The organism is Curtobacterium sp. PhB142 (genome assembly GCF_004341255.1).
GTDB lineage: Bacteria > Actinomycetota > Actinomycetes > Actinomycetales > Microbacteriaceae > Curtobacterium.
Genome location: NZ_SLUT01000006.1, coordinates 115,343 through 346,028, shown reverse-complemented (window position 1 = coordinate 346,028; position 230,686 = coordinate 115,343). Strand labels below are relative to the sequence as shown.

The 230,686-nt window shown below is 71.5% G+C and carries 200 protein-coding genes and 2 tRNA genes (2 of these 202 cut by a window edge); 61 read left to right on the top strand and 141 right to left on the bottom strand.

Annotated features, from left to right (window positions below; genetic code table 11):
* The 4 genes in view from uvrC to uvrB are tightly spaced (at most 49 nt apart) and all read right to left on the bottom strand, a layout consistent with a single transcriptional unit that may run on beyond the window.
* Positions 1–1,762, bottom strand: the 5' portion of a protein-coding gene (gene uvrC, locus EDF31_RS14050; protein WP_131846539.1) for an excinuclease ABC subunit UvrC. The gene continues 323 nt to the left of window position 1, outside the view; the window shows 1,762 of its 2,085 coding nt (coding positions 1–1,762); its start codon is at positions 1,760–1,762; its stop codon lies off the left edge, out of view.
* Positions 1,763–4,789, bottom strand: a complete 3,027-nt coding sequence (gene uvrA / locus EDF31_RS14045) for an excinuclease ABC subunit UvrA (protein ID WP_243650053.1) — start codon at positions 4,787–4,789, stop codon at positions 1,763–1,765.
* 49 nt (positions 4,790–4,838) lie between these two features.
* The gene (locus EDF31_RS14040) at positions 4,839–5,756 is read right to left on the bottom strand and encodes an SDR family NAD(P)-dependent oxidoreductase (protein WP_131846538.1); all 918 of its coding nucleotides are present in this window, start codon (positions 5,754–5,756) and stop codon (positions 4,839–4,841) included.
* Positions 5,746–7,818 carry an excinuclease ABC subunit UvrB gene (gene uvrB, locus EDF31_RS14035; RefSeq protein WP_111084166.1) on the bottom strand — a complete coding sequence of 691 codons (2,073 nt, stop codon included), beginning with the start codon at positions 7,816–7,818 and terminating at the stop codon, positions 5,746–5,748. Before uvrB ends, EDF31_RS14040 begins: the two co-directional genes overlap by 11 nt.
* A gap of 193 nt (positions 7,819–8,011) precedes the next feature.
* Between uvrB and EDF31_RS14030 the strand changes: the two genes are divergently transcribed.
* A complete protein-coding gene (locus tag EDF31_RS14030; RefSeq protein ID WP_131846537.1) occupies positions 8,012–9,340 on the top strand; it encodes an MFS transporter in 1,329 nt (442 codons plus the stop codon).
* 309 nt (positions 9,341–9,649) lie between these two features.
* Here EDF31_RS14030 and EDF31_RS14025 read toward each other — a convergent pair whose 3' ends face one another.
* The 7 genes from EDF31_RS14025 to polA form a co-directional block, all read right to left on the bottom strand.
* Positions 9,650–10,849 (bottom strand): acyltransferase, encoded by a 1,200-nt coding sequence (locus EDF31_RS14025; RefSeq protein ID WP_131846536.1) that lies wholly within the window; start codon positions 10,847–10,849, stop codon positions 9,650–9,652.
* Complete coding sequence (locus EDF31_RS14020) at positions 10,846–12,339, bottom strand: AMP-binding protein (protein WP_131846535.1); 1,494 nt, start codon at positions 12,337–12,339, stop codon at positions 10,846–10,848. Before EDF31_RS14020 ends, EDF31_RS14025 begins: the two co-directional genes overlap by 4 nt.
* A gap of 22 nt (positions 12,340–12,361) precedes the next feature.
* Positions 12,362–13,405 (bottom strand): hypothetical protein, encoded by a 1,044-nt coding sequence (locus tag EDF31_RS14015; protein WP_131846534.1) that lies wholly within the window; start codon positions 13,403–13,405, stop codon positions 12,362–12,364.
* Positions 13,402–14,004, bottom strand: a complete 603-nt coding sequence (coaE, locus tag EDF31_RS14010; RefSeq protein ID WP_131846533.1) for a dephospho-CoA kinase — start codon at positions 14,002–14,004, stop codon at positions 13,402–13,404. The genes EDF31_RS14015 and coaE overlap by 4 nt, the downstream gene beginning before the upstream one ends.
* 91 nt (positions 14,005–14,095) lie before the next feature.
* On the bottom strand, positions 14,096–15,574 hold the full coding sequence (gene rpsA / locus EDF31_RS14005) for a 30S ribosomal protein S1 (protein ID WP_111083948.1): 1,479 nt from the start codon (positions 15,572–15,574) through the stop codon (positions 14,096–14,098).
* Positions 15,575–15,734: 160 nt separating this feature from the next.
* Positions 15,735–17,414, bottom strand: coding sequence for a DUF885 domain-containing protein (locus EDF31_RS14000; RefSeq protein ID WP_131846532.1), 1,680 nt, complete (start codon positions 17,412–17,414; stop codon positions 15,735–15,737).
* A 37-nt stretch (positions 17,415–17,451) separates the two neighbouring features.
* Positions 17,452–20,121 carry a DNA polymerase I gene (gene polA, locus EDF31_RS13995; RefSeq protein WP_131846531.1) on the bottom strand — a complete coding sequence of 890 codons (2,670 nt, stop codon included), beginning with the start codon at positions 20,119–20,121 and terminating at the stop codon, positions 17,452–17,454.
* A 100-nt stretch (positions 20,122–20,221) separates the two neighbouring features.
* On the opposite strand from polA, the gene EDF31_RS13990 reads away from it, so the two are divergent.
* Positions 20,222–20,590: a hotdog fold thioesterase gene (locus EDF31_RS13990; protein ID WP_131846571.1), complete on the top strand. Its 369-nt coding sequence runs from the start codon at positions 20,222–20,224 to the stop codon at positions 20,588–20,590.
* Between the two features lie 7 nt (positions 20,591–20,597).
* On the opposite strand, the gene EDF31_RS13985 is transcribed toward EDF31_RS13990, so the two are convergent.
* From EDF31_RS13985 to EDF31_RS13965, 5 genes are all read right to left on the bottom strand, one after another.
* Positions 20,598–21,068, bottom strand: coding sequence for a GNAT family N-acetyltransferase (locus EDF31_RS13985; protein ID WP_165901427.1), 471 nt, complete (start codon positions 21,066–21,068; stop codon positions 20,598–20,600).
* A 205-nt stretch (positions 21,069–21,273) separates the two neighbouring features.
* A complete protein-coding gene (locus EDF31_RS13980) occupies positions 21,274–21,879 on the bottom strand; it encodes a response regulator (protein WP_022905562.1) in 606 nt (201 codons plus the stop codon).
* A 90-nt stretch (positions 21,880–21,969) separates the two neighbouring features.
* A tRNA-Leu gene (locus tag EDF31_RS13975) sits at positions 21,970–22,051 on the bottom strand.
* A 12-nt stretch (positions 22,052–22,063) separates the two neighbouring features.
* Complete coding sequence (locus tag EDF31_RS13970; RefSeq protein ID WP_131846529.1) at positions 22,064–23,572, bottom strand: HAMP domain-containing sensor histidine kinase; 1,509 nt, start codon at positions 23,570–23,572, stop codon at positions 22,064–22,066.
* A complete protein-coding gene (locus EDF31_RS13965; RefSeq protein ID WP_243650050.1) occupies positions 23,569–24,252 on the bottom strand; it encodes a response regulator transcription factor in 684 nt (227 codons plus the stop codon). Before EDF31_RS13965 ends, EDF31_RS13970 begins: the two co-directional genes overlap by 4 nt.
* Before the next feature lie 147 nt (positions 24,253–24,399).
* On the opposite strand from EDF31_RS13965, the gene EDF31_RS13960 reads away from it, so the two are divergent.
* Complete coding sequence (locus EDF31_RS13960; protein WP_131846528.1) at positions 24,400–24,846, top strand: hypothetical protein; 447 nt, start codon at positions 24,400–24,402, stop codon at positions 24,844–24,846.
* A gap of 79 nt (positions 24,847–24,925) precedes the next feature.
* On the opposite strand, the gene EDF31_RS13955 is transcribed toward EDF31_RS13960, so the two are convergent.
* Genes EDF31_RS13955 through EDF31_RS13945 form a run of 3 tightly spaced genes read right to left on the bottom strand, consistent with a single transcriptional unit; the run spans position 24,926 to position 28,096 of the window.
* Positions 24,926–26,104, bottom strand: coding sequence for a helix-turn-helix domain-containing protein (locus EDF31_RS13955; RefSeq protein WP_131846527.1), 1,179 nt, complete (start codon positions 26,102–26,104; stop codon positions 24,926–24,928).
* A 52-nt stretch (positions 26,105–26,156) separates the two neighbouring features.
* A complete protein-coding gene (locus tag EDF31_RS13950; protein WP_131846526.1) occupies positions 26,157–26,555 on the bottom strand; it encodes a DUF779 domain-containing protein in 399 nt (132 codons plus the stop codon).
* Positions 26,555–28,096, bottom strand: a complete 1,542-nt coding sequence (locus EDF31_RS13945; protein WP_131846525.1) for an aldehyde dehydrogenase family protein — start codon at positions 28,094–28,096, stop codon at positions 26,555–26,557. The genes EDF31_RS13950 and EDF31_RS13945 overlap by 1 nt, the downstream gene beginning before the upstream one ends.
* Positions 28,097–28,266: 170 nt before the next feature.
* Here EDF31_RS13945 and EDF31_RS13940 point away from each other — a divergent pair, with 170 nt between their 5' ends.
* Entirely contained in the window at positions 28,267–28,806 is a 540-nt protein-coding gene (locus EDF31_RS13940) for a DUF308 domain-containing protein (RefSeq protein ID WP_165901426.1), read from the top strand.
* An 18-nt stretch (positions 28,807–28,824) separates the two neighbouring features.
* Here the strand turns inward: EDF31_RS13940 and EDF31_RS13935 are convergent, their stop codons facing one another.
* The 17 genes from EDF31_RS13935 to EDF31_RS13855 form a co-directional block, all read right to left on the bottom strand.
* Positions 28,825–29,919, bottom strand: a complete 1,095-nt coding sequence (locus EDF31_RS13935) for a VIT1/CCC1 transporter family protein (RefSeq protein WP_131846523.1) — start codon at positions 29,917–29,919, stop codon at positions 28,825–28,827.
* A gap of 475 nt (positions 29,920–30,394) precedes the next feature.
* A complete protein-coding gene (gene pyk / locus EDF31_RS13930; protein ID WP_123294333.1) occupies positions 30,395–31,840 on the bottom strand; it encodes a pyruvate kinase in 1,446 nt (481 codons plus the stop codon).
* Between the two features lie 157 nt (positions 31,841–31,997).
* Positions 31,998–33,455 (bottom strand): glutamate synthase subunit beta, encoded by a 1,458-nt coding sequence (locus EDF31_RS13925; protein ID WP_131846522.1) that lies wholly within the window; start codon positions 33,453–33,455, stop codon positions 31,998–32,000.
* Positions 33,456–33,508: 53 nt separating this feature from the next.
* Entirely contained in the window at positions 33,509–38,026 is a 4,518-nt protein-coding gene (gene gltB, locus EDF31_RS13920) for a glutamate synthase large subunit (protein ID WP_131846570.1), read from the bottom strand.
* Positions 38,027–38,228: 202 nt separating this feature from the next.
* On the bottom strand, positions 38,229–39,227 hold the full coding sequence (gene lgt / locus EDF31_RS13915) for a prolipoprotein diacylglyceryl transferase (RefSeq protein WP_131846521.1): 999 nt from the start codon (positions 39,225–39,227) through the stop codon (positions 38,229–38,231).
* Between the two features lie 98 nt (positions 39,228–39,325).
* Positions 39,326–40,120 (bottom strand): tryptophan synthase subunit alpha, encoded by a 795-nt coding sequence (gene trpA / locus EDF31_RS13910; RefSeq protein ID WP_131846520.1) that lies wholly within the window; start codon positions 40,118–40,120, stop codon positions 39,326–39,328.
* Positions 40,117–41,331 (bottom strand): tryptophan synthase subunit beta, encoded by a 1,215-nt coding sequence (trpB, locus tag EDF31_RS13905; RefSeq protein WP_131846519.1) that lies wholly within the window; start codon positions 41,329–41,331, stop codon positions 40,117–40,119. The genes trpA and trpB overlap by 4 nt, the downstream gene beginning before the upstream one ends.
* Before the next feature lie 64 nt (positions 41,332–41,395).
* The gene (gene trpC, locus EDF31_RS13900) at positions 41,396–42,181 is read right to left on the bottom strand and encodes an indole-3-glycerol phosphate synthase TrpC (protein WP_123339898.1); all 786 of its coding nucleotides are present in this window, start codon (positions 42,179–42,181) and stop codon (positions 41,396–41,398) included.
* Positions 42,182–42,197: 16 nt separating this feature from the next.
* Positions 42,198–42,437: an HGxxPAAW family protein gene (locus EDF31_RS20035; protein WP_159571188.1), complete on the bottom strand. Its 240-nt coding sequence runs from the start codon at positions 42,435–42,437 to the stop codon at positions 42,198–42,200.
* Positions 42,434–43,099, bottom strand: a complete 666-nt coding sequence (locus tag EDF31_RS13890) for a Trp biosynthesis-associated membrane protein (protein ID WP_131846518.1) — start codon at positions 43,097–43,099, stop codon at positions 42,434–42,436. Before EDF31_RS13890 ends, EDF31_RS20035 begins: the two co-directional genes overlap by 4 nt.
* Entirely contained in the window at positions 43,096–44,640 is a 1,545-nt protein-coding gene (locus tag EDF31_RS13885) for an anthranilate synthase component I (protein ID WP_131846517.1), read from the bottom strand. The genes EDF31_RS13890 and EDF31_RS13885 overlap by 4 nt, the downstream gene beginning before the upstream one ends.
* Positions 44,637–45,035 (bottom strand): phosphoribosyl-AMP cyclohydrolase, encoded by a 399-nt coding sequence (gene hisI / locus EDF31_RS13880; RefSeq protein ID WP_131846516.1) that lies wholly within the window; start codon positions 45,033–45,035, stop codon positions 44,637–44,639. Before hisI ends, EDF31_RS13885 begins: the two co-directional genes overlap by 4 nt.
* Positions 45,036–45,075: 40 nt before the next feature.
* Positions 45,076–45,861 carry an imidazole glycerol phosphate synthase subunit HisF gene (gene hisF / locus EDF31_RS13875; protein WP_243650048.1) on the bottom strand — a complete coding sequence of 262 codons (786 nt, stop codon included), beginning with the start codon at positions 45,859–45,861 and terminating at the stop codon, positions 45,076–45,078.
* A complete protein-coding gene (gene hisG, locus EDF31_RS13870) occupies positions 45,858–46,697 on the bottom strand; it encodes an ATP phosphoribosyltransferase (protein WP_131846515.1) in 840 nt (279 codons plus the stop codon). The genes hisF and hisG overlap by 4 nt, the downstream gene beginning before the upstream one ends.
* A 69-nt stretch (positions 46,698–46,766) precedes the next feature.
* Positions 46,767–47,030, bottom strand: a complete 264-nt coding sequence (locus tag EDF31_RS13865) for a phosphoribosyl-ATP diphosphatase (RefSeq protein ID WP_131846514.1) — start codon at positions 47,028–47,030, stop codon at positions 46,767–46,769.
* 59 nt (positions 47,031–47,089) lie between these two features.
* Positions 47,090–47,749, bottom strand: coding sequence for a ribulose-phosphate 3-epimerase (rpe, locus tag EDF31_RS13860; RefSeq protein ID WP_123294325.1), 660 nt, complete (start codon positions 47,747–47,749; stop codon positions 47,090–47,092).
* A gap of 47 nt (positions 47,750–47,796) precedes the next feature.
* Positions 47,797–48,399, bottom strand: coding sequence for a TetR/AcrR family transcriptional regulator (locus EDF31_RS13855; protein ID WP_131846513.1), 603 nt, complete (start codon positions 48,397–48,399; stop codon positions 47,797–47,799).
* A gap of 62 nt (positions 48,400–48,461) precedes the next feature.
* Between EDF31_RS13855 and EDF31_RS13850 the strand changes: the two genes are divergently transcribed.
* Positions 48,462–49,115, top strand: a complete 654-nt coding sequence (locus EDF31_RS13850) for an NAD(P)H-binding protein (RefSeq protein WP_131846512.1) — start codon at positions 48,462–48,464, stop codon at positions 49,113–49,115.
* Between the two features lie 16 nt (positions 49,116–49,131).
* Here EDF31_RS13850 and EDF31_RS13845 read toward each other — a convergent pair whose 3' ends face one another.
* Together EDF31_RS13845 and EDF31_RS13840 are read right to left on the bottom strand one after the other, a co-directional pair.
* Entirely contained in the window at positions 49,132–50,718 is a 1,587-nt protein-coding gene (locus EDF31_RS13845; protein WP_243650046.1) for a transcription antitermination factor NusB, read from the bottom strand.
* On the bottom strand, positions 50,715–51,650 hold the full coding sequence (locus tag EDF31_RS13840) for a methionyl-tRNA formyltransferase (RefSeq protein ID WP_131846511.1): 936 nt from the start codon (positions 51,648–51,650) through the stop codon (positions 50,715–50,717). Before EDF31_RS13840 ends, EDF31_RS13845 begins: the two co-directional genes overlap by 4 nt.
* A gap of 96 nt (positions 51,651–51,746) precedes the next feature.
* Between EDF31_RS13840 and EDF31_RS13835 the strand changes: the two genes are divergently transcribed.
* Positions 51,747–52,202 (top strand): DUF4383 domain-containing protein, encoded by a 456-nt coding sequence (locus tag EDF31_RS13835; protein ID WP_131846510.1) that lies wholly within the window; start codon positions 51,747–51,749, stop codon positions 52,200–52,202.
* Between the two features lie 210 nt (positions 52,203–52,412).
* Here the strand turns inward: EDF31_RS13835 and EDF31_RS13830 are convergent, their stop codons facing one another.
* From EDF31_RS13830 to EDF31_RS13765, 14 genes are all read right to left on the bottom strand, one after another.
* Positions 52,413–54,419 (bottom strand): primosomal protein N', encoded by a 2,007-nt coding sequence (locus EDF31_RS13830; RefSeq protein ID WP_123937799.1) that lies wholly within the window; start codon positions 54,417–54,419, stop codon positions 52,413–52,415.
* An 8-nt stretch (positions 54,420–54,427) separates the two neighbouring features.
* Positions 54,428–55,639 carry a methionine adenosyltransferase gene (gene metK / locus EDF31_RS13825; protein WP_111083919.1) on the bottom strand — a complete coding sequence of 404 codons (1,212 nt, stop codon included), beginning with the start codon at positions 55,637–55,639 and terminating at the stop codon, positions 54,428–54,430.
* A 5-nt stretch (positions 55,640–55,644) separates the two neighbouring features.
* On the bottom strand, positions 55,645–55,908 hold the full coding sequence (gene rpoZ / locus EDF31_RS13820; RefSeq protein ID WP_114849971.1) for a DNA-directed RNA polymerase subunit omega: 264 nt from the start codon (positions 55,906–55,908) through the stop codon (positions 55,645–55,647).
* A gap of 27 nt (positions 55,909–55,935) precedes the next feature.
* Positions 55,936–56,874 (bottom strand): guanylate kinase, encoded by a 939-nt coding sequence (gene gmk, locus EDF31_RS13815; protein ID WP_131846509.1) that lies wholly within the window; start codon positions 56,872–56,874, stop codon positions 55,936–55,938.
* Positions 56,871–57,755, bottom strand: a complete 885-nt coding sequence (pyrF, locus tag EDF31_RS13810) for an orotidine-5'-phosphate decarboxylase (RefSeq protein ID WP_279387368.1) — start codon at positions 57,753–57,755, stop codon at positions 56,871–56,873. Before pyrF ends, gmk begins: the two co-directional genes overlap by 4 nt.
* Positions 57,752–61,045 carry a carbamoyl-phosphate synthase large subunit gene (carB, locus tag EDF31_RS13805; protein WP_131846508.1) on the bottom strand — a complete coding sequence of 1,098 codons (3,294 nt, stop codon included), beginning with the start codon at positions 61,043–61,045 and terminating at the stop codon, positions 57,752–57,754. Before carB ends, pyrF begins: the two co-directional genes overlap by 4 nt.
* Positions 61,045–62,244, bottom strand: a complete 1,200-nt coding sequence (carA, locus tag EDF31_RS13800) for a glutamine-hydrolyzing carbamoyl-phosphate synthase small subunit (protein WP_123937797.1) — start codon at positions 62,242–62,244, stop codon at positions 61,045–61,047. The genes carB and carA overlap by 1 nt, the downstream gene beginning before the upstream one ends.
* Positions 62,241–62,804 carry a hypothetical protein gene (locus EDF31_RS13795; protein WP_131846507.1) on the bottom strand — a complete coding sequence of 188 codons (564 nt, stop codon included), beginning with the start codon at positions 62,802–62,804 and terminating at the stop codon, positions 62,241–62,243. Before EDF31_RS13795 ends, carA begins: the two co-directional genes overlap by 4 nt.
* Positions 62,801–64,159, bottom strand: coding sequence for a dihydroorotase (locus EDF31_RS13790; protein WP_131846506.1), 1,359 nt, complete (start codon positions 64,157–64,159; stop codon positions 62,801–62,803). Before EDF31_RS13790 ends, EDF31_RS13795 begins: the two co-directional genes overlap by 4 nt.
* Positions 64,156–65,115 carry an aspartate carbamoyltransferase catalytic subunit gene (locus EDF31_RS13785; protein WP_111083912.1) on the bottom strand — a complete coding sequence of 320 codons (960 nt, stop codon included), beginning with the start codon at positions 65,113–65,115 and terminating at the stop codon, positions 64,156–64,158. Before EDF31_RS13785 ends, EDF31_RS13790 begins: the two co-directional genes overlap by 4 nt.
* Positions 65,115–65,714 carry a bifunctional pyr operon transcriptional regulator/uracil phosphoribosyltransferase PyrR gene (gene pyrR, locus EDF31_RS13780; protein ID WP_111083911.1) on the bottom strand — a complete coding sequence of 200 codons (600 nt, stop codon included), beginning with the start codon at positions 65,712–65,714 and terminating at the stop codon, positions 65,115–65,117. Before pyrR ends, EDF31_RS13785 begins: the two co-directional genes overlap by 1 nt.
* Positions 65,715–65,738: 24 nt before the next feature.
* Complete coding sequence (gene nusB / locus EDF31_RS13775; RefSeq protein WP_123294314.1) at positions 65,739–66,191, bottom strand: transcription antitermination factor NusB; 453 nt, start codon at positions 66,189–66,191, stop codon at positions 65,739–65,741.
* A gap of 11 nt (positions 66,192–66,202) precedes the next feature.
* Complete coding sequence (gene efp / locus EDF31_RS13770) at positions 66,203–66,766, bottom strand: elongation factor P (RefSeq protein ID WP_111083909.1); 564 nt, start codon at positions 66,764–66,766, stop codon at positions 66,203–66,205.
* A 90-nt stretch (positions 66,767–66,856) separates the two neighbouring features.
* On the bottom strand, positions 66,857–68,548 hold the full coding sequence (locus EDF31_RS13765; RefSeq protein ID WP_131846505.1) for an AarF/UbiB family protein: 1,692 nt from the start codon (positions 68,546–68,548) through the stop codon (positions 66,857–66,859).
* A 135-nt stretch (positions 68,549–68,683) separates the two neighbouring features.
* Between EDF31_RS13765 and EDF31_RS20195 the strand changes: the two genes are divergently transcribed.
* Positions 68,684–68,986, top strand: coding sequence for a hypothetical protein (locus EDF31_RS20195; protein WP_131846504.1), 303 nt, complete (start codon positions 68,684–68,686; stop codon positions 68,984–68,986).
* Entirely contained in the window at positions 68,986–69,165 is a 180-nt protein-coding gene (locus EDF31_RS13755; protein WP_123937793.1) for a hypothetical protein, read from the top strand. The genes EDF31_RS20195 and EDF31_RS13755 overlap by 1 nt, the downstream gene beginning before the upstream one ends.
* Before the next feature lie 7 nt (positions 69,166–69,172).
* Here EDF31_RS13755 and EDF31_RS13750 read toward each other — a convergent pair whose 3' ends face one another.
* The gene (locus EDF31_RS13750; RefSeq protein ID WP_131846503.1) at positions 69,173–69,787 is read right to left on the bottom strand and encodes a nucleoside deaminase; all 615 of its coding nucleotides are present in this window, start codon (positions 69,785–69,787) and stop codon (positions 69,173–69,175) included.
* A 396-nt stretch (positions 69,788–70,183) separates the two neighbouring features.
* Between EDF31_RS13750 and EDF31_RS13745 the strand changes: the two genes are divergently transcribed.
* Positions 70,184–71,497: an LLM class flavin-dependent oxidoreductase gene (locus tag EDF31_RS13745; RefSeq protein WP_207896228.1), complete on the top strand. Its 1,314-nt coding sequence runs from the start codon at positions 70,184–70,186 to the stop codon at positions 71,495–71,497.
* Here EDF31_RS13745 and aroB read toward each other — a convergent pair.
* The 9 genes from aroB to EDF31_RS13700 form a co-directional block, all read right to left on the bottom strand.
* Complete coding sequence (aroB, locus tag EDF31_RS13740) at positions 71,494–72,591, bottom strand: 3-dehydroquinate synthase (protein WP_207896227.1); 1,098 nt, start codon at positions 72,589–72,591, stop codon at positions 71,494–71,496. The two genes, EDF31_RS13745 and aroB, sit on opposite strands and share 4 nt — an antisense overlap.
* Positions 72,588–73,124, bottom strand: coding sequence for a shikimate kinase (locus tag EDF31_RS13735; protein ID WP_131846565.1), 537 nt, complete (start codon positions 73,122–73,124; stop codon positions 72,588–72,590). Before EDF31_RS13735 ends, aroB begins: the two co-directional genes overlap by 4 nt.
* An 89-nt stretch (positions 73,125–73,213) precedes the next feature.
* Positions 73,214–74,434: a chorismate synthase gene (gene aroC, locus EDF31_RS13730; protein WP_123294309.1), complete on the bottom strand. Its 1,221-nt coding sequence runs from the start codon at positions 74,432–74,434 to the stop codon at positions 73,214–73,216.
* 43 nt (positions 74,435–74,477) lie between these two features.
* The gene (gene mltG / locus EDF31_RS20395) at positions 74,478–76,061 is read right to left on the bottom strand and encodes an endolytic transglycosylase MltG (protein ID WP_243650044.1); all 1,584 of its coding nucleotides are present in this window, start codon (positions 76,059–76,061) and stop codon (positions 74,478–74,480) included.
* A gap of 89 nt (positions 76,062–76,150) precedes the next feature.
* A complete protein-coding gene (gene ruvX, locus EDF31_RS13720) occupies positions 76,151–76,594 on the bottom strand; it encodes a Holliday junction resolvase RuvX (RefSeq protein ID WP_173168791.1) in 444 nt (147 codons plus the stop codon).
* A gap of 8 nt (positions 76,595–76,602) precedes the next feature.
* Positions 76,603–79,260, bottom strand: a complete 2,658-nt coding sequence (gene alaS / locus EDF31_RS13715; RefSeq protein WP_131846502.1) for an alanine--tRNA ligase — start codon at positions 79,258–79,260, stop codon at positions 76,603–76,605.
* An 80-nt stretch (positions 79,261–79,340) separates the two neighbouring features.
* Positions 79,341–79,523 carry a hypothetical protein gene (locus tag EDF31_RS13710; RefSeq protein ID WP_111083901.1) on the bottom strand — a complete coding sequence of 61 codons (183 nt, stop codon included), beginning with the start codon at positions 79,521–79,523 and terminating at the stop codon, positions 79,341–79,343.
* Positions 79,524–79,655: 132 nt separating this feature from the next.
* Positions 79,656–80,285: a 30S ribosomal protein S4 gene (gene rpsD, locus EDF31_RS13705; RefSeq protein ID WP_111083900.1), complete on the bottom strand. Its 630-nt coding sequence runs from the start codon at positions 80,283–80,285 to the stop codon at positions 79,656–79,658.
* A gap of 223 nt (positions 80,286–80,508) precedes the next feature.
* On the bottom strand, positions 80,509–81,861 hold the full coding sequence (locus EDF31_RS13700; protein ID WP_131846563.1) for a replication-associated recombination protein A: 1,353 nt from the start codon (positions 81,859–81,861) through the stop codon (positions 80,509–80,511).
* A gap of 129 nt (positions 81,862–81,990) precedes the next feature.
* On the opposite strand from EDF31_RS13700, the gene EDF31_RS13695 reads away from it, so the two are divergent.
* Positions 81,991–82,803 carry a peptidylprolyl isomerase gene (locus EDF31_RS13695; RefSeq protein ID WP_123339722.1) on the top strand — a complete coding sequence of 271 codons (813 nt, stop codon included), beginning with the start codon at positions 81,991–81,993 and terminating at the stop codon, positions 82,801–82,803.
* Between the two features lie 113 nt (positions 82,804–82,916).
* Positions 82,917–84,149, top strand: a complete 1,233-nt coding sequence (locus tag EDF31_RS13690) for a DUF349 domain-containing protein (RefSeq protein WP_207896226.1) — start codon at positions 82,917–82,919, stop codon at positions 84,147–84,149.
* Positions 84,150–84,251: 102 nt separating this feature from the next.
* Here the strand turns inward: EDF31_RS13690 and EDF31_RS13685 are convergent, their stop codons facing one another.
* From EDF31_RS13685 to EDF31_RS20030, 5 genes are read right to left on the bottom strand one after another with little or no spacing between them, the layout of a single operon-like run.
* Positions 84,252–85,214 carry a bifunctional riboflavin kinase/FAD synthetase gene (locus EDF31_RS13685; protein ID WP_131846501.1) on the bottom strand — a complete coding sequence of 321 codons (963 nt, stop codon included), beginning with the start codon at positions 85,212–85,214 and terminating at the stop codon, positions 84,252–84,254.
* Positions 85,215–85,222: 8 nt separating this feature from the next.
* Entirely contained in the window at positions 85,223–85,669 is a 447-nt protein-coding gene (locus EDF31_RS13680) for a hypothetical protein (protein WP_123339724.1), read from the bottom strand.
* A 45-nt stretch (positions 85,670–85,714) separates the two neighbouring features.
* Complete coding sequence (locus tag EDF31_RS13675) at positions 85,715–86,080, bottom strand: hypothetical protein (RefSeq protein WP_123937787.1); 366 nt, start codon at positions 86,078–86,080, stop codon at positions 85,715–85,717.
* Positions 86,077–87,036: a tRNA pseudouridine(55) synthase TruB gene (gene truB / locus EDF31_RS13670; protein ID WP_131846500.1), complete on the bottom strand. Its 960-nt coding sequence runs from the start codon at positions 87,034–87,036 to the stop codon at positions 86,077–86,079. Before truB ends, EDF31_RS13675 begins: the two co-directional genes overlap by 4 nt.
* A gap of 22 nt (positions 87,037–87,058) precedes the next feature.
* The gene (locus tag EDF31_RS20030; protein WP_165901425.1) at positions 87,059–87,505 is read right to left on the bottom strand and encodes a hypothetical protein; all 447 of its coding nucleotides are present in this window, start codon (positions 87,503–87,505) and stop codon (positions 87,059–87,061) included.
* An 88-nt stretch (positions 87,506–87,593) separates the two neighbouring features.
* Here EDF31_RS20030 and EDF31_RS13660 point away from each other — a divergent pair, with 88 nt between their 5' ends.
* The gene (locus EDF31_RS13660) at positions 87,594–88,448 is read left to right on the top strand and encodes an A/G-specific adenine glycosylase (protein ID WP_207895431.1); all 855 of its coding nucleotides are present in this window, start codon (positions 87,594–87,596) and stop codon (positions 88,446–88,448) included.
* A 72-nt stretch (positions 88,449–88,520) separates the two neighbouring features.
* Here the strand turns inward: EDF31_RS13660 and rbfA are convergent, their stop codons facing one another.
* The 12 genes from rbfA to EDF31_RS13600 all read right to left on the bottom strand — a co-directional run bounded on the left by rbfA (position 88,521) and on the right by EDF31_RS13600 (position 103,058).
* Positions 88,521–88,985, bottom strand: a complete 465-nt coding sequence (gene rbfA / locus EDF31_RS13655) for a 30S ribosome-binding factor RbfA (RefSeq protein ID WP_123294301.1) — start codon at positions 88,983–88,985, stop codon at positions 88,521–88,523.
* A 111-nt stretch (positions 88,986–89,096) separates the two neighbouring features.
* Positions 89,097–91,949 (bottom strand): translation initiation factor IF-2, encoded by a 2,853-nt coding sequence (gene infB, locus EDF31_RS13650; protein WP_123294300.1) that lies wholly within the window; start codon positions 91,947–91,949, stop codon positions 89,097–89,099.
* A 73-nt stretch (positions 91,950–92,022) separates the two neighbouring features.
* A complete protein-coding gene (locus EDF31_RS13645; protein WP_111083891.1) occupies positions 92,023–92,334 on the bottom strand; it encodes a YlxR family protein in 312 nt (103 codons plus the stop codon).
* Between the two features lie 66 nt (positions 92,335–92,400).
* Positions 92,401–93,396 carry a transcription termination factor NusA gene (gene nusA, locus EDF31_RS13640; protein WP_111083890.1) on the bottom strand — a complete coding sequence of 332 codons (996 nt, stop codon included), beginning with the start codon at positions 93,394–93,396 and terminating at the stop codon, positions 92,401–92,403.
* A gap of 174 nt (positions 93,397–93,570) precedes the next feature.
* Positions 93,571–95,322: a proline--tRNA ligase gene (locus tag EDF31_RS13635; protein ID WP_131846499.1), complete on the bottom strand. Its 1,752-nt coding sequence runs from the start codon at positions 95,320–95,322 to the stop codon at positions 93,571–93,573.
* 392 nt (positions 95,323–95,714) lie between these two features.
* A complete protein-coding gene (ispG, locus tag EDF31_RS13630; protein WP_111083888.1) occupies positions 95,715–96,848 on the bottom strand; it encodes a flavodoxin-dependent (E)-4-hydroxy-3-methylbut-2-enyl-diphosphate synthase in 1,134 nt (377 codons plus the stop codon).
* A 74-nt stretch (positions 96,849–96,922) separates the two neighbouring features.
* Positions 96,923–97,483: a cysteine hydrolase gene (locus tag EDF31_RS13625; RefSeq protein ID WP_131846498.1), complete on the bottom strand. Its 561-nt coding sequence runs from the start codon at positions 97,481–97,483 to the stop codon at positions 96,923–96,925.
* The gene (locus EDF31_RS13620; RefSeq protein ID WP_131846497.1) at positions 97,480–98,952 is read right to left on the bottom strand and encodes a cytosine permease; all 1,473 of its coding nucleotides are present in this window, start codon (positions 98,950–98,952) and stop codon (positions 97,480–97,482) included. The genes EDF31_RS13625 and EDF31_RS13620 overlap by 4 nt, the downstream gene beginning before the upstream one ends.
* Before the next feature lie 24 nt (positions 98,953–98,976).
* Positions 98,977–100,311, bottom strand: a complete 1,335-nt coding sequence (locus tag EDF31_RS13615) for a site-2 protease family protein (RefSeq protein WP_185021068.1) — start codon at positions 100,309–100,311, stop codon at positions 98,977–98,979.
* Between the two features lie 174 nt (positions 100,312–100,485).
* Entirely contained in the window at positions 100,486–101,568 is a 1,083-nt protein-coding gene (dxr, locus tag EDF31_RS13610) for a 1-deoxy-D-xylulose-5-phosphate reductoisomerase (RefSeq protein ID WP_131846496.1), read from the bottom strand.
* A gap of 2 nt (positions 101,569–101,570) precedes the next feature.
* The gene (locus EDF31_RS13605) at positions 101,571–102,542 is read right to left on the bottom strand and encodes an FKBP-type peptidyl-prolyl cis-trans isomerase (protein ID WP_131846495.1); all 972 of its coding nucleotides are present in this window, start codon (positions 102,540–102,542) and stop codon (positions 101,571–101,573) included.
* Positions 102,543–102,548: 6 nt separating this feature from the next.
* Complete coding sequence (locus EDF31_RS13600; RefSeq protein ID WP_123294293.1) at positions 102,549–103,058, bottom strand: OsmC family protein; 510 nt, start codon at positions 103,056–103,058, stop codon at positions 102,549–102,551.
* Positions 103,059–103,116: 58 nt separating this feature from the next.
* Between EDF31_RS13600 and EDF31_RS13595 the strand changes: the two genes are divergently transcribed.
* Complete coding sequence (locus tag EDF31_RS13595; RefSeq protein ID WP_131846494.1) at positions 103,117–104,109, top strand: asparaginase; 993 nt, start codon at positions 103,117–103,119, stop codon at positions 104,107–104,109.
* Between the two features lie 5 nt (positions 104,110–104,114).
* Here the strand turns inward: EDF31_RS13595 and EDF31_RS13590 are convergent, their stop codons facing one another.
* The 22 genes from EDF31_RS13590 to EDF31_RS13490 form a co-directional block, all read right to left on the bottom strand.
* Positions 104,115–104,828 carry a hypothetical protein gene (locus EDF31_RS13590; protein WP_131846493.1) on the bottom strand — a complete coding sequence of 238 codons (714 nt, stop codon included), beginning with the start codon at positions 104,826–104,828 and terminating at the stop codon, positions 104,115–104,117.
* A 68-nt stretch (positions 104,829–104,896) separates the two neighbouring features.
* Positions 104,897–106,798, bottom strand: coding sequence for an FHA domain-containing protein (locus EDF31_RS13585; protein WP_131973745.1), 1,902 nt, complete (start codon positions 106,796–106,798; stop codon positions 104,897–104,899).
* 23 nt (positions 106,799–106,821) lie between these two features.
* Complete coding sequence (locus EDF31_RS13580) at positions 106,822–109,281, bottom strand: transglutaminaseTgpA domain-containing protein (protein WP_131973744.1); 2,460 nt, start codon at positions 109,279–109,281, stop codon at positions 106,822–106,824.
* Positions 109,278–110,690: a DUF58 domain-containing protein gene (locus EDF31_RS13575; protein ID WP_131846490.1), complete on the bottom strand. Its 1,413-nt coding sequence runs from the start codon at positions 110,688–110,690 to the stop codon at positions 109,278–109,280. The genes EDF31_RS13580 and EDF31_RS13575 overlap by 4 nt, the downstream gene beginning before the upstream one ends.
* Entirely contained in the window at positions 110,687–111,658 is a 972-nt protein-coding gene (locus EDF31_RS13570; protein WP_131846489.1) for a MoxR family ATPase, read from the bottom strand. The genes EDF31_RS13575 and EDF31_RS13570 overlap by 4 nt, the downstream gene beginning before the upstream one ends.
* A 69-nt stretch (positions 111,659–111,727) precedes the next feature.
* A complete protein-coding gene (locus tag EDF31_RS13565; protein WP_131846488.1) occupies positions 111,728–117,616 on the bottom strand; it encodes an Ig-like domain-containing protein in 5,889 nt (1,962 codons plus the stop codon).
* Positions 117,613–119,025 carry a serine/threonine-protein kinase gene (locus EDF31_RS13560; protein ID WP_131846487.1) on the bottom strand — a complete coding sequence of 471 codons (1,413 nt, stop codon included), beginning with the start codon at positions 119,023–119,025 and terminating at the stop codon, positions 117,613–117,615. The genes EDF31_RS13565 and EDF31_RS13560 overlap by 4 nt, the downstream gene beginning before the upstream one ends.
* 140 nt (positions 119,026–119,165) lie before the next feature.
* Positions 119,166–119,987 (bottom strand): protein phosphatase 2C domain-containing protein, encoded by an 822-nt coding sequence (locus EDF31_RS13555; RefSeq protein WP_111083874.1) that lies wholly within the window; start codon positions 119,985–119,987, stop codon positions 119,166–119,168.
* Between the two features lie 3 nt (positions 119,988–119,990).
* On the bottom strand, positions 119,991–120,740 hold the full coding sequence (locus EDF31_RS20390) for an FHA domain-containing protein (protein ID WP_243650042.1): 750 nt from the start codon (positions 120,738–120,740) through the stop codon (positions 119,991–119,993).
* Between the two features lie 52 nt (positions 120,741–120,792).
* Positions 120,793–121,371: a hypothetical protein gene (locus EDF31_RS20385; protein WP_165900971.1), complete on the bottom strand. Its 579-nt coding sequence runs from the start codon at positions 121,369–121,371 to the stop codon at positions 120,793–120,795.
* 104 nt (positions 121,372–121,475) lie between these two features.
* Positions 121,476–122,237, bottom strand: coding sequence for a peroxide stress protein YaaA (gene yaaA, locus EDF31_RS13545; protein WP_131846485.1), 762 nt, complete (start codon positions 122,235–122,237; stop codon positions 121,476–121,478).
* Positions 122,238–122,242: 5 nt separating this feature from the next.
* Positions 122,243–122,506, bottom strand: a complete 264-nt coding sequence (locus EDF31_RS13540; protein WP_027465776.1) for a F0F1 ATP synthase subunit epsilon — start codon at positions 122,504–122,506, stop codon at positions 122,243–122,245.
* Position 122,507: 1 nt separating this feature from the next.
* Entirely contained in the window at positions 122,508–123,962 is a 1,455-nt protein-coding gene (gene atpD, locus EDF31_RS13535) for a F0F1 ATP synthase subunit beta (RefSeq protein WP_065959250.1), read from the bottom strand.
* Between the two features lie 47 nt (positions 123,963–124,009).
* Positions 124,010–124,912 (bottom strand): F0F1 ATP synthase subunit gamma, encoded by a 903-nt coding sequence (locus EDF31_RS13530; protein ID WP_131846484.1) that lies wholly within the window; start codon positions 124,910–124,912, stop codon positions 124,010–124,012.
* A complete protein-coding gene (gene atpA / locus EDF31_RS13525) occupies positions 124,913–126,541 on the bottom strand; it encodes a F0F1 ATP synthase subunit alpha (RefSeq protein ID WP_131846483.1) in 1,629 nt (542 codons plus the stop codon).
* Between the two features lie 107 nt (positions 126,542–126,648).
* A complete protein-coding gene (locus EDF31_RS13520) occupies positions 126,649–127,443 on the bottom strand; it encodes a F0F1 ATP synthase subunit delta (RefSeq protein ID WP_131846482.1) in 795 nt (264 codons plus the stop codon).
* A gap of 2 nt (positions 127,444–127,445) precedes the next feature.
* The gene (locus tag EDF31_RS13515; RefSeq protein WP_123312395.1) at positions 127,446–128,000 is read right to left on the bottom strand and encodes a F0F1 ATP synthase subunit B; all 555 of its coding nucleotides are present in this window, start codon (positions 127,998–128,000) and stop codon (positions 127,446–127,448) included.
* A gap of 9 nt (positions 128,001–128,009) precedes the next feature.
* Positions 128,010–128,246, bottom strand: a complete 237-nt coding sequence (atpE, locus tag EDF31_RS13510) for an ATP synthase F0 subunit C (RefSeq protein ID WP_027465781.1) — start codon at positions 128,244–128,246, stop codon at positions 128,010–128,012.
* 61 nt (positions 128,247–128,307) lie between these two features.
* Positions 128,308–129,120 (bottom strand): F0F1 ATP synthase subunit A, encoded by an 813-nt coding sequence (gene atpB / locus EDF31_RS13505; RefSeq protein ID WP_111084153.1) that lies wholly within the window; start codon positions 129,118–129,120, stop codon positions 128,308–128,310.
* Positions 129,121–129,275: 155 nt separating this feature from the next.
* Positions 129,276–129,767, bottom strand: coding sequence for a hypothetical protein (locus EDF31_RS13500; RefSeq protein WP_123294279.1), 492 nt, complete (start codon positions 129,765–129,767; stop codon positions 129,276–129,278).
* Complete coding sequence (locus EDF31_RS13495; protein ID WP_111083866.1) at positions 129,764–130,990, bottom strand: MraY family glycosyltransferase; 1,227 nt, start codon at positions 130,988–130,990, stop codon at positions 129,764–129,766. The genes EDF31_RS13500 and EDF31_RS13495 overlap by 4 nt, the downstream gene beginning before the upstream one ends.
* Complete coding sequence (locus tag EDF31_RS13490; RefSeq protein WP_123294277.1) at positions 130,987–131,661, bottom strand: L-threonylcarbamoyladenylate synthase; 675 nt, start codon at positions 131,659–131,661, stop codon at positions 130,987–130,989. The genes EDF31_RS13495 and EDF31_RS13490 overlap by 4 nt, the downstream gene beginning before the upstream one ends.
* Positions 131,662–131,698: 37 nt before the next feature.
* Here EDF31_RS13490 and EDF31_RS13485 point away from each other — a divergent pair, with 37 nt between their 5' ends.
* On the top strand, positions 131,699–132,349 hold the full coding sequence (locus EDF31_RS13485) for an HAD family phosphatase (protein ID WP_165901424.1): 651 nt from the start codon (positions 131,699–131,701) through the stop codon (positions 132,347–132,349).
* 36 nt (positions 132,350–132,385) lie between these two features.
* On the opposite strand, the gene prmC is transcribed toward EDF31_RS13485, so the two are convergent.
* The 9 genes from prmC to argS all read right to left on the bottom strand — a co-directional run bounded on the left by prmC (position 132,386) and on the right by argS (position 144,481).
* The gene (gene prmC / locus EDF31_RS13480) at positions 132,386–133,258 is read right to left on the bottom strand and encodes a peptide chain release factor N(5)-glutamine methyltransferase (RefSeq protein ID WP_131846480.1); all 873 of its coding nucleotides are present in this window, start codon (positions 133,256–133,258) and stop codon (positions 132,386–132,388) included.
* Between the two features lie 28 nt (positions 133,259–133,286).
* Positions 133,287–134,369 carry a peptide chain release factor 1 gene (gene prfA, locus EDF31_RS13475; protein WP_123294274.1) on the bottom strand — a complete coding sequence of 361 codons (1,083 nt, stop codon included), beginning with the start codon at positions 134,367–134,369 and terminating at the stop codon, positions 133,287–133,289.
* A 3-nt stretch (positions 134,370–134,372) separates the two neighbouring features.
* Positions 134,373–136,661, bottom strand: coding sequence for a transcription termination factor Rho (rho, locus tag EDF31_RS13470; RefSeq protein ID WP_131846479.1), 2,289 nt, complete (start codon positions 136,659–136,661; stop codon positions 134,373–134,375).
* Between the two features lie 182 nt (positions 136,662–136,843).
* Positions 136,844–137,785, bottom strand: a complete 942-nt coding sequence (thrB, locus tag EDF31_RS13465; protein ID WP_131846560.1) for a homoserine kinase — start codon at positions 137,783–137,785, stop codon at positions 136,844–136,846.
* 101 nt (positions 137,786–137,886) lie between these two features.
* The gene (gene thrC, locus EDF31_RS13460) at positions 137,887–138,966 is read right to left on the bottom strand and encodes a threonine synthase (protein ID WP_131846478.1); all 1,080 of its coding nucleotides are present in this window, start codon (positions 138,964–138,966) and stop codon (positions 137,887–137,889) included.
* A 70-nt stretch (positions 138,967–139,036) separates the two neighbouring features.
* Entirely contained in the window at positions 139,037–140,344 is a 1,308-nt protein-coding gene (locus tag EDF31_RS13455; protein WP_123339754.1) for a homoserine dehydrogenase, read from the bottom strand.
* A gap of 25 nt (positions 140,345–140,369) precedes the next feature.
* Entirely contained in the window at positions 140,370–141,797 is a 1,428-nt protein-coding gene (gene lysA / locus EDF31_RS13450) for a diaminopimelate decarboxylase (RefSeq protein ID WP_131846477.1), read from the bottom strand.
* A gap of 58 nt (positions 141,798–141,855) precedes the next feature.
* Positions 141,856–142,611 carry an LmeA family phospholipid-binding protein gene (locus tag EDF31_RS13445; RefSeq protein WP_131846476.1) on the bottom strand — a complete coding sequence of 252 codons (756 nt, stop codon included), beginning with the start codon at positions 142,609–142,611 and terminating at the stop codon, positions 141,856–141,858.
* 199 nt (positions 142,612–142,810) lie between these two features.
* On the bottom strand, positions 142,811–144,481 hold the full coding sequence (argS, locus tag EDF31_RS13440) for an arginine--tRNA ligase (RefSeq protein WP_131846475.1): 1,671 nt from the start codon (positions 144,479–144,481) through the stop codon (positions 142,811–142,813).
* Positions 144,482–144,540: 59 nt separating this feature from the next.
* On the opposite strand from argS, the gene EDF31_RS13435 reads away from it, so the two are divergent.
* The 4 genes from EDF31_RS13435 to EDF31_RS13420 all read left to right on the top strand — a co-directional run bounded on the left by EDF31_RS13435 (position 144,541) and on the right by EDF31_RS13420 (position 151,272).
* Positions 144,541–145,116 carry a hypothetical protein gene (locus EDF31_RS13435; protein ID WP_131846474.1) on the top strand — a complete coding sequence of 192 codons (576 nt, stop codon included), beginning with the start codon at positions 144,541–144,543 and terminating at the stop codon, positions 145,114–145,116.
* 525 nt (positions 145,117–145,641) lie between these two features.
* Positions 145,642–145,713, top strand: a tRNA-Arg gene (locus tag EDF31_RS13430).
* Positions 145,714–146,032: 319 nt separating this feature from the next.
* On the top strand, positions 146,033–149,917 hold the full coding sequence (locus EDF31_RS13425; protein ID WP_131846473.1) for a Pls/PosA family non-ribosomal peptide synthetase: 3,885 nt from the start codon (positions 146,033–146,035) through the stop codon (positions 149,915–149,917).
* 26 nt (positions 149,918–149,943) lie between these two features.
* On the top strand, positions 149,944–151,272 hold the full coding sequence (locus EDF31_RS13420) for a M1 family metallopeptidase (RefSeq protein ID WP_243650041.1): 1,329 nt from the start codon (positions 149,944–149,946) through the stop codon (positions 151,270–151,272).
* Here the strand turns inward: EDF31_RS13420 and EDF31_RS13415 are convergent.
* Positions 151,269–151,538, bottom strand: coding sequence for a helix-turn-helix domain-containing protein (locus EDF31_RS13415; RefSeq protein ID WP_027465796.1), 270 nt, complete (start codon positions 151,536–151,538; stop codon positions 151,269–151,271). The genes EDF31_RS13420 and EDF31_RS13415 overlap by 4 nt on opposite strands.
* Positions 151,539–151,570: 32 nt before the next feature.
* On the opposite strand from EDF31_RS13415, the gene map reads away from it, so the two are divergent.
* Positions 151,571–152,338, top strand: coding sequence for a type I methionyl aminopeptidase (gene map, locus EDF31_RS13410; protein ID WP_131846472.1), 768 nt, complete (start codon positions 151,571–151,573; stop codon positions 152,336–152,338).
* Here map and EDF31_RS13405 read toward each other — a convergent pair.
* The gene (locus EDF31_RS13405; RefSeq protein WP_131846471.1) at positions 152,322–152,906 is read right to left on the bottom strand and encodes a 4'-phosphopantetheinyl transferase superfamily protein; all 585 of its coding nucleotides are present in this window, start codon (positions 152,904–152,906) and stop codon (positions 152,322–152,324) included. The genes map and EDF31_RS13405 overlap by 17 nt on opposite strands.
* A 46-nt stretch (positions 152,907–152,952) precedes the next feature.
* Positions 152,953–153,156 carry a hypothetical protein gene (locus tag EDF31_RS13400; protein WP_071255966.1) on the bottom strand — a complete coding sequence of 68 codons (204 nt, stop codon included), beginning with the start codon at positions 153,154–153,156 and terminating at the stop codon, positions 152,953–152,955.
* 302 nt (positions 153,157–153,458) lie between these two features.
* Here EDF31_RS13400 and EDF31_RS20515 point away from each other — a divergent pair, with 302 nt between their 5' ends.
* From EDF31_RS20515 to EDF31_RS13375, 5 genes are all read left to right on the top strand, one after another.
* On the top strand, positions 153,459–155,375 hold the full coding sequence (locus tag EDF31_RS20515; protein ID WP_279387369.1) for a TPM domain-containing protein: 1,917 nt from the start codon (positions 153,459–153,461) through the stop codon (positions 155,373–155,375).
* Between the two features lie 80 nt (positions 155,376–155,455).
* A complete protein-coding gene (locus tag EDF31_RS13390) occupies positions 155,456–156,181 on the top strand; it encodes a PspA/IM30 family protein (protein WP_123294264.1) in 726 nt (241 codons plus the stop codon).
* 55 nt (positions 156,182–156,236) lie between these two features.
* Complete coding sequence (locus EDF31_RS13385) at positions 156,237–157,058, top strand: arginase family protein (RefSeq protein WP_131846469.1); 822 nt, start codon at positions 156,237–156,239, stop codon at positions 157,056–157,058.
* A gap of 55 nt (positions 157,059–157,113) precedes the next feature.
* Positions 157,114–158,517 (top strand): NAD(P)/FAD-dependent oxidoreductase, encoded by a 1,404-nt coding sequence (locus EDF31_RS13380; protein ID WP_131846468.1) that lies wholly within the window; start codon positions 157,114–157,116, stop codon positions 158,515–158,517.
* Between the two features lie 2 nt (positions 158,518–158,519).
* Entirely contained in the window at positions 158,520–158,888 is a 369-nt protein-coding gene (locus tag EDF31_RS13375; RefSeq protein ID WP_131846467.1) for a Fe-S oxidoreductase, read from the top strand.
* A gap of 770 nt (positions 158,889–159,658) precedes the next feature.
* Here the strand turns inward: EDF31_RS13375 and EDF31_RS13370 are convergent.
* Both EDF31_RS13370 and EDF31_RS13365 read right to left on the bottom strand, forming a co-directional pair.
* Positions 159,659–160,456: an ABC transporter ATP-binding protein gene (locus tag EDF31_RS13370; RefSeq protein WP_243650039.1), complete on the bottom strand. Its 798-nt coding sequence runs from the start codon at positions 160,454–160,456 to the stop codon at positions 159,659–159,661.
* Between the two features lie 26 nt (positions 160,457–160,482).
* Entirely contained in the window at positions 160,483–161,400 is a 918-nt protein-coding gene (locus EDF31_RS13365; protein ID WP_243650036.1) for a siderophore-interacting protein, read from the bottom strand.
* A gap of 66 nt (positions 161,401–161,466) precedes the next feature.
* Between EDF31_RS13365 and EDF31_RS13360 the strand changes: the two genes are divergently transcribed.
* From EDF31_RS13360 to EDF31_RS13330, 7 genes are all read left to right on the top strand, one after another.
* Positions 161,467–162,408 (top strand): alpha/beta fold hydrolase, encoded by a 942-nt coding sequence (locus EDF31_RS13360; protein WP_165901423.1) that lies wholly within the window; start codon positions 161,467–161,469, stop codon positions 162,406–162,408.
* A gap of 57 nt (positions 162,409–162,465) precedes the next feature.
* Positions 162,466–164,019, top strand: coding sequence for an ABC transporter substrate-binding protein (locus EDF31_RS13355; RefSeq protein WP_131846464.1), 1,554 nt, complete (start codon positions 162,466–162,468; stop codon positions 164,017–164,019).
* Between the two features lie 28 nt (positions 164,020–164,047).
* The gene (locus tag EDF31_RS13350; protein WP_131846463.1) at positions 164,048–165,001 is read left to right on the top strand and encodes an ABC transporter permease; all 954 of its coding nucleotides are present in this window, start codon (positions 164,048–164,050) and stop codon (positions 164,999–165,001) included.
* Positions 164,998–165,885 (top strand): ABC transporter permease, encoded by an 888-nt coding sequence (locus EDF31_RS13345; protein ID WP_123937752.1) that lies wholly within the window; start codon positions 164,998–165,000, stop codon positions 165,883–165,885. The genes EDF31_RS13350 and EDF31_RS13345 overlap by 4 nt, the downstream gene beginning before the upstream one ends.
* The gene (locus EDF31_RS13340) at positions 165,882–166,718 is read left to right on the top strand and encodes an ABC transporter ATP-binding protein (protein WP_131846462.1); all 837 of its coding nucleotides are present in this window, start codon (positions 165,882–165,884) and stop codon (positions 166,716–166,718) included. Before EDF31_RS13345 ends, EDF31_RS13340 begins: the two co-directional genes overlap by 4 nt.
* Positions 166,715–167,497 carry a dipeptide/oligopeptide/nickel ABC transporter ATP-binding protein gene (locus EDF31_RS13335; protein ID WP_131846461.1) on the top strand — a complete coding sequence of 261 codons (783 nt, stop codon included), beginning with the start codon at positions 166,715–166,717 and terminating at the stop codon, positions 167,495–167,497. The genes EDF31_RS13340 and EDF31_RS13335 overlap by 4 nt, the downstream gene beginning before the upstream one ends.
* 270 nt (positions 167,498–167,767) lie before the next feature.
* Positions 167,768–169,381 (top strand): DUF4832 domain-containing protein, encoded by a 1,614-nt coding sequence (locus EDF31_RS13330; RefSeq protein ID WP_131846460.1) that lies wholly within the window; start codon positions 167,768–167,770, stop codon positions 169,379–169,381.
* A gap of 108 nt (positions 169,382–169,489) precedes the next feature.
* On the opposite strand, the gene EDF31_RS13325 is transcribed toward EDF31_RS13330, so the two are convergent.
* From EDF31_RS13325 to EDF31_RS13310, 4 genes are all read right to left on the bottom strand, one after another.
* Positions 169,490–170,149 carry a ThuA domain-containing protein gene (locus EDF31_RS13325; RefSeq protein WP_165901422.1) on the bottom strand — a complete coding sequence of 220 codons (660 nt, stop codon included), beginning with the start codon at positions 170,147–170,149 and terminating at the stop codon, positions 169,490–169,492.
* Positions 170,146–172,044, bottom strand: coding sequence for a heparinase II/III family protein (locus tag EDF31_RS13320; RefSeq protein WP_131846458.1), 1,899 nt, complete (start codon positions 172,042–172,044; stop codon positions 170,146–170,148). The genes EDF31_RS13325 and EDF31_RS13320 overlap by 4 nt, the downstream gene beginning before the upstream one ends.
* An 85-nt stretch (positions 172,045–172,129) precedes the next feature.
* Positions 172,130–173,170 carry a hydroxyacid dehydrogenase gene (locus tag EDF31_RS13315; RefSeq protein WP_131846457.1) on the bottom strand — a complete coding sequence of 347 codons (1,041 nt, stop codon included), beginning with the start codon at positions 173,168–173,170 and terminating at the stop codon, positions 172,130–172,132.
* Positions 173,171–173,415: 245 nt separating this feature from the next.
* On the bottom strand, positions 173,416–174,519 hold the full coding sequence (locus tag EDF31_RS13310) for a substrate-binding domain-containing protein (protein WP_131846456.1): 1,104 nt from the start codon (positions 174,517–174,519) through the stop codon (positions 173,416–173,418).
* 109 nt (positions 174,520–174,628) lie between these two features.
* Between EDF31_RS13310 and EDF31_RS13305 the strand changes: the two genes are divergently transcribed.
* The 3 genes from EDF31_RS13305 to EDF31_RS20020 are packed head-to-tail and all read left to right on the top strand — an operon-like array spanning position 174,629 to position 178,205.
* Complete coding sequence (locus tag EDF31_RS13305) at positions 174,629–175,612, top strand: ABC transporter permease subunit (protein ID WP_123294248.1); 984 nt, start codon at positions 174,629–174,631, stop codon at positions 175,610–175,612.
* Positions 175,609–176,502: a carbohydrate ABC transporter permease gene (locus EDF31_RS13300; RefSeq protein ID WP_123294247.1), complete on the top strand. Its 894-nt coding sequence runs from the start codon at positions 175,609–175,611 to the stop codon at positions 176,500–176,502. Before EDF31_RS13305 ends, EDF31_RS13300 begins: the two co-directional genes overlap by 4 nt.
* Positions 176,503–176,549: 47 nt before the next feature.
* Positions 176,550–178,205: an extracellular solute-binding protein gene (locus EDF31_RS20020; RefSeq protein WP_165901421.1), complete on the top strand. Its 1,656-nt coding sequence runs from the start codon at positions 176,550–176,552 to the stop codon at positions 178,203–178,205.
* Positions 178,206–178,381: 176 nt separating this feature from the next.
* On the opposite strand, the gene EDF31_RS13290 is transcribed toward EDF31_RS20020, so the two are convergent.
* Both EDF31_RS13290 and EDF31_RS13285 read right to left on the bottom strand, forming a co-directional pair.
* On the bottom strand, positions 178,382–179,827 hold the full coding sequence (locus EDF31_RS13290) for an amidase (RefSeq protein WP_131846455.1): 1,446 nt from the start codon (positions 179,825–179,827) through the stop codon (positions 178,382–178,384).
* A 38-nt stretch (positions 179,828–179,865) separates the two neighbouring features.
* The gene (locus EDF31_RS13285; RefSeq protein WP_131846454.1) at positions 179,866–180,732 is read right to left on the bottom strand and encodes a 3-hydroxyacyl-CoA dehydrogenase NAD-binding domain-containing protein; all 867 of its coding nucleotides are present in this window, start codon (positions 180,730–180,732) and stop codon (positions 179,866–179,868) included.
* A gap of 80 nt (positions 180,733–180,812) precedes the next feature.
* On the opposite strand from EDF31_RS13285, the gene EDF31_RS13280 reads away from it, so the two are divergent.
* From EDF31_RS13280 to EDF31_RS13270, 3 genes are read left to right on the top strand one after another with little or no spacing between them, the layout of a single operon-like run.
* Positions 180,813–181,577 (top strand): acetoacetate decarboxylase, encoded by a 765-nt coding sequence (locus tag EDF31_RS13280; protein ID WP_131846453.1) that lies wholly within the window; start codon positions 180,813–180,815, stop codon positions 181,575–181,577.
* A 9-nt stretch (positions 181,578–181,586) separates the two neighbouring features.
* Entirely contained in the window at positions 181,587–182,279 is a 693-nt protein-coding gene (locus EDF31_RS13275; RefSeq protein WP_131846452.1) for a TetR/AcrR family transcriptional regulator, read from the top strand.
* Positions 182,276–183,163 (top strand): alpha/beta hydrolase, encoded by an 888-nt coding sequence (locus EDF31_RS13270; protein ID WP_131846451.1) that lies wholly within the window; start codon positions 182,276–182,278, stop codon positions 183,161–183,163. The genes EDF31_RS13275 and EDF31_RS13270 overlap by 4 nt, the downstream gene beginning before the upstream one ends.
* Positions 183,164–183,262: 99 nt before the next feature.
* Here the strand turns inward: EDF31_RS13270 and EDF31_RS13265 are convergent, their stop codons facing one another.
* Positions 183,263–184,162, bottom strand: a complete 900-nt coding sequence (locus EDF31_RS13265; protein WP_131846450.1) for an NmrA family NAD(P)-binding protein — start codon at positions 184,160–184,162, stop codon at positions 183,263–183,265.
* A 65-nt stretch (positions 184,163–184,227) separates the two neighbouring features.
* On the opposite strand from EDF31_RS13265, the gene EDF31_RS13260 reads away from it, so the two are divergent.
* Entirely contained in the window at positions 184,228–184,575 is a 348-nt protein-coding gene (locus EDF31_RS13260) for a hypothetical protein (RefSeq protein ID WP_131846449.1), read from the top strand.
* Between the two features lie 89 nt (positions 184,576–184,664).
* Here the strand turns inward: EDF31_RS13260 and EDF31_RS13255 are convergent, their stop codons facing one another.
* Together EDF31_RS13255 and EDF31_RS13250 are read right to left on the bottom strand one after the other, a co-directional pair.
* On the bottom strand, positions 184,665–184,970 hold the full coding sequence (locus tag EDF31_RS13255) for an EthD family reductase (protein WP_123294430.1): 306 nt from the start codon (positions 184,968–184,970) through the stop codon (positions 184,665–184,667).
* An 84-nt stretch (positions 184,971–185,054) separates the two neighbouring features.
* Positions 185,055–185,471: an HIT domain-containing protein gene (locus EDF31_RS13250; RefSeq protein ID WP_123937737.1), complete on the bottom strand. Its 417-nt coding sequence runs from the start codon at positions 185,469–185,471 to the stop codon at positions 185,055–185,057.
* Between the two features lie 81 nt (positions 185,472–185,552).
* Between EDF31_RS13250 and EDF31_RS13245 the strand changes: the two genes are divergently transcribed.
* Positions 185,553–187,217: an ABC-F family ATP-binding cassette domain-containing protein gene (locus EDF31_RS13245; RefSeq protein WP_131846448.1), complete on the top strand. Its 1,665-nt coding sequence runs from the start codon at positions 185,553–185,555 to the stop codon at positions 187,215–187,217.
* A gap of 64 nt (positions 187,218–187,281) precedes the next feature.
* Positions 187,282–188,196 (top strand): L,D-transpeptidase, encoded by a 915-nt coding sequence (locus EDF31_RS13240; protein WP_131846447.1) that lies wholly within the window; start codon positions 187,282–187,284, stop codon positions 188,194–188,196.
* Here EDF31_RS13240 and EDF31_RS13235 read toward each other — a convergent pair.
* Both EDF31_RS13235 and EDF31_RS13230 read right to left on the bottom strand, forming a co-directional pair.
* Positions 188,193–188,720, bottom strand: a complete 528-nt coding sequence (locus tag EDF31_RS13235; protein ID WP_131846446.1) for a gluconokinase — start codon at positions 188,718–188,720, stop codon at positions 188,193–188,195. The two genes, EDF31_RS13240 and EDF31_RS13235, sit on opposite strands and share 4 nt — an antisense overlap.
* The gene (locus tag EDF31_RS13230) at positions 188,717–190,267 is read right to left on the bottom strand and encodes an SLC13 family permease (RefSeq protein ID WP_207896223.1); all 1,551 of its coding nucleotides are present in this window, start codon (positions 190,265–190,267) and stop codon (positions 188,717–188,719) included. The genes EDF31_RS13235 and EDF31_RS13230 overlap by 4 nt, the downstream gene beginning before the upstream one ends.
* A gap of 206 nt (positions 190,268–190,473) precedes the next feature.
* Between EDF31_RS13230 and EDF31_RS13225 the strand changes: the two genes are divergently transcribed.
* Positions 190,474–191,172 (top strand): FCD domain-containing protein, encoded by a 699-nt coding sequence (locus tag EDF31_RS13225; RefSeq protein ID WP_131846445.1) that lies wholly within the window; start codon positions 190,474–190,476, stop codon positions 191,170–191,172.
* A 350-nt stretch (positions 191,173–191,522) separates the two neighbouring features.
* On the opposite strand, the gene EDF31_RS13220 is transcribed toward EDF31_RS13225, so the two are convergent.
* From EDF31_RS13220 to EDF31_RS13200, 5 genes are all read right to left on the bottom strand, one after another.
* Positions 191,523–192,125, bottom strand: a complete 603-nt coding sequence (locus EDF31_RS13220; RefSeq protein WP_123294233.1) for a GNAT family N-acetyltransferase — start codon at positions 192,123–192,125, stop codon at positions 191,523–191,525.
* Between the two features lie 9 nt (positions 192,126–192,134).
* A complete protein-coding gene (locus tag EDF31_RS13215; RefSeq protein ID WP_131846444.1) occupies positions 192,135–192,818 on the bottom strand; it encodes a uracil-DNA glycosylase in 684 nt (227 codons plus the stop codon).
* Positions 192,819–192,823: 5 nt separating this feature from the next.
* Positions 192,824–193,543 (bottom strand): Type 1 glutamine amidotransferase-like domain-containing protein, encoded by a 720-nt coding sequence (locus EDF31_RS13210; RefSeq protein ID WP_111086446.1) that lies wholly within the window; start codon positions 193,541–193,543, stop codon positions 192,824–192,826.
* Entirely contained in the window at positions 193,540–194,073 is a 534-nt protein-coding gene (locus EDF31_RS13205; RefSeq protein WP_173168683.1) for a phosphoribosyltransferase, read from the bottom strand. Before EDF31_RS13205 ends, EDF31_RS13210 begins: the two co-directional genes overlap by 4 nt.
* 69 nt (positions 194,074–194,142) lie before the next feature.
* The gene (locus EDF31_RS13200) at positions 194,143–194,916 is read right to left on the bottom strand and encodes an SDR family oxidoreductase (protein WP_131846443.1); all 774 of its coding nucleotides are present in this window, start codon (positions 194,914–194,916) and stop codon (positions 194,143–194,145) included.
* 143 nt (positions 194,917–195,059) lie between these two features.
* Here EDF31_RS13200 and EDF31_RS13195 point away from each other — a divergent pair, with 143 nt between their 5' ends.
* The 7 genes from EDF31_RS13195 to EDF31_RS13165 all read left to right on the top strand — a co-directional run bounded on the left by EDF31_RS13195 (position 195,060) and on the right by EDF31_RS13165 (position 202,652).
* On the top strand, positions 195,060–196,148 hold the full coding sequence (locus EDF31_RS13195; protein WP_123294229.1) for an acyltransferase family protein: 1,089 nt from the start codon (positions 195,060–195,062) through the stop codon (positions 196,146–196,148).
* Positions 196,149–196,427: 279 nt separating this feature from the next.
* On the top strand, positions 196,428–197,759 hold the full coding sequence (locus tag EDF31_RS13190; RefSeq protein WP_131846442.1) for a bifunctional o-acetylhomoserine/o-acetylserine sulfhydrylase: 1,332 nt from the start codon (positions 196,428–196,430) through the stop codon (positions 197,757–197,759).
* 271 nt (positions 197,760–198,030) lie between these two features.
* A complete protein-coding gene (locus EDF31_RS13185) occupies positions 198,031–199,233 on the top strand; it encodes a homoserine O-acetyltransferase (RefSeq protein ID WP_123937728.1) in 1,203 nt (400 codons plus the stop codon).
* Positions 199,234–199,413: 180 nt separating this feature from the next.
* A complete protein-coding gene (locus EDF31_RS13180; protein ID WP_131846441.1) occupies positions 199,414–200,571 on the top strand; it encodes an ATP-binding protein in 1,158 nt (385 codons plus the stop codon).
* On the top strand, positions 200,568–201,506 hold the full coding sequence (locus EDF31_RS13175) for a hypothetical protein (protein ID WP_131846440.1): 939 nt from the start codon (positions 200,568–200,570) through the stop codon (positions 201,504–201,506). Before EDF31_RS13180 ends, EDF31_RS13175 begins: the two co-directional genes overlap by 4 nt.
* A gap of 42 nt (positions 201,507–201,548) precedes the next feature.
* A complete protein-coding gene (locus EDF31_RS13170; protein WP_131846439.1) occupies positions 201,549–201,893 on the top strand; it encodes a hypothetical protein in 345 nt (114 codons plus the stop codon).
* 87 nt (positions 201,894–201,980) lie between these two features.
* Positions 201,981–202,652 carry a response regulator transcription factor gene (locus tag EDF31_RS13165; protein ID WP_111086410.1) on the top strand — a complete coding sequence of 224 codons (672 nt, stop codon included), beginning with the start codon at positions 201,981–201,983 and terminating at the stop codon, positions 202,650–202,652.
* Positions 202,653–202,982: 330 nt separating this feature from the next.
* On the opposite strand, the gene EDF31_RS13160 is transcribed toward EDF31_RS13165, so the two are convergent.
* Positions 202,983–204,248, bottom strand: coding sequence for an MFS transporter (locus EDF31_RS13160; RefSeq protein WP_123312344.1), 1,266 nt, complete (start codon positions 204,246–204,248; stop codon positions 202,983–202,985).
* Between the two features lie 289 nt (positions 204,249–204,537).
* Positions 204,538–204,723, bottom strand: coding sequence for a hypothetical protein (locus EDF31_RS13155; RefSeq protein ID WP_131846438.1), 186 nt, complete (start codon positions 204,721–204,723; stop codon positions 204,538–204,540).
* 124 nt (positions 204,724–204,847) lie between these two features.
* On the opposite strand from EDF31_RS13155, the gene EDF31_RS13150 reads away from it, so the two are divergent.
* A complete protein-coding gene (locus tag EDF31_RS13150) occupies positions 204,848–205,042 on the top strand; it encodes a hypothetical protein (protein WP_131846437.1) in 195 nt (64 codons plus the stop codon).
* 62 nt (positions 205,043–205,104) lie between these two features.
* Here the strand turns inward: EDF31_RS13150 and EDF31_RS13145 are convergent, their stop codons facing one another.
* Positions 205,105–205,413 carry a thiamine-binding protein gene (locus EDF31_RS13145; protein ID WP_123294222.1) on the bottom strand — a complete coding sequence of 103 codons (309 nt, stop codon included), beginning with the start codon at positions 205,411–205,413 and terminating at the stop codon, positions 205,105–205,107.
* Entirely contained in the window at positions 205,410–206,681 is a 1,272-nt protein-coding gene (locus EDF31_RS13140; protein WP_131846436.1) for a glycosyltransferase 87 family protein, read from the bottom strand. Before EDF31_RS13140 ends, EDF31_RS13145 begins: the two co-directional genes overlap by 4 nt.
* Before the next feature lie 105 nt (positions 206,682–206,786).
* On the opposite strand from EDF31_RS13140, the gene EDF31_RS13135 reads away from it, so the two are divergent.
* Positions 206,787–207,497, top strand: a complete 711-nt coding sequence (locus EDF31_RS13135) for a YceI family protein (protein ID WP_207896221.1) — start codon at positions 206,787–206,789, stop codon at positions 207,495–207,497.
* A gap of 370 nt (positions 207,498–207,867) precedes the next feature.
* Here EDF31_RS13135 and EDF31_RS13130 read toward each other — a convergent pair whose 3' ends face one another.
* Positions 207,868–208,728, bottom strand: coding sequence for an ADP/ATP-dependent (S)-NAD(P)H-hydrate dehydratase (locus EDF31_RS13130; RefSeq protein ID WP_131846435.1), 861 nt, complete (start codon positions 208,726–208,728; stop codon positions 207,868–207,870).
* A gap of 24 nt (positions 208,729–208,752) precedes the next feature.
* Here EDF31_RS13130 and EDF31_RS13125 point away from each other — a divergent pair, with 24 nt between their 5' ends.
* The 4 genes from EDF31_RS13125 to EDF31_RS13110 all read left to right on the top strand — a co-directional run bounded on the left by EDF31_RS13125 (position 208,753) and on the right by EDF31_RS13110 (position 213,064).
* Positions 208,753–209,385: an HAD family phosphatase gene (locus tag EDF31_RS13125; protein ID WP_131846434.1), complete on the top strand. Its 633-nt coding sequence runs from the start codon at positions 208,753–208,755 to the stop codon at positions 209,383–209,385.
* Between the two features lie 10 nt (positions 209,386–209,395).
* Positions 209,396–210,478 carry an NADH:flavin oxidoreductase/NADH oxidase gene (locus EDF31_RS13120; protein ID WP_131846433.1) on the top strand — a complete coding sequence of 361 codons (1,083 nt, stop codon included), beginning with the start codon at positions 209,396–209,398 and terminating at the stop codon, positions 210,476–210,478.
* Positions 210,479–210,635: 157 nt separating this feature from the next.
* Positions 210,636–212,030, top strand: a complete 1,395-nt coding sequence (locus tag EDF31_RS13115; RefSeq protein WP_131846432.1) for a hemolysin family protein — start codon at positions 210,636–210,638, stop codon at positions 212,028–212,030.
* Complete coding sequence (locus EDF31_RS13110; protein ID WP_123294216.1) at positions 212,027–213,064, top strand: hemolysin family protein; 1,038 nt, start codon at positions 212,027–212,029, stop codon at positions 213,062–213,064. The genes EDF31_RS13115 and EDF31_RS13110 overlap by 4 nt, the downstream gene beginning before the upstream one ends.
* A gap of 152 nt (positions 213,065–213,216) precedes the next feature.
* On the opposite strand, the gene EDF31_RS13105 is transcribed toward EDF31_RS13110, so the two are convergent.
* Positions 213,217–214,656: a GuaB1 family IMP dehydrogenase-related protein gene (locus tag EDF31_RS13105; protein WP_131846431.1), complete on the bottom strand. Its 1,440-nt coding sequence runs from the start codon at positions 214,654–214,656 to the stop codon at positions 213,217–213,219.
* Between the two features lie 166 nt (positions 214,657–214,822).
* Between EDF31_RS13105 and EDF31_RS13100 the strand changes: the two genes are divergently transcribed.
* Positions 214,823–218,560 carry a multifunctional oxoglutarate decarboxylase/oxoglutarate dehydrogenase thiamine pyrophosphate-binding subunit/dihydrolipoyllysine-residue succinyltransferase subunit gene (locus EDF31_RS13100; protein ID WP_207896219.1) on the top strand — a complete coding sequence of 1,246 codons (3,738 nt, stop codon included), beginning with the start codon at positions 214,823–214,825 and terminating at the stop codon, positions 218,558–218,560.
* A gap of 33 nt (positions 218,561–218,593) precedes the next feature.
* Here the strand turns inward: EDF31_RS13100 and EDF31_RS13095 are convergent, their stop codons facing one another.
* The 3 genes from EDF31_RS13095 to EDF31_RS13085 are packed head-to-tail and all read right to left on the bottom strand — an operon-like array spanning position 218,594 to position 220,092.
* Positions 218,594–219,034 (bottom strand): GNAT family N-acetyltransferase, encoded by a 441-nt coding sequence (locus tag EDF31_RS13095; RefSeq protein ID WP_111086422.1) that lies wholly within the window; start codon positions 219,032–219,034, stop codon positions 218,594–218,596.
* 51 nt (positions 219,035–219,085) lie between these two features.
* Positions 219,086–219,328, bottom strand: coding sequence for a zf-HC2 domain-containing protein (locus tag EDF31_RS13090; protein ID WP_111086426.1), 243 nt, complete (start codon positions 219,326–219,328; stop codon positions 219,086–219,088).
* A complete protein-coding gene (locus EDF31_RS13085) occupies positions 219,325–220,092 on the bottom strand; it encodes a sigma-70 family RNA polymerase sigma factor (protein WP_131846430.1) in 768 nt (255 codons plus the stop codon). Before EDF31_RS13085 ends, EDF31_RS13090 begins: the two co-directional genes overlap by 4 nt.
* Positions 220,093–220,203: 111 nt before the next feature.
* Here EDF31_RS13085 and aroA point away from each other — a divergent pair, with 111 nt between their 5' ends.
* From aroA to hisN, 4 genes are all read left to right on the top strand, one after another.
* Positions 220,204–221,583 carry a 3-phosphoshikimate 1-carboxyvinyltransferase gene (aroA, locus tag EDF31_RS13080; RefSeq protein ID WP_131846429.1) on the top strand — a complete coding sequence of 460 codons (1,380 nt, stop codon included), beginning with the start codon at positions 220,204–220,206 and terminating at the stop codon, positions 221,581–221,583.
* Between the two features lie 3 nt (positions 221,584–221,586).
* Positions 221,587–222,633, top strand: a complete 1,047-nt coding sequence (rsgA, locus tag EDF31_RS13075) for a ribosome small subunit-dependent GTPase A (RefSeq protein ID WP_131846428.1) — start codon at positions 221,587–221,589, stop codon at positions 222,631–222,633.
* Positions 222,634–222,973: 340 nt separating this feature from the next.
* Positions 222,974–224,146, top strand: a complete 1,173-nt coding sequence (locus EDF31_RS13070) for a hypothetical protein (protein ID WP_131846427.1) — start codon at positions 222,974–222,976, stop codon at positions 224,144–224,146.
* 18 nt (positions 224,147–224,164) lie between these two features.
* Positions 224,165–224,947: a histidinol-phosphatase gene (gene hisN / locus EDF31_RS13065; RefSeq protein ID WP_131846426.1), complete on the top strand. Its 783-nt coding sequence runs from the start codon at positions 224,165–224,167 to the stop codon at positions 224,945–224,947.
* 59 nt (positions 224,948–225,006) lie between these two features.
* On the opposite strand, the gene EDF31_RS13060 is transcribed toward hisN, so the two are convergent.
* Positions 225,007–226,497, bottom strand: coding sequence for an MFS transporter (locus EDF31_RS13060; protein ID WP_131846425.1), 1,491 nt, complete (start codon positions 226,495–226,497; stop codon positions 225,007–225,009).
* Between the two features lie 488 nt (positions 226,498–226,985).
* Here EDF31_RS13060 and EDF31_RS13055 point away from each other — a divergent pair, with 488 nt between their 5' ends.
* Complete coding sequence (locus EDF31_RS13055) at positions 226,986–229,682, top strand: LuxR family transcriptional regulator (RefSeq protein WP_131846424.1); 2,697 nt, start codon at positions 226,986–226,988, stop codon at positions 229,680–229,682.
* Positions 229,683–230,106: 424 nt separating this feature from the next.
* Positions 230,107–230,686, top strand: partial view of a glutamine--fructose-6-phosphate transaminase (isomerizing) gene (glmS, locus tag EDF31_RS13050; RefSeq protein ID WP_131846423.1) — the beginning only. It continues 1,235 nt past the right edge of the window; the window shows 580 of its 1,815 coding nt (coding positions 1–580); it begins with the start codon at positions 230,107–230,109; its stop codon lies off the right edge, out of view.

The following is a 230,686-nucleotide window of genomic DNA, read 5'->3' as shown; positions in this document are numbered from 1 at the left end:
TCTCGGACAGCCGGGACCGCACGTCGCGCTTGCGGCGGGTGCGCTGGTGCGTGATCGCGAATCGGTGCGCCTCGTCGCGGATGCGCTGGATGAGGAAGAGCGCCTCGGAGTTGCGCGGCATGATCACCGGGAAGTCGTCGTCGGGCAGCCAGAGCTCCTCGAGACGCTTCGCGATGCCGACCAGCGCGATGTCACGCACCCCGGCTTCGTCCAGCGCACGCTTGGCGGCCTGCACCTGGGGTTGTCCACCGTCGACGATGAGCAGTTGCGGGCGGTAGGCGAACCGCTTCGAGGGCTTGGAGCCCTCGACCACCTCGGCGCTCGTCACGTCGGGGACGTCCGGCAGGTCCGCGTCCTCGTCGAGGCGCGCCAGCCGCCGGGTGAGCACCTGGTACATGCTGTCGGTGTCGTCGGTGGTCTCGGCGATCGTGTAGCGGCGGTACTGGTCCTTGCGGGGCAGGCCGTCCTCGAACACCACCATCGACGCCACGACGTTCGTGCCCTGCAGGTGCGAGATGTCGTAGCACTCCATGCGGAGCGGGGCCTCGGTCATGCCGAGCGCGTCCTGGATGTCGGCGAGGGCCGCGGAGCGCGTCGTGTAGTCGGCCGACCGCTTCGTCTTGTAGAGCATCAGCGCCTGGGCGGCGTTCTGCGCGGCCGTGCGGGCCAGGCCGGCACGGTCACCGCGCTGCGCGGTGCTGAGCTTCGTGCCGCGGCCACCCCGCCGTTCGCTGAGCCACTGCTGCAGCGCGTCGGCGTCCTCGGGCAGGGTCGGCACCACGACCTCGCGCGGGGGTTCCTCGGCGACGGCCGCCGGCGTGAGCTCGTTGTCGGCGTAGACGCCCTGCACGATCTGCTCGACCAGGTCACCGGTCGAGATGTCGAGCTCCTTGTCGACGACCCACCCGCGGACACCGCGGATACGCCCGCCACGAACCGAGAACAGCTGGACGGCGGCGGCGAGTTCGTCCTCGGCGATGCCGAACAGGTCGAGGTCCACCGAGTCGCGGAGCACCACGGCGGACTTCTCGAGCACCGCCTCGAGCGCCTCGACCTGGTCGCGGAACTTCGCGGCCTGTTCGTACTGCATCGCATCGGCCGATGCGCCCATGCGCTGGCGCAGCTCGGTGATCACCCGGCGGTCGTAGCTGTTCATGAACCGCACGAACTCCTCGACGAGCGCACGGTGCTCCTCGATGGTGACGCGCTGCGAGCAGGGACCGCCGCACTTGCCGATCTGCCCGGGGAAGCAGGGCTTGCCCGTCTGCATCGCGCGCTTGTACGACGAGTCCGAGCAGGTGCGGATCGGGAACACCTTGATCATCAGGTCGATGGTGTCGTGCACCGCCCAGATCTTCGGGTACGGCCCGAAGTACTTCGCACCCTTGATCTTCCGGTTCCGCGTGACCATCACCCGTGGGGCCTCGTCCGCCATGGTGATCGCCATGTACGGGTACGACTTGTCGTCGCGGAACTTGACGTTGAAGGGCGGGTCGAACTCCTTGATCCAGGTGTACTCGAGCTGCAGTGCCTCGATCTCGGAGCCGACCGTCGTCCACTCGACGCTGCGGGCCGTCAGCACCATCCGCCGGGTGCGTTCGTGCAGCGTCGGCAGCGGCGCGAAGTAGTTGCTCAGCCGGGCGCGGAGGTTCTTCGCCTTGCCGACGTAGAGCACCCGGCCGGCCTCGTCACGCCAGCGGTAGACGCCCGGGTCGGTCGGGATCTCCCCCGCCTTCGGGCGCCACGGGACGGTGTCCGCCACCTACCGTGCACCCGCCTTCTGCTTGGTCGACTTCTTCGGTCGGCTCGCCGTGCGGGCCTCGACCGCCTGCTGCTTGCCGACCCGGGCGTCCTGCGCGTCGAAGATCTCCCGCAGGAAGACGCCCGTGAAGCTCTCCGGCACGTCGGCGACGTGCTCCGGGGTGCCGGTCGCGAGCACCGTACCGCCGCCGGCACCGCCCTCTGGGCCCATGTCGATGACCCAGTCGGCCGACTTGATCACGTCGAGGTTGTGCTCGATCGTGATGACGGTGTTGCCCTTGTCGACCAGGCTCTGCAGCACCAGGAGGAGCTTGCGGACGTCCTCGAAGTGCAGACCCGTCGTCGGCTCGTCGAGCACGTAGACGGTCCGGCCGTTCGAGCGGCGCTGCAGCTCGGTGGCGAGCTTCACGCGCTGTGCCTCGCCGCCGGAGAGCGTGGTCGCGCTCTGGCCGAGACGGACGTACCCGAGGCCCACGTCGACGAGCGTCGCCATGTACCGGTGGATCGCGGAGATCGGTTCGAAGAACTCGGCCGCCTCGCTGATCGGCATGTCCAGGACCTCGGAGATGCTCTTGCCCTTGTAGTGGACCTGGAGCGTCTCGCGGTTGTAGCGCGCGCCGCCGCAGACCTCGCACGCGACGTAGACGTCGGGCAGGAAGTTCATCTCGATCTTGATCGTGCCGTCGCCGGAGCAGTTCTCGCACCGGCCGCCCTTGACGTTGAAGCTGAACCGACCGGGCTGGTAGCCGCGGGTCTTCGCCTCGGGGGTCTCGGCGAACAGCTGCCGGATCCGGTCGAACACACCCGTATAGGTGGCCGGGTTCGACCGCGGCGTGCGGCCGATCGGGGCCTGGTCGACGTGCACGACCTTGTCCAGCTGGTCGAGGCCCTTGACGCGGGTGTGCTTGCCGGCGATGTGCCGGGCGCCGTTGAGCTGGTTCGCGAGCACCTTGTACAGGATGTCGTTGACCAGGGTGGACTTGCCCGACCCGCTCACGCCGGTGACCGCGGTGAACACCCCGAGCGGGAAGTCGGCGTCGATCGTCTTGAGGTTGTTCGCCCGTGCGCCCTGCACGCTGATGGTGCGCTTCAGGTTGACCTTGCGACGCTCGGCGGGGACCTCGATCGCACGACGGCCGGCGAGGTAGTCCCCCGTCACCGACTCGCGGTTCGCGATGATGCCCTCGTACGAGCCCGAGTGCACGACGTTGCCGCCGTTGACGCCGGCCCCGGGGCCGATGTCGACGACCCAGTCGGCCGTGCGGATGGTGTCCTCGTCGTGCTCGACGACGATCAGGGTGTTGCCGAGGTCCTTGAGCTTGACCAGGGTGTCGATGAGGCGGCGGTTGTCGCGCTGGTGCAGCCCGATGCTCGGCTCGTCGAGCACGTACAGCACCCCGGTCAGGCCGGAGCCGATCTGCGTCGCGAGACGGATGCGCTGTGCTTCGCCACCGGAGAGCCCGCCGGCGCCGCGCGCCAGGGTCAGGTAGTTCAGGCCGACCTCGAGCAGGAACTCGAGGCGCGCCCGGATCTCGCGCAGGACCGCCGCAGCGATGTGCGCTTCGCGGTCGGTGAGCGTCAGGGTGTCCATGAACGCGTACGCGTTGTCGAGGGACATGTCGGTGACGTCGGCGATGCTGCGGCCGTCGACCGTGACCGCCAGGACCTCGGGCTTGAGGCGCGTGCCCTCGCACACCGGGCACGGGACCTCGCGCAGGTAGCCCTGGAAGCGCTGGCGCTGCGAGTCCGACTCGGCCTCGGCGAACTTGCGCTCGATGTAGGGCATGACGCCCTCGAACCCGCTGGTGTAGCGCATCTCGCGGCCGAAGCGGTTGCGCCACGACACCGACACCTGGAAGTCCTTGCCCGTCAGGATCGCGGCCTGCACCGAGGCGTCGAGCTGGCTCCACGGGGTGTCGAGCGTGAACCCGAGGTCCTTGCCGAGGCCGGCGAGGAGCTTCTCGAAGTACGAGTACAGCCCGCTCGCTCCGGTCCAGGGCAGCAGGACGCCGTCGCGCAGCGAGGCATCGGGGTCGCCGAGCACCAGGTCCGGGTCCACCGACATGCGCGTGCCGAGCCCGGAGCACTCCGGGCAGGCGCCGAACGGCGCGTTGAACGAGAACGTGCGGGGCTCGATCTCGGTCAGCGCGAGCGGGTGGTTGTTCGGGCACGACAGGTTCTCGGAGTAGGTGCGCACCGCACCGGGGCCGTCGTGGTCGACCAGGTCGATGCCGACGGTGCCACCGGTCAGGCGCAGTGCTGTCTCGAGCGAGTCGGTGAGCCGACCGAGGATGTCCTCGTTCGACACCAGACGGTCGACGATCACCGAGATGTCGTGCTTGACCTGCTTCTTGAGCTTCGGCGGGTCGCTGAGCTGGATGCGCTCACCGTCGACGATCGCGCGGGCGTAGCCGGACGCCGCGAGTTCCTGGAAGAGGTCGACGAACTCGCCCTTCTTCTTGGAGATGACCGGGGCGAGCACCTGGAAGCGCGTGCCGGACTCGAACTCCATGAGCTGGTCGGCGATCTGCTGCACGGTCTGCTTGCTGATGACCTCGCCGCACGTCGGGCAGTGCGGCACCCCGATGCGCGCCCAAAGCAGACGCATGTAGTCGTAGACCTCGGTGATCGTGCCCACCGTCGACCGCGGGTTGCGGTTCGTCGACTTCTGGTCGATCGACACCGCGGGCGACAGCCCTTCGATGAAGTCGACGTCGGGCCGGTCGACCTGGCCGAGGAACTGCCTGGCGTACGCGGACAGGGACTCGACGTAGCGTCGCTGGCCCTCGGCGAAGATCGTGTCGAAGGCCAGCGACGACTTGCCGGATCCGGACAGGCCGGTGAACACCACGAGGGAGTCACGGGGGATCTCGAGGTCGACGTTCCGGAGGTTGTGCACCCGGGCCCCGCGGACGCTGAGCGTCGAGGAGCCGGTCGGGACGGTCACGCCGGGGAGGTGGGGGTCGGTCGGCTCGCCGAAGGCGTTCCGGCCCGAGGTCGCGGTGCCGCGGTCAAAGGTGATTGTCATCGCCGTCGATTCTACGAAAGGGGTCCGACATCCGCCCGCGAGTCGGTGGTCAGACGAGTGCGTCGAGAGCGAACGCGACCCCGGAACGACGCTCGCTGGCCGTCCAGAGCCGAGCGGCGGCGGTCCGGTCGTGGGCGCGCGGCTCGGCACGGACCACGGCTGCGGGTCCGCGCAGCTGCATCCACCCGGCCGGTCCCCAGTACTCCCCCGAGCGCACGTCCGCGGCGACCGCAGCGTGCACGAGGGGTTCGGCACCGGCGTCCTTGCCCTGGGCGTACACCCGCTGCGCCGGCCGGGTCCACGCGGGTTCCGGGCGCGACGGTGCGACGTCCGGGCGCTCCGGCGAGAGCGCGTCGAGCGACAGTCCGGGGTGCGCGACCACGCTGGCGACGGACGAGCCCGCATCCGCCAACCGCTGGGCGAGTTCGAGGCCGAACAGCATCACCGCGAGCTTGCTGCGGCCGTACTGCCGGTAGCTGGAGTAGTGGCCGACGCGGAACGGGTCGCCCGTGTCGAGGCTGGCCCACCGGTGTGCGATCGACCCGAGGTGCACGACGCGACCGCCACGCTGTTCGAGCAGCGGCATCGTCAGCGCCGTCCAGGCGAAGTGCCCCAGGTGGTTCGTGCCGATCTGCAGCTCGGTGCCCTGTGCGGTGGTGCTCGGGGTCGAGGCCCCGACGACGCCGGCGTTGTTCACGATCGCGTCGACGCCGTCCGGTTCGAGGGCCGCGAGCTCGTCAGCGGCGGCACGGACGGAGTCGAGGTCGGCGAGGTCGAGGTGCACGTGCGCCAACGACGCTCCGTCCACGTGCCGCCGGATGCTCTGTTCCGCTGCTGCTGCGCGACCGCGGTCGCGGGTGGCGAGCACGACCCGGTGCCCCGACGCGGCGAGCTGCTCGGCCGCGTGGTACCCGAGGCCCGCGCTCGCCCCGGTGACGACGACCGTGCGGCGATCTTCAGCTGACATGCCCGGCCGACTCCATCTGCCGCAGCGCCTTCTTCAGGTCCTGCACCTCGTCGCGGAGTCGCGCGGCGAGTTCGAACTTCAGCTCCGCTGCCGCCTGCAGCATCTGGTCGTTGAGGTCGCCGATCGTCGCCTCGAGCTGGGTCGCGCCCTCGCCCGCGATGCCGCCGCGCTTCAGGTTGGGCGTGGGCGAGCGGCGACCGTCGGCGCCGGGACGACCCTGCAGCAGCGCCTTGGTGTCGTCGTTCTCGCGCTGCAGCACCTCGGTGATGTCGGCGATCTTCTTGCGGAGCGGCTGCGGGTCGATGCCGCGCTCCAGGTTGTACGCGACCTGCTTCTCGCGACGACGATCGGTCTCCTCGATCGCGGTCTTCATCGAGTCGGTCATCTTGTCGGCGTACATGAGCACCTGGCCCGACACGTTGCGGGCCGCGCGACCGATCGTCTGGATGAGCGACGTGGACGACCGCAGGAAGCCTTCCTTGTCGGCGTCGAGGATGGCCACCAGGGACACCTCGGGCAGGTCGAGGCCTTCTCGCAACAGGTTGATGCCGACGAGCACGTCGTAGACGCCCTGTCGCAGTTCGGTCAGGAGCTCGACGCGCTTGAGCGTGTCGACGTCGGAGTGCAGGTACCGCACCCGCACGCCCGCGTTGCCGAGGAAGTCGGTCAGCTCTTCGGCCATGCGCTTCGTCAGCGTCGTGACGAGCACGCGCTCGTCCTTGTCGACACGCTGCTTGATCTCCTCGAGCAGGTCGTCGATCTGGCCGTCGCTCGGCTTCACGACGATCTCGGGGTCGACGAGGCCGGTCGGGCGGATGATCTGCTCGACGACGCTGTCCGTGATGCCGAGCTCGTACCGACCGGGCGTCGCCGACAGGAAGACCTTCTGCCCGACGCGGTCGAGGAACTCCTCGAACCGCAGCGGACGGTTGTCGAGCGCACTCGGCAGCCGGAACCCGTGGTCGACGAGGGTGCGCTTGCGCGAGGCGTCGCCTTCGTACATCGCGCCGATCTGCGGCACGGTGACGTGCGACTCGTCGATGACGATGAGGAAGTCGTCGGGGAAGTAGTCGATGAGGCAGTGCGGCGCCTCGCCAGCGACGCGGCCGTCCATGTGCCGCGAGTAGTTCTCGATGCCCGAGCAGAAGCCGATCTGCTCCATCATCTCGATGTCGAACGTGGTGCGCATGCGGAGCCGCTGGGCCTCGAGCAGCTTGCCCTGCCCCTCGAGCTCGGCCAGGCGCTCGGCGAGCTCCGCCTTGATGTCGACGATGGCGCGGTGCATGACGTCGGTGTCGGCGACGTAGTGCGACGCCGGGAAGATCGACACGGCGGGCAGGTCGTTGATCACGTTGCCGGTGAGCGGGTGCAGGGACGAGAGCGCTTCGACCTCGTCGCCGAACATCTCGATCCGGATGGCGTGCTCTTCGTACATCGGGATGATCTCGATGGTGTCGCCGCGCACGCGGAAGGTACCGCGGGCGAAGTCGACGTCGTTGCGCTGGTACTGCATCGAGACGAACTTGCGCACGAGCTGGTCGCGCGAGATCGTCTGCCCGACGTGCAGGGCCACCGAGGCGTTCATGTACTGCTCGGGTGTGCCGAGGCCGTAGATGCAGGACACCGTCGACACCACGACGACGTCGCGCCGACTGAGCAGCGAGTTGGTCGTCGAGTGCCGGAGCCGCTCGACCTCGGCGTTGACCGAGGAGTCCTTCTCGATGAAGGTGTCCGTCTGCGGGACGTACGCCTCGGGCTGGTAGTAGTCGTAGTACGACACGAAGTACTCGACCGCGTTGTTCGGCATCAGACTGCGGAACTCGTTCGCCAACTGCGCGGCGAGGGTCTTGTTGTGCGCGAGCACGAGCGTCGGCCGCTGCACCTGCTCGATGAGCCACGCGGTCGTCGCCGACTTGCCCGTACCGGTCGCACCGAGCAGCACGACGTCGGTCTCACCGGCGTTGATGCGCCCGGCGAGCTCGGCGATGGCCGCTGGCTGGTCGCCACTCGGCGTGTACTCGCTGATGACCTCGAACGGACGTACCGCTCGGGTCGGTTCGATCGCAACACCCATGGCATCAACGGTAGTCGGCACCCCTGACACCAGCGCCCCTGCTCGCCCTCGGCGTATTGTCCTCGCCAAGCAGCCTCCAAGTCCGCTGATAACCAGCGGGCATATCGTCCGGTCCGTTCAGCAACCCGATCGCTCCGCACGTCCCCGACGAGCCAGCACGAGCCACACCCGAAGAGGCCCCATGACGACGGCGACCCCCGCCGCACCGACGAAGGGCACCCCGTTCCGCGGTCGCATCCGCGGACGAGTGCTCCTCCTGCTCTGCTTCATGTACGCGATCTCGTACATCGACCGGACGAACATCTCGACGGCGCTGCCGCACATCACCGAGGAGTTCGGCTTCAACGAGGCCACCGCGGGCCTGATCGTGTCCGCGTTCTCACTGCCCTACGCGCTGCTGCAGGTCTTCGGCGGCACGATCAGCGAGAAGTTCGGACCGCGCAAGGCCCTCTTCGTCATCACCGTGGTGTGGGGCGTCGCGACACTGTGGACCGGCTTCGCGGTCGGCTTCTGGACCCTGTTCGCGGCCCGGGCGCTCCTCGGGCTCAGCGAGGCCGCGGCGTTCCCGACCGCGACCCAGGCCATGACCCGCTGGATCCCCCGCGACCGCAACGGCTTCGCGCAGGGCGTCGTGCACTCCGCGGCCCGGCTCGGCAACGCGCTGGCCCCGCTGCTCGTCGCCTGGGTGATCGGTTCGACGGGCAGCTGGCGGTGGGCGTTCTTCGCCACGGCGGTCCTGTCCTTCGCCTGGGGCATCGTCTGGTTCGTCTGGTTCCGCGACAAGCCCGAGTCCACGAAGGGCATCACGCAGGTCGAGATCGACGAGCTCCCGCCCGTCGAGACCCGTGCGACCCGTCCGCCGGTGCCGTGGCGGCAGATGGCGCGGCAGATCCTGCCGGTGACCTTCGTCGACTTCGGCTACGGCTGGACCCTCTGGGTGTTCCTCACGTGGCTACCGACGTTCCTCAGCTCGACCTACGGGCTCGAGATCGGCGACTTCGCGCTGTTCACCACGCTCATCCTGCTCGCCGGCGTCATCGGCGACACGGTCGGCGGCATGCTCAGCGACCGGATCATCCACCGCGGCGGCAACACCCGGAACGCCCGCCGGACCGTCCTGGTGATCGGACTCGGCGGGTCGCTCGTCTGCCTCATCCCGCTCGTCATCGGGCAGGGCCTGCTCGTCGCGACGATCTCGCTCGCGCTGTCGTTCTTCTTCCTGGAGCTCTGCAACGCGAACCTCTGGGCGATCCCGATGGACGTCGCCCCGCAGTGGTCCGGCACCGCGTCCGGCTTCATGAACACCGGCTTCGGCATCGCCGGCGTGGTCTCCCCCATCGTGTTCGGGCTGCTCATCGACGCGTCCGGCTGGCAGCTGCCGTTCGCCCTGTCGTGCGTGCTGCTCGGCGCCGCGGCGGTCGTCGCGTGGTTCATGAAGCCGCAGCGGCTCACGTCGACGAACGGCTTCCTCGAGGTCGGCACCCCCGCCGCCGAGCAGCGGGCCCCCTGACCCGCGACGCGCGCTGACAGCGGCACGCCGTGCCGAATCGGGCGTACCTGGTCGAGAGGAACGACCAGGTACGCCCGATTCCGCTGTCCGCAACGGGACGCACCGGACGCTTGCGGGGCCCTGGTGGTCCCCGACCGCCGGACGGGAGGCCCGGGTCCGGGCCGACCCGCGCCTCCCGTCCGCCGCGCAGCGCGTCCACCGCGGCGCAGCGCGTCCACCGCGGCGCAGCGCGTCCGCCGTCGCGGACAGCAAGCGGGAACGGGCGTCCCTGGTCAGGAGGACCGACCAGGGACGCCCGGAGTGCGCGGGTCAGCGCTGCGGGCTGCGCGCCCGACGCTGGGCGCGGGACGCGAGCGCCGGCCGGCCGGTGAGCGGCACGCTCAGCGGGGTCCACCGGAACGCCTCGGTGACCGCCACGGACAGCACCACCACGAGCAAGTACGTGACGAGCGTCAGCCACGGCCGCGGCACCACGGCCTCGAGCCAGCTGTCGCCGTACAGCAGGATCCAGATGAGGAACGGGTGGCTCAGGAAGATCCCGAACGACCGGTCCGAGGCGTAGTCGACGAAGCGCGCGACCGGGCTGCCGGGACGCCGACGATCCGCCCAGCGCGCACCGATCGCCAGGAAGCCGACGAAGACCGCGGTGCTCCACACGGCCTCGATCGGTTGCAGTGGCGTGCCGGCGGCGTAGAGCGACTGGCCGAGGGCAACCTGGAGCGCCCAGACGCCGAGCGTCAGCGCGCCGACGCCGCCGAAGGCCCAGAGCACGGCCCGGCGGTGCACCCGGATGAACCGGAGGAACGCATCGGCGTGGTCGGCGGCGATCGCCCCGGAGACGATGAAGAACACGTACGAGAAGAAGAACTGCTTCTGGTACCCGTGCAGCCAGGCGTCGCTCGCCGGGAAGTACTTGTACCCGGCGAACACGACGAGCTGCACCACCAGCGCCACGACGAGCGTCGTGACGTGGTGCCCACGGGTCTTCCGGACCAGCCACACGATGACCGGTAACAGCAGGTACACCTGCATGGTCACGAGCAGGAAGTACAGGTGGTACCAGGACGAGCCGGTGACGATGCCCTCGGCGAGGGTGCGCACCAGGTCGGGCACGTCGCCCCGACGGGTGCTGCTGAGGAGCCAGCTCGAGCCGACGTACACGAACGACCACGCCAGGTACGGCACCCCGACGAGCAGGAACCGCTTCGGCCAGAACTGCGCCATCGGCCGCGGTCGCAGCCTGTAGCTGTAGACGAGCACGAACGCGGTCAGCGAGAAGAAGACGAGCCGGGTGAAGTGCAGCAGGGCGAGCAGCGCGTTCAGGCCGACGTCGTCGGACGCGGCAGTGTGGCTCGTGGTGTGCACGCCGATGACGCAGGCGAAGGTCAGGATCCGGAGGACGTCGACCTCGTACAGGTGGCGTGGCTTGCCCGCCGCGGTGCGGGTCGGGGTCTGGACCTGCGGCTGCGGCTGCGGCTGGGCCTGCGGCTGCGGCTGGGTGCCGGTCACGACGGCTGCGCCATCGTCCGCACCTTCGCCCGCTGCACCTTGCCGGTGGGCGCGCGCGGCAGGTCGGGGACCACGATGATCTCGACGGGGCGGCGGAAGCGGGTCAGGTGGGCCTCGGCGCGCGCGGTCAGGTCGGCGACGAGCGCAGCGGCGTCGGCTGCGTCTTGCTGCAGGATCACGTACGCCACCGGGACGGCCCCGAGCACGTCGTCCGGCCGCCCGACCACGACGGCCTCGAGCACCCGGGGGTCGCCGAGCAGGACGTCCTCGACCTCGGAGGGGTAGACCTTCTCGCCGCCGCGGTTGATGACGTCGTCGGAGCGTCCGGCGAGCGAGACCCAGCCGTCCGCAGCGACGGACCCCACATCTCCCGTGCTCAGCCAGCCGTCGGCGTCGAAGCGGTCGGGCGCGCGCCCGAACAGGTAGCGCCCGACGATCCCCGGGCCGCGCACCCACAGCGCACCGACCTCGTCGGCGGGCAGGGCTGCGCCGTCCTCGTCGCGTGCCTGCACCTCGGACCCGACGGGCACGCCGACGGTCCCGGGGCGAGCAGGCGCGTCGAGCGGCGTCGCGGTGATCTGCGACGCACCTTCGGTCATCCCCCAGCTCACGACGAGCGGGACGTCCCCGAGTGCCGTGCGCACCGGGTCCGGCAGCGGTGCCGAAGCGCTCCGGACGAACCGGAGGCCCTCCGGGAAGTCCAGTGGCCCGGTCTTCGCGAGCACGGCGAGGATCGCCGGCACCGCGTTCAGCCAGGTGATTCGCCGCTCGGCGAGCAGTTCCCAGAACCCGGTCCGCCGGAAGCGCACGTCGAGCACGAGCGTCGCCCCGGCGACGAGCGTCGCCAGCAAGCCGACGACCTCGGCGTTGACGTGGAACAGCGGCAGCGAGTTGAACCCGCGGTCGCGGCCGGTCAACCCGTTGTGCCGCGCGACCGCCCGCGCGACGAACAGCAGCTGCGACTCCGGCAGCTCGACGCCCTTCGGAGCGCCGGTCGACCCGGAGGTGAAGAGCACCACGGACCCCTCGCCCGGTGCGTCCGGACTCTGCGTGGGCACGTCACCGTCACGGACGGCGGCCGGGAGGAACGTGGCCGCGTCGATCCCGCTGGCGGGCACTCCGGGGACGGTCCCGTCCACGGCGCGGTCCGACACCACGATCGAGGCCCCGCCGATCAGGTCGGCGAGGCGGGCCGGCTCGGTCGCCGGCTGTCCGGTGTCCACCGGGACGGCACGGCGCCCGGTCGCCACGGCGGTCAGGTGCACCACGGCGAACGCGAGCGGGTCGCCGACGTCGACGAGGACGGCTCCGGAGGCGGGCACGCCGATCGCGTCGAACGTCGCGGACCAGGCGGTCACGGCGTCCTCGAGCGCTCGGTAGGTCAGGACGCGCGCAGAACGGGCGTCCTCCAGGTAGGGGCGCTCGGGGCTCTCCGCCGCGCGGTCGCGGATGAGCGAGCGCAGGTCGGGTTCTCCGTCGACGGGCTGCACCAGCAGAGGCTATTGCGCGAGCCTATGAGCCGTCAGAGGGGAACCGGTGCAGCATCCACTGCCAGAGCGCGGTCATCCGCGGGTCCCCGTCCGGTCCGAGCGGCGTGGAGTCCTTGATGATGAACGAGTGCGCCTTCCCCCGGCCCCGGACGTCGGTCAGGATCGCGTGCGGGTCCGCGCCGGCGAGCGGAGGATCGGTGTCCGTCCGGAAGGGGCCGTCGACGCCGTCGAGCCCGAGCACCCGCCACGACCCGGTGATCCGCGGGCCGAAGGTGTCGCGGACGTCGTCGACGGCGTACATCCGGGCGACGGGGGTCTTGCCGGGACGGTCCATCCAGGCCGCGTGCGACGGACCCCGCGACTCGACGGGCGACGAGAACATCAGCGCCCCGCGGACCGACCGGATGTGCGCGATGTACGCCGCCTCGCCGCCGCCCTGGGAGTGTCCGGCCACGACGATGTCCTGCCAGGCGATGTCGTCGTCGCCGTGCACGAAGCGGCCCCACCCGCCGTCGGGGTCGTGGTCGTCGAGGTAGGCCACCGCGTCACGGAAGCGCGACACGATCGACCCGGCGGGCGTCACCGAACTGAACTCGGACTGACGGGTGCCGTCGAACCGGTTGCGCTGCACCATGCCGTAGCAGCGGGCGTCGGCCTCGCACGTGCCAGACAGGGTGCGACCGAGGTTCCAGTAGTCCAGCCCGAGCACGTGGTACCCGTCCGCCAGGGCCTGCCCGAGGAACCGCTGGTATTCCGCCGGGCGCGACCTCGTGGCGGGCAGGAACAGCAGCAGGGGGCCGTCCGCCGAGGTGCGGGCGGCGAAGTCGTCGCGGTTCGGGGTGAGCCGCTCGCCGCCCACGGTGCCGAGCCGGAAGCGGTGGAACTCCCCCTCGGGTCCGCGCTCGTCGCCCGACGGTGGCTCGTCGGCGTGCGAGCGGTCGATCGTGGGGACGCGGCCCTCGTCCTCGATGCGCTGCGCACCGAGCAGGTTCGCTGCCACCAGCGCACCGCCGCCGATCGCGACGAGCACGATCGCGGCGAGGACGAGCAGCAGACGGTGCTTCACGAGGTGATCCGCGACCACACCTCGTCGGCCGATCGGATCGTCTGGTCGAGGGTGCCCGTCGCGTCGACGACGTGGTCGGCGAGTGCGAGTCGGTCGGCGTCGCTCGCCTGTGCGGCCACCCGGCGCTCGGCCTCGTCGCGTTCCATGGCACGGTGCTCCACCAGCCGCTCGATGCGCTGCGCAGCGGGGGCGTCGACGACCACGACCGCATCGAACCGGAGCGGGCGGGATCCGCGGGCCTCGGCGAGCAGGGGTACGTCGTACACGACGACGGCGTCCGGGTCGGCGGCCTCGGCCGCGTCGAAGGCACGCTGGGCGAGCCGCCAGACCTCGGGGTGGGTGATCGCCTCGAGGTCCTTGCGTGCCGCCGGGTCGGAGAACACGATCGCTCCGAGCGCGGGACGGTCGAGCGAGCCGTCGGCCGCGATCACCGAGGGACCGAACCGCTCGGCGACCTGCGCGAGCCCGGGGCTGCCGGGTGCGACGGCGTCCCGTGCCAGCCGGTCGGCATCGACGACGATGCCGCCGTGCTCCGCCCACCGCTTGGAGACCGTCGACTTGCCCGCGGCGATGCCGCCCGTGAGACCGATGATGCGCACTGCGACAGGCTAACGACCCGCAGCGTGGAAACGCCGGAAGCCCGGCACCCCCTGGGGGATGCCGGGCTTCCGGTCAGTGCGACTCGCTCGATCAGTTGGTCGAGCTGAGCTTCTCGCGGAGCGCCGCCAGCGAAGCGTCGTCGGCGAGGGGGCTTGCACCACCGGTCTCGCTCGAGAACGACGACGAAGAGGAAGCGGACGACGTCGATGCGCCGGCCGGGAGGTCGAAGCCACCCTTTTCCTCGTCGGCGATGGTCTTCGCGACCTGCGCCTTGTGGGCTTCCCAACGACCCTGGGCGGCCGCGTACTGGCCCTCCCACTCGGTGCGCTGGGTGTCGTAGCCCTCGAGCCACTCGTTCGTCTCCGGGTCGAAGCCGTCCGGGTACTTGTAGTCACCCTTGTCGTCGTACTCGGTCGGCATGCCGTAGAGCGCCGGGTCGAACTCGGTGCCCTCGGGGTCCACGCCCTCGTTTGCCTGCTTGAGGCTGAGCGAGATGCGGCGACGGTCGAGGTCGATGTCGATGATCTTGACGAAGACCTCGTCGTTGACCGAGACGACCTGCTCGGCGAGCTCGACGTGCTTGTTCGAGAGCTCGGAGATGTGCACCAGGCCCTCGATGCCGTCGGCAACGCGGACGAAGGCACCGAACGGGACGAGCTTCGTGACCTTGCCCGGTGCGATCTGACCGATCGCGTGGGTGCGGGCGAAGACCTGCCACGGGTCCTCCTGCGTCGCCTTGAGCGAGAGCGACACGCGCTCACGGTCCAGGTCGACCTCGAGGATCTCGACGGTGACTTCCTGACCGACCTCGACGACCTCGCTGGCGTGTTCGATGTGCTTCCAGCTGAGCTCGGAGACGTGGACGAGACCGTCGACGCCGCCGAGGTCCACGAACGCACCGAAGTTGACGATCGAGGACACGATGCCCTTGCGGACCTGGCCCTTGTGCAGGTTGTTGAGGAACGTGGTCCGGGACTCGGACTGCGTCTGCTCGAGGAGCGCACGGCGCGACAGGACCACGTTGTTGCGGTTCTTGTCGAGCTCGAGGATCTTCGCCTCGATCTCCTGGCCGAGGTACGGCGTGAGGTCGCGGACGCGACGGAGCTCGATGAGCGAGGCGGGGAGGAAGCCGCGGAGACCGATGTCGACGATCAGGCCACCCTTGACGACCTCGATGACCGTGCCGGTTACGACGCCGTCGGACTCCTTGATCTTCTCGACGTCGCCCCATGCGCGCTCGTACTGCGCACGCTTCTTGGACAGGATGAGGCGGCCTTCCTTGTCCTCCTTCTGGAGGACCAGGGCCTCGACCTCGTCGCCGACCTTGACGACCTCGTTGGGGTCGACGTCGTGCTTGATCGAGAGCTCGCGCGAGGGGATGACGCCCTCGGTCTTGTAACCGACGTCGAGGAGGACCTCGTCGCGGTCGATCTTCACGACGGTGCCGGAGATGAGATCACCGTCGTTGAAGAACTTCAGGGTCTTCTCGACCTCGGCCAGGAAGTCATCAGCCGAACCGATGTCGTTGATGGCGACCTGCTTAGGAGCCTTGGTCGTAGTGGTTGTCATGTAGAGATTGCTCCGAACGGACATGAGTCGGGCCGTGGCGTGCGGGGAGTCGAGACCCCCGGGGTGCTCCGCCGTGGCGATTGATTGAGTGGCGCGGATTGCGCCGCACAAGTCTAACCGCACCGGCGGAGCCCCCACAACCGGGCGTGTCACCCGCGCGTCAGCCGAGCAGCGCACTCCGCAGCGTGTCGAGACCGATGCTGCCGAGGGCGAGCGCACGACGGTGGAACGACTTCAGGTCGAAGTCGGCGCCTTCGCGGGCGGCGACCTCGTCGCGGATCGACTCCCACACGCGCTGGCCCACCTTGTACGACGGCGCCTGTCCTGGCCACCCGAAGTACCGCGCGACCTCGAACTGCACGAACGCGTCGTCCATGTTCACGTTCTCGCGCATGAAGTCGAGGGCGTACTCCCACGTCCAGCCGCTGCCGTCCGGGTTGGTCTTCTGCAGGTGCACGCCGATGTCGAGCACCACGCGGGCGGCACGCATGCGCTGGCCGTCGAGCATACCCAGCCGGTCGCCGTCGTCGTCGAGGAACCCGAGCTGCTCCATCAGGCGCTCGGCGTAGAGCGCCCAGCCCTCGACGTGTCCGGACGAGCCGGACAGCTGGCGACGCCACGTGTTCAGCTCACCGCGGTTGTAGACGCCCTGGCTGATCTGCAGGTGGTGCCCGGGGACGCCCTCGTGGTAGACCGTCGTCTTCTCGCGCCAGGTGCCGAACTCGGTGACGCCCTCGGGCACCGACCACCACATCCGGCCCGCGCGCGAGAAGTCGTCGGACGGCCCGCTGTAGTAGATGCCGCCCTCTTGCGTCGGGGCGATGCGGCACTCCAGCCGGCGGATCGGGTCCGGGATGTCGAAGTACGTGCCGGCCATCGCCGCGACGGAGGCGTCGCTCGTCTCCTGCATCCAGCGCTGCAGCGCGCCCGTGCCGTGCAGGATCCGCGACGGGTCGGTGTCCAGCACCTCGATCGCCCGGGCCACGCTCGCACCCGGTTCGATCCGGTCCGCGATCCGCTCCTGCTCGTCACGCATGCGGGCGAGTTCCTCGAGGCCCCACTCGTACGTCTCGTCGAGGTCGACGACGGCCCCGAGGAACCGGCGGGAGTGCAGCTCGTAGGCCTCGCGCCCCACGGCGTCGACCGGGGTGGCGAGCGGCAGCAGCTCGTGCTCGAGGAACTGCCCGAGGCTCCGGTACGCAGCCGACGCGACCTCGGCCCCTCGGGTCAGCTCGGCACGGAGCGAGTCCGGCACGGGAGAGCCGTCGTCGAACGCCGCACCCTCGGCGAGCCGGCGGAAGAAGCCGTCCTCGGCACCGTTGCGGGCGGCCTGCTCCGCGACCAGGGCGACCTGCCGCTTCGCCGGGGTCACGTCCTCGTGCGTGCCCTCGAGCAGGGTCTCGCGGATGCCCTCGAGCGCGTCCGGCAACGCGTGCAGTCGGCTGGCGACGTCGTGCCAGTCCGACTCGGTCGCCGTCGGCATCAGGTCGATGATCTCGCGGACCGACTGGGCCGGGCTCGCGATCACGTTGAGGTCGCGGAGGTGCAGCTTCCGCGCGTACGACTCCTGCACCAGGTCGAGTTCGGCGCCGAGGTCCGCCTTCGTGACCTCGTCGACGGGGTCCACCACGGCCGCGGCGTCGAGCGTGCGCTTCGCGGCCCGTGCCGCGTCGGCCAGGGCGGCCGCGCCGGCGGGCGAGGTGTCGCCGTACTCCCCGGTGCGACCCGGCACACCGATGTACGTGGCCGTCGTCGGGTCGAGGTCGACGAGGGTGGCGACCCATCCCTCGGCCACGTGGTCGACGGCGGTCTGCTGGCGGACGGGACGCTCTTCGCTCATGCTCCGACCCTATCCACCAGCGCCGTCCGGCACGCGGTCAGTGCGCCGCGCTCTCCCAGTTCGCGCCGAGACCGACCGAGACGTCGAGCGGCACGGTGAGTTCGGCGGCGTTGCCCATCCGGGTGCGCAGGATCTCCTCGACGCGGTCCTGTTCGCCGGGCGCGACCTCGAGGATGAGCTCGTCGTGCACCTGGAGCAGCAGGTGCGACTCGAGTCCGCCGTCGCGCAGGTCCTGGTCGACGCCGAGCATCGCGATCTTCATGATGTCGGCCGCCGAGCCCTGGATCGGCGCGTTCAGCGCAGCGCGCTCGGCGTTCTCGCGCAGGACGCGGTTCGGGCTCTTCAGGTCCGGGAACGGCCGGCGACGACCGAAGATCGTCTCGGTGTAGCCGTCCTCGCGCGCCTGCTCGACGACGTTGCGCAGGTAGTCGCGCACGGCGCCGAACCGGGCGAAGTACTCGGTCATGAGCGTCCGGGCCTCGGACTGCTCGATGCGGAGCTGCTTCGACAGCCCGAACGCGCTCAACCCGTAGGCCAGGCCGTACGACATCGCCTTGACCTTGGTGCGCATCTCGGCGGAGACCTCGGCCGGCTCGACGCCGAACACCCGGGCGCCGACGAAGCGGTGCAGGTCCTCGCCCTCGTTGAAGGCCTGGATCAGACCGGGGTCACCGGACAGGTGCGCCATGATGCGCATCTCGATCTGCGAGTAGTCGGCCGTGATGAGCGTCGTGTACGGCTCCGCGACGGCGAACGCCGACCGGACCCGGCGTCCGACCGCGGTCTTCACCGGGATGTTCTGCAGGTTCGGGTCGGTCGACGAGATGCGGCCGGTGCTGCTGCCGGTCTGCTCGTACCGGGTGTGGATGCGCCCGTCGACGATCGCCGCGTCGAGCGTGTCCACGATCTGGCGGAGCTTCGTGGCGTCGCGGTGCTGCAGCAGCAGTCCGAGGAACGGGTGCGGGTGCTGCTCCTGCAGGTCGGCCAGGCTCGCGGCGTCGGTCGAGAACCCGGTCTTCGTCTTGCGGGTCTTCGGCATCGCGAGCTCGGTGAACAGGACTTCCTGCAGCTGCTTCGGCGACCCGAGGTTCACCTCGTGCCCGATCTCGGCGAACGCCTGCTGCGCCAGGTCGGCGGCACGCTCCCCCAGTTCCTTCGACAGCCCCGTGAGCACCGGGCGGTCGATGCCGACACCGATCGTCTCCATGCTCGCGAGCACCGACACCAGCGGGAGCTCGATGTCGTCGAGGACCTTGAGCGACGACTCGTCGATCCGGGCACGGAGCGCCGTGATGACCCGCAGGACGAACCACGCGTGGACGCCGACGTTGACCTGGTCGGTCTCCGGCACGAGCTGGTTCGGGTCGGCGGTGGGGAGCTCTTCGCCGAGCTCCTGGTAGACGAGGTCGGCCAGCGGCTGCCCCTGCTTGCCGGGCTGGGCGAGCCACCCCGTGATGCGGGCATCGCCGGCGATGCCGTTCACGACGAAGCCCGCGGTCGCGAGCACCTTGATCGCGGTCTTGGCGTCGTGGAAGTGCTTCGGGGCGTCGGAGGCGAACCACGCCGACAGCTGCTCGTAGTCCTTCGCGCCGCTGCCACCGGGCACCTGGACGGCGTCGTCGTGCGTGGCGATGCCGATGGTGCTGAGTCGGCCGTCGATGACCTCGACCGCGACGCCGTAGCCGTTCGCCGCCTCGGAAGCGTTGCGGCGCTCGAGCCAGTACCCGAGTTCCTCGTCGATCAGGGTCTTCACCGACGGCGGGGTCGCGGCGCCGTCGGTCACCCCGCCCTCGGCCGGCTGCTCGGACGGTTCACCGGAGCCAGCGACCTTGAAGACGCGGTCGAGCAGCGTGCGGAACTGCAGCTTGGCGAACAGCTCGCGCACGGCGGTCTCGTCGAGGGGCCGGAGCGCGACGTCGGCCGGACCGACGGGCAGTTCGACGTCGGTGACCAGGCGGTTCAGCCGGCGGTTCCGGACCGCACGGTCCTGCTGCTCGCGCAGGTTGTTGCCGACGACGCCCTTGATCTCGTCGGCGTGCTCGAGGACCCCCTCGAGCGAGCCGTACTGCGTGACCCACTTGACCGCGGTCTTCTCGCCGACCTTGTCGATGCCGATCAGGTTGTCGCTGGTCTCGCCGACGAGCGCGGCGATGTCCGGGTACTGGTGCGGCTCGATGCCGTAGCGCTCGTACACCTTGTCGCGGTCGTACCGGGTGAGCTCGGAGACGCCACGGACCGACGGGTACAGCAGTGTCACGTCGTCGTTGACGAGCTGGATGGCGTCGCGGTCGCCGGAGACGACGTACACCTGGTACCCCTGCGCAGCACCCTGGGACGACAGGGTCGCGAGGATGTCGTCGGCCTCGTAGTCCTCCTTCGTCACCGTCGTGATGCCCATCGCCTCGAGCGCCTGCTGCAGCAGCGGGATCTGCCCCTTGAACTCGACCGGGGTCTCGGAGCGGGTGCCCTTGTACGCCTCGTACTCACGGGTGCGGAACGAGAACCGGGAGATGTCGAACGCCACCGCCAGGTGCGTCGGCTTCTCGCGCTGCAGGAGCATGAGCAGCATCGAGATGAAGCCGTGGATGGCGTTCGTGTGCTGCCCGTCGCGGTTCACGAAACTGTCGACCGGCAGCGCGTAGAAGGCCCGGAAGGCGAGCGAGTGGCCGTCGATGACCATGAGGGTAGGCTTTGCGGAGTCCGACACCCGGACAGCCTACCGACGCCATCCGACACGGGAGTTCGAGCGCGTGACCGACGAAGCCACCATCACCGGGAACGTCGACGAGCGGCTCGCGGCCCGCGGGATGGGTGAGCTGGCCACCAAGATGGGCATGGTCATCACCGAGATGTCGGCCGACCGCGCCGTCGGCAGCATCCCGGTCGAGGGCAACCGTCAACCGGTCGGCCTGCTGCACGGGGGCGCCTACGTCGTCCTCGCCGAGAGCCTCGGTTCGATGGCCGCCAACGTGCACGCCGGCGAGGGCCGCTACGCCGTCGGCATCGAGCTGAACGCCTCGCACACCCGGAGCGCCACGTCCGGCACCGTCACCGGTGTCTGCACCGCGATCCACCTCGGCAACACGCTCACCACGCACGAGATCGTGCTCACTGACGACCAGGGGCGCCGCTGCTCCACCGTCCGCATCACCAACCTCATCCGCGAGGCACGCTGACCCGTCGTCAGTCCTCGGGCGGACGCTGCAGCAGCAGCCGAGCGTCGCCGAAGCCGAGCCGCCGGTACAGCCGCTCCCCGTCGACGCTCGAGTGCACCGAGGTCCGCTCGACGCCGAGGTCGTCCGCGATGTCGAGCAGCGCGGTGACGAGTCGTCCGGCGACGCCGAGCCCCCGCAGGTCGGGGTGCACGTAGACGGTCTGCACGTCGGCGGTCAGACGTCGCCCCGGCCGGTCCGGGGTCGGCGGCCGGGCGACGAGTCCGAGCCACGCCATCCCGAGCACCGCACCGTCGCGCTCCGCGACCACGCACCGGTGCGTGTCCGGGTGCTCGAGGGCGAACGCCGTCATGGCCGCGCGGTAGTCGTCCGGCGTCGCGGCCGGCTCGGCGCCGCCCTCGCCCACACTCCACCGCCACCGCAGGTCTGCCACCGCCGGCATGTCCTCAGGCCGGGAGGCCCGGATCACCACGTCGTCCACGGCTCCAGCCTGCCAGGTGGTCGCCTCCACCGCCCCACGCGCCCGTGGCCGCAAGTGCATGCGTGCGCACACTCCGACAGAACGCGCGTCGATCGACCGGTGGTTCGTCGCAACATGCACACGCACCGAGCGCCGCACGCGCCCGGAAACGCAGCAGCGCCGCCGGACCGGGGTCCGACGGCGCTGGTGTGAGCGAAGGTTGGTACTACTTCTTGGCGCTGAGCTGCTCGATGATCGCCTTGGCGACGTCGTGCATGGTCAGGCGGCGGTCCATCGAGGCCTTCTGGATCCAGCGGAACGCCTCGGGCTCGGTGAGGCCCATCTTCTCGTTGAGCAGGCCCTTGGCGCGGTCGACGAGCTTGCGGGTCTCGAAGCGCTCGACCAGGTCGGCGACCTCGGCCTCGAGCGTGATGATCTGCTGGTGCCGCGAGAGGGCGATCTCGATCGCGGGGAGCAGGTCGTTCGGGGTGAACGGCTTGACCACGTAGGCCAGCGCGCCGGCCTCGGTCGCACGCTCGACGAGGTCCTTCTGGCTGAACGCCGTGAGGAGGACCACCGGAGCGATGTGGTTCTTGGACAGCTTCTCGGCTGCGGAGATGCCGTCGAGCTGGGGCATCTTGACGTCCATCACGACGAGGTCGGGACGGAGGTCGGTGGCGAGCTGCACGGCGGTCTCGCCGTCGCCGGCCTCGCCGACCACGTCGAACCCGTTGTCGCGGAGGATCTCGACGATGTCGAGGCGGATGAGCGACTCGTCCTCGGCGACGACGACGCGGCGCGGTGCTGTTGCGGTTGCTTCTGTGTCACTCACAGCCGCAAGCCTACTAGACGCCGGATGTTGCGTTGTACGAGTGGCGGGACGCGGTACCGGAACAGCCCCGCACGCCGTGAGCCTGCGTTGTACGAGTGGCGGGACTTGAACCCGCACGCCGTGAGGCAGAGCATTTTGAGTGCCCCGTGTCTGCCGATTCCACCACACTCGCGAGGCCTCCAGGCTAGCAGGGCCCCCGCCCCTCGACCGCCGCCGGCAACCGCAGCTCGAACACCGCACCGCCGAGCACGTCGCCCTCGCCGCCTTCGCGGTCGTCGGCGTGCTGCAGGGACCCGCCGTGCGCCTCGGCGATGCCCCGTGCGATCGGCAGGCCCAGTCCGGCCCCGCCGGAACGGGCGTCGCGAGCGGCCTCGAGGCGGACGAGTCGGTCGAACACCCGCGCACGGTCCTGGGTCGGGATGCCCGGACCGTCGTCCGCCACCCGGACCACGGAGCCGGCCCCAGGATCGTCGAGGGAGACGACGATGCGGCCTGCGGGTCCGGCAGCGCGGGCGGCGTTGTCGACGAGGTTGCCGACGACCTGGGCGAGCCGCTCGGCATCGACGTCGGCGCACACGGGCCGCTCGGGCACCACGACCTCGAGTGCGACGGACGGCAGCCGCACCCGCAACCGGTCGCCCTCCGCCACCAGGAAGGGGCCGAGGTCCACCGGTCGTCGGTCGAGCTCGATCCCCCGGTCGAGCCGGGCCATCGTGAGCATGTCCTCGATGAGCCGTGCGGCTCGGTCAGCCTGGCGGACGACGTGCACGGCGAGCACCTCGCGCGTGGCGACGTCGCCGCCACCGTCGCGCACGAGCGTGTCGGCCGCTGCCCGGACCCCGGCGACCGGCGTCCGCAGCTCGTGCGCGGCGTCGGAGAGGAACGAGCGGACCCGTGCCTCCGCGGCGACGGCCTCGCGCTCCGCGCCCTCGACGGCGTCGAGCATCTCGTCCATGGCGACGGCGACGCGGCCGATCTCGGTGTCCTGCCGAGAGGGTCGGAGTCGCCGTCCGCGGTCGCCGCCCGCGATCGACCGCGCGGTCGTCGCCATCTCGTCGAGCGGCCGCAGGGACCGGCGGACGACGAGCACCACCCCGAGGACGGCGACCCCGAGGAACGCCGCGGAGGCACCGCCCATCACCCAGCCGAGCTGCACCAGGGTGTCCTGCACGTCGCGGGTTCCGACGGTCAGCGTGATGCGGGTGCCGTCGTCGAGTCGGCTCACGAGGGTGAGCACCCCGTCGTCCTCGCGCACGGACGACGACGTGACCGTGGCGCCGTCCGCGGTGGTCGTCGGCGTCGCAACGGCCGTGGGTGTCGTCCCACCGACGAGTCCGCTGCCGCGCGGCACCGTCGCCGGCAGGCCGCCAGGGTCCGGCGGACCCGTCCGCAGCTGGTCCGGCGTCGGACCGGCCTCGACGGCCCCACCGTCCGGCCGGACGATGCGCACCGACAGCCCCTGCGCGGAGAGCCGGTCGGCGAGGTCCTCGGCGTCGACGGTCCCGACGAGCGCCGCGGCGGCCGACGCCCGGTCACGGAGGCGGTCCTCGGCCTGGGCGCGCAGTCGGATGCCGAGCAGCACCTCGACGGCGACCGCCAGCCCGGCGAGCAGCACCGCGAGCAGGACCACGATCGCGACGACCGTGCGGAGCCGCAACGAGGTCGTGCGGAGCGGGCCGCTGTCGACGGTCACGCGGCCGTCCGCTCGTCGCTCAGCCGGTACCCGATGCCGCGCACGGTGTGCACGAGCCGCGGTCCGTGCGCCTCCATCTTCCGTCGGAGGGCGCTGAGGTGGACCTCGACGACGTTCGCCGCGACGTCGTCGTAGCCCCACACCTGCGTCGTGATCTGCCCCTTCGACACGGTGCGGCCCCGGCTCTCGGCGAGGAACCGCAGCAGACGGAACTCCGTCGCGGTGAGGTCGAGCAGGACCCCGGCACGCCGAGCGGTGGCGGCGTCCGGGTCGAGGACGAGGTCGCCGACCTCGACGACCGACGGGATCCGCCCGCGCCGCCGGAGCACCGCCGTCACCCGCGCCACCAGCTCGGCCATCGCGAACGGCTTCACCACGTAGTCGTCGGCGCCCTCGGCGAAGCCGCGCAACCGCTCGTCGAGCTCGTCCCGCGCGGTCATCATGACGACGGCGGCGTCCGAGGTGGAGCGAACCCGGCCAGCGAGCACGATGCCGCTCGGCCCGGGCAGCATCCAGTCCAGCAGGACGAGGTCGGGCGCGGCGCGGCGGAGGTCCTCGACGAGGTCGCGTCCGTCGGACGCCTCGGCGACGAGGAAGCCCTCGGCACGCAGGGTCGTCGCGACGGAGGTCCGGATGGAGTCGTCGTCGTCGACGACCAGGATTCGAGCGGGAACAGGCACGGCGGACACCGTAGGGCGCTCCGGCGGCCACCGAGCATGGAGGACGCTGGAGAACCCCTGTGCTTCAGGCATGCTTCAGATTCGGACTCGAGCGTCGTCTCCAGCGGCGGATCACCCGGATCCGCCCGGTCACGGAACGGAACCACCATGCTCGACGAACGAGACGACTCGACCACCACCGCCACCCAGCGACGCGGCGCACTCCTGCGACGGGTCGGGATCGGCACGGCCGCAGCCGCGGTGCTGGTGCTCGGCGGGTTCGGCATCGCCACGGCGAACGCCGCGACGACCACCCCGGCGCCGAGCACCCCGACGGGCGCACCGAGCGGTGCTCCGACCAGCGCGACCACACCGGCTCCGGCTCCGGCCGACGGCGACGCCGCGACGCTGCCCGCTCCGCCCGAGGGCGGCCCCGCGACGGCGCCCGGCTGCACGGCACTGCCGAAGGCCGGCGACACCGCGACGGTGCCCGTGCCGCCGAAGGGCGACGAGGGGAAGGCACCCACCCCGCCGAAGGACGGCGCGAAGCCCACGGCACCCACCCCGCCGACGCCCGACGCGACCACCACGCCGGCGCCGACCTCCGGTTCCTGATCACCAGGCCGGGAGGCGCGCACCGTCGGCGGTCCCGACCGCGCGGGGCGTGCCTCCAGGCCGGGTCGTCCCGACCGGCTCAGGAACCCTCGAGCGCCTCGATCGCCGCCACGAGACCGGCCCGTCGCGGCGACCGCCGCGGCAGGACCGCGAGCAGCGCGCGGAGCACGCGCGCGTCCGCCGCCCCGTCCGGCGTCCGCGCCCACGCGAGCAGCGCCTCGACGCTGCCGTCCGCGACGACCGACTCGCGGAACCGACTGCGCACCAGGTCGCGCACGGCGTCCACCCCCGGCGCAGCCGACCCCGGCAGGACCGGTCCGGTGTACCGGTCGACGGCCTGGAGGCGCGCCCCGCGGTCGAGCGCGGACAGCACGGTGTCGACGTCGGTCGCCATCCCGGTCACCCGGTACGGTCGCGACGTCACGGTCACGCCCGACGCGTGCTCCGCGAGGACCCGTCGGAGCCGCACCACCTCGGCGCGCAGCGTCACGACGGCGCCGGCGTCGCCGTACACGGCGTGCGCGAGGTCGGCGGCCGCCAACCCGTCGGGGTGGGCGGCGAGGACGACCAGGAGCTCGGAGTGCCGCGCGGACAGGTGGATCCGGCGGTCGTGGACGCGCAGGACGGCGGTGTCGGTGCCGAGGACCGACAGTTCTGCGCCGCGTGCGCGCAGCGTCGACGTGGCGGACCCCGGGAACCGGCTCGCGGCCAGGGCGAGCCGCGCCTCGGCGGCGGCGACCGTGGCGGCGAGGAGCGAGAGGGTGTGACGTTCGACGGCCCGGTCGTCGCCCGTCAGGTCGAGCACGCCGACGGTGGCACCGTGAGCGTCGTGCACGGGCACGGCGCTGCAGGACCACGGCTTGACGGCGTTGGCGTAGTGCTCGTCGGAGCGGATCTGCACCGGCCGGTCGAGCCGCAGGGCGGTACCGGGCGCGCTCGTGCCGACGCGGTCCTCGGCCCAGTCGGCGCCGGGGACGAAGCCCATGTCCTCGGCAGCACGTCGGGCCGTCCGCGCGCCGTCGACCCACACGAGCCGACCGGAAGCGTCGCCGACGGCGAGGACGCAGCCGGCGGACCGGGTGTCGTCGAGCAGCAGGTGCCGGACCACGGGCAGCAGGGTGGCGAGGGGGCCGTCACGGCGGGCGGCGTCGAGCTCGTCGTCACCGAGCGCGAGCGCGGGGACCCCGTCCGGGTCGACCGCCGCGGACCGCCGCCAGGACGCGGCGACGAGCGGGCGGAGCCGGTCGGGTGCGCGCATGCGTCCTCCGATCGACCCCACCCGCCGCACCGTCGCGACGAGTACGGCCAGCCTACGTCCGGTGCGCGACCGGGACCAGGCCGAGATCCGCCAGCTCGGCGTCGTCGAACATCCGCGACCGGGTCAGGAACCGCTTGCCCTCGGGGCTCTCGACCGAGAACCCGCCGCCGCGACCGTCGACGACGTCGATCGTCAGGTGCGTGTACTTCCAGTACTCGAACTGCGACACCGACATGTACACCTCGACGGGGTCGAGGCCGTCGACCTCGAGTGCCCCGAGCAGGACGTCGCCGGAGCCGGTCCGGAACATGCCGACGGGGTAGCACATCGGGCTCGAGCCGTCACAGCAGCCGCCCGACTGGTGGAACATCAGCGGGCCGTGCCGGGCGGCGAGGGTGCGCAGGAGCTCCCCCGCCGCCGGCGTGACCGCCACGCGTGCGGTGTCGGGCATCAGAAGAAGCCCATCGGACCATCGGCGTAGGACACGAGCAGGTTCTTCGTCTGCTGGTAGTGGTCGAGCATCATCTTGTGGTTCTCGCGCCCGATGCCGGACTGCTTGTACCCGCCGAACGCCGCTCCCGCCGGGTACTGGTGGTACGTGTTCGACCACACCCGTCCGGCCTGGATGTCACGACCAGCGCGGTACAGCGTCGTGGCCTCGCGGCTCCACACCCCGGCACCGAGTCCGTAGAGGGTGTCGTTGGCCGTGGCGATCGCGTCGTCGTAGCCGCTGAAGGACGTCAACGCGAGGACCGGACCGAAGATCTCCTCCTGGAAGATCCGCATCGAGTTGACGCCCTCGAACACCGTCGGCGTGACGTAGTACCCGCCGGAGAGCTCCCCGCCGAGGTCCGCGCGCTCCCCGCCGGTGAGCAGCTTCGCGCCCTCCTGCTTGCCGATGTCGATGTAGCTCAGGATCTTCTCGAGCTGGTCGTTCGACGCCTGGGCGCCGATCATCGTGGACAGGTCGAGCGGGTGCCCCTGCTTGACGGCGCGCACCCGGTCGAGGCCGTCGGCGACGAACCCGTCGTAGATCTCCTTCGCCACGAGCGCCCGGGACGGACACGTGCAGACCTCGCCCTGGTTGAGGTTGAAGAAGGTGAAGCCCTCGAGTGCCTTGTCGTAGAACGAGTCCTTCTCGGCGGCGACGTCGGGGAAGAACACGTTCGGGCTCTTGCCGCCGAGCTCGAGCGTCACCGGGATGAGGCTCTGCGAGGCGTACTGCATGATCAGCCGTCCGGTGGTGGTCTCGCCGGTGAACGCGATCTTCCGGATGTCCGGGTGCTGGGCGAGGGGCGCGCCGACCTCGATGCCGAAGCCGTTGACGACGTTGAGCACGCCGGCGGGCAGGAGGTCGCGGATGAGCTCGACGAGCACGTGGATCGACGCCGGGGTCTGCTCGGCGGGCTTCAGCACGACGCAGTTGCCGGCGGCCAGGGCCGGTGCGAGCTTCCACACGGCCATCAGGATCGGGAAGTTCCACGGGATGATCTGTCCGACGACGCCCAGCGGTTCGTGGAAGTGGTACGCCACGGTGTCGTGGTCGATCTCGCCGGCCGAGCCCTCCTGTGCGCGGATCGCTCCGGCGAAGTAGCGGAAGTGGTCGATCGCGAGCGGGATGTCGGCGCCGAGGGTCTCGCGGATCGGCTTGCCGTTCTCCCACGTCTCGGCGACGGCGAGCATCTCGAGGTGCTCCTCCATGCGGTCGGCGATCTTGTTGAGGATGACCGCGCGCTCGGCGGCGCTCGTCCGCCCCCAGGCCGGGAACGCCTTCCAGCCCGCCGCCACCGCACGGTCGACGTCGGTGGAGTCACCGCGCGCGACCTCGGTGAAGACCTTGCCGGTGACGGGGGTGGGGTTCTCGAAGTACTGCCCGCTCGTCGACGGGACGTACTCGCCGCCGATGAAGTGGTCGTACCGCGATCGGTACTGCACGAGGGAGCCCGGTTCGCCGGGTGCGGCGTAGCTGGTGGGCGATGGTGCGATGGTCATGGTGGTGGCCTTTCGACGACGCTGTCGGGGCACGCACGGTTCGCGTGCTGCTCGCACCGTACGACCGCGGGGGTTGCATCCGGTTGCACCCGCTCGACCGAGGACCGCACGGGCTCGCCGTCGGCCGGGTAGCGTTCGGGACTCCAGCGGTCCGATCAGGAGGAGTGTCCGTGGATTCTCGTGCCGTCCGCACGTTCCGGGTGTTCGTCGTCGTCACGGCGGTCGTCGCGATCGCCCTGGGGATCGTCGCCATCGTGTGGCCCCGGCCGTCGCTCGTCCTCGTGGCGCTGCTGTTCGGCGTCTACCTCGTCGTCGCCGGCGCCCTGCGGGTCGTGGCTGCGGCGCGCGGGCACGGGACGCCGACGGTGTGGCGGTGGACCTCCGGGATCGTCGGTGCGCTCGTCGCGGTCGCCGGACTCGTCGCGCTGCTCGACCCCGCGATCCCCCTGGTCGTCTACGCCGTGCTCGCCGGGGTCGGCTTCGTGATCGAGGGCATCGTGTCGATCGTGGGCGGCTTCGTCGGCCACCCCGGGTCGTCCCGGGTGCCGACGCTGGTGAGCGGCGTGCTGTCGATCCTCGGCGGTGTCGTCGTGCTCGTCGCGCCCGGCCTCGCGCTCACGGTGTTCATGGTCTTCGCGGGCATCGCCCTCATCGTCGTCGGTGCCGCGGCCCTGCTGCTGCTCCCGCCGCGAGCCGCCGTCCGCCGGTAGGCGGTGCCCCGTCCGCCGCTACGCGGTGCCCGTCCCGAACAGCAGCCCGAGCGCGTAGGTCACGACCGCGGCGCCGAACCCGATCGCCAGCTGCCGGAACGCCCGCTTGCCCGGCGACGCACCGCTCAGCACGCCGACGACCGCACCGGTGCCGAGCAGGGCGAGTCCGACGAGCGTGCCGGCGACCGCGATGGCCGCCCACCCCTGCATGCCGAACAGGAACGGCAGCACCGGGATGATCGCGCCCGACGCGAAGAACAGGAAGCTCGACACCGCGGCGCTCAGGCCGTTGCCCACCGCCTCGTGGTCGTCGGTGACGGTGCCCGGACCGGTCGACGGGCGTCGCTCGCCGATGCCGGACAGCACGTGCGCTGCGTGCTCGGTCGCCTCAGCCTCGGCCATCCCGCGGGCGCGGTACACCAAGGCCAGCTCGTTCGCGTCGACGTCGAGGTCCGCCACGGCGCGGCCGGCCTCGGGGTGCGGTGCGGACGCCTCGAGCAGTTCGCGCTGCGACCGGACCGACACGTACTCCCCCGCACCCATCGACAGGGCTCCGGCGAGCAGGCCCGCGATGCCGCTCAGCAGCACGAAGTGCCGGTCGGCGCCCGACGCGCTGATGCCGATGATGAGGGCCAGGTTCGACACGAGTCCGTCGTTGGCGCCGAAGACCGCCGCACGGAAGGTGCCCGACAACCGCATCCGACCGCGGTTCGCGAGCCCGCGCACCACTTCGCCGTGGATGCGCTCGTCGGCGGCCATGCTCGCGGTCGCGTCGTCGTCGTCGGCGTACGGCGAGCGGTCCTCGGCGCGCTGCATCAACGCGAGGACGAACACCGACCCGAACCGCTTCGCCAGCGTCGCGAGGACCCGGGTGCGCAGACTGCCCCGCTGCGGACGTCCGACGTCGTCACCGAGCAGGTCGAGCCAGTGCTGCTCGTGCCGTCCCTCGGCCTCGGCCAGCGCGGCGAGGATCTCGCGTTCCTCGCCGGACCGCCGCGCGGCCAGGTTGCGGTACACGGCGCCCTCGGCGCGTTCGTCGGCCAGGTAGCGGCGCCAGCGGCGGACGTCGGCGCGCGGCGTCGGGTGTTCGGTCTGGAGGCTCACAGCAGCCATCCTGCCGCCTGCGGCCGACCGGTGGTCGCCACCACGGCCGTGGAGACGCGGCAGGGCGCGGACCGGAGGCGACGCGTGTTCGTGCGCCGTGCCTCCTGTCCGCGCCCCGCGGACGCCGTCGCGCCCCGATGTGTGGGGGCGCGACGACCACGGCGGGGCGCACCACGGGTACGTTGGCGGCGGGACGCGACAGGGCGCGGACCGGAGGCTGCGCGCACCACGTGCCCCGTGCCTTCCGTCCGCGCCCGGATGGGACGCGACGGGCGTCGGTGTCGGGCCGGGCTGTCGCGCCCCGCAGACGCCGTCGCGCCCCGGTGTGCGGGGGCGCGACGACCACGGCGGGGCGCAGCCGCGGCGCGTCCAGCGTCCGGCGTCCGGCGTCCGGGCAGAACGCGGCAGGGCGCGGACCGGAGGCGACGCGTGTTCGTGCGCCGGGCCTCCTGTCCGCGCCCTGTCGGCGTCGGGATCCTGCGGATCAGTCCCGCACGTAGGCGGGAGCGGCCTCGGCGTGGGCGTCGCCCACCCGGTGCACGCGCAGGTCGTTCGTCGAGCCCTCGATCCCGGGAGGCGAACCGGCCGTCACGATGACGCGGTCGCCGGGGGCGGCCAGGCCGTTCTCGAGCAGGACGTCGTCCACCTGCGAGAAGAGCTCGTCGGTGTGGGTCTTGCGCTCGACCAGGAAGGACCGGACGCCCCAGGTGAGCGCCATGCGGCGACGCGTGGCCTCGTTCGGGGTGAAGGCGATGATCGGCAGGCCGTGGCGCAGACGCGACATGCGGCGCGCCGAGTCGCCGGACTCGGTGAACACGCAGAGGTACGAGGCCTCGGTGAACTCCGCGATCTCGACCGCGGCGAGGGTGATCGCCCCGCCGAGGGTGCGCGGCTTGGTGCCGAGCGGCGCGATGCGCTCAAGGCCGTGGTCCTCGGTCGACTCGACGATGCGGGCCATCGTGCGGACGGTCTGCACCGGGTACTCGCCGACGCTGGTCTCGCCCGAGAGCATGACCGCGTCCGCACCGTCGAGGACGGCGTTCGCGACGTCGGAGGTCTCGGCGCGGGTCGGGATCGGCGACGAGATCATCGACTCGAGCATCTGGGTCGCGACGATGACCGGCTTCGCCATGCGGCGGGCGAGCTCGACGGCCCGCTTCTGCACGATCGGGACGGCCTCGAGCGGGAGCTCGACGCCGAGGTCACCGCGGGCGACCATGATGCTGTCGAAGGCGTCGATGATCTCCTCGAGCGCGTCGACGGCCTGCGGCTTCTCGATCTTCGCGATGACGGGGAGGCGCTTGCCCTCTTCGTCCATGATCTCGTGCGCGCGGACGACGTCCGAGGCGTTGCGGACGAACGAGAGCGCGATGAGGTCGGCGCCCTGGCGGATGCCCCAGCGGAGGTCGGCCTCGTCCTTCTCGCTCAGCGCCGGGACGTTGACGGCGACGCCGGGCAGGTTGATGCCCTTGTTGTTCGACACGGTGCCGCCGACGACGACCTCGGTGCGGACACGGACGCCGTCGGTGTCGAGCACGCGCAGGCGGACCCGACCGTCGTCGATGAGCAGCGGGTCGCCGGGCTTGACGTCCTGGGGCAGGCCCTTGAACGTCGTGCCGCAGATCTCCTTGGAGCCGGGGACGTCCTCGGTCGTGATCGTGAACACGTCGCCGACCGCCAGGTCGTGCGGGCCGTCGGCGAACTTGGCCAGACGGATCTTCGGACCCTGCAGGTCGACGAGGATCGCGACCGGCTTGCCGAGCTCCTCGGCAGCGCGACGGACGTTCACGTAGTTGGCCTCGTGGACGCTGTAGTCACCGTGGCTGAGGTTGAGTCGGGCGACGTCGACGCCCGCTTCGATGATCTCCTTGACGGTCTCGTAGTCCGACGTTGCCGGTCCGAGCGTCGAAACGATCTTTGCGCGTCTCAATGGATTCCTTCGTGGTGGTGGATGATGCTCTGGTTTCCGCGCTGTGGGGCCGCGCGGAACGAAGCGAGGCCACCAGCACCTTATCGAGTGCTGGTGGCCCCTCGCTCACCGGGGGGTGAGCATCTGGTGGTGGTTGGTCATGCGGCGATCCGTCATCTCAGACCGACATCGCGCGGTCGGTCGCCTTCACCGGCGCCGGCAGGATCGTCGAGCCCTCGAGGTACTCGTCGACCTTCGCCGCCGCGGCGCGGCCCTCGGCGATCGCCCAGACGATCAGGGACTGCCCGCGGCCGGCGTCACCGGCGACGAACACGCCCGCCTCGTTCGTCGTGTAGTCGGCGCGGCGGTCGAGCGCACCGGACACCGTCGTCGGCAGACCGAGCTGCGGCTCGATCGTGTCGGATTCCGGACCGGTGAAGCCCATCGCGACGAGCACGAGGTCTGCGGGGATCTCACGCTCGGAGCCGGCCTTCGGCACGCGACGACCGTCGAGGTACTCGGTCTCGGCGACCCGGAGCGCCCGGACCTCGCCGGCCTCGTTCGCCAGGAACTCGACGGTCGAGGCGAGGAAGTGCCGCTCGCCGCCCTCTTCGTGGGCGCTCGTGACCTCGAAGACGGTCGGGAACATCGGCCACGGCTGCTCGGACGGACGCTCCAGCGGCGGCTGCTTGCCGATCGCCAGGTTCGTCACGCTCAGGGCGCCCTGCCGGTGCGCGGTGCCGATGCAGTCCGCACCGGTGTCACCGCCGCCGATCACGACGACGTGCTTGCCCTCGGCGGTCAGCTGGTTGTCGACCCGGGTGCCGGCGTTCGCCTTGTTCTGCTGGACCAGGTAGTCCATCGCGAAGTGCACGCCCTCGAGGTCGCGCCCCGGGATCGGCAGGTCGCGCGGCACCGTGGCGCCGGTCGCGACGACGACCGCGTCGTAGCGCGACTTCAGGTCGTCCCAGGTGATGTCGCGGCCGATCTCGACGCCCGCACGGAAGCGGGTGCCCTCGGCCTGCATCTGGGACAGGCGCGCGTCGATCTGGCGCTTCTCCATCTTGAAGTCCGGGATCCCGTAGCGGAGCAGCCCACCGATGCGGTCGTCGCGCTCGTAGACGGCGACGGTGTGCCCGGCGCGCGTGAGCTGCTGCGCGGCGGCCAGCCCGGCGGGGCCGGAACCCACGACGGCGACGGTCTTGCCCGTCAGACGCTCCGGCGGGTGCGGGGTGACCCAGCCGTTCTGGAACGCCTCGTCGATGATCGAGACCTCGACCTGCTTGATCGTCACGGGCGGCTGGTTGATGCCGAGCACGCACGAGGACTCGCACGGAGCGGGGCACAGCCGGCCCGTGAACTCCGGGAAGTTGTTCGTCGCGTGCAGTCGCTCGATCGCCTGACGGCCTTCACCGCGCCAGGTCAGGTCGTTCCACTCCGGGATCAGGTTGCCGAGGGGGCAGCCCTGGTGGCAGAACGGCACGCCGCAGTCCATGCAGCGGCCGGCCTGGCGCTTGAGGGCACCCGACTCCTGCTGCTCGTAGACCTCTTTCCAGTCCATGAGCCGGACGGGCACGGGGCGCCGTGCCGGCAGTTCGCGTTCCTGGACCTTGAGGAATCCCTTGGGGTCAGCCACCGGTCACCTCCGGGGTCGTGTCGGGCGCTGCCGGTTCCACACGTGCGTGACGCTCAGCCACCGGTCACCTCCATGATTCGGTTCCACACGACGTCGCCGTCGGGGTCGAGCCCCTCGTCGACGGCGCGCTGACGGGTCTCGAGCACCGCCGCGTAGTCACGCGGCAGCACCTTGACGAAGTCGCTCAGGTCGCCGGACTCGAGCAGGTCGGACGCGAGCGTCGAACCGGTCTCCTCGGCGTGCCGGGTGAGCAGGTCGGTGACGATCTCGACGTCGGCGCTGTCGAGCGCCTCGAGTCGGAGTTCACCGGTCGCGAGGGCGTCGGTGTTGACGTGCTCCTCGCGCAGACCACGGACGTACGCGGTGCCGCCCGACATGCCGGCCCCGAGGTTCCGACCGGTCTCGCCCAGGATGAGCGCGAGCCCGCCCGTCATGTACTCGAGCGCGTGGTCGCCCACGCCCTCGACCACCGCGGTCGCCCCCGAGTTGCGCACCAGGAAGCGCTCGCCTACGATGCCGCGGATGAACATGCTGCCCTGGGTCGCTCCGTAGCCGATCACGTTGCCGGCGATGACGTTCTCCGCCGGGTCGAAGCCCGAACCGGCGTCCGGCCGCACGATGATCTCGCCACCGGACAGGCCCTTGCCGACGTAGTCGTTGCTGTCGCCGATGAGGCGCAGGGTGATGCCGGCGGGCATGAACGCGCCGAGCGACTGTCCGGCGGAACCGCGCAGCGTGACGTCGATCGAGCCGCTGGGCAGCCCGTGCTCGCCGTGCCGTTTGGTGACCTCGTGGCCGAGCATCGTGCCGACCGCGCGTTCGGTGTTGCGGATGGGCAGGTCGAGCGCGATCGAGCCGCCGTGGTCGAGCACGTCGGCGGTCTGCTGGATCAGCCCCACGTCGAAGTGCTGCTCGAGCTCGTGGTCCTGCTCGCGCTGGTGGCGACGGGGCTCGGCGTCCTCGAAGTGCGAACCCGCGAGGACCGGTGCGAGGTCGAGCCCTGACGCCTTCCAGTGCTCGAGGGCACGGTCGACGTCGAGGGCGTCGGACCGGCCGATCGCCTCGTCGAGGGTGCGGAAGCCGAGCTCGGCGAGGAGCTCGCGCACTTCCTGCGCGATGAACTCGAAGAAGTTCACGACGAACTCGGGCTTGCCGGAGAAGCGCTTGCGGAGCTCGGGGTTCTGCGTCGCGACCCCCACCGGACACGTGTCGAGGTGGCACACGCGCATCAGGATGCAGCCCTCGACGACGAGCGGAGCGGTGGCGAAGCCGTACTCCTCGGCGCCGAGCAGGGCTGCCACGACGACGTCGCGCCCGGTCTTCATCTGACCGTCGACCTGCACGACGACGCGGTCGCGCATGCCGTTCAGCATGAGCGTCTGCTGCGTCTCGGCGAGGCCGATCTCCCACGGGGTGCCGGCGTGCTTGAGCGAGTTGAGCGGGGACGCACCCGTGCCACCGTCGTGTCCGGACACGAGCACGACGTCGGCCAGGGCCTTCGTCACGCCGGCCGCGACCGCGCCGATGCCGGACTGGCTCACGAGCTTCACGTGGACGCGTGCGGCCGGGTTGGCGCGCTTCACGTCGAAGATCAGCTGCTTGAGGTCCTCGATCGAGTAGATGTCGTGGTGCGGCGGCGGCGAGATGAGGCCGACGCCGGCGGTGGCGTGCCGGGTGCGGGCGACCCACGGGTACACCTTCTGCGGGGGCAGCTGGCCGCCCTCGCCGGGCTTCGCACCCTGCGCCATCTTCAGCTGGATGTCGGTGGCGTGGGTGAGGTACATGCTCGTCACGCCGAACCGCCCGGAGGCGACCTGCTTGATCGCGCTGCGGCGCTCGGGGTCGAGCAGCCGGTCGACGTCCTCGCCGCCCTCGCCCGTGTTCGAGCGGCCACCGAGGCGGTTCATCGCGATCGCGAGCGTCTCGTGGGCTTCCTTCGAGATGGAGCCGTACGACATCGCACCCGTGTTGAAGCGCTTGACGATCGACTCGATCGACTCGACCTCGTCGAGCGCGACGGGCTTGCGGACGCCGTGCTTGAAGCGGAACAGCCCGCGCAGCGTCATGAGCTCCTCGGACTGGTCGTCCACGGCACTCGAGTACTCACGGAAGATGTCGTACCGGCGGGCACGGGTGGCGTGCTGCAGCCGGAAGACGGTGTCCGGGTTGAACAGGTGCGGGGGGCCTTCGCGACGCCACTGGTACTCGCCGCCGGTCTGCAGTCGCTCGTGCGACAGGACCGCGCCGTCCTGCGGGTACGCCTGGGCGTGCCGCTCGGCGTTCTCCTTCGCGATGACGTCGATGTCGACCCCGCCGAGGATCGACGACGTGCCGGTGAAGTACTTGTCGACGAACTCCTGGCTGAGCCCCACGGCTTCGAACGCCTGGGCGCCGGCGTAGCTCGACACCGTCGAGATGCCCATCTTCGACATGATCTTCAGGACGCCCTTGCCGAGCGCCTTGATCACGTTCTTGACGGCCTGCTCCGGGGTGATCCCGGTGATCATGCCGGCACGGACCAGGTTCTCGCAGGTCTCCATCGCGAGGTACGGGTTGATCGCCGACGCGCCGTACCCGATGAGGGACGCCACGTGGTGGACCTCGCGCACGTCGCCGGCCTCGACGATCAGGCCGACCTTCATGCGCTGCTCGGTGCGGATCAGGTGGTGGTGCACGGCGGCGAGCAGCAACAGGCTCGGCACGGGCGCCTGCTCGGCGTTGCCGTCGCGGTCCGACAGCACGATGAACTGCTTGCCCGACTCGATCGCGGCGTCGACCTCGTCGCACACGGCGGCGATGCGCTTCTGCATCGCCTTCTTGCCGGCGTCGACGCGGTACAGGCCCTTGATCGTGACCGTCAGGTGCCGACCCGACTCCGTCTCGAAGTGCTGCACCTTGGCGAGCTGGTCGTTGTCGATCACCGGGAAGTCGAGCGTGATCTGCTTCGCGTGCTCGGGACCGGCCGACAGCAGGTTGCGCTCCGGACCGAGGCCCATGCCCATCGAGGTGATGACCTGCTCGCGGATCGAGTCGAGCGGCGGGTTCGTCACCTGGGCGAACTGCTGGGTGAAGTAGTCGAACAGCAGCCGGGGGCGCTGCGAGAGCACCGCGATCGGGGTGTCGGACCCCATCGCACCGAGCGGCTCCGCGCCCACCTGCGCCATCGGGCGGAGCAGGATGCGGACCTCTTCTTCGGTGTACCCGAACGCACGCTGCCGACGGGTGACCGATGCCGGGGTGTGCACGATGTGCTCGCGGTCGGGCAGGTCGTTCAGGTTGATGCGGCCCTCGTCGAGCCATTCGCCCCAGGGGCCGGAGGACGCCAGGCCCTGCTTGACCTCGTCGTCCTCGATGATGCGGCCGGCCTCGGTGTCCACCAGGAACATCCGGCCGGGGCGCAGACGGCCCTTGCGGACGACCTTCGCGGCGGGCACGTCGATGACACCGGTCTCGGACCCCATGACGATGAGCCCGTCGTCGGTGACGAGGAAGCGCCCGGGACGCAGCCCGTTGCGGTCGAGGGTCGCGCCGACGAGCGAGCCGTCGGTGAAGGTGATGGCGGCCGGACCGTCCCACGGCTCCATGAGCATCGAGTGGTACTCGTAGAAGGCCCGCAGCTCCGGGTCCATCCCGACCTGGTTCTCCCAGGCCTCCGGCACCATCATCGACACCGCGTGCGGCAGCGTCCGGCCGGTCAGGGTCAGGAGCTCGAGCACCTCGTCGAACGACGCCGAGTCGCTCGCACCGGGGCTGACGATCGGCAGCAGCGGCGCGACGTCGCCGATCAGTTCGCTCTCGAGCTGCGACTGGCGTGCGCGCATCCAGTTGCGGTTGCCGCGCACCGTGTTGATCTCACCGTTGTGCGCGATCGTCCGGAAGGGCTGCGCGAGCGGCCACGACGGGAACGTGTTGGTCGAGTAGCGCGAGTGCACGATCGCGAGCTTCGACGCGAAGCGCTCGTCGCTGAGGTCCGGGTAGAACGGCTCGAGCTGCAGCGTCGTGACCATGCCCTTGTAGACCATGGTGCGGCTCGACAGCGACATGAAGTACAGGTCGTTCGCGTGCTCGGCGCGCTTGCGCAGCCGGTAGGTCTGGCGGTCCAGCGCGATGCCGCTCCACGAGGCGCCGTGCACGTCGTGGCGCACCGAGGCGACGAACAGCTGCTCGAACGCCGGCATGGCCGCGCGCGCCAGGGTGCCGAGCACCTCGGGGCGCACCGGGACCTCGCGCCAGCCGAGGACCTTGAGGCCCTCTTCGCGCGCCAGTCGTTCGACGGCGCCCTTGACGGCGTGCCGGTCGCCCTCGTCGGTCGGCAGGTAGGCCGTGCCGACCGCGTACTCCCCCGCCGCCGGCAGGTCGAACGGCACCACGGCGCGCAGGAACTCGTCCGGCACCTGGCACAGGATGCCCGCGCCGTCGCCCGTGCCGGCGTCCGAACCGACGGCACCGCGGTGCTCGAGGTTGCGGAGGGCGCCGAGTGCAGCGTCGACGATGTCGTGGCCGGGCGTCCCGCGCAGCGTCGCGACCATCGCGAGACCGCAGGCGTCCTTCTCGTTCGCCGGGTCGTACATGCCGGTGGCGTCGGGGACCGCCGAGAACCGCCGGCGCGGCGGCACGAGGGACTTCGGTGCCGAGGGCTGGAGTGGCTGGAGCGCCATGGGGGAACCGTCCTCACGAGGAAGTGGAACAGGGACAGCGGTGGCCCGGTGGTGCGTTCCGCCCAGACGGGCGGGACTGGTGCCCGTGCCCCGCTTGTGGCGGGGAGGAGTGCTCCTAGGCGCGGTCAGTGGGAGTCGTGACCGCTCCGGAGCCCTGGGCGACGAGGCGTTCGTCGTCGTCCTCGTGCTCCGAGAAGGTGTCGTCGGAGTCTACATCGGACTTCGGACGCGGCTCGCGACCGGGCAGGTACGGGCTCGGCTCCTTGCCGGTGTGCCGACGGCTCTGCACGATGAAGATGACGATCCCGAGCAGGATGGCCGCGAACGACATCCAGACGTTGGTGCGGATGCCCGCGAAGGTCTCGCTGGTGTCGACGCGGATCGACTCGAGGAAGGACCGGCCGACGCCGTACCAGATCAGGTACAGGGCGAGGACCTTGCCCCACTGGAGCGTGAACTTGCGGTCGAGCAGCAGGATGACGACGACGCCCAGGACGTTCCAGATGATCTCGTAGAGGAACGTCGGGTGGAACAGCGTGCCCTCGGGCAGGCCCTTCGGGAACGCGGCGTTCGTCGACTCGATCTGCAGGCCCCACGGCAGGCTGGTCGGCATGCCGAAGAGCTCGTGGTTGAAGTAGTTGCCGAGCCGACCGAACGCCTGCGCGAGCAGCACCCCGGGTACGACGGCGTCGATGAACGACGTGAACCGCAGGCCGACCTGGCGGCAGCCGATCCAGGCACCGACGGACCCGAGGATCAGGGCGCCGAAGATGGCGAGCCCGCCCTCCCAGATGTACAGGAAGGACAGCGGGTCGATGCCGGGGCCGAAGTAGTCGGACACGTGCGTGAACACGTGGAAGAGCCGGCCGCCGATGATGCCGGCGGGCACCGCCCAGATCGCGATGTCGATGATGATCCAGCGCTCGACGCCGCGCGCGTTGAGGCGGCGGTTCGCGAGCAGGACCGCGGCGACGATCCCGAGCAGGATGCAGATCGCGTACGCGTGGATGCGGAAGTCGAGCGGCAGCGACCAACCGAACACGTCGCGCAGCCAGGCGGTCAGGTCGAAGTACTGCCAGGCGGTGCTCGGGCTCGGGATGCTCAGGAGGGGCATGGAGGAACGGTCGCCTTTCGGAACTGACGGGGCGCGGTGTCGACGTGTCGTCGGCCCCGCTCACTGTAGCGCGGACCGTGGGCCCGCCAGGAACTGGACTAGGAGCGGCGGGCGCCGGTGGTGAGGTCGGCCGCGCGGTCGGCGACCCCCTGCACCCCGAGGTCGGCCAGTGCGCGGACGAACGCCGAGCCGACGATCGCGCCGTCGGCGTACTCCAGGACCTCGGCGACCTGCTCGGCCGTCGAGATGCCGAGGCCCACGCAGGTGCGCGCGACGCCGGCGTCACGGAGCCGCGACACCACCGTGCGTGCAGCGACGTCGACGCCTGCCCGTGCTCCGGTGACGCCCATCGTCGAGACGGCGTAGACGAACCCGCGGCTCGCCTGCACCGCCTGCTGCATCCGGGAGTCGGACGAGGACGGTGCCGCGAGGAACACGCGGTCCAGGCCGGTCCGCTCCGACGAGGCCATCCACTCGGCGGCTTCGTCCGGGATCAGGTCGGGCGTGATGAGCCCGGCGGCACCGGCGGCGACGAGGTCGTCGGCGAAGCGGTCCACGCCGTAGCGGAGGACCGGGTTCCAGTACGTCATCACGAGCACCGGCACGTCGGCGCGCTCGGTGATCTGGTTCACGGCGTCGAAGACCTGCGCGACCTGGAAGCCGTTCGCCAGGCTCTCCTCGGCCGCACGCTGGATGACCGGGCCGTCCATGACGGGGTCGGAGTACGGCAGGCCGAGCTCGATGACGTCCACGCCGTTCTCGGCGAGGGCGACGGCAGCGTCGACGCTGGTCTGCACGTCGGGGTAACCGGCGGGCAGGTAGCCGACGACGGCCCCGGCACGCTCGGCGTTGGCGGTGTCGATCGTCGTGGCGACGGTCTGGTTCGTGGTCACAGCTGCACCGCGTTCTCGTCGAGGATGCCGAAGTAGCGACTGGCGGATGCCACGTCCTTGTCGCCACGGCCGGACAGGTTCACGAGCACGACGCCCTCGGGGCCGAGCTCCTTGCCGAGCTTCATCGCACCCGCGAGCGCGTGCGACGACTCGATCGCCGGGATGATGCCCTCGGTCTGGCTGAGCAGCCGGAACGCCTCCATCGCCTCGGTGTCGGTGATCGGCGCGTACTGCGCGCGACCGATCGACGCCAGGTACGCGTGCTCCGGCCCGACGCTCGGGTAGTCGAGCCCGGCGGAGATGCTGTGGCTCTCGATGGTCTGGCCGTCCTCGTCCTGCATGAGGTAGGACTTCGCGCCCTGCAGGACGCCTTCGCGACCGAGCGTGATGCTCGCGGCGTGCCGACCGGTCTCCACGCCGTCGCCACCGGCCTCGAAGCCGTGCAGCGCGACGGACTCGTCGTCGAGGAACGCCTCGAAGATCCCCATCGCGTTCGAGCCGCCACCGACGCACGCGGCGACGGCGTCGGGGAGACGCCCGACGCGGTCGAGGACCTGCTGCCGGGCCTCTTCACCGATCACCTTGTGGAACTCGCGCACCATCTCGGGGAACGGGTGCGGGCCGGCGACCGTGCCGAGCAGGTAGTGGGTCGAGTCCACGTTCGCCACCCAGTCGCGGAGTGCCTCGTTGATGGCGTCCTTCAGCGTGCGCGACCCGGTCTCGACCGGGATCACCTCGGCGCCGAGCAGGCGCATCCGGGCGACGTTGAGCGCCTGCCGCTCGGTGTCGACGGCGCCCATGTACACGACGCAGTCCATGCCGAACAGCGCCGCCGCGGTCGCCGTGGCCACGCCGTGCTGGCCGGCACCGGTCTCCGCGATGAGGCGGGTCTTCCCGAGCCGACGGGCCACGAGCGCCTGACCGAGCACGTTGTTGATCTTGTGCGACCCGGTGTGGTTCAGGTCCTCGCGCTTCAGGATCACGCGGGCACCACCGGCGTGCTTCGCGAACCGCGGCACCTCGGTGATGATCGACGGACGACCGGTGTAGTCGCGCTGGAGCTCGTCGAGCTCGGCGCGGAAGGCCGGGTCCGCCCAGGCCGTGCGGAAGGCGGCCTCGAGCTCGTCGAGCGCGAGGACGAGCGACTCGGGGACGAAGCGTCCGCCGAAGTCACCGAAGTACGGGCCGTGCAGGTCGCGGAGTGAGGTCACGATGGGTCTTCCCGGGACGTGTCCGACACGACCGGCGGTGCCGGTGGTCGGACGGGTGGAACGTTCAGCCGCGGTCGGCGGCCTCGATGAACGACGCGAGGGTGGCGGCGGGGTCGGCGCCCGTGACGAGGGCTTCCCCGACCAGGACGACGTCGGCACCCGCTGCGCGGTAGTGGGCGACGTCGGCGGGACCGGCGACCGCGGACTCGGCGACGCGCACGACCCCGTCGGGGATGCGGTCGGCGAGCGACCCGAAGAGGTCGCGGTCGAGCGAGAAGTCGGTGAGGTCGCGCGCGTTGACGCCGAGGATCCGCGCACCGGCGTCGAGGCCACGGGAGACCTCGTCGGCGGAGTGCGCCTCGACCAGCACGCGCATGCCGAGCTCTTCGGCCAGCGTGTGGAGCTCGACCAGCTGCTGCTGCTCGAGCGCGGCGACGATGAGCAGCACGACGTCGGCTCCGGCGGCCCGGGCCTCGACGACCTGGTACGGGTCGGCGATGAAGTCCTTGCGCAGCACGGGGATGCCCACGCGGGCCTTGACGGCTTCGAGGTCGGCGAGACTGCCGAGGAACTTGCGCCCCTCGGTCAGGACGCTGATCGTCGAGGCGCCACCGCGCTCGTAGTCGGCCGCGAGGGCGGCCGGGTCCTCGATGGGGGCCATCGAGCCACGGGACGGGCTGGCGCGCTTGACCTCGGCGAGGATCTTCACCCGGTCGCCCGGGGCGAGGAACGCGAGGGCGTCGAGCGGCGACGCCACCCGGTCGAGGTCGCGTTCGACGTCCGAGTACGGGCGGTCGACACGACGGGCGGCGGCGTCCTCGAGCGCGCCCGCGACGAGGGTCTCGAGCACGTTCGGCATGCGAGTCCTACTCGGCGTGGTGCTTGGCGACGTACTTCGGGCCGTTCACGCCGTAGCCGGCCTTCGCCATGACCGCGCCGATGACCAGACCGATGACGACGACGGCAGCGGAGACCCAGACGCCCCACGGCTGGTCGAACCAGAAGAACAGCGTGCCTGCCGCGAATCCGATCAGCATGATCACGACGGCGGTCCAGGCGGCCGGCGAGTGGCCTTCGCCGAGTTCTGCGGGCTCAGTGTTGCTCACGGTGCTCCTCGTTCTGCTCCGGCGTCGTCGGTCGACCGACGCCCATCCGATCCTACCGTGCCGTCGGTCGGGTCGACCCCAGCACTGAGGTCGTCCCAGTCCACGACGGCGTCGCGCACGACCGGGGCTGCGGCGCGGGCGTCGGCGGCGGCTCCGGCGGTCGCCGCGCCGTACTTGCGGCTCGGACCGGGCCACGCACGCTGCACCACGATGACGACGACACCGAGCAGGACGGCCAGGACCCCACCGGCGATGCCGACGGCCGGCCAGATCGACACGTCGACGCCGGACACGACGCGGCGCACGGCGGTCAGGTCGCTGACCCCGGCCACCGCGCCGACGGCACCCTTCGCCGCGGCGACCGGATCGCCGAGGGCGGTGATGCCACTGACCACGACGCCGAGTCCGAGCAGGATCTCGACGCACGCGAGCACGATGCGCAGCACCCGGCCGGCGATCGTCATCGCGAGGAAGAGCGCCAGGCTCGCGATCGCCAGGGCGGTGTACTGCGGCACGACCGCGGCCCCGTCGGCGTCGACCGTCGAGGTGACGGCGGCACCGGCGTGCAGGTCGACGGTGAACCAGGTCTGCGTCCACGCGAGCATGATGATGCCGGCGACGAGCAGTCCGACGACGACGACGATCGGGCGTGAGCGCTTCACGAGCGCACCTCGCGCATCCGGTTCGCCGTGGCGACGGCCCGCAGGGGTGCCGCCGCCTTGTTGATGGTCTCCTCGTGCTCGGTGGCCGGGTCGGAGTCCGCCACCAGACCGGCACCGGCCTGCACCCGTGCCACGCCGTCCTTGATCAGGGCGGTGCGGATCGCGATCGCGATGTCCGCGTCACCGGCGAAGTCGAAGTAGCCGACGACACCGGCGTAGGCACCGCGCTTCGCCGGCTCGAGCTCGTCGATGATCTCGAGCGCGCGGGGCTTCGGCGCACCGGACAGGGTGCCTGCCGGGAACGTCGCCCGGAACACGTCGATGGCGGACATCCCCGGACGCACCGCACCCTCGACGCTCGACACCAGGTGCATGATGTGGCTGAACCGCTCGACCGTCATGAACTCGGTGACCGCGACGGTGCCGGGCTCGCAGACCTTCTGCAGGTCGTTGCGGGCCAGGTCAACGAGCATCAGGTGCTCGGCGCGTTCCTTCGGGTCGTCGAGCAGGTCGTCACCGAAGCGGACGTCCTCTTCCGGCGTCGCACCACGTGGACGCGACCCGGCGATCGGGTGCGTGATGGCGCGTCCGGACTGCACCTTCACCAGCGCCTCGGGCGAGGCACCGACGATCCAGTACCGCTCGTCGGCGGTGTCCGCCAGGGCCAGGAAGTACATGTACGGACTCGGGTTCAGCGTCCGGAGGACCCGGTACACGTCGAGCGGGTCAGCGGTCACCTCGTGGTCGAAGCGCTGCGAGACCACGACCTGGAACACGTCGCCGTCGCGGATGAACTCCTTCGAGCGCTCCACCGCGGCCATGTACTCGTCCGGCGTCGAACGGTGCGTCGGCGTCGGCTCGGCGATCTCGAAGGCCTCGGCGACGGTCGCGACGCTCGGCTGGACGAGGTCGGCCTGCAGGCGGTCCAGGCGGCGCTGCGCGTCGGACCAGAGCGTGTCGGCGTCGTCGGTGCCGTCGTTCAGCACGCTCGCGACGAGCAGGACGAGCCCCGTGCGGTGGTCGAGCGCGACGAGCTCGGAGACGAAGGACAGTGCCTGTCCGGGCACGGCGAAGTCGGCCGGCGGCACGTTCGGCAGGTGCTCGAGCTGGCGCACGGCCTCCCACCCGATGAACCCGACCGTCCCGCCGACGAGCGGCGGGGAGCCGGGCACCCGCGGGGTGGCCCAGCGCTCGTGCAGGCGTGCCAGGACCTCGAGCGGTTCGCCGTCGAGTGAGCCGACCGCACGTTCGGCGTCGATGCCGGTGTCGATCCAGGCGGCACGGTCGCCCTCCTGCGTGAGGACGCCGAAGCTGCGCACACCGACGAACGACCAGCGCGACCAGAGGCCGCCCTGGCCCGCGGACTCCAGCAGGAACGACCCGGGCCGGCCGTCGGCGAGCTTCCGGTAGACACCCACCGGCGTCTCGCTGTCGGCGTAGAGCGCGCGCACCACCGGGACGACGCGGTGGTCGCTCAGCAGGGCGTCGAACTCCGGCCGGGAGGTCGTGTGCGGCGCATCGGAGATCGTCGCGGTCGTCATCGGGTCGCCTCCACTGCCGTGTCGGCCGGGGCAGACGCGGTCACGGGCGCGAGCGGATCGACGTCGAAGCAGCGGTGCGCCCCGGTGTGGCACGCGGCCCCGACCTGCTGCACGGTGACGAGCAGCGTGTCGGCGTCGCAGTCGAACGCCGCGTCGCGCACGTACTGCGCGTGCCCCGACGTGTCGCCCTTCCGCCAGTACTCGTTCCGCGACCGCGACCAGAAGGTCACGCGCCCCTCGGCGAGGGTGCGGCGGAGCGCTTCCCGGTCCATGTACCCGAGCATGAGGACGTCCTTCGACGACTCCTCTTGCACGATGGCGGGGAGCAGCCCGTCCGCACCGAAACGTGCGCGGTCGAGGACCGCGTCGGTGTCGGTGCTGGTGCTGTCGGTCATGAGACTCCTAGCCTACGGCGGCGGATCAGCGGGCGGCGGTTCAGCGGACGGCGTGGCCGGTCGCGCGCAGCGCGGCCTTGACGTCGCCCACCGTCATCTCGCCACGGTGGAAGACGGACGCGGCGAGGAGGGCATCCGCACCCGCGTCGACGGCGGGGGCGAAGTGCTCGACCCGACCCGCGCCTCCCGAGGCGATGACCGGGACCCGCGCGACCGACCGCACCGCGGCGACGAGTTCGAGGTCGAACCCGTTCTTCGTGCCGTCCGCGTCGATGGAGTTGACGAGCAGCTCCCCCGCGCCCCGCTCGACGGCGTCGCGCGCCCAGGCGATCGCGTCGATGTCGGTCTCGGTGCGGCCGCCGTGCGTGGTGACCACGAAGCCGGACGCAGTTCGGTCGGAACGCTTGACGTCGAGCGACAGCACCACGGCCTGCGCGCCGAACCGGTCGGCGATCTCGCCGACGAGGTCGGGCCGGGCGATCGCGGCGCTGTTCACGCCGATCTTGTCCGCGCCGCACTGCTGCAGGCGGGACACGTCGTCGACGGAACGGACGCCGCCACCGACCGTGAGCGGGATGAAGACCTGCTCGGCGGTGCGGGTGACCGTGTCGTACATCGTGGCGCGGTTCTCGACCGTGGCACCGACGTCGAGGAAGGTCAGCTCGTCGGCGCCCTGCTCGTAGTAACGCGCGGCGAGCTCGACCGGGTCACCGGCGTCCTGCAGGTCGAGGAAGTTCACGCCCTTGACGACCCGGCCGCCCTTGACGTCGAGGCACGGGATGACGCGGACGGCCACGCCGCCCGGCGCCGTGGCTGCCGCGGTCAAAGTCGTGCCGCGTGGATCGGGCTGACGAGGATGGCGCGGGCACCGAGGTCGTACAGGGCGTCCATGATGAGGTTCGCGTCGTCGCGCGGGATCATCACGCGCACCGCGGACCAGTCGCGGCCGTGCAGCGGCGAGACCGTCGGCGACTCGATGCCGGACGCGACGGCCGTCGCCTGCTCGAGCAGCGCGGTGGGGATGTCGTAGTCGAGCATGACGTAGCCGCGGGCGACGAGCACGCCCTGCAGTCGACGGCGGAGCACGTCGATGCCCGGGATCGTCTCGTCGGTCGACACCAGCAGCGCGGTCGACTCGAGGATGACCGGACCGAAGATCTCGAGGCCGGCCTGCCGCAGCGTGCTGCCCGTCGACACCACGTCGGCCACGGCGTCGGCGACACCGAGACGCACCGCGCTCTCGACCGCCCCGTCGAGCTTGACGAGCGTCGCCGTCACCCCGTGGCGGGCGAGGAAGTCGCCGACCAGGCCCGGGTAGCTCGTGGCGACGCGGACGCCGTCGAGGTCCTGCAGGGTGCTGTACCTGCCGGGCGTGCCGGCGAAGCGGAAGGTGGAGTCGGCGAAGCCGAGCGCATCGACCTCGTGCGCCTCGGAACCGGAGTCGAGCAGCAGGTCACGGCCGGTGATCCCGACGTCGAGTGCGCCGGAGCCGACGTAGGTCGCGATGTCCCGCGGGCGCAGGAAGAAGAACTCGACGCCGTTGCGCTCGTCGAGCAGGTGCAGCGCCTTAGGGTCGCGGCGACCGGCGTACCCGGCCTCGCACAGCATGTCGGACGCGGTCTCGGACAGGGAGCCCTTGTTGGGCACGGCGATGCGGAGCATCAGGGGGTCTGCTTTCTGGTCGGGGTCGTGGCGGATCGAGGTCGGTGCACGGGCGGGCCCGAGCGCGTCCTACAGATGTCGCCAGATGTCCGCCGGGGACAGCCCCTTCGCGACCATGAGGACCTGCAGGTGGTACACGAGCTGCGAGATCTCCTCCGAGGTGCGCTCGTCGCCCTCGTACTCGGCCGCCATCCAGACCTCGGCCGCTTCTTCTACGATCTTCTTGCCGATCTGGTGCACGCCGGCGTCCAGTTCGGCGACGGTGCCGGAGCCCTCGGGGCGCATGCGCGCCTTCTCGGTGAGCTCCTGGAACAGGTCGTCGAACGTCTTCACGCGGTCCAGGCTACCGGTCTCCGCTGACGCTGCCGACGTACCGTCCGGACGGGTCGCGCTCATGCCCGCGCCCGTGCGGCCGCTTCGCGCAGGTCCGTGATCCGCGCGGCGGGCTCACCGCCGTACACGGCCGACCCGGCGACGAGCGTGTCGGCGCCGCTGCGCACGGCCTCGGGGACGGTGTCCACCGAGATGCCGCCGTCGACCTCGAGCCACACGTCGAGGCCCGAGGCGTCGACCGCCGCACGGGCGTCGGCGAGCTTCGGCATCACGGAGGGCATGAACGACTGCCCGCCGAAGCCGGGCTCGACGGTCATGAGCAGGATCATGTCGTAGGCGTCGAGGTGGTGCAGCACCTGCGTGATCGGGGTGCCGGGCTTCACCGCGACGGCGGCACGGGCCCCGTTCGAGCGGATCGCGGCGGCCGTGGCCACGGGGTCGTCCGCAGCCTCGAAGTGGAACGTCACGCTCGACGCACCGGTCTCGGCGTACTTCGGTGCGTTGACGTCGGCGTCGGTGATCATGAGGTGCACGTCGAGCGGCACCGGGGAGACCTGCTGCAGGCGCTCGACGATCGGCAGCCCGAGCGTCAGGTTCGGCACGAAGTGGTTGTCCATCACGTCGACGTGCACCAGGTCGGCGGTCTCGATGCGGTGGAGTTCACGCTCGAGGTTCGCGAAGTCGGCGGACAGGATGCTCGGCGAGATGCGGATCGTCACCGGGCAAGCCTACCGGCGCGAGCCTGCCGGGCCGCTCCGCGGCGACGTCAGCGCCCGCCGACCACCCGGGTGCCGAGCTCCGAGCCGAGCATCGTCTCGAGCGCGGCGTCGACGAGCCGTTCGCCCTGCGCCCGGTCGATCCGGTGCGAGACGACCAGGGTGGCGATCCCCTGCATGGTCGCCGCGAACAGGAGCTTGAAGAGGAGTCGGGCGTCCGCACCGTCGTCCCCTGCCGCCGCGGTTCCCACGGCACCCTCGAGCACGGCGAACAACGACTCCGCAGCAGCCTGCACGGGGCCCGTCCGGCTGGTCGTCTTCGCCTGGAACATGAGGTCCATCAGCGCCGCGTCGTCGATCGCGAAGTCCACGTACGCCAGGGCGACCCGGCGGAACCGGTCCTCCAGCCCGTCGGCACCCGACAGTGCCCGGCGCACGGCAGCGGTCAGCCGGTCGAAGCCGAGTTCGGCGAGGGCGTCGAGGAGCGCCTGCCGATCGACGAAGTGGCTCCGGGGGGCGCCGTGGCTGACCCCGGCGCGACGGGCGAGGTCGCGGAGCGAGAGTCCGTCGGCCCCGGACTCCCGCAGCACCGCGACGGCCTCGTCGAGCAGCACTGCCCGCAGGTTCCCGTGGTGGAAGGGCCGCTCGGTCATGAGGACATCCTAGACCCGAACTAGGCATTGACTATTTTCTAGGCATCGCCTAGTTTGGCCAGATGCCTGCAGATCAGACCCTCCTCGTGTTCGGCGCGACCGGCCAGACCGGCCAGCACTTCACCCGACTCGCGCTCGACGCCGGTCACCGAGTCCGAGCAGTCGCACGGACGCCGTCGAAGCTGGCCGTCCAGCACGACGACCTGCAGGTCGTGCGCGGCTCGGTCACCGACGACCTCGACCTCGACGCGCTGCTCGACGGCGTGACCGGCGTGGTCGTGATGCTCGGGGACGTCACCGCGCAACGCGAGCGCCCCGTCAACACGCAGTTCGTCCGCGCCCTCGTCCCCGCCATGCGCCGGAACGGCACCCGGCGCCTGCTGTACCAGGCCGGCGGGCTGAGCGCCCCTCCCGGCAAGCGGCTCGCCCCCGTGCTCCGCGTCGTCCGGTCGACGATCGCGCGGGACTACCGCGGCCAGCACGCGGACAACGAGGCGGTGATGCGCTACCTCGACGCCGACGCGCAGGACATCGCCTGGACCGTCCACCGGGCCGGCATCGGCTCGGACGGTCCCACGAAGGGCGAGCTCCGCCGGTCGGCGCGGTGGATCAGCATCGGCACGTTCCGGGACTGCGCCGCGTACAACCTGCGGGCGCTGTTCGACGACACGGCCGTGCACACCTGCGACGGCAGCGCCTACCGGCGAGCGGCCTGAACGCCGGGCGACGCGCTCAGCCCACGCGACGGAACAGCGCGATGAACATCGCGTCGGTGCCGACCCGGTGCGGCCAGAGCTGCGCCGTGTTGCCGTCCGCGATCTCCGGGTCGCGCGCGGCGACCCCCCGGACGATCGTCGCGGTGTCGAGCTGCTCGAGGACTTCCCCGTGCCGCCCCATCAGCGCGTCGACCTGGCCACGCGTCTCGGCCAGGTGCGGCGAACACGTCACGTACGCAAGCGTCCCACCCGGTGCGAGCACCCGGACCGCGGCGTCGAGCAGCTCGGTCTGCAGCACCGCGAGTTCCTGGACGTCCTCGGGGGTCTTCCGCCAGCGCGCTTCCGGACGCCGACGCAGGGCGCCGAGGCCGGTGCACGGCGCGTCGAGCAGGATGCGGTCGAAGGTCATCCCGGTGCCGTCGCGGCCGTAGCGCCGGGCGTCGCCCTCGACGACGCGGACGTGGTCACCGAACACCCCGAGGGCGTTCCGCACGAGTCCGGCACGTGCAGGCACGAGTTCGTTCGCGACGAGGGTCGCGCCGCCCTGCTGCGCCTCGGCGGCGAGCAGCGCGGCCTTACCGCCGGGGCCGGCGCACATGTCGAGCCAGCGCTCGCCCTCGCGCACCGCGGACGACCGGCTCAGCGCGAGGGCGGCGAGCTGCGAACCCTCGTCCTGCACGCGCAGGCGCCCGGCAGCGACGCCCGGCACGCGCGCGGGGTCACCGGAGATGCCGCGGATCCCGACGGGCGAGACCGGCAGGGCATCAGCGGCCGGCACGGGGTCGGCGGTCCGGACGGGAGGCACGGTGCCGGTCGCGCCGTCGGCCTCCGGTTCGTCGTCGGCGGGCACCAGGGCCGCTGGCACGTCCGCCGCGCCGGTCGCGTCGGCGAACGCGGCATCGGCGTCGTCGTCGGCGTCGGCGTCCTCGTCGGGCACCGTGCGCGCGGTCGCGGTGGCGATGTCCTCGTCGGTGGCGAGCCCGGGCAGCGCCGCGAGCTGCACCCGGGGCGCGGCGTTGTCGGCGGCGAGCAGGGCGGCGAGCTCGTCGCGGGAGCGTTCGGCGGCGAGGGCGTCGCGCAGGGCCGAGACGACCCAGACCGGGTGCGACCAGCGCGTGGCGAGCAGGGCGTCGCCACCACGGCCCTCGGTGATCTGCGCGTCCCACTCGTCGTCGGTACGCGCGGCGATCTTGCGCATCACGGCGTTGACGAAGCCGGTGGCACGGCGGGCACCGACTTCGCGGGCGAGCTCGACCGTGGCGTCGACCGCGGCGTGCGTCGGGGTGCGCATGGCGAGCAGCTGGTGGGCGCCGAGCCGCATCACGTCGAGGACGTCGGCCTCGATGTTCTCCGGCCGACGACCCGACGCCAGCGCGATGATGACGTCGTAGCGACCGAGCATCCGGATCGAGCCGTAGGTGAGCTCGGTGGCGAACGCGGCGTCGCGCGCGGTGAGGCCGGCGCGACGGATGCGTGTCGGCAGCAGCAGGTTCGCGTACGCGTCGTCGACCTGCACGGCGCGGAGCACGTCGAACGCGACACGACGGGCGTTCGCGGGGCGGGGACCGCGGCGGGCGCCCCGGGTGTTCGTCGGCTGGCTCATGCGAGGACCTTCCCGTCCAGTTCGCCCAGGCCTCGGGCCCAGGCAGCGGCGTCCATCGCCTTCTTGCCGGCCGGCTGCACCTCGAGCAGCGCCAGCGGAGTGTCACCGGTCCCGACCAGCAGCCGACCGCCGTGGAGTGCCAGCGCACCGGGCGCGAGCTGCGGGGCGGGGTCCGCGGGGCCTCCTGTCAGGCGGTTGCTGCGGAGCAGCTTCACGCGGGTCTCGCCGAGGTGGGCGTACGCGCCGGGCTCGGGGGTGACCCCGCGCAGACGGGCGTGTACGACCGCCGCCGGAGCACCGAAGTCGATGCGCCCGTCGTCGATGGTGGTCTTCGGCGCGAGCGTCGGCTCGCCGGTCTGTTCGGTCGCGACGGCCGTGCCGGCGGCGATGGCGTCGACCACCCGGGCGACGGTCTCGGCGCCGGACTCCGCCATGGCGGAGAGGACCTCGCCTGCGGTGGCCTCCGGGTCGATCGTGAACGGGTCCGCCGCGAACACCGGGCCGGCGTCGAGCGCCTCGACGAGCTGGAAGACCGACGCGGCGGTGCGGGTGTCCCCCGCCATCACGGCCCGCTGGACCGGCGCCGCGCCGCGGTACGCCGGCAGGTCGGAGAAGTGCAGGTTGACCCAGCCGAGGCGCGGGGCGTCGAGCGCGGGACGGCGGAGCAACGCGCCGTAGGCGACGATGACACCGAGGTCGACGTCGAGGTCGGCGATGCGCGCGGTGACGTCGTCGTCGACGCGGCTGGCCTCGATGACGGGCAGTCCGAGCTCCGCGGCGACCTGCGCGACCGGTGTCGGCGTCAGGACGCGCTTCCGGCCCTGCGGTGTCGGCGGACGCGTGAGGACCGCGGCGATCTCGTGGTCGGACGCCGCCAGGCGGCGGAGGGTGGGGACGGCCGCAGCGGGGCTGCCGGCGACGACGAGACGCATGGGTTCGATCCTCCCACGCGCGCGCTCGGTGGACTGACCCGAACCAGGCCCGCGCCGGGTGGGTACGGTCTGCGGCACAGCACGAGAGGGGTTCCCATGTCCGACGTCACCACGCCCACCGACCGCTTCGCAGGGTCCAGCATCCAGAAGGTCGCGCTGCTCGTCGGCGTCGTGTTCCTGCTCGTCGGCATCGCCGGGTTCGTGCCCGGGCTGACGTCCGGCTCGCTCGCGGGTGCCGGCCACGGGTCGATGGCGATGCTGCTCGGGGTCTTCCAGGTGTCGGTGCTGCACAACGTCGTGCACCTGCTGTTCGGGGTCGTCGGGGTGCTCGCGGCGGGGTACGCCACCGGCTCGCGGATGTACCTGGTGCTCGGCGGGGTCGTCTACTTCGTGCTCTGGGTCTACGGGCTGTTCACCGCCGGGCACTCGTTCGGCGCGAACTTCGTGCCGCTGAACTGGGCGGACAACTGGCTGCACCTCGTGCTCGCGGTCGGGATGGTCGCGCTCGGCGTGGTGTTCCCGCGCGTCGGCGGGCGGGCCGTGCGCGCCTGACGCTGCTGCGCGGCGGACTCGTTTCGCGACGAACCACTCGTCGATCGACGCGTGGTTCGTCGGAAGGTGCACACGCATCGGGTGCGTGCGCATCGGCCGACAGAACACGAGGTGATCGACGCGTGGAACGTCGCAAGATGCGAACGCACACGGCCCGGGAGGCGCGGCGCAACTCCGCCACGGAGGCCCCGCCCCGACGGCCGGTGCGGGTCAGACCTCGCTGAAGGGTTCGGCGTCGTCGAGCCGGACCCGCAGCGTCGGTGCCGCCCGACGCCGGTTGCCGCCCTTCAGGACCCGCCGGGTCGACGACCGCCGGATGACCTCGGCCTTCAGGGTCGCCGCGACCTCGGCACCGTGGGCGTACGGGAACCGCACGATCGCCCGGACCGTGCCCGGCAGGGCGTCGTCCTCGACGGGGACCGGGCCGAGCACCGGGCCCGCGGTCGCCCCCTCGAGGGCCTCGACCGCGGCGGTGACGGCCTCGTCGGTACCGGTCATCGTCGCGACGCGGACCGCCGGCGGGAAGTGCAGTTCGCGCCGGTCGGTGAGTTCGTCGTGCGCGGGACCGTCGAGCCGCCAGAGCGCCATCGCCGTCGCGAGCTTGCCGCCGATGCCGACCAGGTACGCCTCGGCCCCGGGAGCACCCTTCGCGGCGGCGTTCGTCCAGAACCGGAGCACGTCCTCCTGCACGCGCAGCCCTTCGCGCGCGAGCATCTTCTCGCCGTCGAGCAGCAGGACGCACGCGTAGCCCCCGGGCACGCTCGGCTCGGCGCCACGGGTCGCGACGACGACGGAGGGCCGCGCGGGCACCTCGTCGAGCGGGCGTGAGCCGTCGGCCACCACGATCCGGGTGCCGGGGAACGCCCGCCCGAGTTCGTCGGCGGTGCGTTGGGCGCCCTGTCCCACGGGCTTCACGGTGCCGTTGCCGCACGTCGGGCAGCGGAACCCCACGGCGAGGGCACCGCAGAACCGGCACTGCGGCGTGGCACCGCGGTGCGGACTGCCGAGCGGACCGCCGCAGATGCGGCAGTGCGCCCGCTCACCGCACTCCGCGCAGACGAGTCCGGTGCCGAACCCGGGGCTCGCGACCTGCACGAGCACCGGGCCGTGCTGGCTGGCCTCGCGCGCGGCACGCCACGCGGAGCTCGGGATTCGTGCCTGCGCGGCGTACCCCTCGGCCGAGGTCTGCTGCACGGTGGGGATGACCTTCGGGGTCTTCACCCGGAACGGCGTGACGTCCTGCAGCCAGTGCAGTTCGACGAGCCGCTGCACGTCGGTGCTGCGCGCGTGCGAGACGAACAGCAGTGCGGCACCCGACTGCGCAGCCCGCACGAGGGCCACGTCACGCGTGTGCACGTACGGCGCGCGCTGCTCGATGAACGAGGCGTCGCCGTCGTCCCACATCGCGATGAGCCCGAGGTCGGTCGCCGGCGCGTACACCGCCGTGCGGTTGCCGATCGCGACGACGGGGTGCGTCCGCGCCTGCAGCAGTGCCTTGGCCCGCTGCCCGTTCGTCTGCTTGGCGTCGAAGCGCACGACCCGTTCCGGCGGCAGCACCGCGAGCAGCGCGCGCTCGAGGTCGATCACGTCGCGGAAGTCGGGGACGGCGATGACGGCGGACTGCTCGCTCGCCAGCGTGTGGGCGGCGGCCTGGGCGAGGGTGGCGGCCCAGCCCGGCACCCAGATCGGATCGGAATCGCCGTCGCCCTCGTCGCTGGTGGGCCCGGCCAGCGCCACGGGGTGGGGAACGGCGGCGACCGCAGCGCGATCGTGCTCGGCGATCACGCCTTCGAGCATGCCCGGGGTGTAGCCGGTCACCGGCGGTGCGGACACCGGGGGCGGAGACCACGAGGTGTCCCGCGCGAGCCAGGCCTTCTCGGCGCGGACCTGACGGGTCGGCACGGCCAGGCGCAGGACGTCGGACGCCACACCGGCGGCACGGTCGGCCACGGCGCGGGCGAGCTTCCAGATCTCCGGCGCCAGGACCGGGACGGGTGACACCAGCGTCTCGATCGCGCTGAGTTCACCCGGGTAGTCGCCCTCGTCGACGATCTCGACGACGTAGCCGTCGGACATCCGGGCCCCGGTGCGGAGCGGGACCTTCACGCGGACCCCCGGCACGCAGTCGTCCTCGAGCTCGGCCGGCACCCGGTAGTCGAACAGACGGTCCAACTGCGGGAGCGGCGAGTCGAGGACGACGCGCGCGACGGTGGTCACGCGGTGCCTCAGACGGCGGCGGTGACGAGCCCTGCGGCGGCGCGGAGTTCCTCGACGCGGTCGAGCTGCTCCCAGGTGAACCCGGGGAGCTCGCGGCCGAAGTGTCCGTACGTCGCGGTCTGCGCGTAGATCGGACGGAGCAGGTCGAGGTCGCGGATGATCGCGGCCGGACGCAGGTCGAAGACCTGGCGGATCGCGGCTTCGATCGTGGCGTCGTCGACGTGTCCGGTGCCGAAGGTCTCGACGTAGAGCCCGACGGGCTTCGCGCGGCCGATCGCGTAGGCGACCTGCACCTCGAGCCGGTCGGCGAGGCCTGCGGCGACCGCGTTCTTCGCGACCCAGCGCAGCGCGTACGCCGCCGAGCGGTCGACCTTGGACGGGTCCTTGCCGCTGAAGGCGCCGCCACCGTGACGGGAGGCCCCGCCGTAGGTGTCGACGATGACCTTGCGGCCGGTGAGTCCGGCGTCGCCCTGGGGGCCACCGATCTCGAAGCGACCCGTCGGGTTGACGATGACGTCGACGTGCGAGGAGTCGAGGTCGACGAGGTCGAGCACCGGACGGATCACGTGCTCGGTGATCTCGGCGGTGAGCTGCTCCAGCGTGACGCTCGGCGAGTGCTGCGTCGACAGGACGACGGTCTCGACGGTCTTCGGCACGACGCCGTCGTAGCCGACGGTGACCTGCGTCTTGCCGTCCGGGCGCAGGAACGCCAGCTCGCCGGACTTGCGCACGGCGGCCAGACGCTCGGCCAGGCGGTGGGCGAGCCAGATCGCGACCGGCATGTACTCGGGGGTCTCGTTCGTCGCGAAGCCGAACATGATGCCCTGGTCGCCGGCACCCTGGCGGTCGAGCGGGTCGACCGCGCCGGTGCGGGAGTCGAGCGACTCGTCGACGCCCTGCGCGATGTCCGGCGACTGCGCACCGATCGACACCTCGACGCCGCACGTGGCACCGTCGAAGGAGACGTCCGACGAGTTGTAGCCGATGCCCGTGATGACGTCACGGACGAGCTTGGGGATCTCGACGTAGCCCGAGGTCGTGACCTCGCCGGCGACGTGCACGAGGCCGGTCGTCACCATCGTCTCGACGGCGACCCGAGCGTGCGGGTCCACCGTGAGCAGTGCGTCGAGGATGCTGTCCGAGATCTGGTCGCAGATCTTGTCGGGGTGCCCCTCGGTCACCGACTCGGACGTGAAGAGGCGCAGAGCAGCTGCAGTCACCGGGATCAGTCGGAGGGCTGCTGCTGCTTGGTGACGGTGAGCTTGTCCTCGTTGATCTCGTGGAGAGCCACGGACAGCGGCTTGTCGTCGATCGTCGAGTCGACGAGCGGGCCGACGTTGTCGAAGAGCGAGCCCTCGTGCAGGTCGGCGTAGTAGTCGTTGATCTGACGCGCGCGCTTGGAAGCGAAGATGACGAGCGCGTACTTCGACTCGACCTTGCTGAGCAGGTCGTCGATGGGCGGGTCGATGATGCCCTGGGGGTTGGCCATGGAGTCTCCTCGTCGTCGGTGCGCCCGTCAGGGCGCAGAGAACAAGTCTACGACCTGTCGTGCCGCGGTGCCGACATCGGAGTTCACGATGCGGACGTCGAACTCGTCCTGGGCGGCCAGTTCGACCTTCGCGGTGTCGAGTCGACGCGCCTGTTCCTCGGGCGACTCGGTGCCGCGGCCGATGAGTCGACGCACCAGTTCTTCCCACGTCGGGGGCAGCAGGAACACGAGCACGGCCTCGGGCATGGCGTCACGGACCTGGCGAGCACCCTGCAGGTCGATCTCGAGCATGACCCGCTCGCCGGCGTCGAGCGCTCGGTCGATCGGCGGCCGCGGGGTGCCGTACCGGTACGAGTTGTGCACCGTGGCCCACTCGAGCAGTTCGCGCTCGCGGATCATCCGGTCGAACTCGGCGTCGTCGACGAAGTAGTAGTGCACGCCGTCGACCTCGCCCGGGCGGGGCTTCCGGGTGGTGGCGGAGACGCTGAGGTTCACGTCCGGGTACTGCTCGCGGATGTACGCGCTCACCGTTCCCTTGCCGACGGCGGTCGGCCCGGCGAGGACGACGAGCTTCGAGGCACCGCGCTTGCGACCGCGCGCGGCGAGCCAGTCGGCCAGGGCCGTGCGCTGCCGGGTGCCGAGGCCCCCGAGGCGCTTCGACGGGGCGATGCGCAGCGTGCCCATGATCGACTCGGCACGCGCCGGGCCGATGCCGGACAGGCTGACGAGCAGGTCGCGCACCCGGAGCGAGCGCTCCGCCGAGGTCGTGTCGACGAGGGCGTCGTCCCATGCCGAGCGAGCGACCTCGAGTGCTGAGCGCTCCCCCGACGCGATCGCAGACTTGACCGCGGCCCGGGCGCGTCGCGCGGCGACCGCCGCCTGGGCCGCCGCGACGCGGTCGACCTCCGGTGGCGTGCGGTGGGCCGGCAGGTCGGTGCCGTCGGTGCGGTCGCCGTCGGTGGTCATGCTGCGGCCCCGAGTGCCGCGCGGATCCGGTCGGCGCGGTCGGACACGAGTGCCGTGACCCCGTCCGGACCGTCGGTCAGCAGACCGCGCGACTCGCTGACGAGCACCTGCTCGGCGCGCGCACCGTATAGCGCACGGAGGTCCTCGATCCGGGCGCCCTGGGCACCGAAGCCCGGGGCGAGCACCGGCGCGGTGCCGATCGCGTCCGCGTCGATGCCGAAGTCGTCGAGGTGAAGGGTCGCGCCGAGCACGAGCCCGACGTCGCCGAGGGCCTGGTCGCCCGCGGCCCGGTTGTCGTCTGCCACGTCCAAGACGATACCGGCAGCCACGGACCGCCCGGCACGCGGGCCCTCCGCCAGGACCGCGGTCTGCAGCACCCGCGCCTCCGGGTTGCTCGTCGCGGCGAGCACGAAGACCCCGGCACCGTTCCGTCGAGCGACGTCGACCGTCCCGCTGAGCGAGCCGTAGCCGAGGTACGGCGACACCGTCATCGCGTCGGCCGCGAACGGCCCGTCACGGTCCAGCCACGCGAGCGCGTAGTCGTCACCGGTCGACCCGATGTCGCCCCGCTTCACGTCGGCGACGACCAGGAGGCCCGCATCACGTGCCCGACGGATCGTCGCGTCGAGCGCGCGGTAGCCCGCCACCCCCGCCGCCTCGAAGAAGGCGATCTGCGGCTTCACGATCGCCGCGCGGCCGGCGGCCGCGTCGACCAGGGCCGCGCCGAAGGCCGTCAGGCCCTGCTCGTCGCGGCCGAGCCCCCACGCCGCCAGGGTGGTGGCGTGGGGGTCGATGCCGACGCAGAGCGGTGAACGCTCGCGCATCGCGGACGCGAGCCGATCGCCGAAGGAGGCCGGGCCTCCCGTGTGTCCCTCGCTCACCAGGTGGCGCGCTCCCGCGCGTAGTCCTGCAGGCTCCGGACGTTGAGCGGCGTGCCGATCGTCTCGATCGCCGCGACCGCCGCACCGATCTGCGCGATCGTCGTGAACAGCGGCTTGTCCGCTGCGACCGTGGCCGCACGGATCTCGTACCCGTCCGCACGACCGGCGGCACCCGACGGCGTGTTGATGACGATGTCGACCTCGTTGCGCGTCAGCAGGTCGACGACGCTCTCGCCGCCCTGGCTGTACTTGCCGACGATGCCGACCTCGATGCCGTTGCGGCGGAGGATCTCCGCCGTGCCCTCGGTCGCGATGATCGTGAAGCCGAGCTGCTGCAGGCGGTGCACCGGCAGCACGATGGCGCGCTTGTCGGTGTCCGCGACGCTCACGAAGACCGTGCCACTGGTCGGCAGACCGCCGTACGCGGCGTCCTGCGACTTGAGGAACGCCCGCGGGAAGTCGCGGTCGATGCCCATGACCTCGCCGGTGGAGCGCATCTCGGGGCTGAGTACCGAGTCGACGACCTGACCCTCGCGGGTGCGGAAGCGGCGGAAGGGCAGGACGGCCTCCTTCACGGCGACCGGGGCCTCCATCGGGACGAACGCCCCGTCGCGGGCCGGCAGCATGCCCTCGGCGACGAGCTCGTCGACGCTCGTGCCGGTCATGATGCGGGACGCGGCCTTGGCCAGCGGGATGCCGAGCGCCTTGGAGACGAACGGGACCGTGCGGCTGGCGCGCGGGTTCGCCTCGAGGACGTAGAGCACGCCGGCGCCGATGGCGAACTGGACGTTGAGCAGCCCCTGCACGCCGATGCCGCGGGCGATCTTCTCGGTCGCGTCGACGACGCCCTGGATCTCGGCGCGGCCGAGGCCGACCGGGGGCAGGGTGCACGCGGAGTCACCGGAGTGGATGCCGGCCTCTTCCAGGTGCTCCATGATGCCGCCGATGTAGAGCCGCTCACCGTCGAAGAGCGCGTCGACGTCGATCTCCACCGCGTCGTCCAGGAACCGGTCGACGAGCAGCGGGAGCTCCGGGCCGATGATCGCCTGGTCGGCCATCCGGTCGAAGTAGTCGGCGAGCGACGGGGAGTCGTACAGGATCTCCATGCCGCGGCCGCCGAGCACGAACGACGGGCGGACGAGCACCGGGTAGCCGATCTCCTCGGCCACGGCGGTCGCGCTCGCCAGGTCGTGGGCGGTGCCGTTGCGCGGCGCGAGCAGCCCCGCGGCGTCGAGGATGGCGGAGAACTGGCCGCGCTCCTCGGCGGAGTCGATCGCCGTCGGGCTGGTGCCGAGGATCGGGATCCCCGCCGCCTCGAGCGGCTTCGCCAGGCCCAGGGCGGTCTGCCCGCCGAGCTGCACGACGACGCCGACGAGTTCGCCCGACGCCGCCTCGGCCTCGATGACCTCGAGGACGTCCTCGGCCGTGAGCGGCTCGAAGTACAGACGGTCCGAGGTGTCGTAGTCGGTGGAGACCGTCTCGGGGTTGCAGTTGATCATGATCGTCTCGAACCCGGCGTCGCTCAGCGCGAAGGACGCGTGCACGCAGGAGTAGTCGAACTCGACGCCCTGGCCGATGCGGTTCGGGCCGGAGCCCAGGATGACGACCTTCTTGCGGTCGCTCGCGACCACCTCGGTCTCGGCGTCGTACGACGAGTAGTGGTACGGCGTCAGGGCCGGGAACTCGCCGGCGCAGGTGTCGACGGTCTTGAAGACGGGGCGGATGCCGAGGGCGTGCCGGTCTTCGCGGACCTGCTGCTCGCTGACCGGGTGCTCCGGGGTGCTGCGCAGCGCCGCGATCTGGGTGTCGCTGAAGCCGTGCTCCTTGGCCCAGCGGATGGTGTCCGCGTCGAGCTCGTCGGCGGCCGCGACCTCGGCGGCGACCTCGTTGATGAGCACGATCTGGTCGATGAACCACGGGTCGATCTTCGTGGCTTCGAAGACCTCGTCGGCGGTGGCGCCGGCGACCAGGGCCTGCTGCACCGTGACGATCCGGCCGTCGGTGGGGATGGACGACTTCGCGAGCAGGGCCTCCTTGTCGAGCTCCGACGCCGGGGTGTCCCAGTGGAAGCTCGAGCCCCGCTTCTCGAGCGACCGCAGCGACTTCTGCAGCGCCGTCGCGTAGTTGCGACCGATGGCCATCGCCTCGCCGACGCTCTTCATCGTCGTGGTGAGCGTGGCGTCCGCCGCGGGGAACTTCTCGAACGCGAAGCGCGGGGTCTTCACGACCACGTAGTCGAGCGTCGGCTCGAAGCTGGCCGGGGTGACCTTCGTGATGTCGTTCTGGATCTCGTCCAGGCGGTACCCGATGGCGAGCTTCGCGGCGATCTTCGCGATCGGGAAGCCCGTGGCCTTCGACGCCAGGGCCGACGAACGGGAGACGCGCGGGTTCATCTCGATGACGATCAGGCGGCCGTTCGACGGGTCGACGGCGAACTGGATGTTGCAGCCACCGGTGTCGACGCCGACGCGACGGATGATGTCGATGCCGATGTTGCGCATGTTCTGGTACTCGCGGTCGGTGAGCGTGAGCGCCGGGGCGACGGTGATCGAGTCGCCGGTGTGCACGCCGACAGGGTCGACGTTCTCGATGGAGCAGATGACGACGGTGTTGTCGTAGTTGTCGCGCATCAGCTCGAGCTCGTACTCCTTCCAGCCGAGGATCGATTCCTCGAGCAGGACCTCGGTCGTCGGGCTGGACTGCAGCCCGTCGCCGACGAAGCGGACGAGCTCGGCTTCGTCGTACGCGAAGCCCGAACCGAGACCACCCATGGTGAAGGACGGGCGGACGACGAGCGGGTAGCCGAGGTCCTTCGCGAACTCCTTCGCCTCTTCCAGCGTGTGGGCGATGTGGCTCCGGGCCACGTCGGCGCCGGACTCGAGCACGAGCTCCTTGAAGAGCTGGCGGTCCTCACCGCGCTGGATGGCGTCCACCTTGGCACCGATGAGCTCGACGCCGTGCTTCTCGAGGATGCCGGCCTCGTCGAGCGCGATCGCCGCGTTCAGGGCGGTCTGGCCGCCCAGCGTCGGCAGGACGGCGTCCGGCTTCTCGATGCGGATGATCTCCTCGAGGCACGCGTTCGTGATCGGCTCGATGTAGGTCGCGTCGGCGAAGTCGGGGTCGGTCATGATCGTCGCCGGGTTCGGGTTGACGAGGATGACCCGGACGCCCTCGGCACGGAGGACACGGCACGCCTGGGTGCCGGAGTAGTCGAACTCGGCGGCCTGACCGATGACGATCGGGCCGGAACCGATGACGAGGACGGAGTTGATGTCTGCGCGCTTGGGCATCAGTTCGCTTCCTTGGTGATGTCTGCTGCGGGAGTGGTCGCGTCGGCGGTGGCCGCGTCGAGCGGCTCCCCGTCACGTCGCGCGCGCACCAGGTCCGCGAACCGGTCGAAGAGGTACATGCTGTCGTGCGGACCAGCGGCGGCCTCGGGGTGGTACTGCACGCTGAACGCGGGCACGTCGAGCGCCCGCAGGCCCTCGACCACGTCGTCGTTCAGCGAGTAGTGCGAGACCTCGACACGACCGAACCCGGCCGGCGACTCGAGGACCTGCCCCAGGGGAGCGTCGACCGCGAAGCCGTGGTTCTGGCTCGTGATCTCGACCTTGCCCGTGGTGGTGTCGAGCACCGGCTGGTTGATGCCGCGGTGCCCGAAGGGCAGCTTGTAGGTGCCGAAGCCGAGCGCGCGGCCGAGCAGCTGGTTGCCGAAGCAGATGCCGAAGAACGGGCGACCGGTCCGCAGGCTGCCCTGCAGCAGTTCGACCTGGGCGTCCGACGCCGCGGGGTCCCCGGGGCCGTTCGAGTAGAACAGGGCGTCCGGTGCGAGCTCCTCGAGCGCCGCAGCGGAGATGTCCTGCGGCACGACGTGCACCTCGAAGCCGCGCTGGGCGAGGTAGCGGGTGGTCGACGCCTTCACGCCCAGGTCGAGCACGGCCAGTCGGCCGATCTGCTCGCCCTCGGCCGGCACGACGTAGGTCTCCGGGGTGGACACGATCGCCGAGAAGCTCGCGCCGGCCATCGTGGCCTGCGACCGGACGGCGTCCAGCTGCTCCGACTCCGAAAGCGTCGCGTCGGCGCCGCTGAACACGCCGCCCTTCATGGCGCCGGCGTCGCGGATCCGGCGCGTGAGGGCGCGGGTGTCGATGCCGGAGATCCCGACGATGCCGTCGCGCACCAGGTGGTCATCGAGCGACGCGTTCGCGCGGTGGTTCGAGACCACGCGGCTGGGGTCGCGCACCACGTACCCGGCGACCCAGATGCGACGGGACTCGGGGTCCTCGTCGTTGACGCCGGTGTTGCCGATGTGCGGTGCGGTCTGCACCACGATCTGGCCGGCGTAGGACGGATCGGTCAGCGTCTCCTGGTAGCCGGTCATGCCGGTCGCGAAGACCACCTCGCCGAGCGTGCGCCCGCGGGCGCCGTAGGCCCAGCCGTCGTACCGGGTGCCGTCTTCGAGGACCAGGACGGCCCGTTCGCGTGTCATGCTTTCTTCCCTTCGCCCGCGGTTCGCGGGGCATCGGCCGCAGTCGCCTGCGGCCCGGTCTCGGTCAGTCCCTGCAGGGCGAGCAGCGCGGCTGCGTCGCCCTCCGGGAACCGGAAGTACGTGTCGAGGTCCGTCGCACCTGCGGCGCCGGTCGCCGTCCATCGCAGACGGACCAGTCCCCCGGGCTCGACCACCCGGTCGATCGCCCACGTCGAGCGGTCGGCACCGCGGACCGCAGCACGTGCGATCCAGCGGTCGTCCGCGCCGGCGAGTCGCAGGACCACACCGGTCGCGTGGACGCGCACGCCGCCGCGACCCCGGAACCCGAGTCCGCCGGCGGTGATGCGTTCCAGCGGCTGGTCGGCACGGGTCGTCGCGACGGAGAAACCGTCCCAGGACCCGACTGCCGGTCCGATCGTGGTCGGGACGGGGACGGGAGGCACGGATTCCGCTTGCTTCCTGGTCCGCGTCCGCCAGGTGCGCGCCATGGCGACGAACAGCGCGGCCACCGCGAGCAGGATCACCCCGCCGAGCAACCAGCGCGCGGCGTCGCCGCTCATGCGCGCGCCCCCGTCCGGAGCGCAGCGGCGTGCGCGGCGACGGTGTCGGCGTCGACGAGGCGGCCGTCGAGCACCGTCGGCGCCCCCAGGTGGAACGTGGCGACGACCCGGCCGGGCAGCGTCATGCCGAGGTACGGCGAGTTCTGCGACTGTCCGGCGAGGTCGGCGACCGCGAACTCGCGGCTGGCCGTCGGGTCGTAGAGCGTGATCTCGGCGGGCGCGCCCTCGGCGATGCGCTGACCGTGGCCCTCGACCTGGCCGATGCGTGCGGGCGCCTCGGACAGGACCCGGGCGACGTCGGCCCAGTCGAGCTGGCCCGACGCGACGACGGCGGACTGCACGACGCTGAGCGCCGACTCGAGGCCGACCATGCCGTTCGCCGCCGCGGGCCACTCGCAGCACTTCGCCTCGGCGGTGTGGGGTGCGTGGTCGGTCGCGACGATGTCGATGGTGCCGTCGGCCAGGGCTGCGCGCAGGGCGTCGACGTCCTCGCGGGCCCGGAGCGGCGGGTTCACCTTGTAGCGGGCGTCGTACCCGGGGGCGCCGTCGTGCCCGGCGATGAGGTCCTCGGTGAGCACGAGGTGGTGCGGGGTGACCTCGGCGGTGACGTCGATGCCGCGGGACTTGGCCCAGCGGATGACCTCGACGCTGCCGGCGGTCGACACGTGGCAGACGTGCAGTCGTGCGCCGACGTGGTCGGCGAGCAGGACGTCACGGGCGATGATCGCCTCTTCCGCCACGGCCGGCCAGCCCGCGAGGCCGAGCTCCGACGACAGACGGCCCTCGTTCATCTGCGCGCCGATGGTGAGTCGGGGTTCCTGCGCGTGCTGCGCGAGCACCCCGCCGAAGCCCTTGATGTACTCGAGTGCGCGACGCATGAGGAGCGGGTCGGACACGCACGAGCCGTCGTCCGAGAAGACCCGGACCTTCGCCCTGCTCGTCGCCATGGCACCGATCTCGGACAGGTGCGTGCCCTGCAGCCCCTGCGACACCGCGCCGATCGGGCGGACCGTGACGTAGCCGGCGTCGTCGCCGAGTGCCTGCACCTGCTCGACGACCCCGGCGGTGTCGGCGACCGGGCTCGAGTTCGCCATCGCGTTGACGGCGGTGAAGCCTCCGGCCGCCGCGGCGCGCGAGCCGGTGAGGACCGTCTCGGATTCCTCGTGGCCGGGCTCGCGCAGGTGGGTGTGCAGGTCGACGAGACCCGGCAGGGCGATGAGCCCGTCGGCGTCGACGACCGTGGCACCGCTCGCGTCCACACCGGACCCGATCGCCGTGATGCGGCCGTCCTGCAGTCGGATGTCGGCGCGCGAGCCGTCGACCAGCTGCGCGCCGCGGATCAGGTGAGCGGTCATGCTGCGGACTCCTTCGGTTCGGTGCCGGTCAGGGCCAGGTAGAGGACCGCCATGCGGACCGAGACGCCGTTCTCGACCTGCTCGACCACGGTGGAACGGGGGTCGTCGGCAGCGACGCCGGCGATCTCCAGCCCGCGGTTCATCGGACCGGGGTGCATGATCAGTGTGCGCTCGGACAGTCGCGCGAACCGCGCAGCCGTCAGGCCCCAGTGCCGCGTGTACTCGCGCGGGTTCGGGAAGAACGCGTCGTCCATCCGCTCCTGCTGGATCCGGAGCGTCATGACGACGTCCGGGTCCTCGGCCAGGGCGGCGTCGAGGTCGTGGTGCACCGCGGCCCCGAACGGGGTCGTGGTGGCGGGCAGGAGCGTCGGCGGTGCGGCGAAGGTCACGCTCGCGCCGAGGGTCCGGAGCAGCCACGCGTTCGACCGGGCGACGCGGCTGTGCAGCACGTCGCCGACGATCAGGACCCGGACGCCGTCGAGGCCCTGTCCACGCGACCCGGCACCGTGCAGGCGACGACGCATGGTGAAGGCGTCGAGCAGCGCCTGCGTCGGGTGCTCGTGCGTGCCGTCGCCGGCGTTCACCACGGGGACGTCGATCCAGTCGGCGTCGGCGAGCACGCGCGGCGCACCGGACGCGCCGTGCCGCATCACGATGCCGTCGATGCCCATCGCGCCGAGGGTCTGCACGGTGTCCTTGAGGGACTCACCCTTGGAGACGCTCGAGCCCTTGGCCGCGAAGTTGATGACGTCGGCCGACAGGCGCTTCGCCGCGGCCTCGAACGAGATGCGCGTGCGGGTCGAGTCCTCGAAGAACAGGTTCACGACGGTCTTGCCGCGCAGGGCCGGGAGCTTCCGGACCTCGCGCGTGTTGACCTCGGCCATCTCCTCGGCGACGTCGAGGATGTGCACGGCCTGGTCGCGCGACAGGTCGGCGGTGGAGAGCAGGTGCCGCATCACGCCACCCCCTGCTCGATGAACACGGTGTCGTCGCCGTCGGTCTCGGACAGGTGCAGGGTGACCCGCTCGTCCGAGGCGGTCGGCAGGTTCTTGCCCACGTGGTCCGCGCGGATCGGCAGCTCGCGGTGGCCGCGGTCGACGAGCACGGCGAGCCGGACGGCGCGCGGCCGGCCGATCCCCTGCAGGGCGTCGAGCGCTGCCCGGACCGTGCGACCGGAGTACAGGACGTCGTCGACGAGCACGACGACCTTGCCGTCGATGCCGCCGGCGGGGATCACCGTGCGGTGCGGGGCACGACCGATGCCGTGCCCGAGGTCGTCCCGGTGCATGGTCACGTCGAGCGTGCCGACCCGTTCGGATCCGATGCCGGCCCGCGCGGACTGCCACTCGGGCTCGATGTCCGCCAGGACGCGGCCCAGCCGTTCGGCGAGCACGGCGCCCCGGGTCGGGATGCCCAGGAGGACGAGGTCCGAGCCGCCGTGGTTGGCCTCGAGGATCTCGTGTGCGATGCGCGTCAGAGCGCGCGTGATGTCGGGTTGCTGCAGGACCGTTCTGGTACCCACGTCGACCCCCTTCCCCGCCTCACTGGACGGCATTAAAGGATGCTGACGTGCACAAGCCTAGCGGGACTCCTGGTCCCCTGCGACCGTCCGACCGGACGGTGCACGACCGCCGGCGACGGCTCCGAGGACACCGTTCACGAAGCCCGCGGAGTCCTCGGTCGAGAGCGACTGGGCGAGCTCGACGGCCTCGGCGATCGCGACGGCGTCCGGCACCTCCGGGTTGAACCGGAGCTCCCAGACGGCCATCCGGAGGATGCAGCGGTCGAGGACCGGCATCCGGGCGATCGACCACCCCTGGGCGTGGTCGATGATGACGGAGTCGATCTCGTGGCGGGCGTCATCGACGCCCGTCACGATCTGCCGTGCGTAGTCCCAGCTCGAGGCACGCTCGGGCTGGTCCAGGTGGCGGACGGTCTCGGTCGCCAGGACGTCCGTGATCGGGAGCTCACGCACCTCGGCCACGTACAGCATGTCGAGGGCGCGCTTGCGGGCCTTCGAACGAGCACTCATACGGACGTCGCCTAGGAGTTGACGCGGCCGAGGAAGCTGCCGTCGCGCGTGTCGATCTTCACCGTGGTGCCGCTCTCGAGGTAGAGCGGGACCTGGATGCGGTGGCCGGTCGCGATGATGGTCGCGTCCTTGGTGCCACCGGAGGAGCGGTCGCCCTGCAGGCCCGGCTCGGTCTCGACCTCGGTCACGATCGACGTCGGGAGCTCGACGTAGAGCGGGTTGCCCTCGTTCATCGCGATGGTGACCATCGCGGACTCGAGCAGGTAGTTCTTCGCGTCGCCGACGACCGTCGCCGAGACCGGGATCTGGTCGTAGGTGTCGGTGTCCATGAACACGTACGAGTCGCCGTCCTCGTAGAGGAACTGGTAGTCGCGGCGGTCGACCACGGCGGTGTCGATCTTCGCACCGGCGTTGAAGGTGCGGTCGACGACCTTGCCGGAGACGACGTTCTTCAGCTTGGTGCGGACGAACGCGCCACCCTTGCCGGGCTTGACGTGCTGGAACTCCACGACCGACCACAGCTGGCCGTCGATGATGAGAACGGCGCCGTTCTTGATGTCAGTGGTACTGGCCATGAGTCTTCGGTGTCCCGTTCGGTCGTGTTGTGAAAGGTCTTCGGGCCGCGCTGGCCCCGGACGAGTGTAGCGGACGCCCGCCCGTCGCCATCAGCGCCGTCGCCGTGCGCGCCAGGAGTCGATCGCCGCCCAGCCGAGCAGCACCACGGCCGCTCCCCCGAGCAGGGACCCGGCCACCGCGGTCGAGATCGCCGCGTCCGGTCGGGCGGGCAGTGCCAGGTAGACGATCGCCAGGATGCCGGCACCGGCACCGAGCAGCACGAGCAGGATGCGCCGGATCATGCCGGACACGAGCTCGCGGTCGCGGCGGTCCGCGAAGAGCCGGATGTTGACGGTGAACTTGCCCGTCTCGATCGCCTCGCCGATCCGGTCGACCCGGCGCGGCAGTCGTCGGGCCGCAGAGACGACGCCGATCAGCTCCTTGGCCGCCAGGTCGCGCAGCTTGCCGGGGCGCAGCTGGTCGGTGATCTGCTCACGGGCGAGCCCGCGGGACTCCTCGAGCAGGTCGAACGACGGTGCGAGCGTGCGGAGCGTGCCCTCGAAGATCGCCAGCGCCCGCGCGGCCGCGACGAAGTCCGGCGGCGCCTTGAGCCGGTACCGCCCGAACACCTCGACGGCGTCGTCGACCGTCTCGACGCCGATGCGCGCGCCCGGTCCGAGCTCGTCCGCGACGAAGCGCGCGATGTCCCGACGGAAGTCGGGCTCGTCGTGCGCGTCGCGCACCGGTGCCATCCGCAGGACCGCATCGGCGATCCGCGAGGTGTCGTCCTGCAGGTAGGCGACCAGCAGGTCCTGGACCGTGTCCCGGAGGGTCGGGTCGAGCCTCCCGACCGATCCGAAGTCGATCAACGCGGGCCGCCCGTCGGGCAGCACCAGGACGTTCCCGGGGTGCAGATCGGCGTGGTACAGACCGTCGAAGACGACCTGGCGCAGGAATGCTCGGAGGATCGCGCGCATCGGGCCGTCGAGGTCGCGGTCCGCACGCTCGGCGCGGATCGCGCTGAGCGTGTCGCCCTCCAGGAACTCCATCACGAGCACGCGGCGCCCGGACAGGTCCGGGTACGGGTCCGGGAACCGGACCTCGTCCGGACGGGCACTGCGGGCCTGTGCGGCTCGCAGGGCGGTGAGGTTCCGCAGCTCGGAGACGAAGTCGACCTGGCGGACCAGGTCGTCGGCGTACTGCGCCGCCACGTCCTGCACGCCGACCTGCCGGGCCTCGGTCGACCAGCGCGCCATGAAGCGGACGACACGGAGCGCGATGTCGACGTCACGGCGGACGGCGGCGTCGATGCCGGGACGCTGCACCTTGACCGCGACCGCGGTGCCGTCGGGCAGGCGGGCGCGGTGGACCTGGGCGATCGAGGCCGCGGCGACGGGCACCGGGTCGAAGGACGCGAAGACCTGGTCGACCGGTGCGCCGAGTTCCTGTTCGAGCAGGGCGAGCACCTGGTCGGCGGGGGCGGCGGTGACGTTGCGCTGCAGGTGGGCGAGTCCCTCGGTCCACTCCTCCGGTAGCAGGTCGTCGCGGGTGGAGAGCAGCTGGCCCATCTTCACGAACCCGCCGCCCGCTTCCTCGAGCGCACGGCGCAGGTGCTCGGCCTGGCTGCGGCGCAGGTCGGCGGTGGCCGGGTCGTGCGAGAAGTCGAGGCGACGGAACGGGACGAGGCGGTGGCGTCTCGCGATCGACAGCAGTTCGGTGAACCGGCGGCCGCGGGACCGGAGGGTGCCGGTGTCGGCCTCCTGCGAGCCGGACAGGTCGCTCAGTCGGGGTGGGTTGGGCACGTCGTCAGTCTGCTCCCCGCTGCTGGGTCCGCCGGGTGCGCCGGTTGTCGTGCACAGGCCGGGAGGCGCGGTCCGGCATCCACAGGTCGGCTCGCGTGTCGCGTCGGGTCGCGCCCACTGCCGCAGGCTTGCCCAATGGAGACAGCACTGGTCGCGGCGTGCATCGCCGCCGGCGCGGCGATCGTGGCGGCGGTCGTCAGCTGGTTCGGGGCGTTCCAGAGCCGGCGGACGACCGATCGAGAACACGCCTGGAAGCGGTTCACCTGGTCGCTCGCCCAGCCACGAGGCGGCGGTGCATACGACATTTCGAGAACTGTGCTCCGGGAACTCGAGACCGTACGGTGGTGGTCGAAGGCGGACCGACGGCTCGCCACTCGTGCACTCCGGAGGCGAACCGCCGCCGATCACGTCCACCCTGAGGAAGAGGAGTCCACCTGATGCCGATCTTGCGACCCTTGCCGGATGCGCCCGACGTGGACGCGGACGACGACGTGCTCTTCGCGTGGGACAACGGAGCCACCGTCGCGGAGTTCCGGGAATGGCAGCGGACCGGCGTCCTCACCGTGTCGATGCAGGTCAAGTGGTGGTGGCGACGGACGCGGCGGGTGTTGCGCTGACGCCGGGTCAGGCACCGCTGCCGTTGTAGCGCGCGGTGGCACCGGACTCGACCAGGTCGCGGTAGCGCTCGAGCGCCGTCTCGGAACCGGCGCCGTGCTCCTGGTGCACGTCGATCCCCCGAGCAACGAGCTGCTCGCGCCAGTCCCCCGGCACCGGGCCCTCGTCGAAGCCCGTGATCCGCTCGACCGTGGCTCCGTCGGCGGCGAACTCCAGCGCGGAGACCCCCGACCACAGCAGGGCCCCGAGGCACATCACGCACGGTTGGGCGTTCACGACGAGCACACGCCGGTGGCCGACGTCACGGCCGAGGTTCCAGGCCCCCGTCCGAGCCTGTGCGAGTGCGAGGGTGACGACCTCGGCGTGCATCGACGACAGGTTGGTGTGCAGCACCAGGTTCACCCCGAGGGCGACGACCGCGCCGGTGTCCTCGTCGACGACGGCCGCCGCGAACGGACCGCCGGTGCCCTCCTCGACGTTCCGTTCGGCGAGGGCGTTCACGAGCGCGAACCGCTCAGCACGGGTGCCGAGGTGTTCCGGAGCAGCGGCCTGCGCGTCGCGGAGCCAGTCGGGGACCCCGACACGGAGCTCGGTCGGGAACGGGGCGAGGGCTGCTGCAGACATGCGGCGACGCTAACGGCGCATCGTTTCGACGGTGTTTCCCGATCGAAACGATGCCGAAACACCGCGCCCGTAGCGTCGTCCACCACCGGCTCGAGCCGGTCGGAGAACGCGACACGAGCACGGGCGACAGGGGGACGACGATGACGGCACACCACGCGACCGCCGCGTCCCGCTGCTGGCCCCGCGGCGCCATCGCGCACGGACACTGACGTCCGTCCGACCGACCGACCGTTCTTCCGTCGGACCGCCGCGCGCCGATCCGCCGGGCGGTCCACGCGCTCTGGAACGCGCCGTCTCGCCGAGCCGCGCCGATCCGCGCACCCTGCTCCGTGCCTCCCGTCCGCCCGCCGGAGGCACCCACCCACCTGCTGCACCGTCCCCTCCGAGAGGACCCCCGTGACCACGATCCACCTCGCAATGTTCCTGTTCCCCGGCTACCACCTCGGCGCCTGGCGCCTGCCGGACGCCGTCCCCGAGCTCGACCTCGGCATCGACCACTACGTCCGCGCCGCCGAACTCGCCGAGGCAGCGAAGCTCGACGCCCTGTTCTTCGAGGACCAGGCCGCAGTCCGGCGCAGCAACGACATCCTGGCCGGCGACACCTACGGTGCGGCGAACCCCCGCTCGATCCACTTCGACCCGACGATGCTCCTGCCCGCCCTGGCGATGCGGACCACGCACCTGGGTCTCGCGGCGACGTCGACCACGACCTTCAACGACCCCTACAACCTCGCGCGGCGGTTCTCGACCCTCGACCACATCAGCAAGGGCCGCGCGGGGTGGAACCTCGTGACGTCCTTCAACGAGGACGAAGCCCAGAACTTCGGACTCGACGCCCACGTGCAGCACGCCGCCCGGTACGAGCGGGCGAGCGAGTTCGTCGACGTCGTCACCGGGCTGTGGGACTCGTGGGACCCGGACGCGATCGTGCGCGACAAGGAGTCCGGCACCTACTTCGACATCGAGAAGATGCGGTTCCTGCAGCACGACGGCGAGCACTTCCGCGTGCGAGGACCGCTGACGACGGGTCGGAGTCCGCAGGGACGGCCCGTCGTGTTCCAGGCGGGTGCGTCGGAGCCGGGCCGCGCACTCGCGGCGCGCACCGCCGACGTCGTGTTCACCCTGCAGGCCGACCCGGACGAGAGCCGTGCGTTCCGCGACGACATCCGAGCGCGCTCCGAACGGTTCGGCCGCGACCCCGACCACGTCAAGGTGCTCGTCGGCATGACCCCGATCGTCGGCGACACCGACCAGGACGCCCGCGACCTCGCCGACCGGATGATGGCGTTGATCCCGGACGACCTGGCACTGAGCAACCTGAAGCCCCTCGCCGGTGGCGTCGACTTCCGGCAGTTCGACCTCGACGCGCCCGTGCCGGAGCTGCCCGAGTCGAACGCCGGCAAGTCGCACCGGGCAGCGATCATGGCGGTGTCACGGCAACAGGGGCTGTCCGTCGTCGAGACCGCCCGGTACTTCGCCGAGGGCAGCTACCGGAAGATGATCGGGTCACCGTCGACGATCGCCGACACCATGCAGGCATGGTCGGAGGCCGGGGCGTGCGACGGGTTCCTGGCGGTGCCGACGCACTTCCCGGCCGGGGTCGAGGACTTCACCCAGAAGGTCGTGCCGGAGCTGCAGCGCCGCGGACTGCACCGGACCGAGTACACCGGACCGCACCTGCGCGACCACCTGGGCGTGCAGAAGTACTAGACGCCGACCTCTTGGTAGGCGGTGAACAGCAGGTGGTCCTCGGGGCCCTCGAGGATCACCGGCTTGCCGACACCGTCGAGGATGATGAACCGGAGCATGCCGGCACGGGCCTTCTTGTCGCGACGCATCGCGGCGAGGAGGCCCTGCCACCGTCCGAGACCGTACGACGTCGGCAGGTCCAGGGAGTCCAGGATCGCCCGGTGCCGGTCCACGGTCGCGTCGTCGAGGTGGCCCGTGAGGCGTGCGAGCTCGGCGGCGAACACCATGCCGACCGACACCGCAGCACCGTGCCGCCACTGGTACCGCTCCGCGTGCTCGATGGCGTGCCCGAGCGTGTGACCGTAGTTCAGGATCTCGCGTCGTCCCTGCTCGGTGAAGTCGTCGGACACGACCTCGGCCTTCAGGGCGATGGCGAGCTCGACCACGCGGCGGAACTCCGACGACGTCGGGTCGGTGACGCGGGCGACGTCGGCCTCGATGATGTCCAGGATCTCCGGCACGGCGATGAACCCGGCCTTCACGATCTCGGCGAAGCCGGTGAGGATCTCGTTGCGCGGCAGGGTGCGGACGAGGTCGAGGTCCGCGACCACCGCGCGGGGGGCGGAGAAGGAACCGACGAGGTTCTTGCCCTCGTTCGTGTTGATGCCGGTCTTCCCGCCCACGCTGGCGTCCACCATGCCGAGCACGCTCGTCGGCACCGACACGTACGGCACCCCGCGCAGCCACGTCGCCGCGACGAAGCCCGCCAGGTCGGTGACGGCACCGCCGCCGAGACCGATGACGGCGTCGGTGCGGGTGAAGTCGGACTGGCCCATGATCTGCCAGCAGAACGACGCGACCTCGATGCGCTTGGCGGCCTCGGCGTCGGGCACCTCGGCGATGAGGGCTTCGAGGCCGGCGTCGACGAGCAGGTCGCGCAGGTCGTTCGCCCGCGCACCGAGGGTCGGGGCGTGCACGATGAGGACCTTGGCGACGCGAGGGCCGAGGATCGCGGGCAGCGAGCCGAGCAGGCCCGAACCGACCGCCACCACGTAGCCGTCGTCACCGCCGACGCGGATCTCGGTGGTGCCTGCGGGCAGGATCGGGTCGGTCACGGTGCTCCTTCGGTGGTGGTGCTGGTGTCGTCGCGTCGGCCGGCGCTGCTGTCGCCGCTGGCGCTGCTGTCGCTCCGCAGCCAGGTGACGACCTCGTCGACCACCCGGAACATCGGACGGCGCGAGGTGTCGACGACGACGTGCGCGAGCTCGGCGTAGGTCGCCGCTCGCTCGTCCATGATCGTCTGCCAGGCGTCGATGCCGCCGTTCGCGAGCAGGGGCCGGTCCGAGCCGGCGATCCGCTCGGCGACGGCCTCGGGCGAGACGGTGAGCAGGACGATGCGGGCGCCGGACAGTGCCTCACGGGTGGCGGCGTGCGTCACAGCTCCGCCGCCGACGGCGATGACGCCCCCGGTGCCGAGGGCGGTCCGGACGGCGTCGGCCTCGAGGGCACGGAAGGCCGGCTCACCACGGTCGGCGAAGATGCCGGGGATCGGTCCGTGCTCGCGGACGATGACCCGGTCGGTGTCGGTGAACGGCACACCCAGCGCCTTCGCGACGCGCTTGCCGACGCTGGACTTGCCGGCGCCCATCGGGCCGATCACGACGACGGGCGCAGCCAGACCTCGCGCGGCGCCGCCGGACGGGAGGTCGCCGGTCGCGGCGCCGCCGCCGTTCGTGCTCACGACGCGTCGGCCGGTGCCGCCGGCTCCGTCCGACGGGTGCGGAGCGTCTCCGGGATCGACGCGAGGTAGGCGTCGAGGTTGCGCTTGGTCTCGACGACGTTGTCGCCGCCGAACTTCTCGAGCACGGCGTCGGCGAGCACGAGCGCCACCATCGCCTCGGCCACGACCCCGGCGGCCGGGACCGCGCAGACGTCGGACCGCTGGTGGTGCGCCGAGGCGTCCTCGCCCGAGACGACGTCGACGGTGTGCAGCGCGTGCGGCACGGTCGCGATCGGCTTCATGCCGGCACGGACGCGCAGGACGGTGCCCGTGGACATGCCGCCCTCGGTGCCACCGGCACGGTCGCTCGTGCGGTAGATCTCGCCGTCCTCGCGGTAGAGCTCGTCGTGGGCCGCGGAGCCACGACGACCAGCGGTCGCGAAGCCGTCGCCGACCTCTACGCCCTTGATCGCCTGGATACCCATGATCGCCGCGGCCAGACGGGCGTCGAGCCGACGGTCCCACTGCACGTGCGAGCCGAGCCCCGGCGGGACGCCGTAGAACAGCACCTCGACGACGCCACCAAGGGTGTCGCCGTCCTTCTTCGCGGCCTCGACCTCGGTCACCATGCGCGCGGAGGTGTCGGCGTCGAAGCAGCGCAACTGGTCGTCGTCGAGACGGTCGACGTCGTCGGGGAGCGGCAAGTCGGTGCCGTCCGGCACACGGACTGTGCCCACCTGCAGGGTGTGCGCGACCGACCGCATGCCGAGTTCGGCGAGGAAGGACTTCGCGACGGCGCCGAGCGCGACGCGGGCCGCGGTCTCACGGGCGCTCGCACGCTCGAGGATCGGGCGGGCCTCGTCGAAGCCGTACTTCTGCATGCCGACCAGGTCGGCGTGGCCCGGACGCGGGCGGGTCAACGGGGCGCTGCGGCCACGCGACATCTCGGTGGACTCGACCGGCTCGGGGTTCATGACCTCGACCCACTTCGGCCACTCGGTGTTGCCGATCCGGATCGCGATCGGGCTGCCGAGCGAGAACCCGTGCCGGACACCGCCGGACACGTGCAGCTCGTCCTGTTCGAACTTCATGCGCGAGCCGCGACCGTAGCCGAGCTTGCGGCGCGCGAGATCGGTACGGATGGACTCGAACGACACCGGGACACCCGCGGGCAGGCCCTCGAGCATCGCGATCAGTTCGGGTCCGTGGGACTCACCAGCAGTCAACCAACGAAGCATGCTTCAATCCTCCCACAGCGCACCGCCGTGCGACGTCGCCGCCCTACTGGTAGTCGGGGTGCGCCCGGAGCCACGCCTGGAACTGCTTCACGGCGACGAGGTGCTGGTCGTAGGTGTCCGAGAACACCGTCTCGCCGGTCTCCAGGTTCACCGTGACGAAGTAGAGCCACTTGCCCGGCGCCTCGTTCGTGACGGCCTTGATCGCGATGTCCCCGGGGTTCGAGATCGGTGCCGGCGGCAGTCCCTCGTGCACGTACGTGTTGTACGCGTTCGACTCGTCGGCGCGTTCTGCGTCGGTCGTCGTGACGGTGTGGGTGTTGCCGGTGCCGTAGGCGACGGTGGCGTCGGACTGCAGGCGCATGCCCTGGTCGAGCCGGTTCTGGAACACCCGCGCGACCTTCGGGTAGTCGGCGGCGAGGCCGGCTTCCTTCTGCACGAGCGATGCGAACACGATGACGTGCTCCTGGTCGGCCTCCTTGACGCCGGCGGCGGCCAGGTGCTCCTTCATCGTGTCGACCATCGACCCGAAGTACTGCTCCGCGGTCCACCCCGGGTTGATCGGGTACGTCGCGGGGAACAGCCAGCCCTCGAGCGTGGTGACGCCGGACGGCAGGTCGTACGCGGACAGGTCCTTCGCGGCCTTGGCGACCTCGGCCTTGGTGAGCCCGGCCTTCGAGACCATGCCGGCCTCGATGTCCGCCAGCGCGGTGCCCTCGGGGATCACGATCGAGGCCTGCACGCGGTTCTTCTCGTCCTGCAGCGCGGCCAGGGCCGACTTCGAGCTCATCTGCTTCTTCAGCGAGTACGAACCGGGCTGGAACTGCACGTCGGGCGACGCCAGCAGCAGCTTGTAGAAGACCTTCGAGTCCTTCACGACCCCGCTGCGCTGCAACGTCGCGGCGACGTTCTCGCCGATGTCGCCCTGCTTGATCGTGATGGTGACCTTGGCCTTGCCGGAGCCGGTGTAGTCGTCCGGTTCGGTCGAGCCGCTGACCGCGGCGACGATCTGCTGGATCTTCGGGGCGGCGAACGCGTACGCGCTCACCCCGCCGGCCACGACCACGGCGACGATCACGATGCCGGCGATGAGCGGCCCGCGTCGGCGCTTCGGGCGCGGTTCGCGCGGCGGCCTGGAGGCTCCCCCGCGTCCGCCACGGCCACCACGTCCGCCGCCTCCCGGGGCTCCACCGCCACCGGTGCGCCCGGCGTCGTCGGTACCGTCGGGCCCGTCGGACCCGGCTCCGCCGGCGGCGGGCGCCGAGGGCACCTCGCCGGTCAGCAGCGCTGCGACCTCGGGATGGAGTTCGGGGGCCGCCTGCTGCGGTCGAACGGGCTCCGGTGCCGGCTGCTCGCGCGGAGCGGTCGAGTCGGGGTCCATGCGGTCGGCAGCGGCGGCGGCCTCCTCGGGTGTCTGCTCGGAGTCGGGCCCGGGGGCGGCGTCGCGACGAGCGCGTTCCGCTTCGTGCGCCCGAGCCTCGCGGCGGGACATCGGACGGTCCGGCTGCGGGGTCACCCGCGCGGAGTCGTCACGGTCATCGGTACCTGCTGCGCGGTCGGAAGTGGTCTTCCGCCGCTCGGCTTCGTTGCCGGGCGCGATGATCGCGTTCCAGTCCAGATCGTCTGCCAACGGTTCTCGGTCTCTCGGTCGGGAACTCCGCCTGGGCACCGTCGTCCTCGGGTGACGGAAGGGCAGCCGGGTCGCGGTGGGTTGCCCTGTCAGGGAAGCGTGGTGCCCGGAGGGGCACCGGCACTGCGTTCGTGGTCGAGCGCGTGTTGCAGAATGATAACAGCGGCCGCTTGGTCGATCACGGACCGCGACTTCTTCGTGTTCTTGCCGGCCTGGTGCAGTCCGCGTTGCGCAGTCACCGTGGACAGTCGTTCATCGACCAGCCGGACCGGGCGGCGCTCGGCGATCCGGGCCGCGAACGCCCGCGCGTCGTCCGTCGACGGAGTGTCGCCGCCGGACATCGACAGGGGCAGTCCGACGACGAGCTCGAGCACGTCGTACTCGTCCGCGATCTCGAGGATCCGACGCAGGTCGGTCGAGTCGTCGCGGCGCACGGTCTCGACCGGCGTCGCCAGCAACCCGTCGCGGTCGCACACGGCGATCCCGATCCGGGCACGGCCGACGTCCACGCCGAGCCGCCGCCCGGACCGGATCGCCACGATCAGCCCGCGATCCGAGCGGTCACGGCGCGGAGCGCAGCCGGGAGCGCAGCCGGGTCGGTGCCGCCGCCCTGGGCCAGGTCCGGCTTGCCGCCGCCGCCGCCACCGAGCACACCGGCGGCCTCCTTGGCGAGCGGACCCGCCTGGACGCCCGCGGAACGCGCCGCGTCGTTCGTCGCGACGATCACGATCGGCTTCCCGCTCACCACGGCACCGAGCACGACGACGGCAGCGCCGTCACCGAGCTGCGCACGGACACCGGTCGCCAGCGAGCGCAGGTCGTCGCCGGACTGCAGGCCGTCGACGGTCTCGGCCACGACGGTGGTCGTGCCGACGGTCGTCGCGGTCCGTGCGATCGACGGGACCCGTTGCTGCAGGTTCGCCGACTCGAACTCGGCGATCCGCTTCTGCGCGGTGCGGAGGTCCTCCATGAGCGACTGCACACGCGTGGGCAGGTCGGCACGGGGGGCCTTCAGCGCGCTGGAGAGCTGCGACACGATCGTCCGCTCGACCGCGAGGTCACGGAAGCCCTCGAGCCCGACGAGCGCTTCGACACGACGGTTGGTCGACCCGACGCTCGACTCCCCCACCAGGTTGACGAGTCCGATCTGGGCACTCGACGCGACGTGCGTCCCACCGCAGAGCTCGCGCGACCACGGTCCACCGATGTCGACCATGCGGACCTCGGCGCCGTACTTCTCACCGAAGAGCGCCTGCGCACCGAGCGCCTTGGCCTCGTCGATGGGCATGATGCGGGTCGAGACCTCGAGGTCGGTGCGGATCGCGGTGTTGACGACCTCCTCGATCTCGGAACGGGTCGCGAGCGAGATCGGCTGCGACCACGAGAAGTCGAGGCGCATGTAGCCGGACTTGTTGTACGAACCCGCCTGCAGCGCCTCCGGGCCGAGGATGTCGCGGAGCGCGGCGTTCACCAGGTGCGTCGCGGAGTGCGCCTGCGTGGCGCCGCGACGGTACTCGGCGTCGACCACGGTGCTCGCCGCGTCGCCCACGCCGACCTCGCCCGAGCGGACCTGGACGGTGTGGCTCCAGAGGCCGGCGACGGGACGCTGGACGTCGAGGACCTCGAGGTCGAAGCCGTTGCCGACGATCGATCCCTGGTCGGCATCCTGGCCACCCGACTCGGCGTACAGCGACGTCTCGCCGAGGACGACCTCGGCGATGTCGCCCGCCACGGCCCGGTCGACGCTGACGCCGTCGACGATGATGCCGAGCACGTTCGTCTCGGCCTCGAGCGCGTCGTAGCCGAGGAAGACCGTCTCGCCCTTCGCCCGGAACGCGCTGTACACGCTCAGGTCGGCGATCGCGGTCTTCTTGCTCTTCGCGTCGGCCTTCGCCCGGGCACGCTGCTCTGACATCAGGGTCTCGAACGCGGTCCGGTCGACGTGGACCCCGGCCTCTTCGGCCATCTCCATCGTCAGGTCGATCGGGAACCCGAAGGTGTCGTGCAGCAGGAACGCGGTGTCCCCGCCGATGGACGGAGCACCGTCCTGCTTCGCGCGCTCGACAGCGACGTCGAGGATCGTCGTGCCCTGCGCGAGCGTGCGGAGGAACGTCTCCTCTTCCGCATAGGCGATCCGCGCGATGCGGTCGTAGTCGGAGGCGACCTCGGGGTAGGCGTCGCGCATCGCGTCGCGGGACGCCGGGAACAGCTCCGGGAACGTCGCGGTCTCGACCCCGAGCAGGCGCATCGCACGGACCGTGCGGCGCAGCAGACGACGCAGGATGTACCCGCGGCCCTCGTTCGACGGGCTCACGCCGTCGGCGATGAGCATGAGCGCGGAGCGCACGTGGTCCGCGATGACCCGCATGCGGACGTCGTCCTCGTGCACGGCGCCGTAGCGGCGGCCGGAGATCTCGGCTGCGCGGTCGAGGACCGGGCGGACCTGGTCGATCTCGTACATGTTGTCGACGCCCTGCTTGATGAAGGCGACGCGCTCGAGCCCCATGCCGGTGTCGATGTTCTTGTTCGGCAGCTCGCCGGTGATCTCGAAGTCGTACTTCGAGCGGACGTCGGCGATCTGGTACTGCATGAACACGAGGTTCCAGATCTCGACGTACCGGTCGTCGTCGGTGGCCGGGCCGCCGTCGATGCCGTACTCGGGCCCGCGGTCGAAGAAGATCTCGGAGCAGGGACCGGCGGGTCCGGGCTGGCCGGTGGACCAGTAGTTCGTGTCCTTGCCGAGTCGCTGGATGCGCTCCTCGGGCAGGACGGAGTGCTGCTTCCAGAACGCGATCGCCTCGTCGTCGTCCTCGTAGACCGTCACCCAGAGGTCGTCGGGCGAGAAGCCGAGCCCGCCGTCGGACTCCGCGTTCGTCAGGAACTCCCAGGCGAACTGGATCGCCTGCTCCTTGAAGTAGTCGCCGAACGAGAAGTTGCCGTTCATCTGGAAGAACGTGCCGTGGCGAGGGGTCTTGCCGACCTCTTCGATGTCGTTCGTGCGGATGCACTTCTGCACGCTCGTGGCACGGGGGTACGGCGCGGGGACGAGCCCGGTCAGGTACGGGATGAACGGCACCATGCCCGCGACCGTGAAGAGGAGCGACGGGTCGTCGGAGACGAGGGACGCGGACGGGACGACGGTGTGGCCGCGGTCACCGAAGTACTGGAGCCAACGGCGGCGGATCTCTGCGGTCTGCATGGTGCTTCCTGGGTTCAGGTCGGGGGTGGGAGGTGGAGGCGGGACGACGGTGCGGCCGGACCGCGGTGGAGCTCGACGACTCAGACGTCGGTGCGGAGCTCGGCCCCGCGGGACCGGTACCCGTCGGCGACCGCGCCCGTGAAGGCCTTCGTGCTCGCGTCGACGACGGCGAAGAGCCGTGCGCCTCCGGGCGTCCTGGCGACCTGGTGCGCCACGGCGAACCCGATGACGACGCCGACCGCGACGAAGAACAGCTGCTTCACGGTGCCTCTCCCTCTGTGCACCCTGGCGGTGCATGCCCGGACAAGCTTAGCCGCCGGGCACTTCGGGGCCGGAACGCCGAACGGCGGGCCGTCCTCGAGAGGACGACCCGCCGTTCGGGTGTGATCAGTGGATCAGCGAGCTGCGTAGTACTCGACGACGAGCTGCACTTCACAGGTCACGGGGACCTCGGCGCGCTTCGGGCGACGCACGAGGCGGGCCTGGAGCTTGTCGATCTCGACCTCGAGGTAACCCGGGACCTTCGGCAGGACTTCCTGGTGGCCACCGGCAGCGGCGACCTGGAAGGGCTCCATCGACTCGGACTTCGGCTTGACGTGGATCAGCTGGCCCTCCTTGACGCGGAAGGAGGGGCGGTCCACGAGCTTGCCGTCGACCAGGAGGTGACGGTGCACGATCAGCTGACGGGCCTGCGCGGTGGTGCGGGCGAAGCCGGCACGGACCACGAGGGCGTCGAGGCGCTGCTCGAGGAGCTCGACCAGGTTCTCACCGGTCAGGCCCTTCGTCTTGCGGGCCTCTTCGAAGACGATGCGGAGCTGCTTCTCGCGGATGCCGTACTGGGCGCGCAGACGCTGCTTCTCACGGAGGCGGACGGCGTAGTCGCTGTCCGCACGACGGCGCGTACGGCCGTGCTCACCGGGGCCGTAGGGGCGCTTCTCGAGGTAACGGGCCGCCTTCGGCGTCAGCGGGATGCCGAGTGCGCGCGACAGGCGGGTCTTGCTGCGGGTACGTGACTTGGTAGACACAGGGTCCTTTTCTCTGTTCGAACTGAATACTCACCGGAGGCCGGGCACGCGAGTGCCCGTGGCCCCGACGACGGGATCCAGAGGGATGAGCCTGTGGGATCGGACGGCTACAGTCCGAACCTCTGCCCCCGTACCACCGGAGTGGCACTCTGTCCTCAACGCAGCCGTGCTCGAGGACCAGGACGTAGGCCCGGCAATGCTAGCAGGAAGTCGACGTGCCGTCCTACTGCCCGCGGGTGATCTTCCGGAGTCGTTCGAGCCGCGGACCGACCTCGCGCTCGTAGCCGTTCGCCGTCGGGGTGTAGTACTCGGTGCCCTCGAGCGCATCGGGCAGGTACTGCTGCTCGGCAACCCCGTGCTCGGCATCGTGCGAGTAGACGTAGCCCTTGCCGTGGCCGAGTCGCTTCGCCCCGGCATAGTGCGCGTCGCGCAGGTGCATCGGCACGGTGCCCATCCGGCCGGCCTTGACGTCCGCCATCGCCGCGTTCACACCGTTGTAGGCGGCGTTCGACTTCGGCGCGGTCGCCAGGTACACGACGGCTTCGGCCAGGGGGATGCGGCCCTCGGGCATGCCGATGAGCTGCACGGCCTGGGCCGCCGCGACGGCGATGGGCAGCGCCTGCGGGTCCGCCATGCCGATGTCCTCGGACGCCGAGATGATGATCCGGCGCGCGATGAACCGGGAGTCCTCGCCCGCCTCGATCATCCGCGCGAGGTAGTGCAGCGCGGCGTCGACGTCGCTCCCCCGCACCGACTTGATGAACGCGCTGATGACGTCGTAGTGCTCGTCGCCCTGCCGGTCGTACCGCAGGAGTGCACGGTCGACGGCCGCGGCGACGGTGTCCGCGTCGACCACCGGCACGGTGTCGTCGTCGTCGTCCTGGGCCGCGGTGGCCGAGGCCGCAGCGGCCTCGAGCGCCGTGAGGGCGCGTCGGGCGTCACCCGAGGCCAACCGGACGATGGCCCCACGTGCCTCGTCACCGAGGACGACCGCACCACCGAGGCCGCGGGGGTCCTCCACCGCCCGGTCGACGAGCATGCCGAGGTCGGCGTCGGTGAGCGGCTTAAGCGTCAGGAGCAGGGACCGGGACAGCAGCGGGGAGATGACCGAGAACGACGGGTTCTCGGTGGTGGCCGCGATGAGGATCACCCACCCGTTCTCGACACCGGGCAGCAGGGCGTCCTGCTGGGCCTTGCTGAACCGGTGGATCTCGTCGAGGAACAGCACGGTCGTGGACCCGTAGAGGTCGCGGTGGGTGAGGGCCTTCTCCATGACCTCGCGCACGTCCTTGACGCCGGCGGTGACCGCGGAGAGCTCGACGAACTCGCGCCCGGACTGCCGCGCGATGGCCTGCGCCAAAGTGGTCTTGCCGGTGCCGGGAGGACCCCAGAGGATGACCGACACACCGCCCGGGTTGTCGCGGGTGCCGGTGGCGAGCTGCACGAGCGGCGACCCGCGGCCGAGCAGGTGCTGCTGGCCGGCGACCTCGTCGAGGGTGGTCGGGCGCATCCGGACCGCGAGCGGGACGGAACCCTGCGCGAGACCGGCGCGACCGCCCGTCGTGGGCGCACGCATGCTCGAACGGTCCGCTGCCATGCACCAATCGTAGGCCGACCCACTGACAGCCCCGCGCCTCCCAGGCCGTTGATGGTGACGACTCGGATACGCTCGTTCCACACTGCGACGAGAGGGCAGAACAGCACCGTGGCACCGAAGAACCCAGCGCGCGACAACCGCGAGGCGCGCGAGCGCCTCCGTCTCTACCAGGCCCGCCAGGGACTCCACGACCGGCAGCGCCGCCGGCGGGTGCGCGACAACCTGGTCGGCGCCGGTGTCCTCGTGCTGGTCGCCGCCCTGGCCACCGGGTCACAGCTCGCCTTCGCGGGCTCGCAGGGGAACGGGTCGGCGGACGCCAGCGCGAGCGCCACCGCCACACCGACGCCCTCGGCGAGTGCCACGGCGGCGAACACGGGCGACGTGCCGAGCAAGGAGATCGCCAAGGGCGCGACCTGGACGGGCTCGCTGACGCTCAACAAGTCGATCGACCTCGGCATCGAACTGGACGGCGCGAAGGCCCCGCAGGCCGCGAGCGTCGAGATCTCGTTGATCAAGGAGCAGTTCTACAACGGCACCACCTGCCACCGGCTCGCCGACAGCGACGGGCTGAAGTTCCTGCAGTGCGGTTCGGCGAACGGCGACGGCACGGGCGACGCCGGGTTCGAGTACGGCCCGCTCGAGAACGTCCCGAGCGACGGCGTCTACGACGAGGGCACCATCGCGATCGCGCGATCGACGTCGCCGTACTCGCAGTCGACCCAGTTCTTCATCGTCTACGGCGACACCACGCTCGACGGCTCCACGGGCGGCTACACGGTCGTCGGGAAGGTCACGAGCGGCCTGTCCGAACTCGAGTCGAAGATCGCCGCGAAGGGCATCTCGTCGCCCGGCCAGGACGGCACCGGTGAGCCGAAGGTCGCGACGACGATCACCGCCGCGACCATCGCCCAGGAGAAGTAGTCCACAAGCCGTTGCGTCCGGCGGGCCGCGGAGCCCGTCCGTGCAATAGGCTGACGACCTGACCGTGCCGACGGTGACGTCGGCGATGCACGACCACGATCGAGGCGAGACCTGTGGGATCTGACGAAGCAACGACCTGGGGGCGGGTCGACGAGAACGGGACCGTGTACGTCCGGTACGAAGAGACCGAACGTGCTGTCGGTGAGTACCCGGACGCCACCCCCGAAGAAGCCCTCGCCTACTTCGCGCGGAAGTACGCCGACCTCGAGGGGCAGGTGAAGATCGCCGAGCAGCGCGTCCAGCGTGGTGCGTCGGCGAACGACGTCTCCCGGACGGTCGAGCACCTGACGACCCTGGTGGCCGAAGCCCGCGTGGTCGGTGACATCAAGTCGCTCGAGACCCGCGTGGGCGCGCTCACCGAGCAGCTCGGCTCGCTCACCAAGGAGCAGGCGGAGCAGGCGCAGCAGGCCCTGAACGACGCCCTGGCGCACCGTGCGGCCCTGGTCGAAGAGGCCGAGGCACTCGCGGCGGTCGACCCGGCACGCGCGCAGTGGAAGCAGATCACCGCGCAGCTCGACGACGTGTTCGCCCGCTGGCAGCAGCACCAGCACGACGGCCCGCGCATCCCCAAGAACGAGGCCAACGAGCTCTGGAAGCGGTTCCGCGCAGCGCGGTCCACCGTCGACCAGCACCGTCGCGCGTTCTACTCCGAGCTCGACGCGCAGCACCGCGACGCCCGCACCCGCAAGCAGGAACTCGTGACCCAGGCCGAGGCACTCGCCTCGCGCGGGTCCGACGCGATCCCGGACTACCGCCAGCTGCTCGACGACTGGAAGAACGCCGGGCGCGCCGGCAAGCGCCACGACGATGCCCTCTGGGCACGGTTCAAGGCCGCCGGTGACGTGCTGTTCGAGCAGCGCCACGCCGAGAGCGCAGCAGAGGACGAGGAGTTCTCGGGCAATCTCGAGGCCAAGCAGGCGCTGCTCACCGAGGCCGAGCCGCTGCTCAAGGCGACCGACCGGGTGGCGGCGCGCAAGACCCTGACCGGCATCCAGCGCCGCTGGGACGAGGTCGGCAAGGTCCCCCGCGCGGACGTCCGTCGCATCGAGGACCGCCTGCGTGCGATCGAGGACCACGTGCGTGGCCTCGAGGACGCGCACTGGAAGGAGTCCAACCCGGAGCGCAAGGCCCGGCAGACCGGACTCGCCAGCCAGCTCGAGGACGCCATCGGCAAGCTCGAGTCCGAGCTCGCCGACGCGCAGGCCTCCGGCGACGCCCGCAAGATCAAGGACGCCCAGGAAGCACTCGACGCCCGCAAGATCTGGCTCGACGCCCTCGGCAGCTAGTCACCGCACACGACGACGCCCCCGTGACCGATCGGTCGCGGGGGCGTCGTCGTGTGGTGCCGTGTGGGCACTGTCTGCTGGCGTCCGGTGTGGCGCCGCCGTTCAGACCGGCGTGGGCAGGCCCAGCAGCAACCGGATGTCGAGGTCGTCCTGCCGCATCTGCGTGGCGAGCTCGTCCATCGAGTCGAACTTCACCATGCCGCGGACGTACGAGACGAACAGCACCGAGATGCGGTCGCCGTACAGGTCGAGGTCGACGTCGAGCAGGTGCGCCTCGATCTGCTTGGCGGGCACGCCCTCGAACGTCGGGTTGTTGCCGACCGAGACGGCCGCCGGGTACACCGTGCCGTCGTGCAGCACGCGCGCGGCGTAGACGCCGTCGGCCGGTGCGAACCCCTCGAACGCCGGGTCGAGGTTCGCCGTCGGGTACCCCATGGCGCGCCCGCGCTGGTTGCCGTGCACGACCGTGCTGCGGACCGCGTGCTCACGGCCGAGCAGCCGGGCGGCCTCGGCCACCCGCCCGTCGCCGAGCAGTTCGCGGATCCAGGTCGACGAGACGCGTCGCTCGCCGTCGGGGCGGACGTCGTCCACCAGGTCGACGTCGTCGATGAGCTCGACCGTGAAGCCGTGCTGCTCCCCCAGGGTGCGGAGCAGGGCGACGTCGCCGGCACCCTTCGCCCCGAAGCGGAAGTCGCTGCCGACGAAGACGAGCCGGGCGTGCAGGGTGTCGACGAGGATCTCGGACACGAACGCCTCGGGCGACTTCGACTGCAGTTCCTCGTCGAAGCGGAGCAGCAGGGTGGCGTCGACCCCGGCGTCGTCGAGGAGCTCGCGCCGCTGCGCCGTGCTCGTGAGGGCCGGCGGGACGTGCTGCGGGTCGATGACGTTGAGGGGGTGCCGGTCGAACGTCACCACGGTGGCGACCAGGCCCTGTTCGTGGGCGGCGCACTCCAGGTGCGCGATCACCGCGCGGTGTCCGACGTGCACGCCGTCGAACTTGCCGATCGTGACGGCGCTCGGACCGAAGCCCTCGGCCACGTCGGCGATGTCGTCGTAGAACTGCACGGCTGCTCCTACTCGCCCACGGGGGCGGTGGTCGATGCGGGCACCGGTTCGACCGTCGCGGTGCGGTGGTGCTTGCGGAGCCACCAGAGTCCGGCGATCGGCAGCACCAGCGGCGCGAAGGCGTAACCCATGCCGTAGTACGACCAGATCGTGTCGTCGGGGAAGAGCTGCCGGTCGAACAGCGAGAGCGTGCCGATGACGAGCACACCGGTCATCTCGAACACGATCGTGACGCACGCGACGCGGTACCAGAAGCGTCCGGGCACGATCAGGGCGATCATCGCCACGATGTACACGACGGCGGCGATGGCGCTCACCGTGTACGCGAACGGCGCGAAGGAGAACTTCTCGATGATCTGCACGACGCTCCGGCCCGTCGCCGCCAGGGCGAGGATGCCGTACACGGCGATGAGGACGCGGCCGATGCCGGTCGCGAGTGAGGATCTGGTCGCCATTGCACCGATTCTACCGACGTGCGCGGACCACCATGACGCTCGGCGTCAGTTCAGGGCGAACCAGATCTGGTACATCCGGTAGATCATGACCGCGACGGTGAAGGCGCCGGCGCCGAGGACGACGGTGCTCCACTTCGTGCGGTCCACGAGCGCCCAGACGATGGTCGCCGGCGGCACCAGGAGCACCGACACGGCGTAGACCCCGAACTCGAGGGCGTTGCCGTCCGGTGGGCTGCCCGTCGCGGGCAGCACGATGGAGATGACGCCCTGCACCAGGAGCAGGACCTCGATGAGCGCGAGGGACCCCACGGTGTAGTCGTTCGGCTTCCAGCCGATGAAACCGACCACGACGGCGAACAGCCCGGCCAGGACCGCGACGACGAGCTGGACCCACATGAACCACTCGATCACGCGTGCGCCCCGTTCTGCGACGCCGGAGCAGCCGGCGCCGGGAAGTTCGTGATGACCCGGAGCAGTCCGCGCCGGACCGAGACCAGTCCGACGAGGCGATCGTCGTCGACGGCCACCGCGGCCACCGGCTCGTCCGAGTCGGGGTGGTCGGCTGCGACGCGCTTGCCGTCGGTCAGGTCCTTCGCCGCGGCCGCGTCGAGCGACACCGACGAGAACAACCGGCGTGCCACGTCGGCCGGACGGGCGAGCGCCGCGCGGACGTCGACGGCGTCGTCCTCGAGGTCGATCGCGTCGGCCACGTCGAACGGACCGACCTGGGTGCGGCGGAGCGCGGTGAGGTGCGCGCCGGTGCCGAGGGTGGCGCCGACGTCGCGTGCGAGAGCCCGGACGTACGTGCCGGACGAGCAGGTCACGACGACGTCGAGGTCGACGACCGCCACCTCGGCACCGTCGACCGTGACGGTGCGGTCGTTCCGGCCGGTGACGTCGAACCGCGAGACGGTGACCGTGCGGGACTTCAGCTCGACGGTCTCGCCCTTGCGCGCCAGGTCGTACGCGCGGCGCCCGTCGACCTTGATCGCGCTGACGGTGGACGGGACCTGGTCGATCGTGCCGCGCTGCAGGGCGACGGCGCGTTCGACGGACTCGTCCGAGACGTCCGCTGCGGCGACGCCGGTCGCGGCGGTCGGGGTGCCGTCGGCGTCGTCGGAGTCCGTGGACACGCCGAGCCGGATGGTGGCGGTGTAGGTCTTGCCGAGGCCCACCAGGTGGGTGAGCAACCGGGTGGAGTGCCCGATCCCCAGGAGCAGCAGCCCGGTCGCCATCGGGTCGAGGGTCCCCGCGTGGCCGACCTTCTTCAGACCGAGGCGGCGGCGGGCGATCGACACGACGCGGTGGCTGGAGATCCCCTGCGGTTTGTCGACGAGGAGGATGCCGTCCGGCACGGTTTCGAGCACCAGAGGAGATTACCAGCGCCGGTCAGCAGGCGTCGTTCCACTCGCGACGGGGGTGCTCGGGATCGGTGACGTCGAGGACGGCGGAGGCGGCGATCTTGACGTCGGCCCGACGTTCGAGCCGGCCGGCTTCCTGCTCGACCCACAGCGACCAGCGCCAGAGCCCGCGGACACCGGGAGCCAGCAGTCCGGGCCCGTGCACGACCAGCACGCCGTCACCGGCGCCGGTGGTGCGGAACGGGGCGACCACCTCGTCGCGCAGCGTGTCGGGATCGGTGGACGGCGCCGTCGCGGCCATCGCGGACACCCCGTGCTGCTCGAAGCCGGCCACCAGCGTGGCGGCGACGTGTTCGAGATCGGTGCCGTCCTGCCCGTCGATGCCGATCACGGTCCGGTTCGTGCCGACCTGCGCGATCACCTCAGCAGCGATCGCGGCCATCGTGTTGGTCTCTTCGGGTGCCCAGCGTGCCATGCGTCCACCGTAGGCTGTCGTGGTGAACGCGAGCAGGGCCTCCCAGCCGGATGTGGAGAACGCGAGCGTCCCCGACATCGCGACCCCGTTGACCACCTGGTTCCGACAGGAGGCCCGCGACCTGCCGTGGCGTCGCCCCGGCTTCCCCGCGTGGGGCACCCTGGTCAGCGAGATCATGCTGCAGCAGACGCAGGTCGCGCGCGTGATCCCCCGACTGGAGGCGTGGCTCACCCGGTGGCCGACGCCTGCGGACCTCGCGGCGTCGCCCCCGGCGGACGCGGTGCGTGCCTGGGACCGGCTCGGCTACCCGAGACGCGCGCTCGCGCTGCACGCGGCGGCCACGGTGATCGCCACCGAGCACGGCAACGTCGTCCCACGGGACGTCGAGGCGCTGCTCGCGCTGCCGGGGATCGGCGACTACACGGCACGGGCCGTCGCCGTGTTCGCGTACGGCGACCGGCACCCCGTCGTCGACGTCAACGTGCGGCGGGTCCTGAAGCGCGCGCTCCTCGGCCAGGGCGAGCCCGGGCCGGCGAAGGCCAAGGACGACCTTCCCCTGATGGAGTCCGTGCTGCCGGCCGACCGCGACGACGCCGCTGCGACGAACGCGGCGGTGATGGAACTCGGAGCGCTCGTGTGCGTCGCCCGCTCCCCCGCGTGCGACGCGTGCCCGATCGCGGACCGCTGCGCCTGGCGTGCGGCCGGGTACCCCGAACACGACGGGCCACGTGCCCCGAAGCAGGCGAAGTTCGCCGGCAGCGACCGGCAGGTGCGCGGGCTGATCATGGCCGAGCTGCGCGCGAGCGACGTGCCGGTCGCCCGGTCGGAGATCGAACCGGTCTGGCCGGACGCCGAGCAGCGGGACCGAGCACTCGCGTCGCTCCTGCGCGACGGGCTGGCCGTCGGCGACGACACCACCGGGTACCGGCTGCCGGACGCCTGACGTCTCCGCCAGGCACGACGCACGAGCGCCCCGCCGCACACGGTGCAGCGGGGCGCTCGGACGCTCGTCGGGCTACGCCCGCGCCACGTCCTGCTCGTCGTCGGACTCGTCGTCCTCGTCCTCGTCGTGCTTGTACGGGTCGGCGTCGCCGGCGAACGTCGCACCGACCGACGCAGCTCGCACCTGCTCGTCACGCACCTGGGCCTGCACGAGCAGGTCCTCCATATGCGCCGAGGTCTCCGGCAGTGCGTCGGCGATGAACTCGAGCGACGGGGTGAGCCGCGCCGTGATGTTCTTGCCGACCTCGGAGCGGAGCATGCCGGTCGCGGCCTTGAGTGCCGCGGCGGAGTCGGCGCGCTCCTCGTCGGTGCCGTACACGGTGTAGAAGACCGATGCGTGCTGCAGGTCTCCGGTCACGCGGACGTCGGTGATCGTCACGAACCCGAGACGCGGGTCGCGCAGACCCTTGTCGAGACGGCGTGCGACGACTTCCTTGATGCGGTCCGCCATCTTGCGTGCGCGCTGCGGATCGGCCATGGGTGCCTCCTGAGGCAGTGGCGGGACGTTTCCCGCCGGTGGTTCTGCGTGGAAAGGGGTCGGGCCCCGACCTCCCGCGAAGGGAGGCCGGGGCCCAGGGTAGTCACACGATCAGTCGCGCGGCTTCTCGACGAGCTCGGTGGTCTCGATCTCGTCACCGATCTGGAGATCGTTGAACTTGCCGAGACCGATACCGGCCTCGAAGTCCGTGCGGACCTCGGTGACGTCGTCCTTGAAGCGACGGAGCGACTCGATCGCCAGTCCGTCGGCCAGGACCACACCGTCACGGATGACGCGCGCCTTGGCGTTGCGCGTGATCGTGCCGGAGCGGACGATGACACCCGCGATGTTGCCGAACTTCGAGGAGCTGAAGACCTCGCGGATCTCGGCGACACCGGACTGGACCTCTTCGTACTCGGGCTTGAGCATGCCCTTGAGGGACTGCTCGATGTCGTCGAGTGCGTTGTAGATGACCGAGTAGAAGCGCACGTCGATGCCTTCGCGCGCCGCACGCTCGCGGGCCTTGACGTCCGGACGGACGTTGAAGCCGACCACGATGGCGTTGTCGATCGTGGCGAGGTCGATGTCCGACTCCGTGATCGCACCGACACCGCGGTGGAGGATGCGGAGCTGGACACTGTCGTCGACCTCGATGTCCAGGAGCGACTGCTCGAGTGCCTCGACGGCACCGGAGACGTCACCCTTGATGATGAGGTTGAGCGAGTCGACCTTGCCCTCTTCGAGTGCACGGGTGAAGTCCTCGAGCGAGATGCGCTTGCGGGCCTTGGCCAGCTGGGCGTTGCGCTCGGCGGCTTCACGCTTCTCGGCGATCTGACGTGCCGTGCGGTCCTCTTCGGTGACGAGGAACGTGTCACCGGCGCGGGGCACCGAGGACAGACCCTGCACCTGGACCGGGCGGCTGGGCGTGGCGGCCTTGACCGCGACACCGTTCTCGTCGGTCATCGCACGGACGCGGCCGTAGGCCGTGCCCGCCACGATGGCGTCGCCGACGTGCAGCGTCCCGGACTGGATGAGGACGGTCGCCACCGCACCACGGCCCTTGTCGAGCCGTGCTTCGATCGCGACGCCGCGGGCGTCCTTGTCGGGGTTCGCACGCAGGTCGAGCCCGGCGTCAGCGGTGAGCAGCACGGCGTCCAGGAGGTCCTGGATGCCGATGTTCTGCCGAGCCGAGACGTCGACGAACATGACGTCTCCGCCGTACTCCTCCGCCACAAGGTTGTACTCGGTGAGCTGCTGGCGGACCTTGGCCGGGTTCGCGCCTTCCTTGTCGATCTTGTTCACCGCGACCACGATCGGCACGTTGGCCGACTGCGCGTGGTTCAGCGCCTCGATCGTCTGGGGCATGATGCCGTCGTCCGCCGCGACCACGAGGATCGCGATGTCGGTGACCTGCGCACCACGAGCACGCATGGCCGTGAAGGCCTCGTGACCCGGGGTGTCGATGAACGTGATCGGACGCTCGATGCCCTCGTGCTCGGTGACGATCTGGTACGCACCGATGTGCTGGGTGATGCCACCGGCTTCACCCTCGACGACCTTCGAGTTCCGGATCGCGTCGAGCAGTCGCGTCTTACCGTGGTCGACGTGACCCATGACGGTCACGACGGGCGGACGGACCTGCAGGACGGAGTCGTCCTCGTCGGCGTACTCGGCATCGATGTCGATGTCGAAGCCCTCGAGGAGCTCCTTGTCCTCGTCCTCGGGCGAGACGATCTGGATCTTGTAGCCCAGCTCGTCACCGAGGACCTCGAACGTCGCCTCGTCCAGCGACTCGGTCGCGGTCGCCATCTCACCGAGGTGGAACAGCACCGTGACCAGGTTGCCGGGCATGGCGTCGATCTTGTCCGCGAAGTCCGAGATGCTCGCACCGCGACGGAGTCGGACGACCGTGTTGCCGTCGCCACGAGGGACCTGCACACCGCCGAGCGACGGGGCCTGACGCATCTCGTACTCGGCGCGCTTCGTCCGCTTCGACTTGCGGGCACGGCTCTTGCCGCCACCGCGACCGAACGCACCGGCGGTACCACCACCGGGGCCACGACCACGGCCACCGCCACCGGCGGGACGCGGGCCGCTGAAGGCCGGACGCGGGAAGCCGCCACCGGCACCGCCGCCAGCACCCGGACGGGCGCCACCGGGGCCGCCACGACCGCCACCCTGGCCCGGGCGCTGCCCGAAGCCGTTGGGACGGTTCGCCTGACCGGGTCCACCCGGACGCGGTGCACCCGGACGCGGGACGCCGGGACGCGGCGGCTGCGGACGCGGGATACCCGCTCCACCTGCACCAGCGGCGGGGCGCTGGCCCATGCCCTGGTTCGAGGCGAAGGGGTTGTTGCCGGGGCGCGGCGGGCGCGAGCCCATGCCCTGGTTCGACGCGTAGGGGTTGTTGCCCGGACGTGCGCCGGGCTTCGGGCCACCGGGCTTCGGGCCGGCAGCGGCGGGCTTGGCACTGGAGCCGGGCTTCACCGCGTCGGTCTTCGGCTCGTCACCGGTCGAGTCGGCCGGCTGCGTGGCAGCCTGCTGCTCGGCGGCGGCCTTCTCGGCACGGGCCTTCTGTGCGGCCTCGGCCTCGGCCTGTCGCTGGGCGACGGACTTCGGTGCGGCCGGGGTCGGGACGTCCTCGGCAGCAGGTGCTGCCTGGACCTCGGGCTCCGGTGCGGGTGCCGGACGGACCGGGCCGGGGCGCGGGCCACCGGGCTTCGGCGCGCCGGACGCGGGCGTGCTGCTCTTGGCCGGCGTGCTCGGCGCGGGGGCCGAGGCTGCGGGCTTGGATGCCGGGACACCGTCCGCCTGCAGGGCGGCACGGAGCTTCCGGGCAACGGGAGGCTCGATGCTCGAGCTGGCACCCCGGACGAACTCGCCGAGCTCCTTGAGCTTCTCGAGTGCGGTCTTGCTGTCGACGCCGAGTTCGCTTGCGATCTCGTGTACGCGTGGTTTAGCCACTGTTCTCCTTCACGGGTCCCACCCCGTAAAGGGCAGGACTCAATGGATGACGGGTCTCATTTCGAGCCGCTCATCAGTTGTCCATAAGCCGTTCAGCCTGTTCTGTCATGTCCGGGCGCTCGGTCGACGCTCGTGAGAGGCCGACGATGTGGTCGAGCACCGCGGACGTGTCGGGATCGCGATCCAACCGGAGCGCACGGCGGAAAGCCCTGCGCTTGACGGCCAGATCGTAGGCATCGACCGTCGGTGTGAGCCATGCTCCCCGGCCCGGCATGACTGCCTTCGGATCCGCCACGACGCGGCCATCGCTCAGGGCGACGACTCGGAGGAGTGAGGATCGGGAAGCGCGACGACGACTGCCGATGCACGTTCTGACGGGGACCACTCTACTCCTTGCCTCGGACGTCCGCGATCCGGCGCGCCCTTCTGGGCACGCCGGCGGCGAAATCGCCTAGTCGTCGCCGTCCAGGATGGAGTCCGGCTGGATGTCGATCCGGGCCCCGGTGAGCTTGGCAGCCAGGCGGGCGTTCTGCCCTTCCTTGCCGATCGCGAGCGACAGCTGGTAGTCCGGCACGAGTGCGCGGACGGCCTTGGTCGACGCGTCGAGCACGAAGGCGCTGGTCACCTTGGCCGGCGACAAGGCACTCGCGACGAACGCCGACAGGTCCGGGGACCAGTCCACGATGTCGACCTTCTCGGCACCGAGCTCGTTGGTGACGGCACGGACGCGCGCGCCCAGCTCACCGATGCAGGCACCCTTCGCGTTGACGCCGGGCTCGTTCGCCTTCACCGCGATCTTCGTGCGGTGACCGGCTTCGCGCGCGAGCGACGTGATCTCCACGACGCCCGAGGCGATCTCCGGCACCTCGAGGGCGAAGAGCTTCCGGACCAGGCCCGGGTGGGTGCGCGACACCGTGATCTGCGGGCCTTTGTTGCCGCGGGCGACGCTCGTCACGTACACGCGGATGCGCGAACCGTGCGCGTAGGACTCGCCCGGCACCTGCTCTTCGGGCGGCAGGATCGCCTCGACCGTGCCGAGGTCGACCATCACCATGCGCGGGTTCGGGCCCTGCTGGACCACACCGGCGACGATGTCGCCTTCCTTGCCGCGGAACTCGCCGAGGATCTTGTCGTCACCGATGTCGCGCAGGCGCTGGTTGATGACCTGTTTCGCCGCGAAGGCCGCGATGCGACCGAAGTCGCTCGGCTGGTCGACGGCTTCACCGATGACGGTGCCCTCGTCGTCGAGCTCGGGGACGTAGACACTGACCTCGCCGGACTTGCGGTCGAGCTCGACGCGCGACTGCGCGTGGGCCGGCTCGCCGTTCTCTTCGGCGTGCTTCTGGTAGGCGGTCAGGATGGCAGATTCGATGATCTGGACCAGTTCGTCGAACGGGATCTCCCGCTCGCGCTCCATGAGTCGCAGGACTGCGAGATCGATCTTCACCGAGGTGCCTCCGTATTCAGATGAGTCGCTCCTGCGGATGGAACCGTCGCAGAAGTCGGCCACAAGCGTACCGCACTGCGGCTCGCGGACCCGAGTCGAGACGGACGGGAGGCCCGTGGCGGCGTCGCCACGGGCCTCCCGTCCGTTGGGTGGTCGCGTCCAGGACGCGACCCGCTAGATCGCGCGGACCGCGTCGAGCAGCTCGGCGACCGGCACGTCGCGGCGTTCGCCGCTGGCACGGTTCCACAGCTCGACGACGCCGTCGGCGGCGCCGCGGCCGGCGACGACCACGATCGGCATGCCGAGCAGCTCGGCGTCGCGGAGCTTGACGCCGGGCGACACCTTCGGACGGTCGTCGTAGAGCACGTCGAACCGCTCACCCTCGAGCTCGGCGACGATCGACGTCGCCAGCTCGTAGGCGACCTGGTCACGGCCGGTGGCGACGATGTGCACGTCGAACGGTGCGACGTTCTTCGGCCAGGCCAGGCCCTTGTCGTCGTTGTGCGCCTCGGCCAGGATCGCCAGGATGCGCGTCACGCCGATGCCGTACGAGCCCATCGTGACGGTCGCGAGCTTGCCGTTCTCGTCCTGCACCTTGAGGCCCAGGGCCTCGGCGTACTTGCGGCCGAGCTGGAAGACGTGCCCGATCTCCATGCCGCGGGCGGTCTCGAGCGGACCCGAGCCGTCGGGCGACGGGTCCCCCGCGCGGACGTCCGAGACCTCGGCGACACCGTCGGCCACGAAGTCACGGCCGGCGACCAGGCCGGAGACGTGCACGCCGCGCTCGTTGGCGCCGGTGACCCAGGCGGTGCCGTCGACCACGCGCGGGTCGACGAAGTACCGGATGCCCGTGGCGCTGTCGGCACCGAGGACCTGCGGGCCGATGTAGCCCTTGACCAGGCCCTTGTGCTTCTTGAAGTCGTCGTCGCCTGCGGCTTCGACCTCGGCCGGAGCGAACGCCACCTCGGCGCGCTTCAGGTCGACGTCGCGGTCACCGGGGAGCCCGACGACCACGACCTCGCGCGTGCCGTCCAGGTGGGTGAGGGCGAGGACGACGTTCTTCAGCGTGTCCGCAGCGGTCCACGGCGCGCCGTCGCGCGGGGCGACCTCGTTCGCGTGGGCGACGAGCGTGTCGATCGTCGGGGTGTCCGACGACGGCAGGAGCACCGCGTCGGGCTGGCCCTCGATCGGCAGCGACGCGGGCACGGGCGTGACGTAGGCCTCGACGTTCGCCGCGTAGCCGTTGGCGCTGCGGACGAAGGTGTCCTCGCCCACGGCGATCGGGTGCAGGAACTCCTCCGACTTGGAGCCGCCCATCGCGCCGGCGTCCGCCTTGACGATGACGTACTCGAGGCCGAGGCGGGCGAAGATCTTCTCGTACGCGTTGCGCATGACCTGGTAGCTGTGCTCGAGGCCCTCGTCGGTGAGGTCGAACGAGTAGGCGTCCTTCATGGTGAACTCGCGACCGCGCAGCAGACCCGCGCGCGGGCGTGCTTCGTCGCGGTACTTGTCCTGGATCTGGAACAGCGTGACGGGGAGGTCCTTGTACGACGAGTACAGGTCCTTCACCAGCAGCGCGAACATCTCTTCGTGCGTGGGGGCGAGCAGGTAGTCGGAACCCTTGCGATCCTGCAGGCGGAACATGCCGTCGCCGTACTCGGTCCAGCGGTTCGTCGCCTCGTACGGCTCGCGCGGCAGCAGCGCCGGCAGGAGCACTTCCTGCGCACCGGCAGCGACCATCTCTTCGCGGATGATCCCCTCGATCTTGGCGCGCACCCGGAGACCGAGCGGCAGCCAGGCGAAGATCCCCGGGGACTGGCGACGGACGTACCCGGCGCGGACGAGCAGCTTGTGGCTCGTCACCTCGGCGTCGGAGGGGTCGTCGCGGAGCGTACGGAGGAACAGATGCGAAAGCCGTGTGACCACGGGGCCAGCCTAGCGGCGTGCGCCGACGGCGCGGCACGGGAGGGGCGCACCGTGCGCGGTTCGCCGCACGGTGCGACGTTCGGGCGGGCGCGCACCGTGCGAGGTTCACCGCACGGTGCGGCGCAAGCCGCATCGTGCGGTGTCACAAGCGCGCACCGGACTGCTTTCCCGTCACGGGTTCGCGAAGTCCGCACGGTGCGGACGGGACGCCAGGTGCCAGGCCGCCACGGGCCTCCCGTCCGGCACGCCGCGACGCTCGTCGTGCGTGGACGCGCACCGTGCGAGGTTCGCCGACCGGTGCGGCCTCAGCCGCACCGTGCCGCCCTCTTACCCCGCACCGAGCCGTCAACCCGGCACACGGTGGCGGACTCCGCACCGTGCCGGAGCGCGCGCTACGGGGTGGTGATGACCTCGGGGCTGCCGAGCGCGGCCTCCGGCCCCATCTCGTCAGCGATGCGGTTCGCCTCGGCGATGAGGGTCTGCACGATCTCGTGCTCCGGCACCGTCTTGACGACCTTGCCCTTGACGAAGATCTGGCCCTTGCCGTTGCCCGACGCCACGCCGAGGTCGGCCTCGCGCGCCTCGCCCGGGCCGTTCACGACGCAGCCCATGACGGCGACGCGCAGGGGGACGGACATGCCCTCGAGCCCCTTGGTGACGTCGTTCGCCAGCTGGTAGACGTCGACCTGGGCCCGGCCGCAGCTCGGGCACGAGACGATCTCGAGCTTGCGCTCGCGCAGGTTGAGCGACTGCAGGATCTGCAGGCCGACCTTGACCTCTTGCGCGGGCGGCGCGGACAGGGACACGCGGATGGTGTCGCCGATCCCCTCGGCCAGCAGGATGCCGAACGCGGTGGCGCTCTTGATGGTGCCCTGGAACTCGGGGCCAGCCTCGGTCACGCCGAGGTGCAGCGGCCAGTCACCGGCGGCGGCGAGCTGGCGGTAGGCCTTGACCATGACGATCGGGTCGTTGTGCTTGACCGAGATCTTGAAGTCGTGGAAGTCGTGCTCCTCGAACAGGCTGGCTTCCCACACGGCGGACTCGACGAGCGCCTCGGGTGTGGCCTTGCCGTACTTCTGCAGCAGGCTCGGTTCGAGCGACCCGGCGTTGACACCGATGCGGAGCGACACGCCTGCGGCCTTCGCCGCGGCGGCGATCGCACCGACCTGGTCGTCGAACTTGCGGATGTTGCCCGGGTTCACGCGGACCGCGGCGCAGCCAGCGTCGATCGCCTGGAACACGTACTTCGGCTGGAAGTGGATGTCGGCGATGACCGGGATCTGCGACTTCTTCGCGATGATCGGCAGCGCGTCGGCGTCTTCCTGCGTCGGCACGGCGACCCGGACGATGTCGCAGCCCGAGGCCGTGAGCTCGGCGATCTGCTGCAGCGTCGCGTTGATGTTCGTCGTCGGGGTCGTGGTCATCGACTGGACGGACACCGGAGCATCGCCGCCCACGAGCACCTTGCCGACCCGGATCTGGCGCGACTTGCGTCGGGGGGCGAGGGTTTCGGGCGACTTGGGCATACCGAGGTTCACAGCGGGCACGTGAGCACTCTACGCGCTCGCTCCGAGCGTCCCGGCCCGGTCACACCGGACGCTCAGAGCCGAGCGGCGCTGTCCACCACGGTGATGAGCGGCGCGTACAGCCGCATCGCGTCGAGCGCCCGCTCGTGGTCCGCGTCGCTCGCCCCGGCGCAGGCGTCCGCGACGACCGTCACGGTCGCTCCGGCGTCCGCCGCCGCCAGGGCGGTCGACAGCACGCAGCAGTCGGTCGACACCCCCGTGAGCACCAGGTGCGGGTGGTCGCCGACGACTGCCTGGAGGCCCGTCCCCCACTTGCCGAACGTCGGCTCGGTCACGACGGGGTCGTTCCGGTCCCCTGCCGCACTCGCGAAGGGCTCGGTCAGCGCGTACAGCGGGTCGGCGTCCGGCACGAGGGCGAAGGGCCACTCGCGGTAGTACGGCACCCAGGCGCCCTGCGGGCGCTGGGGCGCAACGAACCGGGTGAACACCGTGCGTCCGGTGAACCGGGGCAGCAGGCGTTCGATACCGACCCCGGCGTGGTCGTACCGCGGCGCGGCCCACGGAGACTCCCCCGTGAAGACCTGCTGCATGTCGATGACGACGAGCCAGGCGTCGTCGGGGACGATCGTGCTCACCGCTGTGCTTCCTGTCGTCGCACGGAGCCCCGGGCGAACAGCAGGGTGCCGAGGAACCCGACGACGAGCGCGACCAGCACACCGAGGTTCGCGTAGGCCCAGGCGCCGTCGCGTCCGCCGAGGCCGAACGGCCCGAGCAGGTAGCCCTGCCACGACAGCCACGCCGGTGACGCCAGCGTGACGAGACCCCACCCGAGTGCCGTGCCGACCGCGACCAGAGCGATCGCGCCCCACCGGACGTCGCCGTAGCGGCCGCGACGGTCGTCGAGCTCGCCTTCGGCGTAGGCGGTGCGCCGCAGCAGGACGTCGGCGACGAAGATGCCGGCCCAGGCGGCGATCGGGACGCCGAGGGTGATGAGGAACGCCTGGAACGGGCCGACGAAGTCCGTCGCGAAGAACGCGATGTAGATCGCACCCGCCACCATGAACACGCCGTCCACCCCGGCGGCGACCGGCCGTGGGATCTTCACGCCGACGCTCAGCAGCGCGAGGCCCGACGAGTAGATGTCGAGCACCGCGCCGCCGACGAGCCCGAGGATCGCGACGAGGGCGAACGGGATGAGGAACCACACCGGCAGGATCGTGGTGAGCGCGCCGATCGGGTCGGCACCGATCGCCGCGCTCAGGTCCGGCGAGGACCCGGCGAGCAGGACACCGAAGACTACGAGGATCGCCGGTGCGAGGGCACCGCCGAAGGTCGTCCACCCGACGACTCCCCCGGTGGACGACGACCGCGGTAGGTACCGCGAGTAGTCGGCAGCGGCGTTCACCCAGCCCAGCCCGAAGCCGGTCATCACGAGCACGAGCGCACCGATGAACTGCTGGGCACTGCCCGTCGGCATCGCGGCGATCGCGGCGAAGTCGATGGACGGCACCGCGAGCACGACGTAGACGACCGTGAGCACAGCGGTGATGACCGTGATCCAGGTCTGCAGGCGCATGATCACGTCGAAGCCCGCGACGCCGGCCCCGACCACGAGCGCGGCGACCACGACGAGGGCGACGACCTTCGTCAGCACCCCGCCGTCCCAGCCGAGCTCGGTGAACACCGTCGAGGTCGCGAGGACCGCCAGTGCGGCGAGGGCGGTCTCCCACCCGACGGTGAGGATCCAGCTGAGGAACGAGGGCACCCGGTTGCCGCGGACCCCGAAGGCCGCACGGCTCAGCACCATCGTCGGCGCCGACCCGCGTTTGCCGGCGATCGCGACGATGCCGCACAGCAGGAACGAGAACACCACCCCGATGACCGAGACGACGGTGGCCTGCCAGAACGAGATGCCGAACCCGACCACGAACGACCCGTAGGCGATGCCGAGGACGGAGATGTTCGCCGCGAACCACGGCCAGAAGAGTCCCCGCGGGGTGCCCTTGCGGTCGGACTCGGCGATGACGTCGAGGCCCTGCCGTTCGACGGTGCGGACCTCGGGCGCGGCAGTGGTGAGCCCGGAGTTCGTGGGCGCTGTGCTCATCCGCTGAGCGTAGCGCCGCAGCGACTACCCGAACAGGTTCACGGGCCGCACGATGTCGGCGTAGATCAGCAGCGCGCTCATCCCCGCCAGCAGCACCACGACGACCATCGTGAGCGGCATCGTCTTCGCCAGGTCGATGGGGCCCGGGTCCGCCTTGCCGACGAGCTTGAAGGACCGTCGCTTGATCGCCTCCCACAGGGCGCCGGCGATGTGCCCGCCGTCGAGCGGCAGCAGCGGCACCATGTTCAGCACGAACAGGCCGATGTTCAGCGAGGCCAGCAGCCCGAGGATCGTGTACGCCTTGTCGACCACCGGCACGCCGCTCATCGACGAGACCTCGCCGATCGCGCGGCCGACGCCGACGACCGACACGGGGCTGTCCTGCGACCGCTCCTGCGCGCCGAACGCCGCGTTCCAGACGGCGACCAGGCGCTGCGGCAGGTCGATGATGAGGTGCGCCGACGCGGCGATCTGCGCACCCGTCGCGGGCAGGACCTCGGCCGGCGACTGCCGCACGAGCGACTGCCCGATGCTGACGCCGACGACACCGACCCGCTGGGTCTTCGTCGTGCCGTCGTCGTTCGTGACGACCTTGCCCTCGGCGTCGTAGACGTCGCGGGTGGCGGTCGTCGGGGTGATCTCGAGCGTCTTCCGGGCACCGTCACGCTCGACGACGACCGTCACCTGCTCGCCGGCCGACTTCTGGAACACCTCGGAGACGCGCGCGATGGTCGGGTCCTGCTCACCGTTCACCGAGAGCACGACGTCGCCCGACGCGATGCCGGCCTGCTTCGCCGGCGACTCCGCATCGCCCGAGGTGCACTCGGTCGTCTGGCTTGTCGGCAGGACACAGTCGACGCTCGAGGTGAACGTCGTGGTCGGCGACCCGAAGCCGCACAGCAGCACGCCGAACAGCACGATCCCGATCACCAGGTTCATCGCGGGTCCAGCGACCATCACGATGATGCGCTTCCACGGGGTGAGTCGGTAGAAGGCGCGGGAGTCGTCGCCGCCGGAGTCCGCGATCTGCTCCGCGCTGGCCTGGCGGGCATCCTGCACGAACGCGCCGTACATACCGGTGTTCGTGATCGCGCTCGGGCGGCCGGAGGCACGCGGCTTGAGCATGCCGACCATCGAGATGTAGCCGCCGAGCAGGATCGGGCGGATGCCGTACTCGGTCTCACCCCGCTTGAACGACCACATGGCCTTGCCGAACCCCAGCGAGTACTGCGTCACCTTGACGTTGAACAGCTTCGCGAAGGACAGGTGCCCCAGCTCGTGGAGTCCGATCGAGACCAGCAGGCCGATGATGAAGACGACCACGCCGAGGACGAAGAGCAGGACGGATTCGACGGTCACCGGGAAAGGGTACGGGACGCTTGCCATGACGGAGCCGAGCGCCGTCTGAGAGGTGTTCTGAGCCTCTCCCCACCGGCGCGGCCGTCCCGCCGCTGGCGCGTCGCGCCGGAACCGGCGGTGTGGGCCCAGTCCGTCACGTGGTGACCATGCGACCGACGGGAGGCGCGGATCACGTCAGCGGGTCAGCGCGCGGTCCGCCGCGGCGCGGGCCCAGTGCTCCGCAGCGAGCACACCGTCGAGTGACGGCTCCCCCGCGGTGTGCTCCTCGACGACGCGCTCGACCGTGTCGACGATGTCGAGGAACCCGATGGCGCCCGCGTGGAACGCGGCCACGGCCTGTTCGTTCGCCGCGTTGAAGACGGCCGGGAAGGTCCCGCCGAGCTCACCGACACGCTTCGCGAGGGCGACGGCGCCGAACGCGTCGGCGTCGAGCGGCTCGAAGGTCCAGGTGCTCGCCGTGGTCCAGTCGAGCGGCACACCGACCCCGGGCACGCGGTCCGGCCACGCCAGGCCGAGCGCGATCGGCAGACGCATGTCCGGCGGCGAGGCCTGCGCGATGGTGGAGCCGTCGACGAACTCGACCATCGAGTGCACGATCGACTGCGCGTGCACCGTGACCTCGATGCGGTCGTACGGCACGCCGAAGAGCAGGTGCGCCTCGATGACCTCGAGCCCCTTGTTGACGAGCGTGGCGGAGTTCGTCGTGACGACGAGTCCCATGTCCCACGTGGGGTGCGCCAGCGCCTGCGCCGGGGTGACGTCGCGGAGCTGCTCGCGGGTGCGGCCGCGGAACGGACCGCCGCTCGCCGTGAGGACGAGCCGCTGCACCTCGGTGTCGGCACCGGAGCGGAGCGTCTGCGCGATCGCCGAGTGCTCGCTGTCCACGGGGACGATCTGGCCCGGCGCCGCAGCCTGCTGCACCAGGGAACCGCCCACGATGAGGCTCTCCTTGTTGGCGAGCGCCAGGGTCGCACCGGTCTCGAGCACCGCGAGCGTCGGCCCGAGGCCGACCGACCCCGTGATGCCGTTCAGGACGACGTCGGCCTCAACGCTGCGGACGAGCCGCTCGGAGTCCTGCGCCCCGAACGCCGTGTCGCGCACGCCGAACCGTGCGGCCTGCTCGGCGACCAGGGTGCGGTTGCTACCGGCGGTCAGACCGACGACCTCGAACCGGTCGGGGTTGCGGGCGACGACGTCGAGCGCCTGCGTGCCGATCGAGCCGGTGCTGCCGAGGACGACGATGCGGCGCCGGGCCACGGTCAGCCCTTCGCGAGGATGTCGACCACGAAGACGAGCGTGGCGTTCTTCGGGATGCCCGACCCCTCCTGCGGGTTCGCGCCGTAGGCGTCCTCCGGCGTGGCGACGATCAGCACCTGGGAGCCGACCTTCTGGCCGACGAGCCCGGTGACGAAGCCCTTGATGAGTGCGCTCTCGGAGACCGTGAAGGTCGTCGGGGCGCCCTTCGACCACGAGGAGTCGAACTCCTTGCCGGTGCTGTAGACGACGCCCTTGTACTGCACGAGGGCGGTGTCACCGTCGGCGATGGACGCGCCGTCGCCCTGCTTGAGGACCTCGACGGTCGTCTTGGTCGGGGCTTTCACGCCGTCGGGGATCGTGATCTCCGGCTCGCCGGACGCCTTGTCCTTGACCGTCGGCAGGCCGGGGTCCTGGTCCTGCGGGGTGCCGCTCGCCTTGGTGGGGGTCTGCGCGACGACGTCCGCGACCACGACGATCTCGCCACCGGTGTTGAAGCCGAGCGCCGAGGACTGCCCCACCGCTGCCACACGGTCGCCCACCTTCGAGCAGGCGAGCAGGGCTCCGAAGCCCGACCCACCGACGGACAGGACCTGCGGGTTGCCCTCGTCGAAGCCGACCGTGCCGAGCTTCTTGGCGTCCTTGGCCTCGTAGACCGTGTACGACACCTGGGCGTAGTCGCCCTCGTCCAACGACGCGCCCTTGCCCGTCACGAGCTTCGTGGCCTGCGGGGTCTTGGCCGACAGGCCCGCCGCGAACTTGACCGTCGGGGCCTTCGCGCCGCCGAACGAACCGCTCGCCCGGATGGAGTCAGAGGCCTTGCCGGGGTCCGGGCAGGACGTGATCGCCGAGGCGGTCGCACTGGCGGTCGGAGTCGGCGAGGCCGTGGACCCGTCCGAACCGGAGCCGGAGCATGCGGCGAGTCCCAGCACGACGGCGGGGACGAGGGCGATCGGGAGCAGGCGCAGACGCTTCACGGGAACCTAGTCTGCCCCACCTGCTGAAGAGTCCCCTGCCAATGTCGCAGCACGGACGACGGTCTGGGCCTCGTGGTGCACCGGGAACGACACCGACCGGGCGATGAAGCAGAGCTGGTTCGCCGTGGCGTGCGCGGCTTCGGCATCGGCCACCCGGTCTGCCTCGAGGATCGTCACGACCGGGTGCAGCGTCGCACCGGTGAGCTCGCCCGAGCCGTCGCGGTTCAGGTTCAGCGACGCAGTGGCCGTGTCGCGGTAGTCGACGACGGTGAAGCCCTGGGTCACCGCGACGTGCAGGTAGCTGAGCATGTGGCACTGGGCCAACGCGGCGACGACGAGTTCCTCCGGGTTCCAGCGGTCGCGGTCACCGCGGAACGTGGGGTCGGCCGAGCCGGCCACGTCGGGCTTGCCGACCGCCGAGACGACGTGGTCGCGCCCGTAGTCGCGGTAGCCGGACGTGCCGGTGCCGCGGTCTCCCGTCCAGCTGACGGAGACCTCGTAAGTGTGGTCCTGCACGGGTGCTGCCCCTTCGTCGGCGTCGCTGGCGGTCGTCCGCCCTGGCTAGCATGGCGGCATGACGGTGAGCCACGAAGTCCGCACTGATCGCCATCCTCTCACCGCCGACGGGTCGGTCGAACTCGCGGTCCTCGACCGGTCGGGGTTCGACGAGAGCCGGCACATCGGCGCCGGGGTCGTGGTCGACTCCGCGGGTGCCGTGGTCGACTCGGTCGGCGACGTCGCAGCCAGCATCTACCCGCGCTCGACAATGAAGCCGTTCCAGGCCCTCGCCGTCCGCGGCGCCGGTGCCCGGTTCTCCGACGAGGAACTCGTCCTCACCACCGCGAGCCACGCCGGTACCGTCGCACACCAGGCCCTCGCGCTGCACATGCTCGAGTCGTTCGACCACGTCGAGGCCGACCTCGGGTGCCCGCCGGACATGCCCTTCGACCGAGCGACCGGCCGGACGATGGACGGCCCCCGGCGCCTGGCGATGAACTGCTCGGGCAAGCACGCCGGCATGCTCGCCGCCTGCCGCGTCAACGGGTGGGACGAGGCGACGTACCTGGACATCGAGCACCCGATGCAGCAGCGAGTCCGCTCGGTGGTCGAGGAGTACACGCACGAGACGGTCGACCTGGTCGGCACCGACGGCTGCGGCGCTCCCGTCTTCCCGCTCACGCTGACCGGACTGGCACGCGGGTTCGCCGGCGTCGTCGCCCGGGCCGACGACGACTCCGCGGCGCTGACCGACGCCGTCCTGGCGCACCCGTGGGCGATCGACGGGGTCGGGCGGGCCAACACCGTCACGATCGAGCGGCTGCAGGTCCTGGCGAAGCTCGGGGCCGAGGGCGTCATGGTGATGGGGCTGCCCGGTGGTGCCGCGGTCGCGGTGAAGGTGCTGGACGGGTCGCAGCGCGCGGGCACCCTCGCAGCGCTCACCCTGCTGCAGCGGAACGGGCTGGTGGGCGCCGACGGCGTGGCCGATGTTCTGGCAGCGACGGGTGAGCAGGTGCTCGGCGGTGGTGTGCCGGTCGGCGCGGTCCGGGTCGGCGCCGGCCTGCGCTGAGGCAATCATCCGACGAGCTCCGGCCGTACCGGGAGTACCGGGAGTACCGGTCTGAGCGTGACACCATGTCGGTCAGGTGGGCGACGGACGGTGCAGCCGTAGCGGGTGACCTCGACCGCGTCGTCCCACAGCCGTGGCATCGCGCCGAGGCCCGGGACGAGCACGACCGTGCCGCTCGGACGTCCGGAGCGGTCGAGCCGAGCGAGCACCGCCGTGCCGTCAGGCAGTGTCGCGCCGTCGGGCAGCGCCGGGTCGTCGGGCAGGGTCGCGCCGTCGGGCAGCGCCGGACCGTCGCCAGCGGGGCTTCCGGGTCTGCCGGCTGCGCGGAGGTCGTACCCCGGATCGGCGGTGGCGCGGAGCTGTTCGGCGATCGCCCGGAACACCGCGGCGGCGAGTGCCCCGGTGCCGACGACCACGACGTGACCGGTCGTGTCGGTCTCCCACGGGTCACCGTCCGGGCCGTGGCCGAGCAGGAGCCGTCCGGGCGCGCTCGGACACTGGGACTCGATCGCCGCGGCGGAGTAGTCGCCGGCCAGCGACTCCGGTTCGCGGGGCCCCGCTGCGCCGGACCGGTGCAGCAGGACGTCGAGCACCGCGCAGCACCCGGAGGCTGCGAACACCACCGCACGGGAAGCGCCGTCGAGGGGCGCGAACACCCCGGCGAGGACGAGCACGACGGCGGTCCCGACCAGGACGCACCGAGCAGTGAACGGGGTCATGCCTCCATCGCAGCAGGACGGCGGCGTCTCCGGGGCGCCGACGACCGATCTGTGGAGAACTCCGAGCGCTACTGCACGAGGAAGAACTGCTCGCCGATGTCCACCCGAGCCCCGCGCTCCACGCGGTACCGACGGCCGGGCTCGCAGCGACGGATCGAACCGTCGATGTGGCGAACGACGGTGCCGTTGCCGGAGAACCGGTCGGACACCCACAGGTCGTCACCGTCGCGGCCGAGCTCGAGGTGGGTCTTCGACACCGACTTGCCCGGGTCGTGGACGGTCAGCAGGTCGTCGTAGCGCTCCCCCGGCTGCGGACGAGGCAGACGACCGAGCAGGCCGGTGCCGTGCACCCCGAACCGCTCGCCCGTGCTGAAGTGCAGCAGGAACGGCGCGCGCGTCGGGGTCTTCGAGACGATGCGGGTCTCGTCGACGTCCTCGTCGAGCTCGTCGGCGTCCGCACTGGCCTCGGGACGGTCCGACGGCGGGAGCGGGAGCTCGGGTGCCGTCGCCCCGGGGACCGGAGGCAGCGGCGCGGCGAGCGGGGCCTGCGCCGGCGGGGCCCAGGACCGTTCGGAGTCCTGCGGTTCTCCGTGCGGTGCCGCGTCCCCGGGCTCGGTCGGCTCGGTCAACGGCGCCGCGTGTGCGCCGCGGGGACGGCCACCCGGGCGCGAGGCCTCGCTGTCCGGCAGGGCCGACTCGTCGTCGGCGGCGGTCTCGTCGGCCACGTCCTCGACGGACCCGTTCTCGTCGGACCCGGTCTCGCCGGACCCGGTCTCGTCGCTCGAGGCCTGATCGTCCGCAGGCGCATCGACCGGGATCTCGTCGTCCGGCACGTCGGTCGACGACGACCCGCCGGCGCCGGCCGACTCCACGCCGGAGTGCTCGGTCGCCCAGTCCGGACGCGCCATCGGCAGCGGTACGACCGGTCCGGTGAACGCGGCGGTCACGGCGGGGCGGACTGCTCCGCACTCGCCGCAGAAGATGTCGTCGGGCTCGAGGCGGTTGCCGCAGACGTGGCAGATGGTCGTGGCGTGCATGCCCGGCGTCACGAGCGGCGCAGGCCGCGGCGGTCGGTGGTCGATCAGCGGCTCGACGACGGCGGTGTCCCCCGGCTGCGGCGGCGAGACGACGGGCAGGGCTGCGGTCGGTTGTTCGAGCGCACCGACCTGCACGGGCTCGCCGGAGCGGGTGGACGTCGTGTCGTCAGCACCGTCGGTGTCGGCGTGCACGGCTGCGTCGTCCGTCGCGTGCGGGGACGCCGCGGTGTCGTCGGGCGTGTCGTGGGACGTGTCACGGGGCGTGTCGTCAGCGGCGGCCGGTGCTCTCGGGACCGGCGGCACGACGGGAGCCGAATCAGCTCCGGACGCGGGCTGCGCGGCATCGGTGGTGGCGCCGCGACCGACCCACCAGGACGGGCCGGTCGGAGCCGCGGACGGGGCCGGAGCGACCGGCGGCGCCCACACGGGGGCCGGCGCCTCGTCAGCGGCTGGCGGCGTCACGGGACGGTCCTCGACGGGAGCCAACCGGGTCCGCTCGGGGTCGTCGGCGAGGGCGTCGGCGGGCTCGGAGCGGTAGGCATCCGGGTCCAGTGGCGGTTCGTCCTGGGCGGGGACGGCGTCGGGCTGCGCAGCCGCGTTCGACCAGTCGCCGAGGCCGGAGCCCGCTCCGTGCACGTGCGACGGTGCCTCGCGCGGGGCGAGGTCGTCGGGGCGTTGCACGGGCACCGCGGTCGGGGGTTCGGTGCTGCGGCGGTCGGCACCGATCAGCCAGGCGCGGGTGGCGGGGTCGAGGGTCGACTCGGGCAGCCACGCGTCGGCCGCAGGGTCGGAGCGACGTCCGTGGGAGTCGGGCTGCTGCAGGGGCGGTGGCGGCGCCTGCTCGACGGGGGTCGGAGCGACCGGCCGGCGGCTCGCTCCGGCGGTCACCGCGCGTCCGCACTCACCGCAGAAGATCGCCCCCTCCGGGAGCATCGATCCACAGTGTTCGCATCTGATCACGGTCTGCCTCTGTCCTCACTCGGCCGTCCACGACGCTCGTCAGGCCTCCGGCCATCGTAGTCACCGCGTCTCGCCGAGCCCTGACCGGTGGTGGCGCGCGGCCGTCCGGGTCCGCGCAGGGACCGGAGCGACACGGCGGTGCGGAACCGCTCACGGCGCGTCCGACCGGCGCGCAGGGTCCCCACCGCATCGTCCGTCGCCGACCACATCCGGTCGGCGGCGGCCTGGTCGACGTCGCTCGGTCCGAACACCGCACGGTCGGCGAGGGCGGCCAGTCCGGTCCCGCCCTCACCCGGAGCACCGGTCACGGTCTCGCGTCGTGTGGCCGATCCGGCCACGTCGTGGCCACGGTCGAGGAGCGCGTCGCGGTACTCGTCCCAGGCCCCGACGATGCGACCGCGCGGCGTCGGAGCACGACGGCGCCGTCGGCGGCGGACCCGCTTCAGCAGGACGATCACCCCGAACGGCAGGAGCACGAGGGCGATCAGCCCCAGTGCACCGAGCACCCACGGCAGCGCTGCGAGCAGGATCTGCAACCACAGCGGCTGCACGGGCGGCGTGTTCCGGTCGCTCTGCGGCGGCGCCTGCTGGTCCTGGTCCTGCTGGTCGACGGGAGGCGGCGGCACGACGGTCTCGGGACGGGTCACCGGCTGCGGCGTCTGCTGCTGCTCGTTCGGGATCTCGCGGACACTCGGGTTGGGGTTGAGCATCACCCACCCCCACTGCGCGGTGTCGACCTCTATGCGCGCAGTGACGTCCGAGCCGCGGAACGTCGTGGTGCCGCCGCTCGCCGACGCCCCGCCGGACCCCGAGTCGCCGCCTGCGGTGAAGCCCATGACCACCCGTGCCGGGAACCCGAGCTCGTCGGCCATCAGCGCTGCTGCGGCGGCGTACTGCTCCTGGTCGCCGATCATCAGCGGCGACGTCAGGAGCTCCTGGATGCGGTCGGCACCGTGCCCCGAACGGCTCATCCGGTCGTCACCGACGCCGTGGCTGACGTACCCGTTACGCTTGAGCGCCTGGATCACCGCGACGAGCTTCGCACCAGAAGTCGCATCGGCGTCGGTCGTCGCCTCGACCGTCTCGCGGACGGCGTCCGGCACGTCGCGCGCCGTCGGGACCGCGGCACTGCCCGGGCGGGCGGCCGCGAGCTGCTCGTCCGTCGGCTGGTCGGGGACCACGGCGGTCAGGTCGTAGGAAGTGCCTTCGCGGACACCGCCGACCACGGCGCCCGTCTGCGTCGAGCCGTTGTAGAAGAAGGACCCGCGCTCGTCGTCGGCGTCGGTCCCGGTGAAGTCGACGCGCTCCAGGTCCCCCACCGTCGGCAGCCAGACCCCGCTGTAGCCGTCGACGGTCACCCCCACGCGCACCCTGGTGCCGTCCACGCCACGGACGTCGACCGACGTCGGCACCCGCTCGAACGTGCCCGACGACGAGGAGCCGTCCGACCCGCCGACGCGGTAGACCACGCCGTCGTAGGTGTCGAGCGTCGCGATGCGCACGAACCCGTTCTCCGGCAGTCCGGTGACCCGGAGCTGTGCGGTGTCCGCCGCGCTCTGCTCTTCGTACGCCCGGAAGCCACTCAGCGGGCTGACGTAGTCGCGGGGGTCGAACGGCTTCACGACGTCCGTGCGGGCGACGGTGCGCTCGTTGGTCGGTGGCGCGACCAGCCCGAGACCCGTGGCGACGACGGCTGCCGCGACGATCGTCCCCGTGCCGACGAGCGCCGGTCGCACGACCGACCGGGCGATCGGTACAGACGACCCGATCGTGGTCGCCACGGCGACCGCGCGACGTGCGTGCCGCACCGTCAGCGCCCACACGAGCGCGACGGCGACGAGCACGACGGCCGTCACGATCGACGTGTCCAGCCGGCTCGGCCCGATGACCACCCCGATCGCGAACAGCATCAGTGCCGGGATGCTCGCGAGTTCCTGCCTGGAGGCCCGGGTCGCCACGCTCACGGCCGTCACCGTGGCGACGAGGAGCGTCACGAAGTACGGCACGAGGAGCGCCTCGTACGAGCCGACCGGCAGGCTGATGGTCACCAGCTGCTTCCACCCCAGCGCGACGCCAGCGAACAGCGCGAGCAGGCCCGGGCCCGTCGGCAGGACCCCGTTGGCCTGACCGGGCACGGCGGCGGGTACACCGGCGAGCGTGAACGCCGCCACCGTCGCGATCGCCACCACGACCAGCGGCAGCCGCAGGATCGCGCCGACGAGGGCGACGAGGCTGCCGAACGCGATCGCGGTCACCGCCGCGACGATCATCGAGTCGTCGCGGTAGACCGGCCACCACGACACACTCGCGATCGCGAGCAGGAGCCAGACGACGAGGGTCCCGCCGGCCAGACGGAACGGCACGAGCCGCCGGGCATCGCGTCGATCGGAACGCCGGGTCGACCGACGGGCACGCTCCGCGGGCGGCGTCGGCGTGGCCACCGGAGGGGCGCTCACGCGGCGGCCGATCGGTGCAGGGCGTGCCGGAGGTCGTCCAGGTAGCCGATGGTCATCACGGTCAGGCCCGCGACCCGCAGGAACCGTGGCTGTGCTTCGGGCTCGCAGATCACCGCGACGACCTCGACCCCGACGGGGAAGCGCGTCGCCGCGAGCCGGAGCGCCGGCAGTCCGATCGTCGAACCGACGACCAGGAACGCCACCGAGATGCCCTCGGTGTCGCTGCCGACGATCCGGGAGACCTCGGCGATGGGCAGGCAGGCATCGGCGAGTCCGACCGAGGCGAAGTCGTCGAGCAGTCGCGTCGGGGTGACCGTCGGCAGGGTCCGCACCGCGTAGACGGCACGCTTCGCGAACTCCGGGGTGCGTTCCGACACCACGACCGAGACCTCACGGCCGTCGCGGATCGCACGGGCACCGAGCGAGGCCGCAGCGCTGACCGCGAGCTCGAACTCCTCGTCGTCCCCGAACTCCGACCGGGCGATGCCGAGCGCCACGACCAGGTGCGAACGGCGCGTGTCCTCGAACTGGCGCACCATCAGCGCGCCCGACTTCGCCGTCGACTTCCAGTGGATGGTGCGGGGGTCGTCACCCGGCATGTACTCGCGGATGGCGTGGAACGCGATGTCGGCCGGCGACAGGTCGGTGGTCGCCTGTCCCTCGAGGTCCCGCACCAGCCCGGTGCTCGTCGACGGGATCGCGATCGTGCGCGGGTGCACGATGACCTGTTCGCGTGCGGTCCAGACGACCTCGCGACGGACGAGACCCACCGGGTCGGCGCGGACACCGGTGACCGGCCCCACGTCGAGCACGCCGCGGCGCACCGTCGGCACGGGCACCAGCTGCTCGAACGTGCCGTGCGCGCCGATGGCCGGGATCGCGACGTCGACGAGACCCGGGCCGACCGGCACCTCGACCGTCGTCGGCACCGAGGGCAGACGCGTCGGGTTCTCCGCCGTGACCACCACGCCGGCCTCGTCGCCGACCGCCACTCGGTGCTGCGGCAGGCGCATCCGGATCACCAGCCGCGTGCGGCCGATGAGCGCGATGGCCGCGACGACGATCAGCACCGCTCCCGCGAACCCGACGACGACGACCTCGCGCAGGCCGAACCGGTAGCCGGCCACGAACGCGACGAGCGTGAGGGCCGCGACCGTCCACCCGAGCCCGGTGACGACGGACGAGACCTCGCCCCAGGAACGCTTGACGAGCCTCCAGGCCGTTGCCCAGACCCGGACGATCCCGACGACCGCATCCGCTGCGACGCCTTCGCGGTCACCGACGATCCGTGAGCGGACGTTGGTCAGGCCGGCGACCGTCCCCGTGCGCTCGTACGCCGTCGTCCCGCGACGCGACCGCGTCGAGGACGGACGGCGTGAGCGCGTGGAGACGGGCCGGCGGTCCGTCACGTCGTGACTCGGTCGGCCGGCGGCGGCGTCTCCACCAGCAGCTGCGCGATGACGCTCGGCGCGCTGACACCGTCGAACTCCGCCTCGGCGTCGAGCACCAGGCGGTGCGCGAGCACCGGGACGGCGAGGGCCTTGACGTCGTCCGGCGTGACGTAGTGGCGTCCGCTCAGCGCCGCGAGCACGCGTGCCGAACGGATGAGGCCCATCGCGCCGCGGACACTGACGCCCAGGCGGACCTCACTGGCCGAACGCGTCACGTCGACCAACCGTGCGACGTAGTCGGCGATGACGGCGTCGACGTGCACCGTGCGGGCCAGCGCGGCCATCTCGGTGATCGTCGCCGCGGGCACCACGCTCGCGAGCGGAACCGATGCCGACGGAGCCGACGACGTCTCGAGGATCTTCACGGTGGCGGCGTGGTCGGGGTAGCCGATCGAGGTCTTCATCAGGAAGCGGTCGAGCTGCGCCTCGGGCAGGCGGTAGGTACCGGCCTGCTCGATCGGGTTCTGCGTCGCGATGACCATGAAGGGAGCCGCCAGGCGGTGGTTCACGCCGTCGACCGTGATCGCCGACTCCTCCATCGCCTCGAGCAGGGCCGACTGCGTCTTCGGGCTCGCACGGTTGATCTCGTCGGCGAGGACGATGTTCGCGAAGACCGGGCCGCGGTGGAAGTCGAACTCCTGCGTGCGCTGGTCGTAGACACTGATGCCGGTGATGTCGCCGGGCAGCAGGTCGGGGGTGAACTGGATGCGGTTCGTCGTCCCCTGCACGCTCTGCGCCATCGCCCGCGCCAGGCTCGTCTTGCCCGTGCCGGGGACGTCCTCGAGGAGCAGGTGCCCCTCACTGAGCATCGCCGTCACCGCGAGACGGATCACGAACGTCTTCCCGAGGAGCACCTGCTCGACGTTGGTCACGATACGGCCTGCGACGTCGGCGAACCAGGTGGCCTGCTCCGGGGTCATGCTCATGCGTGGTCGTTCCTCGTTCTCGGGGATGGCGGTGTGTGCAGCGTACGGTCAGCGGGCGGCGGAACCGGGTCAGCCGGGCGCGGGTTCCGGATCGGGCTCACCCGGAACGGGCTGCTCCGGCTCGGGGTCGGGCGCCGGCGCTGCTGCGATCCGTGCGCTCGGCGGGTTCGGGTCCTTGTGTCCATCAACGATTGCGGCGACGTACACGAGGCCGGAACTGATGGAGCTGTCGATCACGGGAAGTTTCTGGGGGTCGTAGTCGGCCGCGTTCCCACAGTCGAGCGAACCAAGCAACGTGCGTGTGCAGATCGTGACGCTGTAGGCCGTCGGCTGGACACCGCTGTTCTGGGGTGCCGCGCTCACCGTCACCTGGGTGCCGGCGGTCATCGAGTCCGGCAACGTTGCCCGCGTCTGGACCGGACGGAGCCCGTTGACGGTGGTGCCGTCGCCGCAGAAGTTCGACGTACTGTCCGCACACGCCACGACGGTGACGCTCACCGCGGAACCGAAGGCGACACCGTCGACCCACGAACCGTTCGCGCCGAACGACACGAGCCCGCCGCCGTTCACCGCGTACGCGTAGTGATCCACGGATCCGTTGGCGCTGGGCTGCGCTCGCGGGTTTCGGATGCGGATGGCGTACGTGCCCGCATCGTCGCTGAACTTCTCGACCGCGATGTCCGCCGACGCAGTTCCCGGTGCCGCGTACCCCTGCACGGACGCGGCACGGCTCGGGGTGCAGAACAGCCCGTTGTCGGCCAGTGCGACGTACTGGAAGTTCCCGTTCGAGCTCAACGTGTCCGTCGCGCTGCTGCCGTCCCACTTCTTGTCCGAGCCCGTCGTCGTGCAGCCGCCGGGGATGTCGACGCCCGGCGGGTAGCGGACGATCGTGAGCGTCCGACCGCTGCCGGCCCAGTCGCTCTCCGTCGCGCTCAGCGAGACCGTCGTCTTCCCCGGGGACTGGTCACGCGTCGCGTTCAGCGTCGGGGCCGCGGGCGTCCCGACGGCCGTGCCCGTGGCCGATGCCGAGTTCCACTGCACGACGGTGCCGTTGCGGTCCGCGTCGTTCCGGGCCGAGATCGTCACCTTGTACTGCGCGGCGCTCTGGGCTCCGGTGAACGAGGTGCTCGTCGCCGTGCCGGTGTGCCGGGTACCGGACAGCCCCGGTCCCTCGATGGTGACGATGTAGTCGTCGACCGCGCTGCCGCGGTTCGGAGCGGGAACGGCCTTCCACGCGACGTCGAGCTGGTTCGGCGTCGACCCGTTCGGCGTGACGGTGATGCCCTTCGGCGGTGCCGGCACGAAGTCGGCGCTGATCGGCGCCGAGCTGCCCGACGGCTTCGAGTCGCCGATCGCGTTGGTGGCGATGACCTGGAAGCGGTACGACGCCTTCGGGTCGAGGCCCGTCAAGGTGCAGACCGTGGCGGTGCCGCAGTTCTTCGCGACGCCGTTCGTGCCGGTGACGCGGTACCCGGTGATCGGCGAGTTGTTGCCCTGCGGGGTCGACCAGGTCAGCGTGGCCTGGCCACCGTCGTAGGACCCGGTCCGGGTGGGCGTGCCGGGGGCGTCGGGGACGTCCTGCACCGAGATCGTCACGTCGCCCCACACGTAACGGTCCGGGTCGTTCGTGGCGTCGGCGACCTGGTACTGCAGGTGGGCGTCCACCGGCTTGGCGCTGTCGGAGACGCGGACCTGGAGACGGGTGCGGTCGCCGCTCGGGGTCACGGAGACGCCGCTCGGCAGCCCGCCGGACAGACCACGGATGTTCACGACACGCAACCGCTGTCCGGGGAACGGGTTCGTCGGCTGGTCGTTCGTCAGGACGTCGATGGTGGTCGTCGCACCGCGCTTGGTGATCGACCGGTCGGCGCCGGGTTGCACGAGCGGACGCGTCGAGGCCACGACCCCGACGGTCACGGTGCCGGCACGTCCGGCGTTCGCGTCGTCCTGCACCCCGATGCCGATCGACGCCGTGGTGTTCTTCTTCGCGGTGTCGGCGACCGTGATGGTCAGCTGCTGCTTGGAGATCGTGGCGGTGGTGCCGGCCGCTGGACGGCCGACGACGGAGTAGCGCAGCTCCGGCAGGTCCTTCGGGTACGGGTAGTCGGTGAGCTTCGTCAGGTCGACGGTGCGCGTCTCACCAGGCTGCATCTCGACCGCCGAGCCGGTGAACGCCGGCGGCTGGTTCGACCGCGGCGTCACGGTGACCGGGAGCACGAGCGTCGCGACCCGCCCCTTCCCGCCGTTGGCCGCGGAACCGTCCGTGACCTCGAACGAGATCGACGCGTTGCCGTAGTACAGCTTCGACGAGGTGAACTGCAGCGTCGACGAGTCCACGACCAGGCTCTGGCCGTTCGCGTGCGTCGCCTTCACCGTGCCGCGGTCCGTGATCGTCGCCGTCTGACCGTTCGCGGTCACGACGTAGTCCTCGAGCGGGATCCGGACCGTCGCCTCGCTCTTCACGGTGACGGCACCGGCCGAGCGGTTGATCTGCGGCAGGGCGTCGTCGAACCCGGGGACGTTGATGAAGCCGTAGGACACGATGTCGGGGTGGTCGACCCGCGCGACCGAGAACGGGATGACCTGGGACTCGTCGGTGAGCCGGACCGTGATCCGCCCGTCGTCGGTGAGCCGTGCGGTGTCGCCGTAGCCGTCGACGATCCCGACCTGCAGGTCGGCAGCGGTGCCCTCGGCGAAGAAGACGTTCTCGAGCACGTCGACGGTCACGCTCTCGCGCCGCAGGATGTCCTGCAGGTCCAGGGTGGTGTCGTCGACCTCGGGGCGGAGGGGCTGCGCGTCCGGGTCGACCGTGATGGTGAGGAACGCGGTGCTCGATCCCCCGCTGGCGTTCGCCACCGTGTAGAGCACGGCGTAGTCGCCCGACTTCGCGGTCTTCGGGGGTGTGACCCGGATCTGCTGCTTCCGCAGGATCTTCGCCGACACGTCGTCGGCGGTGGGCTCGGCCGCCGACACGGTGAGCTGACCCCCCTCGGGGTCGGAGTCGTTCTGCAGTACCCGCACGGTCACCGACCCACCGGGGCGGATGGTCACGTGGTCGGCCTCGGCGACGGGGTTCGACGCCTGTTCGGCCCGGGGGGCGATGCCCACGCGGACGGTACCGGTGGCACGCGCGCCGAGGGCGTCGACCACCGTGTAGGTGAACTCGTCGGTGCCGGCTGAGTAGTCGCCGGCCTCGTAGGTCAGCGCGTCGGACGCGACGTCGGTGACGGAGCCCTTGTCGGGGTTCGACCCGACGCCGACGAGCTGCACCGAGTCGCCGTCCGGGTCTATCCCGTTCAGCGGCACCGAGATCCGCACCGACGAACCCGCCACGACCCGGGCGGTCACGGTCTGCGGGACCGGCGGGTTGTTCGTCGCGGCGTCCCGTTCGCGCACCGAGATCGAGACGGCGGCGTCGGCGTACTGGCCGTCCGGACCGGCGACCCGGTAGACGGCGGTGTAGTTGCCGGGGGTCTTCGGCGCGAGGTAGCGCAGGTGGTCGCCCGAGGCGAACAACAGACCGCCGTCACCAGGCACGTTCTGCACGAGCTCGGGCTCGAGGGTCAGGGGCTCGCCCTCGGGCTGGGTGTCGTTGTCGAGCACGTCGATGTTCGCGACGTCGCCGACCCGGACGGTCGCGCTGTCGGGCTGGGCGACGGGCGGCTGGATCCGGTCGGGCTTGGGGATCTCGACGACGGTGATCGTGCCGGTGGACGACGCCAGGCCGTTCGTCTCGGTGTACCCGAACGACACCGGCCCGTCGAGCGGTGCGGTCAGCGTGACGCGCACGGTGTGCTGGTCGAGGATGCTCGCCTGGACCCCGCTGCCCCGCACCGGTCCGTCGAGGGCGGTGACGAGCAACACCCCGCCCGCCGGGTCGATGTCGGTCGCAGTGACGTCGGTGTCCTTGCTCGACAGCGTGTTGACGAAGACCGTCTTCGGGGTCGTGATGGGCGCGGTCGAGGCGTCCGGCGGCGCGAGGATCGTGACCCGGACGATGCCGCTCGACGTCTTCACACCGTCGGTCACGGTGTACTCGAGCTGGTGGTCGCCGGCACTCGCCCCCTGCACCCGGAACGTGCCCGCGTCGTAGCTCGGGGTGACCGTCAGCCCCGCCGACGACGACACACTCGTGAGGGTCACGGTGCCGTTGCCGCCGCGGACGTGGTCGAGCGGCTCCACCGTGAAGGCCTTGCCGGCGTAGCCCTGCACCGGGAACGGGTCGGCACGCAGCGGCACACTCCCCTGCTTCGCCACGTGCACGGTCACCGAGCCACGGCCGTCGGCGCGTCCGTCGCTCACGACGAGCTGCACGGAACGGTCACCCGTCCGGCCGCTGTCCGCACGGAAGTCGAGCAGGCCGTCCGGGGTGGTCGACACCCGGTCGCCGTCCGAGGCGGTCGCGGACTTCAGGTACACCGGGTCGCCGTCGGGGTCGGCCCAGTCGCCGAGCACGCTGCTGACGACGTGTCCGTTCTGCACCACGTCCGCCGAGGTGTCGCGCACCTGCCGCGGGGCCTCGTTCTGCGACTCCGGCCGCACCGTGACGCGGACGGTCGCCGTGTCCGATCCGCCGTTGCCGTCGGTGATCGTGTACGGGAAGGTCACGGTGCCGGTCGCGCGCGACGACAGCGTGACCTGAAGCCGTTGGCCGTCGGCGACGATGGCGACGCGGCCGGCGGACTCCGAGATGGACCCGACCTCGCTCACGATGATCGGGTCACCGTTCGGGTCGTAGTCGTTGAGCAGGACCGGGAGGCTCGTGGTGCGTCCCGGACGAGCGCCCAGGTCGTCGTCCACCGCCACCGGCGGCTTCTGGTCCTTGTCGACCTCGGGGTCGTCGTCGGAGACCTGCTCCTGCTGCTGCTCGTCGTCCTGCTTGATGAGGTCGGCCCAGTTGTCGATGAGCTGGCCGCTGCGGTCGATCGCCCAGGAACGACCGCTCGACGGGTCGTTGGCGACGACGGTCTGCCCGTTGTGCAGGATCTGCATCGTGCTGGTCCCGCCGGTGCTCGCGAGCCGCTGGAGCGCGTTGCCGTCGCAGGTGTCGATCGCCTGGCCACCGGCCCACGCCGCGTAGGTGCAGGACCCGTCGACGTAGGGGCGCGCCGCACGTCCGGACACCTGGAGCGCGGTGGCGTCGACGGACCCCGAGGCGCTGACCCGGACGAGTCCGGCGGTACCCGCGACGGTGACGTCGGACGAGGTGTCCGACGATCGCTGGAGCGCGGGTGACGCGCCGACCCGGTCGCCGAGCTCCACGGTGCGGCCGTCGATCGACAGGGCGCCGCTGGTGCGGTCGAGCACGGCCAGGTGGCCGTCGAAGGTCGCGACCTGGAAGTCGTCGGTGCGGTCCATGTCGACCTTCCACCGCTGGTCGACGGACAACGTCGACCCGACGTCGACGAGCGATGCCGTGCCGGTCTTCGCCGAGTACACCGCGACGTGTCCGTCCGAGGCGTCGAAGACGGTGTCCGCCCCGAGCGTCAGGTCGGCCTTGGTCGAGGCGTCGAACTCGGCGAGGTCGGCAGCGGGCGTCGCCCACAGCTCGCCGGTGTCCTGGTTGCCGATCACCGCGGTGTCCCCCGCGAAGAAGACCTGGGGTGTCCCCGCGGGCAGGGTCACGGCGTCGCCGACGGTGGCGTCGGCGACGTCGACCTTGGCCACGGTCCCCTTGGTCTGGTCGACGCTGTAGACCATGGACCCGCGCTGCAGCACGGCCAGGTCGTCGCTCGCGGTCTCGACGGCGGTGTTCAGCTGGAGGACCCCGGTGTTGGCCCGGCCGACCGCTCCGTACTCGGCGGAGGGCACCCAGACGGTGCCGTCCCCGAGGTCGACTCGTTGCGTGTGGTACCCGGTCGAGACGATCGCGGTCGTCGCGACGACCGCGGCGACCAGGACGGAGACCCCGGTGGTGACGGCGGCGGATCGGTGCTTCGCGACGAGCGCGCGGATCACCCGGTGCTCCCGACGGTCGCGCACTTCTGCGCGCTCGCTGCACCGGTCTTGCCGTCGCGGTTGACCGCGACCGCGATGCACTCCTCGTCGCCGCGCTGCCCGGAGACCACGAACGTGGTGCCGGTCTGCTGGCTGGACGCGCCGTTCGACGAGATGACGTAGGTGTCGCCGCTCTTGAGACCCGGGTCCGCCCACGAGAACGACACCGACTGCGCCGAGGGCTGTGCGCGGACGTCGGCCACCACGGGGATCGCCCCGGCGCCGAGCCGCCCGACGACGACCACGGTCGCGATGGCGAGGGCGGCGACCACGACGACGGCGAGGGACGTCGCCCAGACGAGTGTCGACCGGGTGCGTCGACGAGCACGTGTGACCGATCCGGTGCGGTGGACGGTGCCGACGCTCTGCGAACTGCCGGCGACGACGCCGCCCTGGACCGCGCGACGGGTGCGGCGACGGGCGCCGACCCGGGACGGCGGCTGGAGCTCGCGGATCATGGTCCGGTCGCCCTCCGGGGTCGGGGTCGCGATGGCCCACGCCTCGACCGCGACGTCGGCCGCGGTCTGCGGGATCCCGAGCTCGGCCTCGACCTGCTGGAACCCGCGCACGAGTTCGAGCACGGTCGTCGGGCGCGACGGCACCTTGCGGGACAGCGCGGTGGCGAGCAGGCGCTCGAGCGACGGTGGGACGTCGGTCCGACCGGTGGGCTTGACGCCCCCCTTGTCGATCCGGCTCATGAGGTCGCTCGCACCGTTCTTGCCGCCCCGGACCTCGAACGGGCTGCGACCGGCGAGCAGGGAGTACACGGTGGCGGCGAGCGAGTACACCTCGGACTGGATCGTGCCCCGGGACTCGTCGATCAGGACCTCGGGCGCCGACCACGGGATCGACATGCCGATGGGCTCGTCCGGGTCGGTCCCGCCGATGGTGGCCGCGATGCCGAAGTCGGACAGCACGGGGTTGCCGTACGCCGTGAGCAGGATGTTCGACGGCTTGATGTCACGGTGGAGCACGCCTTCGCGGTGGGCGGTCTCGAGGGCCGACCCGATCCGGACACCGATCGAGAGCACCTCGGACACCGGGATCGGCTCCCGCCGGTACCGCTCGCTGAGCGATGAGGAGCACAGCTCCATCACCAAGTACGGACGTCCGTCAGCCGCGACGCTCGCCTGGAACACCGTCAGGATCGACGGGTGGGTGCTGAGCCGCGCCATCAGGTTGGCCTCGGCCTGGAACATCTGCCGGACGCGGTCGTCGACGACCTCGTCGAGCAGCACCTTCACCGCGACCTGACGACGCGGCATGTCCTGCTCGTAGAGGAAGACGTCGGCGAAGCCACCGGAACCGAGGACGTGCACGGGGCTGAAGCCGCCGATCACGGGCGGGTTGGACGGCAGGCGACGCGCCATCGACATCTCCTCCCCGGCCGAGCGGCCAACTCTCTCGTCGTGGCACAGTCATTGTACGAAGCGCCGGTGACCGTCGATCCGCACACCGACCACCTGTGGACGGGCGCACTCCCCCAGTTCGGGGGGTCCTGTGCCGGCGGTCAGTGCCGCGGCAGGGTGTCCTCGAGGTCGCCGTCGTCCGGGGCGGCGTCGACCTGGAGCACCACGACGGTGACGTTGTCGCGGCCCCCGGCGACGACCGCGTCGCCGACGAGGCGTTCGGCGAGTCCCTGCGCACCGGCTTCTCGAGCCGCGATGCGCGCGATGCCGGCGTCGCCGAGCTCCTTCGTCAGGCCGTCGGAGCAGACGATGTACCGGTCGCCCGCGCGGAGCGGCAGGGTCCACCAGTCGGGCGCCGGCGGTTCGCCGAAGCCGACCGCGCGGGTGATGACGTTGCTGTCCGGGTGCTGTTCGGCGTCCTCGGCCCGCAGCAACCCGGCGTCGACCATCTCCTGCACCACGGAGTGGTCCACGGTGACGCGGCGCAGCACGCCGTCCTCGATCCGGTAGGTCCGGGAGTCGCCGACGTTGAAGACGAGGGCCGCCGGCTGGCCGAGCGACGCGACCAGGGCGATGCCGGTGACGGTCGTGCCCGCTCCGATCGCGTTGCCGCCAGCTGCGCGCTCGATGTCGGCCGTGGCGAGCAGCAGCGCCCGCTGGATGCCCTGCCGCGTGGTGAAGGACTCCTGCGTCACCTGCTCGAGTCGACGCACGACGGCGTCGCTCGCGCGGTCGCCGGCGAGGTGTCCGCCCATGCCGTCGGCGACGACGAAGAACGGCGCCCCGACGATGTAGCTGTCCTCGTTGTGGTCACGGCGACGACCGACATCGGTCGCGGCTCCCCACGAGAGCGTCAGGGTGGCGCCGTCGGCACCGGGGACGTCGATGGCGTGCGCAGTCGCTGCTCGGCCGAGTTCGGTCACGTTTCAGGATCGCTCTCTGGGGGTTCGGGGCGTGCCGTGTGCTGTCTGGTCGGTGGGCCACGGGGGAACCGGTGGGAACCCGTCCGCCGTCGGTGCGACCCGGAGGTACGGCGAGAGGACCTCGATGGCGTTGCCGTCACCGACCTCGACTACCGTACCCGTCAGCGCGACGATCGACGCACCCGATGCCATGCGGTACACCGGCGCGCCGGCCGGTCGGATGACGGTGCCGTTCGTGGACCGCAGGTCCTGCACCACCACGGCTTCGCCCTCGGCGTGGATGCGGACGTGCGAGGACGACACCTGCCCGTTGGCGGACCGCACGGTCACGAGTTCCGGTTCGGGGCCGCTGGTGATCCGCGGCAGCGACGGACGCCTTCCGATGACGACCGGGTGGTCCAGTCGGAAGGTGCGGTCGCCGATGCGGATCGACGGCACGCGCGCCGCGGGCGCGGCAGGGACGGACGGGAGGCCCGTGGCGGCTCCGGCGGGCACGCTCGGTCCGGCGGCGCTCCGGACACGGGCGCGGACGACCGTGTCCTCCGGGTCGGCTCCGTCGTCGGCAGGGTCGTCGGCTCTGTCGTCGGCACGGTCACCGACCGATTCGGACGGCTCCGTGCGCGGCCGGATGACGGTGTCACCGAGCACGTCGTCGAATCGATCGCCGTCACCGGTACCGCGGGGTCGCCGGATGACGGTGTCCTCGATGTCGTCGTCGCGCAACCGGAGCCCTTCGGATGTGGTGTCCTCCACCGTAGACGATCCGGTCGACCCGTCGCACCGCACCGACGGCCGCCCGCGCCGGTCACGATCGGTGCCGGTCACGACGGGGTCCGGCCCACGTCGGCGCACTGCCGGCCAGGACCGACCGCAGGACCAGCCCGGCGAGCGGGTCGTCGGCACGGGTCTCGAGGGCGTAGCGCGCCCGTGTCTCGGCGCGGGCCGACGACCCGAGCGCCCACGCACACCAGGCCCCGAGTGCGAGCGCACCGGCGGCTCCGGCCGTGCAGTCCACCTGACCACCCTCGGCGCGCCAGACCCGCCAGGCCTCGGCACACCGGTCGCCGGCCGTACGCAGACGAGCGCGGTCCGGTTCCGGCCCGAGGCCGTGCAACGCCGGCGGCGTCGGGTCGTCGAACGGGTCGAACCCCCGGATGGCCCGCGGATCCGGCTGGTCTCGGGCGGCGAGGAACGGGATGAGCGCCATGCGGGTCGACAGCGCACCGCAGGCGGTGACGATCGCGATCGCGCCGACGCGGGAGCCAGCGCCGACGCCGGACGTGACCAGCGCTGCCGCCGCTGCCGGGAGGGTGACCGCCGCCGCGATCTCGCGAGGGAACCGGACTGCGGTGTGGTCGGGGGTGTGTGCCGTCAAGGGGATCATGCACGCCATCGAAGCGTGATCCGGGCCTCCAGTCAGGCACGAACCGACCACCTGTGGACAGCAGCGCCCCGGCCCGACCTGTGGAGGACGGACCGGGGCGATGATCAGACGGTGACGGGCTCCAGGCTCTCGGCGACCAGGTCCCAGCCGGAGTCGCTGCGTTCGACCACGACGCCGTTCGCGGCGGCCCAGTCGACCAGGTCGTCCACGGTCGCGACGACCGCTCCGGTGCGCGCGAGCAGCGCGACGAGTCGGCCCTTCGCCGTCTTGTTCCAGTGGTTCAACGCCCGCCGCCGACCGGAGCCGTCGATGCTCACGACGCGCGGGGCGACCGCCTCCGGGACGGGACCGAGCTGGCGGTAGCCCTCGGACCGGAGGTCGAGCACCAGGCCGTCCGCCCGATCGGCCAAGACCCGGGACGAGGCCGCGGGCCAGTGCGACGCCAATCGGATCGCCCCGAGCCGGGAGTCGTGCGACAGGCGGTACGCCGGGATCGGGTCACCAGCACCGATCGGTCCGAACATGGCCGACTGCACGACCACGTGGTCGTGCCACCACGCCCGCGTCGACGCGTCGGCGGTCTGCGCGCCGAGGGGGTCGTAGAGCACCCCCGTGTAGCGCTCGATCGCCGGCATCGTGCCCGACGTGTCGAGTTCGAGGTTGCGGAACCGTTCGGCGATCGACTTCGGGCCGAGCTTCAGAGCCGTCCTGGCCGAGGACTCCTCGGAACTGACAGAGCGGGCCGCGGTGATCACCGCGGCCCGCTCTTCGGCCAGTTCCGGGAACGAGAGTGCACGCAGATCGAGCGTGCGGCTCGTGTCCCCACCCTCCCGCTTCGTCTCCGAAGGCGGGAGGAGGACGGTCAGTCCGGTCAGGACGCCAGCGCGGCCTGCCGCGCGACGATCGTCACCGTGTCGTGCTCCACCGACAGGAAGCCGTCTTCGGCGTCGACCGCGACGGTCGACCCGTCGGCCCGCGTGATGCGGACCTGACCCTGCGCGAGGATCGCGAGCATCGGCTCGTGTCCCGCGAGGATACCGATCTGGCCCTCTGTCGTGCGTGCGACGACCATGGTGGTGTCGCCCGACCAGACCTCACGGTCGGCCGAGACGACGCTCACGCTGAGACCCGCCATGTCAGCGGTTCTCCTTCTGGATCTGTGCCCACTTCTCTTCCACGTCGTTGATGCCACCGACGTTGAAGAACGCCTGCGTCGCAACGTGGTCGAACTCGCCGTCGGCGATGGCGCGGAAGGACTCGATGGTGTCCTTGAGCGGCACCGTGGAGCCCTCGACGCCCGTGAACTTCTTCGCCATGTACGTGTTCTGCGAGAGGAACTGCTGGATACGACGAGCGCGCTCGACCGTGATCTTGTCCTCTTCGGAGAGCTCGTCGACACCGAGGATGGCGATGATCTCCTGCAGTTCCTTGTTCTTCTGGAGGATCTGCTTGACGCGCGTGGCCGTCTCGTAGTGGTCGGCGCCCAGGTACCGCGGGTCCATGATCCGCGACGTCGAGGTCAGCGGGTCGATCGCGGGGTACAGACCCTGCGACGCGATCTCACGCGAGAGCTCGGTGGTCGCGTCGAGGTGCGCGAACGTGGTGGCTGGAGCCGGGTCGGTGTAGTCGTCAGCAGGCACGTAGATCGCCTGCAGCGAGGTGATCGAGTGACCACGCGTCGAGGTGATGCGCTCCTGGAGCACACCCATCTCGTCGGCGAGGTTGGGCTGGTAGCCCACGGCGGACGGCATGCGACCGAGCAGCGTCGAGACCTCGGAGCCGGCCTGCGTGAAGCGGAAGATGTTGTCGATGAAGAGGAGCACGTCCTGCTTCTGGACATCGCGGAAGTACTCCGCCATCGTCAGCGCCGACAGGGCCACGCGGAGGCGCGTTCCCGGCGGCTCGTCCATCTGGCCGAACACGAGGGCCGTCTTGTCGAAGACCCCCGCCTCTTCCATCTCACCGATGAGGTCGTTGCCCTCACGGGTGCGCTCACCGACACCGGCGAACACCGACACACCGCCGTGGTCCTGCGCAACGCGCTGGATCATCTCCTGGATGAGGACCGTCTTGCCGACGCCCGCACCACCGAAGAGGCCGATCTTGCCACCCTGCACGTACGGGGTGAGGAGGTCGATGGACTTGATGCCGGTCTCGAACATCGAGGTCTTCGACTCGAGCTGGTCGAAGGCCGGGGCCTTGCGGTGGATCGGCCAGCGCTCGGTGATCTCGAGCTTCTCGTCCGTGTTGAGCACGTTCCCGAGGACGTCGAAGACCTTGCCCTTGGTGACGTCGCCGACGGGGACCGAGATCGGAGCGCCCGAGTCACGGACCTCCTGGCCACGGACCAGGCCGTCGGTCGGCTTCAGGGAGATGGCACGGACCAGGTCGTCGCCCAGGTGCTGGGCGACCTCGAGGCCGATCTCCTGCGACGAGTCACCGATGGTGATGGTCGTGAACAGGAGGTTGTACATCTCCGGGATTGCGTCGTGGGGGAACTCGATGTCGACGACGGGACCCGTGACACGGGCGATCCGGCCGACACCGGGCGCCGACGACGTCTCGACCGCGGTGGTTGCGGTGTCGGTCATGGCTGGTGCCTTCCTGAGGGTGGGTATCTGTCCGCGAACGACGCGGACTACTTCTTCTTCGACGAGAGGGCGTCGGCGCCGCCGACGATCTCGGAGATCTGCTGCGTGATCTCCGCCTGACGCGCGTTGTTCGCGAGTCGGGTGAAGTCACGGATCAGCGAGTCCGCGTTGTCGCTGGCCGCCTTCATCGACTTCTGACGCGCGGCGTGCTCGGAAGCAGCCGACTGCAGCATGGCGTTGAAGATGCGGCTCTCGATGTAGACCGGGAGCAGCGAGTCGAGCACCGCATCGGCGTCCGGCTCGAACTCGTAGAGCGGCAGGGGCTCGTTGCCCTCGGGCTCCTCGACCCCTTCGACGACCTCGAGGGGCAGCAGGCGAACGACCTGCGGCTCCTGCGTCGCCATGCTGAGGAACCGGTTGAACACGATGTGGATCTCGTCCACGCCGCCCTCTGCGGTGTCCTGGAGGAACTTCGCCACGACGGCGTCGCCGATCTCCTTGGCCGTCGAGAACTCGGGCTGGTCGGTGTTGCCGACCCACTGCTGCTCCGACGCACGCTCACGGAACGCGAAGTACCCGACGGACTTGCGGCCGACCAGGTAGTAGACGACGTCCTTGCCCTCGCTGCGGAGCAGGGAGGCGAGCTCCTCGCCCTGCTTGAGGACGTTCGTGCTGAACGCGCCGTTCAGGCCGCGATCCGAGGTGAAGAGCACCACGGCCGCACGGGTCGAGGACTCCGGCTCGGTCGTCAACACGTGGTCGACGTTCGAGAACGTCGCCACGGCCGACACCGCACGCGTCACGGCTCGCGAGTACGGGCCGGACGCAGCCATGCGGGCCTGCGCCTTCTGGATCCGCGACGCCGAGATCAGTTCCATCGCGCGAGTGACCTTCTTCGTGGTCTTCGCGGACTTGATTCGCTGTCGGTAGACCCGGACCTGCGCTGCCATCTAGCGACGACCCTTGACGATCTGCTCCTGGTCGACGTCCTCGGCGTCTGCCGCATCGAACTGCTCGGAGCCGAGGGTCTTGCCGTCGCTCGTCTGGAAGCTCTTCGAGAACTCGTCGATCTGCTTCGACATCTCGGCGACGGTCTCGTCGCTGAGCTGGTTCGTCTCGCGCAGGGTCGTGAGGACCTCGGAGTTGCGACGCAGGTGGTCGAGCAGTTCGGACTCGAAGCGCAGCACGTCCGGCACCGGGACGGTGTCGAGCTTGCCGTTGGTGCCGGCCCAGATCGAGACGACCTGCTCCTCGACCGGGTACGGCGAGTACTGCGGCTGCTTGAGGAGCTCGGTCAGGCGGGCACCACGGTCCAGCTGGCGACGCGACGCCTGGTCGAGGTCGGACGCGAACATCGCGAACGCCTCGAGGGAGCGGTACTGCGCCAGCTCGAGCTTCAGCGTGCCGGAGACCTTCTTGATCGACTTCACCTGGGCGTCACCACCGACGCGGGACACCGAGATGCCCACGTCGACGGCCGGACGCTGGTTCGCGTTGAAGAGGTCCGACTGCAGGAAGATCTGGCCGTCGGTGATGGAGATCACGTTGGTCGGGATGTACGCCGAGACGTCGTTCGCCTTGGTCTCGATGATCGGGAGACCCGTCATCGAACCGGCGCCGAGCTCGTCGGACAGCTTCGCGCAACGCTCCAGCAGACGGGAGTGCAGGTAGAAGACGTCACCCGGGTACGCCTCGCGCCCCGGCGGACGACGCAGGAGGAGCGACACGGCGCGGTAGGCCTCAGCCTGCTTCGACAGGTCGTCGAAGATGATGAGGACGTGCTTGCCGGAGTACATCCAGTGCTGGCCGATGGCCGAGCCGGTGTACGGGGCGAGGTACTTGAAGCCGGCCGGGTCGGACGCGGGGGCGGCGACGATGGTGGTGTACTCCATCGCACCGGCGTCCTCGAGCGCACCCTTGACGGAGGCGATCGTGGAGCCCTTCTGGCCGATGGCGACGTAGATGCAGCGGACCTGCTTCTCCTCGTCGCCGGACTCCCAGTTGGCCTTCTGGTTGATGATCGTGTCGATCGCGATGGCCGTCTTGCCGGTCTGGCGGTCGCCGATGATCAGCTGGCGCTGACCACGGCCGACGGGGATCATCGCGTCGATGGCCTTGATGCCGGTCTGCAGCGGCTGGTGGACCGACTTGCGGGCCATGACGCCGGGAGCCTGGAGCTCGAGGGCGCGACGGCCCTCTGCAGCGATCTCGCCGAGACCGTCGATCGGGGCGCCGAGCGGGTCGACGACGCGACCGAGGAAGGCGTCGCCGACGGGGGCGGAGAGGACCTCACCCGTGCGGGTGACCTCCATGCCCTCTTCGATGCCGGCGAACTCGCCGAGCACGATCGCGCCGATCTCGTCTTCGTCGAGGTTCTGGGCCAGGCCGAGCGTGCCGTCCGCGAAGCGGATGAGCTCGTTGGCCATGACGCCGGGGAGGCCCTCGACGTGCGCGATGCCGTCACCGGCGTCGGTGACGTGCCCGACCTCGGCCGTGGAGGCCTTCGTCGGCTCGTAGTTCGAGACGAAGTCCTTCAGGGCATCACGGATCTCATCGGGGCTGATGGTGATGTCTGCCATGGGATTTTCCTTGTGGTTTTCCGGGGCCCTTCGGCTCCGAGAGGGTGACGCTGCCGGACTCGGCAGTTCCCGTTGTGGACTTGGGAGGAGCGGCTTCGACCGTACGCCTAGCCGGCGAGCTGGAGCCGGAGCTCCGAGAGCCGCGTGGACACGGTGCCGTCGATGACGTCGCCGCCGATCTGCACCCGGACCCCGCCGACGACCGTGGGGTCGACGACCTGGTTGATGCTGATGTCCTTGCCGTAGCGCTCGGCCAGACCGCGTGCAACGCGTGCCGACTGGGCGGTCGTGAGTGCCGTGGCGGTGACCACGGTCGCGACGAGCTTGCCGTCCTGCTCGGCCACGATGCGCGAGGCATCGCGGACGAGTTCACCGATGCGGCGGCCGCGAGGCTGCTGCACGAGCGCGGAGACGATGGTCACGGTCTGCTGCGACGCCTTCGGGCCGAGGAGCCGCTCGACGAGCGCGCCCTTCTGCGCCGGGCTACCGAGCTTCGTGCCGAGTGCCAGCTCGAGGCCGGCGTCCGAACGGACGGCGGTCTCGAAGGCGAACAACTCGGACTCGATCGGCGAGCCCGGACCCGCGGTGGCGGCGACGGCGCGGATGCCCGCGTCCTCGATGCCCGCGAGCAGGTCCTGCTGCGAGGACCAGCGCGAGCCGGCCACCGCGGTGAGGACCGCACGCGTCGCGTGGGACTGACCGGCGAACACGCGGTCGATGAGGACCTTCTTGCCGGCCGGGTCGGCCGTCGGGTCGGACAGCAGCCCGAGCAGCTGCGGCGCACCGGCGATCGCACGCCCGGAGGCGAGGATCTCGGCACCCGCGGCCAGGTCGGCGCTCGAACCGAGGTCCGAGAGCACCGCCCTGGTGGACGCGAGTGCTTCTCTGGTAGCGCTGCGCATGCTCAGTGCTCCCCCGTCTTCGTGGCCTGCGAGGCCTCGAGGTCGGCGAGGAAGCGGTCGACGACTGCCGACGACTTGGCGTCGTCCTTGAGCGATTCGCCGATCACGCCGGACGCGAGGTCGAGGGCAAGGGTGCCCACCTCGGACCGGAGGGACTGGACGGCGCTCTGGCGCTCGGCTTCGATCTGCGCCTGGGCGTTGGCCGTGATGCGTGCTGCATCGGCCGCTGCCTGCTCGCGGACCTCGTTGCCGATCGCCGTGGCGTCGGCGCGGGCCTGCTCGCGGATGCGGGACGCCTCGGAGCGGGCGTCGGCGAGCTGCTTGTTGTACTCGTCGAGCGCAGCAGCGGCCTGCTCCTGAGCAGCCTCTGCCTTCTTGATGCCACCCTCGATGGCCTCAGTGCGCTCATCGAGCATCTTCGTGATGCGCGGCGTGACGACACGCCACATCACCACGAGGATGATGAGGAAGGCCACCGCGGACCACACGATGTCGTACACCGGCGGAATGAGGGGGTTGTGCGTCTCCTCCGCCGCGATGATGAGTGCGTTGTGCATCGAGGAACCTTAGTTGGTGAAGATGAAGTACGTGGCGATGCCGATGAAGGCCAGGGCCTCGGTGAAGGCGATACCGATGTACATGAGGGTCGTCAGGCGGCCCTGGAGCTCGGGCTGGCGGGCGACGGACTCGATCGTCTTGCCGACGACGATGCCGACACCGATGGCCGGGCCGATCGCAGCGAGGCCGTAGCCAACCGTCGCGATGTTGCCGTTGATCTCCGCGAGAACGGTCGTTGCGTCCACGTGTTTTCCTTTCGAGGTGCGGGTCCGACGGTTGCCGGTCCCGTAGGGGGTCAGTGAGGAATCAGTGCTCGTCAGCCAGCGCCAGCTGGATGTAGACGGCGGTGAGGAGCATGAAGACGTAGGCCTGCAGCAGCGCGACGAGGATCTCGAAGAAGCTGAACGCGATGCCGAACGCGAGGGTCCCGACGCCGAAGGCCTTGAAGCCGAGCGAAGCGTCGAAGAAGAAGAACTGCGTGGCCGAGAAGAACAGGACGAGCAGCAGGTGCCCGACGACCATGTTCATCAGGAGTCGCAGGGTGAGCGTCACCGGACGGAGCACGAAGGTCGAGACGAGCTCGATCGGCGTCACGATGATGTAGAGGAACCACGGCACCCCGGGCGGGAAGAGCGAGTTCCGGAGGAACGTGCCCGGGTGCTTGCGGAGGCCGGCGTAGATGAACGCGACGTAGGCGACGATCGCGAGGATCATCGGCATCGCGATGCGACTGGTGCCGGCGAGGTTCATGCCCGGGATCAGACCGGTCAGGTTCATGAACAGCACGCCGAAGAAGATCGTCGCCAGGAGCGGCAGGAATCGCTTGCCGTCCTTCTCTCCGAGGTTGTCGAAGGTGTTGCGACGAACGACGTCGAACGCGTACTCGATGAACGCCTGACCGCGGTTCGGGACGAGCTTCAGCGCGCGGGTTCCCACGAAGGCGAACACCAGGAGCACGGCGACGGCGAAGAAGCGGATGAGGACGACCCGATCGATCTCGAACGGCGTCCCTGCGAAGAAGATCGCATCCGGGAAGAACTCGTTGATCGACGGACCATGGAACTCGGCGGCCTTGCTGCTCCCCGCCGCAACGGTGTCAACCGCAGCAGAGAGGGACAGGGGAAGAGCGTGGGATAGCAGCGCTGTCTCCTGTGTCGGCGCGCGCACATCATGGCACGCGATGGTGGACGTTGTGGAGGCTTGCCCGCTCCGAGCGAAAGGCTCCGGTGGCGGACTCCGAGAAGCCTATCAGGTGCGAGAGGCTTCCCGGCTTCTCAGTTGCGGGGGGTCGGGTTCTCAGCGTCCGCGGAGCCACCGGACCCGTCCCCGGGCAGCTGCACGCCGATCGGGATGCGGGCCTTCGCCACCGCGACGACGTCGATGACCAGGGACCCGACGACCCCCGCGATGATCACGATCGCGAGCACCGGGAAGTCCACCCAGGTACGGTCCTTCAGCGCCACCAGCAGCACGATGAACACGATGAACTTGAGCAGCCAGGTGCCCATCACGATGCCGAAGAAGGCCCCGGAGATCATCTGCCCCTTGGACACGCGCAGCGCGACGAGGACACTGACCGCGGTGAGGCCGAGGAACACCACGCTGAGCACGGCTCCGAGCAGGCCGCCGACGAGCCCGGGAGTGTCGGCGACGAGCAGCCCCACGACTCCCCCGACGATCGCCAGGGCGACCGCGAGCACGGCGCCCCACGTGATGATGCGGCGGAACACCGGCCGGACGTGGTCGAGCGCGTTCGGTGCGGTCACGTGATGTCTCCTGGGATCGTGCGGTCGTTGGCGGCCCGGTCGAGCGGGTCGAGGCTGGCGTCCACCACGGCGGCGGAACGGTTGGCGGTCTGGGCGGCGATCTCGGTGCGCTTCCGGCCGAGCGGCGCGAACGTGGCGACGGCGCACACGGTGAAGCCGACCGCGACGAAGGCGACCACCCAGTACCAGTCCACGAACAGGAACAGCAGGCACCCGACCGCGACGGTGGCGGTCCACGCGTAGAAGATCAGGACGGCGTGGAAGTGCGAGTGCCCCATGTCGAGCAGACGGTGGTGCAGGTGCTTGCGGTCGGCCGAGAACGGTGACTTGCCGGCGCTGAGCCGACGGGTGACCGCCAGGCCGAAGTCCAGGATCGGCACGATCAGGATCGCGAAGGGCAGCAGGATCGGGATGAACGCCGGCAGCAGCGCCTGGCGTGTCTGCACCGCTGCGGGATCGATGTTGCCCGTGACCGACACGGCGCTGGTGGCCATCAGGAAGCCGACGAGCAGCGCTCCGGCGTCGCCCATGAAGAGCTTCGCGGGGTGCCAGTTCAGGATGAGGAACCCGAAGCAGGAGCCGACGAGCACCGCGGTCAGCAGTGACGGCAGGTTGAAGAAGAACTCGGTCTGCACGACCACGCGGTTGATGAAGAACGTGTAGAGGAAGAACACCCCGCCGGCGATGATCGCGACCCCGGCGACCAGGCCGTCGAGTCCGTCGATGAAGTTCACCGCGTTCATCACGAGCACCACCGCCAGCACCGTGAAGATCAGGCTCATGTACGACGAGCCCACGCCCAGGGTGTTGCCGATCGGCAGCGACACGATCGCGACGCCCTGCCAGGCGAGGATGCCCGCAGCGATGATCTGCCCGGCGAGCTTCGTCATCCAGTCGAGGTCCCAGATGTCGTCAGCGACACCCAGCACCACGATGATCGTCGCGCCCCCGAGCACCGCCAGCACGCGCCCGGGTTCGGAGAACACGAGCCGGAAGTAGTCGGTCCCCGCGATCGACGGGAACAGGAACCACGCCGCCAGCAGCGACACGATGACGCCGATGTACATCGCGATCCCGCCGAGGCGCGGCGTCGGCGTGCGGTGCACGTCGCGCTCGCGGACCTGGGGGTACCACTTGTACTTCAGCCCGAGCTTCCACACCAGCACGCTGACCAGGAAGCTCACGACCGCGGCGATCGCCCCCGCCAGCAGGTAGTACTTCATCCGACGAGGTCGGCTCCGACGACCCGGATGATCTCGTCGTCGGAGATCACCCCGTGCCGGACGATGCGGAGCTTCCCGCCGTCCGACAGCCCCGTCGCGTCGACGATCGTCGACCCGGTGGAGGCCTCGAAGCCCTCGTGCTCCCCGATCGCGCCGCCGTCCAGGTACACGGCGACGCTGTCGCCGAGCATCCGCTCAGCGGCATCGACGTCCATCGCGGCCGGGTCGCCGGTCGAGTTCGCGGACGAGACCGCGAGCGGACCGACCTCTTGCAGGAGCTCGAGCGCGATCCGCGAGTCCGGCATCCGCAGGGCGACCGTGCCCCGCGTCTCGCCGAGGTCCCAGTCGAGCGACGGCTGCGCGCGCAGGATCACGGTCAGGCCGCCGGGCCAGAACTCGGCGACGAGGTCGCGCACCTGCTGCGGCACGTCGCTCGCGAGCGCGTCGAGCGTCGGCGGGCCGGGGATCAACACCGGCGGCGGCGACTGCCGCGTCCGGCCCTTCGCGTCGAGCAGCCGCTGGACGGCGGCCGCGTTGAAGGCGTCCGCGGCGAGGCCGTAGACGGTGTCGGTGGGGACGACGACGAGGTCTCCGCGCCCGAGGGCGGCACGTGCGAGCCGCATCCCGGTCAGGAGCCCGTCGGAGTCGGTGCAGTCGTATCGGGATGCCATGACTCGACGATGATAGTGCGACACAATGGAGGACATCGTGAACGAGACCCCTGCGCCCCACCTCCTGTTCCTCTTCGACATGGACGACGTCCTGGTCCGGTACGACTGGCAGGTGCGGATGGCCGCACTCTCCGAGTTCACCGGACACGAGTTCGAGGAGCTCCGACGCCGCTGGTGGGACTGCGGCCACGAGATGCGTGCCGAGGCCGGTGGCTTCGCCGACGGCGACGAGTACCTCGCCGCGTTCGAGCGGGCCATGGAGTGCGACGTCCCGGAGGCCGAGTGGGCGCGCATCCGCGGCTCCGCGATGACCGAGCTGCCGGAACGCATCGAGGCCGTCCGGCTCGCGAGCGAGCACGGGCGTGTCGGCCTGCTCACCAACAACGGGCCGCTCGCGGGTCGGTGGATCCACCAGTGGGCGCCGTCACTGCCAGGGCTGTTCGGCGAGCACCTGGACACGTCGAGCAACTTCGGCGCCCGCAAGCCCGAGCCCGAGGTCTTCCTCCGCGCGATGGAGCACCACGGCGTGCCCGCCGAACGCACGTTCTTCGCCGACGACATGCCGGAGAACATCGCGGGTGCCCGGAGCGTCGGCATCCACGCGGTCCTGGTCGAGCGCGACACCGACCTGCGCGAGCACGTCCGCGCCTTCGTCGCGCAGCAGCGCGAGGCCTCCCCCGTCGCCTGACCGACACACCGACCGGGAGGCCCGGGGTGCGTCCGCCTACCGGGTCGCGGTGGTCGTGCGGTCGCGACCCGTCAGGTCGACGTGCGTCTCCGGGGTCCGGAACCCCCGTCGCGCCAGGACCTCGCGGACGCCGGCGCCCTGCGGCTCGGCGTGCTCGATGACGAGCACCCCGCCGGGCACGAGCAACCGCCACGCCGTCTCGGCCAGGGCGCGCACGGCGTCGAGGCCGTCCGGTCCGCCGTACAGCGCCATCGCGGGATCGTGGTCGCGGACCTCGGGGTCGATCGGGATCGCGTCGTCCGGCACGTACGGCGGGTTCGACACCACGACGGACACGGTGCCGTCGAGTTCGGGCAGCGCGTCGGCGAGGTCGCCCTCGACGAGTCGCACCGTGCCGCCGTGGGCGTCGGTGTTCCGGCGGGTCCAGGGCAGGGCCTCGGGCGACCGTTCGACGGCGTACACGACGGCGTTCGGCACCTCGGTGTCCATGGCGATGGCGATCGCACCGCTGCCGGAGCCGAGGTCGACCGCGATCGGCGCCGGCACCGCGACGGCCCGCAGCGCGTCGATGCCGAACTGCACGACGCCCTCGGTCTCGGGACGGGGCACGAACACGCCGGGTCCGACCGCCAGGGTCAGTGCTCGGAAGTACGCCTGCCCGGTGATGTGCTGCAGCGGCTCGCGGGTGCTCCGTCGGGCGATCGCGTGCCGGAAGCGCTCGACGTGCTCCGGAGCGATCGCGCCGCCCGTCATCGCGCGGGCCTGCACGGCACCGCGCGAGGTGTCGGTCGCCCACGCGAGCAACAGCTCCGCGTCGACCTGGGGCGTCGGGACGCCGGACGCGACGAGCGCCGCGGCCGCCTGCTCGAGCAGGCGATCCGCGGCGAACGTGAGGGACGTGTCGGACACGAGCCGGGCCTCCAGGCGGGGTGAGCGGTTACGCGTCCTGGTCGCCGATGGCGGCCAGACGTGCCTCTTCGTCCGCCTGGATGGCGGACTGGACGACGGGCTCGAGCGCACCGTTCATGACGCGGTCGAGGTCGTACGCCTTGTAGCCGGTGCGGTGGTCCGCGATCCGGTTCTCCGGGAAGTTGTACGTCCGGATGCGCTCCGAACGGTCCATCCCGCGGATCTGCGACTTGCGCGCGTCCGAGGCGATCGCGTCGAGCTCCTCCTGCTGCCGCGCGAGGATGCGTGCACGGAGGACGCGCATGCCGGCCTCACGGTTCTGCAGCTGCGACTTCTCGTTCTGCATCGCCACCGTGATGCCCGTGGGCAGGTGGGTGATGCGGACCGCGGAGTCCGTCGTGTTGACGGACTGCCCGCCGGGACCGGAGGACCGGTACACGTCGATCTTCAGGTCGTTCTGGTTGATCGCGACCTCCTCGGGTTCGTCGACCTCGGGGAACACCAGCACGCCGGTCGTCGAGGTGTGGATGCGCCCCTGCGACTCGGTCTGCGGCACGCGCTGCACACGGTGCACGCCGCCCTCGTACTTCAGGTGCGCCCAGACGCCCTGCGACGGGTCGGTCGTGTTCGACTTGATCGCGACCTGGACGTCCTTGTAGCCACCCAGGTCGGACTCGGTGCGCTCGAGGAGCTCGACCTTCCAGCCCTTGGTCTCGGCGTAGTGCGAGTACATGCGCAGGAGGTCGGCCGCGAACAGCGCCGATTCCTCGCCGCCCTCGCCGCCCTTGATCTCCATGATCACGTCGCGCCCGTCGTCGGGGTCGCGCGGGATGAGCAGCCGGCGGAGACGCTCCTGGCGCTCCGCCAACTGCTCCTCGAGCTCGGGGACCTCGTCCGCGAACGCCGAGTCCTCACGCGCGAGTTCCTGGGCGGCGGCGAGGTCGTCCCCCGCCGCCTGCCAGGACTCGTACGCGGACTTGATCTGGTTGAGCTCGGCGTAGCGCCGGTTCACCTTCTTCGCCCGGGCCGCATCGGCGTGGAGCGCGGGGTCCGACAGCTGCTGCGTCAGGTCCTCGTGTTCCGCCAGCAGCCCTGCCACCGACTCGAACACGCGTTACTCCTGGTGACCGTTGTGGTGAGCGCCGCCGGTCGTCGGGACCGACTTCTGCACCTGCACCAGGAACTCGACGTTCGACTGCGTCTCCTTGAGGTTCCGCAGCACGATCTCGAGGGCCTGCTGCGGGTCGAGCCCGGCGAGGGCTCGGCGCAGACGCCAGGTGATCTTGACCTCGTCAGCGGAGAGCAGCTGCTCCTCGCGACGGGTGCCGGAGGCGTTGACGTCGACGGCCGGGAAGATCCGCTTGTCGGCCAGGTGACGGTTCAGGCGGAGCTCCATGTTGCCGGTGCCCTTGAACTCCTCGAAGATGACCTCGTCCATCTTGGAACCGGTCTCGACGAGCGCGGTGGCGAGGATGGTCAGCGAGCCGCCGTCCTCGATGTTGCGCGCCGCACCGAAGAAGCGCTTCGGCGGGTAGAGCGCCGCCGAGTCGACGCCACCGGAGAGCACGCGGCCCGACGCCGGGGTCGACAGGTTGTAGGCACGGCCCAGACGGGTGATCGAGTCGAGCAGCAGCACGACGTCGTGGCCCAGCTCCACCAGGCGCTTCGCACGCTCGATGGCGAGCTCGGCGACCGTGGTGTGGTCCTCGGCCGGACGGTCGAAGGTCGAGGCGATGACCTCACCCTTCACCGTGCGCTGCATGTCGGTGACCTCTTCGGGCCGCTCGTCGACGAGGACGACCATGAGGTGCGCCTCGGGGTTGTTCTTCGCGACGGCGTTGGCGATGGCCTGCAGCACGACGGTCTTACCGGCCTTGGGCGGCGAGACGATGAGGCCGCGCTGGCCCTTGCCGATCGGCGACACGAGGTCGATGATGCGGGTGCTCAGCTTGCCCGGCTCCGTCTCGAGACGCAGGCGCTCGTTCGGGTACAGCGGGGTGAGGTCCGAGAAGTCGACACGGGCCGCTGCTTCTTCGGCGGTCTGGCCGTTCACCGAGTCGACGGTCACGAGCGCGTTGTACTTCTGACGGCTCTGCTGCTCGTTGTCACGGGGCTGCTTGATCGAACCGACGACGGCGTCGCCCTTGCGCAGGTGGTACTTCTTCACCTGGCCGAGGGAGACGTAGACGTCGTTCGGTCCGGGCAGGTAGCCGGTGGTGCGGACGAACGCGTAGTTGTCGAGGACGTCGAGGATGCCCGCGATCGGGATCAGGACGTCGTCCTCGGTGACCTCGGGCTCGAAGTCGTCGTTCTGGCCGCCACGGCCGCGCTTGCGGTCACGCTGGCGACGGCTGCGGCCGCCCTCGGTGTCGTCGGCGTTCTGCTGGGCCTGCTGGCCCTGCTTCTGCTGACCGTTCTGCTTCTGCTGGTTCGCCGCCTGCTGCTTCTGCTCGGCGCGGTCGTCCTGCTTCTGGTCGCGCTGCTTGGCGTCGCCCTGCTTCGCCTCGGCCTGCTTGGCGTCGGCCTGCTTCTGCTGGTCGCCACCGTTCTGCTTCTGCTGGCCGCCCTGCTGGTGCTGCTGGCCGTCCTGCTGCTCGCCGTTCTGCTCGCCGTTCTCGGCGTTCTGCCCACGGCCACGACCGCGGCCACGGCTGCGACGGCCGCGACGCGAACCGCCCTCACCGTTCTGGTCGTTCTGGTCGTGCTGCTCGCCGGAGTCGGCGGCACCGGACTGGTCCTGCGACTCGCCCTCGGTGCTCTGCTGCTCGGTCCGCGCCTGCTGTTCGGTGCGGGCCGGCTGGTCGGTCCGGGCAGGTGCCGAGGTCGGCGTCTGCTGCTCGGCCGGCTCGTTCGGCTGCTGGGCCTGCTGGGCCTGCTGGTCGGCACCGCGCTGGCCGCGGCCGCGACGCTGCCCACCGGTCTGCGTCTGGGCGGCTTCCTGGGCGTCCTTCTCGGCACGCACCTGGTCGAGGCCCGCGAGCAGGTCCTCGGTGCCGGTGTGGCCGGCGTTGGTGTGCTCGGCGGCCGAGGTCGGGCCGGCGTTCACGGTGCCACCGGAGGACGCACGGCGCGAACGGCGGGCACGCGACGGCGCGGCCGGCTCGGACTCGACGGCGGGTGCCTCGGGGTCGGCGACCGAAGCGGTCGGTGCCTCGGCGGCGGGCTCCGGCAGCGTCGGCTGCTCGGTCACCGGCGCCGCGGCGGGGGTCGTGGCGGGCGCGGCCGCGGCGGGGACGTCGTCCGTGACGGGGCGCTTGTCCTCGATGGAGGCGATGAGGTCGCCCTTGCGGAGCTTCGAGAGCCCGGTGATGCCGAGCGAGGAGGCGATGCGCTGGAGTTCCGGCAGGCGGAGGGCGCGCAGGTCGCTGGGGATCTCCACCGGGGTGGAGTTGTTGTCGGTCAAGGTCGGTGTTTCCTTTCGAACCGCAGAACGCGGAGAGTTTCCACCGTCCCGGATGCACGGGTATGCATCGACCGCCGTTCAGACGACGGACCGGGATTCGGTGATCAGAAAGAGATGCACACCCGCGCGCCGGACCCTGCGACGTCGCAGGCGCTGTCCTTGGGGACGGGCATACCGTGCGGTTACGCGGGTTCGGCTTCGAGCGCCGAGTGCGCCACCACTGTAGCACCACCGAGATCGACGGCCAGCATGAGCGCGCGCCAGTCGGATTCCCCGTGTCGGGCGACGAGATCGGCGGCCGTGAGCCGTTGTGCCGGGTCGCTGCCGAGCACGAGCAGGCTCGGTCCCGCCCCCGACACGACGGCCGCGAGGCCGTGCTGCCGGAGCAGGCCGATCAGTGCGTCGGTCTCCGGCATCGCGCTGGCACGGTACGCCTGGTGCAGGCGGTCCTCGGTCGCGGCGAGCAGGAGCTCAGGGCTCTGGATGAGCGCGGCGACGAGCAGCGCGGAACGGGAGACGTTGAACGCGGCGTCGGCGTGCGGGACGTTCTCGGGCTGCAGGGAGCGGGCGAGCTTCGTCGACAGCGTGGACGTCGGCACGAACACGACCGGGGCGACGCCGCGGTGCACCAGGAGCCGCTTGTACGCGGGTCCCTCGGCCGTCATCCACGCGATGGTGAGCCCACCGAAGAGTGCGGGGGCGACGTTGTCCGGGTGCCCCTCCATCTCGGTGGCCAGGCTGAGCAGGGTCGAGGCGTCCAGGTCGACGACGCCCTCGAGCAGCCCGCGGGCCGCCATCAGGCCGGCGACGATTGCGGCCGCCGAGGAACCGAGCCCACGGCCGTGCGGGATCGCGTTCGTGGCGTGCAGCTCGAGGCCGGGCTGGTCGACGCCAGCGTGTTCGAGGCCGCGGCGGACGGCACGCACGACCAGGTTCGTGTCGTCGGTGGCGACCTCGCCGGCACCGACGCCCTGCACCGTGACGGTGGCGCCGGGTTCCGGGCGGACCCGGACGACGACCTCGTCGTACAGCGAGAGCGCGAGACCGAGCGAGTCGAACCCCGGGCCGAGGTTCGCGGACGTCGCCGGCACGCGGACGCGCACGGCCCGTCCGGCGGGCAACACGTGGGCCGCCCGCCCGGCGGGCACAGCGTGGACCGCCCGTCCGGCCGGTACAGCACTGTGGGCGGTGACGCCCTCCCCCGGTCCGGACGAGCGGTCGGGGCTCACTGCGCCGCGACCAGTCCGAGCACGTCCGCGATCGACTTGGTGTCGACCGGCACGCTCGTCGGGGTGACCTCGCTGCCGTCCTCGGTGCGCAGGGCCCACTGCGGGTCCTTCAGGCCGTGGCCGGTGACGGTGATGACGACCTTCGCGCCCTTCGGCACGATGCCGGCGTCGGCACGCTCGAGCAGCCCGGCGACACCGATGGCGGACGCGGGCTCGACGAAGACGCCGACCTCGGCCGACAGGATGTGGTGTGCGGCGAGGATCGCCTCGTCCGAGATGGCGCCGAAGTAGCCGTCGGTCTCGTCGCGGGCCTCGAGGGCGAACTGCCACGAGGCCGGGTTGCCGATGCGGATCGCGGAGGCGATGGTGTCGGGGTTCTTGACGACCTCGCCACGGACGATCGGTGCGGAACCGGCGGCCTGGAACCCGAACATGCGCGGGAGCTTCGTCGTGCGACCGGCGGCCACGTCCTCGCGGTAGCCACGGGAGTACGCGGTGTAGTTGCCCGCGTTGCCGACCGGCAGGAAGTGGAAGTCCGGGGCGTCACCGAGCATGTCGACGACCTCGAACGCAGCGGTCTTCTGGCCCTCGATGCGGTCGTTGTTGACCGAGTTGACGAGGTGCACCGGGTAGTTCGCCGCCAGGTCGCGGGCGATGTCGAGGCAGTCGTCGAAGTTGCCCTGGACCTGCAGCAGCTGGGCGTCGTGCGCAACTGCCTGGCTGAGCTTGCCCATGGCGATCTTGCCCTCGGGCACGAGCACCGCGGCGGTGATGCCGGCGTGCGTGGCGTACGCGGCGGCCGAGGCGCTGGTGTTGCCGGTCGAGGCGCAGATGACGGCCTTCGCGCCGTGCTCGACGGCCTTCGAGATCGCCATCGTCATGCCGCGGTCCTTGAAGGACCCGGTCGGGTTCATGCCCTCGAACTTGACGTAGACCTCGGCGCCGGTGCGCTCGGAGAGCCGACGAGCCGGGATGAGGGGCGTGCCGCCCTCGCCGAGCGTGACGATCGGGGTCGCCTCGGTCACGTCGAGTCGGTCGGCGTACTCGCGCAGGACTCCCTGCCACTGGTGGGCCATCAGGCTTCTCTCTCTGTCCGGTGGGTCGGTCTGGTGGTGGTTCGCGGTCGGCCTGGAGGCCCGTGGTGCGTCAGGCGCCGACGAAGCGCAGGACGCTGGTCACGTCCAGGACCACGTCTTCGCCGCGGAGCGTGCGGACGGTGTCCGCCAGGTCGGCTTCGCGCGCCAGGTGCGTGCCGATGACGAGCGCTGCCGTCCCCTCGGAGGCACCCGTGGTGGTCTGCTCGACGGTCTCGACGCTCACGCCGTGCTTCGCCAGCACGCCGGCGACCGTCGACAGCACGCCGGGGGCGTCCGTGACGTGCAGGGTGATCTGGTAGCGCGTGCGGACGGTGCCGATCGGGAAGACGGGCAGGTCCGACTGGGTCGACTCCGCGACGCCCGGGCCGCCGATGACGTGCCGACGTGCGGCGGACACCAGGTCGCCGAGGACGGCGGACGCGGTCTCGACACCACCGGCACCGGCGCCGTAGAACATGAGGTCGCCCGCGGCCTCGGCCTCGACGAACACGGCGTTCTTCGCGCCGTGCACGCTCGCCAGGGGGTGCGACTCCGGCACGAGGGCCGGGTAGACGCGGGCGCTGACGCCCTCGCGGCCGTCCTCGTCGGTCAGTCGCTCGGCGGTCGCCAGGATCTTCACGACGTAGCCGGCCTTGCGCGCGGCGCGAACCTGCTCGATGGTGACCGAGGTGATGCCCTCGCGGTGCACGGCAGCGAGCGGCACCGAGGTGTGGAACGCCAGCGAGGCCAGGATCGCGGCCTTCTGCGCGGCGTCGTAGCCTTCGATGTCGGCCGTCGGGTCGGCCTCGGCGTACCCGAGCTCGGTCGCGGTCGCCAGGGCGTCCTCGAACGTCGCGCCCTCGCGGTCCATCAGGTCGAGGATGAAGTTCGTGGTGCCGTTGACGATGCCCATGATCCGCTCGATGCGGTCCCCGGCGAGCGAGTCGTGCAGCGGTCGGATGATCGGGATCGCGCCGGCGACGGCGGCCTCGTAGTACAGCTGCGCACCGACCTGCTCGGCCACCGCGAAGAGCTCCGGACCGTGGGTCGCGAGGAGCGCCTTGTTGCCGGTCACGACGTCCGCGCCGGACTGCAGCGCCTGCAGCACGAGCGTGCGCGCGGGCTCGATGCCACCGATCAGCTCGACGACGATGTCGGCACCGAGGATGAGCGACTCGGCGTCGGTCGTGTAGAGGTCCTTCGGCAGGTCGACGTCGCGCGCGGCGTCGACGTCGCGCACGGCGATCCCGACGAGTTCGAGGCCGGCACCGGCGCGCGAGGCGAGTTCGTCGGCGTGCTCGAGCAGGAGCCGCGCGACCTGGGACCCGACCGAGCCGGCCCCGAGCAGCGCGACGCGGACGTTGCGGTATTCGATCATCTGGAGTTGGTTCCTGTTCGTCGGGTCAGCGACCGGTGCCGGCGTGGGGCACGGGGCGGACCCCGGTGTCGCGGGCGAGGAGGTCGTCGATCGACTCGCCCCGCACGAGGATACGGGCTGTGCCGTCCGCCACGGCGACGACCGGCGGGCGGCCCACGTGGTTGTAGTTGCTCGACAGCGCCCAGCAGTACGCCCCGGTGGCTGCGACGGCGAGCAGGTCCCCCCGCTGGACGTCACCCGGCAGGTACTCGTCGTTGACCACGATGTCCCCGCTCTCGCAGTGCTTCCCGACGACGCGGGTGAGCACAGCGGGCGCCTCGGATGCCCGGGCGAGGCGAGCGGTGTAGTCGGCGCCGTACAGGGCAGGACGGGCGTTGTCGCTCATGCCGCCGTCGACGGACACGTAGGTGCGGGTGGCGTGGCCGGTGTCCGCGCCGTCGGCCTCGAGGGTGACGGGCTTGATCGTGCCGACGCGGTAGAGCGTGATGCCCGCCGGCCCGACGATGTAGCGACCGGGCTCGACCGCGACCTCGGGCACCGGGATGTCCCGCTCGGCGCAGGCCTCGGCGATGATCGCGGCGAGGGCGTCGGCGACGTCCTCGGGCGCGAAGGCGGAGTCGGCCTCGGTGTAGTCGATGCCCCAGCCGCCGCCGAGGTTCAGCTCGGGCACCGGACCGGTCTCGACGAGGGTGGCGTGCACGTCCATCAGGCGTCGAGCGGCTTCGCGGAACCCGGACTCGTCGAAGATCTGCGATCCGATGTGCGAGTGCAGCCCGACGAACACGAGCGACGACTCGGCGCGCACCGCCTCGGCCGCGGCGACGGCCTCGGTGAGCGGGATGCCGAACTTCTGGTCCTCGCGCGCGGTCGCCAGGTACTCGTGGGTGGACGCGTGGACGCCGCTGTTGATGCGGATCCGGACGCGCTGCACGACCCCGGCGTCGGCAGCGGCACGGGCGACGCGCTGGACCTCCTCGTGGCTGTCGAGCACGATCGTGCCCACGCCGACCTCGACCGCGCGGGCGATCTCGGCGTCGGACTTGTCGTTGCCGTGGAAGCCGAGCATCGCCGGGTCGATGCCGGCGGCCAGGGCGACCGCGAGCTCCCCGCCGGTGCAGACGTCGACGCGCAGGTCGGCCTCGGCCATCCACGCCACGACCTGGGTCGTCAGGAACGCCTTGCCGGCGTAGTAGACGTGGGCGCGGGTGCCGATGCCCTCGAACGCCTCGGTGAACGCGTTGCGCACCCGGACCGCACGGGACTGCACGTCGCGCTCGTCGACGACGTAGAGCGGGGTGCCGTACTGCCGGACCAGGTCCGTCGCGGTGACACCGCCGATGGCCAGGTCGCCGTCGTCGGTCCGCGTTGCGGACGCGGGCCAGATCCGGTCCACCAGCTCGGAGGCGTCCGTCGGGAACCGCAGTCGCGGCGGTGCAAGGGGGTTCTCGCTCACGGGACCCGATCCTACCGACGCTGGACGGGCCTCCCGGCCGCGTTACGCAGCCACGGGATCAGCCGCAGCTGCCGACCGTCTGCAGACCCTGCTCGTTGAGCGGCAGCGCGTCCGCGGTGACGCGGACCGTCGCGTCGGCCTTCGAGACGTCGAGCGAGCGCACGCGGAGCGATTCGGGCAGGAACTGCGCTGTGCAGACCTGCACCGGCACGTTCGTGACGCCGGGGATCGAGTCCACCTTGAGGCCGAGGTCCGAGTTGGTGATCCGCACGCTCTTCGGGGTGATCGTGATGCCGCGGCCGTCGTCCTGCGCGACCACGTCGCCCTTCGCCGCGTAGGTGATGTCGTAGCCGAGCACCGCGGTGGAGCCGGACAGCTCGACGCCGCCGTCCACCAGGGTCAGCCGGTCGAACAGCGGGCTGTACTTCGACAGGTCCTTCACGCTCGACGACGCCAACGTGACGGTGCCGTCGACGTCGTGCACATCGCCCTTGCCGTCCACGGGGACGTCCTTCGCGGTGACGTCGGCGGCGAGCGGGATGCCGTCGACGGTGAGCTTCTCGGACGTGATCTCGACCTGGTCGAGGGTGCCACCGATCAGCTGGGGGATGACGATGCCGTCGGCGTGCGCCTCGACCTGGCCCGTGGTGCCGTCGGGCAGCGACTGCTCGACCTGCTGGGCGATGATGCGGTCGACGACCCCGCGGAGCACGAACTCGGCGATCACGACGAGGGCGGCGAGCACGACGACGACCACGATCAGGACGACGGGCCAGCGGCGGCGCTTGCGGGGGCGTTCGGTGGCGGCGGACATGCGTCCCACCCTGCCAGGTGGTCCCGTCAGCCTGCCTGGAGGCGCGGGGTGCGTCCGGTGGGCGGGCGCGGCGCGCGGGGCGGTAGCGCACTCGATCGCGCCCCGCCACGGTCATCGCGCCCGCGCACACCGGGGCGCGATGACCGTCCGGGGGCGCGCCTCGACAACGGAGCGGCCGTCTGCTCGCGCCGCCGCTCCACTACATGCGGGACGGAGCGCTCACGCCGAGCAGGCCGAGGCCGTTGCGGACGACCTGGCCGGTGGCGTCGTTCAGCCACAGGCGCGTGCGGTGCAGGTCGGTGACCGGCTCGTCGCCGAGCGGGGTCACGCGGCAGGCGTCGTACCAGCGGTGGTACAGGCCGGCGAGCTGCTCGATGTACCGGGCGATGCGGTGCGGCTCGCGCAGCTCTGCGGCGTGGCGCACCACGCGCGGGTACTCGGCGAGGGCGCCGAGCAGCGCACCCTCGGAGTCGTGCGTCAACAGCGAGGCGTCGAACACGGAGCGGTCGACCCCGGCGGCCTCGGCGTTGCGGGCCACCGACTGGGTGCGCGCGTGCGCGTACTGCACGTAGAAGACCGGGTTGTCGTTCGTCCGCTTCGTGAGCAGGTCGAGGTCGATGTCGATCGCGGTGTCGCTGGCGAACCGGACGAGCGAGTACCGGCCGGCGTCGACGCCCACCGCGTCGACGAGGTCCTCCATCGTGACGATGGTGCCGTTGCGCTTGGACATGCGCATGGGCTCGCCGTCCTTGAGCAGGTTGACCATCTGCCCGATCAGGATCTCGAGGTTCGTGCCCGGCTCGTCCCCGAACGCGGCGCTCATCGCCATCATCCGGCCGACGTAGCCGTGGTGGTCCGCACCGAGCATGATCAGGTTGCGCTCGAAGCCGCGCTCGCGCTTGTCGAGGTAGTACGCCAGATCGCCGGCGATGTACGCGGGCTCCCCGTCGGACTTGATGACCACGCGGTCGCGGTCGTCGCCGAAGTCGGTCGTGCGGAGCCACTCGGCGCCCTCGGCCTCGTACATCACGCCCGCCGAACGCAGCCGGGCGATGGCGCGCTCGACGGCCTTCGACTCGTGCAGGGCGTTCTCGTGGAAGTAGACGTCGAAGTCCACGCCGAAGTCGTGCAGCGACGACTTGATGTCCGCGAACATGAAGTCGACGCCCTCGCGCCGGAAGAGTTCCTGCGCCTCGTCGCGCGGCAGGTCCTTCACGTCGACCGAGGTGTCGAGCGTCGCGATGACGCGGGCCGCGATCTCAGCGATGTACGCACCGCCGTAGCCGTCCTCCGGCGTGGGCTCACCGAGCGCCGACGCGACGAGCGAGCGGGCGAAGCGGTCGATCTGCGCGCCGTGGTCGTTGAAGTAGTACTCGCGGGTGACGAGGCCGCCCTGCGCCTGGAACACGCGGGCCAGGCTGTCGCCGACCGCCGCCCAGCGCACGCCGCCCATGTGGATCGGGCCGGTCGGGTTCGCCGACACGAACTCCAGGTTGATCCGGACGCCGTCGTACAGGTCGCCGTGCCCGAAGGCGTCGCCGCCCTCGACGATCGTGCGGGCGATCTCACCGGCCGCTGCGGCCTCGAGCGTGATGTTGATGAACCCCGGGCCGGCGACGTCGACCGAGGCCACGCCGTCGAGCTCGGTCAGCTCGCCGGCGATCTCCGTGGCGAGCTCGCGCGGGTTCGTGCCGATGCGCTTCGCGAGCTGCATGGCGGCGTTCGAGGCCCAGTCGCCGTGCGCACGGTTCTTCGGACGCTCGAGCACCACGTGGGAGTCCCCGATCGTCACGTTCTCGGACGCGCCTCGTCGCTCGACGATCCCGGTCAGGATCGACAGGTACGCGGCGGAGAGTTCGGCAGGAGTCACGGCGGACGAGTCTACCGGGACACCCAGGTGCACGCCGGACGATGGGCCATCATGTCGGGATGACCACCCGAAGCCGTGCCCGGGCGTGCTCCGTCGCCGTCGTCACCGCCGCAGCAGCACTCGCGTTGTCGGCCTGCTCGGGCGGCGGGGACAGCGACCCGACGCCCAGCCCGACCCCGGTCGGCAAGACGGTGTCGCAGACCTGCGCCGAGCTCTTGCCGACCGAGGCCCTGTCCGTGTACGGGACGACCTTCGCGCTCGACGACTCCTTCACGCCGGCGAAGGGCTCCCCCGCCGCCACGATCGCGAAGCAGCGGGGCCGCGTCTGCCAGTTCGTCGCCACCGACGACGACACCGAGACGATCACCCTGGCCGTCGCCGACCTGCCTGAGAAGTCGCTCACGAACCTGAAGGACGCCCTGTACGACCGGGGCGGATCGGTCCCCACCTACCGCGTCGAGGGCTACTTCGCGCTGAACGACGCCGTCGGCCGCGCAGACGCCTTCGCCGACCCGTACTGGATCACCACGCAGTCGACGCTGTTCACGGAGCCCGGCGGCGCACAGCCCGTCGTCGACGCGGTGCGCGCCGCGCTGCAGCCGTCGGCGTCGGCGACGGCGACGCCCGCGGGCTGACGCGCCCGCGCCGGCACGGTGCCTGGTCCGCCGCCCGGTGCGAGGTTGCACGCTTGGTGCGCGCTTGCAGCGCCGCACGGAGCGCGCAACGCCGCACGGGCCCGAAACGCACGCACGGTGCGGACGGGAGGTCCGTGGCGGGCCCGCACCGTGCCTCCCGTCCAGCGGCGACCACGCACGGTGCCGGGCCCGCCGCCCGGTGCGAGGTTGCGCGCCTTGTGCGCGCTTGCAGCGCCGCACGGAGCGCGCAACGCCGCACAGGCCCGGAACGCGCGCACGGTGCCGGCGGGAGGCCCGTGGCGGGCCCGCACCGTGCCTCCCGTCCGACGGCCACCACGCACAGTGCCGGGCCCGCCGCCCGGTGCGAGGTTGCGCGCTTGGTGCGCGCTCACAAAGCCGCACGGAGCGCGCAACCTCGCACGGGCCCGCGACGCGCGCACGGTGCGGACCTGCAGTCGCGTCTCGTGCGCGACACGCGCTGTCCAGGAGCCCGCGCCGGACCTGCTACGGTTGTTCCACCCCTTGGCCCCCATAGCTCAGGGGATAGAGCACTGCCCTCCGGAGGCAGGGGCGGAGGTTCGAATCCTCCTGGGGGCACTGTGACATTCCCGCGCAAGCAGAGGTCACATTCCCGCGCAAGCAGACGTCCTCGCTGCGCTCGGTCGGCTGCGCGCGACACCGCCTGCGGCGACCTTCCCCCGTTGAGACTTCTCCGGGTCCGTCGCCAGTCTCGTGGCGGATGTCGGCGTTCGCGCGGATGATGAGCAGGAATGGTCGGGTCGGGGGAAGCGACTCGACAGTTTCTGCTCACGAAGCGCCCGCGCGCACCGCGCTACCCCGTGTTTCCGAGCGCGACACCTCGGTCCCCTAGGATCACGGGCCGGTCGTCCTGCACGCGACCGGGAAGAGGGAACCGATGACCACCGGCACCGGGGACGCGCAGCTCGAACTCGCCCGCGGCGGGCACGCCCCCGCACCACGGACCCTGTTCGACGTCCTCGCGGCGACCGCGGCCACCCACCCGACCGCCACCGCGCTCGAGGACCCCGCCGGCACCGTCGACTACGCCGCCCTGCTCGACCTGGTGCGCGCGCAGGCCGACGACCTCGCCCGTCGCGGCGTCCGCCGGGGCGACCGGGTCGGGGTGCGGATCCCCTCCGGCGGGCGTGACCTGTACTTGTCGATCCTCGCGGTCCTCGCCGCCGGAGCCGCGTACGTGCCCGTCGACGCCGACGACCCCGAGGAACGCGCGACCCTCGTGTTCGGTGAGGCCGGAGTCGTCGGCGTGATCGGGGCCGGCGTCGTCCTGCGCGACCGCGACGGCGGCGAGCTGCCCGTGACCGATCCCACGGCGAGCGCCGAACTCCCCCACCTGGACGACGACGCGTGGATCATCTTCACCTCGGGGTCGACCGGGGTGCCGAAGGGCGTGGCCGTGACGCACCGTTCTGCGGCGGCGTTCGTGGACGCCGAGGCGCGGATGTTCCTGCAGGCGGCGCCGATCGGTCCCGGTGACCGGGTGCTGGCGGGGCTGAGTGTGGCGTTCGATGCGTCGTGCGAGGAGATGTGGCTGGCGTGGGGGCACGGTGCCGCGTTGGTGCCGGCGCCGCGGTCGTTGGTGCGGACGGGGGTGGACCTGGGGCCGTGGTTGATCGCGCACACGATCACGGTGGTGTCGACGGTGCCGACGCTCGCGGCGCTGTGGCCGGACGATGCGTTGGAGCAGGTGCGGCTGGTCATCTTCGGTGGTGAGGCGTGCCCGCCGGAGCTCGCCGCCCGGATCGCGAGTCGCGACCGTGAGGTGTGGAACACGTACGGTCCGACGGAGGCCACGGTGGTGGCGTGCGGGTCGCTGCTCGACGGGAGCCAGCCGATCCGGATCGGGCTGCCGCTGGACGGGTGGGACCTGGCGGTCGTGGACGGTGCCGGGCAGCGGGTGGAGCCGGGCGGGGTCGGTGAGCTCGTGATCGGTGGTGTCGGGTTGGGGCGGTACCTGGACCCGGCGAAGGACGCGGAGAAGTACGCGCCGTTCCCGGAGCTCGGGTGGGAGCGGGCGTACCGGAGTGGTGACCTGGTGCGCTACGACCCCGAGGGGCTCGTGTTCCAGGGGCGTGCGGACGACCAGGTGAAGCTCGGTGGTCGGCGCATCGAGCTCGGGGAGATCGACGCGGCGCTGCAGGCGCTCGACGACGTGGCCGGTGGTGCGGCCGTGGTGCAGCGGACCCCGGCGGGCAACCAGGTGCTGGTGGGGTACGTGGCACCGGTGGCGGGTGCCACGGTGGACGTCGCGGCTGCGAACGCCCGGTTGCGGCGGGAGCTGCCCGCTGCGCTCGTCCCGCTCGTCGCCGTGGTGGACTCGTTGTCTACGCGGACGTCGGGCAAGGTCGACCGTGCCGCGCTGCCGTGGCCGTTGCCCGGGGCGACGGACGCCGCGATGCTGCCGGACACGGTGGCGTGGATCGCGGAGCGCTGGGCGGCGATCCTCGGGGTGCCGGTGTCGAGCGTCGACGACGACTTCTTCGCGCACGGTGGCGGGTCGCTGACGGCGGCGCAGCTGGTGTCAGCGATCCGCGAGCGGTTCCCGTCGACGACCGTCGCCGACGTCTACGACCACCCGCGCATCGGCGCGCTGGCGGCCGCGTTGGACGAGTCCGGTCCGGTGGCGGCTGCATCGCGGGACGTGACGCCGGTGCCGCCGACGACGGGGCTCGCGATGACGCTGCTCGGGCTGCCGGTGCAGGTGCTGCGCGGGTTGCGGGTGCTGACGTGGACGGCGCTGGTCGCGGCGGTGCTGCACGCGACGACGCTGCCGTTCCTGCCGGTGCTCCCCTGGCCGGCCCTCGTCGTCGCGCTGCTGGTGTTCGTGACGCCGATCGGCAAGATGGCGCTCACGGTCGTGCTGGCCCGGCTGCTGCTCGTCGGGGTCCGGCCGGGCGACCACCCCCGGGGTGGCTCGGTGCACCTGCGGGTCTGGCTGGCGGAGCGGATCGCCGAGGCGGTCGACGGTCCCTCGACCGCCGGGGCGCCGTGGATCAGCTACTACGCCCGGGCGCTCGGGGCGCGGATCGGCACGGACGTCGACCTGCACACGCTCCCGCCGGTCACCGGGATGCTCACGATCGGCAAGCGTGCGTCGATCGAGCCCGAGGTGGACCTCGCGGGGCACTGGGTGGACGGTGACGTGTTCCGGCTCGGCCGGGTCCGTGTCGACGACGACGCCGTCGTGCACAGCCGCACCACGCTGCTGCCCGGTGCGCACGTGGGCGCGGGTGCCGAGGTCGAGGCCGGCTCGGCCGTCGCCGGCCGGGTGCCCGCCGGTCAGCGCTGGGCGGGTTCGCCCGCCGAACGCGTCGGGTCGGCCAGGCACGGCCGGGAGGCCCGTCCCCCGTCGCGTCGACGCTGGCTGCTGGCGTACGGGGCCGGCTCCGTGGCCGTGGCCGGGTTGCCGGTGATCGGTGTCGCGGTCGGCCTGCTGGTCGCCGTCGCCCTGGTCGGGCGCGCGTCGACGCTCGGCGACGCGGTGCTGCGCGCCCTCGCGACCGTGCCGCTCGCGACCGTCGTCGCCGGGGCCGTGTACGCGCTGCTCGTGGTGGGGTCGGTGCGGTTGCTCGGCATCGGGCTGCACGAGGGCCGTCACCCCGTGCGTTCGCGGATCGGGTGGCAGGCGTGGTCGACGGAGCGGGTGCTGGACGCGGCGCGGACGCTGCTGTTCCCGCTGTACGCCTCGCTCGTGACGCCCGTGTGGTTGCGGCTGCTCGGGGCGAAGGTCGGCCGGAACACGGAGATCTCGACGGTCCTGCTCATCCCCGCGCTGACGCAGATCGCTTCCGGCGCCTTCCTGGCCGACGACACCATGGTCGCCACCTACGAGCTCGGTGGTGGCCGGGTGCGGATCGGCCGGTCCAAGGTCGGTCGGCGGGCGTTCCTCGGCAACAGCGGGATGACGGGCGCCGGACGCTCGGTCCCCCGCGAGGCGCTGGTGGCGGTGCTGTCCGCCGTGCCGAAGAAGGCCAAGCGCGGGTCGTCGTGGCTCGGCTCGCCCCCGGTGCGGCTGCGCCGTGCGGCGACGCAGTTCGACGAGGAGCGCACCTTCCGTCCGCCCGTCCGACTCAAGGTCGCCCGCGGCTGCTGGGAGCTGCTGCGGCTCGTGGCCCCGATGGTGTCCGCCGCGATCGCCCTCGGGGTGGCGGGCACCCTGCTCGCCCTGTGGTCGGCGGTCGGCGTCGGCTGGACGGTGCTGCTCGCCGGACCGGTGCTCATCGTCGCCGGGGCCGTCGCCGCGGTGGTGTCGACGATCGCGAAGTGGGCGTTCGTCGGCCGGATCACCGCCAGGGAGCACCCGCTGTGGTCGTCGTTCGTGTGGCGCAACGAGGTGCAGGACACCTTCGTCGAGACGGTCGCCCGACCCTGGTTCGCCGAGCAGGCCACCGGCACCCCGGCCCTGGCGGCGTGGCTGCGGAGCCTCGGCGCGACGATCGGCCGCGGCACCTGGCTCGAGACCTACTGGCTGCCCGAGGCCGACCTCGTCACCATCGGGGCCGGCGCCTCGGTGGCGCGCGGGACCGTCGTGCAGACCCACCTGTTCCACGACCGGGTGATGCAGCTCGACACCGTGCGGCTCGACGCCGGCGCGACCCTCGGGCCGCACAGCGTCGTCCTGCCCGCCGCCGGCATCGGCACGGGCGCCACGGTGGGTCCGGCCTCGCTCGTGATGCGCGGCGAGCAGGTGCCCACCGGGTCCCGCTGGTCCGGCAACCCCATCGCTCCGTGGACAGCCGAACCGGCCACCGTGGCGGACTGACCGGCGCCATGGGGTTGACTGGGACCGTGCCGAACACCCCCGCTGCCGACCCGTACACCCCGCACAGCGGCGACCGACGCTGGAGCGCCGAGCACTACGACCTCCGCCTCGACTACCGCGTCGCCACGAACCGCCTCGACGGCACGGCGACGATCACCGCCCGTGCCCACGAACCCCTCGACCGGATCGTCATCGACCTGCACGGCCTGAGCGTCGAGCGCGCCGACGTCGACGGCACCCGCGCGAAGAAGGTGTCGAAGGCGGTGCACAAGGTCACCGTCACCCCGGCGTCGCCGATCGCTGCCGACACCACGTTCACCGTGCACCTGCGGTACCGCGGCAACCCGCGCCCCGTCCGCAGCGCCTGGGGCCAGGTCGGGTGGGAGGAACTCACCGACGGCGTCATCGTCGCGGCCCAGCCGACGGGGGCGCCCTCGTGGTTCCCGTGCAACGACCGACCGGACGACAAGGCGACCTACCGGTTCGAGATCGCTGCCGAGGCCGCGTACGACGTCCTGGCGAACGGTGAACTGCTCGGCAAGGAACGCGACCGCATCGGCACCCGCTGGACCTACGCCACCACCGAGCCGATGGCGACGTACCTGGCGACGGTGCAGATCGGGCGGTACCGCACGACGAGGCTCCGCGGCGCCGTCGTCCCCGTGACCCTGCACCACCCCGCCGACCTGGCTGCCGCCGCGAAGACCGACTTCGGGCAGGTACCGGAGATGCTCGCGCTGTTCTCGGACCGCTTCGGCCCGTACCCGTTCGCGGCGTACGGCGTCGTGGTCACCGACGACGAGCTCGAGATCCCCCTCGAGGCCCACGGGCTCGCGGTGTTCGGCCGGAACCACGTCGACGGCGAGCACGGCACCGACCGGCTCATCGCGCACGAACTTGCACACCAGTGGTTCGGCAACTCGGTGACGGTCACCCGCTGGCAGGACATCTGGCTGCACGAGGGGTTCGCCTGCTACGCCGAGTGGTTGTGGTCCGAGCACCACGGCGGCGACACCGCCGACGTGCTCGCGGCGCAGTACCGGCAGGGGCTCCTCGACCAGCCCGAGGACCTCGTCGTCGGCGACCCCGGCGCGAAGGACATGTTCGACGACCGGGTCTACAAGCGCGGGGCCCTCGCCCTGCACGCCGTCCGCCACGCGTTCGGCGACGACGCGTTCACCGCCGGGCTGCGCAGCATCACCGAACGGCACCGGCACGGTTCGGTGACGGTGCCCGACGTGCTCAGTGCGTTCGCCGACGCCGCCGGCCGTTCCGTCGCGGACGTCCGGGCGGTGACCGGGCCCTGGATCGACGAGGCGTCGGTACCGGCGCTGCCCGCGCCGCGCGTCGACTAGCCAGCCAGCTCGCCGTCGGCCGGGTCGCAGCTGACCTCGGACCAGACCGCGTCGAGCGACAGCCCGACCACGCCGGCGACGGACGCGATGGTCGAGAACGCCGGCGTCGCGATCCGCCCGGTCTCGATCTTGCGGAGGGTCTCGGGCGAGATCCCGGCGGCGAGGGCGGTGTCGACGATCGACCGTGGGCCACGTGCGCGGCGGAGCAGGGCACCGAGACGGCGGCCGCGCGCGACCTCGTCGGGGCGGAGTGGGAGACGGACCATCCCCACATAGTAATACCGGTATGATCATCCGCGTGATCGAGATCCTGACGCCCGCCGAGGTCGAGAAGGCCCGTGCCACCGGAGCCCTCGTCGGCACCATCCTGCAGACCCTGCGCGAACGGACCCGCGTGGGCACCAACCTGCTCGAGATCGACCGGTGGGCGAAGCAGATGATCGAGGCCGCCGGCGCGGACTCCTGCTACGTCGACTACGCTCCGTCGTTCGGCCGCGGTCCGTTCGGCCACCACATCTGCACCGCCGTGAACGACGCCGTGCTGCACGGGCTGCCGCACGACCGGGTCCTGGCGGACGGCGACCTGCTCACCCTCGACCTCGCGGTGTCGCTGGACGGCATCGCCGCGGACGCCGCCGTGAGCTTCGTCGTCGGCACCCCGCGCGACGAGGACCTCGCCCTCATCGACGCGACCGAGCGCGCCCTGGCCGCCGGGATCGCCGCCGCCGGCCCCGGGGCCCGCATCGGCGATCTGTCGCACGCCATCGGGACCGTGCTCGAGGGTGCGGGCTACCCGGTCAACGTCGAGTTCGGCGGCCACGGCATCGGCTCGACCATGCACCAGGACCCGCACGTGTCGAACACGGGCCGCGCGGGCCGTGGCTACACGCTCCGGCCGGGCCTCCTGCTCGCGCTCGAACCGTGGGTGATGGCGGACACCGACGTGCTCGTCACCGATGCCGACGGCTGGACGCTCCGCAGTGCGACGGGAGCCCGGACGGCCCACACCGAGCACACCATCGCGATCACCGAGGACGGCGCCGAGGTGCTCACACTCCGCCGCTGAGCGTCCCCTCGACCACGACGGGCAGCCCGCCGGCCGCGACGACGAGCACCAGGTCGGGTGCCGGCCGGTGGATCGTCACCGGGTGGTCTCGCCCCTCGAACCGCGCGGTGCCGGCAGCGACGTCCACGTCGACCGACAGCGGATCGACGCGCAGGCCCCGACCGTCGCGCTTCAGCACGGCCTCCTTCGCCGCCCAGCAGGCCGCGAGCAAGCCGACATCACCGGCCGAGCGCTCGCGTTCGCCGGACGTGAAGACGTCGAGGGGCGCTGCGCCGACGCGGGACACCCGCTCGAGGTCGACGCCGACCGGGCCCGGCGCGACCGCGAGCGCGAGCACGCCGGTCGTGCGCGACAGGCTGACGCCGACCGCAGTGCCGTGCACCGTGGCCCAGGGACGACCGTGGTCGGTCCCGGCACAGTGTGGGCAGACGCGCCCCGCGCGCACGGCGGCCGTCTCGACTGCCGCAGCCGCCGCGACGGCGGCGACCAGGGCCTCCCGGTCGGCCGCGCGGTCCGGATCCGTCGCGCACAGCGTCACCACGACGGCCTGGAGGCCCGACTCACCCACGCACGCAGCCTACGGTGCGCGGATGGCCGGCCCAGGGCCGTGGTCGCTACGCGTGCGTGAGTGCGATAAGTGCGACGTTCATCGTGCTGTAGAGACCCTCGGATCGGGTCGCCTGGCGGACGCGTCCGCGCAGCACTTCGTAGCGGCCGTCGTGCTCGCGCACGAAGCCGATCACGCCGGTCGCCGGCGTCGAGACGCGGTGGTAGCCGTCCTCGAGCGGGACGACCTCGGTACTCGTGGTTCGCTCCATTGCTGTTCCCTTCCGTTCGTCGTCGAACAGTGGCGTCAGCCTACCCCGCTCCGGGGGACAAGACACCCATGGATCGGCTTGTCCACAGTGTTCGCCGAGAGTCCGTCCGTCGCTTGCGCGCCGTGGATAGACTCCGGGCGACGGCGCTCTCAGGGCGTCGTTCGGGACGGTGTCGACGGCGCCGACCGGTGACGGACGGAGGACGGATGCGAACGGTCCAGCGCGGATCGGGCACAGGCGGGTCGAGGACGGAACGGGGGACAGCGCGGCTCTGGGGTCGCGTCACGGCAGCAGTCGTGGCGATGCTGATCGTCCTGGCTCCGGCGGCGACCGCGCAGGCCACGGCACCGGTCGACCTGGGTGGGGCGTACGTCCTCGACGAAGCCGACGCCCTCAGCTCCTCGCAGCAGGCGCAGGTCGAACAGGCGGTGCAGGACCTGTACGCCGAGACCCAGACGCAGCTGTACGTCGTGTTCGTGCCGACGTTCACCGATCCGACGGACCACACCGCGTGGGGCTCCGCGGTCATGGAGCAGAACCAGATCGACACCGACGGCATCCTGCTGTCGGTCGCCGTCGACGACCGCAACTACGACGTGCAGCAGACGAACGAGACCGCCATCTCCGAGTCCGACGTGCAGAACGCCGTGAACGACTCGCTGCTCCCCGCGCTGAAGCAGGGCGACTGGTCCGGCGCGGCCGTGGCGTTCGCGAACGGGCTGACGGACACCCAGGCGCCGCCGAACCTGACCTGGCTCTGGATCCTGTTGCTCGTCATCGTCGTCGGCCTGATCGTCGTCGTGCTCGTCATCCGCACCCGCAACAAGCGGAAGACCGCCGCGGCCACCCAGGCACAGCAGGAGTCCCTCGCCGACCTCGAGCGCACCGCCGGCGGCGCGCTCGTGACGATCGACGACGAGCTCCGCACCGCCGAGCAAGAGGTCGGGTTCGCCACGGCCCAGTTCGGTCCCGACGCCGCGAAGCCCTTCGCCGACGCCGTCGCCGCTGCGCAGCAGGCCGTGCGCAAGGCCTTCACGTTCCGGCAGCAGCTCGACGACGAGATCCCGGACTCCCCCCAGCAGCGTGCCGACTGGGCGAACCAGATCATCGCGATCTGCCAGCAGGCGCACGCCTCGATCGAGGAACAGACCGAGTCGTTCGACAAGCTCAGGTCGCTCGAGGACGGCGTCGACGAAGCAGCCGTCGCGCTGGCCCAGGCCGTCGCGGAAGCGCCGGCGTCGGTCGGCGCAGCAGCAGCCGCGCTCGACCGCGTCCGAGCGGACTACACCGGCCGCACCCTCGCGACCGTCGCCGACAACGTCGACCAGGCACACCAGGTGCTCGTCTACGCCACCGAGCGCTCGAACGCGGCCACCGCGGCGATCGCGGCCGGCGACAAGGGCGAAGCGGTGGTCGCCGTGCGCGACGCCCAGCACGCCCTGGCCCAGGTGCAGCAACTCACGAACAGCGCGGTCGCGGCCGAGGGCACCTTCACCGAGGCCACCGCACGCGCCGAGGCGATGCGCATCGACATCGAGGGCGACGTCGCCGCGGCCCGGACCCTCACCGTGGGCGGGCCCGACCTCGCCGCGGCCGTGACCCGGGCGCAGACCGTGCTGCGGCAGGGGTTCGACCCGAAGGACCCGATCACCGCGGTCGACGCCCTCACGAAGGCGAACACCGAGATCGACCAGGCCATCGCGGCCGCCCGGGGTGCGGAAGAGCAGCAGCGCCGGGCGTCCCGCGCCCTCGACGACGCCCTGCGCGACGCCCGGAACCGGATCAGCCAGGCGCGCGAGTACATCTCGCTGCACCGTGGCGGCATCGGACCGACCGCCCGCACCCGCCTGTCCGAGGCCGAACGCGCCCTCGACGACGCCGTGCAGCTCGCCACCACCGACCCCGGACAGGCACTGCAGGCAGCACGGGCGGCCGAGCAGTACGCCGCCGCGGCGATGGACTCGGCGAACGACGACATGGGCGGCTGGGGCGGCGGTGGCGGCGGCTTCGGCGGTGGCGGCGGCAACGGCGCCCAGCTCGGCGGCCTCGTCACCGGCATCGTGCTCGGCGGCCTGCTCGGCGGTCGCGGTGGCAGCTTCGGCGGCGGCTCCTTCGGGGGCGGCGGGGGCGGCTTCGGCGGCGGGGGCGGTTTCGGTGGTGGCGGTTTCGGTGGTGGCGGAGGCGGCGGCGGCGGGTTCTCCGGCGGCGGCCGCTTCTGAGCCCGACCCACCCGACGACCAGACCACACACCCGACAGACCAGACACACCACGTCAGACCTTCCAGGAAAGGGAACAGCAATGGCAAAGCAGACGATCTTCGGCCGCATCTCCACCCTCGTGCGGGCGAACATCAACCAGCTCATCGACAACGCCGAGGACCCGCAGAAGATGCTGGACCAGCTCGTGCGTGACTACACGAACAACATCGCCGACGCGAAGACGGCGATCGCGCAGACGATCGGCAACGTGCGGCTGCTCGAGCAGGACCACGAAGAGGACAAGCGCGCCTCGTCCGAGTGGGGCCAGAAGGCCGCCAACGCCTCCACCGCCGCGGACAAGTACCGCGCCGAGGGCAAGACGGCCGAGGCGGACAAGTTCGACAACCTCGCCAAGATCGCGATCGGCAAGCAGATCGCGGCCGAGCAGGAGGTCAAGGACGCCGAGCCGAACCTCGCCTCGCAGAACGAAGCGGTCGAGAAGCTCAAGACCGGGCTCGCCGGCATGGAGCAGAAGCTCGAGGAGCTCCGTGCGAAGCGCGACAACCTCGTCGCCCGCTCGAAGACGGCCGAGGCGCAGTCCAAGGTCAACGACGCCCTCGGCAACATCGACGTGCTCGACCCGACGAGCGACCTCGGTCGCTTCGAGGAGAAGGTCCGTCGTGAAGAGGCCAAGGTCCTCGGGCAGCAGGAACTGCAGTCGTCGAGCCTCGACGCCCAGTTCGAGAGCCTCGAGGACGTCGGCAAGGACGCCGAGGTCGAGGCACGACTCGCCGCGCTGAAGTCCGGCGGCTCGTCGAGCCTCTGACGTTCCCGGACGACCTTCCCGGACGACGCCGGACCCCAGCTGACAGACTGAGACGATGCAGTTCCTCGTGGTCGGTCAGTGGCAGGGTTCGGCGTCCTCGCGCGCGATGCGCCTCGGGGACGGAGCGACCGCGATCGCGGCCGACCTCCCCCGTGCGTCCACCACCGTGGTCGACGTCCCCGCCGGCGCGGGCGACCGGCTCGAGACGGCCGTCGCCCGCTACACCTCCGTGCTCGCCGTCGCCGACCGCGTGGCCGAGGAGACCGGCGTCGCCAGCGAACCCGTCCTCGTCGTCGGCGGGGACGGTGCGAGCGTCCTCGGCGCGACCGTCGGCCTCGGACCGGACACCGCGTTCGTCCGCATCGCCGGGTCCAGCGGGTACCGCGCACTCAACCGCGCCCAGCCCGTCGCCGCCGAGACCGCAGCCCTCCGGATCCTGGTCGACCGCGCCGACGACCTGTTCCCCGGGCTGCCGGTGCTCCCCGCCTCGTCGGTCGTGGTCGCGGGCGTCCGCGGACTCGACGACGCCGAGGACGCCGCCCTCGACCGTGCCGGGATCACCCGGCTGGACGTCGACGCCGCGACCCCGGACGCCCTCGCCGCCGCCGTCGACGCCACCGGAGCGACCTCGGTGTTCGTGCACGTCGACCTCGACGTCCTCGACCCGTCCGAGGTCGACGGCCTGCTCGAGCCGGTGCCGTTCGGACTCGACGGCGCGGGACTGGTCGAGCGGATCCAGGCCGCGACCCGCGGCCGCCGCCTGGCCGGCGCCGCGCTCACCGGATTCGCTCCCGTCGACCCGGAGCGTGCAGTGGACGACCTCGGCGTGATCCTGCGCGTCGTCGGGGCGTTGACCAGCGCCTCCCGGGTGGCCTGAGAACCGACCCGGCGCGCCGGGCGCACCCCATGCCGGTCCGCGTACGCTCGGCCTCATGACGGACTACGACCTCATCGTGATCGGCGCCGGCGCAGTCGGCGAGAACGTGGCGGACTACGCCCACAAGCGCGGCCTGGCGGTCGCGATCGTGGAGTCCGAACTGGTCGGCGGCGAGTGCTCCTACTGGGCGTGCATGCCGTCGAAGGCACTGCTGCGCAGCGGCCACGCCCTGGCAGCGGCCAAGCGGCTCGACGGCGCGAAGCAGGCCGTCACCGGCGAGCTCGACGCCGCCCACGTGCTCGCGCGCCGCAACTCGTTCACCTCGGACTGGAAGGACGACGGTCAGGTGTCCTGGCTGGAGTCCGCCGACATCGCCCTGATCCGCGGCCACGCCCGCATCACCGGCGAGAAGACCATCGAGGTCGGCGGTGAGACGCACACCGCCCGTGCCGCCGTCGCCGTCGTGACCGGGTCGCTGCACGCGCTGCCCGACGCGCCGGGACTCGCCGAGGCGAAGCCGTGGGGCACCCGCGAGGGCACCAGCGCCCAGCAGGTGCCGGAGAGCCTGCTCGTGATCGGCGGCGGTGTCGCCGGCTCCGAGCTCGCCACCGCCTGGGCATCGCTCGGCGCGAAGGTCACCCTCGTCGCCCGGCACGGACTACTCGGCGGCATGGAGCCGTTCGCCGGCGAACTCGTCACCGATGCCCTCCGCGAGCTCGGCGTCGACGTCCGTACCGGCGTGAACCCCGTGCGGGTCGACCGCGACGAGCACGGGCTCGTCACCACCACGCTCGACGACGACACCACCGTCATCACGAGCGAGGTGCTGGCCGCCACCGGCCGCACCCCGCACACCGCCGACCTCGGGCTCGAGTCCGTCGGGCTCACCGCCGGCGACTGGCTCGAGGTCGACGACACGATGCTCGTGCACGGCACCGACTGGCTGTACGCCGTCGGCGACGCCAACCACCGCGCCCTCCTCACCCACCAGGGCAAGTACCAGGCCCGCGCTGCCGGCGAGGCGATCGCCGCCCGGCACCAGGGCACGCCGCTGCACACCGAACCGTGGGGCGCACACGTCGCGACCGCCGACCACGCCGCGGTCCCCCAGGTCACGTTCACCGACCCCGAGGTCGCGAGCGTCGGCCTGACCGAGAAGGCCGCGCGCGAGCAGGGGCTGAACGTCCGTGCCGTGGAGTACGACCTCGGCGGCGTCGCGGGTTCCGCGCTGCAGGCCGACGGCTACACCGGCCGCGCCAAGATGGTCGTCGACGAGGACCGCGGGGTCGTCGTGGGCGTCACCTTCGTCGGCCAGGACGTCGCCGAGATGCTGCACGCGGCGACGATCGCCGTCGTCGGCGAGGTACCGGTCGACCGCCTCTGGCACGCGGTGCCGGCCTACCCGACGATGAACGAGATCTGGCTCCGACTGCTCGAGACCTACGGTCGCCCGGCCTGAGCATGCGCGGACTGGCGCGCCGAGCGCTGCTCGACTCCCCCGTGTCGCGGGTGGGCTGGCTGTTCGCCACGGCGGTGGGTCTGGCGATCGGCGTACCGCTGTCGACCGGCCGCGTCCGCGTGGTCGACGGGCTCGTCGTCTGCTCGGGGTTGCCGCGTTGGGTGTTCCGTCGTGGCGGCACCTGCGTGGGGTCGGTGTACCTGACCCGGGACAACGACGGGGCCCGGGTGCTGCGGCACGAGCGGGTGCACGTCGAGCAGTGGCGGCGGTACGGCATGCTCATGCCCGTGTTGTACGCCGTCGCCGGCCGAGACCCGCTCCGCAACCGCTTCGAGGTCGAGGCGGGGCTGGAGGACGGCGGCTACCGCTGACGGGTGCCCGTGCGCGGCACTTTTCCTGCTGCGCTGCCCTGCGTTGCCCTGTGCCGTGTGCCGTGTGCCGTGTGTGCCAATCGGTCACGACACCCCGTCGGGTCGGCGCCGAGTGGTCGCAGCCCGTCGGCGGCTCTGGCCGCATCCGACGGTCAGCGACCGCGCGGCGCGGCACGCGCGGCGCGGCGTGACCTCCGGTGAGGGCCGGGCGGGCGACGAGACGTGACCGAACGGCGGACGGGAGGCACGGATCGCGGCCGCCACGGGCCTCCCGTCCGCCGTGGTCCGGCCCACCTGCCCGGCTGAGGAGCGCTGATCGGTCGCGACACTCCGCCGGGGCGGCGCCGAGCGGTCGCTGACCGTCGGTCGCACCGGCCGTGGCCGACGGCACGCGGCCGCTCCGCGACGCGCGCGCGTCGCGCCGCGTCTCGTCGCGGTCGGTCAGACGCCCTGAACTCCTGCCGCCGAGGTTCCACGACATGCCGCGTGCGTTTCGCCGAGGTTCCACGGACGGCCCGGACGCGGCGCGAGATGCCGAGATCTCGGAACCTCGGGGAGTCGCCTCGGCGGCACGTGGAGCGCACTCGCGACTGGACGGGTGGGTGGGGAGCGATGCGTCTCCGTCGCCGCGAGGTTCCACGACATGCCGCGTGCGTCGCGCCGAGGTTCCGCGGACGGCCCGGATGCGGCTCGAGATGCCGAGATTACGGAACCTCGGGGCGCGGGGGCGGGGTGCGCGGGCGGGCGCGGGGTGCGGAGGGGCGGGCGGGTCAGGCGGCGGGACGACGGGGGACGATGAGGGGCGTGCCGGTCTCGGGGTCGGGGACGACCACGCACGGCAGGCCGAAGACGTCCTCGACGAGGTCGGCCGTCAGCACCGCGGCCGGGGGGCCGGCAGCGACGATCGACCCCTGGCGCATCGCGATGACGTGGGTGGCGTACCGCGCCGCCTGGTTCAGGTCGTGCAGCACCGCGACGACCGTCCGACCCGCGGCGTGCAGGGCGGAGGCCAGCTCGAGCACGTCGTACTGGTGCGCGATGTCGAGGAACGTCGTGGGCTCGTCGAGCAGCACGATGTCGGTCTCCTGCGCCAGGACCATCGCGATCCACACCCGCTGCCGCTGCCCGCCGGAGAGCTCGTCGACGCTCCGGTCCGCCAGCTCGACGGTGGACGTCTGCTCGAGGGCGGCCTGCACGGCACGCCGGTCGGACCCGGACGACGGGTGCAGCAGGTCCTGGTGCGGGAACCGCCCGCGGGACACCAGGTCGCGCACGGTGATGCCGTCCGGTGCGATCGGCGTCTGGGGCAGCATGCCGACCCGCCGGGCCACGGCCTTCGGACGGTACGAGTCGATCGGCGCCCCGTCGAGGTACACCGTGCCGGCTCGGGGCTTGAGGGTGCGCGCGAACGACTTCAGCAGCGTCGACTTGCCGCACGCGTTCGGACCGACGATGACGGTCAGTTCACCGTCGGGGACGTCCACGTCGAGCCCGTCCACCACGATGCGGTCGTCGTACGCGAGCGTCAGCCCACGCACGCCGAGCGCGGTCGTCGGGACTCCGACCACGCTGGTCGTCAGTCCGGCTGCGGCGTTCAGTTCTCGGCCTTGCCGTGCCGCCAGTACCCCATGAACGCGACCTGCTTGCGGTCGATGCCGACCCCGCGCACCAGGTGCCGGCGGAGCTCCTTGACGCAGCCGGCCTCGCCCGCGATCCAGGCGTAGACGGGGCGCGACTCCTGGGTGGCCGGCACGTCCCAGAGGATCTGCTCGTCGACGTCGACGTCCGCCAGCTCGACGGCGTCCCCACAGGCGGGACCCGCGGCGACAGGTGCAGCACCGGCGACGACCGTCGACGCCCACGCGTGCACCTGGTCGGTCATGCGGACGCCGTGGGTCGCACCGTTCCGGGCGATCCAGCGGACCTCGACCCCGGCGGGCGCGGACACGGGCAGCCGGTCGGCGTCGGTCGGCACCTCGATGAAGACGTGGCCGACGGTCGAGACGTCGAGCGCCTCGAGGATGGCGCAGATGGCCGGGGCGGCGGTCTCGTCCCCGGCGAGCAGGATGCGGTTCGCGTGCCCGGGTGCGAACTCGGCGGCACCGGTCGGCAGGTCCTCGGGCGACTCCGGCATGCGGGGTCCGACGATCCGGAGTTCGTCGCCGACACGGCAGGACGACACCCACCGGGATGCGGGCCCGGCGTCGCCGTGCGCGACGAAGTCGATGTCGAGCTCACGGGCATCGGGCCGGAACGAGCGGACCGTGTAGGTGCGCAGCGGGTTGCGTTCCGCGTCCGGCAGCGCACGCCAGGCGGCGTACCAGTCCTCGTCCTCGGGCAGTTCGGAGAACCCCACACCGTCGAGCGGCAGGACGACCTTGATCCGCTGGTCGAGCCCGACCGAGGAGAAGTCCGCCAGGGCATCGCCCGTCAGCGTCACCCGGACGAAGTGCGGGGTGAGCGACGTGACCGCTGCCACACGGACGGAGAAGACGCGGTACCGGGTTGCCACGGATCCGAGTATGGCATGCCTTACCTAACGTCTCCAGACCCCGCAGACGGTGCGAAGATCGGTTCCGTGCCCGATGCCCCCGACGACGAATTCGCAGACCTGGCCGCCCTCGCCCGCGCGAGCGGCGTGACGGAGCCGCTCCGCGCCTCCAGGCAGGTGGTCCGCACCGATGACGGGCAGGAGACGTCCGCCATCCGGTGGGGCGACCGGGAGGCCCGGATCACCTACCTGCACGGGCTCGGCATCGACGCCCACAGCTTCGACCAGACCGCGCTCGCCGTCGGCGAGCCGGCGGTCGCGCTCGACCTGCCCGGCCACGGGCGGTCGTCGTGGCGGGACGACGCGGACTACGGGGCATCCGTGACGGCGCCGACCGTGCTCGCGGCGCTCGACGCCCTGGAGGTCCCGCCGGGGATCGTCGTCGGGCACTCCCTCGGCGCGATCCTGTCGGCACGACTCGCGGCCACGGCACCGGAGCGGGTGACCGGGCTCGTCCTCGTCGACATGTCGCCGGACTTCGCGCAGCGGGCGGTCGACCGGATCGCCCGCGCGCTCGAGGCCGAGGAGCCGTTCGCCACCCTGGACCAGGTCGTCGACCGGGCGATCGAGGCACGCGTCGGCGACGACCGGCACGTGCTGCTGCGTGAAGCGCGCCACACCACGCGGCTCGGTGACGACGGAGCGCTCGTGCGGCGCCACCACTTCCCGCACCTGCCCGCCGGCCGCACGTCGTCGGTGGGGCGCTTCGCCGATGCGTGGCCTGACCTCGACGCCCTGCGCGTGCCGATCCTGCTCGTCCGGGGCGACCGCGGGTACGTGTCCCCGAAGCTGCACGCCGCGTTCGCCGAGCGGCTGCCGGACGCCGAGATCGTGACGGTCACCGCACGGCACGCGGTGCAGAACCAGGCGCCCCTCGAACTCGCGTCGGCGATCCGGGCATGGGCGGGACGTCACGGTTTGTTGCACCGGATCGAAGAACCGACCGCGGACGACACCGGCCGCCGGTAACCTCGTGCGAGCGCGAGCACTGATCATCGCCCTCGCGCCCGGAAGGAACCCACACCCATGAGTCCACGCCTGCCCCGCCGTCCCGCTCGGGCTGCGCGCACCACGCGCCTCGGACGTGCTGCCCTCGCCGCCACCGCGGTCGCCGTCGTCTCCGCCCTCGCGCTGACCGGCTGCTCCGGCTCGTCGAACGAGGACGGCGGCGCCGACGCCACCGTCCGCGTCGGCCTGGTGCTCGAACCGACCAGCCTCGACATCCGCACGCAGTCCGGTGCAGCGCTCGACCAGGTGCTCATCGACAACGTGTACCAGGGGCTCGTCGGCCGGACCGCCGACGGCGACATCCGCGACGTGCTGGCCTCCGAGCACGAGGTCTCCGACGACGGGCTGACGTACACGTTCACGTTGCGCGACGGCATCACCTTCCAGGACGGCAAGGACGTCACCGCGGCCGACGTCGTCTGGTCGCTCGAGCAGGTCAAGTCGAACGAGACCTACGTCGACTCCGCCAAGCTCGCGGGTGTCACCTCGATCACGTCACCGTCGACCGGCGTGGTCGAGCTCAAGCTGGCGAAGCCCGACTCGGACCTGCTCTGGAACCTGACCGGCCGCTCCGGGCTGGTGCTCGAGAAGGCCGCGACGAACGACCTGTCGGACACCGCGAACGGCACCGGCCCGTACGAGGTCGCGAGCTGGAAGCAGGGCGACTCGCTCACCTTCGACCGCAACGACGACTACTGGGGCACGAAGGCGAAGGTCGCGAAGATCGTCTTCCGGTACATCACCGACCCGTCGACGGCCGTCAACGCGATGGCGAACGGCGACCTCGACGTCCTCAACCCGGTCGACGGCACACTCAAGAGCCAGCTCGACGGCAACTCGGACATCGCACTGCACTCCGGCAAGACGACCGACAAGTACACGCTCGCGTTCAACGACCAGAAGGCGCCGTTCACCGACAAGAAGGTGCGCCAGGCGATCCGGCAGGCGATCGACCCGAAGGCCCTCATCAAGGCCATCGGTGGCACGGGCGTCGAGCAGGGCGGCCCGATCCCGGAGCTCGACCCCGGGTACGAGGACCTGACCGACATCGACGCGTACGACCCCGACAACGCGAAGCAGCTCCTCGCCGCCGCCGGTCAGGAGAACCTGAAGCTCACGCTGACGTACGCGAACATCTACCCGGCGACCATCGGCGACGTGCTCAAGTCGCAGCTCGCCGACGTCGGGATCACCCTGACCGTCAAGCGCGTCGACTTCGCGACCTGGCTGTCGACGGTGTTCCAGGCGCCGAAGTCGGGTGAGCGCGACTTCGACCTGTCGATGGTGGACCACGTCGAGGCCCGCGACTTCGGCAACTGGGCGAACCCCGACTACTACTTCGGCTACGACAACGCCGAGGTGCAGTCGCTGTACGCCGAGTCGATCGCGGCCACGGACGAGGACGCCAAGGTCGACGCGCTGCGGAAGGCCGCGAAGATCGTGAGCGAGGACGCCGCCGGCGAGTGGCTCTACACGGCCACCGAGATCACCGCGGTGCGCTCCGGCGTGACGGGCTTCCCGGTCGACGGCGGCAACTCACGACTCGACCTGTCGAAGCTCGCCGTCAAGTGAGACGACCCGCGCCCGGAGCTCCGAGCACGTGACCCGGTTCCTGGTCGGCAGGCTGCTGCTGTTCGTCGTCGGGCTGCTCGTCGCGAGCGTCATCATCTTCGCGACCCTGCGGGTGCTGCCCGGCGACGTCGCACAGGTCGTCGCCGGCACCCAGTCGACCCCGGCGCAGGTCGAGCAGCTCCGGCAGCAGCTCGGCCTCGACCGGCCCGTCGTGGTGCAGTACCTCGACTGGATCGGCGGGGTGTTCCGCGGCGACCTCGGCCGGTCCCTGGTGACCAACGGGCAGGTCGCGCCGGAGATCGCGCAGAAGCTGGCGATCACGCTGCCGCTCGCGGGCATGTCACTCGTCACCGCACTCGTGATCGGCGTTCCCCTCGGGGTCGTCGCCGCGGTGCTCCGCCGTCGACCGGGCGGCGCCGTCATCGGGTTCGTGGCGCAGGCCGTCGCTGCGATCCCGGTCGTCTGGGCCGGCATGCTGCTCGTCGCGCTGTTCGCCGTCACGCTGCGCTGGCTGCCGACCCAGGGCTTCCCGCTCGACGGCTGGTCCGAGCCGGGGCGTGCGTTCGCGTCGCTCGTGCTGCCCGCCCTGACCATCGGCGCGGTCGAGGGTGCCGTCATCCTGCGCTTCACCCGGTCCGCGACGCTGTCGGTGCTCGACGCCGACCACGTCCGCACCGCGGCCGCGATCGGGCTGACGCGCACGCAGGCGTTGCTCCGGCACGGGCTGCCCTCGGTCGCCCTCACCGTGCTCGCCGTGCTCGGGGTGCAGATCGCCGGGCTGCTGGTCGGGGCCGTCGTCGTCGAGCAGCTGTTCTCGCTGCCCGGGGTCGGGCGCATGCTCGTGACCGACGTCGGGCGCCGCGACGTCACCAAGGTGCAGTCCGAGCTGCTCGTGCTCACCGGGCTCGTGCTGCTGGTCGGCTTCGCCGTCGACGTCGTGCACCGCTCCCTCGACCCACGCCAACGCGAGGTGTCCGGATGATCCGCCGCCTGCTCTCCCGCCCCACCGGGGTCTTCGCCGTCGTCGTGCTCGGCCTGCTCGTGGTGCTCGCCGCGGTGTCGCTCGTGTGGACGCCGCAGGACCCGTTCCGCGCCGATCCGTTCCACCAGTGGGAGGGCCCGAGCGCGGCGCACTGGTTCGGCACCGACGCCGCCGGCCGCGACATCGCGAGCTACCTGCTCGCCGGCACCCGCACCACCGTGCTCGTCGCCGTCGGGGCCGGGGTGATCGCCAGCGTCGTCGGCATCGTCCTGACCGCGATCGGGTCGCTCACCGCCCGCTGGGTGCGCGAGGGCACGGCCGTCCTGCTCGACATCCTGGTGGCGTTCCCGACCCTGCTGACCGCGATGCTGCTGACCGCGGTGTTCGGCGGGTCGCTCGGGGTCGTCATCGTGAGCGTCGGACTGTCCTTCGGGGTCACGATCGCCCGGGTCGCCCGCGGCGAGATCCGGCGCATCGCCCGGAGCGACTACGTCACCGCGGCCCGGGCCTCGGGTGTCGGTGGTGTCGGGGTGCTGTTCCGCCACCTGGTGCCGAACGCCGCGCCGCTGTTCACCGTGCAGCTCTCGCTCGCGATGGCCACCGCGGTCCTCGCCGAGGCCGGTCTGTCGTACCTGGGCTACGGCGCCGGGTCGGACACGGCGTCGTGGGGCAACCTGCTCTCCGACCTGCAGACCTACATCGGCGTGCACCCGTGGAGCGCCACCTGGCCGGGAGCCGCGATCGCGCTGGTCGTCGCCGCGCTCTCCCTGCTCGGTGACGCGATCCGCGACGCCACCGACCCGCGGTTGACGACGAACGACCGCGCAGCGGGCGGCGACCGCCGCGCCGACCCGGCCACGACCACCCCGGGGGTGACCGCATGACCGACCGCAGCCACAGCGACACCGGCAGCCACAGCGACACCGACACCGGTGGGCTCGCGGTGGTGGGGCTCTCCGTCCGCATCGCGGGGCGGACGATCCTGGACGACGTGACGTTCACCGTGCCTCCCGGCGAACGCGTGGGCGTGATCGGCGCATCCGGATCCGGCAAGTCCATGACCTCGCTCGCCCTCATGGGACTGGAGCCCGCCGGCGCGACCGTCACCGGCAGCATCCGCCTGGAGGGCACGGAACTCGTCGGCCTGCCCGATCGGGAGCGCGCGGAGCACCGCGGCTCCGGCATCGGCATGGTGTTCCAGGAGCCCGGCACCGCCCTCGACCCGCTGCGCCGCGTCGGCGCGCAGATCGCGGAGCCGCTGCGCCTGCACCGCGGACTCGACCGGCGGGCGGCACGCGCCGCGGCGACCACCCTGGCGGCGGACGTCGGACTGCCGGACCCGGAGTCGCTGCTGCGGCAGTACCCGCACCAGCTGTCCGGCGGGCAGCGTCAGCGGATCTGCATCGCGATGGCGATGGCCGGGCAGCCCGCGTACCTCGTGGCCGACGAGCCGACCACGGCGCTCGACGTCACGACCGAGGCGCGGATTCTCGACCTCTTCGAAGGGCTGCCGGCCGGCATGGTCTTCGTCACGCACGACCTCGCCGTGCTCGCGCGGATCGCCGGCACCGCCGTCGTGCTCGACGGCGGACGGGTCGTCGAGCGGGGCTCGGTCGCGTCGCTGCTCGCCGCGCCGCAGCACCCCGCGACCGTCGCGCTCGTCGACGCCGCGCGTGCCACCGCCCGTCGTGCCCGTCCGTCCGGAGGCTCCGCATGACCGCCGTCCTCGACGGGGTCGGGCTGCACCGCACCTACCGGCTCCCCCGCCGCGGGCCCTTCGAACCCGGCCCCGTCCGCACCGCCGTCGACGGCGTCGACCTGACGGTCGCCTCCGGCCAGCGGCTCGGGATCGTCGGCGAATCGGGGTCCGGCAAGTCCACCCTGGTCCGGCTGCTCGCCGGCCTGGAGGCACCTTCCGCCGGTTCCGTGACCGCCTCCGGTCGTCCGGTGGTCGCGTCCGGGTCTGCGGCCGCGATGCGCTGGTTCCGTCGCGAGACCGGGGTGGTGTTCCAGGACCCGTACGCGTCCCTCGACCCGCGGATGCGCGTCGGCGCGATCGTCGGCGAACCGCTGCGGGCACTGCGGATCGACGGCGATCACCGGGCGCTGGTGCGCGACGTGCTGGAACGGGTCGACCTGCCGGCGGACGTCGTCGACCGGTACCCGCACGAGTTCTCCGGTGGGCAGCGGCAGCGCATCGCGATCGCCCGGGCCGTGGTGCACGGGCCGCGGATCCTGTTCGGCGACGAGCCGATGAGCGCCCTCGACGTGGTGGTGCGGGCACGCGTCATCGAGCTGTTCCGCTCGCTCGCCGACGACCTCGGGCTGACCCTGGTGCTGGTGTCGCACGACATCGGTGTGGTCCAGCGGCTGTGCGACACCGTCGCGGTGATGTCGGCCGGGCGCATCGTGGAGCACGGGCCGGTGTCGCTGCTCGATGCGCCGGTGCACCCGGTGACGCGGGCGCTCGTGGAGGCTGCGCCGACGCTGCCGTAGGGGCGGGGCGGGCGGCGGCGGGCGGGGCGGGCGGCTCTGACTCGGAACGACAACATCGACGTCGTACGACCTCGAGTGTGTCGTTCCAGGTCGCCCGCAACAGTTGCACGCGCGCACCGACGACAACATCGACGTCGTACGACATCGGGAGTGTCGTTCCGCGTCGCCAGGGGTGTGCGACTCCTGTTCGACTGGGCGGGACTCCTTGCCCACTGAGCGGGACGCCGAGACGATCGACCTGCACCGATCGCTTCTCGAAGGGGAGAACGCATGAGCAAGTCGCACGACATCACCAGGCGCACGGCACTCGGACTCGGCATCGTCGCCACCGCATCGGCAGCGAGCGGGGTGCTCGGCAGCAAGCCGGCGAGCGCCCACGGCCGCGCCCACCCCGGCGCAGGCGCAGGCCCCGCCAGCCCCGGCCACCCCGGCCCCGGCCACCCCGGTCGCCCGCACCTCGCCGCCGCGGTCGAGCGGGAGTTCGCCGCCGACACCACCACGGTCCTGCGGAACCCGCTCAACGGCTGGGCGCTGTACGGCTCGTCGGCACCGCCCGCGAACTACTGGACGCAGTACGACGACGTCCCGCTGCCCGACGGCACCACGGTCACGGTGTCCGACCACGCCTCGGTCATGTACATGCGGGTCTCGTGGACGATCCTCGAGCCGTCCGAGGGCGTGTACGGCTGGGACACGAACGCGGCGTTCGCGGGCATCCTCGCCGAGGCCCGTCGCCGTGGGCTGCGGCTGGCCTTCCGCGTCGTGGTGGACAGTCGTGACAAGTCGTCGGACTTCACGCCCGCGTGGGTGCGTGCCGCCGGGGCTGCCGGGTACGAGACGCAGACCGGCAGCAAGACCGTGTGGAGCCCGTACCCGGACGACCCGGTGTTCCAGGCGAAGTACGCCGCGTTCGTCGCGGCCTTCGGCGAGCAGTACGACGACCCGGCCACGACGGACTTCATCGACGGGTACGGGCTCGGCAAGTGGGGTGAGGGCCACTCGATGCTGTACCAGGACGCCGCGAACCGCGAGCCGGTGTTCGACTGGATCATCGACCTGTACCAGGAGCACTTCACCCGCGTGCCGCTGGCGTTGAACTACCACCGGATGATCGGGGGTCCGAAGGACTGGGGCACCCCGGACCCCGAGAGCGAGCGGATGCTCGACGGTGCGTACGAGAAGGGCTACGTCCTGCGCCACGACGCCTTCGGCATGACCACGTACTACGCGGACTGGGAGAAGTCGATGGCCGCGAAGTGGCGGTACCGGCGGCCGATCATCATGGAGGGCGGGTGGGTCACGGCCCAGCACGACGTCACGCAGGACCCGCGCGGGTACGTGACGACCGCCGACGTCCGTCAGGGCGAGTTCGACGACTCGGTCGAGGCGCACGTGAACATGATGGACCTGCGGAACGGCGAGGCCCTGTCGTGGTTCGCGGCGCAGACCTTCCCGTTGACGCAGCGGTTCGACGCCGAGGGCGGCTACCGCCTGCACCCGTCGCGCGTGGTCGTGCCCGGTTCGGCGTCCGCCGGCGCGACGGTCGACGTCACGCACGAGTGGACGAACACCGGGTGGGGCTACCTGCCCGACAACCTGCCGGTGTGGAACGGCAAGTACAAGGCGGCGGTCGCGTTGCTCCGTGCGGACGGCAGCGTGGCGGGGACGTTCGTGGACAGCGCGTCCGATCCGTCGAAGTGGTTGAAGGGGTCGCCGACGTCGTACGCGTTCCGTCCGTCGCTGGCCGGTGTCGCGGCGGGTGCGTATCGGTGGGGCATCGCGATCGTCGACACCACCGCGGGCAACGCCCCCGGCATCGAGCTCGGTGCGCAGGGCACGCAGCAGGCGGGCTGGCTGGTCGTCGGCGACGTCACCATCGCCTGAGACGCGCCTGCCTGGAGGCCCGGTGCCGGTCCACGAGACCGGCACCGGGCCTCCAGGCAGTCGCCCCCACCCCGTCAGCGCAAGTGGAACGTCAGCGCAAGTGGAACGTCAGCGCAGGAGGAACGCGAGGGCGCGCGTCAGGAACGCGCGGTGCTCCGGCGACGCGAACGACGCGGCGGAGTGGCCGAGCGCGTCGTAGACGGTGGTGCCGCCGCCGGGTCGTTCGTGCACCCAGGCGAGCGGGTGCCGCTCCCCCTCGTGCTCGTGGTCGAGCAGGAGCCGCACCGAGGGCGAGACACGGAGGTGCGTGTAGCGCTCGTCCTCCAGGGTGAAGTCCGGCAGGCCGGCGGTGATCGGGTGCGCCGCGTCGACCACCCGGACGGCCGCGGGCCCGAACGGCGGGTGCATCGTCGTGCCGCGCTCCCACACCCCGCCGAGGGCACGCTCCCAGTGCGGGTCGTCGGCGAACGACGTCGCGGCGACGTGCAGCACGAGCAGCGGCACGTCGCTCGCGAGCAGGCGGTGGAAGCCGGCCCGGGCGTCGGTGAGCGGGACCGGGCGGTCGTCCCGGGGCAGCCCGACGTCGACGACGACGAGCGACGGCAGGGGTCCGGTCGCGAGGGCGGCCAGGGCGGTGTCCACGTCCTCCGGTTGCTCGAGCGCGACGCCGGCCGACGCAGCGAGCGCCGTGACCGCCGCGTTCGTCTCGGCGAAGGGGTGCCACGGGTCGGTCCAGCGTCCGGAGCCGCCGAGCAGGACCGCGCTCACGGTGTCGCCCGGGTCACGGTGAGCGCGTGCTCGCCGTCGGTGGACGCCTGCCGCGCGACGAGCCGCACACGGTGCACTGCCGGGCCCCAGACCCGCTCGAGCTTCGCGTCGTCGACGTCCCGCCGCTCGACGTGCACCGCGAACCGATCGGTGTCGACGGACAGGTGGGCGGGGCCGACGCGCAGCCCGCCGTCGACGGGCACGGGTTCGTCGCGGGTCATGAGCACCAGGGTCATCGTGCCGGGCTCCGCGAACGTCCAGGTGTCGCGGACGACCACGCGTGCGGCGGCGCGGTCACGGGTCACCGCCCGGTCGAGCGTCGCGGTGCGGTGGAGCGATCGCAGTCCGCCGGTCGCCGGGTACGCGGCGGTCAGGTCGGCGGACCACGACGCGACGTCGCCGTCGTCCTCGAACACGGTGCCGGTCGCGCGGAACGCCGCACCCTCGTGTTGTTCGACGCCGTTCGGCAGCGGGACGGTGTGCCAGGCACTCCGCATCGTCCAGATGCCGTAGCGGTGCTCCGGCATGAACGTCTCGCGACGGTACACGCCCACCCCGACGTCGATGAGCACCGGTTCGCCGTCGAGCGAGACGATCACCCCGCCGGCGTCGTTGTGGTTGTGGCTGACGTCGTTGTGCCCGCCCTTCACCGCGAGGACGAACCCGTCGGTCGCGCCGTCGTGGGCACGGGCGACGGCGACCTCGGTGCCGGGCAGCCACAGCGACGCGGGCATCCCGGGCTCGGCCGGGCCGTCGGTCCACGAGGGGTCCCGCAGTTCGGCGAGCGTCCGACGGAACAGCGCGGCGAGCTGCCCGTCGAACCGCAACGCGTGCTGCCGGCCCATCCACCGGGCGTGCCGCACGACCCGGTCGTCGTCGACGCGCTCCCCGAAGCGGGCGAGCAGATTCCAGTTCGCGTTCTCGGCCAGCGCCGGGGAGCCGTCGGAGTGGTTGACCTGCGTCGCGGCACCGATCTGCATGCCCATCGGGAACCGGGCCATCGCGGCGACCGGCTCGACCGAGAAGCCGTCGAACGCGCCACCGGTGAGCTCCTCGACCAGGTCCAGGGCCTCGAACAGGGTCGCGCCGGCCCACCACCAGTACGTGGCACCCTCGTCGCAGCTGCCGTCGGCGTCGTAGCCGGCGCGGAACCGGTCGAGGATCACGAGCGCACGGCCGATCGTCGCAGCGAGGCGATCGCGGTCGGGCTCGACCACGGCGGCGCACACGAGCACGTTCGACACGATCCACGGCGCCCAGTTGTTCGGCGGCCCGTCGACCCCGTGCCAGAAGTAGACCTCCTGCTCCCACGGGTCGAGCACGCGGCGGCGGATCTCGTGGTGGACGTGCGCGCGGATGCCGGGGCGGTCCTGCTCGAGACGCTCCCCCGCGATCGCGTCGATCGCCGCGAGCATGCCGCCGACGTAGGCGTCGGACAGGTCGAGCACGTCCCGACCGGGCACGGGCAGGAACGGCCGGCTGCCGTCCTCGGGCAGCGCGTAGTGCGACGGCAGGCACCAGGCGCGCAGCTCCAGGATCCGCCAGACCTGGTCGCCGAGCACGTCCGCCCACTCGGCGTCGCCGGTCACGCCGAGAGCCAGGGCGGCGGTCGCGGCGGACTCGAGCAGGTTCCGCTGGGCCCGCTCGTACGGCTGGCGGTTCCCGTCGCGACTGTACGTCGCCCACAGGGCGAGGGTCGGGAAGGTGACCGCCGCGGCGGCGCGACGGTCGTGCGCGACCGCGAGCAGGGCCTCCCGGTCGGCGTCCGCGACGTGCGCCCACGCCGGGCGGTCGCTGACGGGAGGCGCGGGTCGCCACGAGCGCGGACGGAGCGCCGCGCGCGCTGCCGGGGTGAACCGGTCGGTGAAGGACGGGGCGTCGACGGTGACGGTCATGGGGTGGGTCTCCGGGTGGTGACGGTGGTGGACGGGTGCTGGCGGCTGGTGGGTGGCAGCTGGTGGCGGCGGTTGGTGGCAGGCCTCAGGCCTGGACGGCGAAGCCGTCGGGGACGATGGGGTCGGTGAACGCGCCGGTGGCCGCGAACGCGATGGTCTCGCGCACCGCGTTGTCGGCGAGCCGACGCAGCTCGTTGCCCAGGGACCCGGCGATGTGCGGCGTGATGAAGGTGTTCGGCGTCGACCGCAGTCGGGCGTCCGGTGGCAGGCGTTCCGGCTCGGTGACGTCGAGGACGGCGGCCAGGTCGCCGCGGTCCAGGCGGTCGGCGAGGGCGTCCTGGTCGACGATCGCCCCGCGCGCGGTGTTCACGAGCGTGGTACCCGGCCGCATCCGCCCGATCACGGCACGGTCGACGAGCCCCCGCGTCGACGGCAGCAGCGGCGCGTGCAGGGTGACGACGTCGCTCGAGGCGGCGAGGGTGCCGAGGTCGACGGCGGTGACGCCGAGCAGCGCGGCCTCGTCGTCGTCCAGGTACGGGTCGCTCACGAGCACGCGGACGTCGTAGTCACGGAGCCGTTCGATGACGGCCCGCCCGACGCGCGAGGCGCCGACGACACCGACGGTCACGCCGTGCATGCCGACGACCGGCCACGAGCCCTCGACGTCGACCGGGGTCTCGTCCGAACGCAGCGCGGCGGCGCTGGCGAAGGCCCGCTTGGCGGCGAGCACGATCACCGCGACCGTGAACTCGGCGACCGGGACGGCGTTCGCGGCGGCGCTCGACGCCACGGCGATCCGTCGCTCCCACACGTCGGTGTCGACGACGGGCTTGACCGACCCGGCGGAGTGCACGACGGCGCGGAGCCGCGGCATCCGGTCCAGACGGTCCGCGGACAGCACGGGGCTGCCCCACCCGGTGACGAGCACCTCAGCGTCGGCGAGCAGCGGGAGGTCGCACGGGTCGTCCGGGTCGAGCGGACGGTCGGCGACCAGCCGGACGGCCTCGGAGGCGTGCAGGGCGGCGAGGTCGCCGGGGTCGAACACCCGGGTGAAGGTCGCCTCGGGCATCACGAAGGCGACGGGGACGGGCGAGCGGTGCGCGTGGCCGCGTGGGGCGGGGGGCACGGGCACCGCCGGGGGCGCGGGATGCGCTCGGGGCGCGGGCTGCGCTCGGGGCGCGGGCTGCGCTCGGGGCGTGACGGGGCGTGACGTCATCGTCGGACGGTTCCTCTCCGGGAGTACGGCGTCCCCATGCCAGCGTTCGGCGGTGTGCGGAGTCAAGCCGCGGGGCGCAAACGCTCACGAAGTGAACACGACGGGCGCGCGGATCGCGCGGATCGCGCGGATCGCACGGATCGCGCGTCGGCCGCTCACCGACCGGGGACGACCGCCGCGGTCGACGCCCGCACGCTCAACGTCGGCGCCAGGGTCATGTGCCGACGGGCGAAGCCGACCTGCGCCGTCGCCGAGATGCGCTCGAAGCACATCGTCGCCGCGAACCGGCCGACGTCGTTCTTCGGGGGCGCCACCGCGGTGAGCGGCACCCCGGCGAGCGCCGCGACCTCGTCGTCGTAGGCGACCACGGACAGGTCGTCCGGGATCGACAGGCCCATCTCGGTGACGGTCTCGACGAACTCGACGGCGTACTGGTCGGAGTGCACGAAGACGGCGGTGGTGCCGGTGGCGAGGCAGCGCTCGATGAAGGCCCTGGTCGCGGCCCCCACGCCCTGGTCGTCCGGGATGACCTGGACCGGGGCGTCGGGGTCGAGGCCGAGTTGCCGGACGGCGCGGTCGTACCCGGTGCGGAGCTGCGGGGTGGTCGGGGTGTCGAACACGGCCATGCCGATGCGGCGGTGCCCGAGTTCGGCGAGGTGGCGGACCGCGATGCCGGCGCCGGACTCGTGGTCGCTGCGGACGGACTCGAGCGCGGAGCCGACCGGCGCCTCGACCACGGAGCGTTCGACCACGACGACGGGCATCGGTGCGTGGTCGAGGAGCTCGAGGGTGGTGAAGGCGTCGGCGACGGTGGTGGTGACGAGCAGCCCGTCGACGCCCGCGGCGATGAGGCGTTCGACCTGCTGGCGTTCGCGGGCGGGTTCGTAGCGGGAGACGCCGAGCACGACGCGGCCGCCCAGGGCCTCGGTGCGTTCGGCGACACCGGCGACGATCTTCGGGAAGTAGTAGCCGGGGTCGGGGACGACGAGCCCGAGGGTGAAGAGCGCGCCGCTGCCGTCGGTCGTGTCCCGGTCGGGGCGGGGTGCGGGTCGGTGCGGTGCGCCCGCGGTGGGCAGGGTCTCGACGGAGACGGCGCCGCCGTGCACGCGCCGGAGCACGCCGCGGTCGGCGAGTTCGGACAGGTCGCGGCGGACCGTCATGGCCGAGATCCCCTCGCGCTCGGCGAAGTCCGAGGCGGACAGGGCCCCGTGCACGCGGAGCTCGGCGAGGATCCGTTCGTGGCGTCTGGTCGGGTGCATCGTCGCTCCCAGTGTTCGATTCGTGTGCGGGTGAATACCGCGGCTTGACCGTCATCATACGGACGCCACAGGATGACGAAACCCCCAGCCACGTGAGCAAAGGAGCCACATGAGCGCGACGCTGGTCGATCCGACCACCGAGCCCCGGACCACCCGGTCCGGCGGCGCCCCGGCCCCGCGGAAGGTCCCGTTCCTCGCTCGGCTGCGGCGCGACTACCCGCTGCTGCTCATGGTGGCGCCGGCGGTGGTCCTGCTGCTGCTGTTCGTGTACGTGCCGATGATCGGCAACGTCATCGCGTTCATGGACTACCAGCCGTACATCCCGATCGCCCAGAGCCCGTGGGTCGGGTTCACGAACTTCCAGCTGATGTTCGCCGACCCGGAGTTCTGGCGGGCGACGGTGAACACGCTGGAGATCACGTTCCTGCAGCTCATCCTGTTCTTCCCGGTGCCGATCGCGCTGGCCATCCTCATCCACTCGCTGGTGTGGCCGTGGCTCCGGGCGACGGTGCAGTCGGTGCTCTACCTGCCGCACTTCCTGTCGTGGGTGATCGTCGTGGGGTTCTTCCAGCAGTCGCTCGGGTCCGGCGGTGTGGTCAACCACACGCTGCGGCAGCTCGACATGGGGACCATCGGGATCATGAGCGACCCGGAGACGTTCAAGCTGCTGCTGACGTCACAAGTGATCTGGAAGGACGCCGGCTGGGGCACGATCATCTTCCTGGCAGCGCTCGCGGCGATCGACGACAACCTGTACGAGGCGGCGGCGATCGACGGGTCGGGAGCGTGGAGCCGGTTCTGGCACGTCACGCTGCCGGGCATCCGTCCCATCATCGTGCTCCTGCTGATCCTGCGGCTCGGCGAGGCCCTGTCCGTCGGGTTCGAGCAGATCATCCTGCAACGGAACGCCGTGGGGGCCGATGCCGCCGAGGTCCTCGACACCTACGTCTACTACCACGGCGTCGTCGACGGGAACTGGTCCACGGGCATCGCGGTCGGTCTGGTCAAGGGCCTGGTCGGGTTCGTCCTCATCATGGCGGCGAACAAGGCCGCCCACATGCTCGGTGAGCAGGGAGTGTATTCACGGTCATGAGCACCATCGCCCGTCCGGTCTGGGCCGGAAAACCCACACCCGTCGTCCTCGCACTCAAGGCCGTCGCGATCGTCCTGATCCTCGCCGTCGTCCTGTTCCCGTTCCTCATCGTCTTCTCGACGAGCGTGTCGAGCCAGGCGGACGTCACCGCTGCCGGCGGCTACGTCGTGTGGCCGAGGTCGTTCGACCTGTCCGCGTACGTGCAGATCCTGTCCGGCGGGGTCGTCACCCGCGCCGTGGTGGTCACGTTGCTCGTCACGGTCGTCGGCACCGTCATCAGTCTGGCGTCGACGGTGCTCGCCGCGTGGGCGCTCAGCCGACAGGGATCGCTGTTCCAGCGGCCGCTGCTGACCTTCGTGCTCATCACGTTCCTGTTCGCGCCGGGGATGATCCCGCTGTACCTGATGGTGAAGCAGCTCGGACTCCTCGACAACTACTGGGCGCTGATCCTGCCGAGCGCGTTCAGCGTGTTCAACATGGTCGTCGTCCGCGGCTTCATGATGAGCATCCCGCAGGAGCTCATCGACAGCGCGAAGATCGACGGCGCCGGCGAGTTCCGCATCCTGTGGCAGCTCGTCCTGCCGCTGTCCCGCGCGGTGATCGCCGTCGTCGGCCTGTTCTACGCCGTCGGCTACTGGAACGCGTTCTTCAACGCGCTGCTCTACCTGTCGGACTCGACGAAGTGGACGCTGCAGCTGGTGCTGCGCACCTACGTCCTGCAGGGCTCCAGCCTGGTCTCCGGCGCCGGGTCCGACGCCTCGATGCAGCCGCCGGCGGAGTCGATCCAGATGGCCGTCGTGATGATCGCGATCATCCCCATCCTCGCTGCCTACCCCCTGGTGCAGCGCCACCTCACCAAGGGCGTCCTGACGGGCGCCGTCAAGGGCTGACACGGCCCCACCACCCCACTGCCACCCGACGCTTCAAGGGAGAAGCCATGACCGACACCACCACCGGCGGCCTCAGCCGCCGGACCCTCATCTCCGGCGCCGCCTTCGGCCTCGTCGCCCTCGGCGCCGCCGGCAGCCTGACCGGGTGCTCCACCGGCGGCAACGCCGCGACCATCTCGGACCAGGTGGCCGCGCTGCCGACCTACGTCCCCATCACCAAGGGGCCGAAGCCCGACCTGCCCGGCAACGGCGTCGTCCAGCCCGTGTACTACTCGTACCCGCAGGACAGCGAGCTCTTCACCTCGGTCACCGGCAAGGTCGGCGACGGCGAGAAGACCACCGGGTTCGTCGTGACCTACGCGGCGCCGCCGCCGGCGCAGAACTCGTTCCTCGACTACGTCGGCGGACTGACGGACACCGAGTACGACCTGACGTTCGTGCCCGGCGACTCGTTCGCCGCGAAGTTCGCGACGATGACCGCCGGCAACGACATCCCGGGCATCGTCGAGTTCCTGACGTTCGCGATGCCGCCCCGGTTCCCGCAGCTGCTCGACGCGAAGTTCGCCGACCTGTCGGAGCACCTCTCCGGCGACGCCGTCAAGGACTACCCGAACCTGGCGAACATCCCCACCGCGTCGTGGCGGAGCGCCCGCATCAACGGGAAGATCTACGGCGTCCCCGAGCACCGGCCGCCGTTCGGGTCGGTGATGATCTGCCGCCCCGACCTCATCGAGCAGCTGACGGGCGCAGCACCGGCCCCGAAGGACAAGGACGAGTTCACCGAGCTGTGCACGGCCGTCACCGACGCCAAGGCCGGCCGGTACGCGATCGCCGGCCAGGGCGGGGCGAGCGGCGTCGACTGGGCGTACGACTTCATCGGCGCCACCTTCGGCGTGCCGAACCAGTGGGCGATGTCGAAGGGCGGCGAACTGACCCACAAGAACGAGACCGACGCGTGGCTCGAGACCCTCGCCTACGTCAAGAAGCTCTGGAACCTCGGCGTCTTCCACCCGGACACCCCCAGCCTCGAGAGCGCGAAGGCGAAGACGTACATCAACAACGGCACCGTGCTCATGCACCTCGACGGCATCTCCGCCTTGCTCGACGTGTCGATGCCGAAGGGGATCGTCACGGGCGGCATCGTGCCCTTCGGTGCGACGGGCGGCCCCGGTGCGAACTACCAGGGCACGTCGAGCTTCTCGTTCGCCGCCCTGAAGAAGACGACGCCCGAACGCATCAAGGCCCAGCTCCGGCTCATCGACTACCTCTCCGCGCCGTTCGGGTCGAAGGAGGCGTTCACGCTGACCCACGGCGAGAAGGGCGTCCACCACACCGGCAGCGGCCCGGACGCGACGCTGACGAAGGCCGGCGAGCAGACCATCAACGCCAGCGCGCTGTACCGACTCGGCGCCGGCCCGCAGGTGCTGAACACCGCGGTCCGCATCGACGAGCAGCTGCGGCAGTCGCACCAGTACCAGACCAAGACGCAGGACATGCTCGTGAAGAACCCGGTGGACGGCTTCTACTCCCCCTCGGCCGCGGCGACGGCGTCGGCGAGCACCGCGTTCAACAGCGTGTGCAACGACTACGTGCTCGGGCGGACGAACCTGGCGAAGGTGAAGGCCGCACGGGCGACGTGGGTGTCGGCCGCCGGGGACAAGATGCGCCGCGAGTACTCCGAGGCGATCGAGAAGCAGAGCTAGCCCGGGCGGCGGCTCGCACGCGTTCTGCGACGTTCCACGAGTCGATCACCGAGTGCTTCGTCGCACCATGCACACGCGTCCGATGCACGTGCATGGTGCGACGTTCCACGAGTCGATCGACGCGTGGATCGTCGGAACATGCACACGCATCGACCCCCGCGCAGGCGGTCAGGCGGTCAGGCGGTCCAGGCAGCCGGGTGCCGCCGCTGCCAGCGCAGCCGCCGCTCGAGCTGGGCCCCGATCGCGAGCAGCACCCGCTCGCCCCCGGGTCGCCCGATCAACTGGACGCCCATCGGCAGGCCGCCGCCGTCCGGATGGTCGTCGGCGGTGACCCCGACGGGCAGGGTGATCGCGGGCAGCCCGGCCACGTTCGCCATCGAGGTCCACGGCGAGTACGCGCACTGGCGGCGGAAGTCCTCGTCCGGGTCGTCGCCGTACCAGCCGAGCGGCCGCGGGGTCAGTGCGAGGGTCGGTGACAGGACGGCGTCGAACCGGTCGAACGCACCGATCAGCGTCGCCGAGAACGTGTCGAGCGCCGTCATCGCGTCGAGCACCTGCATGCCCGTGAGCCGCTGTCCCCGCTCGACGAGCCACGCCACCAGCGGCGTGAGCACGGTCAGGTCGATGCCGGGGACCATCGGCAGCCGCGCCGCGGAGCTCTCCCACGCCACCCGGAACGCGTCGGCGTACGGCGCCCGCGGCATCTGCACGTCCTCGACGCCGTGCCCCAGTTCGCCGAGCACCCGCGCAGCGGTCTCGACGGCAGCGCGTGCCGCGGGGTCGACCACGACGTCGACGGTGTCGTCCCACGGTGAGCCGTCGAGCAGCCCGACGACGAAGCGTCCCTCACCGCGGACGGCCGCCGCGGTGAACGGGCCGTCACCGCGGGACGGCGTGACCAGGGCGTACGGCGACGGTTCCGGCAGGCCGGTCGGCGCGACGAGGGCGTCGAGCAGCATCCCCGCGTCCGCGACGGACCGGGCCAGCGGCCCGGCGACGGAGAGCCCGCCGACACCGGAGCGACCGGGCATCGACGGCACCCGCCCGCGGCTCGGCTTCAGGCCGACGAGTCCGGTCGCGGCGGCCGGGATCCGGACCGATCCCCCGCCGTCGGACCCGACGGCCGCGGGCAGCAGCCCGGCCGCCACGGCGACCGCCGCCCCGCTCGACGACCCCCCGGGCGCGCGGGTCGTGTCGTAGGGGTTCCGCGTCACGCCGAACCGCGTCTCCGACGACGAGGACATCCCGAACTCCGGCGACGCCGTCTTGCCGAGGCTCACCGTGCCGGCGGCGTCGAGCGCCGCGACGAGCGGGTGGTCGGCCCCGGCAGGGCGCTCCGGCAGACTCGCGGTGCCGGAGCGCGTGGGGACCCCGGCGCGGTCGTACAGGTCCTTGTCGGCGGACGGGAGGCCCCACAACGGTCTGGACGTCGGCACCAGGTGCCCGAGACGGTCGGCTCTCGTGCGCGCGGCGTCCGCCGTGACCGTCACGAACGCACCGAGGGCCGGGTCGAGGCGCTCGATGCGGGTGAGGTAGTGCTCCGTCACCTCGAGCGCGGTCGCCTCCCCCCGGCGGATCCAGTCCCAGAGTTCCTGCGCGGCGAGGTGGTGGAGTTCGAACACGGTTCCCGAGCCTAGGCGGCGACGGCGCCGGTCGACCGTCAGTGCTGGTCGTACGCGTAGAAGCCGCGGCCGGTCTTCACGCCCAGGTGCCCCGCGTCGACGTACTGCCGGAGCAGCTGCCGCGGGCCCTCGGGCAGGTGCGGGTCCTCCGCCGCGTAGTGCTCCTCGATGTCCAGGACCACGTCGAGCCCCACCTGGTCCATCATCCGGAACGGCCCCGCGGGCGAACCGGTGTTCACCGCGAACATGGCGTCGACGTCCTCCGGCGTGGAGACCCCGTCGGCGACGACGGCCAGGGACTCGCGCTTGATGGCCGCCCAGATGCGGTTGAAGATGAACCCGGTCGACTCCTTGCGGGCGACGAACGGCCGGACGCCGTAGGTCGGCAGGACCTCGAGCAGCAGGTCGATGACCGCGGGGTCGGTCTCCCCGTCGCTCATCAGGTCGACGGCGTTCTGCGCCGGCGGCATGTAGAAGTGCATGTTCAGCACGCGCTCGGGGTGCTCGACCTCGTCGATCACGAGTCGGCTCGCGTACGACGACGAGTTGCTCGCCAGGATCGTGTCCGCCCCGACGGCGCGGTCGAGCTGCCCGAACACCGTCGTCTTGAGGTCGAGGCGCTCCGGGATCGCCTCGACGACGAGCCACGAACCGGCGACGGCCTCGTCCAGGTCGTCGAACGCGCGGACGGTGCCGACCGCGCCCCCGTACCGCGCCGCGGCGAGCGCCGGGAGCTCGCGCTCGACGTACTCGACGGCGGCCGTGCGGACCGGCTCGGCGAGGTCGTACACGCGGGACTCGCCGCCGGCGCTGGCGAACACCAGGGCGATGCGACGACCGAGGGTCCCACCGCCGATCACGGTGACGGGTCGGTTGCGGATGTCGGTCGGCAGGGAGAAGCCCATGGTGTCCTTCGTTCTCGGGTGTACGTTCGATACACAACGTACTCAGTACGGAACGTATCGCAACTCGACAAGGAGTTCCCATGCAGGCCTCGGACGTCCTCCGCCACGCCACCACCCCCCTCACCGGGCCGGTCTACCCGCTGCGCCCGACGCGCTTCACCGATCGCGAGTACTTCAACGTCGTGTACCGGACCGACCCCGACGCCCTCCGCGCCGTCGTGCCGGAGCCGCTGCAGGTCGACGCGCCGCTGGTCCGGTTCGAGGTCATGAAGATGGGTGACGTCGACGGCTACGGCCCCTACGTCGAGTCCGGTCAGACGATCCAGGTCACCCACGACGGCGAGGTCGGCGAGTACCTGCACGCCATGTACCTCGACAACTCCGCGGCGACGCTCGCCGGTCGCGAACTGAGCGCCTACCCGAAGGTGCTCGGGACCCCGGGGTTGCGCGTCGACCAGGGCGCCCTCGTCGGCACGCTCGACCGCGGTGCCGAGCGTGTGGCGACGGCGACCATGGCGTACCAGTGGGAACCGATGGACCCGGTCGAGGCCGCGGCGCAGATCACGGTGCCGACCTGGATGGTGAAGCTCGTCCCCGACGTGACGACCCTGGGGCTGCGCGCCGCCGACCTCGTGCGGACCGAGATCACCGACATCGTCGTGAAGGGGGCCTGGACCGGGCCCGCGCGCCTGCAGCTGTTCGAGCACGCCCTCGCGCCGATGGCCGACCTGCCGGTGCTCGAGGTCATCAGCGCCTCGCACGTCCTGACCGACCTGACGCTCGCGCCGGTGCGGTCCGTGCACGACTACCTGGCCGACCCGCGCCGGTCGGACGACGCCTCCTAGGATGAGCCGATGTCCCCACGAGTGAGCGACGACACCGCCGCACCCGCCCGCCACACCCGGCGGCGCAGCAGCACCCGCGCGGAGCTCGTCCGCGCGGCCGAGGCGCTGTTCGACGAGACCGGCTCGGCCTCGGCCAGCGTCGAGGCGATCGTCGCGCGTGCGGGGTTCACGCGCGGCGCCTTCTACTCGAACTTCGCGACGACCGACGAGCTCTTCTTCGCGGTGTACGAAGCGCAGGAGGCCGTGGTCGTCGAGCGGCTCGAGGACGGCTTCCGGGCCGCGCTCGGCACGACCGACCCGCAGTCCGTCGACGCGATCGTCTCCGGGGTCCTCGGCGGCCTGCCCCCCGAGGGCAAGTGGTACGCGATCCGCTCGGTCCTGCTGTCCCGGGCGCGACACGAACCCGAGCTCCGGGCACTGCTCCGAGCGCACACCGACGCCTTCCACGCGGCACTCGAACCGCTGCTCGTCGAGTCGGTCACGGCACAGGGCCGGCGACTGACCGTCGCTCCGGACGTCTTCACCCGGGCGGTCGTCGCCGCGCACGTCGGCGCGGTCAGCCAGACGGTGCTCTACGACGACGCCGCGACCATCCGCGTCGCCGCGGTGCGGGGCGCACTCCTCGGACTCAGCGAGCCGGCGCGCGAGCCCGACGGTGCCGACGACACCGACGACACCGACGACACCGGAGGTACAGCGTGATCGTCCCCGAAGCCGCGGTCCCGCTGTTCCTGCGGGCCACGCACGCGAACGCGCCGTTCGTCACCGAAGCGGGAGCGCACCGAGCCGTCCGCCGACAGGCCCTCCGCCCCGAGCCGTTCGGACCACCGAAGCGCCTCCGGCCCGACGTGCGCGTCGACGTCCACCGGCAGGGTGGCGCCCCGGTGTACACCGTGACGCCGAGCCGCCAGCCACCGCTCCGCGACGTCGTGTACGTGCACGGCGGCGGGTGGGTCCACGAGATCGCCCCGCAGCACTGGGCGCTCATCGCCCAGCTCGCCGCCGAGGCGCGCGCCACCGTGACCGTCCCGATCTACCGACTCCTGCCGGACGGCAACGCACGGCAGGCGCACGACCTGGTCCTCGACGTCGCACGCCGCGTCATCGACCGGCGCGGACGGGTGCAGCTCGCCGGCGACTCCGCCGGTGGGCAGATCGCGCTGTCCGTCGCCCAGACCTTGCGCGACCAGGGCGTCCCGTCGCTCCGGACCGTCCTGGTGTCACCTGCGCTCGACCTCGGCTTCTCGAACCCGCGCATCCTCCAGGTGCAGCCGAGCGATCCGTGGCTCGGTCGCGACGGGGGCCGTGTCCTCGGTCGCCTGTGGGCCGACGGCCTGTCGATCGACGACCCGGTCGTCAGTCCCCTGGCCGGTTCGTTCCACGGCCTCGGCCCGATGCTCGTCCACACCGGGACCCACGACGTGCTGAACCCCGACGCGCACCTGCTCGTCGAGGCCGCCCGGGCCGCGGGCGTGGACGTCACGCTGCGCGAGCGCCCCGGCGCCCTGCACGTGTTCCCCCTGCTGCCGACGCGCAGCGGACGAGCAGCACGGCAGGAGATCGTCAGGGCCGTCCGCGGCGCCTGACCGTCAGCGCAGGACCCGGCCGGCGCGTGCCCGTGACGGCCACGGCGGCGGACCGCCGGCCGTCCTGCGCGACGCGGGGCGGGCCTCCCGGTCGGACAGTCAGACGCCCAGGTGGGCGGCGAGCACGTCGCGGACGCTCGTCCACCCGTGCGGACCGTAGCGGTCGTCGTCGACGTGGTGGAGCTCCGCCTCGCCGCTGAACATGCTCACGAAGTACTGCATGCCCTGCCAGGCCGGGAACGGTTCGGCGTCGTCCTTCGACAGTCGACGGCCGATCCGTGCCATCGCCGACAGCGTGCCGGTCGTCCCCGCCCACTGCAGCCGGAACGGGGTGCCGGTCAGTCGGGACATCGTGTCGGCGATCGACCGTGCCGTCACGCGGTCACCGGCGACCTCGACCACACGGGGTGCGTCCGCGTCGACTGCGACGAGCGCCGTCACGCGCGCGACGTCGTCCTTCGTGGTGAAGTCGAGGACCTGGTCGGCCGACGACCAGTAGAGCACCCGCTGGCGGTCGAACAGGATCAGCGGCGCCTGACCGGTGAGCATGTCCGTGAACGCCCCGTTCAGCACCGAGGTCGCACGGATCGGCGCAGCGTCGAGGGCGGCGGCGAACTCGCGGCGGAGCTCGAAGTTCCGGTTCGAGCCGGGCGTGATCGAACGGTAGTCGGCGGCGTAGTCCGAGGGGATGAACCGCGGGACGCCGGCCTGGACCGCGGCGTCGAGCAGGGCGCGCTGGGCGTCCACGATCACGGCACGGGTACCGCTGACCGTGGACACGACGACGTCGACCCCGGCGAGCGCCGTGACCAGCGCCGGTGCGTCCGTGTAGTCCGCGGTGACGACGTCGATGCGGTCGTCGTCGGCGAACCGCCGCTGGGCGCCGGTGCTCGACGGGCGGGTGAGGACGCGGACGCGGGTGTCGTGCTGCAGGAGCTCGCGGACGATGCGTCCGCCGAGGTCTCCGGTGGCGCCGGCGACGAGGACGGTGGTGGTCATGGCGGCCACGCTACGGGTGCGCGGGTGCGGCGGGTACAGGTGCGGAGTCCACGTATCCTGCGGAGGTGGACACGACTCTCCCCTCCGGCACGACGAAGCGCCGGATCGAGCTCCGGCTCGCTCGCCCCCTGCTCACCTGGTTCGCCCGCCCGACCGTCACGATCGACGGGGTCGGCCACCCGGCGCAGTGGGGCACCGGCACGTGGGCGGTCGCCGACGACGGCCGGACCGTGATCGGGGTGTACCTGTTCAACCGGGCATGGCGCTTCGGCGCGGCGACGGTGACCGTCGGCGGTGCCGAGGTGCTCGAGTACCGCGCGGGTGTGCTGCCCGTCGGCGCGGGGCGGTTGGCGCCCCTGCCGGTGCCGGGCCTGCCGGGCCTGCCGGGCCTGCCGGGCCGAGGTTCGCGCTGAGCGACACTCCACGCGGCGCGGGTCCCGAGGAGTGTCGCTCAGCCCGAGACCCGGGCCCAGCGCCCGGCCAGGCCCGGCCCGGCCCGGCCCTACTCGTGCTCGATGTCGGAGAACAGGCCGGTGAACGTGGCACCCGTGCCGCCGAGCTGCTGGAAGAACGCCCCGGCCTCGGCGGTCGCCACTGCGTCGGAGGCATCCCCGTACGAGGCGAAGTACAGGTCGAGGGTGCGGTGCGCCGGTGTGGGCGTGCCGTCCTCCTTCGGCCAGACCTTCGCCGCCTCGAGCCGCTGCAGGCCGGGCAGCTTCGCGGCGAGTGCCTCGAGCTCCACGTAGGACTGCTCGAACGCCGACGGGTCGGCCGGGTTGTCGATGATCAGGGTGATCTTCGTGGTCATGGTGTGCTCCTGCGGGTGTCGGTGGGACGGGTGACGGTGCAGCGCCCACTCCACTCCGTTCCACGCACCGCTGCCCGGGATCGGCTACTCGAACATCTCGGCGAGGAGTGCGTGCGGGTCACCGTCGACGACGTGTGCCGAGGGCGGCTCCGGCCAGTGCGTCGTGCCGTCGTCCGGCCAGCACGGCACGACGTGGAAGTGCAGGTGCCGCACGCTCTGCCCGGCATCGGCGCCGGAGGCCTGCAGCACGACGGTGCCGGTGGCGCCGAGTGCGCCCCGCATCGCCCGTGCGACACGCTGCGCGAGCGCGACGGTGGCGGCCAGTGCCACCGGGGCGGCACCGAGCAGGTCGTCGGCGTGCTCGACCGGTGCGACGAGGGTGTGCCCGGGTGCGAGCGCGGACCCGGGCAGCGGCGCGAACGCGACGGCGTGGTCCTCGCGCTCGACCCACACGGCCGGTTCGTCGCCGGCGATGATCGCGCAGAAGACGCAGGATGCCATCCGTCCAGTGTGCTGCACCCGGAGCACCGGGCGTTCCGAGGGCGGTGCCGTGCGCGCGCCGCCGCGTGGGACGATTGGCGCATGACCGCCACGCTCGTCGCCAAGGGCCTGTCCGGCGGGTACGCCGCTCGCACGCTGTTCGACTCCCTCGACCTCACGGTGGCACCGGGCGACGTGATCGGCGTCGTCGGCGTGAACGGTGCCGGCAAGTCCACCCTGCTCCGACTGCTGGCGGGTGTCGACGAGCCCCTGGCGGGCACGGTGTCGCTCGCGCCGACCGACGCGTTCGTCGGCTGGCTCCCCCAGGAACACGAGCGGATCGCGGGCGAGACCGTCGCCGCGTACATCGCCCGCCGGACCGGCTCGGCCGAGGCGACCGAGGCCATGGACGCCGCGGCTGCCGCGCTCGGCGACCCGGACGCCGGCGACGCTGCCGCGGACCGCTACTCGACGGCGCTCGACCGCTGGCTCGCCGCGGGCGCCGCTGATCTGGAGGACAGGATCCCCGCCGTCCTGGCCGACCTCGGCCTCGAGACCGGAACTGATGACGACGGCGTCGGGCCGGACTCGCTCATGACCGCGCTGTCCGGTGGGCAGGCCGCTCGGGTCGGGCTGGCGGCGCTCCTGCTGTCGCGGTTCGACATCGTCCTGCTCGACGAGCCCACGAACGACCTCGACCTCGACGGGCTGGACCGGCTCGAGGGGTTCGTCCGGGGCCTCCGCGGCGGGGTCGTGCTCGTCAGCCACGACCGGGAGTTCCTTGCGAGGTCGGTGACGAGCGTCCTCGAGCTCGACCTGGCGCAGTCGTCCAACCGGCTGTTCGGCGGCGGCTACGACTCGTTCCTCGAGGAGCGCGAGATCGCCCGGCAGCACAAGCGCGACGCGTACGAGGACTACGCCTCCACCAAGGCCGACCTGGTCTCCCGCGCCCGTACACAGCGCGAGTGGTCGAGCCAGGGCGTGCGCAACGCCATGAAGAAGGCCCCGGACAACGACAAGATCCGGCGCAAGGCCGCCTCGGAGTCGAGCGAGAAGCAGGCGCAGAAGGTCCGCCAGATGGAGTCCCGCATCGCGCGGCTCGACGAGGTCGAGGAGCCCCGCAAGGAGTGGCAGCTCGAGTTCACGATCGGCAGCGCGCCCCGGTCCTCGGCCGTCGTGGCAACCCTGTCCGACGCCACCTTCACGCAGGGCGACTTCACGCTCGGCCCGGTGTCGTTGCAGGTCGACGGCGGCGACCGCATCGGCATCACCGGACCGAATGGCGCCGGCAAGTCCACGCTGCTCCGGGCACTGCTCGGCAAGCAGGCGCCGACGACCGGCACCGCCTCGCTCGGGTCGAGCGTCGCCGTCGGCGAGGTCGACCAGGCCCGTGCGGCCTTCACCGGCGACCAGTCGCTCGCCGCGGCGTTCGAGGCGATCGCGCCCGAGTACACCACCGCCGACGTCCGGACGCTGCTCGCGAAGTTCGGGTTGAAGGCCGACCACGTCGGACGGCCCGCGTCGGCGCTCTCCCCCGGCGAACGGACCCGCGCCGGACTGGCGCTGCTGCAGGCCCGCGGGGTGAACGTGCTCGTGCTCGACGAACCGACGAACCACCTCGACCTGGTGGCCATCGAGCAGCTCGAACAGGCACTGGAGTCGTACGACGGCACCCTGCTGCTCGTCACGCACGACCGGCGCATGCTGGAGACCGTCCGCCTCGACCGGCAGTGGCACGTCGACGCCGGCCGGGTCACCGAACGCTGACGACACCAGGAGCACACACCCAGACGACGAGCGCACGCTGGACCAGGAGCACAGGGGGATGCCGATGCGACGCAGGGGCTGGATCGCCGTGGTCGGGGCTGCTGCTGCGCTCGCCGTCGCGGCCGCCGTCGTCGTCGGGGTGACCGCCGACCGGCCGGACGCCGACCCGACCCACGTCGCACGGGCCACACCGACCGCGACGCCGACGCCGACCCCCACCCCGACGCTCGCGGCCGTCCCCCGAGCACCGTCGGCCGCCGCCCTCGCCGCCCTGCCGTTGGCGTTCCACGACGGCGTCGTCCCGGAACTGCTCGACGGCGGGGACGTCCGCCCCGCCGACACCTGGCAGATCGCCACCCCACGGCACGACCTCGTGGCCCTGTACGCCAGCCCGTCGAGCCGCGCCCGCCCGGTGGCCACGCTGTCGCACCTGGTGTCGACGATCGACCTGCCCGCCGCCACCGCTGTCTGGGGCCGGTCGCCCGGTGTCGACGGCGGCATGCTCCTCGTCTCGACCCCGGCCCGGAACCGCACCCCGGGCGACGGCGGTGACCCGGACGCGCCGAGCGCCACGTTCGCCTGGGCACGGGCCGCCGACTTCACCGTCGCCGACACCGACCGGATGATCCGCGTCGACGTCGCCCGGAGCACGGTCTCCGTCGTCACCCGGAGCGGCCAGGTCACCGCGACCGAGGCGGCCCGGCTCGGCACCCCCGAGGACCCCACGCCGTCCGACACCGCCACCTACGTCGAGGCGGCGTACGTGGACACCCGCGTGACCTACACGCAGGGCAACCCGATCATCCTGACCGGGGCGCACTCGTCGCGGATCCCGTCGTACGGCGGCAACGCGGCACTGACGGCGCTGCACTACTACCCCGACCCGACCGGCAGTTCGCACGGGTGCGTGCGGATCTCGGCGGAGATGACCCGCACCCTCGCCGCCCTGCCCGTCGGCACCCCGATCCGGTTCAGCTAGCGGCCGCCGCCGAGCCCGAGCCGCTCGACGACCTCGGCGCTCTCCTCCTCCGGAGTGCGGTCGGCCGCGATCGTCAGGTGCGCCTCGTCGTCCTGCGGCGGCTCGAGCGTCGCGAGCTGGGACTGCAGCAGCGACGTCGGCATGAAGTGGCCAGACCGCTGCGACATGCGCTGTTCGATCAACGCGCCGTCACCGGCCACGTGCACGAACACCACGCCGGGCGCCCGCAGCACGTCGCGGTACGACCGCTTCAGCGCCGAGCAGGTCACGACACCGTGCGTGCCGGCGTCGAGGTGCCCGCGGATCCAGCCGGTGACGACGTCGAGCCACGGCCAGCGGTCCTCGTCGGTGAGCGGTGTGCCGGCGTGCATCTTGTCGACGTTCGCCTGCGGGTGCATGGCGTCGCCCTCGGCGAAGTCCCACCCGAGCTGCTCGGCGACCATCGCGGCGACGGTCGACTTGCCGGAACCGGAGACCCCCATGACGACCAGGACGCGCGCATCCAGAGCGGAGTCGCCGCTCATCGGATGAACACCCCGGCCAGCAGCACCCCGAGCAGACCGAGCACCGAGATGAGGCACTCGAGCACCGTCCACGTCTTGAAGGTCTGTCCCACGGTGGTGTTGAGGTAGCCCTTGACGAGCCAGAACCCGGCGTCGTTGACGTGCGACAGGAACACCGAGCCCGCACCGATCGCCAGCACGAGCAGCGAGGTCATCGGCGTGGACAGGTCGGCGGCGATCGGGGCCATGATGCCCGCCGCGGTGACGGTGGCGACCGTGGCGGAACCGGTGGCGACGCGCACCAGGGCCGACACGACCCAGGCGACGAGGAGCACCGAGACGCCGGAGTCCTTCACGGCGTCGGCGATCACACCGCCGATGCCCGTGTCGATGAGCACCTGCTTGAACCCACCGCCGGCACCGACGATGAGCAGCACCCCGGCGACCGGGGGCAGCGCGCTCTCGAGCGACTTCGCCACGGCGGACCGGTCCATGCCGCCGCCGATCGCGAAGAAGACCATCGCGTAGACCGCCGCGATGCCGATCGCGATCATCGGCGACCCGAGGAAGTCGAGCAGGCTCACCCACGAGCCAGCGGCGTCGGGCATCGTGGCCTCGCGGACGGCCTGGGCGAGCATGAGGACGACGGGCAGCAGGATGCCGATGAGCGCGACGGTGAACGACGGGCTGCGGGGCTCGCTGATGACGCGCGTGAAGTCGCTCTTGCCGTTGGGAAGGGACGCGGTGTCCTGCGTGGCGGGGCCGCGCCGGGCCTCCCGTCCGCCCGAGGCGGGGTCCTGCGGACCGGACGCCGACCCGGAGTCCGACCCGCGCGACCCGAACATGTCGGGAGCCGGGATGTCGACCCAGCGGGCCGCGAACTGGGCGAACACCGGCCCGGCCAGGATGATGACCGGGATCGCCAGCACGATGCCGAAGGCGAGCGTGGTTCCGAGGTTCGCGCCGACGGTCGAGATCGCGACGAGCGGGCCGGGGTGCGGCGGGACGAACGCGTGCATCGTCGACAGGCCGACCAGGGCGGGCACGGCGATCTTCATGATCGGCACGGAGCTGCGCTTCGCGACGAGCACGATGATCGGGATGAGGAGCACGAGGCCGACCTCGAAGAACATCGGCAGGCCGATCAGCGCACCGATCAGGGCCATCGTCCACGGCAGCGCGGCCTTCGACGACCTGCGCACCAGGGTGTCGACCACGCGGTCGGCGGCGCCGGAGTCGACGAGCATCTTGCCGAACATCGACCCGAGGCCGACCAGGATGCCGACGCTCGTCATCGTCGCACCGAAGCCGTTGCCGAAGCTCACGACGGCCTTGTCCGGCGCGAGCCCCGCACCGATGCCGACGCCCAGGGCACCGATCACGAGCGCGATGAACGGGTGCACCTTGAGCCAGGTGATGAGCGCGATGATCACGACGATGCCGACCAGGGCCGCGATGATCAGCTGCGGGATCGGCCCGGACGGGTCGACGGTCTCGGTGCCGCCGCCCTCGGCCGCGAGGACCGTGCCCACGGGGTGGGCGAGCAGGTGGACTGGAGCGTGAGGCATCGGTGCCCCTTCCTGGAGCCGCTGCCGCGCGGCTCCGTCGCCTTCGTGTCGAGGGGCAGCTGGCGCTGCGCGAGCCGACCCTCAATAATCTGATTAATCAGACTATACGACGATCCGCCGCGCGCCATCCGCCCTCGGACGCAGTCTGCCGTTTCGATGGGACCGACGTCACGCCGATCGCGCGACCCGTACTGCACGGAGGAACGATGCCCCCAGCCCGCGGACTCCACGCCCACGTGCTCGACACCCTCGGGCAGCGCATCGTCGACGGTGCGCTCGACCCCGGCACGGTGGTCCGCCCCGAGCTCGTGGCGGACGAGTTCGGCGTGTCCCGGTCGGTCGTGCGCGAGGCGCTCCGCGTCCTGCAGTCGCTCGGACTCGTCGAGCCCCGGCAGCGCGTCGGCACGCAGGTGCTCGGCATCGGGTCCTGGGAACTGCTCGCCCCGACGGTCATCCGGTGGCGTGGCGCCTCGCCCGCCTACTTCGTGCAGCAGCGGGAACTCCTCGAACTGCGGCTCGGCGTCGAACCCGTCGCAGCGTCGCTCACCGCCGGCGGCTCCGGGGCGTCCGCAGTCCTCGACGCCGCGCAGGACATGCTCGCCGCCTGCGCGCGCGAGGACAGCCGCGCGTACCTCGAGGCCGACGTCCGCTTCCACCGCGCCCTGCTCACCGGCTCCGGCAACGCCGTCTTCGCGCACTTCGCCGGCACCGTCGAGGCGCTGCTGCGCACCCGCACGTCGGAGTCGCGCGACACCATCACGCGCTGGACGCGCGAGGCAGCACTCCGCCACGAGGCCGTCGGGCACGCGCTCGTCGCGGGTGACGGGGCCGCCGCGGCGGCCGCGACGACGGCGCTCGTCGGCGTCACGCGCGACGAGTTCATCGCGGAGGCCCCGCGGCCCTGACGGGGTGTGCGGGGGCCGGCGGCGGGCGAGGGCCGGCACGCCGTGCGCTGACCGCCGAGGTTCCACAACACGCCGTGCGCTGGTCGTCGAGGTTCCACAACGCGCGCGATCGCACGCCGAGATGCGCAGATCTCGGAACCTCGGCGCGGCCCGAGACTCGACCGAACGACGGACAGGAGGCCCGTGGCGACGCGCCCACGGGCCTCCCGTCCGACAGCCGCCCGGGTTCCACAACACGCCGTGCGCTGGTCGTCGAGGTTCCACAACGCGCGCGATCGCACGCCGAGATGCGCAGATCTCGGAACCTCGGCGCGGCCCGAGACGCGACCGGACGACGGACGACGGCCCGACTACTTGCGCGCGAAGAGGCGGGGACCGCGCAACCGCAGGCGCATCGTCACCGTGCCGAGCCACCGGTCGTACTTGTAGCCGACCTTGCCCATCCGGCCGACCTCCTCGAAGCCGAGCCGCTCGTGCAGGCGGATCGAGGCCTCGGCCTGCCGGTCGGCGATGACCGCGACGACCTCGCGGACCCCGGCAGACCGGCACTCGTCGAGCAGGGCCTCCATGAGCGCACGGCCCAACCCCTTGCCCCCGGAGGCCGCTCCGAGGTAGATCGAGTCCTCGACCACCCGGTTCGACCGATCGCGCGGGTTCCAGGCGTCCACGAGCGCGTAGCCGAGGATCTGCCCGGCGGGGTTCTCGGCCACCAGGAAGGGCAGCTTGCGCTTCCGGATGTCGTCGTAGCGCTGCTTCCACCGGGCGAAGGTGAACGCCGACGGGTCGAACGTCACCGACGAGTTGCGGACGTAGTGCGTGTGGATCTCACGGACGTCCGGCAGGTCGCTCGCCTCGGCGGCACGGATCCGGTACTCGAACGCGGTCTCGCTCGCCGGCCGGGCACGCAGGTGTCGCGGCAGGACCCGCCGTCGCTGGTATTCCTCCTCGAGCACGTGCCGAGCCTACTGAGCGGGCAGCGACCAGTCGACCGGTGCCGCGCGCTGTTCCTGCAGCAGCGCGTTGACCTGCGAGAACGGCCGGCTGCCGAAGAAGCCCCGCGAGGCGCTCAGCGGGCTCGGGTGGGCCGACGCCACCACGGGGGTGTCCCCGAGCAGCGGCCGGACCGACGCGGCCTGCGCGCCCCACAGCACGGCGACGAGCGGGGTCCCCCGGGCGACGAGTGCGCGGACGGCCTGGTCGGTGACGGCTTCCCAGCCCTTGCCGCGGTGACTGCCGGCGTCGCCCGCACGGACCGTGAGCACACGGTTGAGCAGCAGCACGCCCTGGTCCGACCACGCGCGCAGGTCACCGTGCGCCGGCGGGGTCACGCCGACGTCGGCGGTGAGCTCCTTGTAGATGTTCGCCAGGCTGCGCGGCACCGGACGAACTGCCGGGTCGACGGCGAACGACAGCCCGATCGGGTTGCCCGGTGTCGGGTAGGGGTCCTGCCCCACCACGAGCACCTTCACGGCGTCGAACGGCGTGGTGAAGGCCCGGAGCACGTCGGCGCCGGCCGGCAGGTAGGTACGGCCAGCCGCTGTCTCGTCTCGCAGCCAGGCACCCATGCGGTGCACGTCGGCTTCCACCGGAGCGAGCGCCGACGCCCAGCCCGGGTCGACCAGGTCGGCGAGCGGTCGTGGTTCCACGACGGCTACGCGCCCATCGTGGCGACGGCCACCGACTCCTCGCCGGCCATGACCCGCCAGACGCTGCCGGTGCCCCGGACCTCGAGCGCGCCCTCGCCGACGACGAGGGCGGTGTCCTCGTCGATCGCCAGGCCGGCGGTGACGAACTCGGCCTCGGCGCTCGCGATCAGGCGGGCGAGGGTGCCGGCCTGCACCGCGTGGACGTCGATGGTCAGGTCGACCAGGCCGAGCCCTTCGCGGAGTTCGACCTCGTCGAGGCCTTCAGAGGCTGCCTCGGGGCAGATCTCGACGCCGCCGATGCGCCAGCCGCCCACGAGCGCGCGGTCGGCGGCGATCATCGCACCGGCCGAGTAGCCCAGGTAGGGCAGGCCGTCGGCGACGAGCAACCGGAGCTGGTCGACGAGTGGGGCGATCGCACCCAGGTAGTCGGGGGTGACGCCGCCGCCGACGACGAGCGCGTCGACGTCGCTCAGGACGGTCGTGTCGAACACCTGGCCGGCCGCGACCTCGGTGACGACGACCTCGGCCGCGCGGGCACCGCCGAGCACCTCGGCGATGTCGGCCGTCGACGACGGACTGCCGCCGTCCGGGCCGGCGACGGAGAGCAGGGCGATGCGCGGGACCGTCCGGCCGACGGCGGCCGAGCGTGCGGTCGCCTCGGCGAGGAAGGGCGCTGCGGCGTCCGAGGCGGCGAACAGACCACCGCCGACGAGGTGGATGCTCACGACTCGGCCGTCACCGGTGCGAGGGCGCTCCACGGGAACGTGATCCAGCCGTCGACCCGGCGCCACACGTGGTCGGGCTCGAGGACGGTGCCGGGCTTCGAGTACAGGCAGGCACTGCGGACGTCGGCACCGGCGTTCCGGATGATGTCGACCACCAGGCGCAGGGTCCGACCGGAGTCCGACACGTCGTCGACGACGAGCACGCGCTTGCCGGCCAGGCTCGGGGCGTCGAGCGCGGGTGCGAGCACGACGGGCTCGTCCAGGCGCTGCTCGACGTCGGTGTAGAACTCGACGTTGATCGAGCCGCACTCCTTGGTGCCGAGCGCGTAGGCCACGGCGCCGGCGATGATCAGCCCGCCGCGGGCGACGGCGACGACGACTTCGGGCTCGAAGCCGGAGGACAGCACGTCCTTCGCGAGCAGGCGTGCGGCGTCACCGAACTCCAGCCATCCGAGCACCTCGGGCCCGCTCGTCACGGTCACGGTCGACTGAGCCGGGGCCGTGGGCTCGGGTTCGCTGCTGATCGGCATCCGTCCACGGTACCGGCAGGGACCCCGCGCCCGCGACCCGTGGCCACCGCCCGGGCGCTGCGCAGGCGATCAGCGCGGCGTGAGCGTCCCGCGCGCGAGCTTGTGCTGCGCCGACTGCGCGACCGGCCGGATCGTGACGAGGTCGAGGTTCACGTGCGGCGGCAGCTCCACCGCGTGCACGATCGCCTCGGCGACGTCGTCGGCAACGAGCGGGTCCGGCACGTCGTCGTAGACCGCAGCGGCCTTCTGCTCGTCGCCGCGGAAGCGGGTGAGCGCGAACTCGTCGGTCTTCACCAGGCCGGGGGCGATCTCGACGACGCGGATCGGTTCGCCGTTCAGCTCGAGCCGGAGCGCCCCGACCAGGGCGTGCTCGGCGAACTTCGCAGCGTTGTAGCCGCCGCCATTCTCGTACGCCACGAACCCGGCCGTGCTCGTCACCGTGACGATGTCCGCTCCCCCGGTGTCGCGCGCACGGTCCCGCAGGTGCGGCAGCAGCGCGGCGACGACGCGCTTCGTGCCGATCACGTTCACCTCGAACATGGCCCGCCAGTCGTCGACGTCGGACTCCTCGACGCTGGCCGAGCCGAACGCGCCACCGGCGTTGTTCACGAGGACGTCGGCGCCGCCGAGCTCGGCGACGCGGGCGGCGAGCGCCTCGACGTCGGCGGCGCTCGTGATGTCCGCCACCAGGACCTCGGCCCCGGTCTCCGTGGCGAGCGCCTCGAGCTTCGACGCCCGGCGGGCGACGGCGAGCACGTCCCAGCCCCGCGAGCGGAACAGTCGGACGGTGGCCGCTCCGATGCCCGAGCTCGCTCCGGTGACGACTGCGCGCCGTGCTGCCATGTGATCTGCCTCCTGCGTCGGTGTCGGGGCAACGGATCGCCCCGGTGTCGGGACGACTGCTCGCCCCGGTGTCGGGACGACTGCTCGCCCCGGTCCCCACCGTACCGACCCTCCCAGGTCACGATCCGGTAACGTGACCGACGATGACGACGGATGCCGCCCCTCCCGCACCCTCGGCCCCGGCGACGCAGCTCGAACCCGGCCGGGCACCGCGCCGTATCCCGATGTGGGACACCGCGCGGTTCGTCGCGGTGACCCTCGTGGTGATCGGCCACGCGATCCAGCGCCAGACGACGGCGAGCGAGCACGCCCTGGCGCTCTACACGTTCATCTACGCGTTCCACATGCCCGCGTTCGGTGTGATCAGCGGCTACTTCTCGTCGGCCGACACCCCGACGGCGAAGCGCATGCGCCGGACGATCACCGACATCGTCGTGCCGTACATCATCATGCAGACGATCTGGACGGTGGTGCAGGGCATCGTCGAGGGCGGCAAGGACTTCAACCCGACGCAGCCGACCTGGACCCTGTGGTTCCTGCTGGCCCTCGGCATCTTCAAGCTGATCCTGCCGTACCTGGCACAGCTGCGGTGGCCGTTGTTCTGGGCCGTCGTGTTCAGCATCGGCGTCGGCTACTTCGACAACGTCGACTCCACGCTGTCGTTGTCCCGCGCGATCAGCCTGCTGCCGTTCTTCCTGCTCGGGTGGCAGGTCAAGCAGTGGGGCCTCTTCGACCGCTGGTACGAGGCTTCGCGCCGCACCGTGGTGCGGGTGCGCGTCGCCGCCGGAGTGGTGTTCGCCGCGTGGGCCGTGTCCTGCGCGGTGTGGATCCCGCAGTTCAAGGAGTTCGACCTGCACCACTGGTTCTTCTACGACGACTCGTACTCGGGTCTCGGCGAGGACGCCTGGTGGGCCGGTGCCGTCCGGTTCGGGCTGATGCTGCTCGCGACGCTGTTGACCGCGTCGTTCCTGGTGCTCATCCCCCGCCGGAACATCTGGCTCACGCAGTTCGGTGCGGCGACGATGTACGTGTACCTGCTGCACACGTTCGTGCTCTACCCGATCCGCGAGTCCGGCGTGCTCGCCGGTCCGCACTCCGCGTGGCCGTTCGTGCTCCTGATGGTCGCGATCGCCTGCGCGGTCAGCCTCTTCCTGGCGCAGCCCTTCGTGCGGCGCGGGATGCGCTGGCTGCTCGAACCGAACGTCGGTTGGCTGTTCCGTCGCGACAATTGACATTTCCGCGCAAGCAGTCGTCTTCGCTGCGCTCAGTCGGCAGCGCGCGACGTCGCGGCAGGCCGCGACCGATCCCCGTGGTCGCCGCCGTCAGCCACGGGCACCATCCTGGCCGGGAGGCCCGTGGCGCGTCGCGCGTACGCGTTACGCCCCGAGGCGGGTGCGCTGGTACCAGCGCGACCACCTGCGTACCGTGACACCCGACGCACAGCCGCGCCGCGCCTCCAGGCCGAGCGCAAGGCGACCCGACGACCAGCCGCACCGGACAGGAGCACCAAGATGACCGAGCACGACGCCGCGCAGTGGCGGTTCGAGACCACGCAGGTCCACGCCGGCGCACAGCCGGACCCGACCACGGGCGCCCGCGCCACCCCGATCTACAAGACGACCTCTTACGTCTTCGCGAACTCGGACGAGGCCCGCGACCTGTTCGCCCTCGCCAAGCCGGGCAACATCTACTCCCGCATCATGAACCCGACGAACGACGTCGTGGAGCAGCGCATCGCGGCACTCGAGGGCGGCAGCGGCGCACTCCTCGTGGCGTCCGGCCAGGCGGCGGAGACCTACGCCGTGCTGAACATCGCGGGTGCTGGCGACCACATCGTGTCGTCGTCGTCGATCTACGGCGGCACGTACAACCTGTTCAAGTACACGCTGGCGAAGCTCGGCATCGAGACCACGTTCGTCGAGGACCAGGACGACCTCGAGGAGTGGCGCCGCGCCGTCCGCCCGAACACGAAGCTCTTCTTCGCCGAGACCATCGGCAACCCGCGGATCAACGTCCTCGACATCACCGGCGTCAGCGACGTCGCGCACGAGTCCGGCGTCCCGCTGATCGTCGACAACACGATCGCGACGCCGTACCTCATCCGTCCGTTCGAGCACGGGGCCGACATCGTCGTGCACTCGGCGACGAAGTTCCTCGGCGGCCACGGCACCGTCATCGGCGGCATCATCGTCGACGGCGGGAAGTTCGCCTGGTCCCAGCACCCGGACAAGTTCCCGGAGTTCAACACGCCCGACCCGTCGTACCACGGCGCGGTCTTCGCCGAGGCCGTCGGCAACGAGCTCGCCTACATCGTGAAGGCCCGCGTGCAGCTGCTCCGCGACCTCGGCGCGTCGAACTCGGCGGACACCGCGTTCGCACTCCTGCAGGGCATCGAGACCCTGTCGCTCCGCATCGAGCGCCACGTGTCGAACGCGCAGGAGATCGCCGAGTGGCTCGACCAGCACCCGGACGTCGCGACCGTCGCCTACGCCGGCCTGCCGACGTCGCCCTGGTACGCCGCGGCGAACCGGTACGCGCCGAACGGCGTCGGCGCCGTGCTGTCGTTCGAACTCAAGGGCGGGGTGCCCGCGGGCAAGGCGTTCGTCGACAACCTGCAGCTGTTCTCGCACCTGGCGAACATCGGCGATGTGCGCTCGCTCGTGATCCACCCGGCGTCGACCACGCACTCGCAGCTCACGCCCGAGCAGCAGCTCACCACCGGGGTCACGCCGGGCCTGGTGCGCCTGTCCGTCGGCATCGAGAACATCGAGGACCTGAAGGCCGACCTCGAGGCCGGGCTCGCCGCGGCCCGTGCGGTCTCGCAGGAGGGGCAGCGCGCCTAGCGTTCCTCCCGCCCGGGCACCGAGGCACGGCGCGCTCGATGCGTGTGCATGGTGCGACGTCCCACGAGTCGATCGACTCGTGGGACGTCGCTCGTTGCGCACGCATACGGTGCGTGTGCATGGTGCGACGATCCACGAGTCGAACAACGCGCACGATGTCGGAACATGCGCACGCACGCAAACGGCGAGCGCGGCCCGGGACCCGGCCACGGGACGGGTGTGACGTAACACGGCGGCGGCGACCCGCGCCTCCCGGCAGACTGGACGCACCATGGACTGGCAGACGACCCCCGAGGACTCCGTGCCGTCCACCCTGGTGCCCGGCGCCGAACTCGGCACCATCGGCAAGCCGCCGGTCACCGGCGCCTGGCGCCCCGGCGACCACCCGGGTGCGCGCCACTTCGCGTCCCTCGGCGAGCAGTGGGTGCGCGGCGGGCGGCTGCCGGCCGTGCGGGTGGCGTACGAGTCGTGGGGCACGCTCAACGCGGCGCGCGACAACGCCGTCCTGCTGTTCCACGCGCTGACCGGCGACTCGCACGTCGCGGGCGCACCCGGTCCGGGGCACCGCACCGCCGGCTGGTGGGGCGACGTCGTCGGACCCGGCCTGGCGATCGACACCGACCGCTGGTTCGTGATCGCGCCCAACATGCTCGGCGGCTGCCAGGGCACGACCGGGCCGTCGTCGGTGGCACCCACCGGGGTCGAGTGGGGCTCGCGCTTCCCGTTCGTCACCGTGCGCGACCAGGTCGAGGTGCAGCGCCAGCTCGCCGACCGACTCGGCATCGACGTGTTCGCTGCCGTCGTCGGCGGGTCGATGGGCGGGATGCACGCCCTCGAGTTCGCGGTGTCGCACCCCGCACGCGTCCAGCGGCTGGCGGTGCTGGCCTCGACGGCGCAGACCACGGCGGACCAGATCGCGGCGAACTCCCTGCAGCGCTCGGCGATCCAGATGGACCCGGCGTTCGCGGGCGGCGACTACTACGAGGCCGACGCCGGCGAGGGCCCGCACCGCGGGCTGGCGCTCGCGCGGCGGATGGCGTTGATGACCTACCGGGCGTCCGACGAGCTGAACGGCCGGTTCGCCCGGTCGTGGCAGAGCGACGTGTCCCCGCTCGGCGATGACGGGCGGTTCTCGGTCGAGAGCTACCTCGACTTCCACGGCAACAAGTTCACTCGGCGCTTCGACGCGTCGTCGTACATCACGCTCACGCACGCGATGGACTCCCACGACGTCGGGGCCGGGCGGGGCGGTGTCGCTGCCGCGCTCGAACTCGTGACGGCCCGCACGCTCGTCGTGGGGATCTCGAGCGACCGGCTGTTCCCGATCGAGGACCAGCACCGGATCGCCGCCGGGGTGCCGGACACGCTCGACGGGGACACGGCCGCGGTGATCGAGAGCGAGTTCGGGCACGACGGGTTCCTCATCGAGCACGAGCAGGTCGGCGCGCACCTGCGGCGGTTGCTCGACGGCTGAGCGCGACACGGCACGCGGCGGGGCGGCGGCACGCACAGGGGCCGCGGCACGCGCGGTACGGCGCGCCGAACACCCCCCAACGGGTGTCGCCCGTGATTGGATGGCTGCGAGCCCGGACTGAACGAGGCTCGGTTTCCCCGCACGACCCGTCACACCAGCTCGTCACCAACCAGGACATCGATGGAATTCATCGCACAGGAACGCGACCGCTTGCTGCGGGCGACGACCCGTGTCGTGGGCATCGTCTGCGCGCTCATCAGCGTCGTCGGCGTGGTCTCCGCCGCCGCGGTCCCTGCCCTGCCGCTCGTCGGCGCCCTGCTGTGCATCGCCGCGATGGTCGCCTCGTTCGTGTTCTTCGGGCGCAGCGGCACCGTGTGGTGGACCGCCGCGATCCTCGTCACGGGGCTCGCCTCGCTCGCGCTGCTGTTCTCCGGCGTCGACGAGTCGGTCCGCCCGCTCGTCGCAAGCGCCGTCATGACGCTCGCGGGCGGTTCCCTCTCCGCACCGCTGATGGCGCAGCGCGGGCACCCCGTGGGCCTCGGACTCACCATCGCCGCCGGTGGCGTCGTCGTGGTCGTGATGGTCTGGGCGACCGGCACGATCTTGTCGACACCCGTCAGCGGCGCTCTGCTCGGCTGGGTGCTCATCGCGGTCGTGTCCGTCTGGATCTCGCGCAGCATCCCCCGCGTCGCCCGACGGATCTACAGCATCGGCACCGCGCACCGCGCCGAACGCCAGGCCAGCGAGACCGAGGCCCAGCGGCGGCAGGGGGCGCGGCTGCTGCACGACACGGTCCTCGCGACGCTCACGCTCCTCGCCCACTCCGGCGTCGGGGTCTCCGAGCAGGCCATGCGCGAGCAGGCCGCCGAGGACGCCAGACTCCTGCGCCACCTGCGACTCGGCGCGACCCCGCAGCCGTCGCAGTCCGGCGACTACTCGCTCACCCGCGAAGAGGAGTCGCCGCTCGGCCAGACCCTCGAGTCGGTGAAGCAGCGCTTCGGGCGGATGGGCCTCGAGGTCAGCTGGCACGGCACCGGCCAGGTGCTGCTGCCCTCGCACGTGCTCGACGCCTTCCTGCTCGCACTCGGCGAGTGCCTCGAGAACGTCCGCCGGCACGCCGGCGTCGGCGAGGCGCACGTCACGATCGTCCACGACAACGACATGGTGCGCGCCATGGTCACGGACTCCGGCGTCGGGTTCGACCTGACCACCGTGAGCGCCGAGCGACTCGGCTTCAAGGAGAGCGTCGTGAGCCGCCTGCGCGAGGTCGGCGGCGACGCCAAGCTCTTCTCCGCGCCGGGCTCCGGCACCACCGTCGTCCTGGAGGCACCGCGATGACCCGGGTCCCCGAGGACACCATCAGCCGAGGCCTGCCCGGCGAGTCGACCGGCCAGCAGCCGCCGCGCACCCGTCGCGAGGCGCGCGAGCGCTACCGCACCAGCGAGCGTCGGCAGGCCCGCGGGCTCCCCTCGACCTCGACCGGTGCACGGTCGCTCCGTCAGGCCGCCAAGCCCGGCGCCTCGCTCGGAGCCGGGTACCTCGGCCTCGGCGCCGCGGTGCTCACCGCGATCGAGGCCGTCTCCGGCATCGTGTACTTCCTGGTCCGCTGGTCCGACTTCTCCGACCCGTGGTTGCCCGCAGCCGCCTGGATGCTCTACATCGTCGCCGCGGTCGGTGTCGGTCTGAGCGTGCTGACCTACGGCGAGCGGTTGACCGGGCTGGCCTTCGTGCTGATCTGCGTCGTGCTGGCGTGCGTCGTGACCCTGGACTTCATCGGCATCTGGCCCGAGCACGACATCGCCCACACGGCATCGGCGTCGATCGCCGCGGGCTTCGCGCTCCTGCCGATCGCCACGCTCCGACCCGCCCGCGAGGTCGCCGCCGCCATCGCGGTCCTCGGCCTGGCGTTCGTCGGCATGAGCGTCGCCTCGACCCCGATCACCAACGACACGCTGCCGGGCATCGTGTCCCTGCTGGCCCTGGTCGTCGTGCCGCCGTCGATCGCCCTGTACGTCGTGCAGCGGTTCCGGCAGCTCGTGCAGCGGGAACTCGACCGAGTGCTCGTGCAGAGCAACGTGCAGGCGCCGCAGTTCGCCGTCGGCATGCTCGCCTCGGACGAGCTCGCCCGACTCGACCTGGCCGCCGAGAAGCTGCTCGACGCCGTCGCGAACGGCACCGATCCCCTGCCGCTGTCGGACGCCTCGAGTTCCGTCGCGGCCTCACTCGCGACCGAGCTCCGCCTGCACCTCATCGAGGGACGGCGCGAGACCTGACTGTACCACGCGATCACGGAGTCCGACCACCTCGGGCGTTCGGTGAGCGTCGCCGACCCGGGCGCCCTGGCCGGACACCTCACCCCCGCCCAGCGCGACGGACTGCTGCAGGCCCTGTGGCAGATGGTCGGCGACGGTCGCACCGCCACCCCCGGGCTGCCGGTCGTCTCGGTCACGCTCGGCCCGGTCGGGTCCGACGGCCACCCCGTCACCGACGAGCGGATGGACGTGCCGGTCGTGATCGAGTCCCGCGGCGTCCAGCGCCGACGCCTCGGCCCCACCGCCTGGAGCGCCCTGCAACGCATCGGTCCGTACACCGAGACGGTCCGCGACGGCGCGCTCCACATCGTCGCCCACTGCGTCGTGGACCGACATCCGTCGATGTAGCTGCCGGACACCCGGACAGCCTGCCCGTGCCACGTGCCCCTCCCTCCTAGGATCGGGCACGAACTGCCCCCGAGAAAGGACGCCCGCATGGCGACTCCAGAGGAACCCATCCGACTCGCACTCGTCGACGACCACAGGATGCTCCTCGGCGCGCTCACGGAGTGGATCCGGAGCGCCGCCGACGACATCACGCTGGTGGCCGCGGTCACGACCTGGCCCGAGCTCCTGACGAGCCCGGCGTTCCCGGTGGACGTGGTGCTGCTCGACCTGGACCTCAAGGACTCCATCCCGGTGTCGCTGAAGATCTCGACGCTCAAGACCGCCGGTGTGAAGACCGTCGTGATGAGCACCTACTCGGAGCCGAACGTCGTGCGCGAGGCCCTGGCGGCCGGCGCGCTCGGCTACCTGGTGAAGAGCGAGGACGCCGACATGATCGTCGAGGCGATCCGCTCCGCCCAGCGCGGCGAGCAGTACGTCTCCGCCGAGCTCGACCTGGCCATCAACAGCGGCGACGTCGGTGGCGTCCCGAAGCTCAGCGCCCAGGAGCGTCGCGTCATGGCCCTGTACGGCGGTGGCGAGCCTGTGAAGAGCGTCGCGTACCAGCTCGGCATCTCCGAGGAGACCGCGAAGAGCTACCTCAAGCGCATCCGCGAGAAGTACCGCGTCGCAGGCTTCGACGTGGGCACGAAGGTGGCGCTCCGGAAGCGGGCGATCACCGACGGCATCATCGTGCAGGACGGCGGCCCGCTGGGCCTGTAGCGCGGCGCACGCGCGGGCTTGCCCGCTTCGTGAGCACAAATGGTCGGGTCCCATCGCGGGACCCGACCATTTCTGCTCACCAGGGGCGATCTGCCGCACACCACGTCGGACGGGAGGCCCGTGGCGGCGTCGCCACGGGCCTCCCGTCCGGTGCGTGGGCACGCCCACCGCGCGCGGTCACTGAATCGGGACCGGCCTGCGGTCTGTCCCGCCACAGCGACACTGTGCCGCCGATGCCGGCGGTCCGTTCCACGAAAGCGACACTCTGCCGCGAACAGTTCGCGGCAGACTGTCGCTATCGCGAACCGCGCTGGCGGCGCTCGCGCGCGATCAGTGGATCGGGACGGGCGCGGTGATCGGGCCGGTACTGGGCGACGGGGAGCGCAGCGCGGCACGGCGCGTGGTGCGACGCTCGACCGAGTAGCTGAACATCGTGACGAGGACGCCGAGCAGCGCGAGGACGATGCCGAGCCAGCCCGGTGCGACGAACCCGAAGCCGGCGGCGATGACCGCACCGCCGAGTGCTGCGCCGAGCGAGTTGCCGATGTTGAACGCCGAGTGGTTGAGCGCCGCGGCGATCGTCCGGGCGTCGCCGGCGACGTCCATCAGGCGGGACTGCACCGCCGGCGGGATCGCCGACGAGGTCGCACCGAGCAGGAACGCGCCGAGCAGCATGCCCCAGAGCCACTGCGCGGTCAGCACCGTGAGCAGCAGCGCGCCGATGAGCGAGAACATGCCGAAGTAGATCGTGCGCTTCACGCTGTGGTCGGCGAGGTGTCCGCCGAGCACACCGCCGACGACCATGCCGATGCCCACGACCACCAGGACGATCGGCACGAACGACTCCGGCATGCCCGTGACGTGCTGCACGAGCGGGGAGATGTACGAGTAGACGGCGAAGAACCCACCGAACCCGACGGCGCCGAGGCCCATCACGATCCAGACCTGCGGCACGCGGAAGGCGCGGAGCTCCCGGCCGATCGTCGCGTGCTCGTCTCGGGCGCTCTTCGGCACGAAGGCCGCGACGGCGAGGAACGTGAGCGCGAACAATGCGGCGACGACGCCGTAGGCGATCCGCCAGCCGGCGAGCTGGCCGACCCAGGTGATCGCGGGGACACCGACGACGTTCGCGACGGACAGTCCGAGCAGCACCATCGCGATGCCCTTGCCGCGCTTGCCCGGGCCCATCATGTCGCCCGCGACGATCGAGGCGATGCCGAAGTAGGCGCCGTGCGGCAGGCCGGCGACGAACCGGGCGACGAGTACCAGGCCGAACGACGGCAGCAGCGCGCTCGCGATCGTCGCGAGGACGAACCCGACGAGCAGCACGAGGATCAGGCCCTTGCGCGGGAACTTCGCCGACATCGCCGCGATGGTGGGAGCACCGACGACGACCCCGAGGGCGTAGGCGCTGACGAGCCAGCCCGCGTGCGCGATGCCAGCGTCCGGGTCGAGGCCGTACTGCTGCGGCAGCAGTGCCTGCGCGATGTTCGGCAGCAGACCCATCGCGACGAACTCGGTCGATCCGATGGCGAAGCCGCCGAGGGCGAGCGAGATGAGCGCGGCGGTGCGACGCGCAGGCGTGAGCTGTGACATGGGGCCTGTTCTCGGACGACGTCCTGCACGGGCGGCGTCGGATCGGGGTGTCGGCTGGACGGTGTCGGCGGGGGCGACCCGCGATCGTCGCGGTCCACGTGCCGATCGGCAGCGCGGCCACGCCCGAGCGGGGTGCCGGTCCGGGTTCAGCAGCGAACGGGACGGTCCGGGTGGCGACGACCATCCGGTCCGAGCAGTGTAGACCGCTCCAAAGGCCGAACGGAAGTCGCCGTGCGCTGCCAGCACGGGTCGCACCGGGCTGGCCCGGTCGTACCCGAGGTGAACCGGGTCAGGCCGCCTGACGCTCCGTGTGGGCGGGACGCGCCGCTGCGGGTGCGACCTCGGGCAGCTCGTCGCGGTGCGTCCAGCCGACGCCGCACTCAGCGCACGTGGCCCAGGCGTTCTCGCCCTGTTCGTCCGTGTCGATGACGACCGTTCGCAGGTCGCAGTCGGGGCACCAGCCGTCGTGGGTCATCACGCGCTCCTCGTCGTCTCGGGGCCACCGGATGTGGCTCGATACGGGCCATGAGACACCCGACCACCGACATCCGCGGGAGGGCGGCGGCGTGTCGTGCGGGCCCTCGTTGTTCAATGAGCACATGTCCCTCGCCGCCACCGTGCTCGCCTCGTGCCCCGCCGGCGCGCCCGTGAACTGCGAGGACGCCACCGACCCGATGGGCATGGTCATCGTGCTCATCGCGGTGCTCGCCGGCATCGCGCTGCTGACGGTGTTCGTGGTGCTCGGACCGGACCCCCGCCGTCGGACCCGGGCACGCCGACGCGACAAGCGCTGAGCGCGAGCGCCGAGCGACAGCGCCGAACGCGAGCGCCGAGCGACAGCGCCGGCCGCTGAGCGCTACTCGCCGAGCGCCGCTTCGAGCCGCTCGAGCTTGCCGTCGATCTCGCCGGTGTGCCCCGGTCGGATGTCGGCCTTGAGTACGAGCGACACCCGCGTGCCGTAGACACCCACGGCCTCGGTGGCACGCTTGACGACGTCCATGACCTCGTCCCACTCCCCCTCGAGCTCGGTGAACATCGACGACGTGCGGTTCGGCAGGCCGCTCTCGCGGACCACCCGCACGGCTGCGGCGACGGCGTCGTGCACTGAGCCGTCCGCCTGTTCGGAGGGACCACCGGACGGAGCAACGGAGAAGGCGACGATCATGCGTCCATCCTGCCCGTGCCCCGGCCCATCCGCACCAGCTCGACCACGGTCCACGCCAGGATCGCCACCTCGAGCACGTTCCGCAGCGTCAGCACCACGAGCATCCACGGCTGCAGCGTGAGCACCTGGTCGTAGTACGCCGGGTAGATCAGCTGCGTCAGCACGGCGGTGGGCAGCGCGGCGATGGCGATCGGCACGAACCGGCGCACACTCGGTGTCCCCGCGGCCAGTCCCCACACGACCGGCACGGCGAGCCACCCGATGTACTGGGGCGATCCGACCTTGTTCGTGGCGATGAGCGCGGCGACGAACAGCAGCGCGAGGACCGGCGCGAGCTCGGCACGACGGGCACCGCGGCGTGCGGCCCACAGCGCGAGGACGACACCGGCGACGACCACCAGGGCCATCAGCGGCGTCGAGACCGCGGCCGCCGCGTCCGTGCCGGCGCCGGAGACCTCGAACGTCAGGATCTGCTGGTCGTAGAACACGGCAGCGCCGGGAGCCCCGAACGCCGCCGCCCACATGAACGGCGTCGCGAGGGGCGACTCGATCTGCAGCGCACGCCCGGTCTGCTCACCGATGAACGACAGCAGGTACGGCGCTCCGCCCCAGAGCACGTCGACGAGCACGATGAGCGCGCTGAGCACGAGCGCCCCCGACAGCACGCCGCGGCGGTGCCCCTTGCGCAGGAGCAGCAGTACGGCGACGAGGGCTGCCGGCCAGACCTTCGTCCAGGCACCGGCGGTGAAGAGCGCCGAGGCGACCGCCGGCCGCGAGGCGACGAAGGCGACCCCGACCAGGGCGAACACGGTCGCCACGGTGTCGATGCGGCCGAGGGCGATCGGGCCGAGCGCGAGCAGGAAGACGAGCCACCACCACACGACGCGAACACCGCGCGCCGACGAGCCGCCCGCACGCACCGACGAGCCGAGCACGGCCCGCGCCCGGAACCGCCACAGGAACGCGCACGCCACGGCATCGAGCAGGACCATCAGCAGCAACCAGCCGGAGCCGATCGACGCGATCCCACCGAGTGCTGCGGCGGCCATCGGCACGATCGCCAGGATCGGGTAGACCCACTCGCCGTCGATGCCGACCCAGAAGTCCGCGCTCCGCCCGGCCTCGATCCACCGGCTGTAGGTGATGGTGACGTCGCCGAGGGGCAGGTTCGCCGAGATCGCGGTCAGCCACCACAGCGCCGCGTGCACGGCGGCGAACGCCAGGACGAACCCGACGCGTTCGATCCACGGGTTCCCGGTCCTGCGCACCGAACGAGCGTACCGGCAGGGAGCGCACCCGAACCGGCACCGAGTGCACCCGAACCGGCAGAGAATCCCAGGCTCCCCCAACCATGACGTGTCACCGTCTTGCTCGTGACCACCGAAACCCCGCGCGGGCGCCGCAAGGCCGTCATCTGGATCTCCGTCATCGCCGCCGTCGTCGTGCTCGGCGTCATCGGGGCGATCGTCGCGACGAACGTCTACACGAGCAACGAGAACGCGAAGGCGTCGGCGGCACCGTCCGTGGCCGCCAGCCGCGAGGCCTCCACCCTCGACGACTCCGACCTGTCCGGCGTGTGGACGGTCGGTGGCGACTCCGAGGCCGGCTACCGCCTGCACGAGGTCCTCAACGGCTCCGACGTCACCGTCACCGGCCGCACCGACAGCGTCTCCGGCAGCGCCACAGTCGACGGCACGAGCATCACGAAGGCAACGATCACAGTGCAGGTCGCCGACATCGCCACCGATTCGGACCAGCGTGACTCCTACTTCCGCGACTCCGCGATGGACACCTCCGCCTTCCCCGAGGCCACGTTCGAACTCTCCGAGCCGATCGCCGACGCGGTCCCGAGCGGCTCGGACACGACGAAGGTCACCGCTGCCGGCAAGCTCACGCTGCACGGCGTCACGAAGGACGTCACCGCCGACCTGCAGGTCGGCCTGAACGGCGACGGCGTCGACATCTCCGGCTCGATCCCGGTCACGTTCTCGGACTACGGCGTGCAGGCGCCGAGCCTCGGCTTCGTGAAGGTCGACGACTCCGGCACGGTCGAGTTCCTGGTGCACGCGACCCCCGCGAGCTGACGTCCGCGACGCGCGTCACGCCCGTGACGTGCGCGACAGGCGGACGGGAGGCCCGTGGCGGCCCCGCCACGGGCCTCCCGTCCGTCCCCGCTCGCGTCTGCAACAGGCGACACGATCGATGTCGTACGACGTCGACCTTGTCGTCACCCCGCGCCCGCAATCATGCGCGTGGGCAAGGAACGACGAACTCGATGTCGTACGACATCCATGCTGTCGTCACCGCGCGTGTACAACCACCGGCGCACGCACGGAACGACTTCCTCGTTGTCGTGCGACAACGAGGAAGTCGTCACGCGGCGTCTGCAACAGGCGACATCACTGATGTCGTACGACGTCGACGCTGTCGTGCTGCGTCGCCGCGCACCGACCGCTACCCGCGCGCGTCGCCGTCGACGACCAGGTCCCGCACGACCCCGGGCAGCTCGGCGATGAGCCCGGTCATCGGGAACGGCCCGCCGCCGGACGCCCGCCGCGCCGCGAGCCCGTGCACCACCGCGGCCGACGCTGCCAGGTGCGCGAGGTCCGACGGCGTCAGCGACGAACCAGCAGCCTCGACGGCACCCTGCCGCGACGCCACGAGCGCGCCGAGCACCCCGCCGAGCACGTCCCCGGCACCGGCGGCGGCGAGCCACGGCGTCGCCGACGACGCCACCAACCGGACCGACCCGTCGGGCGTGACCACGTGCGTGCGCTCGCCCTTGAGCAGCACGACGCTGCCGGTCTGCTCGGCCGCGCGGAGCGCCGCGGCGGCCGGGTCCTGCTCGATCGAGTCGCGGGAGACGCCGAGCAACGACGCGAGCTCCCCCGCGTGCGGGGTCAGGACGGCGAGCGGGCCGAGGTCGACGAGCGGGATCGCGCCGGCGTCGACCATGACCGGGACGCCGTCGTCCGAAGCGCGCGTGAAGGCCGAGGCGGTCGTGGCGTCCAGATCACCGAGCGACGACGCCGAGATGCCCGAGCCGACGAGCCATGCCTGCACCCGACCGACGCCGGCGACGGACTCGGGGCGACGGGCCAGGACGTGGTTCGACGCCCGCGACGGTCCGACGTAGCGGACCATGCCGACGCCGGTGTGGACCGCGGCGTCGACCCCGAGCACCGCGGCACCCGGGTACTGGTCGGAGCCGGTCGCGATGCCGAGCACCCCACGGCGGTACTTGGTGGACTCCCCCGTCGGCGCGGTGACCCACGCGGCGGCATCGGACGGCTGGACGGGCACGAAGTCGTTCACCGGCCCCACGTTACGGTGGAGCGCATGAGCCTGTTCCTGCCTGGTCGCGTGGTGGTCTTCGACTACGGCGAGGTGATCAGCCGCACGCCGCACGCGTCGCGTGACGCACTCGTGGAGCTGACCGGGGTGCCCGCCGACGAGCTGTTCACCGTCTACCAGGAGCTCCGCCACGACCTCGACCGCGGCGACCTGTCCGTGGTGGCGTACTGGCGGGCGATCGGCGAACGCGTCGGGCGGACCTGGAGCATCACCGACATCCACCGGTTCTGGGCCGTCGACTTCACCGGGTGGTTCGAGGTCGAACCGGAGACCCTGGCGGTCGTCGAGGAGCTGCACGACGCCGGCACCCGGGTGGCACTGCTGTCGAACGCCGGCTTCGACTTCGGTGACCCGTACCGACGCTCCCCGATGGGTTCGCTGTTCGAGACGGTGGTGGTGAGCGCCGAGGAGCACGTCCTGAAGCCCGACGCATCCATATACCGCGACACGTGCGCGCGTCTGGGAATCGAGCCGCAGCAGATGGTGTTCGTGGACAACAGGGCCGAGAACGCCACCGGCGCGGAAGCGATCGGGGCGGTCGGCCACCACTACACGTCGTCGGCGTCACTGCGGTCGTTCCTGACGGAACTCGCGGCCGAGCCGGCGCCCGTCCCCTGAGGAGTCCCGCGTGACGCACGCCCTGTTCGAGCCGATCACCATCCGCGACCTGACGGTCCGCAACCGCATCTGGGTCTCCCCGATGTGCCAGTACTCGGCCGAGGAGCAGGACGGCGTGCCGACCGCGTGGCACCTCGTCCACCTGGGCGGCTTCGCCAAGGGCGGTGCCGGTGCGGTGGTCGTCGAGGCGACCGGCGTGGTGCCGGAAGGCCGGATCAGCCCGCAGGACCTCGGACTCTGGAACGACCAGCAGCGCGACGCCTTCAAGCCGATCGTCGACTTCCTGCACGCGCAGGGCGCTGCCGCCGGTGTCCAGCTCGCGCACGCCGGCCGCAAGGCATCGACGTTCCGCCCGTGGGAGTCCACGCACGGTTCGGTCCCCGCCGACCAGGGCGGCTGGTCCACCGTCGCCCCGTCCGCCGTGGCCTTCGACGGCTACGCGGTCCCGCGCGAGCTGGAGACCGAGGACATCCGGGTCGTCGCACTGGCGTTCGCGCAGTCCGCTCGCCGTGCCGTCGAGGCCGGGTTCGACCTGGTCGAGATCCACGCCGCCCACGGGTACCTGCTGCACCAGTTCCTCTCGCCGCTGAGCAACCACCGCACGGACCAGTACGGCGGGTCGCTCGAGAACCGCGCCCGGGCACTGCTCGAGGTCCTCGACGCCGTCCGTACCGAGGTCGGCGAGGGCTTCCCGATCGTCGTGCGGTTCTCGGCGACCGACTGGGTGGACGGCGGGCTCACGCTCGACGAGACCACGGAGGTCGCTCGGTGGGCTGCGGAGCACGGCGCGGACCTGGCTGATGTCTCGACCGGCGGCAACGTCGCGAGCGCGCCGATCCCGGTCGGCCCCGGCTACCAGGTGCCGCACGCCGCGGCGATCAAGCGCGAAGCCGGCATCGGCACCATCGCGGTCGGCATGATCTCCGAGGGCCTCCAGGCCGAGCAGATCGTCGCGACCGGACAGGCCGACGTGGTGATGGTGGGCCGCGAGTTCCTGCGCGACCCGGGCTTCCCGCTGCGCGTGGCCGTCGAGCTCGGCGTGACCGTCGACTACGAGCCGCAGCAGTACCACCGCGCGCGGGTCACGGCGTAGACGCGCGGCCTTCCTGAACGGATCCTCGGTCGGCCCCTCGGGCAGGCAGTACGATTGGCAGCACTGTGGACGATCCCCCGAATAGTTCTTCGCCTCACTCATCCGCCGCTCACTCGGTGAGCTGCACGTCATCCCCGTGCGCGGACGGGGGTGAATCATGAGTCCGATCGACATCGTCATGCTCGTCGGCGGCATCCTGCTGACACTCGGCACCGGCGTCTTCGTCGCGTCCGAGTTCGCGCTGGTCAACCTCGACCGCGCCGACGTCGAAGCGCGTCGCGACCGCGGTGAGCCGGGCCTGGCACCCGTCATCGGGGCGTTGAAGGTCACCTCGACGCACCTGTCGAGTGCGCAGCTCGGCATCACGCTGACCACGCTGCTCACCGGCTACCTGCTCGAGCCGTCCATCGCGAAGCTGCTCGAGGCACCGTTCCTGGCGATGAACCTGCCCGAGGGCATCGTCGAGACCGTCGGGTCGATCATCGCGCTCGTCATCGCGACCCTGCTGTCGATGATCCTCGGCGAGCTCGTACCGAAGAACTTCGCGCTCGCGCTGCCGCTGCAGACCGCGAAGCTCGTCGTGCCGTTGCAGATCGCCTTCACGACCGTGTTCAAGCCGGCGGTCGCGGTGCTCAACGGCACCGCGAACGCCGTGCTGCGGTCGATCGGCATCGAGCCGCAAGAGGAACTCTCCGGTGCTCGCAGCGCCGAAGAGCTCACCTCGCTGCTCCGCCGTTCGGCGTCCGAGGGGTCGCTCGAGCAGGACACCGCGACGCTGCTCCAACGGACGATCTCGTTCTCGGAGCTCAGCGCCAGCGACGTCATGACGCCGCGCCCGCGGCTCTCCACCATCCGGGTGTCCGAGTCCGCGCAGGACGTCATCGCCCTCGCCCGCAAGACCGGCTTCAGCCGCTTCCCCGTCATCGAGGAGGACGCGGACGACGTCGTCGGCATCGTGCACGTCAAGCAGGCCGTCGCCGTCCCCCGCGAGAAGCGCCCGGAGGTCCCCGTCGGAGCACTCATGACCGACGCCGAACGCGTGCCCGAGACGATGCCGGGCGACACCCTGCTCGCCGAGGTCCGCGGCCGCGGCTACCAGATGGTCATCGTGGTCGACGAGTACGGCGGCACCGCCGGGGTCGTCACGCTCGAGGACCTCATCGAGGAGATCGTCGGCGAGGTCTCCGACGAGCACGACCGCGCGCGCATCGACGTGGTCCGCTCCCGCGACTGGCTGACCTTCCCCGGTCTCCTGCGTCCCGACGAGCTCGAGGACCGCGCCGGCGTGAAGGTGCCGGAGGACGGCCCGTACGAGACCGTCGGCGGCTTCCTCATGTCGACGCTCGGCCGCCTGCCCGTCGTCGGTGACGAGGTCCCGCTCGACAGCGGTGTCTTCCGGGTCGAACGTCTGGACGGCCGCCGGATCGACCGCATCCGCTGGACCCCGACGCCCCCGCCGACGGACACCGCGGCGACCGCCATCATCATCCCCGCCACGAAGACCGCCACGAAGACCGCCACGAAGACCGCCACGAAGGGCAGTACCCGATGAGCTCCGACTGGTGGGGCATCTTCTGGCTCTTCGTGCTGCTGCTCGGCAACGCGTACTTCGTCGCCGCCGAGTTCGCCGTCATCTCCGCCCGCCGATCGCAGATCGAACCGCGCGCAGAAGAAGGCTCGAAGGCCGCGCAGATGACGCTTTGGGCCATGGAGCACGCCACTCGCATGCTCGCGACCACGCAGCTCGGCATCACGGTCTGCTCGCTGCTCATCCTGAACGTCTCCGAGCCGGCGATCCACCACCTGCTCGAGGTCCCGCTGCACCTGACGGGCTGGAGCGTCGAGGTCATCGGCACCGTGGCGTTCGTGGTCACGCTGCTGCTCGTCTCGTTCCTGCACGTGGTGTTCGGCGAGATGGTCCCGAAGAACATCTCGTTCTCGATGCCAGATCGCGCAGCGCTGCTGCTCGTGCCGACGCTCTGGTACATCGGCCACGGCCTGCACTGGGTCATCGTCGGCCTGAACGAGGTCGCGAACGCCGTGCTGCGCCTGTTCCGCGTCGAGCCCAAGGATGAAGCCGTCAGCGCCTTCACGGTGGAAGAGGTGCAGACGATCGTGGAGCAGTCCCGCCGCGAGGGCACCCTGACCGACGACGGCAAGCTCGCCCTGGCGTTCGAGTTCACCGAGAAGAAGGTCCGCGACGTCGCCGTGCCGATGGCCGAGCTCGTCACCCTGCCCGAGGACGCCACCCCGGCGGACGTCGAGCGTGCGGTGGCGCAGCGCGGGTTCTCGCGGTACGTGCTCGTCGGCGAGGACGGCTCCCCCACGGGCTACGTGCACGTGAAGGACGTCATCGACCTGCGGCCGGACGAGTTCGACGACCCGGTGCCGCCGAAGCGCATCCGCCAGCTCATCTCGCTCTACACGGAGATGGACCTGGAGGACGCCCTGGCCACCATGCGGGCTGCGGGCCGCCACGTCGCGCGGGCGTTCGACGCCGACGGCCGGACCCTCGGCGTGCTCTTCCTCGAGGACATCCTCGAGGAGCTCGTGGGCGAGGTCGAGGACGCGACCCGACGCCGGTAGCCGCACCAACAGTTCCGGCAAAGCGACAGATCCCCGCGAACGTTCCGCAGGGATCTGTCGCTTTCGCGATGGCGGACGGGAGGCCCGTGGCAACGCAGCCACGGGCCTCCCGTCCGTTCGTGGTCGCGACCAGGGCCGCGCCCGCCGGCGCGCTACCAGCTGACGGGGAGCGGCTTGCCCTCTTCGTAGCCGGCGGCGGACTGGATGCCGACCAGGGCACGCTCGGAGAACTCGGCCAGCGACGCGGCGCCCGCGTAGGTGGCGGAGCTCCGGACGCCCGTGGTGATCATGTCGAGCAGGTCCTCGACGCTCGGGCGCTCCGGGTCGAGGTAGATCGTCGACGACGAGATCCCCTCGGCGAAGAGCTCCTTGCGGGCCCGCTCGTACGGGTCGAGCCGCTCGAACCGCTCGCGGACGGCCTTCGCGGACGCCATCCCCCAGCTCTCCTTGTAGGCCTTGCCGGCGGCGTCGCGACGGAGCACGCCCGGCGCTTCGAGGGTGCCGGCGAACCACGAGCCGATCATCACGGCCGAGGCGCCGGCCGCCAGTGCGAGCGCGACGTCGCGGGGGTACCGGACCCCGCCGTCGGCCCAGACGTGCGCGCCGAGGGACCGTGCGGCGGCGGCGGTCTCGAGGACGGCGGAGAACTGCGGCCGACCGACGGCGGTCATCATGCGCGTGGTGCACATGGCGCCGGGTCCGACACCGACCTTGATGATGTCCGCGCCCGCGTCGACGAGGTGGGCGACGGCGTCGGCGGTGACGACGTTGCCGGCGACGAGCGGGATGCCGAGCCGGAGCCCCGCGACGGTGCGGAGCGCGCGGAGCATGCTCTCCTGGTGTCCGTGCGCTGTGTCGAGCACGAGCACGTCGACCCCGGCGGCGGCGAGGGCCTGCGCCTTGGCGGCGACGTCGCCGTTGATGCCGATCGCGGCCGCGACGCGCAGGCGACCAGAGACGTCGACGGCCGGCGTGTAGATGTCCGAGCGGATGGCGCTGGTCCGGCTCGTGGTGCCGACGACCTTGCCGTGCCGCACGACGGGTGCGAAGTCGACCTCGGCGCCGCTCAGCACGTCGTAGACGTGGCGGGGCGTGCCGGCGTCCTCGGCGTCGATCGCGGTCGAGGCGCCGTGCAGCAGGTCGCCGAGCGTCGCGTCGGGACCGGCGTCGCCGAGCCGGCTGGCGGGGACGCACCCGAGGTACTCCCCGGCGGCGTCGCGGACCACCACGCCCCGACCGGCGACGGGCAGCAGCTGCTCGAGTGCCTCGGCGACGGTGGTGGACGAGCCCATGTCGTAGGCGGTGTCGTAGTCGACCGGCTGGTCCTTCACCCAGCGGATCGCGGCGTCGAGGTCCTGCAGGTGCATGTCCTGCGGCAGGACGCCGAGGCCCCCGCGCCGGGCCAGGGTCGCGGCGAGGCGCGGACCCGTGACCGAGTTCATGTTGGCGCTCACGATCGGGATCGTCGCACCGCTGCCGTCGTTCGACGCGAGGTCGACGTCGAAGCGGCTCGTCACGCCGGAACGGCTCGGGACGAGGAAGACGTCGGAGTAGGTCAGGTCGTGTGTCGGCCGCGTCTCGTAGAACCTCATGGGCCCCACTGTACGGCTCCGCCCGGAGGCCGGACCGGGCCCCGACTCGCGCCGCGGCTGACACCGAACGGACATGTGCGAGCGGCTAGGCTTGGCACCTGTGCGGGGCAGGGTTGCACCGCACGACACACACGAGCATCTATCGACGGAGAGTGGGCGATCGGCTGTGTCGAGCCATCTGACCGGAACGGACGAGACCGCGGGCGAATTCGGGGCGAACGAGTGGCTCGTCGACGAGCTCTACGAGCAGTTCGTCGCGGACAAGGAGTCGGTCGACAAGTCCTGGTGGCCGGTCCTCGAGAGCTACCACCGCACGCAGGTCGGCGGCGCTCCGGCAGCTGATCAGCAGTCCTCGACGCCCGCGCAGTCGACCACGCAGCAGCCCGCGACCGGTGACGCGCCGGCCCCGCAGCAGCAGGCAGCGCAAGGTGGTCCGATCCAGGCGAAGACCACGTCGCGCCAGCCGACCCCGCCGCCGATCCCGGCCGAGGCCAACGACGCCGCCGACGACCACGAGGAGACCCACGAGGACGTGGCGACCCCGCTCCGGGGCATGGCGAAGACCCTGGCGTCGAACATGGACGCCTCGCTGACCGTCCCGACGGCCACGAGCGTCCGGACGATCCCGGCGAAGCTGATGATCGACAACCGGATCGTCATCAACAACCACCTGCGCCGTGCCCGCGGCGGCAAGATCTCCTTCACCCACCTCATCGGGTGGGCGATGGTGCAGGCGCTCAAGGACTTCCCGAGCCAGAACGTGTTCTACGAGGAGCGCGACGGCAAGCCGTTCGTCGTCGCCCCGGCGCACGTGGGCCTCGGCATCGCGATCGACGTCCCGAAGAAGGACGGCACCCGGTCGCTCCTCGTGCCGAGCATCAAGCGTGCGGAGACCCTGACCTTCGGCCAGTTCCTGTCGGCCTACGAAGACCTGGTCAAGCGGGCCCGCGACAACAAGCTGACGCCGGCCGACTTCCAGGGCACGACGATCTCGCTCACGAACCCGGGCGGCATCGGCACCGTGCACTCGGTCCCGCGTCTGACCAAGGGGCAGGGCGCGATCATCGGCGCCGGCGCCCTCGAGTACCCGGCGCAGTTCCAGGGCTCGGCGTCGAAGACCCTCGTCGAGCTCGGCATCGGCAAGACCATCACCCTGACGAGCACCTACGACCACCGGGTGATCCAGGGCGCCGGCTCGGGCGAGTACCTCAAGCACGTGCACGAACGCCTCATCGGCGAGCACGGCTTCTACGACGGCATCTTCGCGGCGCTCCGGATCCCCTACAAGCCGATCCAGTGGGCGAACGACATCAACGTCGACCTGGCGCACCGGGTCAACAAGACGGCTCGCGTGCAGGAGCTCATCAACAGCTACCGCGTCCGCGGGCACCTGATGGCAGACATCGACCCGCTCGAGTACCGCCAGCGCACGCACCCCGACCTCGAGATCGAGAGCCACGGGCTGACGTTCTGGGACCTCGACCGCGAGTTCGTCACCGGCGGGCTGGCCGGCACGACCAGTGCTCCGCTGCGCGACGTCCTCGGGATCCTGCGCGACGCCTACTGCCGCACCGTCGGCATCGAGTACATGCACATCCAGGACCCGGAGCAGCGCCGCTGGGTGCAGGAACGCATCGAGGTCCCGTACTCGAAGCCGTCGAAGGACGAGCAGCTCCGCGTCCTCGGCAAGCTCAACGAGGCCGAGGCCTTCGAGACCTTCCTGCAGACCAAGTACGTCGGGCAGAAGCGCTTCTCGCTCGAGGGCGGCGAGTCCACCATCGCCTTCCTCGACACGCTCATCCAGCACGCCGCCGGTGTCGGCCTGGCCGAGGTCGCGATCGGCATGGCCCACCGCGGTCGCCTGAACGTCCTGACGAACATCGCCGGCAAGACCTACGGCCAGATCTTCCGTGAGTTCGAGGGCTCGTCCCTGCCGGGCTCGGTGTCCGGTCAGGGTTCCGGCGACGTGAAGTACCACGTCGGCACCGAGGGGCTGTTCCGCACCTCGGACGGCTCGAGCATCCCCGTGACGATCGCGGCGAACCCGTCCCACCTCGAGGCCGTCGACGGCGTGCTCGAGGGCATCGTCCGTGCCAAGCAGGACAAGCAGGGCCCCGGTTCGACGAACGTCCTGCCGGTGCTCGTGCACGGCGACGCGGCGATGGCCGGTCAGGGCGTGGTCGTCGAGACGCTGCAGATGTCGCAGCTCCGCGGCTACCGCACGGGCGGCACCGTGCACCTGGTCATCAACAACCAGGTCGGGTTCACCACCCCGCCCGAGTCGGCTCGCAGCTCGGTGTACTCCACCGACGTCGCGAAGACGATCCAGGCGCCGATCTTCCACGTGAACGGCGACGACCCCGAGGCCGTCGCACGCGTCGCCGACCTGGCGTTCGCGTACCGCGAGGCGTTCCACCGTGACGTCGTCATCGACCTCATCTGCTACCGCCGCCGGGGGCACAACGAGGGCGACGACCCCTCGATGACCCAGCCGCTCATGTACAACCTGATCGAGGCGAAGCGGTCCGTCCGCACGCTGTACACCGAGGCCCTCGTCGGCCGCGGGGACATCACGCAGGAAGAGTACGACGAGGCGCACCGCGACTTCCAAGACCGCCTGGAGCGTGCCTTCGCCGAGACGCACGAGGCGCAGACCGGCACCATCCCGGTGATCCAGGTCGACGACGACGGCGCCGTGCAGGGACTCGAACGCCCGGCGGCACAGCAGGACGACTCCGAGGTCGAGGTCCGCGAGACCGCAGTGTCCGAAGAGCTCGTCCGCTCCATCGGTGACGCGCACAGCAACCCGCCCGCTGGCTTCTCGATCCACCCGAAGCTGCAGCAGCTGCTGTCGAAGCGCACCGACATGACGCGCAACGGCGGCGTGGACTGGGCGATGGCCGAGCTCATGGCGATCGGTTCGCTGCTGGTGGAGGGCAAGCCCGTCCGGTTCGCCGGCCAGGACGCCCGCCGCGGCACCTTCGTCCAGCGCCAGGCGGTGTTCCACGACCGGTCGAACGGCCAGGAGTGGCTGCCGCTGTCGAACCTCACCGAGGACCAGGCCCGGTTCACCATCTACGACTCGCTGCTCAGCGAGTACGCGGCGATGGCGTTCGAGTACGGCTACTCGGTCGAGCGGCCCGAGGCACTCGTGCTGTGGGAGGCGCAGTTCGGCGACTTCGCGAACGGCGCCCAGACCGTCATCGACGAGTTCATCTCGTCCGCCGAGCAGAAGTGGGGACAGCGCTCCGGCCTCGTCCTGCTGCTGCCGCACGGCTACGAGGGCCAGGGACCGGATCACTCGTCCGCCCGCATCGAGCGCTACCTGCAGCTGTGCGCCGAGGACAACATGGTCGTCGCCCGCCCGTCCACTCCGGCGTCGTACTTCCACCTGCTGCGCCGCCAGGCGTGGGAGCGTCCGCAGAAGCCGCTGATCGTGTTCTCCCCGAAGGCCATGCTCCGCCTGCGCCAAGCGACGAGCGCGGTCGAGGCCTTCACGAACGGCACCTTCGAGGAAGTGATCGACGACGACCGCGTGGCCCAGAAGGCGGCGGTGCGTCGCGTGGTCCTGCACTCCGGCAAGGTGCACCACGACCTGCGCGCCGAGGTGGAGAAGCGCGGGGTCACCGACGTCGCCCTCGTCCGGCTCGAGCAGCTCGCGCCGCTCCCACTCGAGCGCATCCTCGAGGTGTTGGCCGGCTACCCGGACGCCGACGTCGTGTGGGCGCAGGAGGAGCCGGAGAACCAGGGCGCCTGGCCGTTCGTCTGCATGAACCTGTCGCCGCACCTCGACGGTCGACCGCTGTCGGTCGCCGCCCGTGCCGCGAGCGCCGCGCCGGCCACCGGTTCGTCGAAGCGCTCCGCGCAGGAAGCCACCGAGGTCATCGAGAGAGCCCTCGGCTAGGCACTCGGCCCGGACCCCCGACGCGGGTGTGCGCTACGCGATCTTCGTGTAGCGCACACCCGCGTCGTGGTACCCGCGCTTCTGGTAGAACCGGTGCGCGCTGTCCGTCGCGGCCGCACTGACGGCGCTCAGGCGACGCGCGCCCTGCTCGACGGCCCACGCTTCGAAGGTGCCGATGAGCGCCGAACCGGTGCCGAGCCTCCTGGCCGTGTCGTCGACCACCAGCAGCAGGAGCTGCGCCGTCGGCTCGTCGCTCGCGTACGCCCAGGTGACCTGCGCGCCCGCGACGGCGACCGGCCGTCCGTCGTCCCCACGCACCACCCAGGTGCGGTGTCCGGCCTCGGGCGTGAGCCGTTCGAGGCGCGCGCGCATCGCCGCATCGTCGACCTCGTGGCCGAGCAGGCGGACGAGGGCAGCGACGTCGGAGACGTCCGTGTCGGACCAGGTGGTGATCGACTCGACGAGGAGGGTCATGTCCGTGACACTACCGACCCGACCCGTCGTGTGACGACGGAGCGGAGGACCTCAGTGGGTCGACTGCTCCAGCCGGATGCGCGCGAGGATCTCGCCACGCAGTTCTTCCGGAGCGGTCTCCTTGCACGCGCGGCGCACGGTCTCGATCAGGACGACGCCGACGCGGTGCTCGGTCGTGCAGTCCTCGCAGTCGTCCATGTGCTCACGGATGTCCGCCGCGTCCTCGCGGCAGAGCTCCCCGTGCAGGAACTCCTCGAGCTCGGCCTTCGCCTTGGAGCAGTCGCAGCCGCTCATCGTGTTTCCTTCCCATCGACGCGACCCTCGGTCGCGGCAGTCTTCCGGCCTCGTCCGCGCATCGTCGCCGTCGACGCTGCGTCCGGGACGATGCCGGTCTCACGGGCGTGGTCCGCCAGGAGCCCCCGGAGGAGCCGGCGACCACGGTGCAGACGGCTCATGACCGTTCCCACGGGGGTCTTCATGATGTCGGCGATCTCCTGGTACGAGAAGCCCTCGACATCGGCGAAGTACACGGCCATCCGGAAGTCCTCGGGGATGGCCTGCAGGGCGTCCTTGACGGCGGACGACGGCAGGTGGTCGATCGCGTCGGCCTCGGCGGACCGTGCGGAGATCGACTGGGTGACGCTCTCGGCGCCGCCGAGCTGCCAGTCCTCGAGCTCGTCGATGGTGCCCTGGTAGGGGTTCCGCTGGTTCTTGCGGTACGTGTTGATGAACGTGTTCGTGAGGATCCGGTACAGCCAGGCCTTCAGGTTCGTGCCCTGCTTGAACTGGCGGAACGCGGCGAACGCCTTGACGAAGGTCTCCTGCACCAGGTCCGAGGCGTCGGCCGGGTTGCGGGTCATCCGCATCGCCGCGCCGTAGAGCTGGTCCATGAAGGGCAGTGCCTGGGTCTCGAAGAGGGCCCGGAGTTCGTCGGCCGACACGGTCTTGGCGTCGACGAAGGACTCGTCGTCCGCTTCTTCCGCCTCGACCGCGTCGAGCTGCTCCTCGGTCTCCTCGACCAGGTCGTGCGGTGCTGCCTGCGGCTCGTCGGTCGTCATCGCGGGCCAGTCTAGAGCGAGCGACGTGGACACGCCGGGCAGGCGCGTCCGCGAGGGTGCGAGTGCTGTCGCCAAGGGTCCTCCCGATCGTTTCAGTAGTCTTGTGAACCGATGGCAGACACGACGCATTCCCAGAGCGGTGCACAGGCCGCCGCGGACCCGGCCCCCTGGATCGCCCCGCTCGCGCGCGGTCCCCTGCGCGGCGACGTCGCGCTGCCCGGCTCGAAGTCGCTGACGAACCGCGAGCTCGTGCTCGCCGCCCTCGCCGACGGCCCCTCCGTCATCCGCCTGCCGCTGCACTCGCGCGACTCGGCGCTCATGATCGCGGCGCTCCGGCAGCTCGGCGTCGGGATCGACGAGGTCGAGCCGGCACCGGGCGCGCAGCCGAACCCCTACGGCCCCGACCTCCGGATCACCCCGGCACCGATGCACGGCGACGTCCGCGTCGACTGCGGCCTCGCCGGCACCGTGATGCGGTTCCTGCCGCCGCTGGCCGCCCTGGCGGTCGGCCCGGTCGTCGTCGACGGCGACCCCTACGCCCGCAAGCGTCCGATGCACGCGATCATCGGGGCGCTCGTCGACCTGGGCGTCGACGTCACCGACGACGGCGACGGCTCGATGCCGTTCGCGTTCACCGGCACCGGTTCGGTCCGCGGTGGTGCCCTGTCGATCGATGCGTCGGCGTCGTCCCAGTTCGTCTCCGGGCTGCTGCTGTCCGCGCCCCGGTTCGACGAGGGCCTGCACCTCACCCACGTCGGGGAGCGTCTGCCGAGCCTGCCGCACATCGAGATGACCGTCGCCGCGCTCCGTGCCCACGGCGTGACCGTCGACGAACCCGCGGTCGGCGAGTGGGTCGTCCACCCCGGTCCGATCGCCGCTCGCGACGTCACCATCGAGCCCGACCTCTCGAACGCCGCGCCGTTCGCGGTCGCCGCGCTCGTCGCGGGTGGCACCGTCCGCATCCGCACCTGGCCGCGCGAGACCACGCAGGTCGGCGCCGACCTCGAGACGCTCCTGCCCCTGTGGGGCGCGACCGTGGCCCGAGACGGCGACGACCTGGTCGTCGACGGCGGCGTCGGGATCCGGGGCGGGGCCTCCTTGCCGGGTCTCGACCTGGACCTCAGCCGCGGCGGCGAGCTCGCACCGGCGCTCGTCGCACTGGCCGCGCTGGCCGGCGGGCCGACCGAGATCACCGGGATCGGCCACCTGCGTGGGCACGAGACGGATCGTCTCGCCGCGCTCGCGGCGGACGTGAACCGGTCGGGAGGCGCGGTGCACGAACTCGACGACGGCCTGCGCATCGAGCCTGCCGCGCTCCACGGCGGCGGCTGGGCCGCGTACGACGACCACCGGATGGCGACGGCCGGCGCCGTCGTGGGCCTTGTCGTCGACGGCGTCGCCGTCGACGACATCGGGTGCACGGCCAAGACGCTGCCGCAGTTCCCCGAGCTGTGGGCGGCGCTTGTCTCGACCGGGGACGCGGGGGCCTGACGCATGAGCTGGTGGGACGACGTCGACGGTGACGACTCCGACGCGGACGAACCGTACGGACAGTACGACGAGTCAAGCGTGCGGGTGCGTCCGAACCCGAAGGGCAACCGGCCCCGAACGAAGACCCGGCCGACGTACGACGACGCGCCCGTGGGGTGGGTCACGAACGTCGACCGTGGGCGGTTCGGCGTGCTGATCGATGACCACGTCATCACGGCGACGAAGGCCCGCGAGCTCGGCAAGAAGTCGGTCGTCACCGGCGACCACGTGTCGCTCGTCGGCGACGTCTCGGGTGACCCCGGATCGCTGGCGCGCATCGTGAAGGTCGCCGAGCGGACCACGCTGCTCCGCCGCAGTGCGGACGACTCCGACGAGGTCGAGCGCGTCATCGTGGCGAACGCCGACCAGATGCTCATCGTCGTGGCTGCCGCCGACCCCGAGCCCCGCACCCGGCTCATCGACCGGTACCTGGTCGCCGCGTTCGACGCCGGGCTCGACCCGATCCTCTGCATCACGAAGACGGACCTCGCCGATCCGGCCCCGTTCCTGGCGCACTTCGCGTGCCTCTCCTTGCGGATCGTGACGAGCCGGTCCGACGACGTCCCGTTCGAGGCGCTGCACGACCTGCTCGACGACAAGGTCACGGTGACCGTGGGGCACTCCGGTGTCGGCAAGTCGACGCTCGTGAACGCCCTGACCGGGTCGACCCGGGCGATCGGCGTCGTGAACTCGGTGACGGGTCGTGGGCGGCACACCTCGTCGTCGTCGATCGCGCTGCGGGTCCGTGACGGCGGGTGGATCATCGACACCCCCGGCGTGCGGTCGTTCGGCCTCGGGCACGTCGACCCGGCGAACGTGTTCCGCGCGTTCGCCTCGCACGCGATCCCGGTGCGCCCCGCTCGGGACGGCATCCCCCTGGCGCAGGCGCACGACTGGGAGATCGTCGACCGGGTGCAGGACGGCGAGCTCGGCGTCACCGGCGTCGAACGGCTCGACTCGTTCCGCGCGCTCCTGACGGGCATGGGCGCCTCCGACCCCGGCCTGGAGTAGCCCGGCGCGCGCCCGCGCCCGCGCCCGTCGGCGTGCACCGATGGGTCACGAACTGTCGCCTGACAGAGCAGCATTCAACGGTTCGTGGCCGCTCGAGCTCCGACGCACGGCGTGTCGTGACCACTCCGGCGCCCCGACCCGCCCCGTCCAGGTTCCGGAATCTGCACATCTCGGCGGTGGTTCGGGCCGTTCTTGGAACCTCGGCGAACCGCGCGCGGCATGTTGTGGAACCTCGGCGGAGGGCGCTCGGGCGTGGCACCTCGTCCCACCGTGCCCGGCCCCACCGCACCCCGCCCGCACGCGTCGACAAGTGTGCAGCGGTGTTGTACAGTGAACCCTCGTGTCTGAAGTTGCAAAGTACAACTTTCCGCCGACCCCCGCCGTCGACGCCCCGTCCTCGAGCACGACAACGACGTCGCACGCGCACCACTCCCCCACCCACAAGTCCTCCCGAGCACCGCGACCGCAGCGCACCGAAAGCGTCCTGCGCCCTGCCGGCCTCGGACGGGTGCTCCTGACCTTCGCCACGCACATCCTCGTGCCGCTGTTCCTCGCCGCCGGCATGGGCCTCGCCTACCTCGGTGCCTTCCACGCCCCCGCGCCGAAGGAGCTGCCGGTCGGCATCGTCGGGCAGACCGCCGCCACCCAGGTGTTCGCCCAGACCGTCACCGACGAGTCCGACGGGGCCCTCGTCGCCCACGTCGTCGCCTCGACCAAGGACGCCGAGCGGCAGATCCGCGACCGCGACCTGGCCGCCGTGTACGCGCCGACCACCACGGGCGCGACGCTCTACGTGTCGACCGCCGCATCGGAGACGACCGCGAGCGCCGCGCAGAAGGTCTTCCTGCCGATCGCGTACGAGCAGCACGTGCCGTTCCGGGTCGTCGACGTCGTCCCCACGGGCGAACAGGACAGCACCGGGCAGGGGCTGTTCTTCCTGCTCGTCGCCCTGAGCGTCGGCGGCTACGCATCGGCCATCGCGGTGGCGTCCGTCGCGACGAAGCTCCGCGCGGTGTGGACCGCCGTGGTCGGCCTCGCCACCGCCGGGGTCGTCGCCGGCATCGGCATCATCGTCGCCGGACCGATCTACGGCGTCATCACCACGCACCACTGGCAGGTGTTCCTGTTCGCCTGGCTGTACGACGCGATCATCGTCGCGATCGGCGTCGGCCTGCACCCGGTCCTCGGGCGGTGGACGACACCCGTGCTCACCATGTTGTTCGTGATGCTCAACTTCACGTCGTCCGGCGGCATCTTCCAGGCGTCGTTCGTGCCCGGGTTCTTCTCTGCGCTCCACTCCTTCTGGAGCGGCGCCGCGTGGCTGCAGGCGGCACAGGACCTGCAGTACTTCCCGGACGCCTCGCTCGGCCGGTCGTCCCTGGTGCTCGCCCTCTGGCTCGCCGCAGCCGTCCTGCTCTGCGTGGTCGTGCACGGCCTCGTCGCCCGCCGCACCCGCATCGCCCGCGAGCGTGAGGTCACCCGGCTGGAAGAGGAAGAGGTCGTCGCCGCGTAGCCCCGCTACGCTCGACCCGTGGACCTCAGCGCCGACCTGGACTTCGCCCGCTCGCTCGCCGACATCGCCGACACGATCAGCCTCGAGCGGTTCCGCGCCGCGGACCTGCACGTGTCGAAGAAGGCCGACAGCACGCACGTGACCGACGCCGACCAGGCCGTCGAACACGCCCTGCGCGAGCGGATCGCGACCGAGCGCCCCGACGACGCGTTCCTCGGCGAGGAGACCACGGCCGACACCGGTGCCGAGGCGACCAGCGAGGGGCACCGCCAGTGGGTCATCGACCCGATCGACGGCACCGCGAACTACCTGCGCGGCGTGCCGGTGTGGGCGACGCTCATCGCCCTGGCGGTCGACGGCCGCCCCGTGCTCGGCGTCGTGAGCGCCCCCGCGCTCGGCAAGCGCTGGTGGGCGGCCGAGGGGCTCGGCGCGCACTCGTTCGACGGCGACCTCCGCGTCTCCGGCGTCGCGGACCTGTCCGACGCGAGCCTGAGCTACAACAGCATCCAGCAGTGGGACGACGACGACCGGCTCGAGTCCCTCGTCGAACTGTCCCGCAAGGTCTGGCGGACGCGCGCCTACGGCGACATGTGGTCGTACATGCTGGTCGCCGAGGGGGTCATCGACATCGCGGGCGAACCCGACCTGAAGCCGTGGGACATCGCGGCCCTCGTGCCCATCGTGGAGGAAGCCGGCGGGCGCTTCAGTTCACTCGACGGCGACCCCGGGGCCTGGCACGGCAGTGCACTCGCGACGAACGGCCTGGTGCACGACGCCGTCGTCGAGGTCATCCGCCGCTAGCACGACCCCGAACGACACGCTCGACGTCGGATGACGTCGCGGGTGTCGTTCCGAGTCGATCAGGCGGCCGCAGCCGCGGCCTCACGCCGTGCAGCACGCCGCCGCACCACCAGATCCCCGACCGCCAGCACGAGCGCGAGGGCCATCAGCGACACCGTGAACGTCGTGCCGCTCCGGAACGCGTCGTGGTACGCATCGAGCCGACTCCCGCCGGAGCCCCCGGCAGCAGCACCCCGCACGATCCCGTAGAAGATGCTCGTCGCCACCGCGGTCCCGATCGCGGTCCCGACGCGCTGCCCGAGCTGCTGCATCGACCCGGCGACCCCGGACTGCTCCACGGGGATCTCGGCCAGGGTGAGCGTCTGGTTCGGCGACACCACGAACCCGCCGCCGAGCCCGCCGACCAGGAACGCCCCGGCCATCGCCCACGGCGTGACCTCCGGCGGGGTCAGCACCGCGGCGAGCATGAGGAGCACGAAGCCGACGACGACCATGAACAGCCCGAAGACCACCAGGGCCCGTCCGACCCGGTCGACGATCCGTCCGCCGATGTAGGACCCCACGGCGCTCGTGGCCGCGAACGGGATGCTCACCATGCCGGCGAACAGCGGTGACAGCCCGAGCCCCTCCTGCAGGAACAGCGTCACCATCAGGAAGGACGCCGGGATCGCCGCGAAGTAGACGGCCACGATCGACAGCCCGTTGCGGTACGACGACAGCCGGAACAGCTCGAAGTGCACCACCGGTGACTTGCCCTGCTGCTTGTACCGGACCTCCCAGAGCACGAACAGGCCGAGGAACACGACGAAGGCGATCAGCCAGAGCCACCGGGCACCGGAGTCGCCGGCACCGGTCGTGAGCACGAACGGCAGCATCAGCGTGATGATGGCGGCGCCGAGCAGCAGGATGCCGACGATGTCCAGCTCGCGGTCCTTCGCCTGTCCCTGCGCCCCCTTGGGCAGCAGCCGCATCGCGAAGAACAGCGCGACGAGTCCGAGCGGCACGTTCATCCAGAACAGCAGCCGCCACCCGTTCTCCTCGCCGCCGATCGCGATGAGGCCACCGCCGATCGTCGGGCCGAGCGCCGTCGAGATGCCGATCATGGCGCCGAACAGCCCGAAGGCCCGTCCGCGCTCCGGGCCCCGGAACAACTGCTGGACGAGTCCGATCACCTGCGGCATCTGGGTGCCGGCGGCGAAGCCCTGCAGGATCCGCGTGACCATGAGCACCTCGATGGTCGGCGCCACGGCGCAGAGCAGGCTCGACACGGTGAACGCCACGAGTCCGATGATGAACAGGGCACGGCGGCTCTTCAGGTCGCCGAGCCGACCGGCGGGCACGAGGGCGAGGCCGAACGCCAGCGCGTACCCCGCCACGATGAGCTGCAGGGATGAACTGGTGGCGTCGAGGGACTTCTCGATCGACGGCAGCCCGACGTTGACCTTCGACAGGTCGAGGATCGTCAGGGCGGCGACCGCGACGCACACGGCGAAGGCCCTCCAACGCGTGCGGTCGTCGAGGCGGGCGTCGGTCGGGTCAGCGCTGGACATCACCATCGTTCGTACACCGACCGGCCTCCGGGCGGGCGAGACCAACCCCCCGGGTGGGTGACACCCCCGCGTCGTGGCCCCCCCGGACTGGGGGCACCGTTGCCGGATACGCGGTGCGCGGGGCGGCTCAGATGGCCAGGACCTGAGTTATCGTGCTCATGCGGAAGGTCACGCAAGCACCTGGATTCCCTAGATCCGAGTGCACGTGCAAGGCCGACCGTGTTCGTCCGAAGACCCTAACCCGAGGGGTGATACAGACGATGACATCATCGTTCCCGAGCGGAACCGAGTGCACCCTCACTCGTCGACCGCATCCAATCCACGACAGTTCCGGCGCGCGCGCAGTCGCCGCCTTCCGCCCGCACTCCGACACGGCCACCCACCGTGCAGCAGTCCGGTCCGCCTCACGGCGCCCCGTCGCAGCGTTCACAGCGTTCGCCGACGACCTCTCCGCAGGATCCGCTTCCGGGCCCGGAGGCCGGTGAGTCATGGCACTCACCGGTCGACGCCTCGAGGTCGACCGGATCGCGACCCTCGCTGTACTCCCTCGGGAGTCCGCGATGGTCGTGGTCGGCGACCCTGGTTCCGGACGCAGCAGCGTCCTCGACGCGGTCTCGAACCGCGTTTCCCTCCCCGTCGTGCGGGTCGGTGTCAACGGGAGTGAATCCCGTTGGCCCCTGGCCGGCGTGACCTCCCTGTTCACCGCGCTCGACGACCCCCGTGCGACGGCCCACATCGCCCATCTCCTGCAGACGGGCGAGACGGCGGTCCCCGTGACCGCCGGACTGGCGGCGGCGCACGACTTCCTCGACGCCGTGCACGCGCTCACCCTGCCGCCGACGCTCGTGCTGATCGACGACCTCGACCGCATGGACGTCGAGAGCCAGGAGCTCATCGCGTTCCTCGCCGGCCGACTCGCGGGCACCGCCCTGCGCGTCGTGGCGACGGTCCGTTCGGTGCCGTCGGACGGTCCGCTCGCGGCCCTGCCGGCGCTCCGCATCGAGCCGCTGCCGTCCGACGAGGCACTCGTCCTCGCCCGGACCATGGCACCGGAAGAGGCGAACGACGGCGTCCTCGCCGTCCTCGCCGCGGAGACCGGTGGCAACCCCGGCGCACTCCGCGAACAGCTCGCGGTGCTCAGCCGCGAGCAGCTCACCGGTGCGGAGCCGATCGTGCTCCCGCTCCGACCCACTCCGACGACCGAGGCCCTCGCGGCGCTCGCACTCGGGTCCGCCGCGGGACGAGATCTGGACGTCCTCGCGAAGCTCGCCCTGGTGCCGGTCGCGAAGACCACGGCCTGGGACCGCGACGAGCTGGACGACCTGGTCGGAGCAGGCCTCGCCACCGTGCGGGGTCAGAGCGTGACGGTCCGCGACCCCCTGGTCCGGTCCGCGCTGTACTGGCGGATGCCCGCCCGTGACCGCCGCGCGGCGCACGCCGCGCTGGCCACGGCGAGCGCCGAGTCCGACCCGCGGGCAGCCGCGTGGCACCGGAGCTTCGTCGACGACGTCCCCGACGTGGTCGCGCTGCTCAGCGCCGCACGGTCCTACGTGGTGGACGGCAACGTGCACGCCGCGATCGCCCTCACCGAGCGTGCCCTGCACGTCGGTGGCGGCACCGAGGACGAGCTCGTCGCGCTGCTCGGGGTCGCTGAGGCCCTGCTCGGCAACCGGCTGCTCGGCTTCGCCGCACGCTACCTCGCCGCGCTCCGTCCGTTCCGGACGACGGCGCACGAGGTCCGCCGGCTGCGCCTGCAGTACTCGGCGCAGTACCTCAGCGGCGACGCCGTGCACGCGGACGAACTCCTCGTGTCGGTGGACGCGACCGAGCCGGCCGACGTGGACGCGGTCGCCGGGCTGATGGCCATGGTCGCGTGCTTCCGTGCCGAGGCGTGGGAGCTCGACCAGGCGAAGGACCTGCTGCACCGCGTCGAGCCCCTCGAGGCGTCGGCGTCTCCGCACACGGTGGAGATCACGACGACCGCACGGGAGCTCATCGCCGCGATCGACGGCACCCTGCCGTCGGACACCGATCTGCACGACGGACTCGCGACGTCGGTGCTGCTGGCGATGTCCGACCCGGCCCTGCTGCTCCTCGCCCACGCGCTGAGCATCGCCGAGCGGTACCGGAGCGCGCGTCGGGTGTTCGCACTCGTCCTCGCCCGTGGCCCGCAGACGGCGCCGGTGTGGACCGAGGCAGCCCGCTACCTGACCGCCGAGAACGAGGTGCGCTCCGGGAACTTCCGGCAGGCGCTCCGCGCGATCGACGTCTGGGAGGCCGGTTCCTCGGTGGTCGAACGGCTCCGTGAGCCGTCGCGGGCCATCGCCATCGCCTGGCGGCACTTCGCCGAGGGGCGCTCCGCCGATGCCCTGGCGGTCGTGGACCGGTGCCTCGAGCACCGTTCGACGAGCCGCCTGTGGGGCGCGACGGCGAAGCTGCACGCGCTCCGCGGTCGGGTCTTGCTGCTCGACGGCCGACTGGAGGAGGCAGCCGCCGCACTCGAAGCGGCGGACGCCATCGGCCGGTCCCTGCGGAACCCCGCGGTGCTCCGGCACCTCGGCGACCTGGTCGAGGCGTACGCGCGCCTCGGACGGATCGACGACGCCCGCACCATCACCGCGCGGCTCGCTGCGGACCACCACGCCCGACCGGGTCGCTGGGGTGCGCTCGTGCTGGCGAGGAGCCTCGCGCTCGTCGCCGACGACACCACCCGGGACACGGCCCGTCGCCGCGCGTTGGAGCTGTTCCAGCCGCACGACTCGCAGTTCGAGCGGGCACGGACCTTCGCGGCCCTCGCGACGGTCGGCAACCCCGCCGAGCGTCCGCGTCTCGGTGCGGCGGCAGCAGCAGCGTACGAGGCGGCCGGCATGCGCCGTCCCCTCGTCACCCCCGCACCGGCAGCGGCCATGCCGCCGTTCGGCACGGGGCCGTCGCTCCGGTCCGCACCGGTGCTGTCCGCGTCGATGCCGGGGACGCCCCGGAGCGCTCCGGACGCCTCTGCGGTGCTCACCTCGCTCACGGCCGAGGAGCGCGCCGTGGTGCAGAAGGTGACGGAGGGCTACCGCAACCGCGAGATCGCGTCGTCGCTGTTCATGTCGCAGCGCACGGTGGAGCTGCGGCTCACGCAGATCTACCGCAAGGTGGGCGCGCGGTCGCGCTCCCACCTGGTCGCGCTGCTCACGTAGTCGACGCGAGCACAAGGCGGACGGGAGGCCCGGTACCAGCTGGTACCGGGCCTCCCGTCCGCCTTTTCGCTGTCCAGAACGCGGTGTGCGTTGCGCGCGCACGTTGCGGGAGTCCGCACGCGACCGCACCGCGGCGTCCCCCGCACGCGGGGAACCGCAAGAGCAGTCGACGACTGTTGCCGTGGCGGCGTCGCCGGGTGAGGCTTCTCATGCACCGACCGCCGTGCCCCTCCCCAGGGGCCAGACCGCGGTACCCCGTCCGGTACCCGAACCTCGTGGCCCACCCACTCCGTCGTCCGTCCTCGCCTGATCCGAGGACGGGCGCCGGTCAGGACCGCGAGGGCCTGGACGCGCGGCAGACCCGACGGCGGTCGGTGCCGACCCCGCTCCACTCCCCCACCCCGTTCCCCCGAAGGGACAGCCGATGTGCGGCATCATCGCGGCCCGTGTGTCTGACGACGCGACGCCCTACCTGCTCGACGGACTCGAACGACTCGAGTACCGCGGCTACGACTCCGCCGGCATCGCCGTCCGGACCGCCGCCGGACGCACCGAGACGATCCGCTCGGTCTCCCGCGTCGGGGACCTGCGCACGCTCGTGGCGGCCCGGTCCGGCGACGCCCTGACCGGCGTCGGCATCGGCCACACCCGCTGGGCCACGCACGGTGCCGTGCGCGAGGCGAACGCCCACCCGCACGCCGACTGCTCACGCCGGATCAGCATCGTGCACAACGGCATCATCGAGAACGCCGACCGCCTGCGCGACATGCTCACGGCGCAGGGCCACCGGTTCCGCTCCGAGGTCGACTCCGAGGTCATCGCGCACCTCGTCGAGCGCGCCCTGGCCGTCGACCCGGACCTGATGCTCGCCGTGCAGATCGCGACCGCGCAGCTCGAGGGGTCGTGGGCGATCGTCGTCCTCGACGCCCGCGACGGCCGGATGGTCGTGGCCGCGGACCGTTCCCCGCTCGTCGTCGCACGGTCCGCCCGCGGCGACTTCGTGG

Excerpts from the sequence above, each read along its gene's own strand:
- EDF31_RS13095 (WP_111086422.1), bottom strand. The coding sequence starts at position 219,034 with ATGACCCTCCTCGTCGAGTCGATCACCACCTGGTCCGACACGGACGTC.
- rpoZ (WP_114849971.1), bottom strand. The coding sequence starts at position 55,908 with ATGGCCAACCCCCAGGGCATCATCGACCCGCCCATCGACGACCTGCTC.
- EDF31_RS13110 (WP_123294216.1), top strand. The coding sequence starts at position 212,027 with ATGAGCTCCGACTGGTGGGGCATCTTCTGGCTCTTCGTGCTGCTGCTC.
- EDF31_RS13145 (WP_123294222.1), bottom strand. The coding sequence starts at position 205,413 with ATGATCGTCGCCTTCTCCGTTGCTCCGTCCGGTGGTCCCTCCGAACAG.
- EDF31_RS13265 (WP_131846450.1), bottom strand. The coding sequence starts at position 184,162 with ATGACCACCACCGTCCTCGTCGCCGGCGCCACCGGAGACCTCGGCGGA.
- EDF31_RS13700 (WP_131846563.1), bottom strand. The coding sequence starts at position 81,861 with ATGCGTGCGCCCACGACGGGCGGTCGCGCCGGTCTCGCGCAGGGTTCC.
- hisI (WP_131846516.1), bottom strand. The coding sequence starts at position 45,035 with ATGACCGACAGCACCAGCACCGACACCGACGCGGTCCTCGACCGCGCA.
- hisG (WP_131846515.1), bottom strand. The coding sequence starts at position 46,697 with ATGCTCCGCATCGCCGTGCCCAACAAGGGCTCCCTGTCCGAGACCGCG.
- EDF31_RS13795 (WP_131846507.1), bottom strand. The coding sequence starts at position 62,804 with ATGAGCGGCGACGCCGCGCGCTGGTTGCTCGGCGGGGTGATCCTGCTC.
- EDF31_RS13185 (WP_123937728.1), top strand. The coding sequence starts at position 198,031 with ATGGACTGGCAGACGACCCCCGAGGACTCCGTGCCGTCCACCCTGGTG.
- nusB (WP_123294314.1), bottom strand. The coding sequence starts at position 66,191 with ATGAGTGCTCGTTCGAAGGCCCGCAAGCGCGCCCTCGACATGCTGTAC.
- pyrR (WP_111083911.1), bottom strand. The coding sequence starts at position 65,714 with ATGCCGTCCAGTGAGGCGGGGAAGGGGGTCGACGTGGGTACCAGAACG.
- EDF31_RS13455 (WP_123339754.1), bottom strand. The coding sequence starts at position 140,344 with ATGATCGAATACCGCAACGTCCGCGTCGCGCTGCTCGGGGCCGGCTCG.
- EDF31_RS13950 (WP_131846526.1), bottom strand. The coding sequence starts at position 26,555 with ATGCCCGACACCGCACGCGTGGCGGTCACGCCGGCGGCGGGGGAGCTC.
- EDF31_RS13495 (WP_111083866.1), bottom strand. The coding sequence starts at position 130,990 with ATGAAGTACTACCTGCTGGCGGGGGCGATCGCCGCGGTCGTGAGCTTC.
- EDF31_RS13935 (WP_131846523.1), bottom strand. The coding sequence starts at position 29,919 with ATGGCTGCTGTGAGCCTCCAGACCGAACACCCGACGCCGCGCGCCGAC.
- atpD (WP_065959250.1), bottom strand. The coding sequence starts at position 123,962 with ATGACCGACACCGCAACCACCGCGGTCGAGACGTCGTCGGCGCCCGGT.
- EDF31_RS13595 (WP_131846494.1), top strand. The coding sequence starts at position 103,117 with ATGACGGTGAGCCACGAAGTCCGCACTGATCGCCATCCTCTCACCGCC.
- EDF31_RS13160 (WP_123312344.1), bottom strand. The coding sequence starts at position 204,248 with ATGTCACAGCTCACGCCTGCGCGTCGCACCGCCGCGCTCATCTCGCTC.
- EDF31_RS13055 (WP_131846424.1), top strand. The coding sequence starts at position 226,986 with ATGGCACTCACCGGTCGACGCCTCGAGGTCGACCGGATCGCGACCCTC.
- EDF31_RS13515 (WP_123312395.1), bottom strand. The coding sequence starts at position 128,000 with ATGCACAACGCACTCATCATCGCGGCGGAGGAGACGCACAACCCCCTC.
- EDF31_RS13375 (WP_131846467.1), top strand. The coding sequence starts at position 158,520 with ATGCGCGGACTGGCGCGCCGAGCGCTGCTCGACTCCCCCGTGTCGCGG.
- rsgA (WP_131846428.1), top strand. The coding sequence starts at position 221,587 with ATGAGCTGGTGGGACGACGTCGACGGTGACGACTCCGACGCGGACGAA.
- EDF31_RS13590 (WP_131846493.1), bottom strand. The coding sequence starts at position 104,828 with ATGACCCCGTTCACTGCTCGGTGCGTCCTGGTCGGGACCGCCGTCGTG.
- EDF31_RS13445 (WP_131846476.1), bottom strand. The coding sequence starts at position 142,611 with ATGTCCGCCGCCACCGAACGCCCCCGCAAGCGCCGCCGCTGGCCCGTC.
- EDF31_RS13390 (WP_123294264.1), top strand. The coding sequence starts at position 155,456 with ATGGCAAAGCAGACGATCTTCGGCCGCATCTCCACCCTCGTGCGGGCG.
- rbfA (WP_123294301.1), bottom strand. The coding sequence starts at position 88,985 with ATGGCCGATCCGCAGCGCGCACGCAAGATGGCGGACCGCATCAAGGAA.
- EDF31_RS13200 (WP_131846443.1), bottom strand. The coding sequence starts at position 194,916 with ATGGCAGCACGGCGCGCAGTCGTCACCGGAGCGAGCTCGGGCATCGGA.
- EDF31_RS13205 (WP_173168683.1), bottom strand. The coding sequence starts at position 194,073 with ATGCCGATCAGCAGCGAACCCGAGCCCACGGCCCCGGCTCAGTCGACC.
- EDF31_RS13245 (WP_131846448.1), top strand. The coding sequence starts at position 185,553 with ATGACCGCCACGCTCGTCGCCAAGGGCCTGTCCGGCGGGTACGCCGCT.
- EDF31_RS13960 (WP_131846528.1), top strand. The coding sequence starts at position 24,400 with ATGCTCGACGAACGAGACGACTCGACCACCACCGCCACCCAGCGACGC.
- EDF31_RS13250 (WP_123937737.1), bottom strand. The coding sequence starts at position 185,471 with ATGGCATCCTGCGTCTTCTGCGCGATCATCGCCGGCGACGAACCGGCC.
- EDF31_RS13855 (WP_131846513.1), bottom strand. The coding sequence starts at position 48,399 with ATGACCGAGCGGCCCTTCCACCACGGGAACCTGCGGGCAGTGCTGCTC.
- EDF31_RS13275 (WP_131846452.1), top strand. The coding sequence starts at position 181,587 with ATGTCCCCACGAGTGAGCGACGACACCGCCGCACCCGCCCGCCACACC.
- EDF31_RS13340 (WP_131846462.1), top strand. The coding sequence starts at position 165,882 with ATGACCGACCGCAGCCACAGCGACACCGGCAGCCACAGCGACACCGAC.
- EDF31_RS13735 (WP_131846565.1), bottom strand. The coding sequence starts at position 73,124 with ATGGGCGCCGGCAAGTCCAGCGTCGGCAAGCGCGTCGCGAAGGCGCTG.
- EDF31_RS13530 (WP_131846484.1), bottom strand. The coding sequence starts at position 124,912 with ATGGCAGCGCAGGTCCGGGTCTACCGACAGCGAATCAAGTCCGCGAAG.
- ispG (WP_111083888.1), bottom strand. The coding sequence starts at position 96,848 with ATGCCCAAGTCGCCCGAAACCCTCGCCCCCCGACGCAAGTCGCGCCAG.
- EDF31_RS13190 (WP_131846442.1), top strand. The coding sequence starts at position 196,428 with ATGACCGAGCACGACGCCGCGCAGTGGCGGTTCGAGACCACGCAGGTC.
- EDF31_RS13585 (WP_131973745.1), bottom strand. The coding sequence starts at position 106,798 with ATGCTCCCGGAGGGGGCGATCTTCTGCGGTGAGTGCGGACGCGCGGTG.
- EDF31_RS13060 (WP_131846425.1), bottom strand. The coding sequence starts at position 226,497 with ATGTCCAGCGCTGACCCGACCGACGCCCGCCTCGACGACCGCACGCGT.
- thrC (WP_131846478.1), bottom strand. The coding sequence starts at position 138,966 with ATGGCCCACCAGTGGCAGGGAGTCCTGCGCGAGTACGCCGACCGACTC.
- EDF31_RS13105 (WP_131846431.1), bottom strand. The coding sequence starts at position 214,656 with ATGAGGTTCTACGAGACGCGGCCGACACACGACCTGACCTACTCCGAC.
- EDF31_RS13435 (WP_131846474.1), top strand. The coding sequence starts at position 144,541 with ATGACCACCCGAAGCCGTGCCCGGGCGTGCTCCGTCGCCGTCGTCACC.
- carA (WP_123937797.1), bottom strand. The coding sequence starts at position 62,244 with ATGACACGCGAACGGGCCGTCCTGGTCCTCGAAGACGGCACCCGGTAC.
- EDF31_RS13320 (WP_131846458.1), bottom strand. The coding sequence starts at position 172,044 with ATGACCGTCACCGTCGACGCCCCGTCCTTCACCGACCGGTTCACCCCG.
- EDF31_RS13090 (WP_111086426.1), bottom strand. The coding sequence starts at position 219,328 with ATGAGCGGCTGCGACTGCTCCAAGGCGAAGGCCGAGCTCGAGGAGTTC.
- EDF31_RS13305 (WP_123294248.1), top strand. The coding sequence starts at position 174,629 with ATGAGCGCGACGCTGGTCGATCCGACCACCGAGCCCCGGACCACCCGG.
- EDF31_RS20020 (WP_165901421.1), top strand. The coding sequence starts at position 176,550 with ATGACCGACACCACCACCGGCGGCCTCAGCCGCCGGACCCTCATCTCC.
- EDF31_RS13990 (WP_131846571.1), top strand. The coding sequence starts at position 20,222 with ATGGGTGAGCTGGCCACCAAGATGGGCATGGTCATCACCGAGATGTCG.
- EDF31_RS20385 (WP_165900971.1), bottom strand. The coding sequence starts at position 121,371 with ATGATCCCCTTGACGGCACACACCCCCGACCACACCGCAGTCCGGTTC.
- EDF31_RS13560 (WP_131846487.1), bottom strand. The coding sequence starts at position 119,025 with ATGGCGCGTCGCCTGCCGTCCAACCCGCCCGTGATCGGCGGCTTCAGC.
- EDF31_RS13155 (WP_131846438.1), bottom strand. The coding sequence starts at position 204,723 with ATGACCCACGACGGCTGGTGCCCCGACTGCGACCTGCGAACGGTCGTC.
- EDF31_RS13355 (WP_131846464.1), top strand. The coding sequence starts at position 162,466 with ATGAGTCCACGCCTGCCCCGCCGTCCCGCTCGGGCTGCGCGCACCACG.
- EDF31_RS13085 (WP_131846430.1), bottom strand. The coding sequence starts at position 220,092 with ATGACGACCGACGAGCCGCAGGCAGCACCGCACGACCTGGTCGAGGAG.
- EDF31_RS13785 (WP_111083912.1), bottom strand. The coding sequence starts at position 65,115 with ATGCGGCACCTGCTCTCCACCGCCGACCTGTCGCGCGACCAGGCCGTG.
- EDF31_RS13885 (WP_131846517.1), bottom strand. The coding sequence starts at position 44,640 with ATGACGACCGCGACGATCTCCGATGCGCCGCACACGACCTCCCGGCCG.
- EDF31_RS13840 (WP_131846511.1), bottom strand. The coding sequence starts at position 51,650 with ATGCGTCTCGTCGTCGCCGGCAGCCCCGCTGCGGCCGTCCCCACCCTC.
- gmk (WP_131846509.1), bottom strand. The coding sequence starts at position 56,874 with ATGACCACCGACGGCGACCGCACCGACGGCACCGACCTGCCGGCCCAC.
- efp (WP_111083909.1), bottom strand. The coding sequence starts at position 66,766 with ATGGCCAGTACCACTGACATCAAGAACGGCGCCGTTCTCATCATCGAC.
- EDF31_RS13385 (WP_131846469.1), top strand. The coding sequence starts at position 156,237 with ATGCAGTTCCTCGTGGTCGGTCAGTGGCAGGGTTCGGCGTCCTCGCGC.
- EDF31_RS13310 (WP_131846456.1), bottom strand. The coding sequence starts at position 174,519 with ATGCACCCGACCAGACGCCACGAACGGATCCTCGCCGAGCTCCGCGTG.
- aroC (WP_123294309.1), bottom strand. The coding sequence starts at position 74,434 with ATGCTTCGTTGGTTGACTGCTGGTGAGTCCCACGGACCCGAACTGATC.
- atpA (WP_131846483.1), bottom strand. The coding sequence starts at position 126,541 with ATGGCAGACATCACCATCAGCCCCGATGAGATCCGTGATGCCCTGAAG.
- EDF31_RS13225 (WP_131846445.1), top strand. The coding sequence starts at position 190,474 with ATGCCCCCAGCCCGCGGACTCCACGCCCACGTGCTCGACACCCTCGGG.
- EDF31_RS13280 (WP_131846453.1), top strand. The coding sequence starts at position 180,813 with ATGCAGGCCTCGGACGTCCTCCGCCACGCCACCACCCCCCTCACCGGG.
- lgt (WP_131846521.1), bottom strand. The coding sequence starts at position 39,227 with ATGCCCCTCCTGAGCATCCCGAGCCCGAGCACCGCCTGGCAGTACTTC.
- EDF31_RS13240 (WP_131846447.1), top strand. The coding sequence starts at position 187,282 with ATGCGACGCAGGGGCTGGATCGCCGTGGTCGGGGCTGCTGCTGCGCTC.
- aroA (WP_131846429.1), top strand. The coding sequence starts at position 220,204 with ATGGCAGACACGACGCATTCCCAGAGCGGTGCACAGGCCGCCGCGGAC.
- EDF31_RS13415 (WP_027465796.1), bottom strand. The coding sequence starts at position 151,538 with ATGGTCCGTCTCCCACTCCGCCCCGACGAGGTCGCGCGCGGCCGCCGT.
- EDF31_RS13850 (WP_131846512.1), top strand. The coding sequence starts at position 48,462 with ATGCCTGCAGATCAGACCCTCCTCGTGTTCGGCGCGACCGGCCAGACC.
- EDF31_RS13195 (WP_123294229.1), top strand. The coding sequence starts at position 195,060 with ATGACGACGGATGCCGCCCCTCCCGCACCCTCGGCCCCGGCGACGCAG.
- EDF31_RS13335 (WP_131846461.1), top strand. The coding sequence starts at position 166,715 with ATGACCGCCGTCCTCGACGGGGTCGGGCTGCACCGCACCTACCGGCTC.
- carB (WP_131846508.1), bottom strand. The coding sequence starts at position 61,045 with ATGCCCAAGCGCGCAGACATCAACTCCGTCCTCGTCATCGGTTCCGGC.
- EDF31_RS13235 (WP_131846446.1), bottom strand. The coding sequence starts at position 188,720 with ATGAGCGGCGACTCCGCTCTGGATGCGCGCGTCCTGGTCGTCATGGGG.
- EDF31_RS13400 (WP_071255966.1), bottom strand. The coding sequence starts at position 153,156 with ATGGAGCGAACCACGAGTACCGAGGTCGTCCCGCTCGAGGACGGCTAC.
- EDF31_RS13125 (WP_131846434.1), top strand. The coding sequence starts at position 208,753 with ATGAGCCTGTTCCTGCCTGGTCGCGTGGTGGTCTTCGACTACGGCGAG.
- EDF31_RS13845 (WP_243650046.1), bottom strand. The coding sequence starts at position 50,718 with ATGAGCCAGCCGACGAACACCCGGGGCGCCCGCCGCGGTCCCCGCCCC.
- EDF31_RS13165 (WP_111086410.1), top strand. The coding sequence starts at position 201,981 with ATGGCGACTCCAGAGGAACCCATCCGACTCGCACTCGTCGACGACCAC.
- EDF31_RS13570 (WP_131846489.1), bottom strand. The coding sequence starts at position 111,658 with ATGAGCATGACCCCGGAGCAGGCCACCTGGTTCGCCGACGTCGCAGGC.
- EDF31_RS13755 (WP_123937793.1), top strand. The coding sequence starts at position 68,986 with ATGCCGATCTTGCGACCCTTGCCGGATGCGCCCGACGTGGACGCGGAC.
- EDF31_RS13540 (WP_027465776.1), bottom strand. The coding sequence starts at position 122,506 with ATGGCGGGTCTCAGCGTGAGCGTCGTCTCGGCCGACCGTGAGGTCTGG.
- EDF31_RS20515 (WP_279387369.1), top strand. The coding sequence starts at position 153,459 with ATGCTGATCGTCCTGGCTCCGGCGGCGACCGCGCAGGCCACGGCACCG.
- EDF31_RS13835 (WP_131846510.1), top strand. The coding sequence starts at position 51,747 with ATGTCCGACGTCACCACGCCCACCGACCGCTTCGCAGGGTCCAGCATC.
- EDF31_RS13230 (WP_207896223.1), bottom strand. The coding sequence starts at position 190,267 with ATGCCTCACGCTCCAGTCCACCTGCTCGCCCACCCCGTGGGCACGGTC.
- EDF31_RS13945 (WP_131846525.1), bottom strand. The coding sequence starts at position 28,096 with ATGACCATCGCACCATCGCCCACCAGCTACGCCGCACCCGGCGAACCG.
- EDF31_RS13750 (WP_131846503.1), bottom strand. The coding sequence starts at position 69,787 with ATGTCTGCAGCAGCCCTCGCCCCGTTCCCGACCGAGCTCCGTGTCGGG.
- EDF31_RS13620 (WP_131846497.1), bottom strand. The coding sequence starts at position 98,952 with ATGAGCACAGCGCCCACGAACTCCGGGCTCACCACTGCCGCGCCCGAG.
- EDF31_RS13520 (WP_131846482.1), bottom strand. The coding sequence starts at position 127,443 with ATGCGCAGCGCTACCAGAGAAGCACTCGCGTCCACCAGGGCGGTGCTC.
- alaS (WP_131846502.1), bottom strand. The coding sequence starts at position 79,260 with ATGCAGACCGCAGAGATCCGCCGCCGTTGGCTCCAGTACTTCGGTGAC.
- EDF31_RS13180 (WP_131846441.1), top strand. The coding sequence starts at position 199,414 with ATGGAATTCATCGCACAGGAACGCGACCGCTTGCTGCGGGCGACGACC.
- EDF31_RS13345 (WP_123937752.1), top strand. The coding sequence starts at position 164,998 with ATGATCCGCCGCCTGCTCTCCCGCCCCACCGGGGTCTTCGCCGTCGTC.
- uvrA (WP_243650053.1), bottom strand. The coding sequence starts at position 4,789 with ATGACAATCACCTTTGACCGCGGCACCGCGACCTCGGGCCGGAACGCC.
- EDF31_RS14000 (WP_131846532.1), bottom strand. The coding sequence starts at position 17,414 with ATGAGCGAAGAGCGTCCCGTCCGCCAGCAGACCGCCGTCGACCACGTG.
- EDF31_RS13115 (WP_131846432.1), top strand. The coding sequence starts at position 210,636 with ATGAGTCCGATCGACATCGTCATGCTCGTCGGCGGCATCCTGCTGACA.
- EDF31_RS13790 (WP_131846506.1), bottom strand. The coding sequence starts at position 64,159 with ATGACCGCTCACCTGATCCGCGGCGCGCAGCTGGTCGACGGCTCGCGC.
- rpsA (WP_111083948.1), bottom strand. The coding sequence starts at position 15,574 with ATGACAACCACTACGACCAAGGCTCCTAAGCAGGTCGCCATCAACGAC.
- EDF31_RS13955 (WP_131846527.1), bottom strand. The coding sequence starts at position 26,104 with ATGCGCGCACCCGACCGGCTCCGCCCGCTCGTCGCCGCGTCCTGGCGG.
- EDF31_RS13300 (WP_123294247.1), top strand. The coding sequence starts at position 175,609 with ATGAGCACCATCGCCCGTCCGGTCTGGGCCGGAAAACCCACACCCGTC.
- EDF31_RS14030 (WP_131846537.1), top strand. The coding sequence starts at position 8,012 with ATGACGACGGCGACCCCCGCCGCACCGACGAAGGGCACCCCGTTCCGC.
- EDF31_RS14040 (WP_131846538.1), bottom strand. The coding sequence starts at position 5,756 with ATGTCAGCTGAAGATCGCCGCACGGTCGTCGTCACCGGGGCGAGCGCG.
- EDF31_RS13255 (WP_123294430.1), bottom strand. The coding sequence starts at position 184,970 with ATGACCACGAAGATCACCCTGATCATCGACAACCCGGCCGACCCGTCG.
- EDF31_RS20195 (WP_131846504.1), top strand. The coding sequence starts at position 68,684 with ATGGAGACAGCACTGGTCGCGGCGTGCATCGCCGCCGGCGCGGCGATC.
- EDF31_RS13680 (WP_123339724.1), bottom strand. The coding sequence starts at position 85,669 with ATGGCGACCAGATCCTCACTCGCGACCGGCATCGGCCGCGTCCTCATC.
- EDF31_RS13380 (WP_131846468.1), top strand. The coding sequence starts at position 157,114 with ATGACGGACTACGACCTCATCGTGATCGGCGCCGGCGCAGTCGGCGAG.
- EDF31_RS13490 (WP_123294277.1), bottom strand. The coding sequence starts at position 131,661 with ATGGCATCCCGATACGACTGCACCGACTCCGACGGGCTCCTGACCGGG.
- gltB (WP_131846570.1), bottom strand. The coding sequence starts at position 38,026 with ATGTACGACCCGGCGAACGAGAAGGACGCCTGCGGTCTCGCGATGGTC.
- EDF31_RS13150 (WP_131846437.1), top strand. The coding sequence starts at position 204,848 with ATGTCCCTCGCCGCCACCGTGCTCGCCTCGTGCCCCGCCGGCGCGCCC.
- EDF31_RS13175 (WP_131846440.1), top strand. The coding sequence starts at position 200,568 with ATGACCCGGGTCCCCGAGGACACCATCAGCCGAGGCCTGCCCGGCGAG.
- EDF31_RS13425 (WP_131846473.1), top strand. The coding sequence starts at position 146,033 with ATGACCACCGGCACCGGGGACGCGCAGCTCGAACTCGCCCGCGGCGGG.
- EDF31_RS13330 (WP_131846460.1), top strand. The coding sequence starts at position 167,768 with ATGAGCAAGTCGCACGACATCACCAGGCGCACGGCACTCGGACTCGGC.
- EDF31_RS20030 (WP_165901425.1), bottom strand. The coding sequence starts at position 87,505 with ATGGCACGCTGGGCACCCGAAGAGACCAACACGATGGCCGCGATCGCT.
- EDF31_RS13285 (WP_131846454.1), bottom strand. The coding sequence starts at position 180,732 with ATGGGCTTCTCCCTGCCGACCGACATCCGCAACCGACCCGTCACCGTG.